This is a genomic window from Bradyrhizobium sp. STM 3566, assembly GCF_045571445.1.
GTDB lineage: Bacteria > Pseudomonadota > Alphaproteobacteria > Rhizobiales > Xanthobacteraceae > Bradyrhizobium > Bradyrhizobium vignae.
Map to the genome: position 1 here is coordinate 57485 of NZ_CP120692.1, position 225196 is coordinate 282680.

Consider the following 225196-nt stretch of genomic DNA (forward strand, 5'->3'; position numbering starts at 1 on the left):
GAAGATCGCGGCGGGATAGATGGGAGATTCGTCCGTGCCCACCGTCTCTCGACGACAGTGAGGAAGAGGTGGGCACGCTTCGCTTTGCCCACGCTACGAAGGCATCCTATTCCGACACCTTCAGATCATCCGGCCTCGGCATCAGGATGACGTTGTAGCCGGAATCCACATAATGGATCTCGCCGGTCACGCCGCCGGAGAGATCCGACAACAGATACAGCGCCGAGCCGCCGAGGTCGTCCAGCGTGACGCCGCGGCGGAGCGGCGCGTGCTTCTGCATGAAGGCGAACATCGCCCGTGCCTCGCCGATGCCGGAGCCGGCGAGTGTGCGGATGGGGCCTGCGGAGATCGCGTTGACGCGGATGCCGCGCGGGCCGAAATCAGCGGCAAGATAGCGCACGGAGGCTTCCAGTGCCGCCTTGGCTACGCCCATCACGTTGTAGTTCGGCATCGCGCGCTCCGAGGCGCCGAACGTCAGCGTGATCATGCTGCCGCCTTCGGTCATCAGCTCGGCGGCGCGCTTTGCGACTTCCGTGAACGAAAAGCAGGAGATCACCATGGTGCGCGAAAAATTCTCGCGGCTGGTGTCGGCGTAGCGGCCCTTGAGCTCGTTCTTGTCGGCAAAGCCGATCGCATGGATGATGAAGTCGAGCTTGCCCCATTTTTCGCGTAACGCAGCGAAGGTGGCATCGACGCTGGAAATGTCCTCGACGTCGCAAGGCAGCACCAGATCCACGCCAAGCGATTCAGCCAGCGGCTTGACGCGCTTGCCGAGGGCCTCGCCCTGGAAGGTAAAAGCGAGCTCGGCGCCGTGGGCATGCAGCGTCTTCGCCATACCCCAGGCGATCGAATGATCATTGGCGATGCCCATGACCAGACCGCGCTTGCCTTTCATAAATCCTTCCATTGCGAAACTACTCTCCGCTCTGCGTCATGGCCGGGCTTGTCCCGGGCATCCACGCCCTTTGCAGCCAGAACCTAAGACGTGGATGGCCGGGACAAGCCCGGCCATGACGAGAAATCACGAACGCGTCGACAACGTCGTCACGCATCCAGCCGGCTGAACACCAGCGTGGCGTTGGTGCCGCCGAAGCCGAACGAGTTCGACAGCACGGTGCCGATCTTGGCGTTGTCGATGCGCTTGCGCACGATCGGCATGTCGGCGAACACGGGATCGAGCTCCTGGATGTGCGCGCTCTCGCAGATGAAACCGTTGTTCATCATCAGCAGCGAATAGATCGCTTCCTGCACACCGGTGGCGCCCAGCGAGTGGCCGGTCAGCGCCTTGGTCGCGGAGATCGGCGGGCACTTCTCGCCAACGCCAAAGACCTTGCGGATGGCCTCGATCTCCGGCGGATCGCCGGCCGGTGTCGAGGTCGCGTGCGGATTGATGTAATCGACCTTGGTCTTCACCGTCGACATCGCCATGCGCATGCAGCGCTCGGCGCCTTCACCCGATGGCGCGACCATGTCGTAGCCGTCGGAGGTCGCACCGTAGCCGACGACCTCGCCATAGATGCGTGCGCCACGCGCCTTGGCATGCTCGAGCTCTTCCAGCACCAGCACGCCGGCGCCGCCGGCAATGACGAAACCATCGCGATTGAGGTCGTAGGGACGTGAGGCCGTGGCCGGCGTATCGTTGTACTTCGAGGACATCGCGCCCATGGCGTCGAACAGCACCGACAGCGACCAGTCCAGCTCCTCGCAGCCGCCGGCGAAGATGACGTCCTGCTTGCCGATCTGGATCGTCTCATAGGCATTGCCGACGCAATGGTTCGACGTCGCGCAGGCCGAGGAGATCGAATAGTTCACGCCCTTGATCTTGAACCAGGTCGCAAGCGTCGCGGAAGCCGTGGAGGACATCGCCTTCGGCACCGCAAACGGGCCGACCCGCTTCGGTCCCTTGGAGCGGGTGATGTCGGCGGCTTCGACGATGGTGCGCGCCGAGGGACCGCCGGAACCCATGATGATGCCGGTGCGGATGTTGGAGACTTCATCGGGCGACAGGCCGGAATCCTGGATCGCCTGCTCCATCGCGATGTGATTCCACGCCGCGCCCTGGCCGAGGAAACGCATCGCGCGGCGATCGACCACCGTCGAGGGATCGAGCGTGGGCTCACCTTGCACCTGCGAACGGAAGCCGAGCTCGGCATATTTCTCAGCCCGCGAAATGCCCGATTTCGCCTCGTGAAGGCTCGCAAGCACTTCCTGGGTGTTGTTTCCGATGGACGAAACGATGCCCATTCCGGTGACCACAACCCGCCTCATGTCAGCCTCGCCTCGTCGTTGTCTTCTTGGATAATGCGCTCAGCCCAGGCTCGTGCCCTGCTTGAACAGGCCGACCTTCAGATCCTTGGCGCGATAAATAATCTGGTCATCGACCGAAAGCCACCCGTCGGCAATCCCGAGCACGAGCTTTGAGCGCATCACGCGTTTGATATCGACGTTGTACACAACCTTGCGGGCGTCAGTCAGCACCTGGCCGCCGAACTTCAGTTCGCTCAGACCGAGCGCCCGGCCCCGGCCTTCGCCGCCGATCCAGCCGAGGTAAAAGCCGACCATTTGCCACAGCGCATCCAGGCCGAGGCAACCCGGCATCACTGGATCGTTCTTGAAGTGGCAGCCGAAGAACCAGAGGTCGGGCTTCACGTCGAGCTCGGCGCGCACGAGACCCTTGCCGAACTCACCGCCATTGTCGTTGATGTCCGTGATGCGGTCGAACATCAGCATCGGCGGCAGCGGCAGCTGGGCATTGCCCGGGCCGAACATCTCGCCGCGGGCACAGGCCAGCAGATCTTCGTATTCGTAACCGTTGCGCCTGTTCAGCATTCACGAGCCTCTGTTCAAATCCCGGTTAAGCGGCGTTTTTCTGGCGAAATGGGCCCCGTCTCGATCGGAGAGCAACGCCAATTGCCACCGCCGGCCGCGACTCGCGCAAGCCCCGAATGGACTGCGCCCAAGCTTTCATGCCCGGCTGCGCCAAAATCGGCTAAGCGGAACCGCGCGCTCTCTAACACAGGCTATTTCGGGTGGCAAAGCGCATCGATGAAGGTAAAATGACGCGCTCCCCAGGCCGGTTCCAACCCTGATTAGAACCTCTCTAGTTGCGAGAAACTTGCATCTGCATCTTTCTGTTCTTATATTACTGGGAGATATTGTTCACGCGTGCCCGAAATCTGGAAATGAGCGAGAATACCGCGCCCCATCACGACGATGACGTCCATGCCGCGGCCCTCCTGTCCGGCCGCCAGCCGGCCTTGACCGGCTGTCCCTGGCACGACGTAAACGAAATGCTCCAGTCCGCGGGGCTGCGTCCGACGCGCCAGCGCATGGCGCTCGGCTGGCTCCTGTTCGGCAAGGGTGCGCGTCACCTCACGGCCGAAATGCTTTACGAGGAAGCGACGCTGGCCAAGGTCCCGGTATCGCTGGCGACCGTCTACAACACGCTGAATCAGCTCACCGATGCCGGCCTGCTCCGCCAGGTCAGCGTCGACGGCACCAAGACCTATTTCGATACCAACGTCACCACCCATCATCACTACTATCTCGAGAACAGCCACGAGCTGGTCGACATCGAGGATCCGCATCTGGCGCTGTCGAAGATGCCGGAGGTGCCCGAGGGCTATGAGATCTCCCGCATCGACATGGTCGTGCGCCTGCGCAAGAAGCGCTGAGATCGTCTTAAACTGCTGAGATCGTCTTAAACTGCTGAGATCGTCATGGCCGGGCTTGTCCCGGCCATTTCCTTTTTCCCGTCATCCCGGATTCGATGCTACGCATCGCTCCGGGATGACGCCTGTCGGCGTCAATTCACCTGCTCGTCCGCGTAGACGCCCCAGAGGCGCTCCTGCTGGATCCAGCCGTCAAAGCCGTTGCCGATGACGCGGCACCAGCTTGCGGCGCACTTCTTCACCTGCGTGACGACGCCAGCCTGGAGCCTTGCCGCAACCGCGCTGTCGGGATCGGGCCGGTCATAGATCGGGGCGAGGTCGTCCTTGTGCTTCATGGTGACGACAGCGGTGCGGCGGCCCGACAGCAGCGAGTGATACACCCAGCCCTCGGCGCCTTCGGAATCACGCACCCGGCGCCAGTTCTCGAATTCGGCGGTGATTTCGACCGGCAGGCCGGCGCGGGTGTAGACCCAGGCGACGTCATTGTCCTTGGTCGGGCCGGCGCGGACGTTCACGTGATCCGATTTGAGGCTGACATAGCGCGGTACCGGCAACCCGCTGGCGGTCTGCGGAGTATTATCCTTCGCCGAATGCGAGGGGCCGACCGAGGCGCTCAACCAGGTGCAAACGAGCGCCATCACCGAACAAAAACGCCCCAACGCCATCAACCCGTCTCCTGTCGAAGACCCGGCCAAGCCGGATCCTCACCCCAAATTCCAAAACCCTGCCGCGTCTGCCCCTGCTTCCCGCCCCACGCGGGTTCCAACCCTCGGCCCGTGGTTCTTGTCTTGGCCCGGCCTTCTGCTAGAGAGGACGAGCACTTGAACAACCAGTTTGCCCCGATTTTCCGGCCGGAAATGTCGGGAGAGCTTGGAGGAAACACCGGGGACGGACACGGCAAGGGCAGTGTCGAACAACCGGGTTAATGAGGCCTCAACGACCGGCCTTTGGCGACAGAGGCGGCTTGCTGTGCCTCATGAGAGCAGGACATGTCGGTGAAGAAAAAGCCCCTCGTCGTGGTGACGCGCAAGCTGCCGGATTCGATCGAAACGCGAATGCGCGAGCTGTTCGATGCGCGGATCAATCTCGATGACACGCCGATGTCGGCCGATCAGATCGCGGAAGCCGCGCGCACCGCCGACGTGCTGGTTCCGACCGTGACCGATCACATCAGCGCCGATGTCGTGAACCAGCCCGACTGCAAGCTCCGCCTGATCGCCAATTTCGGCAACGGCGTCGACAATATCGACGTCGCAGCCGCCCATGCCCGCGGCATCACCGTCACCAATACGCCGAAGGTCCTGACCGAAGATACCGCCGACATGACCATGGCGCTGATCCTCGCGGTGCCCAGGCGAATGATCGAAGGCGCCTCGATCCTGACCGAAGGAAAGCTCTGGGCGGGCTGGTCGCCGACCTGGATGCTCGGCCATCGCATCGGGGGCAAGCGTCTCGGCATCATCGGCATGGGCCGCATCGGCCAGGCGGTGGCGCGCCGCGCCCGCGCCTTCGGCCTGCAGATCCACTATCACAACCGCCGTCCCGTCGCGCCCGTCATCGCCGAAGAGCTGGGCGCGACCTATTGGGAAAGCCTCGACCAGATGCTGGCGCGGATGGACATCATCTCGGTGAACTGTCCGCACACGCCGGCGACCTATCACCTGCTTTCGGCGCGACGGCTGAAGCTGATCCGCAAGGACGCCTATATCGTCAACACCGCGCGCGGCGAGGTCACCGACGAGGACACGCTGATCAAGCTGATCGAGGGCGGCGAGATCGGCGGCGCCGGCCTCGACGTCTACGAGCACGAGCCCGCGGTGAACCCGAAACTGGTGCGGCTCGCCAAGGCGGGCAAGGTGACACTGCTGCCGCATATGGGCTCGGCCACGATCGAGGGCCGCGTCGAGATGGGCGAGAAGGTGATCATCAACATCCGCACCTTCCTCGACGCCCACAAGCCACCGGATCGCGTGCTGCCGAGCATGCTGTGAGTGTCTGCGCTCCGGCGGACGGATGGTGTATCCTATCTGCCCCCGGGCAAATTGAACCTAGCTCGCGATTTCAAGACTAGCCGCCACGTCCTCACCTGTACGTGCAAGTCGACGTATTCGCGTCTCCTCCATGCGTGTTTTCCAATTACTTGCGTCGAGTTCTACTGTTTGCATAGTGCTCTCGGTGCCGCCCGAATTTTGGGCCGCTGTCCTACTCGCGATGGATGCTCAGATCCTCGATCACGGGCCCATCGCCGTTGAGCGGATTGGCGGGATCGCGGGCGTAGCGCAACGTCTCGAAGCGCATCGCGCGCGCGTCGATCATCAGGAGGCGGCCGACGAGGCCGTCGCCGAAGCCGACGATCTCGCGGATCGCCTCCAGCGCCATCATCGAGCCGAGCACGCCCGCCAATGCGCCCATGACACCGGCCTCGGCACAGGCCGGAACGGTCCCAGGCGGCGGCGCTTCCGGAAACAGGCAGCGGTAGGTCGGATTGAACTCGCCCTGCTCGTTCCTCTCATGCGCGCGGATGGTGGTGAGCGAGCCGTCGAAGGTGCCGAGCGCCGCCGTGATCAGCGGCCGCTTCGCGAAGAAGCAGGCATCGGAAACGAGGTAACGCGTCGAGAAATTGTCGGAGCCGTCGAGCACGAGGTCGTAATCGCCGATCAGGCTGAGCGCATTGTCGGCGTTGAGCCAGGTGGCGTGACCGACAAAGCGGACATGCGGATTGAGCGCCGCGATCCGCTCGGCGGCGCTCTCGACCTTGTGCCGGCCGATATCGGGCGTGGCGTGGATCACCTGGCGCTGCAGATTGGACAGCGAGACCACATCGTCATCGACCACGCCGAGTGTGCCGACGCCGGCAGCGGCCAGATACATCAGAGCGGGCGCACCGAGCCCGCCGGCACCGATCACCAGCACGGAGGCTCGTTTCAGCGCAGCCTGGCCGGGACCGCCGACATCGCGCAGCACGATATGGCGGGCATAGCGTTCGAGTTCGTCGGGGCTCAGCATCGTTCTTCGTTCCTCTCAACCCTCATGGTGATGAGGATCAACACCTGAACCAGCCCAACATTGTTCGCGACCAACGAGATGTGCTTCAATGGCATTGCGTTCAATGGGCTGGCTGGATTTGTCATGAGATCGACGCTTGCGGCAACACTGATGTTTGCGGCGGCCACGGCTGCGAACGCCCAGATGACGCCGCCGCAGGTCCCCAGCACCAAGCCGAAAACGGTCCAGACCGTTCCGATTCGCCCGCCAACCGTTCAGACGGCATCGGAAACAGCCGACGCCATGGCACAGGCCGAGCGCCTGTCGCTGCAATCCGATCTCGCCTGGGTCGGCCAATATAACGGGGCCATCACCGGCGACGTCAGCGAGCGCATGGTCAACGCCATCAAGGAATACCAGAAGGCCAAGGGCGGCAAGCCGACCGGCGTGCTCAATCCGCAGGAGCGTGCGGCGCTCGCCGAGACCGCAAGGCGGAAACAAGACAGTGTCGGCTGGAAGATCGTCATGGAGCCGACCAGCGGTGCGCGGCTCGGCATCCCCGGTAAGCTTGTGCCGCAGCAGGCGAGCGACGCCAACGGCTCGAAATGGACCTCGCCGACCGGAACCGTGCAGGTGCTGCTCAGCCGCCGCAAGGAGGTGAACCCGACCACCGCGAAGATCGCGGAGGCCGAGAAGAAGGAGCCCGCCGGCCGCAAGGTCGATTACACCGTGGTGAAGCCTGACTTCTTCGTGCTGTCCGGGCTTCAGGGCCTCAAGAAATTCTACGTGCGCGGCACCTTCAGAGGCGATGAGGTCCGCATCATGACCATCCTCTACGACCAGGCGATGGAGAACACGGTCGAACCGGTTGTGATCGCGATGTCGAGCGCGTTCAACGCGTTTCCGTCCAGCCCGATGGCCGGACCGCCGCCGCGCAAGACTGTCGAATACGGCACCGGCATCGTCGTCAGCGACGACGGCGCGATCGTCACGGACCGCCTCGTCACCGATGGCTGCCTAGCAATCACGATCGGCGGTCATGGCAGCGCCGACCGCCTCGCTGAGGACAAGGAGCACGATCTCGCGCTGCTGCACATCTACGGCGCGCGCGGCCTGAGGCCGCTCAGCGTCGCGAGCGGCGCGGCGAAGACGAATGTCGACGTGATCGGCATCGCAGACCCACAGGGTCAGGGCGGTGCGGCCCGCGTGTCGAGCGTGAAGGCGGCGCTGGCGCCTGTGACAGCGAGCGACTCCGCGCTGTCGCCTCCACCGTCGGTGGGTTTTTCCGGCAGCCCGGCCATCGACGCCGACGGCAAGTTCGCCGGCATTGCGCTGCTGAAGCCGGCAATGGTTGCAGGACCTGCAACGTCGGTGCCGGCCTCGCAGGCGGTAATGGTCTCCGCGGAGACGGTGCGCGATTTCCTGAAGGCGAATGGCATCACTGCGAATGGCTCATCGATGGATGCGAAAGCCGCTGTCGTGCGCGTGATCTGCGTGCGGAAGTAGGCTCGCCAACAACTACGCGCTATCGTGTCCCGGACGCGGTGCGGCGTGAAACGCCGCGCCGCTGAGCCGGTACCCATGTCACCAACAGTCGCACTTGGGGCTTTCCGGGCCCCGGCTCTGCAGCGCATCGCTATGCGCTGCGCTTCGTCCGGGGCACGGTTGCGCATCCATCCCACGTGCGACTACGCCGCGGCCAGCGCATCGATAGCGCCGCCAACACCCTCGCCGAGGGCACTGGATCGAGACCCGGCTCGAGCTCGAAGCTCCGAACGATGCCCTGATCGACCAGGTGATGTCGCCTGCGCATGACATGCTGAACGTCGCCGCGGAGCTTGCGGCGGACGAGACCACGACACTGGCAGCCCGGCCGGATTGCTTTGCTTCGCGGTTCCAGACGTTCCATCCACTGGTCATTGACGGGCGTGGTGCTGTCGTCGCCCTCACCAAGCCTCACGGCCTCTCGGCAACAAGCCTGATGGTCACTTCTGACATTTCGGACACCAGAAGGTCGACCGACCATTCTGCGTGAACCGTTTGATCGTGCCGCCACAGCGCGGCGTGGTGCATGTCTCGCCTTCGCGGTCGTAGACCTTGAACGAGTGCTGGAAATAACCGAGTTCGCCCGAGGTCTGGCGGTGATCGCGCAAGCTGGAGCCGCCAGCCCTGATCGCATCGTTCAGCACGGTATGGATCGCGCCGACCAATCGCTTGGCATGATCGGTCGGCTCGCCCTTCTTGGTCGATAGCGTCGCGGCGATCCGGCGCGGCGACAGATGCGAGCGGTGCAGCGCCTCGCAGACATAGATGTTGCCGAGTCCCGCCACCACGCGCTGGTCGAGCAGCGCGGCCTTCAGGCTCGTGGTCTTGCCTTCGCAGGAGCGCGCCAGCATCGCGGCATCGAATTCGTTGCCGAGCGGCTCGGGTCCGAGCCCGCGCAGCAGCGGTTCTTCCTCGAGCGCGTTGCGCGCAATCACTTTCATGTAACCGAAACGGCGCGGATCGTTGAACACGATGTCGGCGCCCGAGGACATCCGAAACAGCACATGATCGTGCGCGGAATCCTTGGCCTTCGGATGGTGAAACGCGCCAGGCTGCACGTCGTTGTCCGGCTTGATGACACGGAACGAGCCCGACATGCCGAGATGCATCAGCAGCACGTCGCCCGAGGCGAGATCGGCCATGAGATATTTTGCACGGCGGCCGAGGCCCGTGACAACCTGCCCCTTGAGCCGGGCCACGAAGTCCGGCTGGAACGGAAAGCGCAAATCCGGCCGGCGGGCCTCCGCATTGAGGATTTTTGCACCCTCCATGACGGGCTGAAGGCCGCGGCGGACGGTCTCGACTTCGGGCAATTCGGGCATCGTCGGGCATTCACCTTATGAGGGCGGTGTGATAGCGCCATTGCGGCGGCCGCGCTATGGTCCGCCATGCGGAGTAGAGTAATGGATCGGCCGGGCGAAACCACGCATTTTGGCTTCAGGGACGTTCCCCTCGGGGACAAGCAGACGCTGGTGAACGACGTGTTTCACAGCGTGGCGTCGCGTTATGATTTGATGAATGACCTGATGTCCGGAGGTCTGCACCGGGTCTGGAAGGACATCATGATCACCGCGCTCGACCCGCCGAGGGGCGACCGGCCGTTCGCGCTGCTCGATGTCGCCGGTGGCACCGGCGACATCTCCTTCCGCGCCGCCAGGGCGGCCGGTCCCGGCTTCCATGCCACGGTCTGCGACATCAACACCGATATGCTGGCCGTGGGCCGCGAACGCGCCGCCAAGCAGCATCTCGAGACCCAGGTCGATTTCGTCGAAGGCAATGCCGAATCGCTTGGCTTCGCCGACCGCAGCTTCGATGCCTATACGATCGCTTTCGGCATTCGCAACGTGCCGCGGATCGACCTCGCACTGCGCGAGGCCTATCGCGTGCTCAGGCCCGGCAGCCGCTTCCTGTGCCTGGAATTCTCCACCGTCGAGATGCCAGGGCTCGACAAGCTCTATGACTTGTTCTCGTTCAAGGTGATCCCGCCGCTCGGCCGCATGGTCACGGGCGACGCCGAATCCTACCAATACCTCGTCGAATCGATCCGCAAGTTTCCCAAGCCTGCCGTCTTCGCCGACATGATCCGCGAGGCCGGCTTTTCCCGCGTCAGCTGGCAGACACTCTCTGGCGGCATCGTCGCACTGCATTCGGGCTGGCGTTTGTGATCTCTGCCATCACCCACATTGCGCGCCTGATCCGCGCCGCGTTCGTCTTTGCGCGCGAGGGCGTGTTCGGCTCGGTCGATCCGAGCCTGGTGCCGCCACCGGGCCAGCTTGCGCTGAAGCTCGCGCGCCTCGTCGAACGGCGCAGCGCCAAGCACGGTCCGCGGATCTCTCGCGCGCTGACGCGAATGGGCCCGGCCTATCTCAAGCTCGGGCAATTCCTGGCGACGCGCCCCGACGTGGTCGGCGTCGTCATGGCGCGCGATCTCGAAAGTCTCCAGGATCGCCTGCCGCCGTTCTCGCAAGCCGAAGCCGAAGCGGCGATCACGACGTCACTGGAACGACCGCTGAGCGACGTATTCGCGAGCTTCGGCCCGCCGGTCGCGGCCGCCTCGATCGCGCAGGTGCATCGCGGCGAGGTGTTGCGCGACGGCATCCGCAAGCCGGTCGCGATCAAGGTGCTCCGGCCCAATGTCGCCGCACGCTTCCGCCGCGATCTCTCCGACTTCTTCTTCGTCGCGCACAAGGCCGAAGCCTATTCGGCCGAGGCGCGGCGCCTGCGCCTGATCGAAGTCATCAACACAATGTCGCGCTCGGTCGCGATGGAGATGGACCTGCGACTGGAAGCAGCGGCGCTATCCGAGATGGCCGAGAACACGCAGGGCGATCCTGATTTCCGCGTGCCGGCCGTCGACTGGGATCGCACCACGCACAACGTGCTGACCATGGAGTGGATCGACGGCATCGCGCTGAACGACCACAAGGGCCTCGCAGAGGCCCAGGTCGATTTGCCAGATCTCGGCCGCAAGGTGATCCAGAGTTTTCTGCGCCATGCACTGCGCGACGGCTTCTTCCACGCCGACATGCATCCGGGCAATCTGTTCCTGGATGATACCGGCCGTCTCGTCGCGGTCGATTTCGGCATCATGGGCCGGCTCGGCATGAAGGAGCGGCGCTTCCTGGCCGAGATCCTGCTCGGCTTCATCACCCGCGACTACCGCCGCGTCGCCGAGGTGCATTTCGAGGCGGGCTATGTGCCCGCGCACCATTCGGTCGAGAATTTCGCCCAAGCCATCCGTGCCATCGGCGAGCCCATTCACAACCGTACCGCCGAGGAGATCTCGATGGCGCGGCTGCTGACCCTGCTGCTCGAGGTCACCGGCCTGTTCGACATGAGGACGCGGCCCGAGCTGATCCTGCTGCAGAAGACCATGGTTGTGGTCGAGGGCGTGGCGCGCGGCTTCGATCCCAAGCTCGACATCTGGAAGATCGCCGACCCCGTGGTGCGCGAATGGATCGAGCGCAATCTCGGACCCCTAGGCCGGGTACAGGGCGCACTTGCCGGAACCGGCGACATCGCGCGCGTGCTGATGCGCCTGCCGGAGATCGCGGAGCGATCGGTGAAAGTCCTCGAGCAGCTCGAGACCATGACGCGGGAGGGCATAGGCCTGTCGCCGGAGAGCATCGCGGCCATGGGGCGCAGCGAGGGCCGCAAGAACCGCTGGCGCACCGTGGCGCTCTGGATCATCGCCGCGACCTTTATCGGGATCCTGGTTGCCGTCCGGAATCTTTGATTGCACTGCAATCACGCGGATGATAGCATCGCTATCATTTCGTGCTGGAGAGCGTCATGGCAAGCCTGACCATCCGCAAGCTCGACGACGCCGTCAAAACCTATTTGCGGCTGCGCTCGGCCAGGAACCGCAGGTCGGTCGAGGAAGAGGTCCGGGTCATCCTGAGGGAGCTGATCGAGGGCCGCGAGGAGCCGCTGACGCCGTTTTCGGCGCCGCCCGCTCCATCTACCGCCCCGACGCCCCAGCGCACCGGTGCCCTCCCTGAGGCCAGCGTCACCCTGATCATCGGCGGCGGGATCGCGGCCTATAAGTCGCTCGACCTGATCAGAAGACTCAAGGAGCGCCGCATCGAGGTCCGCTGCGTGCTGACCAAGGCGGCGCAGCAATTCGTGACGCCGCTGGCGGTGAGCGCACTCTCCCATGAGCGCGTCTATACCGACCTGTTCGACCCGCAGAGCGAGTTCGACGCCGGCCACATTCGCCTGGCGCGCGACTGCGACCTGATCGTGGTGGCGCCGGCGACGGCTGACCTGTTGGCGAAGATTTCGAACGGCCATGCCGACGATCTCGCCAGCGCCATCCTGCTCGCCACCAATCGAAAAATCCTGCTGGCGCCGGCGATGAATCCGCTGATGTGGAGCAACGCGGCGACGCGGCGCAACGTCGCGCAGCTCCAGCGCGACGGCGTGGCGCTGATCGGCCCGAACTCGGGTGAGATGGCCGAAGCCGGCGAAGCCGGTGTCGGTCGTATGTCGGAAGCCATCGAGATCGCCAACGCCGCCGAACGGCTGCTGCGACCGCCCATGCCGAAGCCGCTCGCCGGCAAGCGCGTGCTGATCACCGCAGGCCCCACGCACGAGCCGATCGATCCGGTGCGCTACATCGCCAATCGTTCCTCCGGCAAGCAGGGCTTTGCCATTGCAGCCGCCGCACAGGCCGCGGGCGCTGACGTGATGCTGGTGAGCGGCCCGGTCGATCTCGACGATCCCGCTGGTGTCACCGTCAAGCATGTGGAATCCGCGCGACAAATGCTGGAGCAGGTGCAGGCCGCGCTGCCCGCCGACGTCGCGATCTTCGCCGCTGCGGTCGCCGACTGGCGCGTCGCCAATGAGGGCGAGCAGAAGCTGAAGAAGACCGCGGCCGGCATGCCACAGCTTCAACTGGTCGAGAACCCCGACATTCTCGCCACGATCTCGAAGCTGACCGACAAGCGCCCGCCGCTGGTGATCGGCTTTGCCGCCGAGACCGAGCATCTCATCGAGAACGCCAAGGCAAAATTCGCGCGCAAGGGCTGCGACTGGATCGTCGCCAACGACGTTTCGCCCGCCACCGGTGTGATGGGCGGCGACCGCAACACGGTCCACCTCCTCAGCCGCAAGAACGGCGCGAAGGACGGCGAGATTGCAGTTGATTCCTGGCCGGTGATGACCAAGGAACAGGTCGCCATCGAACTGGTCGCGCACATCGCCAGAATCGCGACCGATAAATCCCGGGAGCCGGCATCTTGAGCACGAAGGTCACCGTCGAACTGCAACGCCTCGCCCATGCTGACGGCCTGGCGCTGCCGGCCTATCAGACCAGCGAGGCCGCCGGCCTCGACCTGATGGCAGCCGTTCCGGACAGCGAGCCGCTGACGCTCGCACCTAGCCAATATGCGCTGGTGCCGACGGGCCTGGCGATCGCCCTGCCGCCCGGCTACGAGGCGCAGGTGCGGCCGCGCTCCGGGCTGGCGGCCAAGCACGGCGTCACCGTGTTGAACTCGCCGGGAACCATCGACGCCGACTACCGCGGCGAGATCAAGGTGATCCTGATCAATCACGGCGCGGCGTCCTTCGTGATCAAGCGCGGCGAACGTATCGCCCAGATGGTGATCGCGCCCGTGGTGCAGGCCGTCCTGGTTCCGGTGGCCACCTTGTCGGCGACCGATCGCGGCGCCGGCGGCTTTGGTTCCACCGGCCGTTAGCGTCTTACTTCTCTCGTTTGCAAGCGGGAGAGGGAACGCCCCCGCTCGCGTGGCGATCTCGCCCAAATCTTCATTGCCGCTAACATACGACAGCTCCTGCCGAATCACCCGAAGAATTACGTGACTCCAGAACCGCGTGCCCCCGGCATTTTTGTGGGGCCGCTTTGCGTTCACGATCTGGACTCTTACCGGTGGAGTCGCGGTGAGGGTATTGTCTCTTGATTCGCGCGCGACGGGGGTCGCCGCGCGTAGATTCGTGCGGTCTTGGGGCAACTATGTCAGGCGTGATCGTGTCGATGCGTCGGACGCTGCTGTCGTGCACATCGCTGGCGCGCAACGGCTTGGTGGGAGGCGCTTTCGCGGCGCTACTGTCGGCTGCGCCGGCCAAGGCCGCCGATGTCGTCGACACCCTCTCCATCATGCTGGATTTCAACCGGCAGGAACTCGCGGTGCTCGCCACCGCGCTGGCTTTGCTCGGTTTCTCCGTGGTGGCCGCGATCCTGCTGATGCGCACGCGGGTGCGCACGGCGAACAACGAGGCGCGGCTGCGCACCCGGATCGGGGAACTGCAACTCCAGGCCGACCGCTTCGGCGCGCTGCTGTTCGCCGAGCCGCAGATCCTGATCTCCTGGCCGGCCGGGGACAATCGCGCCCAGATTTCCGGCGACATCTCGATGGTGCTGCCGCGCGACGCCTCGCCGCAGCGCGTGCTGGCGTTCGGAACCTGGCTGCCGCCGGAACCCGCGCTGCAGATGGACCATGCGGTCGATGCGCTGCGCGACCGCGGCGACGGGTTCCAGCTGACGCTGACAACGGCGCACGGCCACACGCTGGAGGCTATCGGTCGTGCCATCGGCGGCCAGGCCATTGTCCGGATTCGTGAACTTTCCGGACTGCGGCGTGAACTGGCCGAAACCAATCTGCGTTACAACGCGCTCTGCTACGAGACCGAGATGCTGCGCGGCTTTGCCGCCGCCGCACCCTGGCCGATCTGGGCCAAGGGCGCGAACGGCGCGCTGACCTACGCCAATCCGGCCTATGTCCGGGCCACCGAGGCGACCAGCGTCACCGATGCCCAGGAGCGGAAGCTCGAGCTGCTCGACAGCGCCGACCGCAGTGCGATGGAGCGGGGGCTGAAGGACACGGCCAATTTCACGTCGCGGCTGCCGATCGTGATCGGCGGCGAGCGGCGCATCTACGACGTGCGGGCCGTCAATGTCGGCAGCGGCAGCGTCGGCGTCGCCATCGATGCCAGCGAGGCGGATGCGCTGAGCGCGGCGCTGGTGCGCATGGCGGAGGCGCATCGCCGCACGCTGGACCAGCTCTCCTCCGGCGTCGCCGTGTTCGACGGCCACCGGCGCCTTGCCTTCTACAACGATTCCTACCGGCGGCTGTGGGACCTCGACCGCAACTTCCTCGACGCCAATCCCGACGATTCCAGCATACTCGACCAGCTCCGCGCCGCGCGCAAATTGCCGGAGCAGCCGGACTTCCGCGCCTGGAAAGCCAAGCTGCACGAAGCCTATCGCGCGGTCGAAACCGCCAAGGACACCTGGTTCCTGCCTGACGGCCGCGCGCTCTCGGTCGTCACCACGCCGAACCCGGAAGGTGGCGTCACCTATCTGTTCGACGACGTCACCGAGAGCCTCGACCTCGCCCGCCGCTTCGACGGCCTGATCCGGGTCCAGCGCGAGACGCTGGACAGCCTCGCCGAGGGCGTCGCGGTGTTCGGCAGCAACGGCAAGGCGCAGCTATTCAATCCGGCCTTCGTCCGGATGTGGAAGCTGTCGAGCGACGCCATGCGCGACGAACCGCATATCCAGACGGTGGAAGGCTGGTGCCATCAGCTGTTCGACGACCCCGTGGTCTGGCGCCAGATCCGCGAGGCCATCACCTCGATCGAGAACCGCGCCGACGTGCCGCTGAAGCTGGAGCGCAAGGACGGCAGCGTGCTCGACGGCATGATCCGGCCGCTGCCCGACGGCGCCACCATGCTGACGTTCCAGGACATTACCGATACCGAGAATGTCGAGCGCGCGCTGCGCGAGCGTAACGAGGCGCTGGAAGCCGCCGACCAGATGAAGGTGGATTTCGTCCACCACGTCTCCTACGAGCTGCGCTCGCCGCTCACCACCATCATCGGCTTCGCGCATTTCCTCAGCGATCCCTCGACCGGGCCGCTGACGCCGAAACAGGCCGAGTATCTCGACTACGTCACAAAGTCGACCAACGCACTGCTCGCGCTCACCAATAACATCCTGGATCTCGCCACCATCGACGCCGGTGCGATGAAGCTGGAACTCGGGCAAGTCGATGTCAGCAAGGCCATCGAGCTCGCCGCCGAGGGCATCCAGGACCGGCTCGCCACCGACCGCATCCGCCTCAAGGTCGAGATCGCGCCCGATGTCGGCAGCTTCATCGGCGACGAGAAGCGCGTGGTGCAGGTGCTCTATAACCTCCTCGCCAACGCCGTCGGGTTTTCTCCACAGGATTCCACCGTCGGAATCAGCGCCCGGCGCACCGAACGCAGCGTGGTCTTCACCGTGACAGATTCCGGACCTGGAATACCTGCCGACATGAAGGACAAGGTGTTCAACTGGTTCGAAAGCCGCTCGCAGGGCTCGCGTCACCGCGGCGCCGGGCTCGGCCTGTCGCTGGTGCGCTCCTTCGTCGAGCTGCATGGCGGCAAGGTGCGGGTGGATTCGATCGTCGGCCGGGGCACGGTCGTGATCTGCGACTTCCCGACCGACCAGGCGGCGCACCGCGACGCCGCAGAATGACAGCGCCCAGCACATTCTCCGTCGCGCTTCACAACGAGACGGCCACTGCCCAGCTGATGGCCGATCTCGCGCTGCTGGTCGGATCCGGCGATGTCATAACCCTCACCGGCGATCTCGGCGCCGGCAAGACGGCTGCCGCACGCGCGCTGATCCGCTACCTCGCCGGCGACGAGGTGCTGGAAGTGCCGAGCCCGACCTTCACCCTGGTGCAGGGCTACGAGCTGCCGCCCTTCCCGGTGCTGCATGCCGACCTCTACCGCGTCGAGGACGAGAGCGAGCTCGAGGAGATCGGGCTGTCGCCGCTGCCGGACGCCACGCTGGTTCTGATCGAATGGCCGGAGCGTGCGCCGTCGGCCATGCCCGCGGATCGGATCGACATCGCACTGACGCACCGGCCGGCACTGGGCTCGAATGCGCGCGCCGCCGACATCACCGGTCATGGCAAGTGCGCCGCGCAGGTCGCGCGGCTGAAGGCGCTGCGCGAATTCCTCGACGCATCCGGCTATATCGACGCGACGCGACGGCGTATGAATGGCGACGCCTCGACGCGTTCCTATGCCCGGCTGCTGCGCGACGACGAGATCGTCATCCTCATGAATTTTCCGCAGCGGCCCGACGGCGCGGCCCTCTACAATGGAAAATCTTACAGTGCCGCCGTGCACCTCGCCGAAAATGTAAGGCCGTTCGTCGCGATCGACGAAGGCCTGCGCGCGCAGGGAATCTCCGCGCCCGCGATCCATCATTCCGATCTGGACCACGGCTTCCTGATCACCGAAGACTTCGGCGGCGAAGGCGTGATCGAAGGCGATCCGCCGCGCCCGATCGCCGAGCGCTACGAGGCCGCCACCGATGTGCTGGCGATGCTGCACGGCAGAGCCTTGCCGGAGACGCTGCCGCTGGACGGGCAGACCTACGAGATCCCCCTTTTCGACATCGAGGCGCTGCTGACCGAGATCGGATTGATGCCGGAATGGTATCTGCCTGACCGCAACGCGCCGCTGAGCGAAGCAGCGCGCACCGAGTTTTTCGCGATGTGGCGCGAGCTGCTGAAGAAGCCGCTGGCGGCGCCGCGGACGTGGATCATCCGCGACTATCACTCGCCGAACCTGATCTGGCTCGGCAATCGCAGCGGTATCGAACGTGTCGGCGTGATCGATTTCCAGGACACCGTGCTCGGTCCGCAATCCTACGACGTGGTGTCGCTGCTGCAGGATGCCCGCATCGACGTGCCGGAGACGCTCGAGCTGACGCTGCTGTCGCGCTACATCAAATCGCGGCGCGCGCAGGACACCAGCTTCGACGCCGCCGGCTTCGCCGAGCTCTATGCAATCATGTCGGCGCAGCGGAATACGCGCCTGCTCGGCACCTTCGCCCGGCTCAACCGCCGCGACGGCAAGCCGCATTATCTGCGCCATCAGCCGCGGATCTGGACCTATCTCCAGCGCTCGCTGGCACATCCCGCGCTCGGCGCTTTGCGCGACTGGTATCTCGCCAACGTGCCGCCGCCCCAACGCCCGCCACAAGCCTGATCCGGGCTCGATTTACCGCCTGTTAGCCAAGACTCCGCTATTCTGGCGGAGAGACAGCCGGATAAATACGGGGCTGGAGCGAGGCAGATGGCGGCGAAAGCGGATCAGCGCGTCAACAACCGGGTTGTTTTCGAACGCGGGATTCCGGCCCAGATGATGGGAATCGACGGCACCTGGCGGCGCGAGTGCACCATGGAGGACGTCTCCGAGACCGGCGCCAAGCTGACCATCGACGGTTCGGTCGAGGGCCTGCACCTGAAGGAATTCTTTCTCCTGCTGTCGTCCACCGGCTTGGCGTACCGGCGCTGCGAACTCGCCTGGGTCAATGGCGACCAGATCGGCGTCAATTTCCTCAAGCTCGGCGACAAAAAGAAAAAGGTCCGTTCCGCGACCGTTGGGGCGTAACGGCAACACCCGTCGTACAACCGTCACGGCGAGTGGTTAAGGCGGTTCAGATGCGGTGCGGCTGATCGAACCTCGTGCTAGGATTTGCTGCGAACGCGAGAGGTCTGAGAAAGCGAAGGATGTCCGTCAAACCGACCAAAGCCATGGTGCTCGCTGCGGGCTTCGGCCTGCGCATGCGTCCGCTGACGGACAAGATGCCGAAGCCGATGGTGCCGGTGGCGGGCCAGCCGCTGCTCGACCACGTGCTCGACAAGCTCGGTCAGGCGGGCGTGACCGAAGCAGTGGTCAACGTGCACTATCTGCCGGACCAGATCATCAACCACACCGCATCACGTCAATCTCCGCGCGTGATCATCTCCGACGAGCGCGACCAGGTGCTCGGCACCGGCGGCGGCGTGGTCAAGGCGCTGCCGCTGCTCGGCGACGCGCCGTTCTTCCACGTCAATTCCGACACGCTGTGGATCGATGGCGTGCGCTCCAATCTGACGCGGCTGGCTGAAAATTTCGACCCGGCGCGCATGGATATCCTGCTGCTGATGGCGCCGACCGCGACCAGCATTGGCTATAGCGGCCGCGGCGATTACGGCATGCTGCCCGACGGCGCCCTGCGCAAGCGCAAGGAAAAAGAGGTCGTTCCGTTCGTCTATGCCGGCGCGGCGATCATGTCGCCGTCGATCTTCGCCGATGCCCCCAAGGGCGAGTTCTCGCTGACCAAAATGTTCGACCGCGCCAACGAGCAGGAGCGGCTGTTCGGCCTTCGCCTCGACGGCGTCTGGATGCATGTCGGCACACCCGATGCCGTGCATGCGGCGGAAGAGGCGTTCCTGGAGAGCGTGGCGTAGGTCCGCTCTCGTGTCCCGGACGCGGTAGCGGCACAAGGTGCCGCTCCGCAGAGCCGGGACCCAGTCCATCCTCACTTGCGGAACGAAGTAATCTGGGCCCCGGCTCAACAGCGCATCACTACGTGCTGCGCTGCGTCCGGGCCACGAGAGCGGATGTGTAGCAAACAGCGGGGAAAGACCTCACATGCACCCATGACCGTTCGAGTCCGCCTGCCTATATTGCCCCGATTCCCGAATCAGGCAGCCCATGCGCGTTTTCAGCGTTCCCATCTCAGTTCCGTTCCTGCGCACGGTCGTCACGGCCCTGCTCGACGGCCGGCTGGTCGAGGGATTCGAGGCGCGCAAGGAACCGGCGCGGCTGGCCGACGCCACGCTCTATCTGCCGACGAGGCGCGCCATGCGCGTCGTGCGCGAGATCTTCCTCGACGAGATGAAGGCAGATGCCGTGGTGCTGCCGCGCATCGTCGCGCTCGGCGACATCGATGAGGACGAGCTCGCTTTCGCCGACGAGGACGAGCAGTTCTCGACCGCCGCCCCGCTCGACATTCCACCGCGGCTCGGCGAGCTGGAGCGGTGGCTGACGCTGGCGCAGCTCGTCGCGGCCTGGGCCAAGGGCCCGGTGCTGGCGCCGCTGGTGGTCGGCGGCCCCGCCTCGACGCTGGCACTTGCCGGCGACCTCGCGCGTCTGATCGATGACATGGTGACGCGCGGCGTCGACTGGAGCGCGCTCGACGCTCTGGTGCCTGACAACCTCGATCGCTATTGGCAGCACTCGCTCGAATTCCTGCGCATCGCGCGCATCGCCTGGCCCAATCATCTCGCCGAGATCAACCGCATCGAGCCCGCGGCGCGGCGCGATCTCCTGATCGCTGCGGAAGCGAGGCGCTTGACCGCGCATCCGAACGGGCCGGTGATCGCGGCCGGCTCGACCGGCTCGATGCCGGCCACCGCAAAGTTCCTGCATGCGGTCGCCGCGCTGCCGCATGGTGCGGTGGTGCTGCCGGGCCTCGACACCGATCTCGATGACGACGCCTGGCGCAGCATCGGCGGCGTGCGCGATTCGCTCGGCAAGTTCGCCGAGCATCCGGCCTCGAACCATCCGCAATATGCCATGCACGCCCTGCTGCAGCGCTTGGGCATCAAGCGCAGCGACGTCGAGATTCTTCAGCCGCCGGCGGAAGGCGGCCGCGACCTGCTCGCGTCGGAGTCGATGCGGCCGTCGGCCAAGACGGAAGTCTGGCACGACCGGCTGAAGCAGCCCGAAGTCGCCGCAAAGATCGCGGGCGGCATGAGAAATCTCGCAGTCGTCGAGGCTCCCAATCCCGAGATGGAAGCCCTCGCGATCGCGATTGCGATGCGTGAGGCGCGGCATCTCGACAAATCCGCGGCGCTGGTGACGCCGGATCGCGCTTTGGCGCGGCGGGTGATGGCGGCGCTGACGCGATGGGATCTCGCCTTCGACGATTCCGGCGGCGACGTCTTGATGGAAACCTCGGCCGGCGTTTTTGCGCGCCTTGCCGCAGAGGCCGCGACCGAGGGCCTGGAGCCGCCGACATTGCTCGCGATGCTGAAGCATCCGCTGTGCCGGCTCGGCCGTGCGCCCGGCGCGTGGAGAGCGGCGATCGAAGGCCTGGAGCTGGCGGTGCTGCGCGGCACGTGCCCACCGCCGGGCACAGCCGGCCTCTTGCGCGAGTTCAACCGCTTTCGCGACGAGCTGGCAAAGCTGTGGCGCAGCGAGCTCTCCGCGCTCCACAAGGCCGAGCCCCGAGCACGTCTCAAGGCCGAGGATCTCGATCGCATCCAGGCGCTGATCAGTGCTTTGCAGAAGGCACTGGCGCCGATCGAGAGCCTTCCGACGTCGAAGCCATATGATTTCGCCGAGCTCGCGCACCGGCATCGCGAGATCATGATCGAGCTGTCGCGCGACGAGCTGGGCATTCCGCTCGCCTTCGAGGAGCGCGAAGGCCTCGCGCTCGCCAGCGTCCTCGACGATCTCCTGCGCGGCGGCACGACCAGCGGATTGATGGTGCCGCTGCCTGACTATCCAGACGTGTTCCAGACCGCCTTCGGTGACCGCGCGGTACGTCGTCGCGACAGGCCGGGCGCACGCTTGCAGATCTACGGCCCGCTGGAATCGCGCCTGATGCAGGCCGACCGCATCATCATCGGCGGCCTGATCGAAGGCGTCTGGCCGCCGGCGCCGCGCATCGATCCCTGGCTCAGCCGGCCGATGCGGCACGAGCTCGGGCTCGATCTGCCGGAGCGCCGCATCGGCCTTTCCGCACATGACTTCGCGCAGCTGCTCGGCGGCGACGAGGTGATCCTCACCCATTCGGCGAAGGCCGGCGGCGCGCCGGCGGTGGCCTCGCGCTTCCTGCATCGATTGGAAGCGGTTGCCGGCGACGAGCTCTGGAAGGCGGCCGTTCGCGCCGGCGAGAAATACGTGCAGTTCGCAGGCGCGCTGGACCAGCCCGACGAAGTCAGGCCGATCAAGCAGCCCGAGCCGCGCCCGCCGCGCGCGACGCGGCCGCTGAAAATGTCCGTGACCGCGATCGAGGACTGGCTGCGCGATCCCTACACGATCTACGCCAAATACATTTTGCGGCTCGATGCGCTCGACCCCGTCGACATGCCGCTGTCGGCCGCCGACCGCGGCTCGGCGATCCACGAGGCAATCGGCGAATTCACGGAAACCTATGCAACGCGCCTGCCCGACGATCCCGCGCGCGTGCTGCGCACGATTGGCGAGAAGCATTTTGCGCCGCTGATGGAGCGGCCCGAGGCCCGCGCGTTGTGGTGGCCGCGCTTTCAGCGCATCGCGCGCTGGTTCGGCGAATGGGAGACGGCACGGCGCGATGCAATCGAGGCGATCGTCGCGGAGACCCATGGCGAGATCTCGATCATGCTTGATCATCAGCGCAGCTTCCGTCTCTCCGCGCGCGCCGACCGCATCGAGCGGCGCCAGGGCGGCAGCTACGCCATCCTCGACTACAAGACCGGCCAGCCGCCGACCGGCAAGCAGGTCCGCATGGGCCTGTCGCCGCAGCTCACGCTGGAAGCCGCGATCCTGCGCGAGGGCGGTTTTCCCGATATCGATGCCGGCTCCTCCGTGAGCCAGCTCGTCTATGTCCGGCTCAGCGGCAACAATCCGCCGGGCGAGGAGCGTATCCTAGAGCTCAAGTATAAGCAGGGCGACGAGCCGCAGCCGCCGGATACCGCAGCCGCGGAGGCGCGCGCCAAGCTGGAAGCGCTGATCCGGTCCTTCGAGGACGAGAACCAGCCCTACACCTCGCTGAACCTGCCGATGTGGGCGAACCGCTACGGCACTTATGACGACCTCGCCCGGATCAAGGAATGGTCCGCGGCCGGCGGCCTGGGAATCGAGGAATGGTGAAGCTGCCACGTCCCATCCCCGACGAGGTGCGCGCGCGGCAGGCGCGTGCGTCCGATCCGACTGCGTCGGCCTTCGTGTCGGCCAATGCCGGCTCGGGCAAGACCCACGTGCTGGTGCAGCGCGTGATCCGCCTGCTGCTGTCGGGCGTGCCGCCCGAGAAGATTCTCTGCATCACCTTCACCAAAGCCGCCGCCGCCAACATGGCTGAGCGCGTGTTCACCACGCTCGGGCACTGGGTGACGCTGGATGATGATGCGCTCAAGAAGGCGATTGTCGCTGTCGGCATCCCGCACCCGAGCGCGAAGCTGTGCCGCGAAGCGCGAAAACTGTTCGCCTGTGCGCTGGAGACGCCGGGCGGGCTGAAAGTGCAGACCATCCACGCGCTGTGCACGCGCCTGCTCCAGCAGTTCCCGTTCGAGGCCAACGTGCCGGCGCGCTTTGCCGTGCTCGATGAGCGCGACCAGACCGACATGATGGAGCGCGCCAATCTGAAGGTGCTGCTGGACGCCGCGCGAGATCCTGACAGCGTCACCGGCCGCGCGCTGCTGACGGCGATGGCGAGCGCCGCCGATGTCACCTTCAAGGAGGTCGTGCGCGAGGCGTGTCTCAGCCGTGATCATTTCATGGCCTGGACCGACGAGGCCGGCAACGCGGAAGCCGCTGCGGCGCAGATGGCTGCGGTGCTGGGCGTTGACGTCAGCGAGCGCATCGAGGACGTCGAGACCGACATTCTGGATGGCCCGTTCCTGCCGCGCTCGCGCTGGGACGAGATCGCATTCGCGCTGGAGGATGGCAGCAAATCCGACAATGACCAGGCTGGCCGGCTCCGCGAGGCGAAGGTGTTTTCCGGCAGCGCTCAGGTCGACGCCTATCTCTGCGTCTTCCTCACCGACGACAAGCTGCCGCGCAAGGCGGTGCTTACCAAGAAGTTTTGCGACCAGAATCCGTCCGTCGCCCGCCTGTTCGAGGCCGAGGCGCAGCGGCTCGGTGGGTTGATCGAAAAGCGTCGCGCCGTGACGATTCGCGACCGCACCGCGGCCCTGCTGCAGATCGCGACCGCCGCTGCCGCGAACTACCGGCGCGAGAAGCAGGAGCGCGGGCTGCTCGATTATGATGATCTGATCGACAAGACGCTGGCGATGCTGGATCGCGTCGCCTCAGGCTGGGTGCATTACAAGCTCGACCGCGGCGTCGATCACGTGCTGATTGACGAGGCGCAAGATACCAGCCCTCGGCAATGGGACATCGTCGCGCACATCATCTCCGAATTCACCGCCGGCGAAGGCGCGCGCGAAGGGCTGAACCGCACCATCTTCGCCGTCGGCGACGAGAAGCAATCGATCTTCTCGTTCCAGGGCGCGGCTCCGCACGAGTTCGACGCGCGCCGGCGCGAGTTGCACCGCAAGTTCACCGCGGCCGGGCTGAAGTTCGATCCGGTCGCCTTCACCTATTCGTTCCGTTCGGGCGCGACGATCCTGCATTCGGTCGATCACGTCTTCCGTGACCCCGCGATCTACAAGAGCATTCATTCGGTCGAGATCGGCCATCCCCTGCACAACGCGCTCGCCGATGCCGGTCCGAGCGTGATCGAGTTGTGGGATCTCGCTGAAGCCGACGACAGGCAAGACATCGAGGGCTGGCGCGCGCCGTTCGACGGCGTCGCCGTCACCAGCCCCGAGGTCAAGCTTGCGCGCCGCATCCAGGCCGAGATCAAGCGGCTGGTCGAGAGCGGCACGCTGACGGGGCACGAGGGTGAACGTCGCCCCCTGCGTTATGGAGACATGCTGATCCTGGTGCGCCGGCGCGGTAACGCGTTCGACGCCGTGATCCAGGCGCTGAAGCACGCCGGCATTCCGGTCGCCGGCGCCGACCGGCTCAAGCTCACCGAGCACATCGCCATTATCGATCTGATGAACCTTGCGGATGCGCTGCTGCTGCCGCAGGACGATCTCGCGCTGGCGGTGGCGCTGAAGAGTCCGCTATTCGGGCTCGATGACGACGATTTGTTCCAGCTTGCCTGGGACCGCAAGGGATCCTTGCGCCGCGCGCTCGGCGAGCATGCAGGCACAAGCGGTAAGTTCGCCGCCGCGCTGCGGCGCCTTGAAGCCTGCGAGATTCGTGCGCGCGAGGAGACGCCGTTCGCCTTCTACGCCTGGCTGTTAGGGGGCGACGGGGGCCGTGCCCGCATCCTGCGCCGGCTCGGCCATGAAGCCAATGACGCGCTCGACGAATTCCTGGAGCTGGCGCTGAACTACGAGCGCAAGGCGCCGGCCTCGCTGCAGGGCTTCATGGCCTGGCTGCGCTCGGCCGACACCGAGGTGAAGCGCGACATGGAGATCTCGCGCGACGAGGTGCGCGTGATGACCGTGCACGGGGCCAAGGGCCTGGAGGCGTCCGTCGTGTTCATGGTCGACACCACGTCGTCGCCGGCGGACTCGCAGCGGCTGCGGCTGATCCAGGTGCCGCGTGGCAACGGCGGTGAGATCGTGGTCTGGGCCGGCCGCAAGGCAGACGATCCCAAGCCTGTCGCCGAGGCGCGCAAAACCATGATCGAGGAGACCGAGGACGAGTACCGCCGCCTGCTCTATGTCGCGATGACACGCGCGGCGGACCGGCTGATCGTCGGCGGCTGCATGCCCGGCAACATGAAGACGGTGCGCAAGCTGAGCTGGTACGACCTCATCGGCACCGGGCTCGCCGGCTCGGGCCTCGACAAGCAGGTGATCGAGACGCCGCTCGGCAAGGTCACCCGCTTCGCTCGGCCGGAGGATGTCGCGGCCCTGGGCACGCCCGCGACGTCGGTGCAGCAGACCATCGCGTTGCCGGACTGGCTGCGAACACCGGCTCCGCGCGAGACCATCGACGACGATCCCGTGCGACCCTCGGGCCAGTCAGCCGAAGAGGGCCGCAGCGTACGGTCAGGCGAATCAATCCAGTCGCGCGCGCTGGCGCTGCAGCGCGGCACGCTGGTGCACCGTCTGCTGCAATCCCTGCCCGACATCGCCATTGAGCGCCGGCGCGAGGCCGCGCTCGGTTTCATGGCGCGCAACGCCTCGGACTGGCCGGAGGCCGACCGCACCGCACTGGCCGACAAGGTGCTCACCTTGATCACTGACCCGCGTTTCGGCCCGGTGTTTGCCGCCGGCAGCCGGGCGGAGGTCGCCATCGCCGGCCGGCTGGAGCGGCCGGGCCGCACCCCGGCCCTGGTGTCGGGGCAGATCGATCGGCTGGTCGTGGGCCCCGATGAGGTCCTGATCGTCGATTTCAAGACCAACCAGGCGGCTCCCAAGAGCGCGGCTGAGGCGCCCGCCGCCTATGTCCGCCAGCTTGCGCTGTACCGGGCGGTGCTGACGCGGCTTTACCCCCAAAAGCCCATCCGCGCCGTGCTGCTCTGGACCGAGGCCCTTGAATATATGGAGATTTCGGCCCCCGCGCTGGACGCGGCGCTGTCATCCCTTCATCTCGATGTGAGCGTCCTTGACCCGGCAAGGAGCCGTTCATAGGTTGACCGCATGATCCCGGCCGCGATTCCGGGTCGCGCCGATTCTCTTTCAACCGAGTGAGGTATTCCCAATGGCCGTTAGCAAGGTTTCCGACGCCGATTTCGAAACCGAAGTGCTCAAGGCGAACGGCCCCGTGGTCGTCGATTTCTGGGCCGAATGGTGCGGCCCCTGCCGCATGATCGCGCCCGCTCTCGACGAGATCGCCGGTGCGATGGGCGACAAGGTCAAGATCGTGAAGCTCAACGTCGACGAGAGCCCGAAGACCGCGTCGAAGTACGGTGTGATGTCGATCCCGACCCTGATGATCTTCAAGGGTGGCGAAATGGCCTCGCGTCAGGTCGGCGCCGCGCCGAAGGCGAAGCTGCAGCAGTGGATCACCTCCGCGGTCTGATCCGCGCTGCATCCATTTATTTTCGACAACGGCCGGCGAAATGCCGGCCGTTTGCGTTGATGGGACATGTTCCGCGTGTGACGAGTCCCGCCCTTGCCAGCCTCTCCCCGAAAGCGCGATCGAAGATCGTCCCCTCTCGTTGCGATGGAGGCGCGCTCGGTCGACGAGATCCCGCGCGGCAAGCAATGGCAATACGAACCCAAGTGGGACGGCTTCCGCTGCCTGCTGTCGCGCGACGGCAGCAGCGTCGATCTGCGCTCGAAGTCTGGTGAGGATCTTGCGCGCTATTTTCCTGAGATCGTTGCCGCTGCGCTGAAGTTGAAGGCAGATCGCTTCACGCTCGACGGCGAGATCGTCGTGCCGCACCGAAAGAGCTTTTCCTTCGACGCGCTCCTGCAGCGCATTCATCCGGCTGCGAGCCGCGTGAAGAAGCTCTCGGAAGAAACACCGGCGCTCTATCTTGTGTTCGATTTGCTCGCGACGTCCCGGCAGAAAGATCTGGCCAAGAGGACGCTGCACGAGCGCCGGCCGGCGCTGGAGACGTTTGCGAAAGCCAACCTCGAGGGCAGCATCTTCCGGCTCTCACCGGCAACGGCCAGCTACGCCACGGCCAAAAAATGGTTGGCGCAATCCGGCGGCGGCTCGGACGGCGTCATCGCCAAGCGCATCGACCTGCCCTACCAGGCCGGCACGCGCGATGGCATGCAGAAGATCAAGAAATTCCGCAGCGCCGATTGCGTGGTCGGCGGCTTCCGCTATGCCAACAACAAGATGGCCGGCCGGAAAGTCGTCGGCTCGCTGCTGCTCGGTCTCTACGACGACAAGGGTCTGCTGCACCATGTCGGCTTCACCTCCGCGATCAAGGCTGAGGAGAAGCCAGCCTTGACCGGTCGGCTCGAAGCATTGATTGGCGAGCCGGGCTTCACCGGCAATGCGCCGGGCGGACCGAGCCGCTGGTCGACCGAGCGCTCGGCCAAATGGTGCCCGCTGAAGCCGAAGCTGGTGATCGAGGTCTGCTACGACCATTTCAGCGGCGAGCGTTTTCGCCACGGCACCTCGATCCTGCGCTGGCGCCCGGACAAGGCGCCGAGGCAATGCACATTTGAACAGCTGAAGCAGAAGGCGGCCGAGCCGATGAAGCTGCTCGGGTGAGGTTCGCTCTCGCGTCCCGGACTAGGTGCAGCGTGCAAGCGATGCACCGCAGAGCCGGGACACGAGGCATGACTACGCAATCCATCCCGTCGCGAGCGCGTTCGCCAGTTCAGGCTGCCCATTGCGACGGGCCAGCGCCGCCATGGCCTCGTGATCATACGCGATGTGGCGGAACGTGACCTGCCAAACACCGCTCACCAACTCGAGGATCGCATAACGCGCGTGCGGCGTGCCGGCTTCGACGACATGCGGGAATGGATGCTTGTCGCGAAAACCAGGACTGCCGACGCTGCCGGGATTGACGATCAGCCGGCCATCGCGCAAGCGCACGGCACGGGCGAGATGAGTGTGGGCGCAGAGAATCAGCGATTGCGTGATGCCTTCCGCGAATTGCTCGATCCGGTCAAGCTGCGACAGCGCCACCGCGCCGTCCGCATGCACGGTGTCGAGCCAGTACACCTCGTCGCTGCCGGGCGTCGCGTGGCAGAGGAAGACCCTGTCTCGGAACACGCGCGTCATCGGTTGCACGCGCAGCCAGTCGAGTTGTGCGGCATTGAGCTGTGCATGAGCCGGGCGATCCCACGAGCCCATCTTCTCGGGTGGGCGGTCGAGCAGATAGCGGTCGTGATTGCCGCGCACGTGCACGGCGTCGAGCGTCATCAGGATCTCGATGGTTCGGCGCGCATCGAGCGGACCGCTCAGCATGTCGCCGAGATTGACGATGTCTGTGATCCCCAGCGCGTGGATGTCGGCGAGCACGGCTTCGAGCGCGAGGTAGTTTCCGTGGATATCGGCAATCGCGGCGAAACGCATCGTTGTGCTCCCCACTCTCCTGCTCCGGACCGAGCGCAGCGCGCAGTGGTGCTGCTGAGCCGGGCCCATGCTGCGGCGTTCTGAATCCCGGATCAGCGCTCCGCCCTGGACAACGCTACGCGTTGCCAAGAGCTGCGCTTGTCCGGGACACGGAAACTCATGCAGGAGGCGTGCCGTTGATCGCCAGCACGTGGCCGGCGAGATACAGCGAGCCCGTGATCAGGATGCGCGGCGGCACCTCGTAGGCGAGTTTCGCCAAGGCGCGCAGGGCGGCCTCGATGCAGGGCGCGGGCTCGACGCGCATGCCGAGGCTGCGCGCGGCATCCGCAAGGCAGTCGACCGGCATCGCGTTCTCGATATCGGGAATCGGCACTGCGATGATGTGCCGGGTGAGACCGGCGAAGTTGGCGAGAAAGCCTTGCGCGTCCTTGTTGGCCATCATGCCCGCGATCACGACCAGCGGCCGCGACACGCGCTCCTCGAGATCGCCGAGCGCGGCGGCCGCAACGCGCCCGCCTTCGGCATTGTGGCCGCCGTCGAGCCAGATCTCCGAGCCCTGCGGACCCCAGGACTGCAGCTCACCCGAGGTGAGGCGCTGCATCCGCGCCGGCCATTCGGCGCCGACGATGCCGGCCTCGAACGCGGCGTGAGGGATCTTGAAGGTCGGAATCGCGCGCAGAGTCGCGATCGCGAGCCCGGCGTTGGCGAATTGGTGGCGGCCGAACAGGCGCGGCGCCGGCAGATCCATCAAGCCGCGATCGTCGGAAAAGACCAGTCGCCCGCGCTCGACATTGACGTGCCAGCTCTCGTTTGCGGCAAACAGCGGCGCACGCATTCGCTTCGCCTGCGCTTCGATCACGGCCATCGCCTCCGGCATCTGCTCGGCGCAAGTCACGGGCACGCCGCGCTTGATGATCGCGGCCTTCTCGCCGGCAATCGACGCCAACGTATCGCCGAGAAAATCCACGTGATCCATGCTGACCGGCGTGATCACGCAGGCCGCCGGCGCATCGATCACGTTGGTCGAATCGAGCCGGCCGCCGAGGCCGACTTCGAGCAGCACCACGTCGGCCGGATTCTGCGCGAACAGCACGAAAGCGGCGGCGGTCTTCAGCTCGAAGACGGTCGCGGCCTCGCCGGCATTGACGCGCTCGACCTCTTCCAGTGCAGCGCGCAGTTCGTCGTCACCGACGAGCACGCCGCCGCCCACGCGGCCGAGCCGGAAGCATTCGTTGATGCGGACGAGATAGGGAGAGGTGTAGGCGTGAACCCGCAAGCCCGCAGCTTCCAGCGTCGCGCGCAGATAAGCGAGCGTCGAGCCCTTGCCGTTGGTGCCGGCGATATGGATCACCGGAGGCAGCTTGCGTTCGGGATGACCGAGCCGTTCGAGCAGGCGGTGCATCCGCTCCAGCCCGAGATCGATGCGCTTCTGATGCAGGGCCGACAGCCGCCCGATCAATTCACCGAGCGGTGTCTTTGCAGTGTCAGGGGAGGCGTTCACGCGTGCGGCGCGGCCGGCGCCGTCTCGGCGGCCGATACGATCTGCGCCGGACTCGTCACCGGCTGCGCCGGCTTCGAAGCGCCTTCCTGCGCCGGCGCCTTGGTCAGCAGGCGGCAGAGCCGGGCGAGGGTCGGGCGCAGCTCGTGACGGTGCACGACCATGTCGACCATGCCGTGCTCCTTGAGGTACTCGGCGCGCTGGAAACCCTCGGGCAGCTTCTCGCGGATGGTCTGCTCGATCACGCGCGCGCCGGCAAAGCCGATCAGCGCGCCGGGCTCGGCGATCTGCACATCGCCCAGCATCGCGTAGGACGCGGTGACGCCGCCGGTCGTGGGATTGGTCAGCACGACGATGTAGGGCAGTTTCGCCTCGCGCAGCATCTGCACCGCCACGGTGGTGCGCGGCATCTGCATCAGCGAGAGGATACCCTCCTGCATGCGCGCGCCGCCCGATGCGGCGAACACGATGAACGGCGACTTCTTCTCGACAGCGAGCTCCATGCCGCGCACGATGGCTTCGCCCGCGGCCATGCCGAGCGAGCCGCCCATGAAGTCGAAATCCTGCACGGCAACGACGACGGCAGCGCCTTCGAGCTTGCCGTAGCCGACCTTGACCGCGTCATTCAGATTGGTCCGCGCCCGCGCGTCCTTGATACGATCGGCATATTTCTTCTCGTCGCGGAACTTGAGCGGGTCGGGCGTGACCTCGGGCAACGCGACATCGAACCAGGTCTCGTTGTCGAAGATCGACTTCAACCGGGCCACCGCGCCCATGCGCATGTGGTAGTTCGAGCCGGGAATGACGAACTGATTGGCCTCGACGTCCTTGTAGAACACGAGCTGTCCGGAATCCGGGCACTTGATCCAAAGATTCTCCGGCGTCTCCCGCCGCAGCATGTTGCGGATCTTCGGCCGGACCACGTTGGTAAGCCAGTTCATGGTTTGCTCCGATGTGCGATCCCGCCTCGCGGATCGCCTGAAGGGTTATATGGCGCCCGGGCCTCTCCCCGGCAAGCCGCCGTGCCGCCCGCTCCAAAGCGGAATTATGGCCTATTCCGCCGCCTGCTGTGCGCCCTTGACGCCCTGGGCCAGGGCCGCCGTCAATTCGGCGACGGCATTAACGGTTTTGGCGGTCGCCCGCCCCTCGGCATCGAGGCTGTTCTTGAGCGCGTCGACCAGCGCGGTCCCGACCACCGAGCCATCGGCCTTCTCGGCAATGGCGCGCGCGGCCTCCGGGGTGCGGATGCCGAAACCGACGCAGATCGGCAAGCCGGTATGCCGCTTGATGCGCGCGACAGCTTCGCCGACGGCATTGGCGTCCGCCGCCGCCGCACCGGTGATGCCAGCGATCGAGACGTAATAGACAAAGCCTGACGTGTTCGCGAGCACCGCGGGCAGGCGCTTATCGTCGGTGGTCGGGGTCGCCAGGCGAATGAAGTTCAGCCCCGCCTTCAGCGCGGGAATGCAGAGCTCGTCATCTTCCTCCGGCGGCAGATCCACGATGATCAAGCCATCGACGCCTGACGTCTTGGCATCAGCCAGAAACTTGTCGACGCCGTAGATGTAGATGGGATTGTAGTAGCCCATCAGCACCAGCGGCGTGACATTGTCGCCCTTGCGGAAGTCGCGCACCAGCTCCAGCGTCTTCTTCAGGGTCATGCCGACCTTGAGCGCGCGCAGGCCTGCAGCCTGGATCGAGGGACCATCCGCCATCGGATCGGTGAAGGGAATGCCGAGCTCGATGACGTCGGCGCCGGACTTCGGCAGCGCCTTGACGATCTCGAGCGAGGTCGCAGGATCGGGATCGCCTGCCATCACATAGGTGACGAAGGCCGCGCGGCCTTGGCGTTTCAGCTCGGCAAAACGGGTGTCGATACGCGTGGTCACTTCTTGCCCCTCAGGATGTCGCCGACCTGCGGAACGTCCTTGTCGCCGCGGCCGGAGAGATTGACGACCATCAGGTGATCTTTAGGCCGCTTCGGCGCGAGCTCCATCACCTTGGCGATGGCATGCGCCGGCTCGAGCGCGGGGATGATGCCTTCGAGCTTTGACAGCAGCTGGAATGCGGCGAGTGCCTCATCATCGGTCGCGGAGAGATAGTTCACGCGGCCGACCTCGTGCAGCCAGGAATGCTCGGGGCCGATGCCGGGATAGTCGAGGCCGGCCGAGATCGAGTGCGCGTCCTGGATCTGGCCGTCGGCATCCATCAAGAGATAAGTGCGGTTGCCGTGGAGCACGCCGGGACGGCCACCCGCGATCGAGGCCGCGTGCAGCTGCGTCAATCCGTGGCCAGCGGCTTCGACGCCGAAGATCTCGACGCTGGGATCATCGAGGAACGGATGGAACAGGCCCATCGCGTTGGAGCCGCCGCCGATGCAGGCGACCAGCGAATCCGGCAGGCGGCCTTCGATCTCCTGCATCTGCGCCTTGGTCTCGTTGCCGATGACCGACTGGAAGTCGCGCACCAGGGTCGGGTAGGGATGCGGACCCGCCACCGTGCCGATGCAGTAGAACGTGTTGTGCACGTTGGTGACCCAGTCGCGCAGCGCCTCGTTCATGGCATCCTTCAGCGTGCGCGTACCCGACTGCACCGGAAACACCTTTGCGCCCAGCATTTCCATCCGGATGACATTGGGCTGCTGCCGCTCGACGTCGACGGCGCCCATATAGACCACGCATTCCAGGCCAAAGCGCGCGCACAGCGTTGCGGTGGCGACGCCGTGCTGGCCCGCACCGGTCTCGGCGATGATGCGCTTCTTGCCCATGCGCCGTGCCAGCATGATCTGGCCGAGCACGTTGTTCACCTTGTGCGAGCCGGTGTGGTTGAGCTCCTCGCGCTTGAGGTAGATTTTTGCGCCGCCGAGATGCTCGGTGAGGCGCTCGGCGAAATAGAGTGGTGAGGGCCGGCCGACATAGTTCTTGAGGTAGCCGTTCATCTCGGCCTGGAAGGCCGGGTCGGCCTTGGCGGCGGTGTAGGCCTTCTCCAGATCGAGGATCAGCGGCATCAGCGTTTCGGCGACGAAGCGGCCACCGAAAATGCCGAAATGGCCGCGCTCGTCGGGGCCGCTGCGATAGGAATTCGGTTTGGCGATGTTCATCGGACGCTCAACTCTTGACTTGCATCTTGGGTGGCGCGCGCGGCGCGGATGAAGGCCTGGATCATCTCGGGATCCTTGATGCCGGGGGCGCTCTCGACGCCCGAGGACACATCGACGCCGCCGGCGCCGGTGACACGGAGGGCTTCGGCCAGGTTATCGGCGTGCAGCCCGCCCGAGACCATGTAGGGCAGCTTCAGATCGAGATTTTCGAGCAGGTGCCAGTCGAACGGCTCTCCTAAGCCGCCGGGCCGCGTCGCGTCCTTCGGCGCACGCGCATCGAACAGGATGCGGTCGGCGACCGCGGCGTAGCCGGGCAGCACGGCGAGATCGGCTGCTGCTGCGACCGGCACCGCCTTCATCACGGGGCGGCCAAAGCGTTGCTTGATATCGCGCAGCCGAGCGACGCTTTCCTGGCCGTGGAGCTGGAAAATGTCCGGCGACAGCGCGTCCATGATGTTGTCGAGCGTGGCGTCGTCGGCATCGACCGTGAGCGCCACTTTGAGCGCGCGCTGCTTCACCAGGCGACCGAGGTCACGGCCAAGTTCCAGCGAGAGGTGCCGCGGCGACGGCGGAAAGAACACGAACCCTACCATGTCGGCGCCGGCATCGAGCGCCGTTTGAAGCGTCTCGCGCGTGGACAGGCCGCAGATCTTGACGAGCAGGGACATGATCTCAAAGCAAATGGAGGCCGCAAGGCGGCCGGAACGCAGGGTTTTTCGGTCGGGCCGCTTCTACAACGTCGCGCGCTGCTTGTCTCGCCCGATGGGCCCGTAAAGGCCTGTCCCGGAGGGAACGGGGAGGCGCTGCGCCTCGGGCCGTGCCGCCGCCGCATGGGCCTCGGCGAGTTCGCCCCGCGCAGCCCGGGCATCGGCCTCATGCCGGCGCGCGGCGCGCCGCCAGTGTCGCTGGCCGAACCAGACCGCACAGCCGCCCGCCACGACGCCCAGCCCCGCAACCAGGATCAGGAGCAGGAACAGCGGCATCGTAGCCGAGAACGAGGGGTCGTCGGAGACGAAGGGATCGAAGGAGACCGTGACGAATTGCCGGTTCGCCACCGCAAAGGTCACCATGATGAGGCCCAGCGGAATCACGATCAGCGCGGTCAGGAACTTTCGCATCTCGCTTCGCTCGCCTTGAATCCAGCTTCCGGCCGCATGCCGAGCGACCGCGGAAAACCCTGGCGCCGGCCTCAGTCCGCCGCGCCGGGATCCGGATGGTCGCGGTTCAGCCGCTCGCGCATTTCCTTGCCGGTCTTGAAGAACGGAACGCTCTTCTGATCGACGGGTACATGGGCGCCGGTGCGTGGATTGCGCCCTGCGCGCGCAGGGCGATGCTTGACCGAGAATGCACCGAAGCCGCGCAGCTCGACGCGATCGCCGCGTGCAAGCGCCGCTACGATCTCCTCGAGAATCGCATTCACAATGTTCTCGACATCCCGCTGGTACAGATGCGGGTTGTGCTCGGCGATACGCTGAACAAGTTCGGATTTGATCATCGAGAGATAGGACCCGGAAGCGTGCGGATGACCATTTCCGTGAAAATACCGTGATCTGTCAAGACGCTAAATCAAGGTTGAGCGTCGTGAAAATGCGTGACAAATGCCGAAAAAGCGGGCTGCGCCGGCACGCGTCAAACGGGAAAAACTTACGGAACTCGCCTGTCTCCGCTCAGTTTGACGCCGCCGGCTGCCACAACGCCAGCATTCCATCCATTCCGAGCCGATCGACCGCCTGCGCGACGCCGGTTTGCCCGATCTGGTGCGCAATCGAGCCCAAACCCAGCGCTTCCAGCGTCACGGCGGCCGCGGTCTTGAGGAACGACAGATCGCCAAAGCGCGGCTCGAGCTTGTAGTCGCGCACGGGAAGCCCCTTCTTGACGCTCTTGTGCTCGACCAGCCAGGTCACGGCCGTCTTCTCGTCGCCGATCTGGTCGATCAGCTTGAGATCGATCGCCTGGCGGCCGGTGAAGACGCGGCCATCGGCGACTTTTTCGAGCTGCGTGTCATCCATGCCACGCCTCTCCTTCACGAGGCCCTTGAACCAGGCATAGGAGTCCTTCACCAGCGCATCGAGCGCCGCGCGCGCTTCGGGACTTGTCGGCTCGAATCCGTTGGGTGCCGCCTTCAGCGGCGAGGACTTCACCTCCTCGACCTTGACGCCGATCGTCTTCAAGAGCTCGGAGACGTTGGGGTACTGGAACAGCACGCCGATCGAGCCCACCAGCGAGCTCTGCTGGGCGACGATGTGATCGCTCGCGATCGCCGTGATGTAGCCCCCGGAGGCGGCGAGGCCCTCGACCACGACGACGAGCGGCTTCTTCGCCTTCAGCCGCACGAGCGAGTCATAGAGCTGCTCGGAGCCGGCGGTGGTGCCGCCCGGTGAGTTGATATGAACGATCACGGCAGCGGCCTGCGAATCCTCCAGCCGCTCCAGCGCCTGCGTGCGATCGGAATCGCTGCGGATCAATCCCTCGATATGAACGCGCGCGATCGAGCCGGCGGATGCAAAGGTGCCGCGTGCTCCGGGTGTCGCAATCAGCGCGAAGCTCGCAATCGCCGCGATCGCGATCAGCGCGGCCATCACGCGCCAGAACGTCAGCTTGCGGCGGATCCTGCGGCGATCGACGATGATGTCCGAATCAAGCGACATCGGAATGTCTCCAAATGAAAGGCTGGGCGCGTTGTGCCGTCACAGCGTGACCAACGGCTTATCTGGATACATCAATTGGGGCGCAATTTGAAGAAATGAAGGCTTGGGAGCCCTGGTAGATGGGGTAACGGGCAATACGGCCGCCAAGCCAAACAAAAAAGCCCCGGCTCGCGCCGGGGCTTCGATGCAGCGAAACGAACGTTTCGCTTACTTGTTCTCGCGGTTCTTGAGCGCGGTGCCCAGGATGTCGCCGAGCGTCGCACCCGAATCGGAAGAGCCGTACTGCGCGATGGCTTCCTTCTCTTCGGCGACTTCGAGCGCCTTGATCGACACCTGGACCTTGCGGGCCTTCTTGTCGAACTGGATCACGCGGGCATCGACCTTTTCGCCGACAGCGAAGCGTTCGGCGCGCTGGTCGTTGCGGTCACGCGCGAGCTCGGAGCGCTTGATGAAGGTGGTGAAGTCGGTACCGGCGATCTTCACCTCGATGCCGCTCTCCTTCACTTCGAGCACTTCGCAGGTCACGACCGCGCCCTTCTTGACATCGCCCGGCTCGGCAAAGGGGTCGCCTTCGAGCTGCTTGATGCCGAGCGAGATGCGCTCCTTCTCGACGTCCACATCGAGCACCACGGCCTTCACCATGTCGCCCTTCTTGTAGTTGTCGATCACCTGCTCGCCCGGAAGCTTCCAGTCGAGGTCGGAGAGGTGGACCATGCCATCGACGTCGCCCTCGAGGCCCAGGAACAGACCGAACTCGGTCTTGTTCTTGACCTCGCCCTCGACCACCGAACCGGTCGGGTGCTTCTCGACGAAGACCTCCCAGGGGTTGCGCATGGTCTGCTTGAGGCCGAGCGAGATGCGGCGCTTGACGGAATCGACTTCCAGCACCTGCACGTCGACTTCCTGCGAGGTCGAGACGATCTTGCCGGGATGCATGTTCTTCTTGGTCCACGACATCTCGGAGACGTGGATCAGGCCTTCGATGCCCGGCTCGAGCTCGACGAACGCACCGTAGTCGGTAATGTTGGTGACGCGGCCGGTGAAGCGGGCACCCAGCGGGTACTTGGCTTCGATGCCCTGCCACGGGTCGTCCAGCAGCTGCTTCATGCCCAGCGAGATGCGGTGCGTCTCGTGGTTGATCTTGATGATCTTGACCTTCACGGTCTGGCCGATCGAGAGCACCTCGGTCGGATGGTTGACGCGGCGCCATGCGATGTCGGTGACGTGCAGCAGGCCGTCGATGCCGCCGAGGTCAACGAACGCACCGTAATCGGTGATGTTCTTGACCACGCCGTCGATGACCTGACCCTCTTCGAGGTTCTGCACCAGCTCCTGGCGCTGCTCGGCGCGGGTCTCTTCCAGCACCGTGCGGCGGGACACGACGATGTTGCCGCGGCGGCGGTCCATCTTGAGGATCTGGAACGGCTGCGAGTTGTTCATCAGCGGCGCAACGTCGCGGATCGGACGGATGTCGACCTGCGAGCGCGGCAGGAACGCCACGGCACCGTCGAGGTCGACGGTGAAGCCGCCCTTGACCTGGTTGAAGATGACGCCGTTGACCTTCTCGTTGTTCTGGAACGCCTTCTCGAGCTTGCCCCAGCTCTCTTCGCGACGCGCCTTGTCGCGCGACAGCACGGCTTCGCCGAGGGCGTTTTCGATGCGATCGAGGAACACTTCCACCTCGTCGCCGACCTTGAGGTCGCTCTCACGGCCGGGGCCCGAAAATTCGCGCAAGGCAACGCGGCCCTCGGTCTTCAGGCCGACGTCGATGACGGCCATGTCCTTTTCAATTGCAACCACCTTGCCCTTGACGACGGAGCTTTCCTGCAGGTTGCCGCCTGCGAAGGACTCGTCGAGCATCGCGGCGAAATCGTCGCGCGAGGGGCTATAGGTATCAGCAGAAGTCGAAGCCATTTGTTCTCCAGTTGCGGATGTCTTGCCGGCCGTTGGGTTCATGGGCGCATCGCACACGCAGTGTCGGAAGGTCCGCAAAACCTTCGAGCGACCGCTCGCTGCTCCGGCTTTGCAGCGGAACAGCGGAGGCGGGCCGGCTGAGGCCCGCGCGTTCGATACGTGGAAATCTTTGTCCGGAGCCTGGATCGCGCCGGCCCCGAAACGAGGGGACCGAAGATATCGACATCAAAGAGACGGGAGCGGGCGCTTCCTCCAATGACGGCTGCGGCTTAACCCCGCGACCGGCCCGCTCGGACGGCCTCGATAATGTCGATGGCGGCCCGGACGCCGCCTTCTATATCCAGTTGGGAGTTATCTAGCAAGTAAGCATCCGGGGCCGGTCTTAAAGGCGCAACCGGCCGGTTCTTGTCGCGTTCGTCGCGCTGGATGATGTCCGCGAGCACGGCCGCCTCATCGGCCTCTTCCCCCCTCGCCCTGGCCTCCATGGTCCGGCGATGGGCGCGGACCTTGGGATCGGCGACGACGAATATCTTCACGTCGGCATGGGGGCAGATCACGGTTCCAATGTCCCGGCCATCGAGCACGGCGCCGGGCGGATCGGCAGCGAATTGCCGCTGGAAATTGACCAGGACCTCGCGGACCCGCGAGATCGCCGAGACGATCGAGGCGCCCTCGCCGACCTTCTGGGTCTTCAGCACCGGATTGCCGAACTTTTCGGGATCGAGCTCCAGCGCCGCCGCCACCGCCGCCGCTTCATCGCGGAGATCGTGACCGGACTGCATCAGCTCGTAAGCCACGGCGCGATAGATGACCCCGGTATCGAGATGACGATAGCCGTAATGGTGGGCGAGGCGCTTGCCGAGCGTCCCCTTGCCCGAGGCTGCGGGCCCGTCGATGGCGATGATCATGAAAACTCGGCCCCTAGCGAACGCATCATCGGAATGAAGTCCGGGAAACTGGTGGCGATGAAGGCGGTGTCGTCGACGGTCACCGGCTGATCGGAGGCACAGCCCATCACCAGCGCGGACATCGCGATGCGATGGTCCATGTGGGTGGCGACAGTGCCGCCGCCGGGGACATGGCCGCGGCCCTCGACGATAAGATCGTCGCCGGAGACCCCGACCTTGACGCCGTTGACGCGGAGCATGGCGGCGGTGGCCTCCAGGCGGTCGGATTCCTTGACGCGCAGCTCCTGCAGGCCGCGCATGATCGTCGTGCCTTCGGCGAAGGACGCCGCCACTGCCAGCACCAGATATTCGTCGATCATCGACGGCGCGCGCTCCGGCGGCACCTCGACGCCGCGCAGCTTTGACGCGCGCACGCGCAGGCGCGCCATCGGCTCGCCGGCATCGCCGCGCACTTCACTCTCCTCGATGAAGGCGCCCATTTCGCGTAGCGTCGTGAACAGGCCTGTGCGCAGCGGATTGGTCATGACGTCGGACAGCACGATGTCGGAGCCCTCGACGATCAGCGCCGCGACGATTGGGAAGGCGGCCGATGAGGGGTCGGCGGGCACGACGACATTGGCGCCATGCAGCTCGGGCTGACCCACCAGCGTGATGCGGCGGCCGTGCTGACCTTCCTGCACCGAGGTGATGTCCGCGCCAAAATGCTTCAGCATCAGCTCGGTGTGGTCGCGGCTGGCCTCGGTCTCGATCACGGTCGTGGTGCCCGGCGCAGCCAGGCCTGCCAGCAGCACGGCCGACTTGATCTGGGCGGAGGCGACCGGGGTCTTGTACGTGATCGGAAGCGGATCGCGCGCGCCCTGGAGGGTCAGCGGCAGACGCCCGCCCTCTCCGCCGGAGACGACCTTCGCACCCATCTTTTCGAGCGGATCGAGGATCCGGCGCATGGGGCGGCTGCGCAGCGAGGCGTCGCCGTCGAACACCGCCGAGATCGGGCAGCCGGCAACGGCGCCCATGACGAGGCGGCAGCCGGTGCCGGAGTTGCCGAAATCCAGCGGCGCCTTGGGCTGGGCAAATCCCCCGACTCCGACCCCGTTTACCTTCCAGGCGAAATCTCCGGTCCGTTCGACGCTGGCACCGAGTGCCTGCATGGATTTGGCGGTGTTGAGGACGTCCTCGCCCTCCAAGAGGCCCGAAATCCTGGTCTCGCCGACCGCGAGCGCACCCAGGATGAGGGCACGATGGGAGATCGACTTGTCGCCGGGCACCCGTACTTTCCCGGTCAGGGCACCGCTGGCGCGAGACTGGAGCGGCCTCGGTTGGTCGGAATGGGTCAAGATTGTGTCCTTGAATAGGCCCTATGGGGCTGGGCGCACCTACCACATGGTCCGAGCCCCGTCACGAGCATGTCTTTCTCTCGTAATGCGCTATTGACAGCCGGCCGCCAACTAGCCAAGTGAAGCACCGCTTTTCAGACATTCCCAGGATTCCTGCCGTGGCCAAGTCCGAACTCGGAACCAAACGTATTTGCCCGACCACGGGCAAGAAGTTCTATGACCTCAACAAGAATCCGGTGATCTCGCCCTACACCGGCGAGGTGGTGCCGATTGCGCCGATTGCGCCCGCGCGCGCACGGGGCGGCGATACCCGCAACATGGCCCAGGACACCGCGCCGGAGCCGGCCGAGGCCGAGGAGTTGGTCTCGCTCGAGGAGGCCGATGCCGAGGAGAGCACCGGCAAGGTCAAGGCTGTCGTGCCCGAATCCGAGGACGATATCGAGGTCGATGAGACCCTCGACGACGACGATGACGATGATTCGACCTTCATTGCCGACGAGGAAGAGGGCGATGAGGACGTGACAGACATCATTGGTGATGTCGGAGGTGATGAAGAGACTTGAGATCAGCCCTGATCTGTGAAAAAGGGTGCACCGCGCGAGTCGCCAAGGGCTCGCCGGTCCGGGGGATCAACCAGGTTCACCCCGGTTAAGGACTAAGGGGCCATAGCTCAGCTGGGAGAGCGCTTGCATGGCATGCAAGAGGTCGGCGGTTCGATCCCGCCTGGCTCCACCAGCCTTCGCTGGCTTCGCCGGCTTCGGCTCGGCAAGCCCTATCGTAGCGAGGGCTGCCGCGGCGTAGCCCGAAGAGCGAAGCCGGGCTTTATTCGCAAGCCTTCAGTTCGCGAGCTTCGGCTCCGCAAGCGCTTCATGGCGAAGCCAGGCTTTTGCAGGACAAAAGCGGGTGTAAGCTCTCCTCGACAACTGAGGAGTGTGCCGTGAAGTACGTCTACATCCTTGAGAGCCTTAATTCCCTTCATTTCCACGTCGGGATCACCGATGATCTGCGCGCCCGACTGACAAAGCACAATGCTGGCGAGGTGCCTCACACCTCGAAGTATGGGCCTTGGCGTCTCAAGACTTACATCGCGTTTAGCAACGAGAAGCAGGCCATCGCATTCGAGAAGCACCTGAAGTCGGCACCCGGCCGCGCCTTCGCCAAGAAGCGCCTCTAACCCCTAATCCCCGATCACCGCATTCAGCCGATCGCGCAGCGCGACGATCTCGTCTTTCATGGCGACCAGCTCCGGCACCGAGCAGTCCGTCGCCGCCAGAATCGACTGCGGCACGCTGCGCGCCTTCTCCCTCAGCGCATGGCCCTGCGGCGTCAGCGCGATCAGCACCTGACGCTCGTCCTCGCTCGAGCGGGTGCGCTTGACGAGATGGGCGGCCTCGAGCCGCTTGAGCAGCGGCGTCAGCGTGCCCGAATCCAGGAACAGCTTCTCGCCGATCTCCTTGACCGGCACGTCGTCGCGCTCCCACAGCACCAGCATCACCAGATATTGCGGGTAGGTCAGGCCGAGCCGGTCGAGCAGCGGCTTGTAGACGCGGTTGAAGGCGTGCGCGGCGGAATAGACCGCGAAGCAGATCTGGTTGTCGAGCCGCAGCGGCGCGTCCGCTGCCGATGGTTTCCGGGCCATGGGAATCTCATGAGGATAGCCCCATTGTGGGACCGCGCGGCACGACATTCAATTGCGAACAATTAAATGTGAGGCCTGACAATTTCAATTGCACACAATCTAATTGCCTGCAATAAAAGATCGCACCCCAACCCGGAAAGACCCGAGGAGACGAAAATGTCCGTGAACGTCCTCTACAAGACCAGCGCCAAGGCGACCGGCGGCCGCGACGGCCATGCCGCCACCCTCGACGGCGCGCTCGACGTCAAGCTCACCACGCCGAAGGAGCTCGGCGGCGGGGGCGGCGCCGGCAACAATCCCGAGCAGCTGTTCGCTGCCGGCTATGCCGCCTGTTTCATCGGCGCGATGAAATTCGTGGCCTCGCAGGGCGGCCCCAAGGTTCCCGCCGACGCCTCCGTCACCTCGACCGTCGGCATCGGCCCGCGCTCCGAAGGCGGCTTCGGCCTCGACATCGATCTCGCCGTCTCGCTGCCGGGCCTTGCCCGCGCGGAGGCCGAGGCGCTGGTCGCGAAAGCGCACCAGGTGTGCCCGTACTCCAATGCCACGCGCGGCAATGTCGACGTTCGCCTGACGGTCGTCTGATCGAAAGGGCGGATGGGCTGGCCCGGGATCCCCTCGGGCCGGCCGCTTCCGTTGATTTCCCACATCGCGGGATTGCGCGGCGGCGGTGCATGCGGCCCTACGTGCGGCGCCATTGCGGGCGCAAAAAAACCTCGCTAGGCCTGTGATCAAACGTCGATACAGGAGAAGCGAAGGCATGACTGAAGCGGCAACGGGTGCCATGAGCGGACTGCGCGTCATCGATCTCACGCGCGTGCTCGGAGGTCCCTACTGCACCCAGATCCTCGCCGACCACGGCGCCGACGTCATCAAGGTCGAGCCGCCCGCGGGCGACGAGGTGCGCGAATGGGGCCCTCCCTTCCATGAGGAAGACGCGGCCTATTTCGTCGGCATCAACCGCAACAAGCGCTCGATCGGCCTCGACCTCGCCTCCGAGGGCGGCCGCGTCGTGCTGCTGAAGATGCTGGAGACGGCCGACGTCCTGATCGAGAATTTCAAGCCGGGCACACTGGAGAAATGGGGCATCGGCAACGAGGTGTTGCGCGAAAGATTTCCGCGCCTCGTGCATTGCCGGATCTGCGGCTTCGGTGCCGACGGCCCGCGTGGCGGCAATCCGGGCTATGACGCCATCGTCCAGGCCATGACCGGCATGATCGCGGCGACCGGATCGCCCGAGAGCGGGCCGATGCGGATCGGCGTGCCCTTGGTCGACATCACCACGGGACTTTATGCGGCGATCGGCATCCTGATGGCGCTGTCGGAGCGGCAGCGTTCGGGCAAGGGCCAGTTCCTGGAGACGACGCTGTACGAGACCGGGCTTGCCATCATGCATCCGCACACCGCGAATTATTTCATGCATGGCAAGCCGCCTGGTCTCACCGGCAACGAGCATCCCAACCTCGTGCCTTACGCGATCTTCCCTACCAAGACCGACGACATCTTCATCGGCGTCGGCAATGACGGCACCTTCCGCAAGCTGGCGAAAGAGATCGGCAAACCCGAGCTCGGCACCGACCCGCGCTTTGCCCGCAACAAGGACCGCATCGCCAATCGCGAGGCGCTGCGCGCCGAGCTTGCCGCAGTGTTCAGTCAGCACGAGGCCGAGCCGCTGTGCAATCGCCTGCTCGCGGCCGGCCTGCCCGCAGGTCCGGTGCAGAAGATCGATCAGGCGTTGACGAATCCGCACACGATCTACCGCGGCGATATCATCGAGAAGGACTGGTACAAGGGCGTGGCCTCGCCGATCCGGCTCGACCGCAGCAAGCCGAGCCTGCGGCGCGTGCCGCCGAAATTCAGCCAGCACGCCGCGGAGGTGCTGGGTGAGTTCGGCTACTCCAAGGCCGAGATCGACGCGATGGTCGAGAAGGGCACCGTTTGCGGTCCCGAGCGCAAGCGCTAGCGACCACCTCCTCCGTCAACGAATGATGCCGCAGTGCGGCGCGGGCACGATAATGCACCGCGAACGGACGAGGCTGCCCGATCCGTCTTCGCCTATTTGACGACTTCCCATTTGGCAGCGCTTGCTGCTTTCGTTTCTCCCGCTTACACAGTCATGTGAACGTCATATGGCGCTGCTAGCGCAAGCGCTTCTTTAGTGACGGGCAAGGGAGGTTTTCTTGATGGCTCTTCGACATATTGGCGCGGCTGCTGCTGTTGCACTCACGGTTGGTCTCGGCTCCTCGCCGGCACTCGCCGTGACCGAAATCCAGTGGTGGCACGCGATGACCGGCGCCAACAACGACGTCATCGTCAAGCTCGCCAACGATTTCAACGCCGCGCAGAGCGACTACAAGGTGATCCCGACCTACAAGGGCAACTACGCCGACACGATGAACGCCGGCATCGCCGCGTTCCGCGCCGGCAACGCGCCGCACATCATGCAGGTGTTCGAGGTCGGCACCGCCACCATGATGGCCGCGACCGGCGCCGTGAAGCCGGTGTACAAGCTGATGGCCGAGACCGGCGAGAAGTTCGATCCGAAGGCCTATCTGCCCGCGATCACCGGCTATTACTCGACCTCGAAGGGCGAGATGCTGTCCTTCCCCTTCAACTCGTCGTCGACGGTGATGTGGGTCAACCTCGATGAGCTGAAAAAGGCCAATGTCGCGATTCCGAAGACCTGGCCCGAAGTGTTCGACGCCGCCAAGAAGCTGAAGGCGGCCGGCCACGCCACCTGCGGCTTTTCCAACTCCTGGGTCACCTGGGTCAATCTCGAGCAACTCTCCGCCTGGCACAACGTGCCGTTGTCGACGAAGGCCAACGGGCTCGACGGCTTCGACACCGTGCTGGAGTTCAACGGACCTCTCCAGGTCAAGCATCTCGAAAACCTGGTCGAGCTCCAGAAGGACAAGACCTACGACTATGCCGGCCGCACCAACACCGGCGAGGGCCGCTTCACGTCGGGCGAATGCCCGCTCTACCTGACCTCGTCGGCGTTCTTCGGCAACGTCAAGGCGCAGGCCAAGTTCGCCTTCACCGCGGTGCCGATGCCCTATTATCCCGACGTCAAGGGCGCGCCGCAGAACTCGATCATCGGCGGTGCCTCGCTCTGGGTGATGGGCGGCAAGTCGGCTGACGAATACAAGGGCGTCGCAAAATTCCTGACCTTCCTCTCGGATACCGATCGCCAGGTCTACATCCACAAGGCTTCGGGCTATCTGCCGATCACCAAGGCGGCGTATGAGAAGGCGAAGGCGGAAGGCTTCTACAAGGACCAGCCGTATCTGGAGACGCCGCTGCTCGAGCTGACCAACAAGGAGCCGACCGAGAATTCGCGCGGCCTGCGCCTCGGCAACATGGTGCAGCTCCGTGACGTCTGGGCGGAAGAGATCGAGCAGGCGCTGGCGGGCAAGAAGACCGCCAAGCAGGCGCTGGATGCGGCCGTCGAGCGCGGCAACACCATGCTGCGCCAGTTCGAAAAGACCGCCGTGAAGTAAGGCGACGAGCGGCAGGCCGGTCAACCCGGCCTGCCGCCCCCCGCGGGCATCATGCAAAAGCAAGCCATTTTCCAATCCAAGCTATTGCCTTATGCGCTGGTTGCGCCGCAGCTCGCGATCGTCCTGATTTTCTTCTACTGGCCGGCCTTGCAGGCGCTGATCCAGTCCTTCCTGCTCCAGGACGCCTTCGGCCTGTCGAGCAGCTTCGTCTGGTTCGACAACTATCTCGAGCTGTTCAGGGAGCGCGCCTATTTCGAGGCGATCGTCCGCACCTTCTTCTTCTCGTTCGCCATCGCGGTGTCGTCGCTGTCGTTTGCGCTGCTGCTCGCCGTGATGGCGGACAAGCCGCTGCGCGGCTCGCTGCTCTACCGGACGCTGCTGATCTGGCCCTATGCGGTGGCGCCGCCGGTCGTCGGCGTGCTCTGGATCTTCATGCTGCATCCCTCGCTCGGCGTGCTCTCGCGGTATTTGCGCGCCCTCGGCATCGACTGGAATCCGCTGCTCGACGGCGACCAGGCCGCAGCGCTGATCATCCTCGCCGCCGCCTGGAAGCAGATCTCCTACAACTTCCTGTTCTTCCTCGCCGGCCTGCAGAGCATCCCGAGAAGCGTGCTCGAGGCTGCCGCGATCGACGGCGCGCGCCCGATGCGCAGGTTCTGGACCGTGACCTTCCCGCTGCTGTCGCCGACCATCTTCTTCCTCTTGGTCGTCAACATCGTCTACGCCTTCTTCGACACGTTCGGCATCATCGACACCATGACCCGCGGCGGTCCCGGCAAGTCGACGGAAACGCTGGTCTACAAGGTCTATTCCGACGGCCTGCTCGGCGGCAATCTCGGCAGCTCGGCGGCGCAGTCGGTGATCCTGATGATCATGGTGATCGTGCTGACGGGCATCCAGTTCCGCTTCGTCGAACGCAAGGTGACCTACTGATGGTCGAGGAAGAAGGCTTTCGGCGCTACGTCGCGCATGTCATCCTCTGGATCGGGATCGCGATCGTCGCCTTCCCCGTCTACATCGCGATCGTCGCCTCGACCCAGGACAACGCGCTGATCGCGAACGGGCAGATGTCGCTGCTGCCCGGCGGCCACTTCTTCGAGACTTACTATCAGACCATCTTCGTCGGCACGAGCGGCTCGACCCGCGAGCCCGTCGGCAACATGATGCTGAACTCGCTGATAACGGCGCTGCTGATCGCGGTCGGCAAGATCGCGATCTCGATCATCTCGGCCTATGCGATCGTGTATTTCCGCTTCCCGTTCCGGATGCCGATCTTCTGGCTCATCTTCATCACGTTGATGCTGCCGGTCGAGGTGCGCATCTATCCGACCTACAAGATCGTCGCCGATCTGCATATGCTCGACAGCTATGCCGGCCTGTCGCTGCCGCTGATCGCATCGGCCACCGCGACGCTGCTGTTCCGCCAGTTCTTCATGACGGTGCCGGACGAATTGCTGGAGGCCTCGCGCATCGACGGCGCAGGTCCCTTGCGCTTCTTCTGGGATACGCTGCTGCCGCTGTCGCGCACCAACATGGCCGCGCTGTTCGTGATCCTGTTCATCCTCGGCTGGAATCAATATCTCTGGCCGCTCTTGATCACCACGCGCGACGACATGCAGACGATCCAGATCGGCATCCGCAAGATGATCACCACCACCGACGCGCTGACCGAATGGCCGATCGTGATGGCAACCGCCGTGCTCGCCATGCTGCCGCCGGTGTTCGTCGTCGTCGTGATGCAGAAGCTATTCGTGCGCGGCCTCGTCGAGACGGAGAAGTAGAGATTTATGGCTAACGTCACCCTGCGCAACGTCCGCAAGACCTACACCGGCGGCTTCGAGGCCATCAAAGGCGTCAACGTCGATGTCGGCGACGGACAGTTCTGCGTGCTGGTCGGACCAAGCGGCTGCGGCAAGTCCACGCTGCTGCGCATGGTCGCAGGGCTCGAGACCGTCACCGGCGGCGAGATCGACATCGGCGGGCGCGTCGTCAACCAGATCGAGCCCGCCGACCGCGACATCGCGATGGTGTTCCAGAACTACGCGCTCTATCCGCATATGAGCGTGTACAACAACATGGCCTATGGCTTGCGCAACCGCGGCATGGCGGAAGCCGAGATCAAGACGCGCGTCGAGGAAGCCGCGCGCGTGCTCGAATTGTCCGCCATGCTGGAGCGCAAGCCGCGCCAGCTCTCCGGCGGCCAGCGCCAGCGCGTCGCCATGGGCCGCGCCATCGTGCGCCAGCCGAAAGTGTTTCTGTTCGACGAGCCGCTCTCCAACCTCGATGCCAAGCTGCGCATCGCGATGCGGGTCGAGATCCGCAAATTGCAGCGCCGGCTCAACACGACGTCGATCTACGTCACCCACGACCAGCTCGAGGCGATGACGCTCGCCGACATTCTCGTCGTGATGAACGGCGGCCAGGTCGAGCAGGTCGGCAACCCGCTGGCGATCTACGAGAAGCCGGCGACCACCTTCGTCGCCTCCTTCATCGGCGCGCCGCCGATGAATCTGATGTCGACCCGGCCCGAGGAGATCCGGTCGCAGCTCGCCGGCAGTGCTGCGGCCGACGCCGGCATCCTCGGCATCCGCCCGGAGGATTTCGTCATCACCGACGAGACGCCCGCCGGCGGCGTCGCCCTGCCGCTCACCGTGGAGGCGATCGAGCGCGTCGGCGCCGAAACCTTCGTCTACGGCTCGCGCCAGCAGGAAGACCAGCGCGTCGCCGCCACGCCAGGCGAACTGCCGCCCGGCGAAGTCATCGTCCGCATTCCCGGAACCGAAGCCCCCGCCATCGGCGCGAAAATCCGCGTCGCGGCGGTGCAGAGCAAGCTGCATTTGTTCAGCGGCGACGGGCGGAAGCGGATCGAGGCCTGACGGGTTCCGAAAGGAGTCCGATCAAAACCGTGAAAACAACCCCATGCACAGTAGAAGGGGCTTTGTTTTCGTTGGGGAAATTCGGCGGCAGATTCGTCATGCCCGGGCTTGTCACGGGCATCCACATTCTTGGTGCCGCGAGGAAGGTCGTGGATGGCCGCGACGAGCCCGGCCATGACGCCTAATGCGATGCTCTGGGCCTGACGATGGTGGCGTCGGCCCATCCACAGGCCCCGGCTACGTCCTTGAACCCACACATGGATATGCCCATATTGCTGACCAAGGGGTGCCTTGACGGGCCCTGAAACACCAAAGTCGCTTCTGCGAGGACTTTGTAAACTATGTCTCGTGTTCCAACGCTCTCCAGTCCCTTCCTGCTGGGCTTCGACGAGATCGAGCGCGTGCTCGACCGCGTCGTCAAAGGCGCCGACGGCTACCCTCCCTACAATATCGAGAGGTGTGACCGCACGGACGGCCAGCCCGAGCGTTTGCGCATCACGCTGGCGGTTGCCGGATTCACGCGCGACCAACTCGATGTAACCATTGAGGAAAACCAGCTCGTGATCCGCGGGCGGCAGCAGGACGAAAAGACCCGGCAATACATCCATCGCGGCATCGCCGCGCGCCACTTCCAGCGCACCTTCGTGCTGGCTGAGGGGATGCTGGTGCTGGGTGCGGATCTGAAGAACGGGCTGTTGTCGATCGATCTGGCCCGGCCTGAACCGGAGCGGATCGTTAAGACAATCGCTATCAATGAGCACGAATAATGGAACGAGTAGCGGACTCGACCGCTTAGTGTTCCAGAGGAGTCGAGACCATGAGTGAAGGTCACGTTGCGTTCGAATACGAAGCCAAGAACGTCTCTCCGGAGACGCTGGCGACCCTGGGCGAAGGCCATATCGCCTATGTGAAGCAGATCCGCTCCGAGGACGTGCCGGACCTGTTCCCCGAGGCGCCCAAGATTGCGCCGGGTCTCAAGCTGTTCGCGCTCCACGCCGCCGACGGCACGCCGATCATGTTGACCGACAGCCGCGAAGCCGCAATCGCCAACGCCTGGAGCAACGAGCTGCAAGCGGTGAGCGTGCACTGAGCACGCGCGTCGCAGGAATAGAGTTTTGACGGGCATGCCTTCGCACGAAGGCGTGCCCGTTTCACTTTGACGACGAATTCGGATACTCTAAAATCTGGTTGATCCGACCAGAAAGCGCAACATGGCGGCAAAGCCCCCCTCTTCAAAGCCCCCCTCTTCGAAGAAGGGTCTTCAATCGAGACGATGGAGCCTTCAGGATGCGAAAACGCATCTGAGCCACATCGTCAGAGAGGCCCAACGCTCTGGACCACAGCGCGTGACGCCGCACGGGAAGGACGCCGCGGTGATTGTCGCGGCAGAGGAATTTGACCGCCTTCAGCGGCCCGTAAGCGGCCGCGATATCGCTGTCGCCCTTGCCAAGTCTCCATTGGGCGACCTGGAGTTCGAACGCCTGACGATCAAGTCCAAGGTTCGGGACGTCGAGCTTTGAGGGGATGGCTGCTCGATACCAAACGTGGTTTCGGAACTACGCAGGCCGAAACCCAACCCTGATGAGCGAATTTTGCCGCCACACGTTCGGACAACCGGATTTGTTCATCGCGTCCATCGCCGCTTCACAGGACCTGATCGTGGTTACACGCGATGTCGACGAATTCGTCGAGGCGCGCGTCCGGCTCAGGTCGCGAAAGTTTCAAACTTCAACGCCCCGCCGGGATCAGCGCCCGCATGATGTCCGGCTTCCAGCTTTGACGCGCGCTGTCGAAGGCGGCGAAATCATGGTCGAACTGCCAATAGGCCCATGCCCAGCCAAGCCGCTCCGCACCTCGCGCTATGAACGATAGGTATCTCGTCCGAGCTTCGGCTGGAGCGGCCTCGTACACGCCGAACTCGCCGAGATAGATTGGGCGCTTTTCCCGCTCGGACCAGATACGCACCTTCTCGAAATCGGCGAGAGCCTTCCGTTCGTCCTCCGGGGTGCCCCAATCAAGTGGCCCTACTCGCGAAAACGTTTCGGACCACGGTGCGCCCTGATGCGTGAAACGGATCGGCGCGTAATAATGAAACGTGACGATGAGGTTTCGGTCATCTGACGGCAGGACCAGGTCCTCGACAGGGATGTCATCGATGTTGAGAACCGCAGCGATCACTGCCCGCCGGGGATTGGTGGCGCGGATGATGCCGAGACACTCATTCAGAAGGGCGTTCCAGGCGGCAGACGTCATCTGCCCGCCCGGCTCGTTGAGAACCTCGAAGACAAGCCTCGGATATTTTCCGGCATAGCGCGCGGCGATTTGCGTCCAGAACGCTTTCAGCTTCTCGGCGCATCCGGACACGTCGCGCTGGCAAACACCGGTATCGTGTTCGTCGAGGACGGGGATGAGATTCCGGGCGAGCACTTCCTCGATAACGGCATCGAGCCGGCGCAAGACGATGTCATCCAGCAAATTCCCGGGGCCCATGAACTTGAAGGCAAAGAAATTGATCCGAACGTGCGAGAACCCGGCGTTTCTGATCGCAGTGAGGTTGTCCAGGCGGAATGGCGCGTTCCGGCCGCCTTCCCAGATACCGTCGTAGCCGAGGATGTTGATGCCGCGCCCCAATCTCGGGGGCGCAGGCGCGGTGCCCTGCCCGGCTGCCTCGGCGTGACGGCAGATCGCAAGCACGGATATCGCCAAGGCGAGACCCAAAGTGACCGGCCAGCGGGCGCAGATGGCCTTCATCCTGCTTGCCCCCATCATTGCTGCAGGGGTTGCTGCGGCACCGGCCTGCACACTGCGAAGAAGAATGCGACGAGAAGCACCGACGTGAACATCGTCGAGCGAAGCAACATCGTCTCGGTGAAATTCGATTGAAAGCTCAGGACGACGAATCCGATGATGAGCGCGCAGTGGCAACGATCGATCGAGCGAGTGGCGATCAAATACAGGACCTTTTCCGAGAACAGATAGACGCTCGCAACGAACAGAACGTATCCCAGAAATCCGGTTTCAATCGCCACCGCGACGTAACCGCTGTGATAATTGTCGAGCACCCAGCCATGGTTCTGATTGAAATAGTCGTAAATCGAAGGCCGCGTCCAGAATCCGTTGATGCCGAAGCCCAGCAGCGGCGCGTCGTTGAAATGGCTGATGGCGTACTGCCAAATGAAGGTCCGCTCGGTGAAATCGATGGTCGATTCGCCGATACGGATGGAATCGTACCCCGTCACATAGAAATACAGCATCAGCAGGGCGGCCAGGATGCACATGATGAACGGCAGCACCGCGTAGACTCTCATGCAGCGGATCGACCACATCGAAGTCACGAGCAGTCCGCCCGCGGCAAGCGCAACGGCACCGGCACCACGAGATCCCGAGGCGATGACGCAGGTCGATGCCAGGAGAAAGGTCGAGAGGAAAGCGATCCACCCCTGGCCCGTCATCTTCTGATAACAGGCGAAAAACATCAGATAGGCGCTGATGAAGCCGAGCGTCTGCTTCGATTCATATATTCCCTGCCACTGGCCATTGTGCATCCAGCTCTGGTCAACGCCGATCTCGGGCACGAAGACCGCACACAGGGCCGAGGCGGCGACCAGGATGAAGAGCCCCAGCGCCGTCGATCCGACGATCTCGTCGATGTCGATACGCGTGATGAGGCAGTAAGCACCGAAGGTCGTCACCACAAGTGCCGCGCTCTTCATGATCGCTGCGGTGGCGAGGCTGGTCCAGAGAACGGAAACGGCAGCGAGAGTATAGAATGCGACCAGCGCGATGAGATCGGGATTGGGCTGCACGCGCACGCGTGGACGCACGAAGACGCTGGCGTAGATCAGGATGACCCACATCAAGAGCGCGAGGGCCTGTTGCACATAGCTCCACTCTGCGGGGAGCAATGCGGGGTGGAAAACGCCCATCGACGCGATCACGTTGACGGTGATCGAGATGCGGATCACGTTTCTGGCAAGCGTTTCCACGCCGGCGCCGGGCGCTTTCCAGATCGCGCTGTCGTATGCCTCGGAATCCGCTACGGTGTGCAGGCTGGCCATGAGCCGACCTTCCGAAAGCACGGTTAATATTTCCCTTAAGGTTGCATCGCGACCCCTTCGCGCGGTCGGCGGCCTCAGGGCAAACCTTCGGCGAAGGTCATATCGCCGATGTGAAGCAGATCCCAGCCACGATGGATTCGAGACCGACAGGAGGCTTGCAGCCTTGTGAAGGCGCGCTTCGAGTCGTTCGTCCGCGGGTGTGCCGAGACCGGTGGAGGCGTCAATAAGGGCCTGCGACAGCGCTCCGATCACATCCGTCGAGACCCTGCTCGCTTCGGCCGTGAACGAGCCGGCGTCAGCCATGTCGAGCTGGAGCCGGAAGGCTTTCACGATTCGCCTTGAAGGCATTTCCCGCAAAGTGGCGGCACAATCGAGATGCTCGTCGCCAGCGAGAAAGCTCATCTGCAGGACGTAGCGCGCGTCAGCGGCGGCGGAGCGCCAGTCCTCGGCAACCAACGACCTTGCGACCAACGCCGGCGGCGATCTTGTCGCGGAGCTGGGCGACCAGGGACGAGGCCTGCTGGCTGAAGGGATGCCCCTGAGGTCCGAAAGCCGGGCCAATGACCAGGAATCCGCCGACCGCCGCCGAAGACGATGCGGCGATCCAGACATAGCCCTCGCCATATTGTGTGGCGATGTACTTTGGCGATTTGGCGCTGTCGCCAAGCTTGGTCCGCAGCCTGTTCACCAGAAAGTCGATGTTGCGGTCGGATATGTCGGATTCCGAAGCAACCTCATCGAGCAGACGGCCGCGGCGCGTGAGGCGGATGCGGATTCCGGGTGAGGGCGAGCAACAGCGCGCGCTCGTTTCTGGTGAACTTGATCGTCTGCCCATTGCGGCGCGAACAGGCACGTCTCGTCGAGGATCAGATCTCCGAAGCGGAGATCTGGCACTTTGTTCACTCCTGCCCCCTTAAGGCCAGTCAAGCGCCGATCAGAGACAGGTATCCTCGTGAACGGCCCTGCCGCAAGCCTTGCATGGAGTCGCCGAAAATGCCGCGGCAGTTGGACGCGATAACGACGGCTTGGCGCGGAGCTTTACGCCGCAGTCGCGGGCGGCAGAGCGAGCACCGAATAGATCGCCTGGGCGTCGCGCGAGGCGCGGAGCTTCTTGGCGATGTCCTGATCGCGCAGGAGACGAGCGATGCGAGCGAGCGCCTTGAGGTGATCGGCGCCGGCGCCTTCGGGGGCGAGCAGCAGGAAGACCAGGTCGACCGGCTGGCCGTCCATCGCCTCGAAATCGATCGGGCGATCGAGCCGCGCGAACAGGCCAAAGATCTTTTCCAGCTTGGGCAGCTTGCCGTGGGGAATGGCGACGCCATAGCCGACCGCGGTGGTGCCGAGCTTCTCCCGCTGCAGCAGCACCTCGAATACCGAGCGCTCGTTCTGCCCGGTCAGCTCGGCGGCCTTGGCTGCGAGCTCCTGCAGGGCCTGCTTCTTGCTGTTGACCTTCAATGCCGGGAGAATCGCCTCGGGTGCGACCAGATCGGTAATCGGCATGGAGGGTTTCCGAGGTGAATTAAACCGTCAGGTTCCGAATTGGCCAGCTTGATAGACCAAACTGAGCCGGCGTCAATAACATGAAGCAGGAGGCGGACTTAGCCCCGGTTCAGATGTGGGGGGCTTCTACTCCAACGCAATCCCGGTGCCAACTCCCGCATGCGGCTTTGCCCCCGTCATTGTTAAGGGGCCGGAATGCTACGGGCCCCGTCCCAGGCCTAACCATCCGACCGGCCGTCGACCTTCGCGCCCGGCGGGTCAATCCAGCCCACATTGCCGTCCGCCCGGCGGTAAATGATGTTCACCCGGCCGGACGAACCATGCTGGAACACCAGGCAGGGTGCCCCGCTGAGGTCGAGTTCCATGACAGCTTCGCTGACCGAGAGCCGCTTCAGCGCCGTGGTTTGCTCCGCAATGATGACGGGGCTGTAGCCGGTGACTTCCTCTTCACCCTCCCCAGGCGCTTCCAGCACATAGCTGGTGGCATCGAGCGCAGCCATCGCCTCGGAGGCGGCATGGGCCTTGCGGGCGGAGCGGTCCTTGAGCCGGTTCTTGTAGCGACGCAGCCGCTTCTCGATCATCAGCAGCGCCTGGTCAGCGCTGGCATAAGCATCCGGCGCGTTCGAATCGGCCTCCAGCGTAATTCCCGAATCGAGATGCAGGGCGCAATCGGTGCGGAAACCGAAGCCGTCCTTGCTCAGCGTGATGTGGCCGGAATAGTTGCCGTCGAAATATTTGCGCAGCACCTCGTCGGTTCGGTCGGCGACGCGACCGCGCAGGGCCTCGCCGACGCTGATGCTCTTTCCCGAGATTCTGAGAGTCATGTGATGCCTCGCTTGGTTGGTGCCCAGCTTGGATCGGTCTCGATGGGGAATCGAGAGTAGCGCGATTTCGCTCCGGCGCAATCAGGCCAGTTCGGGGTTGCGGGAGCGATCGGACAAGGCGGTGGAGAGGACGTTACCAAGAGCGCTCTGCTTGTCGCGGCGGCGTTGCACCGAGGAGGGTATGCGCATGGCTTCGCGGTACTTCGCGACCGTGCGGCGGGCAATATCAATGCCCGAGGCGCGCAAGCGTTCCACGATGGTGTCATCCGACAGGATCGCGGAGGGCTCCTCCGAATCGATCAGCTGCTTGATGTGGTGACGCACGGCTTCCGCCGAATGCGCCTCACCGCCGTCGGCCGAGGCGATCGAGGCCGTGAAGAAATATTTCAGCTCGAACGTGCCGCGGTTGGTCGCCATATATTTGTTGGCGGTGACGCGCGACACCGTGGATTCATGCATCTGGATGGCATCAGCGACGGCCTTCAGATTGAGCGGCCGCAGGTGCGCGACGCCATGGGTGAAGAAGCCGTCCTGCTGGCGCACGATCTCGGTTGCAACCTTCAGGATGGTGCGGGCGCGCTGGTCGAGCGCGCGCACGAGCCAGGTCGCGTTCTGCAGCGCGTCGGTGAAATACGACTTGTCGCCGTCCTTGCCGATCTTCTTCGACAGCTCGGAATAGTAGGTCTGGTTGACCAGCACGCGCGGCAAGGTGTCGCTATTGAGCTCGACATGCCAGCCGCCGTCGGGGCCCGGACGGACATAGACATCGGGCACCATGGTCTGCAGGCGCGCCGAGCCGAACTTCATGCCCGGCTTGGGATTGAGGCGGCGGATCTCGCCGATCATGTCGGCGATGTCCTCGTCGTCGACGCCGCAGATCTTGCGCAAGGCAACGATGTCACGCTTGGCCAAGAGATCGAGATGCTCGACCAGGGCCTGCATCGCGGGGTCGTAGCGGTCGAGCTCGCGCAGCTGGATCGCCAGGCATTCGCTCAACGACCGCGCGCAGACGCCGGGCGGGTCGAATTTTTGCAGCACGGCAAGGACGTCCTCGACCTCCTGCTGCGTTGCGCCGAGACGCTCGGCGGCCTGGCCGAGATCGGGCGGCAGATAGCCGGCCTCGTCGACGAGATCGATCAGGTACTGGCCGATCAGGCGCTGGGCGGGGGCGGTGAAGGCGACCGAGAGCTGCTCGGCGAGATGATCCGACAACGTTGTCTCGGCCGCGACAAAAGCTTCGAGATTGTAGTCTTCGTCACCCGAGGCGCCGCCGCCCCATTCGGTATAGGTGGTCGGCACGGCATCCTGGGCGTTGCGCGCCGCAGCCTCGGCCGGCTCCTCGGAGAAGACGTTGTCGAGGCCGGTGTCCAGGGTCTGCTCGATCTCGGCGCGGGTGCCGAGATCCTTGCTCATCCATTCTTCCTGGCCCGGCTCGAAGGCCTCGCCGCTGCCGCCGAAGCCGTCGTCGCCAACACCGTCACCTTGACCACCGGAATCGTTGCCATCGCCGTACTGGCCGGCCTCGGCCGAGGCCTCGCCCGCGGGGGCCTCGTCATTGGCCCGCTCCAGGAGGGGGTTACGCTCAAGCTCCTCTTCCACGAAGGTGGTGAGATCGAGATTGGACAATTGCAGCAGCTTGATCGCCTGCATCAGCTGCGGCGTCATGACCAGCGACTGCGATTGCCGGAACTCTAATCTCTGCGTGAGCGCCATGAAGCAAGAACCGTTCCCAAAAATTGGTCCGATTTTTGCTTATCCTAGTCCGAGCCCGATGTACACGTCTTGACGGATTGGAAAAAAGGGCTAGAGGCGGAACTCCTCGCCAAGGTAAAGGCGGCGCACGTCCGGATCAGCAACGATCTCATCCGGCGTCCCCTCGGTCAAGATTTCCCCGGCATAGACGATATAGGCGCGATCGGTGAGACCGAGCGTCTCGCGGACATTGTGGTCGGTGATGAGCACGCCGATGCCGCGATTGGTGAGATGGCGGACGAGGTCCTGGATGTCGCCGACGGCGATCGGGTCGATGCCGGCGAAGGGCTCGTCGAGCAGCATGTAGTTCGGCCGCGTCGCCAGCGCGCGTGCGATCTCGACGCGGCGGCGTTCGCCGCCGGACAGCGCGATCGACGGCGATTTGCGCAGGCGCGTGATGTTGAACTCGTCGAGCAACGAATCGAGCTGCTGCTCGCGTTTCTTGCGCGAGGGCTCGACCACTTCGAGCACGGCGCGGATGTTCTGCTCGACGGTGAGGCCGCGGAAGATCGAGGCTTCCTGCGGCAGGTAGCCGATGCCGAGCCGCGCGCGCTGATACATCGGCAGCTTCGTCACATCATGGCCGTCGAGCTCGATCGCGCCGCGGTCGGCCTTGATCAGGCCGGTGATCATGTAGAACACGGTGGTCTTGCCGGCGCCGTTCGGGCCGAGCAGGCCGACCGCTTCGCCTCGGCGCACATAGATGCTGACGCCGCGCACCACCTGGCGGCTGCCGAAGGCTTTTTCCACATTATGCACAGCCAGGAAGCCGGGCCGCTTCAGCAGCTGCGGCCCGCCTGCGCCATTGGATTTGCTGGCGGCCCTGACCGGGTGGACCGGCTGCGGCCGCGGCGGCTCGACTTGATAGTCGGCCTGGTAGTCCGCCTGGAACTGGTCGGGCGCACGCATCGGCTGCTCCCGGGTGATCGGCGGCGCGTCCCTGACAGGACTGGCCATGAGGCCGCCGACGCTGTCACCGAGTGCGGTAATGTCCTGACGCGCAAATCCAGGCCGGCCACGTTTGGCGGGGCGCCGACGGAACATGCTGAAGAGATCGACCATCCCCGCCTTCTAGCCTTGCGCGTTTCGTGCGCGAAATTCGCGTGATCTGCCACGCCAGCCAGACCGATTCGCTGACGCAGCATGAGTGAAGGGATGTCTCATGCCCAGTGAAACACGCCCGAAAAGCGGCGAACCCCGCTTCGAAAGCCCTGCGCGCTAGATACAGTCTCGCCGCGCAGGCTTCAACCTCGGATCGGGAGCACCCGAGCCAAGTGATTGAATTTACTTTTGTTTGCTTGCGCCGGGCAGCTGCAAGGGCGGCGCCGCGCCGGATTTGCCGCCCTGGCCGCAATCATTGCTGCCACCCTGCGGCATCAGGACCTGGACTCCCCGTCCGCTGTCAGATTCCACGCGCGACACGCCGGTGGTCATATCGACGGTCAGGCGGTCGCCGCGCATGACGTTCTTGCACTGGGTCAGGACCACCTGGCCCGAGCCGCCGAGCATGGTGATGAGATTGGTCCGGGTGTCGAAGATGGCAGTCTCGCCTGTCACCACCTGGTCCTTCTGGGTGACCACGACATTGCCGCGTGCCTCCAACCGCTTGATCGAGGAGCTGCCGCTCGGTCCTGGCGTCGCCGACTGCATCGGCGCCGATTTCGCGCCCTTCGCCGGTGCGGGCTGCGGCGTGGCCGGCTTGTCGCCGCCCGAATCGTAAAACACCACGAGCGTCTTCGAGGTCATGGTGGTGTCGCCCTGCACGACCTTCACATTGCCGGCGAAGGTCGCCTCCTTCTTCTTGTCGCGCATTTCCAGCGACGCGGCCTCGATCTGGATCGGCTGATCGCGGTTCTGCGAAAAGCCCTGCATCGCGTTGGGCACGCCTTGCATCGCGCCCTGCGCGATGGCCGCACCCGTGACGAGCAGCGCGAGGCCGACGGCGAGCGCGGCCTTGCCGACGACAGCGTTGCGCGAAAAACGGTTCATCATGAAAATCACTTTGAATTGGCAGGCTTGTTCTGAGGCGTGCGTGTCTTCGCCGGCGCGGGCTCGGATGGAACGGGCTGGGCGGCAGCGGGCTCGTCCAGCTTGTCCAGATGCATCACCACATTGCCCTCGAAGCGGATGACGTCACCGCCTTCGGTAATTCGCAGGCGATCCGCGCTCAGCGTGCCATTGGTCAGCTTGACGTCGACGCGCTCGTCCGAGGTGACCGTGCCCTTGCCCATGTCGACGAAGGCCGAGTTCAGCCGCGCCTCATAGCCGGTCGAGGTGCGCAGGAAGATGTCCTCGTGCAGATCGAGCTGCTGCTGCTTATTGTCGAAGCGGCCGGTGCGGGCGTCGAGGAACAAGGTCGATTGATCCTCCATCAGCACCTTCGCCCGCAAATCCGAGAGATCGACATGATCGGGGTCGGTGATGTCCTGTGTCGCGGTCTTGGCCCAGAGCTCGTAAGGCCGCTGGTCCGGCGTGTAACCGGCGAGGTGCGGCGTCTCCATCGTGATCCTGGTGCCGGACACCACCATATTTCCGGAATCGAGCGGCAGCTTCGGCATCAGCATGCGGAACGGATTGAAGATCGAGACGCCGACGATGGCAGCCATGGACAGCAGCACCGCACCCGGTACCGCGATGCGCAGAATCCGCACCAGGCGGCTGTGGCGCGCCGCGCTGGCGAACTTCGCCGCAAGCGCGGCGTCGTAGGTGGGATTCTGGGCCGAATTCACCTGGGCTCCTACTTACCTCGGCTCCTGACTATCGCTCGGCCCCATTCTATCCGGCGCCGCCCAAATATGCAGCCGGCGACAGGCCGTTACGAAAGTGTCCGAAACGGGGCGGCAACCCCTGGCCAATCGCAGCGAGAGCCCCTTAGGAATGCGCGAAAATGTCCTCTTCCGCCCAGCCCTGGAGGTCGAGAAGAGCGCGAGTCGGCAGGAAATCGAAACAAGCCTGCGCCAGCGCGGCGCGGCCTTCCCGGACCAGCATGGCGTCGAGCCGCTCGCGCAAGGCATGCAGATGCAGCACGTCGGAGGCGGCGTAGGCGAGCTGCGGCTCGCTGAGGCTGTCGGAACCCCAGTCGCTGGACTGCTGCTGCTTGGAGAGGTCGATGTTGAGCACCTCGCGCACGAGGTCCTTGAGGCCGTGGCGGTCGGTATAGGTGCGGGTCAGGCGGGAGGCAATCTTGGTGCAATAGATCGGTCCGGTCATGACGCCGAAGGTCTGGTACAGGACCGCGATATCGAACCGCGCGAAGTGGAAGATTTTCGTGACCGCCGGATTGGCCAAAAGCGCCTTCAGGTTCGGCGCGTCGGTGTGCCCCTTGGGGATCTGCACCACGTCGGCGCTGCCGTCACCGGGCGAGAGCTGCACCACGCAGAGCCGGTCACGGTGCGGGTTCAGCCCCATGGTCTCGGTATCGATCGCCACCGCTCCGGTGTAGCGGGACAGGTCGGGCAGGTCGCCGCGGTGCAGGCGTACGGTCATGGCGGGTCAAAACCTCGGGTCGAATCGGTGCATTTTGCAGGCTAGAGCACGATCCGGAGAGTGCGAAGCGGTTTTCCGACGAGACCATGCGAACCGGCCGCGGCCGCGTTTATCTGCTGGCGGCGGACCGCGCAAGCGTCAGTCGCAGTCAGTCATTGAGACGCACCAGGACGTCGTTGATCCCGAAGGGGCCGGTCGTGAACGCATCGCAAGCGCCACGCCGGACGAAGACGCAGGTGTTGATGTCATGGCTCGCGAGGGCACAGGTTCGCTTGGAAAAGTCCGGGGGCAGTTCTCCGGCCAGCGACGCCGGGGCGATGATGCGGTTGAATTCGCGTTGGTGCTTTTGCACCAGCGCCGAAAGCTGTCCATTGACCAGAGGATCGTCCTGATAGAAGGAATAGACCGGACGACCGATCGCGAGTTGCCCGCGGCCCGGCAGGAACGGGTCGTGCATGCCGTACAGGGCGAGACCGCAGAATTCCGGATCGACGTCAAGGTCCGTCGCCAATTTCGCCTCGGCCGTGCCGAGCATCCAGTTGTGGCGCATGGTGTAGGTCGCGCCTGACAATCCCAGCGACAGCAGCACCCAACCCGCGCAGACGACGGGAAGGCCCCAGTGCCGCCACCCAGGGCGTTGGCGCATCAACTGGACCCAATCCGCCGAGCCAAGCGCCGCAGCGATGATCAGCAAGGGGATCGACAGGAAGATGAAGCGATATTCCTTGTGCGCGATCATGCTGTGAAATGCGACGTTCACGATCGCCGCGACGATCAGCAGCGGGGCATGTTGCCAGCCACGCCGGAGCGCCATCAGCATCAGCAGCGTCGCTCCCGACCACAGGATAGACATCAGCTGGATGTAAGCCATCGGCGGCGCGACGCCGAATTCCGACGCCCTGTCATGCAGGAGATTTTGCTGAATGTTGAGGACGAGCCACGCGAACGGAATCGAGCCGTTGGCGAGGTCGACGCCAGCCGCGACCGCCAGAGCGGCGCATCCGCCGGCAATCAGGGCAATTGCGTTGCGCAGATCCCGCCAGCAGGCGCCCAGCACGAACACGGCGCAGGCCGGCGCATATTGGAAGCGCCAGACGAAAGCGAGCCCGAGCAATGCGCCGCCGGCAAAGAGGCGGTTGCGCGAGGGTTCTCCGGTCAGCAGCAAGGCTGCCGGCAGGATGAGGGCCGTCGTCAGCGGTTCGCTCAGCGTGTGAGGCGCGAAATAGACGAGCTCGAACCAGACCGCGGCGGCAAGCGCCGCGACGATGGCATGCGCGCGCGAGATCCGCGCGCCGAAATGCCAGGCGGTTGCGACGATCGACAGCGACGCAAGGCTGACGAGCAGGCGAGGCGCGACGAAGGCACCCCAGCCGCCGGGTGCAAGCCAGTCGCCCAGCGCGACCGGGCCTGCGAACAAGGTCGGCAAGAACCAGCTTCGAATGCCGTCACGCCATTCCCAGGTGACGACGCCCTGATGACCGAGCAGGCGCCAGGCCGGCTCCAGATATTGATAGATCTCGTCGTTGTGATTGATGTTCGGCCAGAAGGCGAGCGGCAGCCGGATGGCCGCGGCGACCAGCAGCAACGCACACAGGACGCCGTATCGCGCTGCCAAGCTTTTGGATTCGCCGGCGGGAGCGCTGGCGGGAACGAACAGAACTGCGGCACTATCCGTCATTATTTCTTGGCCTCGCCGGCAAAATCGGGCCTGACGTAAACGGTTTCATAGGCCCCACTGTATTGCTCGCGCCAGCCACGCCGCTCGACCAGAAACCGCCGTAGCTGCTCATGCGTCCTGACCCACAGCACCGCGTCAATCCGGTATTTGTCGAGCACCATGTCCCAAGCCGCTTCGTCGATTTCCCAGCTCACCAGCTTGAAATAGTCGTGCAGCAGATCGTCCGGATAGGCGGTGGCGGCACGGCCGTCGACGAAGGGCGAGACGGTGCCGTGCGTCTTGAAGATCAGGTAGCCGCCGACATTCCAGTTGTTCAGGACGCGCGCGCCGGCAAGATTCTTTTGCAAATAGCTGGCGTCTTCGTTCGACAACATGTCCGGCATCGCGAACGCCGGAGCGGCGCGCAGGAAGACCATCGGCAAGGTGCACAGACCGACGATGCCGGCCGCGAGCAGCGGTCCCTTGACGTCGATATTGGTGAACCGCTCAGGCAGCAGCCGGCTGACGTGCAGCGCCATCGGTACCGCCGAGAAGATGAAGAAGAATGCGATGTACCTGAACTGATACAGGCCCAGTATCAGGAACAGCCACGACATCAATCGTGGTTCGAGCGGGATCGGCCTTGAATTCCGGAAGCGCAACTCGAGCACGACGAAGGCCAGCATGTAAAGAATGCCGGGAATGCTGCCCGGCATTTCCATGTTGTGATAGTAGGACAGCCACTCGCCAATATTGTCCTGCACGAAGTGCCCCATCGTCGCGGCGGTGCCGGCGTAGATGTTCCAGCCGAGCGGATTGACGAATGTCGCAGCAAGACACGCGATGCCGGCGCATGCGAAAATCTTGAGATCAGCCCAGGCACCGCGGAGCAAGGCTACGGCGAAGAACACGCCGATGACGAAGAAGCCGAGCAGGAAGCCGCCGTGCAAATTGGCCCAGAGCACCATCAGCAGCGGAAGCAGGAACCATCGCGAGCGTCGCAGGCATTCCCGGTAGAACACGACGCAGAGCAACATCGTGCAGGTGTTGGGCGACACCGCGAGATACACGTTCGGCGAGGCCTCGTAGAGGGGATAGAGCAGGCACGCCAAGAACACGGCGATGCACACCGCGACCGGCGATGCGCCGGTGCCGACACAGACGGATGTGAGATAGCCGACGATCGCCGCGCCACACGCCACTGCTAACACGACGAGCCCGCCAAGGCCTGCATATTGAAACGTGACGCTGGCGAGCGCGTCCCAGAGCCAGGACAGGTTGAACCATGTCTTGTCGCCGTGGGTGAAAGACCAGGGATCTTGCAAGGGGATGTTGCTGCTCGTCCGGATCAGATCTCCGGCCGCCAGATGCCAGCCGAGATCGTAGTGACCGAGCAGGGCCGGCGCGTTCAGGACGTAGAACAGGGACATGAACGAGATCAGGAACAGATAGATTCCCGACCTCAGCGCGAACGGGCTGATCGCATTCGCAACTTTGTCGAATGTCGGCTCGCGCCAGACTTGGTGCTGATCCACCGATCCCCTCACGACGAAGCGAGCCCCAAGGGCTCTTGCGTGCCCGCCTGGTCGCCGGATGCGAGCTTCGCCGCTGACTTAGAGGCAAGTTATCTAAAGTGGAGTAAATCCGGACGGTGCAATCGAGGGGATTTGGCCGGCGAAAAGCTGAGGGCACCGGAGCTTGTGTAACGTCCAAGCGGTTGTTTTTACGTGATATTTCCTACCTAGCGGCAGCTGGCGATGGAGCGGCCGACATGGCGCTGTCAGCGCTGATTTGGGAGGACGACCGAGAACGTGGTGAATGAACTCGTCGCCTTCGCGCCGCTCCCCCTTCCAAGTGTGCGAGGTGCTACGCGAAGGGTGCGGCTGATCCGGGAGCGCGAGGTGCGATAGGCCATCCTGGACGTCGCAATCGCACGCGGGCCCGAGGCCGCTGATGCAAGCCCTGGTTTTTCAGACACGCCCCCTGCAAATCGCCTTCAGCCGACCTTATCTCCCATTTTCTCGCGCCCCGCCCTGCTCATCCCGAATCGGATGCCATGACCGAACAGACGCTCGCTGCGCCAATCGACGACCAACGGGAACGCCAGCGCGGCTTCTCGCGCTACCAGGCGCTCCTCATCGCGCTGCTCGCGTTCACGCAGTTCACGATCATCCTCGACTTCATCATCATGTCGCCGCTCGGCGCCATCCTGATGCCATCGCTCAACATCACGGCGGGACAGTTCGGCGTCGCGGTGTCGGCCTACGCATTCAGTGCGGGAGTATCGGGCATCCTCGCCGCCGGCTTCGCCGATCGCTTCGATCGCAAGCGCCTCTTGCTGTTCTTCTATGTCGGCTTCACGCTCGGCACCCTGCTCTGCGCCGCCGCGCAGAATTATCACATCCTGCTGCTCGGCCGGATCGTGACCGGATTGTTCGGCGGCGTGATCGGCTCGGTCGTGCTCGCCATCGTCACCGACCTGTTCCCGTTGCAGATGCGCGGCCGCGTGATGGGCTTCATTCAGACCGCATTCGCCGCGAGCCAGGTGCTCGGCATTCCCGCCGGGCTGTTTCTCGCCAATCACTGGAACTGGCATGTCTGCTTCGTCGCGATCGTCGTCCTGTCGATCGCGGCAATCGCGATCATCGCCTTCGCGATGGAGCCGGTCGACGCACATCTGACGCTGAAGCAGGACAGAAGCCCATTCCACCATCTGGTCGCGACGATTGGTCACCCGCGCTATACGCTCGCCTTCGCCGTCACGACGCTGCTGGCGACGGGCGGCTACATGCTGATGCCGTTCTCCAGCGCCTACACCGTGCACAATCTCGGCATCGACATCACGCATCTGCCGACGATCTATCTCGTCTCCGGCCTGTTCAGCATCGTCACCGGGCCGCTGGTCGGCAGGGCGAGCGACGCGTTCGGCAAGTATCCGACCTTCGTGTTCGGCTGCGCGATGACCGTCCTCATGGTGCTGATCTACACCCATCTCGGCCATGTCTCGCTGGTGACCGCGATCACCGTCAACGTGCTGCTGTTCGTCGGCATCTTCTCGCGCATGATCCCATCGCAGGCGCTGATGTCGGCGATCCCGGAGCCGAGCCAGCGCGGCTCGTTCAGCGCGGTCAGCGCCTCGCTCCAGCAGCTCTCCGGCGGGCTCGGCTCCGTGCTCGCCGGCGCGATCATCGCGCAGGCGCCTGATGGCGCGCTGATCCATTTCGACCGGATCGGCTACGTCGTCGTGACCACGACGATCGTGACGCTGGTGATGATGTATTTCGTGCAGAAGGCGGTGGCGGAGCCGGCGGGGAAGCGGGTGGTGTGAGGGTGCTTCACCTTATCGCGACCGATGGTCAAGCTCAGCTTCGACCCACCACGGTCGCAGCCGTTTGACTCAGACCGCCTTGAAAAGGAATGCCGATCAACAATAGTCATTGGTCAGCTAGACCGCATGGAAGAGTCGCATGGCGGTGAGTGCTGATCTGGGCGAAGCGCTCGAGAGCTTCGAATGACCCGGATCAGACATCAGCTAGGCTAATGAGATTCGATCACGGTCGTGCCTGTCAGGCCAACTGAACGGGCCCGTGGTCATCGCAATGATCACCATGCGGATGGTGCAGCCGACCGTCCACGAGATAGTCGACATGATCGCCATGCGGCACCTGTTCATGTCCGCAGTTTGGACCGTGTACGTGTGAACAGTGGACTTGAGGCGTGCACTTCACGGGATTTGCTGCGCTGACCGGAATGACATGTTCGTCCACGTGATCCCCGTGCATGTGATGGAGATGGCCGTCGTGAAGATAATCCACGTGGCCGTCATGACGGATCCCGGTGTGCCCGCAGTTGGGGCCATGCTTGTGGGGATGATTGGCGTGATGCTTCTCGGTGCAGGTTTCCATCATTGTGTCCTTTCTTCGCTCAGGAACCAGCTAGGGCCTCACTGCTTCTCTGTAGGCTCCTCGATCGGCGCACTGCAAAAATCTCAGACTAAAATCTCAGAAATGTGCTTCGCCGCCCGCCGGAGTATGGTTCCTTCGTGTTTGGAGACGAAGCGTCATTCCAGCCCTGATACGTTCCGTAGCTTCGGCCCTGCACGAAGTGGAAATACTTTTTGCAGGCGCCTGTTCCTTTCCCGGAATAATCGCCCTTCACATTTGAAGGACGAATTTGGCTGCGCACGACACTTGTGGCGGTTTCTCAAAGCCTCAGTGGCTGGCTTGTCCCAATGTCGCAGTGTGGCCCGTCGCGTCGATCTTGGCGCGTCCGCTATTGCGCCGCTCCTGTTGGCTGAGCGGGAATGATCGACCACCACCTTGCGAACCTGTGCGAGGTAGAAGCCCTCTGCCGTTCGTGGACTATCTACGATCGGCAACCATCAACGTGATGAAACGATCAGGCACCGTGCCGCGCGGTGAGCAATAGGTTGCCCGTCGGGGAAGAGGAAGCCGCCCGAGTTCTGCTCGGCCACACTCCCTTAGAACATCGCCACAACCCACCGCGTTCCCTCAGGCGTCATCGAGATAGGCGAGCGCCTTGGCTTGCCGTGCTTTGGCCTCCCGAGGGTCATGTGTGCGCAGCGACACTTTGATCGTGCCGGTGCCACCGACCTTCACCGTCGCCGTCTCATCCCCACGGGAACGCCCAGCACCAAGCCCACTGCCTGATCGGTCAGGTCAGCGGGGACGCGCTTTCGGAGGTAATGAACGGAGGAGCCGTCGCGGCGGATAGGAGAGGCCATTCGCAGAAGCATGTGTACCGTCTCTGTGTACCAGTTGAGACGGTCGATCACCCTTGAGTATCAGGGACTCCAGCGAAATCGAGGACATCGCGGAGCGGTGGTGCCCAGGAAAGGACTCGAACCTTCACGGCCGTTAAGCCACTGGCACCTGAAGCCAGCGCGTCTACCAATTCCACCACCTGGGCATGCCGTTTGGGGCACGGAGGGGGTTACTACGGTTCGGTGACGCCGTTGTCAATTCATGCTTGAAGCCCGGTTCGGGATGCCGATTGCGCATCGCAAACCAGGCCGATAAAAGCCTGACAAGACGCACTCTTTCCGCAGGAATGGACCCCCCATGGCATCGAATCTGGACACGCTCGTCACGGTTTTCGGCGGATCGGGGTTTTTGGGCCGCAGTGTCGTCCGCGCCCTGTGCAAGAGGGATTACCGGGTCCGGGTCGCGGTGCGGCGGCCGGAACTCGCCGGATACCTCCAGCCGCTCGGCCGGGTCGGGCAGGTCCACGCCGTGCAGGCGAATCTGCGCTATCCGGCCTCGGTCGAGGCGGCGCTGCGTGATTCGCACATCGTGATCAATCTCGTCGGCGTCCTCACCGAGGCTGGCGCGCAGACTTTTGATGCCGTCCAGGCCAAGGGCGCCGAGACCGTCGCCAAAGCGGCAGCCGCCGCCGGAGCCCAGCTGGTGCATGTCTCCGCGATCGGGGCCGACGCCGGTTCGCCCTCGCGCTATGCCAGAGCCAAGGCGGCGGGCGAAGCCGCGGTCCTGGCTGCGGTTCCCTCAGCCACGATCTTCCGCCCCTCCGTGATGTTCGGCCCCGAGGACCAGTTCACCAACCGCTTTGCCGCGCTGGCCCGGATGTCGCCGGTGCTGCCGCTGATCGGCGGGAGTACCCGGATGCAGCCGGTCTATGTCGGCGACGTCGCCACCGCGATCGCGGATGCTGCCGACGGCAAGGCCAGGACGGGCGCGACCTACGAGCTCGGCGGGCCGGAGGTGCTGACGATGCGCGAGATCATCCAGACCATCCTCGACATCACTGACCGGAAGCGGATGCTGATCTCGCTGCCGTTCGGCCTCGCCCGCTTCCAGGCTCACTTCCTGCAATTCGCGCCGGGCGGGTTCAAGCTGACGCCGGACCAGGTCACGCTGCTCGAGCGCGACAATGTGGTGTCGGAGGCGGCGAAGGCGGCCGGCCTGACGCTGGAAGGCCTCGGCATCACGCCCGATTCGCTGGAAGCGATTGCCCCGCAATATCTGTGGCGCTTCCGCGCCGCAGGCCAATTCCAGCGCATGAGCGTGTGAGGTTCTTACCTCTCCCGCTTGCGAGGTCGCCGCATCCGGGCGATGCGAAGCATCGTCCCGCGCGGCGGGTGAGGGCTTTCTCGTCATCGGGACCTCGCTGTGGAGACACGCTCTCTCCAACCCTCTCCCGCAAGCGGGCGAGGGAGCGCACCGAACGTGCGGCAACGGCGTCAAAGCTTCAGCTTCTTGAACACCGCCTCGGGCCAGGCTTCACCGTAACGACGTGAGGCTGTCGACATAGCGGCCGAAAACGCCCTAAAGCATGATCCGGAAAAGTGCGAAGCGGTTTTCCGGAAAGATCATGCGCAAACAACAAGCTAAAGCGCGATGACGATTCATCCAAATCTCATCGCGCTTTAGCAGTGATGGTTCTTGCCGTGCATGTCGGCCGCGATGACGCGCCGATCAAAACGAAGCGCGTGCCAAAACTCATATGGCGTTGAAGCCCGGGCGGTAGAGCTTAACGACCGAGCGCCAGCGCGATCAGGCCGAGCGTGCCGACGATGACTCGCCACCAGGCGAACAGCACGAAGCCGTGGCGGGTGACGTATGTCAAAAATGTCTTCACCACGATGACGGCGGTGATGAACGAGACCACGAAGCCGATCGCGACGATGTTCATATGGTCCATCGTCATCTCGGCGCGGTTCTTGTAGAAATCGTAGGCGAACGCGCCGATCATGGTGGGAATGGCGAGGAAGAACGAGAATTCCGCCGCCGCGCGCTTGTCGGCGCCGAGCAGCATCGCGGCGACGATGCTGGCGCCGGAACGCGACACGCCTGGGATCATCGCCACGCACTGCGCGATGCCGATATAGAGATACATCAGCAGCGGAAATTTGGTGGCGTCGTGCTCGCGCGGCTTGAGGTCGAGCTTGTCGACCCAGAGCAGGATGGCGCCGCCCACGATCAACGTGAAGCAGACGACCCAGGGGTTGAACAGTACGCTCTTGATGTATTTGCCGGCAACGAGGCCGACGACGACGGCCGGCAGGAACGCCACCAGCACGCCGATCACGAAACGGCGCGCATAGGCATCGCCCGTGAACATGCCGATCGCGACGTCCCAGAGCTTTCTGAAATACAGCCCGACGATCGCGAGGATCGCACCCAGCTGGATCAGAACCGTAAACGAATCCCAGAACGCGCCTTCACCGAGATGGAAGAAGCGCTCGGCGAGCAAGAGGTGGCCGGTCGAGGATACGGGAAGGAACTCGGTCACACCCTCGATGATGCCGAGGATCACTGCCCGTATTGCGTCTGACATATTTACGGTCCATTTCGGCTGGAAAAGCGGGGCTCTTCTCGCCTATTCCCCCCAATGCTGCAATCGCAAAATGCGAAATCACGCGCTTGCTTCGCGGTTTTGAGGGACTAGTGTGGCGCCGCACAAACATTGATGGATTCTTAAGCACCATCAAATAGTCAAAGGTTTCATGTTTACGCTGTTTCATCATCCGTTCTGTCCGCATTCGCGCTTCATCCGCCTGATCGCGGGCGAATACGGGCTTGACCTGAAGCTGGTCGAGGAACGCAGCTGGGAGCGGCGCGAGGCGTTTTTGCTGCTCAATGCGGCGGGCACGACGCCCGTCCTGGTGGACGAGGAGCAGCCGCCGATCCCGGGCGCGGCCATCATCGCCGAATATGTCGACGAGGCCTATGGCGCCGGGATGGGACCCAAGCGCCTGATGCCGGAGACGACCTTCGAGCGCGTCGAGGTGCGCCGGCTGATGGCCTGGTTCAACGAAAAATTCTTCGAGGAAGTCTCGCATCCCCTCGTCACCGAGCGCATCTACAAGCGTTTCATGAGCGAGGAGAACGGCGGCGGCCCGCCTTCGGCCGACGTGATGCGCGCAGCGAAAGCCAATGTGCGCTATCATCTGGCCTATATCGGCTGGCTGGCGCAGACGCGCAATTTCCTCGCTGGCGACCGGCTCACTTACGCGGATCTCGCCGCCGCGGCGCACCTTTCGGCGATCGACTATCTGGGCGACGTGCCATGGAGCGAGGACGACGCAGCAAAGGCGTGGTACGCGCGGGTGAAATCCCGCCCGTCGTTCCGTCCGCTGCTGAGCGAATGGCTGGCTGGCGTGCCGGCGTCGCGGACCTACGTGGACCTGGATTTCTGAACTCCGATCCGACTGAACTGAAGGCGGCGCTCGAACACGAGGCGCGCGCGCTCGGCTTCGACTGCGTCGGCATCACCGCGCCGGGCACGATCGAGAGCGCCGGGAAACACTTCCTCGAATTCATCGCCTCAGGCGGCCATGGCGACATGGACTGGCTCGCGGTGCAGCCCGAGCGCCGGGTCGATCCGCGCGGACTGTGGCAGGACGTGCGCAGCGTGATCATGCTCGGCGTCAATTACGGCCCCGACCAAGATCCGCTGGCGATCCTGAAGCAGCGCACGCGCGCGGCGATCTCGGTCTATGCGCAGGGCGACGACTATCACGACCTCATCAAGAAGCGGCTGAAGGCGCTGGCGCGCTGGCTGGTCGCGACCGCCCCGTCAGAGGTGAAAGTGTTCGTCGACACCGCCGCGGTGATGGAGAAGCCGCTGGCGCAGGCCGCGCATCTCGGCTGGCAGGGCAAGCACACCAATCTGGTCTCGCGCGAGTTCGGCTCATGGCTGTTTCTCGGCGCGATCTACACCACGCTCGATCTGCCGCGCGATGCTGCCGAGATCGACCATTGCGGCTCGTGCCGGGCGTGTCTCGACATCTGCCCGACGGCGGCGTTCCCCACGCCCTACAAGCTCGATGCGCGGCGCTGTATCTCCTATCTCACCATCGAGAACAAGGGTCCGATCCCGCAGGAATTCCGCAAGGCGATCGGTAATCGCATCTATGGCTGCGATGATTGCCTCGCGGCCTGTCCGTGGAACAAGTTTGCGCGGGAGGGGCGCGAGGCAAAGCTCGCCGCGCGCGACGAATTGCGCGCGCCTTCTCTCGCCGAACTCGCGCGGCTCGACGATGCCGCATTCCGTGCGCTGTTCACGAAATCACCGGTCAAGCGCATCGGCCGCGACCGGTTCTTGCGCAACGTGCTGATTGCGATCGGCAACTCGGGCGAAGCTGCCCTGGCGGAAGAGGCGCGGCGATTGCTGGATGATGCCAACCCGCTGGTACGCGGAGCTGCGGTCTGGGCGCTGGCGCAGTTGGTGTCGCGGGAGGAGTTTGATGCGATGAGGGCCAATGCGATTGCCGACGAGCAAGACGAGAGCGTGCGCGAGGAGTGGCAGCTCGCCTCCTAATTTTCGCTGTCATGCCCCGGCTTGATCGGGGCATACGCCGCGGCTTCTCGGCTCAATCACTGCCGTCTCGGCATACTGGATCGCCCGATCAAGTGTTCAGCCCGGGGACATGACCGACGGGTGTTCGGGGACATAGCCGACACATTCTCCGCTCGCCAAGTCGATGATAGCGACTTGGTGGGCGGCAAAGAAGATCCCGTATTGCGCATCGTTTGCCGAGGGGCGGATGGCGAGGCGCTCGCCACGGAAGGCCTGTGGCACTTTCCAAAGACGTCCCTTGAAGCTGACATAGGCTTTGGTCGTGGAGACGCGGCGCACGATCTCATGGCTGTCGTATTCGACCTGTGGCAATCGATCGGGCATTGGTCGCTGGCTGGGCCGATATCGACTGGCCGGGACCTGTTGTCCGAGCGCCTCGTGTGGCCGTTCGAAGTTGTAGACTTCCCGCCAGGCGTCGAAGGCACGCTGCGTCTCTGCGAGATCGCGGAACTGTCGCAGTGCGAACACCTCAGCCGCGAGGGTGCGGTGGAATCGTTCATTCTTGCCGCGGCTTTGCGGGTGATATGGGCGGCTGTGGATGACGGCGACGCCAAGCTTGAGCAGCCACACCGAGAACCGTGTCCATCGCTCGCCGGAAGGATCACCCCAGGGCGAACCATTGTCGACGAAGAAAGCCTCCGGGAGCCCGTAGTGGCGAAAGGTCTTCTCCAAGCGGCTGCGCACGGTATCTGTGCGTTGATCGGCACAGGCCTGCAGGCACAGATCATAGCGGGAGTGGTCATCCACCACCGTCAGAGGATGGCACTGGGTATCATTGCCGAGCCGAACCCAGCCTTTGAAGTCCATCTGCCACAACAGATTGGGGGCCGGCATCTCGAAACGCTGGCTTGCCGTCGGGCCGCCGATCGGAGGCTTGATGCGGCCAGACCGACGCAAGATCTGATGAACTGTTGAGACTGCTGGCGAACGCAAGCCATTGCGCTCCAGGCAGTGAGCTATCTTGCGAGCTCCCCATGCCGGATGGGCATCGCGTACCGCGAGAATACGTGCCTCAAGCTCGCAATCGGTCTGTCCCGGGCTCGCATGCGGTCGGCGCGAGCGGTCGTCGACATTCTGATCCGCTTGCCATCGTGCAAGCCATTTGTAGCCCGTGTCGGGATGGATATTGAACCGCCGGCAGAGCTCCCGCCGGTTCGCTCCCTCCTGCATCGCAAGCCGCACGAACTCCCGCCGCTGATCCATCACCGACACCTCTCGCCAGGGCATGGACTTGGCCTCCTTTACTGCCAAATCCCTGCACTATGATGTGTCGGCTATGTCCCCGAACACCCGTCGGTCATGTCCCCGGGCTGAACATCAAGTCGGGCGATGACACCTGTTATTTTGGCAAGAGCTTTTGCCCCCTCACTCTTACGACGCCCACCCTTGATTTCCTCACCCATTCCCGCAATCTCGCGCGCATGACAAACATGCCTTTCTTCACGCGCGACGGCGATACATTCCATCCGACGGAAGTCGCCAATGGTCCATGGGATCCGACATCGCTGCACGGCCGCGTCATCGTCGGCCTGCTCGGCTTCGCGATCGAGGAACGCCATTCCGGGCCCGAATTCGTGCCGGCGCGGCTCACGGTCGACATGTTTCGGCTGCCGACGATCGACAAACCGATTCAGGTGACGACACGCCTCGTGCGTGACGGTCTGCGCATCCGCGTGGTCGAGGCGGAATTCGTCTCCGGCGGCGTCAGCATGGCGCGCGCCTCTTGCCAGCTGCTGCGCAAGACGCAGAATCCGGAGGGCAATGTCTGGTCGCCGCCGAACTGGGAGGTGCCGAAGCCATCAGACATCCCGAAACCGACCGATCCCAGGCTCGGCATGAACGGCAAATGGACCACGCGCCCCATCGTCGGCCACATGGGCTCGCTCGGGCCGCGCCGGCTGTGGATGAGCGAGGTGCGCGAGCTCGTCGCCGGCGCCCCGATGACGCCGTTCGTCCATGTCGCCGGTGGTGCCGATTTCGCCAGCCCGTTTGCCAACGCCGGCGACAAGGGACTCGGCTACATCAACAGCGACGTCACGATCTATCTGCACCGCCTGCCGGTGACGAAGTGGATCGGCTTCGAGGTGGTGAACCACCACGCCACCGACGGCGTCGCGATCGGCGAATGCTGGCTCTATGACGAACAGGGCCCGATCGGCACCGCGACGGTCGCAGCGCTGGCCCAGCGCAAGCCGATGGCAAAAGCGCCGCCGCCGTAGCCACACTGCCATTCCGGGGCATCGCGCAGCGATGACCCCGGAATCCCGCTCAACAATCTCTGGATTCTCTGATGCGCAATTGCGCACCGTAGTTCGCGCTCCGCGCGCCCCGGAATGACGGCTAGAGCGCGATGAGATTTGGATGAATCGTCATCGCGCTTTAGCTTGTTGTTTACGCATGATCTTTCCGGAAAACCGCTTCGCACTTTTCCGGATCATGCTTTAGACGAGATGCCGCCGCATCTCGGGGCGCGCCTTCAGCTTGGCGCCCTGCTTGGCCGCGATCTTCGCGATTCTTTCGGGTGCGAACTTCAAATCGACGAACGCCGGCGCGGTATTGGCGACCTCGTGATAGCTCGCGATCTTGCCGTCACGCAGCGTGATGACGGCAACACCCTCGAACATCGCCCGCGCACCGTTCGCTTCCGGCAGGGTTGATTTGTAGCTGAAGGTGTAGCGCGCATAGAGCGTGGTGCCGTCGGTGACGGGCTCGTGCATGTCCCAGCGGAAATCGGTCGCCGTACGATAGAACCAGTCATCGATCATCGCGGCGATCTTCGCGCGGCCGGCGAAGGCGCCGTAGAACACGTCGTGATAGACCCCGTCTTCGGTGAACAGCTCGGCGAAGGCACGGCCGTTGCGCTGCTCGACGGCATCGCAGAAAGCGCGCAGCATGGCAGTGGTGGTCATTGGCGCATCTCCCAATTTCTCCGTCATGCCCCGGCTTGCCGCCTTCGCTAAAGCTTCGGCGGCCGAGCACCCTTGTGGCCCCGGCGTAGCCTTGGCGGAGCCGGGACCAGGGCATCCAGTACGCCGCGGCTTCTCGGTTCAAGCACAGCCTTGGCTGGAATACTGGATCGCCCAATCAAGTCGGGCCATGACACCGAATGTTGGGCACCAGTTTCACCCGATCTCGGCCACCGCGGCAAGAATGCGCGCGATGTCTTGCGGACGCGACAGGCGGTGATCGCCGTCCTGGATCATGGTCAGGACGACATCGTCGGCCGGCAGGCGATGGGTCAGCGCAAACGCGTGCTGCCAGGGCACGTCGGGATCCTGCGCGCCTTGCAGGATGCGGACGGGGCAGCCGAGATCGATGGCGCTGCCGAGCACGAGGTGATTGCGGCCCTCCTCGATCAGGTTCCGCGTGATCGGATAGGGTGAGCCGTCGCCGTATTCCGAGGGCCGAAGCCAGACGCCTTTGGTCTCGATCTCTTTCTTCACCGCGGCCGAGAAATTCTTCCACATGAGCTCCTCGGTGAAGTCGGGCGCCGGCGCGATCAGGACGAGACCGGCCAGCGACGCTTTGCCAGGACGCTTCTTGATCTCGCGCGCGAGCAGCAGCGCCATCCAGCCGCCCATGGACGAGCCGATCAGGACCTGCGGGCCGTCGCAAAACCGCTCGAACACCGCGACGCTTTCCTCCAGCCAGCGTCCGATGGTTCCGTCGGCGAAATCGCCGCCGGACTCGCCGTGGCCGGAATAGTCGAACCGGACCATTGCGCGGCCGTGATCCCGGGCCCAGGCGTCCAGCGCCAAGGCCTTGCTGCCCTGCATGTCCGATTTGAATCCGCCGAGCCAGACCAATCCGGGTCCCTGTCCACGCCGACTGCGCACCGCGATCCTGCGTGCGGACAGGCCCTCGCCCACATCGATGAAGTCGAGCATGGCATCAGGAATTATGTCGGTCATGGAACGTTTACTCTGGCTGTGCGGTTTGAGCTGTTTGGACGCGTCCCGCAGCTCAATTCGGTGGCGGCATTGCCCTTTGGGACGCTTGCGGAACAGATGCAAGGTGTCTATGTCGTCAGCGCGCCCAGGCGTGACCAAAATGCCTCGCATTTGAGGGTTTTTCGCGTTTCGCCGAGCGACTTGCTTGCCGGCAAACGCATCTTGCTTCAAAATAGCCGCTTCCTTCACAACTTTGGAGAACCACCCATTCGCCGTCCTAATAAAGCTCCGCCCGCTGCCAGCAAAGACGGGCCACGCATCAATGATGATATCCGCAATGCGCAGATCCAGCTGATCGACCAAACCGGTGACAACAAAGGAGTGGTCGAGACCGTCGTCGCCATCCGGATGGCTCAGGAAGTCGGCATGGATCTGGTCGAGATTTCGCCGAATACCAGCCCTCCCGTCTGCAAGATCATGGACTACGGGAAGTACAAGTATTCCGCGCAGAAGAAAGCCGCGGAAGCTCGTAAGCGGCAGAAGACGGTCGAGATCAAGGAGATCAAGCTCCGCCCGATGATCGACGACCACGATTACGACGTGAAGATGCGCGCCATGCAGCGGTTCTTCGAAGAGGGCGACAAGGTCAAGATCACGCTGCGCTATCGTGGCCGCGAAATGGCGCACCAGGAGATCGGCACCAAGCTTTTGGACAAGATCAAGACCGACGTCGCCGAGCTCGCCAAGGTCGAACAGGACGCGCGGTTCGAAGGTCGCCAGGTCGTCATGGTGCTGGCGCCGCGCTGACGCGAAGCGCTTTGGGGACTGAGAATTCAGCGGCCCGTCCGGATCTCCGGCGGGCCGTTTGTGTGTCAGATCCTCCTCGCCTGCCAGGTGCCGCTGCACCGGTCGCCGGAGATGACGCCCTTCCATGAACCGGCGCCGTTCAGGCCCGCGAGCCGGCCGCCGCCGCTGGCATGGGAGGCGCCGACCGAAACCTGGACGGCGACGGCCCCGGAGTGGTTGACCCGGCCCGAGACCCGGCCGCCGCCGGCGGACGAGACGCGGCTGCCTGTCACGACGAAGGGAACGCTGTAGCCCGAGCTGCAATTGCCGCGGGTGGTGGCGAAGGTGACGTTCCAGATGCCGTCATAGCCGCCGGCGCGGGCGTCGGCGGTCTGTGGCAGCGCAGCCGTGGCGAGCACGGCGAACGGCGCCAGATGGCGGGGCCGGGCGAAATTCGCCAGCGAAGAGAGAAATTGCGGGAAAGGGGCCATTTTGGTCCTGCTTCAGGCACAAGGCTTGGAGATGAGGGGTGGCAACCTCCAATAGTCGGCGGGCAGGTTTCGGCGGTTCATCGTTGCCAATTGGCTTGTCCTCTGTCATAAGCCCAGCCTTCATCGCCCGGCTGATTAAGGGCTGCCGTGGCGGTGTTTCGTGCGGGTTTCGCGCTTGTTCGTAAAACCTGAGCACAATCAACGCTCTAACGAGCATTTTTGACGGCCAGCCGCCTTCGCGGGCGAATCTCTATGGCCATTAGGAGAGCCAAATGCCCAAGCTGAAGACCAAATCGGGCGCTAAAAAGCGCTTCAAGGTGACTGCCACCGGCAAAGTGATGCACGCCCAACGCGGCAAGCGTCACGGCATGATCAAGCGGACGAAGAAGCAGATCCGTCAGCTCCGCGGCACCCGCGTGCTGTTCAAGACCGACGGCGACAACGTCAAGAAATACTTCTTGCCGAACGCCTGATCGCGTCCACGATCACTGCCAGCCTCGCCGCGCATCCCGCGGCAATCCGATAACCAAAGTCATCTCTGAAGGATTTCGTCATGTCTCGCGTCAAACGCGGTGTGACCGCCCACGCCAAGCACAAGAAGGTCTACAAGGCCGCCAAGGGTTTCTACGGCCGCCGCAAGAACACCATCCGCGCCGCCAAGCCGGCCGTGGAGAAGGCCCAGCAATACGCCTTCCGCGACCGCAAGCGTCGCAAGCGCACTTTCCGCGCGCTCTGGATCCAGCGCCTCAACGCTGCCGTCCGTCCGTTCGGCCTGACCTACAGCCGATTTATCGACGGCCTCGCCAAGTCGGGCATCACCGTGGACCGCAAGGTGCTGTCGGATCTCGCGATCCGCGAGCCCGCCGCGTTCCAGGCGATCGCCGAGAAGGCCAAGGCCGCGCTGGCGGCGTAAGCCGTCTTGCACTGTGCTCGCAGCGTTCAGCTTGTGATGGCCCGGTCAGGGGCGCGCCTCGCGCTTTACTGCCCCGGCCGTCACCTGTCGCGCCAATACACTTCTCCGACGTGGATGTCCGGCACAATGCCGGGCGTGACGGGCTAGGATCATCGGCTCAGCATCCTGGCCAAAAGGGATTGCCATGACCGATCTTGCCCAGCTCCAAGCCCAGATCATCGCCGACATCGCCGCCGCCTCCGACGAGGCTGCGTTGGAAGCCGTGCGTGTTGCAGCCCTCGGCAAGAAGGGCTCGATCTCGGCGCTCCTCGCCACCCTCGGCAAGATGTCGCCGGACGAACGCAAGACGCAAGGCGCCGCGATCAATCAGGCCAAGGACGAAGTCGGCCAGGCGCTCGCCGCGCGACGCGACGTGCTGAAGTCGGCAGCGCTCGAAGCCCGGCTCGCCTCCGAGACCGTCGATGTCACCCTGCCGCTGCGCGATGCCGCAGCGGAAACCGGCCGCATCCATCCGCTGAGTCAGGTCTGGGACGAGCTGACCACCATCTTCGCCGACATGGGCTTCTCGGTGGCCGAAGGCCCCGACATCGAGACCGATGACTACAACTTCACAAAACTGAATTTCCCGGAAGGCCATCCGGCGCGCGAGATGCACGACACGTTCTTCTTCCATCCGAAGGAGGACGGCTCGCGCATGCTGCTGCGAACCCACACCTCGCCGGTGCAGGTGCGCACCATGCTGAGCCAAAAGCCGCCGATCCGGGTGATCTGCCCGGGCCGCACCTATCGCATCGATTCGGACGCGACCCACACGCCGCAATTCCATCAGGTCGAAGGCCTCGTCATCGACAAGACCTCGCATCTCGGCCACCTCAAATGGATCCTGCACGAGTTCTGCAAGGCGTTCTTCGAGGTCGATCACATCAACATGCGCTTCCGCCCCTCGTTCTTCCCGTTCACCGAGCCGTCGCTGGAGGTCGACATCCAGTGCCGCCGCGACAAGGGCGAGATCCGCTTCGGCGAGGGGGAGGACTGGCTCGAGATCCTCGGCTGCGGCATGGTGCATCCGAACGTGTTGCGCGCCTGCGGCATCGATCCCGACGAGTACCAGGGTTTTGCCTGGGGCATGGGCATCGACCGCATCGCCATGCTGAAATACGGCATCGCCGACCTGCGCCAGCTGTTCGACAGCGACGTCCGCTGGCTGTCCCATTACGGCTTCAAGCCGCTCGAAGTGCCAACGCTTGCCGGAGGGCTGAGCTCGTGAAATTCACCCTCTCCTGGCTGAAGGACCATCTCGACACCGACGAGCCGCTCGAAAAGCTCGCCGACAAGCTCACCATGATCGGGCTAGAGGTCGAGAACATCGAGGACGAGGCGAAGGCGCTCAAGCCCTTCACCATTGCGAGGGTGATCTCGGCCGAGCAGCATCCGAATGCCGATCGGCTGCGGGTCTGCATGGTCGACACCGGTGACGGTGGCGCGCCGGTGCAAGTCGTGTGCGGCGCGCCGAATGCGCGGGCCGGGCTCATCAGCGTGTTCTCGCCGCCCGGCACCTACATTCCCGGCAAGGACATCACGCTGGGCGTCGGCACCATTCGCGGCGTCGAGAGCCGCGGCATGCTGTGCTCGGCGGCTGAGCTCCAGATCTCGAATGACCATGAAGGCATCATGGAATTGCCGGCGGATGCACCGATCGGCGCGGCTTATGCCGAATGGGCCGGCCTCGGCGATCCCGTGGTCGAGATCAACCTGACGCCGAACCGGCAGGACTGCACCGGCGTGCACGGCATCGCGCGCGATCTTGCCGCCGCCGACATGGGCAAGTTCAAGGACCCGACGATCAAGCCGATCAAGGGCGAATTCCCGTGCCCGGTGAAGGTCACTGTCGAGGACGCAACGCTGTGTCCGGGCTTCGCACTGCGCCTCCTGCGCGGCGTCAAGAACGGGCCTTCGCCGGAATGGCTGCAGAAGCGGCTGACCGCGATCGGGCTGCGCCCGATCAACGCGCTGGTCGACATCACCAACTTCATGACCTTCGACCGCGCGCGGCCGCTGCACGTGTTCGACGCCAAGAAGGTGAAGGGCAATCTCGTCGTGCGCCGCGCACGCGAGGGCGAGAGCCTGCTCGCGCTCGACGGCCGCACCTACAATCTCGATCCCGCCATCTGCGTGATCGCGGACGAGCGCGGCGTCGAATCGCTCGCCGGCATCATGGGCGGCGAAGCCTCGGGCTGCGACGAGACCACGACCGACGTGCTGATCGAATCGGCGCTGTGGAACGAGATCAATATTGCCCAGACCGGCCGCAAGCTCGGCATCAATTCGGATGCACGCTACCGCTTCGAGCGCGGCGTCGATCCGGCCTTCATGGTGCCGGGGCTGGAGCTCGCGACCAGGCTGGTGATGGAGATGTGCGGCGGCACGCCGTCCGAGACTGTCGTGGTCGGCAAATCCTTCGCCGACGACCGCGTGATCGACTTCCCGGTCACGGAAGTGAAGCGCCTGTCCGGCATCGAAGTGCCTCAGGTCGAGATGAAGCGTATCCTGACCCATCTCGGCTTCATGATGGCGGGCCCCGGCCCGGTGGTGAAGGTGGCAGTCCCCTCTTGGCGCTCCGACGTGCACGGCAAGGCCGACATCGTCGAGGAGATCGTGCGCATCTTCGGCGTCGACAAGGTGCCGATGACGCCGTTCGAGCGCGGCGAGGACGCGCGCAAATCCGTGCTGACGCCGCTCCAGCTGCGCACCCGCCGCGCGCGGCGCGCGCTGGCGAGCCGCGGCATGGTCGAGGCCGTGACCTGGTCGTTCATCGCCAAGCCTGCGGCAAAATTGTTCGGCGGCGGTCAGCGCGAGCTCGAAGTGGCCAATCCGATCGCCTCTGATCTCTCCGACATGCGTCCGACCTTGCTCGCGGGCCTGATCGCGGCCGCGCAGACCAATGCCGATCGCGGCTTCGGCGATGTCGCACTGTTCGAGGTCGGTCAGGTGTTCAAGGGTGATCGCCCGCAGGACCAGTTCATGGCGGCGAGCGGCGTGCGCCGCGGCCTTGCTTCGTCCGAAGGTCTCGGACGGCACTGGACCGGCTCCGCCCAGGCTGACGTGTTCGACGCCAAGGCCGATGCGCTGGCGGTGCTGGCTGCGGCCGGCGCGCCGATGCAGGCGCTGCAGATCGTCGCCGGCGGTCCCGGCTGGCTGCATCCGGGCCGCTCCGGCACGATCCAGATCGGGCCGCAGAACGTGCTCGGCAGTTTCGGCGAGGTGCATCCCCGTGCGCTCGAGGCGCTCGGCGCCGACGGTCCGTTGATGGTGTTCGAGGTGATCCTCGACCGCATCCCGGAGGCGAAGAAGAAGCCGACCCGCGCCAAGCCGCTGATCGAGCTTTCGGCGTTCCAGCCTGTTACGCGCGACTTCGCCTTCATCGTTGAGCGCACGGTGAAGGCCGGCGACATCGTGCGTACGGCGCAGGGCGTCGACAAGAAGCTGATCACTGGCGTCAACGTCTTCGACGTCTACGAGGGCAAGGGCATCGAAGACGGCAAGAAGTCTATCGCCATCGCGGTGACGATCCAGCCGCGTGAGAAGACCCTGACCGACCAGGAGATCGAGGCCGTCGGTGCCAAGATCGTGGCCGAGGTCACGAAGAAGACCGGTGGCACCTTGCGGGGATGAGTCTCGCCGGCTTTCTCCCGCAGGACGTCAGCCTCACCATTGCGATGGCGCTCTGCGCCGTCGCTTTCGTTTCGGGCACCGCCCGCGGCTTTTCCGGCTTCGGCTCGGCGCTGATTTTCATGCCGCTGGCGAGCAGCATCGCGGCGCCGCGGCTCGTTGCCGCCTTGCTGCTCGTCATCGATTTCGTCGCGGCAGCGCCGCTGCTGCCTGACGCATGGCGCAAGGCGGACCGCAAGGCCACCGCCGTGATCGTGCTGGGTGCCCTGATCGGCGTGCCCGCCGGCACATACTTTCTCAGCGTGCTCGAGCCCGTCACCACGCGCTGGATCATCTCCTGCTTCGTCGCAGCGCTGTTGCTTCTGCTGCTGTCGGGCTGGCGCTATCGCGGCAAGGACCACACCTGGCTCTCGGTCGGCATCGGCAGCCTCTCCGGCTTCTGCAGCGGCCTCGCGCAGACCGGCGGCCCGCCGATCGTCGGCTACTGGCTCGGCCGTCCGATCGCCCCGATCGTCGCGCGCGCCAACATCGTACTGTTCTTCGGCGCGTCCGATTTCTTCTCGATGGTCAGCTATGCGACAACGGGTTTGATCAGTCGCGAATCGCTGGTGCTCTCGCTGATCGTCGGCCCCGTCTACGCGCTCGGGGTCGCGTTCGGTGCTTCGCTGTTCGGGCGCGCGAACGAAAAGGTGTTTCGCGGCATTTGTTACGGGCTGATCGCGCTGGCGGTGATTGCGGGGCTGCCAGCGCTGGACGGGGTGTTGCGCTGAAATCTCAACCGCGCGCTTGTCCGGGACGACGGCGCAGTTTGTTGCAACTTGGTTGCCCCTACTGCCGCGGCACGCGCCGCTTCTTCGTCGACTGCGTCGGCACGTCGGCCGGCTCGTCCCTGAGCGCGCCGATCTTGCGCAAGGCTGCATCCGCAGCACGCTCGCCACTTTCCCAGGCACCGTCGACAGTGCCCCACAGCGTCTCGTGCGTGGCTTCGCCGGCGAGGAACATGTTGCCGATCGGCTCGGCCAAGGTTTTCCGCGAGAGCTGACCGCCCGGCGAAGCCGCCGACATCGCGCCCAGCACGAAGGGCGAGGCATTCCAGCGCGTGGCGCTGGTCTTCTGCACGGCGGCGGCGGCCTCGCTGCCGAACAGCTTTGTGATCCACTCCTTGGCGAAAGCGACCATGGCCTTCTCGCCCTGCTCGGTGAGATCGCGGCCGAACGAGCCGCCGACATCGATCGAGCACAGCGAGGAGCCGCCGATATTCGCGTACATCAGTGCCGTGCGCATCGAATCGCTCTGCTCGATCAGGATGTCGTCGCGCGACAGGCCGAGCGGATTGCCCGGCAATTGCAGCACGATCCGATCGTAGCTTCCTAGGCTGAGCTTGGATGCCGCGTCCAACGTCCGCTTGGGGATATCGGGTGCGAACTTGATCGCTCCCGATGTCAGCACATTGGTCGAGACCGTGACGATGGCGGCGCGCGCGGCGATCTTGCCGGCTTGCGTCTCCACGCTGACGTCGCGGTTGCTCCAGGCGATGCGGCTCGCCGGCGTCGACAGCGCCACCGGCGCCTGCTCGGCAAGCTTGGTGATCAGCGTGCCGAGGCCCTGGCGGCAGGCGATCGCCGCGTTGCGGTCCTGCGCGCGCCCCTTGTCGATCGCGGACAGTTCCTTCAGGTCCTTGCCGGCGAAGCCCGCGCCCAGCATGAACTCGGCCGCGCCGGCCCAATCGCCGAGATCCTTGGGCAGCACGGACGCGCAGGATGTATCCAGCTTGCCGCGCGCGGCCTCGTCGATGGCGCGGTTGGCGCGCACCAGCGCCGCCAGGAACTGCTCCGTCTCGCCCGCGCGCGCATTGCGGCGGCCGATGCGCATCTTCTGGCCCGATGGCGCCGGCAGCACGTCGAGCCCGACGCTGCGCGCCAGCCGGATCATGGGGTTCGTGTCGGGATTGTGCATCCAGCGCGCGCCGCGGTCGAACGGCGTGTCGAACGTCGTACTATCCGTGATGCAGCGGCCGCCGACTTGCGATGCCGCTTCCACCACGACGACCTTGCGGCCCATCGCGATGATGCGCCGCGCCGCGGCAATTCCCGCAGCTCCCGCACCGATCACGACGATGTCGACCTCACGTGGCAGGGGTGCGGCGGTTGCGCGCAGCACCGGCATCGCCGCAAAAGCCGCCGACGCCGAAAGGAAACCGCGGCGCGTGATTGTCATGTCATGGTTTCCGGGGACTTGCGGCGAACGGGAACAGCCCGCGAACCTTGCCGTATCTGATGTTGCGCAGCAACCATCATGGTGAATCAATCCGCTTGATCTCGCAGAGTGATGAACCGAATTGCAACACGTTTCGACCATGATAGAGAAGGGAAAAAGACGGCCGGAGAAGGTCGTGGGGGGAGTTCGACATGGGGACGGTCCTGGATTCAGTCGGCAAGCTGATTGCCGCGTACCTCTCAAAGGAGGTGCCGGGCTATGAGCCGTTCACGCCGAGCGACCCGGAGCATCTGCGCGGCGTCATCGAGCCCGGCGACGTGCTGCTCGTCGAAGGCAACAACCGGATCTCCGGCATCATCAAATATCTGACGCAGTCGACCTGGTCGCATGCCGCGCTCTATGTCGGCCCGATCGAGGGGGCGGAGGAGCCCAACGGCGAGCCGCATGTGCTGATCGAAGCCAATATCGGCGAAGGCGTCACCTCCGCACCGCTGTCGAAATATTTCCCCTATCACACCCGCATCTGCCGCCCGGTCGGGCTGTCCCATGAGGACCGCACCACGGTCTGCCGCTATGCGATCAACCGCATCGGCTTCGGCTACGATACCAAGAACATCATTGATCTCATGCGTTACCTGTTCCCGCTGCCGATACCGCAGCGTTGGCGTCGGCGCATGATCGCGATCGGCTCGGGCGATCCGACCAAGATCATCTGCTCGGCGCTGATCGCGCAGGCCTTCGACGCCGTGCGCTATCCGATCCTGCCGAAGATCACCAAAGCAGGCAGCCGCGCCGCCCGTCGCGAGATCCTGCACATCCGCGATTCCTCGCTCTACATGCCCCGCGACTTCGACATCTCGCCCTATTTCGAAGTCGTCAAACCCACCATCGTGCACGGGTTCGACTACACCGCCCTGCACTGGGCCGACAAGCAGAAGCCGCTCGAGGAGGTGGCGGGCACTTTCAGTGTGTTTCCAGAAACGCTCCGTGCGCCGCCGCTCGTTCCTGAGGCGATTGACGAAGAGGCGTCGGCTGAGATTTCGGCTGAAGAAGTGAACGCATAGCCCGCGGAGATCACCGCCGCGTTCTCCGAGCGTTTCGTGCTGCTGTGCGAGCTCGCGATCTACCGCGCGCGCGAGCGGGGGATCGCGGCGTAGCCCCACCGTCGTCCCGGCGCAGGCCGGGACCCATACCGCGTGATCCATCGAGTACGGGCGATAGCGGTATCGAACAGCCAGTCTTCGCCAAAACCCTCCCTGGGGTTATGGGTCCCGGCCTGCGCCGGGACGACAGCTGGGGTGTAGCGCGATGATCTCGCCTCTTCACCGTCATTGCGAGCGCAGCGAAGCAAACCCAGACTGTTACCGTGGCGGCAGTCTGGATTTGCTTCGTCGCAAGAGCTCCTCGCAATGACGGTGGAGAGAGCGCGCGCTATCGCTCCGCCCGTCCGATCACCGCCATCAGCTCCGCGATCTTCTCGCGCTGATCGGCCTTGTCGCCGCTCGCGATGGCGTGCTCGACGCAATGGGCGACATGGTCCTTCAGGATCTCTTCCTCGACCCGGCGCAGCGCGGCACGCACCGCCGAGATCTGCGTGACGATGTCGATGCAGTAGCGGTCTTCCTCTACCATTTTCGAGAGGCCACGAACCTGGCCCTCGATCCGGCCGAGACGTTTTCCGACAGATGTCTTGATGTCCTTGCGCATGGGCTCTATATACCCCTACAGGGTATAGGTTGCAAGCCCACGGACGAGCCCGCGTAAAAGGCCGGAGCATGGCAATGAACAACAACGCACACGAGCATCGTCACGACGCGGAAACGCATTCCGGATGCGGCTGTTCCACGAAGGCTACACCGCCGGCGGCCAAGCCGGAGGCCTCCTCGTGCTGTGGCGGCCACGGCGATCATGCCGGCCATCCCCATCCTCACGGTGAAGCAGCAACGAAGGTGAAAGACCCCGTCTGCGGCATGACGGTCGATCCCGCGACCTCGAAGCATCGCTTCGAGCATCACGGAGAGATCTTTCATTTCTGCTCGGCCGGCTGCCGCACCAAATTCGCCGCCGATCCCGCAAAATATCTCGCGAAGGAGAAGGCACCCGAGCCTGAGATGCCCGCAGGCACGATCTATACCTGCCCGATGCATCCCGAGATCCGTCAGGTCGGCCCGGGCACCTGCCCGATCTGCGGCATGGCGCTGGAGCCGGAGATCGCAAGCCTGGAGACTGGTCCCAATCCGGAGCTCGCCGACATGACGCGGCGGTTCTGGATCGGCGGCGTGCTGGCGCTGCCGGCGGTGGTGCTGGAGATGGGCGGCCATCTCGCAGGTCCGCACAACTGGATCGATCCGACGCTGTCGAACTGGATCCAGCTCGTCTTCGCCACACCCGTAGTGCTGTGGGCGGGCTGGCCGTTCTTCGTTCGCGGCTGGCAATCACTGCTGACGCGCAACCTCAACATGTTCACGCTGATCGCGATGGGCACCGGCGTTGCCTATGTCTACAGCGTCCTCGGCACCGTCACGCCGCAGATCTTCCCCACCACCTTCCGCGGCCATGAAGGCGCGGTTGCGGTCTATTTCGAGGCGGCGGCCGTCATTACCGTGCTGGTGCTGCTCGGTCAGGTGCTCGAGCTGCGCGCCCGGGATGCGACGTCGGGCGCGATCAAGGCGCTGCTCCAGCTTGCGCCCAAGACCGCGCGTCGCGTTGACGCTGACGGCAGCGAGCATGAGGTCGAGATCGACACGCTCCATGCCGGCGACCGCTTGCGCGTCCGTCCCGGCGAGAAGGTGCCGGTGGATGGCACCATCCTGGAGGGGCGCTCCTCGCTCGACGAATCCCTCGTGACAGGCGAATCCATGCCGGTCACCAAGGACACCGGCGCCAGGGTCATTGCCGGCACGCTGAACCAATCGGGCAGCTTCATCATGCGTGCCGACAAGGTCGGGCGCGAGACGCTGCTGTCGCAGATCGTGCAGATGGTCGCAGACGCGCAGCGCTCGCGCGCACCGATCCAGCGCCTGGCCGACCAGGTCGCCGGCTGGTTCGTGCCGACGGTGATCGTCGTCGCTATCGCCGCCTTTGCCGCCTGGTCGTGGTTCGGACCGGAGCCGCGGCTCGCCTTCGGCCTGGTCGCGGCGGTCAGCGTTCTGATCATCGCCTGCCCCTGTGCGCTGGGCCTGGCGACCCCGATGTCGATCATGGTCGGCGTCGGCCGCGGTGCGCAAGGCGGCGTGCTGATCAAGAACGCGGAGGCGCTGGAGCGGATGGAGAAGATCGACACGGTGGTGGTCGACAAGACCGGCACGCTGACCGAGGGCAAGCCCAAGGTGGTCGCGATCGTGCCGGCGTCCGGCTTTGCGGAAGACGACATCCTCCGGCTTGCGGCCACCGTCGAACGCGCCAGCGAGCATCCCCTAGCTGATGCGATCGTGCGCGCGGCCAAGGAGAGGCAGCTCGCCCTTGGCCAAGTCGAGCAATTCGATTCGCCGACGGGCAAGGGTGCGACCGGCAAGGTCGACGGCAAGACCGTCGTGCTCGGCAATGCCAAATATCTGACCTCCATCGGCATCGAGACCAAGACGCTCGACACCGAAGCCGAACGGCTGCGCGGCGACGGCGCGACCGTGATCAACATGGCCGTCGATGGCCGGCTGGCCGGCCTGTTCGCGATCGCCGATCCGGTCAAGGCCTCGACGCCGGAGGCGCTGAAAGCGCTGGCCGATGAAGGCATCAAGGTGATCATGCTGACCGGCGACAATCGCACGACGGCGGAGGCCGTGGCGCGCCGGCTCGGCATCGCCGAGGTCGAGGCCGAGGTGCTGCCGGACCAGAAGAGCGCGGTGGTGACAAAGCTGCAAAAGGGCGGCCGCAGCGTCGCGATGGCCGGCGACGGCATCAACGACGCGCCGGCACTGGCAGCGGCCGAAGTCGGCATCGCCATGGGCACCGGCACGGATGTGGCGATGGAGAGTGCCGGCGTGACGCTGCTGAAGGGCGACCTGATCGGCATCGTGCGCGCGCGAAAACTGTCGCAGGCGACGATGAACAACATCCGCCAGAACCTGTTCTTCGCCTTCATCTACAACGCCGCCGGCATTCCGATCGCGGCCGGCATCCTCTATCCGGCGTTCGGTCTGTTGCTCTCCCCGATCATCGCGGCAGCGGCGATGGCGCTGTCCTCGGTGAGCGTGGTCGGCAATGCGCTGCGGCTTCGTGCAACGCGGCTGTGAGGGTCGCAAAATCCGTGTAAAACGGGTCCATTCGGCGAGATGCGCGGAGGGGACCTGATGCAGCGGATTACGATCACGATCGAGGACGACCTCCTGGCGGAGATCGATGCCGCGGCGGAAGCGCGCGGCTATCAGAACCGCTCCGAGATCATCCGCGACCTCGCGCGCGCCGGGCTTCAGCAATCCACCGAGGACACCGCCCAGACCGGCCAATGCGTCGCGGGCCTCGTCTATGTCTACGACCACGCCGCGCGCGATCTATCAAAGCGGCTGGTGCAGGAATTCCACGGCCACCATGATCTCGCACTGGCAACGCTGCACGTCCACCTCGACGACAACAATTGCATGGAGATGACGGCGCTGCGCGGCGCGGCCTCCGAGGTGAGGCATTTCGCCGACCACATCATCGCCGAACGCGGCGTGCGCTACGGCCGCGTGGTGATGATCCCGACCGGGGAAGGGAAGCAGGCGAGGGCGCGCAAGCACGGACATCGGCATGGGTAGACAGTAGCTCTCGTGCCCCGGACGCGGCGCAGCGCTCCTTCAGCGGAGCGCCGCATCCGGGACACGAGACCGTCAAGCCGCTGGCCACAGCAGGCCAGCCTCCCTTGCCGAAATCGCCCTGCATGTCTACCTCTCGCGGGTCGTCTCGTGAAAGGGTGCCCCATGCTTGATGCCGCCATCAAGGCGCTGTCGCAAATGATCTCGCCGCCGATGCGCTCGATCCTGTGGCGATCGATCGGGCTGGCGCTGGTGCTGATCACCGTGCTGGCGATCGGCTTGCAGCGGCTGCTCAGCTGGTTTGCAACCTCCGGCGAGGTGTGGCTGGAAGGCCTGCTTGGACCGGGCTGGCATTCATCGCTCGAAATCCTGTCCTGGATCGTCTCGATCGCGGCGGGCCTCGGTGTCGTGTTCGGCGGCATTTTCCTGATGCCTGCGATCACCTCACTGGTGGCGAGCCTGTTCGTCGACGACGTCGCCAACATCGTCGAGCGCGAGCATTATCCGGCCGAACGACCCGGCACGGCGCTGCCGTTCACCCAGGCGATGTTCGAGGGCATCAAGACCGCGCTACTGACCATCGTGGTTTATCTCGCCGCGCTGCCGCTGGTGCTGTTCGCCGGCGCCGGTTTCCTGATCTTCTTCCTCGCCGCCGCCTGGCTGCTCGGCCGCGAATATTTCGAGCTCGCCGCGATGCGCTTCCGCCCACCGGAGGGAGCCAAGGCGATGCGGCGCGACAATGCCGCGACCATCTTCACCGCCGGCCTGTTCATCGCCGCCTTCGTCTCGATCCCGATCGTCAACCTGGCGACGCCGATCTTCGGCATGGCCTTCATGGTCCACATGCACAAGCGCCTGTCAGGCCCGCGGCCCGAGCTGATCGAGCCGGCGCGGCAGGCGCGGTAACCCGGCTCAGGCCACAGGCATCCCGCATTTGCGCAGCACCGTCTTGGCGAAGCCGAACGGCGCCGGCGTGAATGGGCCCGTCGGCGCGCGGGTGACCAGCGCGACGACACCGAGTGCGGCCATCGCGAGCCAGAAGCACAGCCAGAAGCCGTCGATGTAGGCGAGCACATTGGCCTCGCGCTGGACGATGCCCGCCAGCGTGCCGACCGCGCGCGCCTGCGCCGATCCCCTGCCATGGGCGGCGAAATGATCGGCGAGCTGCTTTAGTCTCTCCACCACATCGACATCGCCGACCGCGAGGTTCTGGCCGAGATAGAAGGAATGGACCTGCTCGCGGACGCGCAGCCAGGTGCCCATCAACGCCACACCGATCTCGGCGCCGCCGAGCCGCATGATCTGGATATAGGCGGCAAACGAGGTGGCGCGGCTCGGATCGGAGTTGGAGAGCAGCGTGATGATCAGCGGCAGCAGGGTCAGCGACTGCCCGATCGCCTGCAGTAGCACGATGCCGATGAAATCCTCGCGCGCCCAGACATGGGTGAGCCGCGTGCCCCAGAGATTCGCCGCGGCGAAGCAGGCAAAGCCCAGAACGAGCACCGTACGTGTATCGAAATGCCTGAGCAGCCAGATCGAGACCGGCACCAGCACGAACATCGGCAACGCGCCATAGGTGAGCAGCAAGAGGCCGCTCTGCTCGGGCCTGAGCTGCGCGATGGTTGCGAGGAAGTTCGGCACCAGCGAGGCGTTGGACAGGCTGGTCAGTGTGTAGAGCAGGATCAGGACCAGCCCCAAGCCGATGTTGCGCGAGAACAGCACATTCACATGTGCCCAGGGCTGCCGCACCAGGGACTCGTTGACGAGGAAGGCCAGAAACAGCACCGCGCCACTGGCGAGCAGCGCCATCACCGTGCCGGAGCCGAGCCAGTCCAGCCGGTTGCCCTGGTCGAGCCCGGCATAGATCATCGAGACTGAGGCGCCGAGCAGCAGCATGCCGCCCCAATCGGCGTCGCGCAGCAGCGCACGGTTCACCGGCTCGTTCGGCGTGCCCAGATAGACCATCAGGCCCATCAAGGGCGCGATCACCACGCCTTGCCAGTACAGCCATTGCCAGCCGAGATGGTCGACATAGAAGCCGACCAGCGAGGTCGACGTGTCCAAGGCGAAGCCGACGCGGATCGCATAGATCGAGATCGCCGGCAGCCACCAGCGGATCGGCAAATTGCGGAACACGATCATCAGCGTCGCCGGCACGAAGGTGCCGAGCAACAGGCCATGCACGACGCTGAGCGCAAGCAATGTCGGATAGTGGTGCACGAATGGAATGATGAAAGAGACGGCCGCATAGACGATGCTGGGGATGCCGAGCACGCGGCGCAGGCCGAACACGGTAGCAAGCCAGGCCACCGCAGGCGCGATGAAGATCTGCGAGCCGATGCCGGCCGTGGAGAGCCAGGCGCCCTCGTCGAAGCCGAGTGAGAACGCGCCGCGAAGGTCGGGCAGGCCGACCGTGGTCAGCCGGCTATCGAAATTGGCGAGGAACGAGCCGAGCAGCACCGCCGCGACGGCGAACAGCGGCTGCGGCGCGATGCCGCCGCGCGAGACCGGCTCGCGGCTGGCAGCGTCATTTTCCGCCATTCGCAGCCTTGGTATCGATGCTGGTGACCACCGACATGCCCGGCACCAGCCGAGCGAGCAGCGGTTGATTGTGATCGAACTGAATGCGCACGGGAATGCGCTGCACCACCTTTGTGAAGTTGCCTGTTGCGTTGTCGGGCGGCAGCAGCGCCACTTGTGCGCCGGTCGCCGGCGCAATGCGCTCGACCTTGCCGTGCAGCCTCTCACGCGGGAAACTGTCGACGGTGATCTCGACCGGCTGGCCCGGTGCGACGTGCGTGAGCTGGGTCTCCTTGTAGTTCGCAATCACATAGACGTTGGGCAGCGGCACCACATTGATGAGATTGGTGCCGATATTGACGTAATCGCCGGGCTGCACCTGCCGCTCGCCGACAACGCCGTCAAACGGCGCGGTGACCTTCGTGTAACCAAGTTTGAGCTTCGCACCCGCCAGCGTCGCCTTGGCTGCCTCGACATCGGCGGCGCGCTGCTTCCTGGTGCCTTGCAGGACCTCGAGCTGGTGCTGCTGGGCTGCGATCACGGCGCGGCTCGCCCGCACGTCGGCCTGCGCCTTGGCATAAGCGGCCACCGCCTGCTCGAGCCGCTGGCGCGTGCCGGCATCGGTCTGCGACAGCGACTGCTGACGCTCCTGCTCCTGCCGCGCCTCCACCTCCATGGCCTCCGCGGACAGCCGCGCGGCCTGCGCCTGCGCGATCGTGGCATATTGCAGCTCGATCTGATTGGCGAGATTGTCGAGGGTGGCCTGCGCAGCAGCGACATTGGCTTCGGCCTGTGCGACCTGCGCCTCGTAGTCGGCCGGATCGATCTGGATCAGGAGGTCGCCGGCCTTCACGCGCTGGAAATCGGTGACGCCTACGGTGAGCACTTCGCCCGAGACGCGGCTCGAAAGCCGCGTCAGCTCCGCCCGCACATAGGCGTCATTGGTGGTCTGGATCACCGCATTGCCGACCCATTCGTCGAAGCGCAGCGTCGCCAGCGCGACGAAGCCGAGCGCAACGATGACCGCAAACAGCGGGATCGCGAGCCGGCTCCAGAGCGGTGAGGCCGGCCGTTGTGTTGACTTGGGCGGCGGGACAGGTGCGGCGGCAGGCGGTGACGGAACTCGTTCTTGTTGACTCACGGATGCCCCCAAAAGCGCTTGTCCGAACGCAAATCTCACTGCTGTCATTCCGGGACGGTTCGAGCAACGGACCCGGCATCTCGAGATTCCGGGTTCGATGCCGCGCATCGCCCCGGAAAGACGTTGATTACTTGCTCACACCGTTTTCTCCGGCCACCGGCAGAGATCGTTGATCAGGCAGACCTCGCAGCGCGGCTTGCGGGCGAGGCAAGTATAGCGGCCGTGCAGGATCAACCAATGATGGGCATGCTGCATGAACTCGGCCGGGATCACCTTTTCGAGACCGAGCTCGACCTCCAGCGGCGTCTTGCCCGGCGCAAGTCCGGTACGGTTGCCGACGCGGAAAACATGGGTATCGACCGCCATGGTGTGCTCGCCGAAGGCCATGTTGAGCACGACATTGGCCGTCTTGCGCCCGGCACCGGGCAACGACTCGATCTCGGCGCGCGTGCGCGGCACTTGGCCGCCGAATTCGCTGAGCAGCTTGGCCGACAGTGCGATCACATTCTTGGCTTTGGTGCGGTAGAGTCCGATCGTCTTGATGTACTCGCGCAGACGCTCCTCGCCGAGATCGAGCATCTTCTGCGGGGTGTCGGCGACCTCGAACAATGCGCGCGTCGCCTTGTTGACGCCGGCATCGGTCGCCTGCGCCGACAGCACCACGGCAACTAGCAGCGTGAACGGATTGACGTGCTCGAGCTCGCCTTTCGGCTCCGGATTGGCCTTGCGGAAACGGCTGAAGACCTCGCGGACCTCGGCCGGCGTCCAGGGCCTGGTGGCCTTGAGTGGTTTTTTCGCGGAGGATTTCGGTTTGGCCGCGACCGGCTTTGCCTTTTTCTTCGGCACCGCCGCTTTGCGGGAGACCGGCTTGCGGGTGATTTTCGCCATGATCGGGATATACTGAGGGACGATGAGCACAGGCAACGAAATTGAGCGCAAGGACTTTGAAGATCAGCGCGAGGTGCAGATCTTCTCCGCGCTGCTGACGCCGCACCGCTCGCTGAACCGCACCGGCTTCCTCGCCGTGATGCTGTTCCTGAGCGTGGTCAGCTTCGTCACGGGCCTCGCTTTCCTGATGATGGGCGCCTGGCCGGTGTTCGGCTTTTTTGGTCTCGACGTGCTCGTGGTCTGGTGGGCCTTCAAAGTCAATTTCCGCAGCGCTCGGGCGCGCGAGGAGATCACCGTTACGACCTCCGAGCTGCGCGTGAGGCGCATCAGCCATCGCGGCCAGGTCGCCGAATGGACCTTCAATCCGCTCTGGGTCCGCCTCGACATGGAAGTCGACGAGGACTTCGGCATCGAGCATCTCTATCTGATCTCGCGCGGTCATCAGATCCAGATCGCGAGGTTCTTAGGGCCTGAGGAAAAGGCAAGTTTTTACAATGGCTTGGTCGAGGCATTGAACGCCACCAAGCGTGGACCGACCTACAATCCGATCAGCTGATTCCAGTCGGAAATCGGGTGGTTTCAGACCCGCCTCTCTCCTACATTTCCGGACATGATGACCCTCGCGATACATGACCAGCGCCTGGCCAAGCCGGGCACCCAGAACGCCGCGTGGCGCGACTATGATTCGGTGCGGCGGGCGATTGCGTTCATCTCGGCGAACTGGCGCGCGCAGCCGACCATCGAGGCGATGGCGGATGCCGCCGGCGTCACGCCGGATGAGCTGCACCATCTGTTCCGCCGCTGGGCGTCGATCACACCGAAGGCTTTCATGCAGGCGCTCACCCTCGACCACGCCAGGAATCTGCTCAGGGATTCCGCCAGCATTCTTGATGCGGCGCTCGACTCCGGCCTATCCGGGCCGGGCCGGCTGCACGATCTCTTCGTCACCCACGAAGCGATGTCGCCGGGCGAGTGGAAGAACGGCGGTGCCGGTCTCACCCTGCGCTATGGCTTCCACCCCTCCCCATTCGGCACCGCGATCGTGATCGCCACCGATCGCGGCTTGTCCGGACTTGCCTTCGCCGATCACGGCGAAGAGAAGATCGCACTCGCCGACATGACGCGGCGCTGGCCGAACGCTACTTACGTGGAAGATCACAAAGGCACCGCGCCGCTCGCAGCGCGCATCTTCGACCCAAAGCTGTGGCGGCCGGATCAGCCGCTGCGCGTGGTCCTGATCGGCACCGATTTCGAGGTGCGGGTATGGGAGACGCTGCTGAAAATTCCGATGGGACGCGCGGTGTCCTATTCCGACATCGCCTGCAACATCAATAATCCGAAGGCCTCTCGCGCCGTCGGTGCCGCGGTTGGCAAGAACCCGGTCTCCTTCGTCGTGCCCTGCCACCGCGCGCTCGGCAAGAGCGGCACGCTCACCGGCTATCATTGGGGCACCACCCGCAAGCAGGCGATGCTGGGCTGGGAAGCCGGGCAGCTGGGGATGCAGTGATTGATCTCCCTCTCCCCGCACGCGGGGAGAGGCGAAGAAACTCAGCCCGCCAGGTCCAGCTTCGAGGCGACCGTCGAATCCGCATTGAGGCGGTAGATGATCGGCGCACCGGTGGCGAGCTCGCGCTTCAGGATGCCTTCAGGCGAGAGCTTCTCCAGCACCATGATCAGCGCACGCAGCGAGTTGCCGTGAGCGGCAACCAGCGTGCGCTTGCTGTTGAGCACGCCGGGCAGGATCTCCTGCACGTAATAGGGCAATGCGCGCGCGAGCGTGTCCTTCAGGCTTTCGCCGCCGGGCGGCGGCACATCGTAGGAGCGGCGCCAGACGTGTACCTGCTCCTCGCCCCATTTCTTGCGCGCATCGTCCTTGTTGAGACCGGAGAGATCGCCATAATCGCGCTCGTTGAGTGCGAGGTTCTTCGAGGTCGGCAGACCGGTCTGGCCGAGCTCAGCGAGGATGAGATCGAGCGTGTGCTGCGCGCGCGTCAGGACCGAGGTGAAGGCGACGTCGAATACGAGACCCTGTGCCTTCAGCTTGCGGCCGGCTTCCTTGGCTTCCCTCACGCCGAGCTCGGTGAGGTCAGGATCCTTCCAGCCCGTGAACAGGTTCTTCAGATTCCATTCGCTCTGGCCATGGCGCACGAGCACGAGAAGACGTTCGCTCATTTTACCTTCCGTATGAAACTAAGCTTGATGGTTGCTGCATCGGCGGTGCCCAACCTTTCCGTTGGGGAGAGGTGAAGGGAGCCTGCAGTTGAAACGGGCAATCATTCCGTTGACTCAGATATCGGACAGGCCGAGCACGTCGGCCATGGTGTAGTGCCCCGGCGCCTTGCCATGGGCCCACAGTGCCGCCTTGAGCGCGCCGTGGGCGAACAGCATGCGGTCCTCGGCCTGATGCGACAGCGTCAGGCGCTCGAACGGACCGAGGAAGCTGACGCTGTGGTCGCCGGCGACGGTGCCGCCGCGTAACGAAGCGAAACCGATACTGCCTGGCCGGCGTGCGCCGGTGATGCCGTCACGTCCACGCTCGGAATGGTCATCGAGGGTGACACCGCGGCCGCTGGCTGCGGCCTGGCCCAGCATCAGCGCCGTGCCCGAGGGCGCATCGACCTTCATGCGGTGATGGGTTTCGACGATCTCGATGTCGAAGGTCTGGTCGAGCGCCTTGGCGACGCGCCTGACCACGGCGGCGAGCAGGTTGACGCCGAGGCTCATATTGCCTGACTGCACCACCACCGCGCGGTTGGTGACGCTCTTGATCACGGCGTTGTCGGAGCCGGAAAGTCCGGTGGTGCCGATGACATGCACGAGGCCGCGCTGGGCGGCGATCGCGACGTTGGCGATGGTCGCCGCCGGCACGGTGAAATCGAGGATGCCGTCGGCATCCTTCGACATCGCCCAGAGATCGGCGGAGAGCGTGATGCCGTTGGCCGGCAGGCCTGCGAGCACGCCGGCATCCTTGCCGAGCAGATCGGAGCCCGGCGCCTCCAGTGCGCCCGCCAGCACCGCGCCTTTGCTCTCGGCAATCGCCCGTACCAGCGCGCGGCCCATCCGGCCGCCGGCCCCAGCAACAATCAAGCGCATGTCGGACATGGTGTGATCCTCTTCGGAGCCGTTGTAGCGGGGGGACGCAGTTCCGGCAACCGAGGGGATCGGGGGCAGTGACGCCACGTTCACCGTCATTCCGGGGCGGCTCGCAGAGCCGAACCCGGAATCCCGAGATTCTCAGGTGCGCAATTGCGCACCATAGTTCGCCTCGGAATGACGGGCGTCAGCCGTCCTGCGGCTGCGGGCCGTCATAGCCCTCGATGATGATGAGATCGGCGATCGAGTGCGGCTGGCGCACCTTGATGTTGGCCTGATATTCCGGTGAGTTGTAGCAGGCGAGCGCGGTTTCGTAGTCCGGGAATTCGATCACGACGTTGCGGTTGCGGCTGGCGCCTTCAACGGTGGTGAACTTGCCGGCGCGGACGACGAAACGGCCGCCCCATTTCTTGAAGATCGGACCGTTGGCGACGGCGTAGGGCTTGTAGCCCTCGTCATTGCTCACGTCGACACGCCCGATCCAGTAGCCTTTTGCCATTGTTGTTCTCCCTGTTGTGTGTGGTCAGCCGAGAGCTTGCGCGATCTCAGCGTGGATGGCGTCGGCGACAGCCTTCGGATCGGCGGCTTCCACCACCGGGCGCCCGACAACGAGATAATCCGCGCCCGCGGTGATCGCGCGGTCCGGCGTCATGATGCGCTTCTGGTCACCGCTGGCGGCGCCCGCCGGACGAATGCCGGGGGTGACGAGGCTCATCTGATGGCCGACGATCTTGCGCAACGCACCGACTTCCTCTGGCGAGGACACCAGGCCGTCGACGCCGATCACCTGCGCCTGCTGCGCGCGGGCCTCAACTAGCTCCGACACGCTGAGCCGATAGCCCGCCGCATGCAAATCGTCGTCATTGTAGGAAGTCAGCACCGTGACGGCGAGGATCTTCAGGCCGGCACTGCCGCGGCCCTCGACGGCGCCCTTCATGGTCTGCGGATAGGCGTGGACGGTAACGAAGGTCGCACCCAGCTTGGCGACGCTCTCCACCCCACGCCTCACCGTATTGCCGATGTCGTGCATCTTCAGATCGGCAAAGACCTTTTTGCCCCTGTCGGCGAGCGTTCCGATCAACGGCAGGCCGCCGGCATAAGCGAGCTGATAGCCGATCTTGTAGAACGAGACGCTGTCGCCGAGCTTCGCGATCATCGCCTCCGCAGCATCAACGCTCGGCAGATCGAGCGCAACGATCAGGCGGTCTTTCGGGGCGATCTCGGCTGCCGTCATGTCACCTCACATCATGCGTTGGGAAACGTCGATCAGCTGCGTTACCAGCTCTTTCAACGCGGCGATATCGCCCTCGTTCTTCAGCCTGTCCATATCGTCATAGGCCTGGTCGGCAAAGGCGAGCGTGAGCTGGCTGGCAATCACGTTGGCGTGGCAGGAGGAGAGGATCAGCCGCAAGGCCTGGAGCGCGCGGGCGGCACCGAGCCGGCTCTGCGAGGCGCCGGCGAGCGCGAAGACGCGGTTGCGGAACACCTCGCCGCGCGCCTCGTGCAGCTCGTGCACGCGGCTGACCCAGTCGATCGCGTTCTTGAGAAGCGGCGGCACCGAGGCATTGTATTCGGGCGAGACGATGAGGACACCGTGATGGGCGCCGATCATGCGCTTGAGATTGATGGCGTGCTTGGGCACGCCGGACTTGGCCTGGAGATCGCCGTCGTAGATCGGCAGCGGAAAATCCGCGAGCGAGATGCGGGTGACGTCCACGCCGGCCTGGGCGAATTCGTAGGCCGCCAGCGCCCCAAGCTTCACATTGTGCGAGCCGGTGCGCAGCGAGCCGGGAATGATCAGGATTTTGGGTGCGGACATCCAATCCCATGCGTTCGGCGAAACGAGCCCGCCGCGCAAAAGAAGAGCGGGCGGAATTAGTCCTTGCGATACACCCAGACGCGGGCCGGCGGAAGGTTCATCCAGATCCGTTCCGAGGCCTCTGTCGACACGCCCGGCAGCGATTTCGGGATCGGCGGCACCACCGCATAGGTGAACTGGATGAAGGGCGCGCCGGGCGCAAGCGCGGTGAAGGCATCGCGAATGAGCCGCAGCCGCGTCAGCATCGGTTTCGTCACGAGCGGCAGGCCCGAGACGACCGCGCTAGCCGGCGCGCTCAGGACGTTCCAGAGCGTGTCACGCAGGCGATAGGCATCGCCCTGCACCACCTTGGCCTGCGGGTAGCGGTCGCGCAGCAGCGCGCAGAAGCCGGGATTGTATTCGACGAGGACGAGACGCTTCTGGTCGACACCGCGCTCGATCAGCGCGGAGGTGATCGCGCCGGTGCCGGGCCCGAGCTCCACCACCGGCGCATCGGACTCCGGATCGACATAATGAGCCATGGTCCGGGCCAAGAGCTTGCCCGACGGCATCACCGCGCCCATGTGCAGCGGCTTTTCGATCCACGACCTGAGAAAGCGCACCTCGTCGTCAAGACGAGGCTTCTTCAAGGCACGCGCAGACGATGGCAATGGCATGTCGGGACCGGACGGGACCGCAGGACCGCGGCGTGTCAGAAAATGGTCATAAAGACGTATAGGCCGAAGACGGCACGGTCAAGACGAGTCAATTCGCCCGATTACCGAAGAAGTCCTTGACCTTGGCGAAGAAACCCTCGGATTCCGGCTGGGTGTTGCCGGAGGAGAGCTTGTCGAACTCGGCCAGCAATTCCTGTTGCTTCTTGGTGAGGTTCTGCGGGGTCTCGACCACGACCTGGACATACATGTCGCCCATCTGACGCGACCGCAACACCGGCATGCCCTTTGATGCGATGCGGAATCGGCGGCCGGACTGGGTTCCGGCAGGCACTTTCACCTTGGCCTTGCCCTTGTCGATGGTCGGCACCTCGAATTCGCCGCCGAGCGCGGCCGTCACCATCGAGATCGGCACGCGGCAGTGCAGATCGGCGCCATCGCGCTGGAAGAACTGGTGCTGGGCCAGCGACAGGAAGATGTAGAGGTCGCCGGGCGGACCACCGCGGACCCCGGCCTCGCCCTCGCCGGCGAGCCTGATCCGGGTGCCATCCTCGACGCCTTGCGGAATGTTGACCGACAGCGTGCGCTCGCGCGTGACGCGGCCCTGGCCCGCGCAGGAGGGGCAGGCGTCCTCGATCATCTGGCCGCGTCCCTGGCAGCCGGGACAGGTGCGCTCGAGCGTGAAGAAGCCCTGCGACTGCCGCACACGGCCCGCGCCGCCGCAGGTCGAGCAGGTCTTCGGCTTGGTACCTGCCTTGGCGCCGATGCCCGAGCAAGCCTCGCAGGTGACCGAGACCGGGATCTCGATCTGCGCAGTCTTGCCGCCAAAGGCTTCCTCGAGCGTGATCTCCATATTGTAGCGCAAATCGGCGCCGCGCTCGCGGCCACCGCGGCCGCGCTGCCCGGCCATGCCGAACAGGTCTTCGAAAATGTCGGAGAAAGAGGAGGCGAAGCCCGCGCCGAAACCGGGGCCGCCGCCAAAGCCGCCGCCCTGCTCGAACGCGGCGTGACCATAGCGGTCATAGGCGGCGCGCTTGTCCTTGTCCTTCAGGACCTCATAGGCCTCGTTGATCTCCTTGAATTTGACTTCGCTGGTCTGGTCCCCCGGATTGCGGTCCGGATGGAATTTCATCGCCAGCTTGCGGAACGACGATTTCAGCTTGGATTCGTCAGCGTCGCGATCGACTTCGAGGGTCTCGTAATAGCAGCGCTTGGTGGACGTGGACATGTTCAGCTCGGTCTATCCAATCGCGATTTCAAGTTGGGGCGAAACAGCGTTGCCACGCAGCAATATAAGCGCCCTTCCGCCTCGCGGCAGAGGGCAGCCTGGCAGCGCTGAGAATAACGGCTGGGAATTGATCGATGGTAACGGGCGCCTTGCCCGTGGAGCCCGACACGACGGCCTCCCCCGCGAGGGAGGAGGCCGGTAGCGCGTGTGGGGTCCAAGCCGTCCGCATCGCCACCCTCTCGGGCTTATGCAGACTTCTTGTTGTTCTTCTCGTCGTCGACCTCGGTGAATTCCGCGTCGACGACGTCGTCCTTGGCCGCGTCCTTCTTGGCGTCGGCCTCGGCCTGCTGCTTGTACATGGCTTCGCCGAGCTTCATCGAAGCCTGGGCCAGGGTGTTGGTCTTGGCCTTGATCGCCTCGGCATCGTCGCCCTTCAGCGCCTCCTTGAGGTCGCTGACGGCATCCTCGATGGCGCGGCGCTCGGTCTCGGAGACCTTCGAACCGTGCTCGGCGAGGGCCTTCTCGGTGGAATGCACCAGCGCGTCCGCATGGTTCTTGGCATCGACCGCCTCGCGGCGCTTCTTGTCGGCCGCCGCATTGGCCTCGGCGTCCTTGACCATCTTCTCGATGTCGGCTTCCGACAGGCCGCCCGAGGCCTGGATGCGGATCTGCTGCTCCTTGCCGGTGGCCTTGTCCTTGGCCGAGACGTTGACGATGCCGTTGGCGTCGATGTCGAAGGTCACCTCGATCTGCGGCATGCCGCGCGGAGCCGGCGGAATGCCCATCAGGTCGAATTGGCCGAGCATCTTGTTGTCGGCCGCCATTTCACGCTCGCCCTGGAAGACGCGGATGGTGACGGCATTCTGATTGTCTTCAGCCGTCGAGAACACCTGGCTCTTCTTGGTCGGGATCGTCGTGTTGCGATCGATGATGCGGGTGAACACGCCACCCAGCGTCTCGATGCCCAGCGACAGCGGGGTCACGTCGAGCAGCAGGACGTCCTTGACGTCGCCCTGGAGCACGCCGGCCTGGATCGCGGCACCGATCGCCACGACTTCGTCCGGGTTGACGCCCTTGTGCGGCTCCTTGCCGAACAGCTGCTTCACGACCTCCTGGACCTTCGGCATGCGGGTCATGCCGCCGACCAGCACCACCTCGCCGATTTCACCGGCGGTGACGCCGGCGTCCTTCAGCGCCTTGCGGCAGGGCTCGATGGTTTTCTGCACGAGGTCGTCGACCAGCGCCTCGAACTTGGCGCGGGTGAGCTTCATCGTCAGATGCTTCGGACCGGTCTGATCCGCGGTGATGAAGGGCAGGTTGATCTCGGTCTGCGTCGTCGAGGACAGCTCGATCTTGGCCTTTTCAGCGGCTTCCTTCAGGCGCTGCAAGGCGAGCTTGTCGTTGCGCAGGTTGATGCCCTGCTCCTTCTGGAACTCATCGGCGAGATAGCCGACCAGGCGCATGTCGAAGTCTTCGCCGCCGAGGAAGGTGTCGCCATTGGTCGACTTCACCTCGAACACGCCGTCACCGATCTCGAGAATGGAGATATCGAAGGTGCCGCCGCCGAGGTCGTACACCGCGATGGTGCCGGCCTTGGTCTTGTCGAGGCCATAGGCGAGCGCGGCCGCGGTCGGCTCGTTGATGATGCGCAGCACTTCGAGGCCCGCGATCTTGCCGGCGTCCTTGGTCGCCTGGCGCTGGGCGTCGTTGAAGTAGGCGGGAACGGTGATGACGGCCTGGTCGACCTTCTGGCCGAGATGGGCTTCCGCGGTCTCCTTCATCTTCTGCAAGATGAACGCCGAGACCTGCGAGGGCGAGTAGGTCTGGCCGTCGGCCTCGACCCAGGCGTCGCCGTTGGAAGCCTTCACGATCTTGTACGGAACGAGCTTCTTGTCCTTCTCGACCATCGGGTCGTCGTAGCGGCGGCCGATGAGGCGCTTCACTGCGAAGAAGGTACGCTCGGGATTGGTGACGGCCTGGCGCTTGGCCGGCTGGCCGACGAGGCGCTCACCGTCATCCGTGACGGCGACGATCGAAGGCGTCGTGCGCATGCCTTCGGAATTCTCGATGACTTTGGCGTTCTTGCCATCCATCACGGCGACGCACGAGTTCGTGGTGCCGAGGTCGATCCCAATGACCTTTCCCATGGTCCTGATATCCTTCTTTTTGCGGCAGGTTGGCTGGGCCCAGAAGGCACCCGAACCGAAACCCCCTAAGATCAAACATCCGCGATATTGCGATGATTGAGGCTCATATAGGAGGGGGGGAGGGGCCCGCAAGGACCGAAGCTACGTTTCTGCCGCGAAAACATTGGGTTTTGGAAGATCATATCTGGGCTCCACCGCCCTTGCGGGTGAGGAATTATTAACAGGTTCGCGCTTCGGCAAGCCCCCGCTTCCGCGAGCGGCCCCTCCCTGTTGCGGCAGGGCCAAACCCGCTAAAAGGCTGACCGGCCGGACAGCCGGCGCAGCTGCTTCGCGCGACAAAGCGCCCGGCGGCCGACCATCGAACGGCCTCAATGTGAACCAATCAGAGTGCCCATGACGCTGATCCGCCCCCTCGCCGCACTCGCCCTCCTCGCCGTCTCCGCGTTTCCGGCCTACGCCGCCGACGCCGTTTTCCCACCTGGCTTGCGCCTCGGCATGGTGCCCCTGGTCGGCCTCAGCACGGCGAAAACCTTTCCGGGCTTCGAGAGCGAGGACGGCAGCGTCAAGGTGCTGATCACCGAGCTGCCGCCGGCGGCCTATGGCGAGGTCGTGAGCGCGTTCAATTCCAATCCTGCCGGGGCCAATGGCGTCAAGCAGGACAAGATCGAGACCCCCGCGGGCCTTGCCTATTTCACGACCGAAAGCGGCAAGGCCGACGATACCCCGGTGAAGCGCTATTCGATGATCGTGCCCGGTGCCGGCTTCTCCGGCTATGTCGCGGTGCAGATCCCGGAGAATGCGACCAAGATCTACACCGATGAAGCGGTGCGGCAGATGTTTGCGAGCGCCACCACCCGCAGGCAGGTCTCGGCCGAAGAGCAGATCGCGCTGATGCCGTTCAAGATCACCGATCTTGCCGACTTCAAGGACGTCCGGACCCTGGCGCCGGGCTCGAGCATCATCCTGGCCGATGGCGATGAGAGCACGGGCTACGAGTCGCGGCCGTTCATGATCCTCGGCCTGATCGGCGCCACCCCGCAAGCCGCCGACGACCGCGCCCGTTTCGCCCAGGAGGCGGCACTCCAGATTCCCGGCGTGCGCGAGTCGCGGATCACCATGTCCGAGCCGATCCGCATCAACGGCCAGCAGGGTTTCGAGACCCGGATCGACGGCGTCAGCGGCAAGGATAAGGTCCCCGTGACCGTGGTGCAGTGGATCCGCTTCTCGAGTGGCGGCGCATCATTGCGCATCATCGCCAGCGCCCCGCGCGACAGATGGCAAGCCGCCTTCACCCGTTTCCGCGCGGTGCGCGACGGGATTCAGCCGAAGGGGTAGACGCGTCCCACGCGCGAGATGCGCTCCCTCCCCACCCGCCCCCACCCGCGGGCGGGCGGTCGGGGAGAGGGTGTCTCCGCAATCGAGACCGCGCTCTGCAAGCGCAGCAAGCTCTCCCGCAAGGGCCCGCAAGGAGAGGTGCGCCGAGCACGCCGCGAGCCCAACCCCTCACCAAGACCGGCTGCATTTTCGGGCTTCTGTTCGTATACGAACGGAACTACGCTCCCCTCCGTTGGATCATCCTAAGGGGAGGCGAACGATGCTGGATCGGCGACACGTCTTGGCAATGCTTGGAACGACGGCACTGGCGACGCTCGCGCCAAGTGCGCTGTTCGCGGCCGCGTCGATCAAGCCGGACGACGCATCAGCCCTGCTCGTGATCGACGTGCAGAACTGCTTCCTGCCGGGCGGCAGCCTCGCGGTGAAGGAAGGCGAGCAGGTGGTGCCCGTCATCAACAGAATCGCGAAGGCGTTTTCCAACGTGGTGATGACACAGGACTGGCACACGCCCGGCCACATTTCGTTTGCGTCGGTTCATTCAGGCAAGAAGCCGTTCGAGACCATCGACCTGCCCTACGGCAAGCAGGTGCTGTGGCCCGACCATTGCGTGCAGGGCACCGATGGCGCTTCGCTGTCGAAGGACCTGTCGATCCCGCACGCCGAGCTCATCATCCGCAAGGGTTTTCACAAGGACGTCGACAGCTACTCGGCCTTCCTCGAAGCCGACGGCAAGACCTCGACGGGGCTTGCCGGCTACCTGAAGGGACGCAAGATCAAGCGCGTCTTCGTTGCAGGGCTCGCGACGGACTTCTGCGTCGCCTGGACCGCGCTCGACGCGCGCAAGGCGGGTTTCGAGGTTTATGTGGTGGAAGACGCCTGCCGCGGCATCGACACCCAGGGCTCGCTGGCAAAGGCCTGGGCCGACATGGCCAAGGCCGGCGTGAAGCGGATTCAGTCTGCGGATATCGCGGTGAGCGCGTAAGATTTACGATCAGTCGTTCCGGTTCGATGCAAAGCATCGAACTCCGGTGCGCAATTGCGCACCGGATTCCGGGTTCGACTCTGCGAGCCGCCCCGGAATGACTCGTCGCTTACCGCTCAGTTCGGCGCGCCGCTCGACTCGTTGTTGTTGTTGGCCGCGGTCGCCGCCTTCGCGCCGCCCTTGGCGACACCGACCAGCGCCGGGCGCAGCACGCGCTCGCCGATTGTGTAGCCGGCCTGCACGACCTGCACCACGGTGCCCGCCGGCACCGAGGCATCGGGCACTTCGAACATCGCCTGCTGGAAGTTCGGGTCGAACTTCTGGCCCTGCGGATCGAATCTCTTCACGCCGTGCTTTTCCAGCGCGTTGAGCAGCGAGCGCTCGGTGAGCTCGACGCCCTCGATCAGCGAGATCAGGCCGGGATCGGCCGCGGCACGGGCTTCGGCCGGAACGGCGTCGAGCGCGCGCTGGAGATTGTCGGCGATGTCGAGCACGTCGCGCGCAAAGCCGGTGATGCCGTAGAGGCGGGCGTCAGCGACCTCCTTGGTGGTCCGCTTGCGCAAATTCTCCATCTCGGCCAGCGTCCGCAGCATGCGGTCCCGCGCCTCGGCGGCCTCCTTCTGCAACGTCTCGACCGAGCCGGGCTCGGGATCGTCGGGCATGATGTAGGGTTTTGACACCACGGGCTCGCCGGTCGCTGCAGTCGTGTCTTCGGGTTGCCGGTCTTGCTCGGTCATCGGCTCTATTCTCGAACTCGTTTCCAGGGATTGTTGGCCCGGATATCGTGCCTGAGGCCACGAAAATCAAGCGCCCGTGATCGGCGGAAACGCCGGTCAGCCCCCCAGCAGGCGGCTGACGATACGGGCGGCGTAGTCCACGGTCGGGATCACGCGGGCATAATTCAGCCGCGTCGGGCCGATCACGCCGAGAACGCCGACGATGTGGCCGGCGGCATCCCGATAGGGCGCGATGATGGTGGAGGACCCCGACAGGGAAAACAGCTTGTTCTCACTGCCGATGAAGATGCGTACGCCCTCGGCGGTTTCGGCCCGGCCGAGCAGGTCGATGACGCCCCGCTTGGTCTCGAGGTCGTCGAACAACAGGCGCACCCGCTCCAGATCCTCCAGCGCATGCAGATCTTCGAGCAGATTGGCATGGCCACGAACGATGAGCTGGCGGTCCTCGTTCTCGCCGCCGGACCAGCTGGCAATGCCGGCCGAGATCACCTTTTGCGTCAGCTGATCGAGCTCGGCGCGGGCCTCGGCGAGCGCGGTTTCGAGCTCGAGCCGCGCCTCGGCCAGCGTGCGGCCGCGGATTCGCGCATTGAGGAAATTGCCAGCCTCGATCAGAGCCGAGGAGGGAACTCCGGGCGGCAGCGTCAGCACGCGGTTTTCGACCTGGCCGTCCTCGCCGACCAGAATCACCAGCGCCCTCTCCGGTTCCAGGCGGACGAATTCGATGTGCTTGAGCCGCGCATTGGATTTTGGTGTCAACACGACAGCGGCGGCCCGGGTCAGGCCGGAGAGCCGCATCAGGGCCTGGTCCAGCGCCGCCTCGACCGACTGCGCCTCGCCGACGGAGGAGAGCTGGCTCTGGATCGACTGCCGCTCGGCCTCATTGAGGTCGCCGACCTGCATCAGGGCATCGACGAAGAAGCGTAAGCCTAGTTCCGTCGGCAGCCGGCCCGCCGAAGTGTGCGGGGCATAGATCAGGCCGAGCTGTTCCAGATCGGCCATGACGTTGCGGACCGAGGCCGGTGACAGCGGCATCGCGATCAGGCGCGAAATATTGCGCGAGCCCACCGGCTCACCGGTCGCGAGATAGCTTTCGACAATTTGACGAAAGATGTCGCGGGAACGCTCGTTGAGCTGGGCGAGGCCTGCGCGCGGCGCGATCAGATGGATCGGATCGTGATGGGCCACAGACGGTAACTCCTCTCAGATGCTCATAATTTGTCCATCCAGGGCGGTTCTGACAAGCGGGGCGTTTGCGGCCTCGAAGGCGAGGGGTGAAAAAACCTTGCCGCCCACCCCTGCCCCACCTACAAGCACCGCGAACAGCCTTTTCCCGTGAGTTTTGGAGGATTTCCCATGCGGCCAAGCCGCCGTGCGCCCGACGAATTGCGCCCCGTGACGCTGGAGCGTGGCGTGGTCAAATATGCGGAAGGCTCGTGCCTGGTGAAATTCGGCGACACCCATGTGCTGGTCACCGCCACGCTCGAGGACCGCCTGCCGCCCTGGCTGAAGGGCCAGGGCCGCGGCTGGGTCACCGCCGAATACGGCATGCTGCCGCGCGCGACCTCGGAACGGACCCGCCGCGAGGCCTCAGTCGGCAAGCAGAGCGGCCGCACCGTCGAGATCCAGCGCCTGATCGGCCGCTCGCTTCGCACCATCATCAATCTCGAAGCGCTCGGCGAACGCCAGATCACGGTCGATTGCGACGTGCTCCAGGCCGACGGCGGCACGCGCACGGCCTCGATCACCGGCGCCTGGGTCGCGCTCGCCGATTGCGTCAACTGGATGAAGGCGCGCAACATGGTGAAGGCCAACGTGCTGCGCGACAACGTCGCCGCGATCTCCTGCGGCATCTACAACGGCACGCCGGTGCTCGATCTCGACTATGCCGAGGATTCCGAGGCCGAGACCGACGCCAATTTCGTCATGACCGGGGATGGCCGCATCATCGAGGTGCAGGGCACCGCGGAACGCGAGCCGTTCACCGAAACCGAGTTCCTGGCGTTGATGGCGCTGGCGCGCAAGGGCGTCGCGCGTCTGGTGGACTTGCAGAAACTGGCCGTGGCGTAGTCAATAGGCCATGCACCGCCGAATCACGGACAAGCTCGTCATCGCCACCCACAATCCCGGCAAGCTCGCCGAGATGAAGGAGCTGCTTGCGCCGTATGGGATCGAGGCGGTGTCGGCCGGTGAGCTCGGTCTGGACGAGCCCGAGGAAACCGGAAACGACTTCCGTAGCAATGCCGCGATCAAGGCGAGCGCCGCGGCGAAGGCGACCAAGCTTCCTGCTTTCGCCGACGATTCCGGTATCGTCGTCGACGCGCTCGACGGCGCGCCCGGCATTTTCTCGGCGCGCTGGGCCGGCCCAAACAAGGATTTCGCGGCGGCGATGGCGCAGATCGAGCGGCTGTTGCAGGAGCGCGGCGCCACCACGCCCGACCGCCGAAGAGCGCATTTCGTCTCCGCGCTCTGCGTTGCCTGGCCCGACGATCATCTCGAACAGGTCGAGGCGCGCGTCGACGGTACGCTGGTCTGGCCGCCGCGCGGGAATGCCGGCTTCGGCTACGATCCCATGTTTCTGCCCGATGGCCACAGCCGTACCTTCGGCGAGATGGAAAGCGTCGAGAAGCACGGCCTGCCACCGCTCGGCCTCGGCCTGTCGCATCGCGCCCGCGCCTTCGTGAAACTGGCGGAGATCTGCCTTGAGCCGCGCTAAGGAAGCCTTTGGCGTCTACGTGCACTGGCCGTTCTGCCTGTCGAAATGTCCCTATTGCGACTTCAACAGCCATGTCCGCCACGCCGCGATCGACGAAGCGCGCTTCGCCTCCGCCTTCGGACGTGAGATCGAAACGACCGCACGGCGTGCGCCGGGCCGCGAGGTGACCTCGATCTTCCTCGGCGGCGGCACGCCGTCGCTGATGCAGCCTGCAACCGTCGGCGCGGTGCTCGATGCGATCGGCAAGCATTGGGCTGTCGCCGGCGACGTCGAGGTCACGCTGGAGGCGAATCCGACCAGCGTCGAAGCCACGCGCTTTGCCGGCTATCGCGCTGCCGGCGTCAACCGCGTCTCGCTCGGCGTGCAGGCGCTCGATGACGCCTCGCTGAAGGCGCTCGGCCGCATGCACAGCGCGCGCGAGGCGCTCGATGCCGTCGCCATCGCGCGCCGCTCGTTCGATCGCTATTCGTTCGACCTGATCTACGCTCGCCCCGACCAGACGCCGGCGATGTGGGCCGACGAGCTGCGGCACGCCATTGATGAAGCGGCCGAGCATCTGTCGCTCTATCAATTGACGATCGAGGAAGGCACGCCGTTCTTCGGCCTGCACCAGGCCGGCAAATTGAAGACGCCGGACGAAGCCGCCGCACGCGCGCTCTATGATGTCACGCAGGAGACCTGCGACAAGCTCGGCCTGCCCGCCTACGAGATTTCAAATCACGCGCGGCGCGGCGCCGAGTGCCGGCACAATCTGGTGTACTGGCGTGGCGAGGAATATGCCGGCATCGGCCCCGGCGCGCATGGCCGCCTCGACATCGACGGCATCAGGCACGCCACCGCCACCGAGAAGCGTCCCGAGGCCTGGCTGATGCGGGTCGAAACCAACGGCGATGGCATCGTCACCGACGAGCTGCTCAACAGCGAGGAGCGCGCCGACGAATTCCTGCTGATGGGATTGCGTCTCGCCGAAGGCATCGACCCCGAGCATTACAGGGCACTCTCTGGCCGCCCGCTCGATCCCCGCCGCATCGCGCTCCTGCGCGAGGAGGGCGCCATCACGGTCGATGCAACGGGACGGCTGCGCGTGACCAGCAGCGGATTTCCGGTGCTGGATGCCGTGGTAGCGGATCTGGCGGCCTGAGCTCTCTCCCCGTCGTCGTCCCGCACGAAGGGGAGAACCGGCTACGCCCCAAAACTCTTCGGCGAGCCCGCGACCGCAACGCCGCCGCCTTGCGTCACCTTCATCACTGCGAGCCCACGCTCATTCGTGCCGTCGGCGCGGAAGCGGAACAGGCCGTCGATGCCGGCGAAGCCAGAAGGATTCGTGAGCACATCGGAGGAGAAGCGTTGGCCGCCCTGCGTGCGCGCGAGCGCGGCGACGAGGGCGACCGCGTCATAGGCGAGCGTGGCGGTTCGCACCGGCTCGCCGCCATATTTGGTGCGGTAGCGGCCGGAGAAGGCGCGGAAGCCGGCCGGGTCGGGCGCGGCATAGAGGCCGCCTTGCAACGCCGCGCTGGCATAGACGCGCGGATTGTCCCACAAGCCGGTGCCGAGCAGCTGGATGTTGCGCAGGTTCGCGCCCGCCGCGGTCATGGCATCTGCCACCGACACGACGGCATCGCCGTCATCGGCGATGAACAGCGCATCCGCGCTGCCGAGTTGCGGCGCCACGGTGCGCGCCGGCGTGGCGCGATCGGCGCCGTACTTCTCGAAGGCGACGATGCGTCCGCCGCGCCGCGGAACGGCCGCCTTCACGGCGGCCTCGACGACATTGCCATAGGCATTGTCGGGTACCAGCACGGCCACGGAGCGCTTTCCGATGCTGGCGGAATATTCGACGATGCGGTTGACGTCGGACTCCGGCAGGAACGAGAGCAGATAGACGCCGCGTCCGGCGATGCTGGAATCGGTCGAGAAGGCGAGGACGGAAATGCCGCGCGTGCGCGCGACCTGTGCCACCGCCGGCACCGACTGCGCGAACAGCGGCCCGAGAATGATCTCGGCGCCTTCGTCGACCGCCTGCTGCGCGCCGGCCTGTGCGCCTTGCGGGCTGCCATTGTCGTCCTTGATCAGCAGCTGGATATTCGGGTTCTGGAACTCGGCCAGCGCCATCTCGGCGGCATTGCGCATGGATTGCGCGGCGAGGCCCGCATTGCCGGCGGCCGAGAGCGGCAAGATCAGACCGACCTTCACGCCGCCGGTGCCGGCGGTCGTCGCCTGCTGCTGGGGACCCGCCGGCTGGGCCGGCGGTGTGGAGCTTGAGAACGGGTTGGAGAACTGGCTGAGACCTTGCTGCACGCCGGCGCAGGCCGACAGCACGGGCGCACCGAGCAACAGGCCAAGCGCACTCCGGCGGGTCGCTCCCGACAATCGGGACCCCGGAATGGGAGACTTTGGATGACGCGGGCCCACCATGGCAGCTTCTCTTCTGACCGGCCGTCGCCGGCCGGTCATGACATTGCTTCCGCGGCACAAGCCCGCGAATTCAGGCATATTGTCGGCAAATGGTTAACCAAAACAAAAGGATAACAAGCGCTTAACACGGCCGCCTCCCCGTCCCGGCAGCTGTTCACCATCACTCATTCAGCATCAAGGCGGCGTTTCCGTCGTGAATATGGCGCAAGCGCCCTGATTACCTCTCAACGTGATCCACATTCCCGTCCGCTCCCCGCCCCTCACCTCCGCACGATCTTTTTCCGCCAGCCGGTTCCCAGCCCTGCGGATCGTGCCTAAGTTGACCTCATTATGCGCGCAAAGCCGGCCCCGATAAATACGCCTGAAGCTCAAGACGCCGCCATGCGCGGCTTCTCCATCGATGCCCATCGGTTTGCCGCGCCGAAGGTCGCGCCGGGCCTCCATCTGGTGGCGACACCGATCGGCAATCTCGGCGACATCACCCTGCGGGCGCTTCAGACGCTCGCCGGCGTCGATGTCATCGCCTGCGAGGACACCCGCATCACGCGCCGCCTGACCGAACGCTATGCGATTGCGGCGCAGCTCAAGCCCTATCACGAGCACAATGCGGAAGCGGCGCGCCCGAAGATTCTTGAAGTGCTGGCGCAAGGCGGCTCGGTCGCTCTGGTGTCGGATGCCGGCACGCCATTGATCTCCGACCCCGGGTTCAAGCTGGTGCGCGAGGTCTGCGCTGCGGGCCATCCGGTGTATGCGCTGCCCGGCCCATCCTCGGTGCTGGCAGCTCTGTCGGTCGCTGCATTGCCGACCGACCGCTTCTTCTTCGAGGGCTTCTTGCCGGCGAAATCGGCAGCGCGCCGCGCACGCCTGGCCGAGCTTGCGCGCATCGACGCGACGCTGGTGATGTTCGAATCGGGCAATCGCATGCAGGCCACATTGACCGATCTCGCCGAAATCATGGGTGAACGAGAGGCAGCGGTCTGCCGCGAGCTGACCAAGTTGCACGAGGAGGTCAGGCGTGCCCCCCTCGCCGAGTTCGCGCGGCAAGCCGACGCGCCGGAGACGCGCGGCGAATTCGTTCTCGTGATCGGTCCGCCTGCAGCCGACGCCGACGTGCTGGCATCGGATGCGCTCGACGGTCTCTTGCGCGAGCAGCTTGCCGCCAACAGCGTCAAGGATGCCGTGGCGCATGCGGTGGCACTGTCGGGCCGGCCGCGCCGCGAGGTCTATGCCCGCGCGCTCGAGCTCGCAAAGGACCTGCGAGGCGGCGATGGCGAAGACTGACCCTCCGGCGGAACCGAAGGTCGCCTCGCCCGAGCGCGTCGCCGCGTTCCGCACCGGCATCTCCGCGGAGAGCCGCGCCGCCGCATACCTCATGGCCAAGGGCTATCGCATCCTCGCCAAACGTTACCGCACCCCGTATGGCGAGATCGACATCGTGGCGCGCCGCCGCAATTTGATCGCTTTCGTCGAGGTCAAGGCGCGGGCGAGCCTGGATGACGCTGCTTTCGCCGTGACGCCGCGCCAGCAGCAGCGCATCATCGACGCCGCCCAAGGCTGGCTTGTGGCGCATCCCGAGCATGCCGAATTCGAATTGCGATTCGACGCCATGCTGATTGCGCCGCGCTCGCTTCCGCGCCATGTGTTGGCGGCATTCGACGCCTCGACCTGAAAGGCAGATCATGAAACTGAACGTCGCCGTCCAGATGGATCCCATCGCCCGCATCAACATCAAGGGCGATTCCACCTTTGCGCTGCTGCTGGAGGCGCAGCGGCGCGGCCATGGCCTGTCTTATTACACGCCCGACAAGCTCTCCATGGTCGGCGAAGAGCTGGTCGCTCCGGTTCAGCTCCTGACCGTGCGCGACGAGCCCGGCAACCACTTTACCTTGGGCGAGCCCAAGCGCGAAGCGCTGAACGGTTTTGACGTGGTGCTGCTGCGCCAGGACCCGCCGTTCGACCTCGCCTACATCACCTCGACGCATTTCCTGGAGCGCATCCATCCGAAGACGCTGGTCGTCAACGATCCTGCCTCCGTGCGCAACGCGCCGGAAAAGCTGTTCGTGATGGATTTTCCGCAGCTGATGCCGCCGACGCTGATCTCGCGCGACCTGGATGAGATCAACGCGTTTCGCGACAGGCACGGCGCCGTCGTGATGAAGCCGCTGCACGGTCACGGCGGCGCGGCCGTATTCCGCGTGATGCCGCAGGACATGAATTTCGGCTCGCTGTTCGACATGTTCTCGGTCACATTCAAGGAGCCTTGGGTGATCCAGCAGTTCATCCCCGAGGTGAAGCACGGCGACAAGCGCATCATCCTCGTCAACGGCGAGTTCGCCGGCGCGGTGAATCGCGTGCCGGCCACCGACGACCTGCGCTCCAACATGGTGCGCGGCGGCGCGGCGCAGGAGACCGAGCTCACCCCGCGCGAGCGCGAGATCTGCGCCACGCTCGGCCCGGCGCTGCGCGAGCGCGGCCTTTTGTTCGTCGGCATCGACGTCATCAACGGCAACCTCACCGAGATCAACGTCACCTCGCCGACCGGCATCCGCGCCATCTCGCGGCTCGGCGGCCCTGATGTCGCGGCGAAGATCTGGGACGTGATCGAGCAGAAGCGGAAGAAGTAGCTTCCGCGCACGCTGCTACGAGAGCGTATGATCTCTCTCCAACGCCGTCCCGGACAAGCGCAGCGAAGCGGAGCGCCGATCCGGTTCCATTCCCACAGGACGTGGTGTGGCGAAAACTCGCCGTTGGTACTTCTATCTTTTACAGCCGAGATATCACGCGGTATGGGTCCCGGCGTTCGCCGGGACGACACCGATGTTGTGGTGCCTTGCTGCCGTCTCGCCGGTACAATCACGCGGCTTCAGGCAGGCCCTTTTCACTAACCACCCGTTCACCATGACGCCCCGCGTCTCATCCAAATGCGCGCGTCGGGATGCGTGAATCTACGGAGCCGCGTGGCCTCAGATAACGCGACGTTCACCATCTGCCGAAAACCAGCATCGCTGGCCGGCGATCGCGTTCGGCCTCGCAACACCCCTTATACTTTTACTCCCTACTCATCGACGCGGGGGAACACGCCAGGTGCGGTTCGAGTGCCCCGCGTAAGAGTAGAAACGTATGAATACCGCACGCATCGTCGTTCTCGTCATCGCTCTCGGCGCCGGCGGCGTCGCTGCGTATCTGGCGAGCGGCTATCAGAATGCACCCGCGCCCGCCCTCCCGGCCGCCGAGAAGCTGCCGACGGTCGAGGTCCTTGTCGCGAAGAACGACATCCAGCTCGGCCAAGCCGTCAAGCCCGACGACCTGCAATGGCAGGCCTGGCCGGCGGCGACTGCGAGCAGCGCCTTCATTCGCCGCGACAGCCGGCCCGAGGCGCAGACCCAGATCGCCGGCTCGATCGCGCGCGTGCCCTTGATGCAGGGCGAGCCGATCCGCGAGCAGAAGCTGGTCAAGGCCGAAGGCTCCGGCTTCATGGCCGCTATCCTGCCCTCCGGGATGCGCGCCGTCTCCAGCGAGATTTCAGCCGAAACCGGGGCCGGCGGCTTCATCCTTCCGAATGATCGCGTCGACATCGTCCTGACCCGCCGCCTGAAGAATCCCGACGGTAACACCAACGGTCCGACCGGCGGCAACGATCTCGTCCTGTCCGAGGTCATTCTGACCAACATCCGCGTGCTCGCGATCGACCAGGCGCCGAAGGAGAAGGACGGCCAGAACGCCGTGATCGGCAAGACCGTCACGCTCGAGCTCCGGCCCGACCAGGTCGCCACGCTCTCGGCCGCACGCCAGGGCGGCACTCTGACACTCGCATTGCGCAGCATCGTCGATGCCAACGCGGTCGACGGCACACCCGAGGACCAGGCGATCAAGCGCCCGGGCGGCGTGAACGTGATCCGTTATGGCGTGCCGGCACGGCAACTGACGTCACAGAGGTGATGGGGACAGCATGAACTACGGGGGTGATCGGACCGGCCTGCGCATTCGGGGGAAGCGCGCGCGCGCGCTCCTGGCGGGGACGATATTGATACTGGGGCTCGCGGCCCCCGGCGTGCTCAGTGCTGCGGATGCGCCGGTCGGCGACCAGGAGCCGATGCAGGCGTCGGATCTCGGCGTGTCGTCGGTGGCGACGATCGCACCGGCGCGGACGCGCTTTCTGTCGCTCGGCATCGGCAAGTCCGTCGTCATCGACCTGCCGCGCGAGGTCAAGGACGTGCTGGTGGCCGACCCCAAGATCGCCAATGCGGTGATCCGCTCGGCCCAGCGCGCCTATATCATCGGTGGCCAGGTCGGCCAGACCAACGTCGTGTTCTTCGCCGCCGACGGCCAGCAGGTCGCCTCCTACGACATCGCGGTGAAGCGCGACCTCAACGGCATGCGCGCCGCTCTGCGCCAGTCGCTGCCGGGCGTCCAGATCGAAGGCGTCGGCGACAGCGTGATGCTGACCGGCTCGGTGTCGAGCCCGGTCGAGGCTCAGCAGGCCGGCGACGTCGCCGCAAAGCTCGTCGGCGGCTCGGACAAGGTCGTCAACAACATCGTGGTGCGCGGCCGCGATCAGGTCATGCTCAAGGTCGTGGTCGGCGAGGTCCGCCGCGATATCGTCAAGCAGCTCGGCGTCGATCTCAGCGCCAGCCTGAACGCCGGCACCGCCGTGGTGAATTTCAACAATTCCAACCCGTTCTCGGTCTCCGGCGGGCCGATCGTCGGCAGCAATGGGCTCGGCGTCTCCGGGCTCGCCAAGGGCGTTGCCACCGTCAACGCCACCATGCGGGCGATGGAGAGCGCCGGTGTCATGCGCACGCTGGCCGAACCGAGCCTGACCGCGATCTCGGGCGAATCCGCCACTTTCGTCGCCGGCGGCGAATTCCCGATCCCCGGGGGCTATGCCTGCGATCCGGTCACTCACGTCTGCACCACCCAGGTCACCTACAAGAAGTTCGGCATCTCCCTGAACTTCACGCCGGTCGTGCTCAGCGAAGGCCGTATCAGCCTGCGCGTGATGACGGAGGTCTCGGAGCTGTCGAACACCAACTCGATCACGTTGACGCAGGCCGTGTCCTCGTTCGCGAACAACTCGATCACCATTCCATCGATCCAGACCCGCCGCGCCGAGACCACGCTGGAAATTCCCTCGGGCGGTTCGATGGCGATGGCCGGCTTGATCCAGCAACAGACCAAGCAGGCGATCAACGGGCTGCCTGGTGTCGACCAGGTGCCGATCATCGGCGCGCTGTTCCGCAGCCAGGACTTCGTCAACAACGAGACCGAGCTGATGGTGATCGTGACGCCCTATGTGGTGCGCGCGGTCGCTCAGAAGGAATTGTCGCGGCCCGACGACGGCTTCGCGCCGGCCTCGGACGCGCAGAGGGCGCTGCTCGGCCGGGTCAATCGCCTCTACGGCATCGCGACCCGTGTCGATCCGGTCGCCGGCACGCCCGGTGATTTCGGCTTCATCATCGACTGAGACGAACGGTTTGGGGACCGGGGCGCGAAACGGGGGCAAAGGGGACCAGGCGATGACGACAACATCAGCCGATCGACGTCGCAATTTGCGGATCACGCTGGCACTGACGGGGCTCTCTGTCATGCTCGGCGCCTGCAACACCACGGAGATCGTCACCCAGACGGTGCCGACCGATTATCGCCAGCGCCACCCGATCGCGGTGCAGGAAGGCAAGAAGTCGATCGTGATCTTCGTCGGCAAGGCGCGCGGCGGCCTCTCGGCTGCACAGCATGCGGACGTCGCGGGCATCGCGCGGGACTGGGTGCGCGAGGGCACCGGCTCCGTCGTCGTCGACGTGCCCGCCGACACCGCCAATTCGCGCGCGGCTGCTGCGACCTATCAGGAGATCCGCTCCGTGCTCACGTCCGGCGGCGTGCCGTCGCGCGCCATCGTCCAGCATCCCTACCGTCCTGAGGATCCCGGGCTGCTGCCGACCATTCGCCTGAGTTATTCGAAGATCGCGGCCGTCGCCGGGCCGTGCGGGCTGTGGCCGGAAGACGTCGGCCCCTCCATCCTCGACCCCGGCTACAACGAGAACCGGCCTTATTTCAATCTGGGCTGCGCCAGCCAGCGCAATCTCGCCGCGATGATCGACAACCCGGCCGACCTCGAGCAGCCGCGCGCCGAGACACCCGCCTATACCGCACGGCGCGACATCGCCTTCGACCGTTACCGCAAGGGCACGCCGATCGCGACGCCCTCTCCCGAATCCGACAAGGCCAAACTCAGCGATACCGGCAAATGACACGGCTTGACGAAGAAGACGCGGACGATCCGCTGCACCCCGACGAACATATCGCGCCTGTTCCTCGCATTTCGGTGCAAGCCTTTTGCGAGACCGAGCAGACGCTCAAGGCAGTGACCGCGGCGGGCCAGGATCGCCGGCTCGCCAAGGCTCACCTCACCGCCAAGGACGGTGGCCTCGCTGCAGCAATCGAAGCCTATGAATCGATGCCGACACCGAACGTGATCGTCATCGAGTCCGACGGCACGCGCGACATCCTGGAGGGACTCGACGACCTCGCCGGCGTCTGCGATCCCGGCACCCGCGTGGTCGTGATCGGCAGCCCCAATGACACCGCGCCCTATCGCGAGCTGGTGCGCCGCGGCGTCAACGACTACGTGGTCGGACCGGTCGAAACCCTCGACGTGGTCCGCTCGATCTGCAGCCTGTTCTCGGCGTCCGAGGCCATCATCACCGGCCGCGTCATCGCGGTGGTCGGCGCCAAGGGCGGCGTCGGCGCGTCCACCGTCGCGCATAATCTGGCCTGGACCATCGCGCGAGACCTTTCGCTCGATTCCGTCGTGATCGATCTCGACCTCGCCTTCGGCACGGCGGGTCTCGACTACAACCAGGACCCGGTGCAGGGCATCGCCAACGCGGTGCTGTCGCAGGACCGGCCGGACACGGCGCTGATGGAGCGCCTGCTCGCCAAATGCACCGATCGCCTCAGCCTGCTTGCGGCGCCCGCCACGCTCGACCGCGTCTACGATTTCGGTGCCGAAGCTTTTGACGCGGTGTTCGACACGCTGCGCATGACCACGCCGTGCATCGTGCTCGACGTTCCCCATCAATGGTCCGGCTGGACGCGACGCGCGCTGGTGAACGCCGACGATATCGTCATCGTGGCCGAGCCCGATCTCGCCAACTTGCGCAACACCAAGAACATGCTGACCGTTCTGAAGACAGCGCGGCCGAACGACCGGCCGCCGCTGTACTGCCTCAACCAGGTCGGCATGCACCGGCGCGCGGAGATCGAGGTCAAGGCGTTCGCCAAGACCATGGAGAGCCAGCCGATCGCGGTGATCCCGTTCGATTCGAAACTGTTCTCGACCGCGGCCAATAACGGCCAGATGATCGCGGAGGTCTCCAAGACCCACAGCACCACCCTCCTGTTCCAGAACATGGCGAACCGCCTCGCCGGCCGCGGCGACGTGAAGAAGCCGAAGCGCTCGCTGCTCGAGCCGCTGTTGAAGAAGCTGAAGGGCAGGTCAGGGCGCGGCTCGGCCCCGCATCGCAAGGCGTCATAGGGTACATCAGAGGGGCGGATTACTTGTCCGCCCGCTGCTGCTTCTTTGCCAGCAGCTGCTTCAGCGCCGCGACCTTGGCCGCTGCCTGGTCCGGCGGCAAATCTGCCTTCACGAGGATTTCGGCCTCGGCCTCGCGCCCCTGCAATCCCAGCACGAGGGCCAGATTGGCGCGGACCCGCGCATCGTTCTGATTGCGCTGATAAGCGCGGCCGAGCACCTGTTCGGCCTTCGACAGATTGTTTTGCAGCATATAGGACAGTCCGAGATTGGACAGCACGGTCGGCTCGTTCGGCACGATCTTCAACGCCGCGGCGTAATATTGCTGGGCTTCCTCGTTGCGGCCGAGCTGATCGAGCACCGCGCCCTGCGCCGACAGAATGCGCCAATCGGGATCCTCCGGCGAATGCGCCCGGCCGAGGACGTCGAAGGCCTGCTGGAAATTGCCGTTGTCGGCGAGTGCGCGGCCATAGCCGGCGAGCAGCGCCTTGTTGCCGGGACGGGCGAGCACGGCCTGCTCGAGCACCGCGACCGCCTGCGCGCGCTGGCCGCTGTCGCGCAGCGCCTTGCCGTATTCGATCGCGATTGCGGGATCGCTGGGCTTGGCACGATAACGCTCGCGAAGTGCGTCCATCTCCGGCCTGGCGTCGGCCTTGCTGTCGGCCTCAGCGACGGACGCCTGCTTGCCGCCGAGCGCACCGGTGACGTCCTCGATGCCGGTGGTCTGACAGCCGCCGAGGGCAAGGATCAGTACGGCGGAACACAGATATCTCGCCGGGGGAAAAGCGAGGAACGAACGCTTGGACATACTCTGATCACTCGGCAACTGATCAGAGATGCTTACCCATTAACGCTAAAGTCCCGTTAAGGAGGCGCGCCTGTTGAGGTTCAGTCGACGAATTCGGCACCGAATTCGCAGCCGATGCGCCAGCGCAGGCGGCATTGGCGGGAATAATCAGGCGCGAAGATGATGGTGAATTGCGGCGGCACTTCCAGGAATTCCGCCACCACTTTCACGCCGCCATCCGAAATATCCGTGATCGTGCAATCCCGCGGCAGCGAGCCCGCCCCAAAATGGATCTTGGCGAGCCGGCTGCACACCCGACGTTCGCTTCTCCGGCGATTTACCAGCATCTTGCTTCTTCACTTGTTAGATCACGGCCCATCCCGCGAGCCCAGGAGTAGCGGACATTCGTTGGAATGTGCTGAGGACGGAAGCCGGCATTCGAGACGTAGTCTCAGCGTCGCGTTTACGACTGATTAGGACTTGCGCGGGCTCTAAGCATTGTTCCTGTATTGTTCTTGCGAGAACGGCCGCCCTCTGCTACCCCTAATTGCAGGACAGAGCAGGCTGGTTCGGGCATGGTTCAACGGGTTTCTACCGTCGCCTTTGAGGGGATCGAGGCCCGCGCGGTCGACGTGCAGGTGCAGGTCGCGCCGGGCCTGCCGGCCTTCGCCATCGTCGGCCTTCCGGACAAGGCGGTGTCGGAGGCGCGCGAGCGGGTGCGTTCGGCGCTGCTCGCCTCGGGGCTGGCGCTGCCGGCGCGGCGGATCACCGTCAATCTGGCACCGGCCGACGTCCCGAAGGAAGGCAGCCACTACGACCTGCCGATCGCGCTCGGGCTGATGGCCGCGATCGGGGCGATCCCGCCGGATGCGCTGGCCGGCTTCACCGTGCTCGGCGAGCTCGGCCTCGATGGCTCGATCGCGCCGGTGGCCGGGGTTCTGCCGGCCGCGATCGGCGCCAATATGCGCGAGGAAGGGCTGATCTGCCCTGCGTCTTGCGGCTCCGAAGCGGCGTGGGCGAGCCCGGACATCCAGATCATTGCGGCTGGCTCGCTCATCCAGATCGCCAACCATTTCAAGGGCACGCAGGTGCTGTCGCGGCCCTCGCCTAGAGTGCATGAGGCCGCCGCCTCCACGCTCGACCTGCGCGACATCAAGGGCCAGGAGAGCGCCAAGCGCGCGCTGGAGATCGCGGCCGCCGGCGGGCATCATCTGCTCATGATCGGCGCGCCCGGCGCCGGCAAATCGATGCTGGCCGCGCGCCTGCCCTCGATCCTGCCGCCGCTGTCGCCGGGCGAGCTGCTCGAAGTCTCGATGATTGCGTCCGTCGCCGGCGAGATCGAGGGCGGCGCGCTGACGGCGCGGCGCCCGTTCCGCTCGCCGCATCATTCGGCCAGCATGGCCGCGCTCACCGGCGGCGGCGCGCGCGCCAAGCCCGGCGAGATCTCGCTGGCGCATCAGGGCGTGCTGTTCCTCGACGAGCTGCCGGAGTTCGATCCGCGCGTGCTGGATTCACTGCGCCAGCCGCTGGAGAACGGCGAGGTCGCGGTGTCGCGTGCCAATCACCGCGTCACCTACCCTGCCCGCTTCATGCTGGTCGCGGCGATGAATCCCTGCCGCTGCGGCAATGCGTTCGAGCCCGGCTATGCCTGCAAGCGGGGGCGCATCGACCGCTGCACCGGCGATTACCAGGCACGCATCTCCGGTCCCCTGATGGACCGCATCGATCTCCGCATCGAGGTGCCGGCGGTGACCGCCGCCGACCTGATCCTGCCACCGCCGCGGAGGGCTCTGCCGAGGTCGCCGCGCGCGTCGCGGCGGCGCGCGACATCCAGCTCGCGCGCTATGCGGATGCAGGCTTGCCCCATGTCCGCACCAATGCCGAGGCGCCAGCCTCGGTACTGGAGGAGATCGCGAAGCCGGACGCGCAGGGCCAGAAGCTGTTGAGGGATGCCGCCGAGACCATGCGCCTGTCGGCGCGCGGCTATCACCGCGTGCTGCGGGTGGCGCGCACGCTGGCCGACCTCGACCATGCCGACAAGATCGGCCGGCTGCACCTCGCCGAAGCGCTCTCCTACCGCGCACTCGCGGAGGATGTGCGGCAGATCGCGTAAGCGCCGCGCGCGTCAACCCGGCGGTAACGAGTTTCCTTTACGCTCTGCAAACCATAAGGCCCAACGAGTTCTCCCCAGGGCCCGGCGAGTAGAGCGTCATGTTGCGTTTCAAGGTCCTGGCCTCGGTTGTTCCTGTATTGGCGGCTGCGGTGTTCGCCCGCGCCGAGATCGGATCGGTTTCGCATCCCTGCATCGCGCTGGGCGAAACATCGGTCGAGCTCACCTCCCTGTTCTGGACCGCCGGCGTGCATGTCGCCTTCACCGATGATCCTGCGCGGGCCACGGTGCGGGTCCAGATCACCGACGATGCGGGCGCTGCGGATTTCGCCGTGGTCGACGACGGCCTCGGCGACGAGCCGGACTCCTGCCAGGCCAATCCGTCGACGCGCCTTGTCTCGATTGCCGCGCAGCCGGTCGATGGCGGCCAGGTGATCTATCTCTCCAGCGAAGGACCTGCGGATTACCGCATCTATGTGCGCTCTAAGACGTTCTCGCAGCGCGAGGCGGCGGCGCTGATCGTCGGCGCCCGCGGCGGCCAACGCCATTTCCAGGCCGCCTCGCTCTGAACCGTTAAGGCCCCGTCAACCCTGTTTGGAGGCAGCGCCGAAGCATCAAGCTGTTCGCAAGGTCGGCAGGCCATCGTCGCTCGCGGCAGCGGGGTTTCAGGCAAGGGTCGGAGGCGATGGGTCGGACGTTCCGGATCAAGGTGCGCATGCGCCGCTTCAGGCGGCAGCATCCCAGGGTCGCCTTCGCAATCCGCTCCTTCATGATTTTCTCGGCGACCTTCGGCGGCGCCTATGGTTTCGTGACCGGCAGCCGGGCCGAGAATTCCGGCTACGATCCGCACGCCTTTGCGATCGGTGCGAGCTTCCTGTTCGCGCTCGCCTGCCTCGGCCTTGCGACGCTGAGCATGCGCCTGCGTTTCGTCAACAAGCGGCTGCGGACGCTCGCAGCCCACAACGAAGCGCTGATCGACCGCAATTGGGAGCTGAAGGAATCGGAAGAACGCGCCCGCAGCCTGTTCGAGCAGCAGGGCGACCTCATCGTGCTGCGCGACACGAGCGGCCGCATCACCTTTGCCAACGAGGCCTATTGCGCACTCGCAGGACAGACGCGCAGCGCGCTGGTCGGCACGCGCTTCGACTTCGACGTGCTGGAGCAGGGCGAAAGCGCCCGCGAGAGCAACGGCACGCGCATCCACGACCAGAAGATTGCAACCCCGATTGGCGCGCGCTGGATCGCCTGGCGCGAGGGCTATGTCCGCGTCGACGCCGGACAACCCGCCGAATTGCAGAGCGTGGGCCGCGACGTCACCGATCGCACTGAGACCGAACGCGCCCTCTCCGACGCGCGTGACCAGGCCGATGCCGCCAACCGCGCCAAATCGCGCTTCCTCGCGATGGCCTCGCACGAGATCCGCACGCCGCTGAACGGCATCATCGGCATGGGCGGCCTCCTGCTCGACACCACGCTGACGCCGGAGCAGGCGACCTATGCCAGGGCGGTGAAGACCTCGGGCGAAGCCTTGATGGCGCTGATCGAGGAGCTGCTCGACTATTCCAAGATCGAGGCCGGCAAGCTCGATCTCGATCAGCGTCCCTTCGCGCTCTCGACCCTGGTCGAGGAGATCACCGAGCTGCTCGCGCCGCGCGCGCAGGCGAAGGCGCTCGAGATCGCCGCCTATGTCGACGAGCGCTTGCCGCTCGAGGTGGTCGGCGACGCCGCACGGCTGCGCCAGGTGCTGCTGAACCTCGCCGGCAACGCCATCAAGTTCACAAGCAAGGGCGGCGTCGCGCTGATCGTCGAGCCCGGCATCTGGCCGAACGAGATCAGCTTCCTGGTCCGCGATACCGGCATCGGCATTGCCGCCGAAGCACAGCAGCGCATCTTCCGCGAGTTCGAGCAGGCCGACGAGCGCGTCGCCCGCACCTATGGCGGCACCGGGCTCGGCCTTGCCATCAGCGAGCGAATCGTCAAGCGCATGGACGGCCGGATCACGCTCACGAGCGAGCCGGGCAAGGGCTCGACCTTCGAGGTCGCGGTGCCGCTTCCGCCGTCGCAAGCCGGCGCCGGACAGACGCAATTTCCGAGCCCCGATCTCACCGGCAAGTCGATGCTCCTCGTCGCCGACGGCATCGAAGCCTCGTTGATCGCGCGGCGCCTCGAGCGCTGGGGCGGCCAGACCTGCATGGTTGCCGACGCGGCCGTCGCCGAAGCATTGCTGCCGGAACGCTCGTGGCACGCGGTGCTGATCGATCGCGCGATCGGTCCCGCCGTCGCCGACCATCTCGGTGACGCAGCCCGCGCGCATGCATTGCAGCGCCTCGTGCTGCTGACGTCGAGCTCGCGCCACGAGAAGCTGTCGCCGGCCTTCACCGGCTTTCTGGTGAAGCCGCTGCGCGCGGCCTCGCTCGCCGCACGCCTCGCCCTGACGCCGGAGGTCGCTTCCCCCGATCTCGCGCCGGAGCCGCCGGCTGCATCCGCCGGCACAGCACCATCGAAAGGCCTCTCGATCCTCGTCGCCGAAGACAATGAGATCAACGCGCTGTTGATGCGCTCGCTGCTGACGAAACTCGGCCACCGCGTCGTCATCGCCGTCCACGGCGAGGCCGCGCTGGAATCCTGGCTCGCTGCCTCATCCGCCGGCACGCCCTACGATCTCGTGCTGATGGACATCCAGATGCCGCAGCTCGACGGCATCGAAGCGACCAAGCGCATCCGCGCACATGAGGCGGCCAGCGGCAGCCACCACACGCCGATCCTGGCGCTCACCGCCAACGCGCTGGTGGAAGATCGCCATGCCTGCTTCGAGGCGGGCATGAACGGGTTTCTGATCAAGCCGCTCGACCGCGAGAAACTGGAAGAGGCGCTGGCCGGGTTGGCCGCATCCCGACATCTGGCCGTCCCTAACCTCACGAGAACCTGAGTTCAGCCGGCAATAGGCAATTGGCAATTGAAGTCGATCGCGCTGCGCATCACCATCCTCGGGGCATCTGCAATAGAGGATTTGCGCATGAACGCGCTTGAGCCGCGCGTCCCTGGCTCGCACCAGCGATGGCGCGGGGCAGGTCGGGGGCAGAGCGGACCTTCGGGCCGACTGGCGGGACGATCCACTCTTCGGCACGAGCAAGAAAACGCGGCGCCGCGCGCTTGCCCGGCGGCGCTTGGGTGCTCTTGAAAACGGTGTCCGCCTGAGCCGCGCGCTTGCAATGCGGGCACAAGAAGAGATGCGCGATGATCGGGGTCGGCTCGTCTGCGAGCAGTTCCGAGCGGAACCACTTCATCTCGATATGGCAGTCCGGACAGATCGGTGCTTCCAGCTGCTCCGCAGCGCTTCTGAGACGATCAACCATGGTGTGCCCTCGCGTTTTCGAAGGCCATGACCCAATACCCCTCGTTGGTCTGCAACAAAAGACCCTCAGCTTCTAAATTCGCCTAAGGCGACGCTCACCGGCGCGATTACAGCCGCCGCAGCGCCACGCTCTCCACCGTGTGGTCGGCGCCCTTCTTGAGGATCAGCGTCGCGCGGGGGCGGGTTGGCAGGATGTTGTCCTCGAGATTGGCGAGGTTGGTGCGTTCCCAGATCGCAATCGCAGTGGCGGTGGCTTCCTCATCCGACAGCAGCGCGTAGCGGTTGAAGTAGGATTTTGGATCGGTGAATGCGGTGTCGCGCAAGGCCAGGAAGCGCTTGATGTACCATTGCCGCAGCGCCGCTTCCTCGGCGTCGATGTAGACCGACAAATCGAAGAAGTCGGAAACGACGGGCACCGCCTTGCCGTCGCGCGGCAGCTTGCCGGTTTGCAGCACGTTGACGCCCTCGACGATCAGGATGTCGGGCTGGTCGATCTCGGCCCACTGGTTCGGCACGATATCGTAGGTCAGATGCGAATAGACCGGCGCGCGCACATGGCGACGGCCGGCCTTGATGTCGGAGAGGAAGCTGAGCAGCAGCGGCAGATCGTAGCTCTCCGGAAAACCTTTCTTCTGCATCATGCCGTGCCGCTCGAGCACCGCGTTGGGATAGAGAAATCCGTCAGTGGTGATCAGCTCGACTTTCGGCCGCGGCGACCAGCGCGCCAGCAGCGCCTGGAGCACGCGTGCCGTGGTGGATTTCCCGACCGCCACCGAGCCGGCGACGCCGATGATATAGGGCACCTTGCGATCCCTGATGTTGAGGAACTGGCGCTCCGCGTAATACAGCCGCTGCGTCGCATCGACGTAGATCGACAAGAGGCGCGACAGCGGAAGATAAATGTCCTCGACCTCCTGCAGGTCGAGGCGATCGTGCAGCGAGCGCAGCCGGTCGAACTCGCCCGGCTCCAGCGTCATCGGCGTATCGTCCCGCAGGCGCGCCCACTGCTCGCGCGTATAGACGCGGTACGGATTATACTGCTGCTCGGGTGCGCGGATATCCATGACGTCGTCTTCCCGTTGCGATCTATTCGCCCTTGTCTAGCCGCCCTTGCGCGACGCCTTCTCTTCCAACCCTGACATGTTCGTCCGCTTGTCCAGCGCGGCTTCGACCTCCTCCAGCTTTACGCCGCGGGCCTTGAGCAAGACAAGGAAATGATAGAGCAGGTCGGCACTCTCGGCGATCAGATGCGCGCGATCGTTTTCGACTGCAGCGATTACGGTTTCGACTGCTTCCTCACCGAACTTCTTGGCGCAATGCTCGGCGCCCTTGTCGAGGAGCTTGCGGGTATAGGAGGCCTCGCCCCCGGAAGCCGCGCGGGCGTCGATGGTCTCGGCCAGATCATGGATCGTGAAACGCGGCATCGGACTTACTCGGAAACACGCTTGGCAATACATTTGGCCACGGCGGCCATTCCCGTCCGCCAATGTAGCATTGTTATGAACCGGAGTCGTCAGGCATCCAGGCGCATCGGCAGCCCACGCCGCGCCATGTGCTCCTTGGCTTCGCGAATGGTGAATTCCCCGAAGTGGAAGATCGAGGCGGCCAGCACAGCCGTGGCGTGCCCGTCGCGGATGCCGTCGACGAGATGGTCGAGATTGCCGACGCCACCCGAGGCGATCACGGGAACGGGAACGCTGTCGGCGATAGCGCGGGTCAGCGGAATGTCGAAACCTTGCCTGGTGCCGTCGCGGTCCATCGAGGTGAGCAGGATTTCACCGGCGCCGAGCGCGACCACTTCCTGGGCATATTCGATGGCATCGATACCGGTGGAGTTGCGGCCGCCATGGGTGAAGATCTCCCAGCGGTCGCCACCAGGGCGCTTGACGCGCTTGGCATCGATCGCAACCACCACACACTGTTCGCCGAATTTTTCGGCGGCTTCCTTGACGAACTCCCGCCGCGCCACCGCGGCGCTGTTGATCGAGACCTTGTCGGCGCCGGCGCGCAGCAGCGTCTTGATGTCGTTCACCTCGCGCACCCCGCCACCGACGGTGACAGGCATGAAGCAGGCCTCCGCCGTGCGCCGGACCACGTCCAGCATGATGCCGCGGTTCTCATGGGTCGCGGTGATGTCGAGGAAGGTCAGCTCGTCGGCGCCGGCGGCATCATAGGCGATCGCGGCCTCGACGGGATCGCCGGCATCGCGCAGATCGACGAAGTTGACACCCTTGACGACGCGGCCATCCTTGACGTCGAGGCAGGGGATCACGCGCACCTTGAACATGGGTCAGCTCCTACGCGCGCGCATTGCGGATCAAGGTGAGGGCGGCGGCGGGATCGAGCCGGCCGTCATAGAGCGCACGGCCCGCGATCGCCCCGGCGAGCTTTCTCGCACGCGGCGTCAGCATCGCCTTGACGTCCTCGATCGAGGCGAGACCGCCGGAGGCGATCACAGGGATCGAGATGGCATCGGCCAGCGCGATGGTCGCGTCGAGGTTCAGGCCCTTGAGCAGGCCGTCGCGCGCGATGTCGGTGAAGATGATCGCAGCAACGCCGGCATCCTCGAAGCGCTTGGCGATCTCCAGCACGGTCACCTGCGAGGTCTCGGCCCAGCCTTCGACCGCGACCTTGCCGTCGCGGGCATCGAGGCCCACGGCCACGCGGCCGGGGAATTTCTTCGCCGCTGACTTCACCAGCTCGGGATCGCGCACCGCGGCGGTGCCGATGATGACGCGGCTGATGCCCTTGTCGAGCCAAGCCTCGACGGTGGCGAGATCGCGGATGCCGCCGCCGAGCTGCACCGGGATCTTGATCGTCCTCAGCATCGCCACGACGGCCTCAGCATTCACCGGCTTGCCGGCGAACGCCCCATCGAGGTCGACGACGTGGAGATATTCAAAACCCTGCTCGGCAAAGCTCTGCGCCTGGGCTGCGGGATTGAGATTGAAAACGGTCGCGCGCGCCATGTCGCCTTGCTCGAGGCGCACGCATTGGCCGTTCTTGAGGTCGATCGCGGGAAAGAGGATCACGGCTTCCATCGCAAGAAGTTCGAGATCAGAGCCAGGCCGAAACGCTGGCTCTTCTCGGGGTGGAATTGGGTACCGATGGCGGTGTCCTTCGCGACGATCGCGGTGACAGGCCCGCCGTAATCGGCGCGCGCGAGCACGTCCGCCTCATTGGCGGCGTTGAGGTGGTAGGAGTGCACGAAATAAGCGTGCTGGCCCTTGGGGCCGAGCGGCAGCTTGTTCAGCACCGGATGCTCCCTGAGCACCTCGAGCGTATTCCAGCCCATGTGCGGGATCTTCAGGCTTTCATCGCGCGGCGTGATCTTCTCGACGTCGCCGCCGATCCAGTTCAGGCCCTCGGTGATGACGTGCTCCTTGCCGCGGCTCGCCATCAGCTGCATGCCGACGCAGATGCCGAAGAACGGCCGCGCCTTGACGCGCACCGCTTCGGTGATCGCCTCGACCATGCCGTTGACGGCATCAAGGCCGCGCCGGCAATCAGCGAAGGCGCCGACGCCTGGGAGCACCAGGCGGTCAGCCTCGTAGGCCTGGTCCGGATCGCTGGTGACGAAGACCTTTTGCGGGCTCTCCAGACTGCGCGCAGCGCGCTCGAACGCTTTGGCGGCGGAATGCAGATTGCCGGAACCGTAATCGATGATGGCGACGCTCATCTTGACCCTCCCGGTTCTGGAAACAATCCAATGATGCCGCCGGCCGGAAGCGGCGGCGGGTTCGAGAATTGCTGACCCGGCACGCCGCGGGTCGGCGGCGGGCCGCCGCGATCGACGGCCCATTGATCGTTGACGATGCCGTGCTGCTTCTGGCTCCAGCGCTCGAAGAAGCGACGCTCGGCGGTGTCACGGTCCTCGGCGACGACGATGTCGAGCTGCCGCCACTTGCCGCGCGACAGCGTCCAGCGCCGCAGGCTGGAAGCCTCAAGCCCCGTCAACAGCGCGACGACGATGTCGGCGAAGAAGATCGAGCTCCGGCCGAGACCCAGGCTGGAGAGGCCTGCATGGAATGCCGCCATGAAAATCAGCCAGCCGATGAGCACCAGCCACAGCCGATTCCACAGCAGCCAGAACGGGCCGAAGATCATCGCCCAGAAATGGAAGCCGTCGCGCACGAAGACGAATTTGTCCCCCGCGCGCAGATCGGCCCCGCCTGGGCTGGGAGCATGAACTGTGTAGACAGGCATGGTGATGCCCCCGTTCTCGAAAATTCAGTGATACCGCCGGCTCGCGTTCGCCGCGAGACGGAGATGTCAGCCGCCCAGCGAGCCCTTGGTGGAGGGGATTTCACCCGCCGCCTTCGGATCGATCGCAACGGCGGTGCGCAGCGCCCGCGCCAGACCCTTGAAGCAGGACTCGGCGATATGGTGGCTGTTATCGCCATATAGGGTCTCGACGTGGAGAGTCACGCCGGCGTTGATGGCGAAGGCCTGGAACCATTCGCGCACCAGCTCGGTGTCGAACTCACCGATCCTGTCGCGGGGGAAGTCGGCCTTGAACACCAGGAACGGGCGGCCCGAGATGTCGATGACCACGCGCGACAGCGTCTCGTCCATGGGCATGTGCACGCCGGCATAGCGGGTGATACCCGCCATGTTGCCGAGCGCCTGCTTGACCGCCTGGCCGAGTGCGATGCCGGTGTCTTCGGTGGTATGGTGATAGTCAATGTGCAGATCGCCCACGGCCTTGACCGTGAGGTCGATGCGGGAATGGCGGGCGAGAAGATCGAGCATATGGTCGAAAAAGCCGATGCCGGTCGCGATATTGGCCACGCCGGTGCCATCGAGGTTCACGGAGACCTCGATGTCGGTTTCCTTGGTCTTGCGCTTGATCGTCGCGGTGCGCATTGAAATGCGGTTTCCATTCTAGCTTTGAGCCGAAAACGCCAGTCTATTAACAGCCAAATGACACCTTCGCTACTGCGGGAACGGCCGGCCGGGCCTCTACTTCTGCCTATGGTGAGCGAAATTGAGCCCGAAACGGCCCGTTGTACCCTCAGCTCTGACCGCCTAAATCAGGCCGGACAACGAGGTATTTCATGCAGGATTCCCAGAACAGCTCACCTCACTGGCACGGCACCACGATTTTGACAGTCCGCAAGGGCGGCAAGGTGGTGGTCGGCGGTGACGGCCAGGTCTCGATCGGCCAGACCGTGATCAAGGCCAACGCCAAGAAGGTCCGCAAGCTCGGCAAGGGCGACGTGATCGGCGGCTTCGCCGGTGCCACCGCCGACGCCTTCACGCTGTTCGAGCGGCTGGAATCCAAGCTCGAGCAATATCCGGGGCAGCTGACCCGGGCGGCCGTGGAGCTCGCCAAGGACTGGCGCACCGACCGCTATCTGCGGCGGCTGGAGGCAATGATGATCGTGGCCGACAAGGACGTCTCGCTGGTGCTGACAGGCACCGGCGACGTGCTCGAGCCCGAAGCCGGCGTGATGGCGATCGGCTCCGGCGGCAACTACGCCCTGGCCGCGGCGCGGGCCCTGCTCGACACCGACAAGGACGCCGAGACCATCGTCCGCCGCTCCCTCGACATTGCCGCCGACATCTGCGTCTACACAAACCGGAATGTGACCATCGAGAGCCTGGCGAGCGGGTAGGGGCTTTGACCGAACAGCGGAGCTCCAGAGTCGGTGTAACCTCTCCCGCTTGCAGGCGGCAGAGGGAGCGCAGCACCGCCGTGGTTGCTAGATGACCCCAAGCTATGCCTTCCATCCGATGACCGCGGCCGACCTGCCGCTGATCCGGCGGTGGCTGGATGAGGCTCATGTGCGGGAATGGTGGGGCGATCCGGATGAACAGTTTGCGCTGGTCAGCGGCGATCTCGATGAGCCCGCGATGGATCAGTTCATCGTGTTGGCCGGCGACAGGCCATTCGGCTATCTTCAGTGCTACCGCCTGACCGCCTGGAATACAGGCTTCGGGCCGCAACCGGAGGGCACGCGTGGGATCGACCTGTTCATCGGCGACGGCAACATGATCGCACGCGGCCACGGCTCGGCGTTCATCCGCCAGTTCGTCGACGAACAGCTGCGGCATGGTCTGGCCCGCATGGTCACCGATCCGGACCCGCTGAACCTGCGCGCGATACGCGCTTACGAGAGGGCTGGATTCATCCGCGACCGCATGGTCGCGACGCCGGACGGTCCGGCACTGCTGATGGTTTGCGAACCGTGACGCTGGCGCAGGCGAGCGAGAGCAAGGTCGCGGTCCCACCGCTCGCCTGGGCCGGCCTCGCGCTGTTGCTGCTGGCGCTGCAGGCCTCGATCCTGCTTGCGATGGGGCGGGTCCCGATCTGCACCTGCGGCACCATCAAGCTCTGGCACGGCGTGGTGAACAGCTCGGAGAATTCGCAGCAGATCGCCGACTGGTACAGCTTTTCGCACGTGCTGCACGGCTTCCTGTTCTACGGCTTGACCTGGCTGCTGTTCGCACGGCTGCCGCTCCTGCCTTTGTCCTGGCCGGCGCGGCTGATCATCGCCATGGTGATCGAAGGCGCCTGGGAGATCGTCGAGAACTCGCCCTTCATCATCGAGCGCTACCGCGCGGGCACGATCTCGCTGGATTACTATGGCGACAGCATCGTCAATTCGGTCTCGGACAATCTGGCCATGGTCCTGGGGTTCCTTGCCGCTCGCATGCTGCCCATCAGCGCGACCGTGCTGCTCGGACTTGCCTTCGAAATCATGCTGGCGCTCCACATTCGTGACAATCTGACGCTCAATATCCTGATGCTGATCCATCCGCTCGAGGCCGTGAAACAATGGCAATCCGGCCCGCCGATCATCTGACCTAAATTGCGGCTTGTCCTTGGCCGCCTCCCGCCCTAGCTAATCAGACATGACAGACTTCTCCCCCCGCGAAATCGTTTCCGAACTCGACCGTTTCATCGTCGGCCAGGACGACGCCAAGCGCGCCGTCTCGATCGCGCTGCGCAACCGCTGGCGCCGGCAACAGCTCGAAGGCTCCTTGCGCGAAGAGGTGCTGCCGAAGAACATCTTGATGATCGGCCCCACCGGCGTCGGCAAGACGGAAATCGCGCGGCGGCTCGCCAAGCTCGCCAATGCGCCGTTCCTGAAGGTGGAAGCCACGAAATTCACCGAGGTCGGCTATGTCGGCCGCGATGTCGAGCAGATCGTGCGCGATCTCGTCGAGGTTGCGATCGCGCAGGTGCGCGAGAGGAAGCGCAAGGACGTGCAAGCGCGCGCCCAACTTGCCGCCGAGGAGCGCGTGCTCGACGCGCTGGTCGGCGCCAATTCCAGCTCGGCGACTCGGGAATCCTTCCGCAAGAAGCTGCGCGCCGGCGAGCTCAACGACAAGGAAATCGAGATCGAGACGCAATCGTCCGGCGGAGGCATGCCGATGTTCGAGATCCCGGGCATGCCGGGCGCGCAGATGGGCGCGATCTCGATCGGCGACATCTTCGGCAAGCTGGGCGGCCGCAGCAAGACGCGGCGGCTGACCGTGGAAGGTTCGCACGAGATCCTCGTCAACGAGGAATCCGACAAGCTCCTGGATACCGAGCAGCTGACGCTGGAAGCGATCAGCGCGGTCGAGAACAACGGCATCGTGTTCCTCGACGAGATCGACAAGATCTGCGCCCGCGACGGCCGCGTCGGCGGCGACGTCTCGCGCGAGGGCGTGCAGCGCGATCTCCTGCCGCTGATCGAAGGCACCACGGTCTCGACCAAGCACGGCGCAGTCAAGACCGACCACATCCTGTTCATCGCCTCGGGCGCCTTCCACGTCGCCAAGCCGTCCGACCTGCTGCCGGAATTGCAGGGCCGCCTGCCGATCCGAGTCGAATTGCAGGCCCTGACCCGCGACGACATGCGCCGCATCCTGACCGAGCCCGAAGCCTCGCTGATCAAGCAATATGTCGCGCTGATGCAGACCGAGGGCGTGACGCTCGACATCAGCGACAGCGCCATCGATGCTCTGGCCGACATTGCGGTGGCCGTCAATTCCACCGTCGAGAACATCGGCGCGCGGCGGCTGCAGACCGTGATGGAGCGGGTGCTGGACGAGATCTCCTTCACCGCCCCCGACCGTAACGGCGAGACCATCCGGCTCGACGCGGATTACGTGCAGAAGCACATCGGCGACCTCGCCAAGAACGCGGATCTGAGCCGGTTCATTTTGTAATTCGGGCCGGTCACGCTATTGATGCGGCGTGACCGTACGCATCCTGCAAAATCCCTGGCGACTCCTGCTCGCGATCAACGCCGCGATCATCGTCGGCGTCTTCATCCACAAGATCCAGCTGCCGCCTTACGTCCCCTATATCCACCTCCTGGTCGACTACCATTTCGGCTTCATCAAGCGCGCGCTGATCGGGGCGATCGTCGCGCTGTTCACGAACAAGGTGCCGGTATGGCTGGTGTTCGCGCTCGGCGGCGTGACGTGGCTGGCGACGCTGGGGCTGTACGCAAAGCTATTCGAGAAGACGTTCGGCTTCAGCGCGAAGACGCTGCCCCTGTTCGTCTTCACCGCAGGCTCGCCGTTCTTCCTGAAGAACTTCATGCACACGCTCGGCCATTTCGACATTTATGGCTGCGCGCTGGCGATCGTGCTGCTGCTGATGCCCGCAGGCTCGTTGCTGTTCGTTGCCGCGGCCGCGCTGTTCTCGATCATTCTCGTGCTGATCCATCACATTCATCTGTTGATGTATGTGCCGACGATCATCACCATCGTCGTGATCAGGCACTACCTGACCCATGGCTACAATCGCACCAACATTGCTTTCGGTAGCGTCGCCCTCGCCGCCGTCTCCGCATTGTTCTTTGCGGCGCAATTCCAGGGAACGATGCCGATCCCCGAAGCGGATTTCGTCGCGTATCTGAAGAGCCGGATGGCCGATCCATCGCGCGCCGACCTGCTGCAATTCGCCTACATCTGGTACCAGCCGCTGGCGAAGGAGGTTGCCGACACCTGGGGCCGCCTGCCGCACAATATCCTCGGCGTGCCCGTGTTCGCACTCTTGATCTGGCTGCACACGCCGCTTTGGCGCTATGTTGCGAACCTGATCGGCGCGCTCGCGAGCGAAACGCAGCGCCGCCTCATCATCGCAGCGTTGATCGGGATCAGCCTCGCTTATCTCGTGATGTTCGTGATGGTGTTCGACTATTCGCGCTGGATCTCGAACTGGGCGGTGTGCATGTTCCTGATCCTGCATGCAGTGAAGATGCTGCCGGCCAAGCGCGAGACTGCGCTGATTCCGGCGGAGCATCAGAGGACAAACATCTTGGGGCTGATCATCACCTTGATCCCGCGCGTCGGAATCGTCCGGCCGTTCTGAGACGATCAGCTCTGAGACGATCGGCCAGCTCCGGAGACGGTGCGCTCCCTCTCCCGCTTGCGAGCGGGAGAGGTGTGGACTCGCTATCTAACCTCTCGCCCGCCTGATCCGCACATACAGCGCGCCCTCGCCGCCGTGGCCGATATGCGCAGTCTCGAAGCCGACGACGAAGGCGCGGAATTCGGGCAGGCTCAACCATTCCGGAACCTGGCGGCGGAGCACGCCGGTCTCGCCGCCGCTGCGGCCCTTGCCGGTGATCACGAGCACGAAGGTCAGGCCGTCCTGGTGGGCGCGGTGCAGGAAACCGGACAGCGCGCGATGGGCGCGCGTCTGGGTCATGCCGTGCAGATCGAGTCGCGCCTCGATCTCACTGCGGCCGCGCGAGAGCTTCGTCCGCTCGCGCTTGCCGAGCGGCGCCAAGGGCGGCACGGACGGTTTTGCGACACGCGGCGACGGCGCGGCGGCGACGGGTCGCTGCGATGACGCGGGTCGCATGGCAGGCACAGCGGGTGTCGGCTCAGCGCGCGGCGCGGCCTGTGCCTTCGCCATGCGATGCTTCCTCAGCGGCTTGACATGCTTTGCAACCGTATCCCACAGCTCGCGCTCCTCCTCGCTCAGCGCGCGACGGCGCGGCGAGGGGCGGGACTCCAGCACGGGCGGACGGGACGATCGTTTCATTGCTGCCGATGAGGACGATTCTTCACCGGTCGACGCGGTTCGGAGGCAGGCTCGATCGCGGGACGCGGCACCGGTAGCGGAACGGGGCCGGCGATGGCAACCGTTTCGTTCTTGCCTTGCGCCGCGGCGGCGGCAGGCGTGCCCGTCGTCGCCGGGTCGGTTTGCGGAAACAGTTTTGCGATCTTCTCCGAGGGCCTGGGGTCAGGTATCGGCAGCTTCGCGGCGCGCGGGCCGGGATCGAGGCTCTTCGGTATCAGCATCACGAAATGCATGGGGTGGCGCAGCCGTCCGGAGATACGGCCTGCCTCCTGGCCAGCACCGAAAAACAGATCGGCGCGCGCAGGTCCAATAATGGCCGAACCGGTGTCCTGCGCGATCATCAGCCGATGGAACGGCGTCTTGGCGCGTTCGGATTCGATCGGCAGCTCGCCCTCGATGAAGAACGGCGTGCCGTAGACATGCAGCGATTTGTCGACCGCGATCGAGCGTCCCGCGGTCAGCGGAATGCCCTGCGCGCCTACCGCCTCATCCTTGTCGGAGAGGTTGACCTCGCGGAAGAAGATGTAGGCGCGATTCTGGCGGCGCAGCTCCTTGGCGCCGTCGGGGTTCTGCGCCATCCACTCCCTGATCTTCTGCATCGACATCTCCTCTTTCGGGATGATGCCGCGCTCGATCAGGATGCGACCGACGGCCGTGTAGGGATAGCCGTTATAGGCGTCGTAATTGAGCCGAACCGTGCTGCCGTCCTCGAACTTGATCCGCGCCGAGCCCTGAATCTGGGCGAACAACAGATCAGTCGGGTCCTTCAGCCAGGCGATCTCCAGCCCGCGACCGGCGATCTTGCCGTCCTCGATCTCGCCGCGGTCGTAATAGGGCACCAGCTTGCGGCGGCCGATCTTGCGATAGACCGGGCCTTTGTTGGGCAGGCTGATCGAATCCTGCTTGTAGCCGCGGACGAACAGATTCGAGGGACGACGATAGACCGGCACGTTGTAGACGTCGGTCTGCGTGCGCGATCCCTCCAGCACCGGCTCGTAATAGCCGGTGACGAAACCATCGGGCTCGCCGAGGCGCGAGATCCGCAGCGGTGCGAAATTCTCCTCGAAGAAGGTCTTCGCTTTGGCGTCGTCGGTGAGATCGAGCGTTTTGGCAACCCGGCAAGGCTCGCTCAGCGAGGCGCCCAAAGCCTTGGGTTCGGCTGCGCCGTTCTGCGCATTGATCGATCGGCAGCTGGCACGGAAGGCCTTGTAGGCGGCGAGATGATCGTCCGCGCCCCAACCCTTCACGTCCGCCCAGGCCAGCGGCAGATATTGCGCGCCGGGAATTTCGAACGGCAGGGAGAGCTGCGGATAGGGCAAGGGCCGCGGCGGAGCGGCAGGCACGTGCGACAGATGCTGGTGCTGACTGCGATGGTGGCGCCGCGCCGCCTCTGCGCCGAGCGAAAACGACGACAGCGCGACGGCACCTGCGCAAAGCGCCGTCGCGCCGGTCTTCAGGAAAAGCTTAATTCGCGCTTCCGGTGCCAACCAGCTTCCAGTTCGGATCGCGGGAGGAGGTGTCGCGGGCGAAAGTCCAGATGTCGGTGATGTCGGCGACCGTATCGGCACTGCCATCGACGATGTTGCCGGCCTTGTCTCGGGTGGCCGAGATCATCTGCGAAACGAAGCGCACGGTGAGCTGGGCAGTGCGGTCGCGCAGCTCTGCGCCGACGAGCTCGGCCTTGTCGATCGAGACGAAGCGCGTCTCGGTCTTTTGCTCGTTCTTCTCGCGTTCCCTGATCGCGGCGTCGAAGCTCTCATAGACCTCCGACGACAACAGGTCGCGCAGCGCGCGGCGGTCGCCATTGGCGAAGGCCAGCACGATCATCTCGTAGGCGCCGCGCGCGCCCGAGAGGAAATGGCGCGGGTCGAAGCTGGAATCCTTCTCGACGATGGCATCGAGCCCCTGCGCCAGCGCAGTGCCCGGCTCGGCCAGCCCTTTCCAGCGATCGGAGGGCGCGGTCGGCTCGGCCGTCGGCGCCAGCGGGGCCTGGTCGATCACCTTGCCCGGCATGGTCACGACGTTGTTGTCCTGAGCACCCCCCAGCGCATTGCGGGCGGCGGTGCGATCGAACGGCGGCCGCTCGTTGCCGGTGCGCTGCCCCAGCACGCTACGCAGTCTCAGGAAGATGAAGACTGCCAGCGCCAGGAATATGATGGTGTAGATGTCCACGTCGTATTCGCTTTCTGGTCTTTTCAGGGGTCGTTGCCGGGAAAATCAATCCGGCCAGTAGACCGTTCCTCGCGGAAACGGCAAGTCTACATCACCATTTTGGATCCACATCAGGTCCTCGGGATGTAGGCACGAAATCTTGCCCGGCCAATGGCGCCTTTTGGCACAGCGCCGAGTGTAGCGCGTTTTATGCTTAAGGGGAAACCCGATCCTGCCCGGAAATCGCGCATCTTCAATCGTTTAAGGCGCAATTTCGCGGAAAAGGCAGGATGAATGTCAAAGCTCCGGGCGCGGCCCGAATCCTTGATCCGGGACCGTTCGTCCTTGTGGAACGAGGCGGCCCTATGTTAGCCAACCGCCGCGAAATTCAGCCCAAATCGGGTAAGGAGAGACTTTCATGACCAACGGTAACGGCACCCCTCCCGAGGCGGCCCAGGCTCCCCAGCTGAACGTGCTGGCGCAATATACCAAGGACCTCTCGTTCGAAAATCCGAACGCGCCGAGCTCGCTGCAGCAGCAGAGCCAACCGCCGCAGATCAACATCCAGATCAATGTCAGCGCCAACAACCTCAGCGAACAGGAGTTCGAGGTGACGTTGTCGGTCGAGGGCAAGGCCGAGGCCGCGAGCAAGCTGATGTTCTCGTTCGAGCTCGCCTATGCCGGCGTGTTCCGCATCGCCAACGTGCCCAAGGAGAACCTTCATCCGCTGGTCATGATCGAGTGCCCGCGTTTGCTGTTCCCGTTCGCCCGCGAGATCATCGCAACGGCCGTGCGCGACGGCGGGTTCCCGCCGCTGATGCTGGATCCGGTCGACTTCGTCGGTCTCTATCGCCAGAACATGGAGCGGCAAATGGCCGCTCAGGGTCAAGCTGGTCAGGCCTGAGCGGCCGCCACGGCGGCTGGAGCGGGCAGGTACTCGTTCCAGATCGCCTTGTCGCCCATCGTTGCGATGAAGGCCCGATGGGCCTCGCGCTCGGCCTCCGAAATCCGCGGCGCAAGCGGCTCCAAGCGCTGCCGCCGCGGCGCATCGCCGGCCGCACTGACGCGAATCTCCTGGGCGTCCGAAGCCAGCAGCAGCTGCGACTGCCGCGCCCCGACCAGATCGACATAGACCTCAGCCAGCAGCTCGGCGTCCAGCAGCGCACCGTGCTTGGTGCGGTGCGAATTGTCGATGGCGTAACGCGAGCAGAGATCGTCCAGCCGGTTGGACACGCCGGGATGCTTGCGACGCGCCAGCAGCAGCGTATCCACCAGCCGCTCGCGCGGGATCGCGGCGCGCTTGATGCGGTCGAGCTCGGCATTGATGAAGCCGATGTCGAACGAAGCGTTGTGGATCACCAGCGGCGCATCGCCAATGAACGCCAGAAACTCGTCGGCGATCTCGTGGAACAATGGCTTGGTCGCCAGGAATTCGGACGATAGTCCGTGCACGGCGAACGCTTCCGCCGGCATGTCCCGTTCGGGGTTGATGTAGACGTGAAAGCTCTGTCCCGTCGGCATGCGATTGAAGATCTCGACGCAGCCGATTTCGACCAGTCGGTCGCCGCGGAGCGGATCGAGGCCGGTGGTTTCGGTGTCGAGGACGATTTCGCGCATGCCGTCAAGAAGCCGTGTGAGACGGCGAATCAGGCTCGCCGCTGCGGCATCTTAACGACCTCGGCCAGGATGTGCTTGATTTGGTCGCGCACCGGGTCGAGTCCGTGTGAGGTATCCACCACGAAATCGGCCCGCTTGCGCTTCTCGGCATCCGGCGTCTGCTTGGCGATGATGGCGTCGAGCTTGGCCTCGTCCATCGTGCCGCGCTCCAGCACCCGCTGGCGCTGGAGTTCGGGCGAGGTCGAGACCACGACGACGGCGTCGACCCGCTTCTCGCCGCCGGTCTCGAACAGCAGCGGAATGTCCAGCACTACCACCGGCGCCTTGGCAGCCTCGGCGTCAGCGAAGAATTTCTGCCGGGAGGCGCCAAGCATCGGATGAACGATCTGCTCGAGCTGCTTGATCGCGGCAGGATCGTGCACGACGCGCGCCGATAGTTTTTGCCGGTCGACCTTGCCGTTCACGGTGGTGCCGGGGAAGGCCGCCTCGATCGCCGGGGCTGCTTCACCCTCATAGAGCTGATGCACGGCAGCGTCGGCATCGTAGACGGGAACACCGGCCTCCGCGAACAGCTTCGCAGTGGTGGATTTGCCCATCCCGATCGAGCCGGTCAGTCCGAGGATCCGCATCAACGCCCAGCCATCTCTGTCATTCACACCGCAACTAGCCTTTCGCGCCGCAGGAACGCAAGCAGCGGCAGCAGCGGCAGGCCGAGAATGGTGAAATGATCGCCCTCGATCCGTTCGAACAGGTGAATGCCAAGCCCTTCGAGCTGATAGGCGCCGACGCTGGTCGTGACGGCATCGCCGGCAGCGTCGAGATAGGCCGAAAGCTCGGCGTCGGTCATCTCTCGCATGGTCATGCGAGCGACCGAAACGTCCTCGAACACAATCTTGCCGTCACGCGCCACGGCCACCGCCGAATTCAGCTCGTGGCCGTTGCCGGCGAGATCGCGCAACTGCGCCATCGCCTGGGGACGGCCCGCGGGCTTGTTGAAGAGCCGCATCCCGAGAGCCAACGTCTGATCGGCCCCAATCACGTAGCTCCCCGGATGACCCGCCGAAACGGCCTTGGCCTTTTCTCGCGCCAGCAACAAGGCGATCTCGCGCGGATTTGAAAGTCTCGAGCCGGCCTGAATGCCGCGCTCGTCGATATGGGCCGTCACGGCCTCGAATTCGAGCCCGGCATTGGCCAGCAGCATTTTGCGCGCGCTGCTCTGCGAGGCCAGGATCAACGGGGATGTGCCGCGCCACAGTGTCATGGCAAAAGCTATTCCGACGGCCGGTTGCGTTGGCGATCACTATAGAGCTTCATGATCGCCGCCGCGGTTTCCTCGATCGAACGGCGCGTGACGTCCAGCAGCGGCCAGTCATGCTTGGCGCTGAGCTTGCGCGCAAACGCGACCTCCTCGGTGACCGACTGCTTGTCGGTGTAGGTGTCGCTGCCGGACTCCGCGCCCATGGAGAGCAGGCGATTCTGGCGGATCTGGATCAGGCGTTCCGGCGTCGCGTGCAGGCTGACGACCAGCGGCCGCGTCAGCGTCTCCAATTGCGAGGGCACCGGAATGCCCGGAACCAGCGGCACGTTGGCGGTACGGATACCGCGATTGGCGAGATAGATCGATGTCGGCGTCTTCGAGGTGCGGGACACGCCGACCAGGACCACGTCGGCCTCGTCGAGACCCTCGACATGCTGACCATCGTCATGGATCATCGTGTAGTTCAAGGCGTCAATGCGCTTGAAATATTCCGCGTTGAGGACGTGCTGAGCGCCGACGCGGCCTGTGGTCGCAGCGCCAAGATAGGCTTCGAACAGCTGCATCACCGGACCGATGATCGACAGGCTCGGAACGTTGATCTCCTTGCACTTGCCTTCGAGTCTCGCGACCAGATCCTTCTCGAGCAGCGTGAACAGCACGATTCCCGGCGCTTCCTCGATCTCGTCGAGCACGCGGTCGAGCTGCTTCTGGCTGCGCACCAGCGGATAGACGTGCTCGACCGGCGTCACGTTGGCGTATTGGGCCGCGACCGCGCGCGCCACGGTGATGAGCGTCTCACCCGTGGAGTCCGAGACCAGGTGCAGATGGAAATAATTGTTCGAGGTCGGCACAAAAACCCTTTGAATTTCGGTGGGGCGGTTTGTGGATTTCTGTGGAGCTTAACCCCTCGGAAAGGGATGTGCGACACCAGGGGCGGGACAAGTGCCGATTTTCTTCACACCGCGGCCCGTCAGAACAAGTCCGGCACCCTGCGGAGACGGAAACGGGATTGCGCGAACAACCCCCTTGATAAGCTGCCGATAGAAATGCGCAAGCCTTTGAAGACGACTGACTTATCGGACGTCGGCAGAGGCCATCCGGGATATGTGGATGGCTGTGAACAAGCGCGCGTGAACTCGCGGACGGAATTGCGTGAGTCCAATCCACGGTCACAAAGACTCAAACCTTAAGAATCTAAGATTCTAGATTTGAGGAAGGCACTGCAGACGGATATGTGTGCGGGGTAAGACCTTAATGAGTTCTTACTATCCCCAGCGTTCTCAGATGGTCAGGAATTCGGACCGCGAAAATGTTCGAAGACGTCTATCTCTGGATCAAGGCGCTGCACGTGATCGCCGTCATCTCCTGGATGGCCGGCATGCTCTATCTGCCGCGGCTGTTCGTTTATCATTGCGAAGCCGAAATCGGTTCGAAGCAGTCGGAGACGTTCAAGATCATGGAGCGTCGGCTGCTCAAGGCGATCATCAACCCGGCCATGATCGTCACTTGGCTCGCCGGGCTCTATCTGGCCTGGTCCGGCCATTGGTTCACGTTCGGCTGGCTGCACGTAAAACTGGCACTGGTGCTGGTGCTGTCCGCGGTCCACGGCTTTTTGTCCCGCTGGTGCAAGGATTTCGCCGCCGACCGGCGCCCCCGCAGCCAGAAATTCTATCGGATTATCAATGAGGTGCCGACCGTCCTGATGATTTTCATCGTCATCATGGTGATCGTGAAGCCGTTCTAGGCAAGCGGCCCGACGATTAGCTCAGCGCTTCGGCTTGCGGAGCGGAGGGCGATTTTCTATATTATCGACATCCCACCCAACGCAGGCGGATGTGGTTGTGTCCGAGCTTTCCAGAGGCCGGACACCGCATCAGGTTTGAAGCCTCACCGGCACTCACCTTGCCAGACCTGCGGACCTTACCTGCACCTGCTCGCGTCCGCATTTCAGAGCCTCCTCGCACCCCCTCTTTTTCAGGTTACCCCACAGGACCACCCCAATGCGGGAAATCAAACTCCAGGACCTCAAGACGAAAACCCCGGCCGAGCTCGTCTCGTTCGCGGAAGAGAACGGGGTCGAGAATGCCAGCACCATGCGCAAGCAGGAGCTGCTGTTCGCCATCCTCAAGCAGCTCTCGCTCGCCGAGACCGATATCGTCGGCGAAGGCGTCGTCGAGGTGCTCTCCGACGGCTTCGGCTTCCTCCGCTCGCCCGATGCGAATTATCTGCCGGGCCCGGACGACATCTACGTTTCGCCCTCGCAGATCCGCCGTTTCGGCCTGCGCACCGGTGACACCATCGAAGGCCACATTCGCAGCCCGAAAGAGGGCGAGCGCTACTTTGCGCTGTTGAAGGTCAACACGCTCAATTTCGAGGACCCGGAAAAGGCCAAGCACAAGGTCAATTTCGACAATCTCACGCCGTTGTTTCCGAACCAGCGCTTCCGCATGGAAATCGACGATCCGACGCGAAAAGACCTGTCTGCGCGCGTGATCGACATCGTTGCGCCGATCGGCAAGGGCCAGCGCGCCTTGATCGTCGCGCCGCCGCGCACCGGTAAAACCGTGCTGATGCAGAACATCGCGCACTCGATCACGCACAATCATCCGGAATGCTATCTGATCGTGCTTCTGATCGACGAGCGTCCGGAAGAAGTCACGGACATGCAGCGCTCGGTGAAGGGCGAGGTGGTGTCCTCGACCTTCGACGAGCCGGCGGTGCGCCACGTCCAGGTCGCCGAGATGGTGATCGAGAAAGCCAAACGCCTGGTCGAGCATGGCCGCGACGTGGTGATCCTGCTCGATTCGATCACCCGCCTCGGCCGCGCCTACAACACCGTCGTGCCGTCATCCGGCAAGGTGCTGACCGGCGGTGTCGACGCCAACGCGTTGCAGCGCCCGAAGCGCTTCTTCGGTGCCGCCCGCAATATCGAGGAGGGCGGCTCGCTGACCATCATCGCGACCGCGCTGGTTGATACCGGCAGCCGCATGGACGAAGTCATCTTCGAAGAGTTCAAGGGCACCGGTAACTCGGAGCTGATCCTCGACCGCAAGGTCTCGGACAAGCGTACCTTCCCGGCGATCGATATCTCGCGCTCCGGCACCCGCAAGGAGGAGCTCATCACCGATCCGCAGGTGCTCAAGAAGATGTACGTGCTCCGGCGCATCCTCAATCCGATGGGTACGATGGACGCCATCGACTTCCTGCTCGACAAGCTGCGCTCGACCAAGAGCAATTCGGAGTTCTTCGACTCCATGAACACATGAGTGCAGTGCAGCAAGGAACAAAGGGCGCCTTCGGGCGCTCTTTTTGTTGCGGCTTTGCTGCAGCGAAGTGCAGCATGAATGGTGGCTAGCGACCCGAGTTCGGGACGTCTTTTAATCTGTTGATATATAAAAGTAATACTTGAATTTGGCCAGCCTATCCGCCGCGCGCGCGAGCATTTTTGCAGCAAAATTGCTGGGGGTTTATTGCACTGCAACATTAATCATTGTGAGATCCGGTGCAGCAAAATCCCGCAGCCCGGCAGCTAACAACGGATGTTTGCCTTTTCGCCGCGAGCCGGACAAATAGGCCATGCATCCGCGAGACCAGACCATTTTTGCGCTGTCATCCGGCCGGGCGCCCAGCGCGATCGCCGTGGTGCGCGTGTCGGGCTCGCAGGCCAGTCTGGTACTGACGACGCTCGCGGGCAAGCTGCCGGCGCCGCGGCAGGCGAGCCGCCGGCTGCTCCGCAACAGTGCGGGCGAGCCGATCGACGAGGCGGTCGTGCTCTGGTTTCCGGGACCAGCCAGCGCGACCGGGGAGGACATCGCCGAATTTCACGTCCATGGCGGCCGAGCCGTGCTGGCGGCGCTCTTTTCGGAGATTTCTAATATTCCGAATACACGGGCGGCTGAACCTGGAGAGTTCACCCGGCGCGCTTTTGAGAATGGCAAGCTCGACCTGACCGAGGCCGAGGGCCTCGACGATCTCATCCACGCCGACACCGACCGGCAGCGACGTCAGGCGCTGCGCCAATTGCAGGGCCTGCTCGGCGATCGCGCGCGCGACTGGCGCGAGCGCATCATCGAGGCCTCGGCGCTGATCGAGGCCGGTATCGATTTTTCCGATGAAGGCGATGTGCCGGCAGCGCTGAGGGCGCCGGCGGTGAAAGCGATCAAAGCGCTGCACGACGAAATCGCAAAGGTCCTTGCCGCACAAGGACATTCTGAACGCCTGCGCGACGGCCTGGTGGTTGCGATCGCCGGCGAGCCCAACGTCGGCAAGTCGACGCTGATGAATCAGCTCGCGCGCCGCGAGGTCGCGATCGTTTCGCCGCATGCCGGGACTACGCGCGACGTCATCGAGGTGCAGCTCGATCTCGACGGTTATCCCGTCACTGTCATTGACACCGCCGGCATTCGCGAGACCGATGATCCCGTCGAGCAGGAGGGCGTGCGTCGGGCGCGGGCGCGAGCCGAGGACGCCGATTTGGTGCTGTGGCTGGTGGAGGGCGGGCAGGCTGCCGATCCCGACGCAAGACCCTCGCTGTGGACGTCCGGAGATGGAAGTGATGAGTCCGGCGGCTCGGTCTGGATCGTGCGCAACAAGATCGACCTTGGCGGAGCCGGGGCAACAGAGCCGGCAGGCGAGTTCGGGATCTCGGCGAGCCGGGGTGACGGCATTCCCGAACTGGTCGAGGCACTCGTGAAATTCGCCGCCAATTTCTTCGGGACCACCGAGGGCGCATTGGTGACCCGAGCCCGCCAGCGTGATTTGTTGCGCCAGGCGTCAGACAGCTTGCGCCGGAGTCTGGAGCTTGTGGAAGACGGCGAAGAGCTCGCGGCCGAAGAGCTGCGTGCCGCCGCCTATGCCCTAGGCCGACTGCTCGGCCGGGTGGATGTCGAGGATGTCCTCGGGGCCATTTTCCAGAAGTTCTGCATCGGAAAGTAGGCGCTAGTTCTTCATTGGAAGCTCTTGTTCCACTCCGTTGTTTCACGTGGAACAGGGACGGTTCCTGCAGTCCCTGTTTGCGGGTTCCGGTTGTTTCAGGTGAAACTGCGGCCCTGCTAAGTCACTCTAGGCACTATTGCCCGATCTGGCAGAGATGCACGTTTGAGCCAGCGGCCGCGCCTCAATCTCGTCATTGCTGTGCATGTTCAATAATTCGCTGATTGGATCGCTCCAGCGGAGGAACGATCCGATGCGAGACAACAGCTATGACCGAACGGTTGAACGCAACTATCTGCAGAAGTGGCGTTTTCTGATTTCGGAGTATGAGGCGGTGAAGGCTGGCCGATCGCCGCTGTTCAAGCGGGTCGGCGACTTCTACCGGCACCACGGGACCTGCTCGCAGACGTTCCGCAAGTATTACAATCGCTATCTGCAGAGCGGCGAGGACGCGGATCTGCTGCCGCGGCGGCGCGGCCCGAAGTGGCGGGAACGGCGCGAGCCGGAAGGGATCGAGGCGGAGATCGTCGCCCATCGCAAGCGGGGGATGAACCGTTATGAGATTCATGCCGTCTTGCGCGAAACGCGCGACACGGTACCTTCGCCGATCACGATCTACCGGGTGCTGAAGCGCCACCGCCTGAACCGCCGCACGCCGGCGATGCGCGAGGAGAAACGCCGTATTATCAAGGACAAGCTCGGGGAGCTGGGCCACGTCGATCTGCATCAATTGCCGCGCGATATGTTCCTCGCGCCACCCCCGGTCACGGCCTACATCATCAGCCTGATCGACAGCTGCTCGCGTCTGGCCTGGGCCGAGGTCCTGACATCCAAGAAGGCGCTGCCGGTCATGTTCAAGACCCTGAAGATGATCAACACCCTCAACGTCACCTATGGGCTCGTCTTCCAGGAAATCCTGTCCGACAACGGCGCCGAGTTCGCCGCCCGCACCAAGCCGGCCGAGCATCCATTCGAGGCCATGCTGCTCGAGCTCGGCATCAAGCACCGCTACACCAGGCCCTATCGGCCGCAGACCAACGGCAAGGTCGAACGCTTCTGGCGTACCCTCGATGACGACGTCATCGAGGGTACGACCTTCGACAACCTGGACCACTTCGCCAATGAACTGTTCGAGTACCTCGTCTACTACAACAACCACAGACCCCATCAGGCCTTGGCAGGACAAACTCCCAAGGCTTTCGCCGCTTCCAAGACCACCGCAATCCAATCAGCGAATTATTGAACATCGACAATTGCGAGGAGCCCTTGCGACGAAGCAAATCCAGACAGCCTCCGCAGAGGATTGCTTCACCCGCTCGCAATGCCAGAGTGGGGCGACCGCCTCGCATCTAATCGGTACCTCCAGTAAACGAGGCAGTGGCTTAGTAGTACGCGTTTGATCCCCATCCTGGCAGAGAGCTTTTGATTTCGTTTCACGTGAAACACGAGGCGGAACAGGGCGCCTCCTACTGTGCATGGGGTTGTTTTCGCAAAATCGCTTTCAGCCGCAAGCCCTCGTTGTTTCACGTGAAACACGCGCCCGCCGAGTTTCCGCTTCCGGCTTTTTCCGCTCTGGGATAGAAGTCCGCCCATGCGAACAGAGCGAGAGAGTTTCGACGTCATCGTGATTGGCGGCGGCCACGCCGGCTGCGAGGCCGCGGCTGCGGCTGCGCGGATGGGGGCGGCGACGGCGCTGGTGACGCACCGTTTCTCGACTGTTGGCGCGATGTCCTGCAATCCGGCCATCGGCGGCCTTGGCAAAGGCCATCTGGTTCGCGAAGTCGACGCTCTCGATGGTCTGATGGGCCGGGTGGCGGATGCCGGTGGCATCCAATTTCGCGTCCTCAATCGCCGCAAGGGCCCCGCAGTCCGGGGACCGCGGGCCCAGGCGGACCGCAAGCTCTACGCGGCTGCCATGCAGGCCGCGATCCGGGACACTGAGGGCCTCTCCGTCGTCGAAGGCGAGGCCGATGAGCTGATCGTGGTCGAGGGGCGGGTGACCGGGCTCCGCCTGGCGGACCGTCGGGAGCTGCGGGCAGGGGCCGTGGTCGTCACCACCGGGACCTTCCTGCGTGGCCTGATCCACCTCGGCGAGAAAAACTGGCCCGCCGGACGCGTCGGCGAGGCCCCCGCGATGGGTCTTTCCAACTCCTTCGAGCGTGCCGGCTTTACTCTTGGACGGCTTAAGACCGGTACTCCGCCGCGCCTGGACGGCACCACGATCGACTGGTCCGCGGTCGAGATGCAGCCTGGCGACGAGCCCCCGGAGCCGTTCTCGGTCTTGACCGAGCGGATCACGACCCCGCAGATCCAGTGCGGGATCACCCGGACCACGGCCGCGACCCATGAGGTGATCCGGGCCAATGTCCACCGCTCCCCGATGTACTCCGGCCAGATCAAGAGCTCCGGTCCCCGCTATTGCCCCTCGATCGAGGACAAGATCGTCCGCTTCGGCGACCGTGACGGCCACCAGATCTTCCTGGAGCCGGAGGGGCTCGACGATACGACCGTCTATCCCAACGGCATCTCCACCTCGCTCCCTGAGGAGGTCCAGCTCGCGATCCTCGCGAGCATTCCCGGCCTTGAGCGGGTGAAGATGGTCCGCCCCGGCTACGCCATCGAATATGATCACATCGACCCCCGTGAGCTCGATCCGACCCTGCAGACCAAGCGTCTGCGGGGGCTGTTCCTGGCCGGGCAGATCAACGGCACTACCGGATATGAGGAAGCCGCCGGGCAGGGCATCGTCGCCGGCCTGAATGCGGCGCTCTCTGCCAGCGGCGCCGCGCCGACCGTATTCGACCGGGCGGATGGCTATCTCGGCGTGATGATCGACGACCTCGTCACCCGCGGGATCAGCGAGCCCTATCGGATGTTCACCTCCAGGGCCGAGTACCGGCTGACGCTACGGGCAGACAATGCCGATCAGCGGCTGACTGAGAAGGGGATCGCTCTCGGTTGCGTTGGCAGTGCCCGAACCCAGCACCATCGCGCCAAGATGGAAGCCCTGAATGCGGCGAGAGCGCTCTCGAAGTCACTGACGATCACCCCGAATGAGGCGATCAAGCACGGGCTGTCCCTGAATCGGGACGGCCAGCGCCGCTCCGCCTTCGAGGTGATGGCCTATCCTGATATCGGCTGGAGCCAGGTCCGTGCGATCTGGCCGGAGCTATCAGCCATCGATCCCATCATCGCCACCCACCTCGAGATCGACGCCAAGTACGACGTCTACCTGGAGCGCCAGAGCGCCGACGTCGAAGCCTTCCGGCGGGACGAGGGGATGGTGCTGTCGGAAGTCGACTACCAGCTGGTCCCCGGTCTCTCCAATGAAGTCCGTGCCAAGCTGGAGAAGGCGCGGCCATTCACCGTCGGCCAAGCCGGCCGGATCGATGGCATGACGCCGGCCGCGCTCGGCATCCTCGCGGCCTATCTCCGCCGCGAGGCGAGGAAGACTTCCAAGGCAATCGCATAGGCGTTTCACGTGAAACAGCGCGGACCGGGCGGAGACAGACCGCTGTTGCGACGATCCGGATCGGGCGAGGGCGGCGGGCGCCGAGGCGAGCCGGCACCGGCCAGCCCGAAGGTGGACAAGGCAAGCGCCAACGATCAATCGCTCGACGCCACTATCGCCGCCGACAAGGCTGCGGCGCTCAAGCTCGCTCCCGTTTCACATGAAACGGAAGCCCGCCTTGATCGGTACATCGCGCTGCTCCGCGAGTGGCAGGCCAAGACCAATCTGATCGCGCCGTCGACCCTGCCAAACCTCTGGACTCGGCACATCGCCGATTCGCTCCAGCTCGTCGATCTCGCGCCGGCCGCAAAGCGCTGGGCCGACCTCGGCAGCGGCGGCGGTTTCCCCGGCGTCGTGCTCGCCTGCGCCATGGCCGAGACGCCCGGCGCCAGCGTCCATCTCGTCGAGCGAATCGCCAAGAAGGCAGCGTTCCTCCGTGAAGCAATTCGCATTACCGCGTCTCCGGGAGTCGTACATCTCGCTGAGATCGGGGATAATGTGGATAGAATCACTGGCCCTGTCGATTGCGTCACCGCGCGTGCGCTGGCTCCGTTACATCAACTCATCGGCTTTGCGGAGCCGCTGATGCGTCCAGGCGCAAAGGCGCTATTTCTCAAGGGTCAAGATGTAGAGGCTGAATTGACCGAAGCCGCTAAATATTGGAATATTCAGCCTCAACTCCATCCGAGCCGAACCGGAGACGGATGGATCGTGGAACTGACGTCCGTCGAACGGCGCAGCTGAGGCGTTCAGGGGTTGAGTGGGGAATTGCGATGAGCGTGATTGACGAGCCGCAGCCAGAACCGGCCGCCCAGGAGACCAATGAGGTCCCGCACGGTCACCCGCGCATTCTCGCGCTGGCGAATCAGAAGGGTGGCGTAGGAAAAACAACCACAGCGATCAATCTCGGCACGGCGCTCGCTGCGATCGGCGAGCGCGTCCTGATCGTCGATCTCGATCCGCAGGGCAACGCTTCGACCGGCCTCGGCATCGATCGCCGCAACCGCTCCTGCTCGACCTATGACGTGCTGGTCGGGGAAGCGGCCTTGCGTGAAGCGGTGGTCTCGACCGCGGTGCCGCGGCTGCACATCGCGCCGTCGACCATGGACCTCTCCGGTCTCGAACTCGAGCTCGGCACCACGCCGGGCCGCGCCTTCAAGCTGCGCGATGCCATCGCCGCGCTCAACAACAACGTCTCGCCGGACGCCGACTACACCTATGTGCTGATCGACTGCCCACCCTCGCTCAACCTGCTCACGGTGAACGCGATGGCGGCGTCGGACGCGATCCTGGTGCCGCTGCAATGCGAGTTCTTCGCACTCGAAGGTCTGTCGCAACTCTTGCAGACGGTGGAGCAGGTGCGCTCGACGCTCAATCCGAATCTGTCGATCCACGGCATCGTGCTGACCATGTTCGACTCGCGCAACAATCTCTCGAACCAGGTCGTCGCCGACGTCCGCCAGTTCATGGGCGAGAAGGTCTACAAGACCATGATCCCGCGCAACGTGCGCATCTCCGAGGCGCCGTCCTACGGCAAGCCGGTGCTGGTCTACGATCTCAAATGCGTCGGCAGCGAAGCTTACCTGCGTCTCGCCACCGAAGTAATCCAGCGCGAGCGCGAGCTGCGCACGACGCATTAGTGGTGCCGTAGGGTGAGCAAAGGCGTCTTCGCCGTGCCCACCATCTTCCGCACATAAACAACTGGTGGGCACGCTTCGCTTTGCCCACCCTGCGATTTGAAATTCAGTTCTGGAGTGCTGCACCGTGAATCCAAGGGAGCTGGCGATGGCCGACGAAGCGCGTTCGCGACTGGGCCGGGGTCTTGCAAGTCTGATCGGTGATGTCGGCGGCGAGGCTCAGCATGTCGATCGTCCGCGCGCGCAGCGCAAGGTGCCGATCGAATTCATCAAGGCCAATCCGCGCAATCCGCGCCGCACCTTTTCCGACGCGGAGCTGAAGGAGCTCTCTGACTCCATCAAGCAGCATGGCGTGATCCAGCCGATCGTGGTGCGTCCGGTGAAGGGCGCGCATGACCGCTACGAGATCATCGCCGGCGAACGGCGCTGGCGCGCCTCGCAGATGGCCGGCCTGCACGAAGTGCCGATCGTGCCGGTCGACATCAGCGACAGCGATGCCCTGGAGTTCGCCATCGTCGAGAACGTGCAGCGCGAAGACCTCAACCCGATGGAAGAGGCGCAGGGCTATCACGCGCTCGCCAACGAGTTCAAACGCAGCCAGGACGACATCGCAAGAGTCGTCGGCAAGAGCCGCAGCCACGTCGCCAACATGATGCGGCTGACGAAGCTGCCGGCCGAGGTGCAGGCCTTCATCGCGACCGGTGAATTGACGGCGGGCCACGCCCGCGCGCTGATCGGCGTTCCCGATCCGCTCGCCGCCGCCAAGCGCATCGTCGAGGAAGGCCTCAACGTCCGTCAGGCCGAGGCGCTCGCGCACGAGGAAGGCGTGCCGGAGCGCAAGCCGCAGAAGGCACGCGCCACCGGGGGCAAGCAAAAAGACCCCGATACGATCGATCTCGAAAAGCGCGTCAGCGATGCGCTGGGTCTCAAGGTCACGGTCAATCACCGCGATCCCGGCGGCTCAGTGCAGATCAACTACCGCAACCTCGATCAGCTCGATGAGGTGATGAAGCGGCTGGCGAAGGGCGCGCTGTAGCGCCTTTTTCGACCCCAGTTTCTCCTCGCGCCATTGCGAGGAGCGCCAGCGACGAAGCAATCCAGAATCGTTCCGCGGACGGACTCTGGATTGCTTCGCTTCGCTCGCAATGACGTGGCTAGCGAGCGGAGGCCTAACCCCGCCGCCTCGCATTCGCGGCGATCGCCATCAGCGTGCGCTGGGCGATCGCGGCGGCGAGCGTCGATTGCTTGCGGGTGTCGAGCGCGGCAGTCGCGAGCTGCTCGATGATGGCGGCGAGCCGCGCCGGGCTGAAATTGCGCAGCGCGGTTTCGACCGCGGGCTTTCGCGAAAAATGCAGGCGTGGAAAGCCGCCGTCGAGCACGGCGGAGGCCGGCGTACCGTCAGCGATCGCGAGCGCGGATTTGTGCAGCCACGCAGCCTGCCGCTGGGCGGCGGAGATGATCACGCCGGGATAGGTGCCGGCGATCATGGCCTTGGCGAATTCGGTCTCGACGATGTCGGGTCGCCCGGCAAAGGCGCCGTCGACGATCGGGTCGAGCTTCAGCTCCGACGCATCGGCGACAACGGCCATCACGTCATCCAGCGTGACCTCGCCTTTGCCGTGGGCGTAGAGCGTCAGTTTGCGCAGCTCGTTGCGCGAAGCCTGGCGGTCGCCGCCGAGGAACGACATCAGCGCCGCGCGGGCGTCCTGCGCAATGCGCAAATTCGCGATGCGGAGCTCGTCCTCCATCAGCTTGGCAAGGTCGCGCTCGGTGTCGGGATAACAGCCGATCGCGACCGCCGTCTTGGCGCGCTCGCAAGCCTTGCGCAGCGGCGATTCCGGGCGCAGCTCGCCGGCCTCGATCACGATGCGGCAATCCTTCACGTTCATCTCGGCCAGCGTGTCGATTCCGCCAGCAAAGCTGCGCGAGCCGGCGCGAACGCGGATGGCGCGGCGGCCGCCGAACAGCGGCACGGTCATGGCTTCGTCGACGATACGCGAAGGCTCGGCGGCAAGCTCGTCGCCGTCGAGCTTGACCAGCGAGAACGGATCATTGGGATCGTCGACGGCCGATGCGATCAGGGCATCGGCGCGCTCGCGCACGAGGCCGGCATCGGGACCATAGAGCAGGATGATCGGACGGCCCGCATCGGGGCGGGCGAGGAAAGCGTCGATCTCTTTTCCACGCAGCGCGACCATGGCCCTAACTGTCATCCCGGCGCGCGAAGCGCGAACTGCGGCGCGTTCGCGCGCCTGAGAATCTCGATCAACAATCTCTGGATTCCGGGTTCGCCCTCTGGACACCCCGGAACGACGGAAATGAACTAGGTGCCCGCGGTGAAGAACGAGGCGAGCCGGGTGGTGATGTTCTCGGCGATCTCGTTGGCGGCGCGATCCTCGGCATCGCGCACGGCGCGGGTGCGCGAGAAGCGTTGATAGGATCCCGGCATGTCATAGGATACGCGCGAGAAGGTCGAGCCGGTCATGACCGACTTGCCGGTCGCAACCTCGATCAGATTGTACTGGGCGTCGATGCCGAGATTTTCGCTGGTCGGCAGTCCCGTCGCGGCGCTGACGATCAGCGAGGAGCGGCTGGTGGTGAACCGGATGTCCAGCCGGTGGGTCGGCGGCATGCCCGTCGCCGTGCCGTAAAGCTTGAAGGCCAGCGCATTGCGGATTTCGACGCCAACGCGGGCCTCGCGGGATGCATTGGGCTTGTTGATCGGCGGGAGCTCGACCCCCATCAGCTTCTCGCGCAGGCCGGGGGTGCCGTCGGTGCGTTCGGCATACATCGGCTGGAAGCAGCCGGCCATCAGCGCCGCCAGCGCGGCCACTGCCAGCAAGCGGGCTGCGATGCGGATCCTAGCCGACAACATTGACGATCCTCTTGGGAACGATGATCACCTTGCGGACGGGCTTGCCGTCCAGGGCCAGCTTTACCGCATCGAGGGCCAAAACGGCAGCCTCGATTTCCGGATTCTGGGCCGCTGTTGCAACTGTGACCTCACCCCGCTTCTTGCCGTTAACCTGGACCACCAGGGTCACGCTGTCTTCAACCAGCAAATCGCGTTCGATTTGGGGCCAATCGGCCTCCGAAACCAGTCCCTCGTGTCCAAGAATCTGCCAGCACTCTTCGGCCAGATGCGGCATCATCGGCGAGAACAGCTGGACCAGAATCTGGCTTGCTTCCCGGATCGCCCAGGCGAGATCGGCCGGGGGCTGGCCGGGGCGCTGGAGCACCTCCGAGAACGCATTGGTGAATTCGCGGATATGGGCGAGGCAGACATTGAAGTGCAGCCGCTCGATACCGGTGGTGACCTTGTCCAGCGCGCCGTGGGCGGCCTTGCGCAGGGCAGTGGCGTCCGGGCCAAAGCTGGCCGGCCGGGCTGCCGGCGCACTCTTGCCGACTTCGATGGAATCGTTGACCAGCCGCCACAGCCGCTGCACGAAACGCGAGGCGCCCTGGACGCGCTCGTCGCTCCAGATCACGTCACGGTCGGGCGGGGAGTCCGACAGCATGAACCAGCGCGCGACGTCGGCGCCGTAGGTCTCGATGATGTCATCAGGGTCGACCGTGTTCTTCTTCGACTTCGACATCTTCTCGATCGGGCCGATCTGGATGTCTTCGCCTGTGGTGAGCAACGTTGCGCGGCGTCCGTTGCCGCCGACCTCGACCTTCACCTCGGCCGGCTGCACGTAGGTGCCGTCGGCCTTCTGGTAGGTCTCGTGCACCACCATGCCTTGCGTGAACATGCCGGCGAACGGCTCGTCCAGCGCAATATGTCCGGTCGCCTTCATCGCGCGGGTGAAGAAGCGGCTGTAGAGCAGATGCAGGATCGCGTGCTCGACGCCGCCGATATACTGATCGACCGGCAGCATCCGGTTGGCGACCGCAGGCGTCGTCGGCGCGGCCTCATTCCAGGGATCGGTGAAGCGCGCGAAGTACCACGACGAATCCACGAACGTGTCCATGGTGTCGGTCTCACGCTGCGCTTTGCCGCCGCATTTGGGGCAGGCAACGTGCTTCCAGGTTGGATGATGATCGAGCGCGTTGCCCGGCCTGTCGAAGGTCGCATCCTCCGGCAGCTTCACCGGCAAATCGGCATCCGGCACCGGCACCACATCGCACTTCGGACAGTGAATGACGGGAATCGGGCAGCCCCAATAGCGCTGGCGCGAAATGCCCCAGTCGCGCAGGCGGAAATTCACCTGACGTTCGCCGACCGGCGCATTGCCGCGCAGCTCGCTCTCGAGGCGCTTCGCCACCTCTTCCTTGGCCTGATCGATGGTCATGCCGTCGAGGAAGCGCGAATTGATCATGCGGCCGTCACCGTCATAGGCGGTGTCGGTGATGACGAAGGTCTTGGGATCCTGGCCTTCGGGGCACACGACCGGCGTGTTGCCGAGATTGTACTTGTTGACGAAGTCGAGGTCGCGCTGATCGTGCGCCGGGCAGCCGAAGATCGCGCCGGTGCCGTATTCCATCAGCACGAAATTCGCGACATAGACCGGCAGCTTCCAGTTCGGGTCGAACGGGTGCACCGCACGGATGCCGGTGTCGAAACCCTGCTTCTCCGCGGTGTCGATGATCTCCTGGGCAGTGCCGATCTTCTTGATCTCGGCGATGAACTCCGCAAGTTTCGGGTTCTTCGCGCTAGCGGCCTGTGCCAGCGGATGATCCGCCGAGATCGCCATGAACTTCGCACCGAACAGCGTGTCCGGGCGCGTCGTGAAGATCTTCAGCTCGCTCTCGCCGGCCGGCGTCGTCGCCACATCCAGCGCGAAGCGGATCAAGAGGCCTTCCGATCTGCCGATCCAGTTGCGCTGCATCAGCCGCACCTTGTCGGGCCAGCGTTCCAGCCCGTCCAGCGCGGACAGCAGCTCCTGCGAGTACTTCGTGATCTTGAAGACCCACTGGTTCATCTCGCGCTGTTCGACCACAGCACCCGAACGCCAGCCGCGGCCGTCGATCACCTGCTCGTTGGCGAGCACGGTCATGTCGACGGGGTCCCAGTTCACCTTCCGCTTCTCGCGCTCGGCGAGACCGGCGCGCAGGAAGTCCAGAAACATCTTCTGCTGGTGCTTGTAATAGGAGGGATCGCAGGTCGCGATCTCCCTGGACCAGTCCAGCGACAGCCCGATCGAGCGGAGCTGCTTCTTCATCGCGGCGATATTGTCGTAGGTCCAGGCCTTCGGCGCGACCTTGCGCTCGATGGCGGCATTCTCGGCCGGCAGGCCGAACGCGTCCCACCCCATCGGATGCAGCACGTTGAACCCCTTGGCGCGCATGAAGCGGGCCAGTACGTCGCCGAGCGTGTAGTTCCGGACATGGCCGATATGGATGCGCCCGGACGGGTAGGGGAACATCTCGAGCACATAATATTTCGGCCGCGGGTCGTCGTTCTTCGAGACGAAGATCGCCTGCTGGTCCCAGGTAGCTTGCCAGCGCGGTTCGGCGTCGCGGGCGTTATAGCGTTCGGAGGTCATGGAATCGTTGGGTTTTCTTGGGTTCGGCCGTCTAAAGACGGCGGACTAGGCCATAGAAGGCCTCAGGGGGTCAATGGGTTGCCGCGTTTTGAAACTTTGACCACGCCTCCGCATAACTACGAGGGCTGGCGTTGGGGTGTGATTAAGGGGTCAATGCCAATTTGCGGCCCGACAAGGCCGCATGAACGCGATGGATTCCAGCTTCGACGATCCCGATTACGACTATGCCGCGTCCGTCGCCGGGCGGGCGATGCGGAGCATGGCCGAACAGCGGATTGCACCGACCCCCGCCAATTTTGCCGTCTGGTTCCAGTATTTCGCCGGCAGCCAAGACGATCTTCGCAACGCCGTCGATTTTCTGATCGACCACAATCGTTCCTTTGACGCCCGAACCAATCAGGGTCTGTTCGAGACCTATGTCGCGCCCCAGGTGGGTACCGTCGCGGTCGAGACCTCCGAGCGGCTGCAGGCACTCATGGGGGCCGCGAAGGAGTTTCTGGCGACTGCGATCGCCGACAATCATTCGCAGATGCAAGTCATCAGCCAGGTGGCCGACCAGGGCAGGGCCGGCGTCGATCCAAAACTGCTGGTCGCCCAGCTCATGAACGAGCTGGCGCGGGCCGCCACAAGGGCGACACGGCTGGAGGCAGGCTTCGCGGAAAAGACCCGCGAGCTCGACGTGATCCGCGATTCGCTGTCGAGGTCCGAGCAGCGCGCCCGGACCGACATGTTGACGGGCCTGGCGAACCGGCGGGCGCTCGATGAGTTCCTGCGCAAGGCGCAGGCGACTGCGGAATGGGGCGAGCCGCTCAGCGTGCTCTTGCTCGACATCGACCACTTCAAGTCCTTCAACGACAATTTCGGCCACGGCGTCGGCGACCAGGTGCTGCGCCTGATGGCCAAGGTGCTGCGCGAAAAGGTTCGCGCGCAGGATCTGCCGGCCCGCTATGGCGGCGAGGAGCTGATCGCGGTGCTGCCGGACGCCGATCTCGCCACTTGCACCGGGATCGCCGAACGCATCAGGCGCGCGATCGCCGAATGTACGATCACGCGCCGCTCGTCCGGCGAGACCCTGCCCAACATCAGCGTGTCGATCGGCGTGGCGCAGTACCGAGCGGGCGAGGCGATTACCGATCTGATCGAGCGTTGCGACCGCGCGCTCTATCTCGCCAAGGGCGGCGGCCGCAATCGCGTGGTGACCGAGATCGAGCTCGAGCGGGCCGGGGCTGCGGGTTAGGCGTTAGCCGCCAGCATCATCTCAGTCGGGCCGATCTCGATCGCCTGCACGCCGTGCTCGACGACGTTGTTGCGGCCGCGATGCTTGGCGGCGTAGAGCGCGGCGTCGGCGGCTTCGATCAGGTCGCCGGGACGCAGGGTCTCATTCGGCTTTGTCGCGGCAACCCCGATCGAGACCGTGACGATCATGTGGTTCGAGGTGATGTGCGGCAGGCAGAGTTTCAGCACGGCCGCGCGCACCTGCTCGCCGATCTCAACGGCGCGCGTCACGTCGGTGTTCGGCAGCAGCAGGCAGAATTCCTCGCCGCCATAGCGCGCCGCAAACCCCATCGTGTCGGCGGCAATGCCGGACAGCTGTTCGCCGAGCCGCGTCAGGCAGGAATCGCCTTCGAGATGGCCGTAGGTATCGTTGAACAGCTTGAAATGATCGACGTCGATCATCAGGAGCGCGAGATCGCTGCCGTACTGCTGCGCGCGCATCCACTCGAAATCGAGTCGGCCCTGGAAGCCGCGGCGATTGGCAAGCCCCGACAGCATGTCGATCGAGGCCATCACCGTCAGGCGGTCGTTGCTCGCGATCAGCTCGCGCTCGCGCTGACTGAGCTGGGCGGCCATCGCGTTGAACGCGCGGGCGAGAGGCACGAACTCGGCCGGCAGCCGACTGCGTGCCGCACGGGCCGACAGGTCGCCCTCGCCGAGACGCTTCGCCATGTCGGCGAGCATCTCGATCGGCTTGATCACCAGTTTCTCGGCGGCGATCAGCGCGCCGAGCAGGACGAACATGAGGACGAAAGCGAGCTGCAGATACGCGGTGCGGATGTCGCGGCTGACCGCTGCGGACACTTTGTCTTCGTCGATGCTGGCGATCAGGCGGGCATTGGTTCCGGCGATGCGGATAAAGCTGACCGCACGGCGGGAGCCGTCGGCGGCGAGGAAAGACAGTGAACCCTCGTCTTGGTCGGACCGCAGCGCCTTGTCGGCGATCGCGGACATCAGCGGCATGTTGTCGAGCGGACGGCCGACTGCGCTGTGCTGATCGGCCGGAGCCGCCAGCACGGTGCCCGCGCTGTCGACCAGCACCGCGGTGATGCCGGCACGACCGCCCAGATTGCTCATGACCTTCGACATCCAGTCGAGATTGACGGTGGCGAGCACGACGGCATCAGGTACCCCGCTGAAGGCGGAGACCGGATAAACCGCCATGACCGTCGGTGACGGCACCGGCCGCGACATGATGAAGTCGCTCAGTATGAAGCCGCCGGTTTCCTGTGCCTGCTGAAAGTACGGCCGGTCACTGAGATCGAGGCCGACATACATGTTGTTGGTGGCGCATTGGATGCGCCCGTCCTGGCCGGCGATCAGAAGCGTGCGGATCCAGGGAAGGTTCGACGGCAGACTTGCGCGCAGCACGTCGCAGCTCTTGCTGATGCCGCCGGCGGAGGCACGGATGAAGGCTTCCGATTTCAGGATGGTCTCGACCGACGAGATCACCTCACGCTGCGCATCGGCGCTGTGCCTTGCCACCGTGGTGAATTCGGCCGCAGCTTGCGCGATCTGCCGCGCGCGCGTGTTTTCGAGCGAACGGATGCGCTCGAGCATCAAGGGCGCCACAAGAATCACCGCGAGCAACGCGAGCCGCGCCCGGATTCCGAGAACCTGCTTGAGTTTCGCTCGTTTGCGGTTGAGACTGACGCTTGCCATCTTCGCTACCACCCCATGGGCTAAGGTAAAGCGAAGGGTTCAAAAACTGTTTCTTGAACTCGGTAAAATTGGACTTAACTCCGGGCTACGAACAGCCAAGAGACGTCATGACAGAAGCTAATGCCGCGCCGGTAACCGGCCATTCACCAAACGCGCTTGCCGCGGTTGAAGCCGAAATTGCACGCGCCTGCACGGACGCACAGCGTGATCGTGCTGCCGTGACGCTGATTGCGGTGTCCAAGACTTTCGCGGCGGATGCAATTACCCCGGTTATCGCCGCCGGGCAGCGCGTATTCGGCGAGAATCGGGTGCAGGAGGCCAAAGGCAAGTGGCCGGCGTTAACGTCTGTTTACCCCGATATCGCGCTGCATCTGATCGGGCCGCTGCAATCCAACAAGGCGAAAGACGCGGTCGCGCTGTTCGATGCCATCCATTCGGTCGATCGCCCGAGCATTTGCCAAGCATTAGCCAAGGAAATCGAATCCCAGAACAAGCACCCGCAGCTCTTCGTCCAAATCAATACCGGCGAGGAGCCGCAGAAGGCCGGCGTCGCGCCCGGCGAGGCCGACGCGTTCCTTGCAAGCTGCCGCGACACTTATGGGCTGACGATCTCCGGACTGATGTGCATACCGCCGGTCGACGAGCCGCCAGCGGCGCATTTTGCGCTGACCGCAAAGATCGCCGCGCGCAACGGGTTGAAGAATCTCTCGATGGGCATGAGCGCGGATTTTGCGACCGCCATCATGTTGGGCGCTACCCATGTGCGCGTCGGCAGCGCGATCTTCGGGCATCGTTAGCTGCCGTCGGCGAGGGCCGATGTTGCCCTAACTCTGTCGATTTGCAGGCCAGCTCTTCGTCCCGACCGTGGAGCACGTAGGATGGCGCGCGCAGATCGAGTCAAGGTCGGCCCGTAGGGCCGTCGCGAAGCGACTTGGCCTTGACTCGAGCGAGCACGCCATCAGGCTTTGGCAGTCGGGGCAGCGGGCGGATAACTCCTTTTCGTCAGGCGATCCAAGGGTCGAGCCGGTTTTTGCAATCTGGTTTGCTTGCCAGATCAAACTCACATTCGGTCGCCGCGCGGCGGCGGCTGCACCAACATTCCGCTTGCGGCGGGCAGGCTCGAGAGGACGAGACCATTCTTCGTTACGGCGTTTGAAGCCATGCAATCCATCGGTTCGTCCACCCGGATCGGCCGAGGCTGATCAATCTCGGCGGATTGGCTTTGAGGCTGAGGAGCGTGGTGTCAGGCGGCGGCCTTTATCTCGGCTCCCTCGATCACCACGCCCGCGGTCACGTACTTCCAGAGGGCCACGAGCAGCTTGCGCGCGAGCGCCACGATCGCGCGCTTGCGGCCGCGTTGGCTGTGCACCTTGAACCACTGGGTCAAAGCCGATTGAGGCTGGTGGCGTACCCAGAGCCAGGCGAGCTGGATCATCGTGGTTCTCAGGCGCGGATTGCCAGCCTTCGACACGCCTTGCTCGCGCTCGATGCCGCCACTGCGCCATGGCGTGGCTGCAAGGCCGGCATAGGATGCAATCTGGCGGCGGTTGGCGAACTGCCGGTAAAAGGCCTCCGACCAGAGAACGGCCGTGAAGTTCGGGCCCAGGCTCTTCAGTTCGAGCAGCATTGCCACCGGGTTCGATACGGTCTTCTCCCCGCCGCCTTGCTCGCGGCCAGCAACGCATCCTGCTCGCGCTCCACCGCCGTGATCTGGTCGAGCAGCAGTTCGAGCCGGTCGAGTTCGCGGCTGATCTGCGCCTTCAGATGCGCCAGCAAGGCGCGCCCGTCGCCCGTCCGCAAGGCCTCCAGCCGCTTCCGCCGGTCTCGCCGCAGCGGCGCGTAGTCGAAGATCCCTTGCGCGAACAGAAGACCCTTGATCCGGTTCACATGCTCGATCCGCTCCGCGATCAAGGTCTCTCGCTCGCGGCACAGCCTACGGCGGTCCTCCTCTGCCGGAGAGGGCGCAACGACCATGGCGCAGACCCGTACCTCGCCGCGCTTGTAGGCCAGCAGCGTCCGCAACAGCGTCTCGCCATCCAGCCGGTCCGTCTTGGCCCGCCGGCGCCGGCGCGGCGTCGCAATCGAGGCCGGATCGACTACGTGGCTCTCGATGCCTTCCTGCTGCAGGGCGCGGTGAAGCCAGAACCCGTCCAGCCCCGCCTCCTGGATCGCGATGATCGGATAGCTCTCACCCGTTCGCGCCTGCGCCTTGCGCTTCAGCTCCGCAAACAGCTTCAACAGTTCCGAAAGGTCGCCGGCCTTCATGCTGCGTTTGGACATCTTCTCGCCCTTGCAGGGCGACAGCGAAGTGACCAGCCATGTCGAACGGCTCAGTTCCAATGACACAAAAATTGCGCCAAACTGCGTGCGGATAGCGGCCAGTCCGTCGGAAGGATGATCGAGCAACATCGTCGTCTCCAGGTTGAATGGATTCAGCAACCCTCAGTCTGGCCTCAGACCTGGTCCATGGAATCTTCGTCGCAAGGGCGCCTCGCAATGACGTGTGGAGAGAGATGGGCTCGCAATGATGGCGGAGTGTGCCGCGCCTACACAAATGTCACCGCCCTGCCCCTCGCCGAGCCGGATGCTCTGGTTGTAGTGACGATCCCGTGGATCCTCGTCGAGCATGCCCCTCACCCAATGATGATTTTTGTTCGCGGGCCCAAGCGCCGCAGCAATTGCAGCATCGCAGATTTGGTCATGGAGACGCAGCCCGCGGTCGGGCCGAAATTGTCGCGGGCGAGGTGCAAGAACACCGCACTGCCGCGGCCGGCGATGCGTGGTCGCGTGTTGTGGTCGATCTCGATGATGAAGTCGTAGAGATGGTCTGCCCGCTTGAGCCGGTCACCGCCCTGCCCCTCGCCGAGCCGGATGCTCCGGTTGTAGTGACGATCCCGTGGATCCTCGCACCAGGCGTCCACGCCGGTGATCATCCGCGTCGGCAAGAACGTCTGGGGCCGGCTGTGCCGGTCACCCCGCCACCACAACCGCATCGGACGGAAGCTGCCCCTGGGGGTGCCGCCGTCGCCCTCGCGCTTGTTGGCCAGAATGCCGCCCCGCCCCAGCGCCACCGGGATGGTCAGTGCTCCGGCCGTCAGCCAACCCCTGCGCGGATTGCCGGCGGCAGGCCTAACACGGATCGCGGAGAGCGGCCTGGCGCTTCGATTCCTGGCGTAACCAACTGATGCTGCTTTATTTTTCATGTGAACGTGGAATGTCGGATTCATTACAGGACATTCATCAAAACGCCCTGATATTCTGAGTTAGAGTGGTTCTGGCTTGTGAATCGGTAACAGCCCACTACTTCAACACGAACAATAATAATAACGGCGACCCTAAACTTTCCCTCGCGGCTGGGTGCGGCATGGATGCGCGCCGAGCCGGACCTAAAAGGATGACCCCCCATGGCCAATGCCCGCAAGATCCTGATCGTGGATGACGATACCGATCTGCGCGATACGTTGGTGGAGCAATTATCGCTACACGAAGAATTCGAGGCTTCCGCCGTCGATACCGGCGCCAAGGGTGCGAGCGCCGCCAAAGCCAATTCCCCCGATCTTGTCCTGATGGATGTCGGCCTGCCCGACACCGACGGCCGCGAGGTTGTCCGCTCCTTGCGGAAGGGCGGCTTCAAGGCGCCGATCATCATGCTGACCGGGCATGACACCGATTCCGACACGATCTTGGGCCTGGAATCCGGCGCCAACGACTATGTGGCAAAGCCGTTCCGCTTCGCCGTTCTGCTGGCCCGCATCCGCGCCCAGCTTCGCCAGCACGAGGCCAGCGAGGACGCAGTGTTCTCGGTCGGCCCCTACTCCTTCCGCCCGGGCTCGAAGATGCTGACCGCGGCCAATGCGCGCAAGGTCCGCCTCACCGAGAAGGAAACCGCCATTCTCCGTTTCCTTTACCGCGCCGGCCAGATGCCGGTGTCGCGCGAGACCCTGCTCCAGGAGGTCTGGGGCTATAATTCCGGCGTCACCACCCATACGCTGGAAACCCACATCTATCGCCTTCGCCAGAAGATCGAGAAGGATGCGGCCAACCCGGAAATCCTGGTCACGGAAGCCGGTGGCTACAAGCTGGTGCCGTGATACGCTTCGGGGGCGCGCGAATCGTTTTAGATGGCGTGCCCTTGAGCCTCGGACCTGAATGTCAATCGACGACGACGTAGCGCTTCTCGAGCGTGTCCCGACACTGCGGCTGTTGGGAGACGCCTCGTTGCGCATGCTGGCGATCGGTTCCGAGCAGCGCGATTTCGTCCGCGGCGACGTCCTGTTCAATCTCGGCGACGCCGCCGATGCCGGCTTCGTGGTCCAGCGCGGCGCCTTCCGGGTTGAGGACGGCGCCGGCGCCGAGATGATCGCAGGTCCCGGCGCGCTGATCGGCGAGCTCGCGCTGGTGGTGCCGATGAAGCGGCCGTCGAGCGCGATCGCGCTGGAGCATTCCTCCGTCATCCGCGTCGCACGCAGCCTGTTCCAGCGTGTGCTCGAAAGCGATCCCGCCGCGGCCGTACGCCTGCGCGACGAATTCGCGGTGCGCTCCAGCCAGATCGCCAGCGATATCTTGATGGCGGGCGCGAAGCTGACGTCGTAGCTCTCTCCGCTCGTTATTCCGGGCGCACCACAGCTCGCGCTCCGCGCGCCCCGCAATGACAGGGCCTCACACCTCCAGCGTCACCGTGACAGGCACGTGATCCGACGGCCGCTCCCAGCTGCGCGCGTCGCGCAGAATCCTGAAATCCTGCACCGCGTCTTTCAGCGCGCGCGAGACCCAGATGTGATCGAGCCTGCGGCCGCGGTCACCGACGGTCCAGTCGGCGGAGCGGTAGCTCCACCACGTATAGACCTTCTCCGACATCGGAATGCGCTCGCGCGCGACGTCGACCCATTCGCCGGCGGCGAGCGCCGCCTTCAGCTTCTCGGTTTCGACGGGCGTGTGCGAGACGACTTTCAGAAGCTGCTTATGCGACCAGACGTCGTTCTCGTGCGGGGCAACGTTGAGATCGCCGACCAGGATATGGCGATCCTCACCGCGCGGATGCAGCGGCTCGCACGCCGTCATCTCGTCGAGGAAGCGAAGCTTGTGGTCGAATTTCTCGTTCAGCGCGGGATCGGGAATGTCGCCGCCCGCGGGCACGTAGAAATTATGCAGCACCAGCGGCTTTGCGATGCCCGCGTTCTCGCCGAACGACACCGAGATGTGCCGCGAATCCACCTTATCGCAGAAGGTGCGGATGTCCTTCGATTCGAACGGAATCTTCGAGACGATGGCGACGCCGTGATAGCCCTTCTGACCGTTCAGCGCGACGTGCTCGTAGCCGAGCCGCTTGAAGCGCTTCATCGGAAAGGCGTCGTCGATGCACTTGGTCTCCTGCAGGCACAGCACCTCCGGCCGCGCGCTCTTGAGAAATTTCGCGACCAGATCGATGCGCAGCCGCACCGAATTGATGTTCCAGGTTGTCAGGGAAAGACGCATGGGGACGATCTAACAAACTCCATCCGTCATGGCCGGGCTTGACCCGGCCATCCACGCCTTTTTGTAGGACCCAAAACGTGGATGCCCGGGACAAGCCCGGGCATGACGACCGTCGGAGCAACCCATCAGCTCTCAACCCGGCGACGGGCCGTAATTGGTGAAATCGATCTTGAACATGCTGGGATCGAGCTTCTTGCTCGAATCCAGATTGTAGACCGCGATCGTGGTGTCATAGCCCTGCGGATCGGTGACCGTCCACTGCTTGAGCTGGCCGTCCTTGGCACCGAACATCAGGAGCAGCCGGCTGGTGCCGACCAGCGCCTGCTTCTCCTCGATGGTGACGCTGACATAGACGTCGTCGGCCGAGACGTTGACGACGTTGGTGTCCTTCATCAGGTCGATGCGGTCGGACAAGAGAAAGCGCAGCGGCGTCTGCGACAGCGGATAGACGTCCTGGGTCGCGAGCTTGCGATCGCGCACCACAAGGGACGAACCGTCGGCGATGATGTCGATCGGGCTCGGCGCGTCATATTCGAAGCGTACCTTGCCCGGCTTCTGGATGTAGAAATCGCCCTGCGTCTTGCTGCCGTCGGGGCCGACCTGGACGAAATTCCCGACCAATGTCTGAAGCGACGACAGATAGGCGCTGACCTTGGCGGCCTGTGCCTTCTGGTTGGCATCGAAGGTCTGGAAGATGCTGCTCGGCACGTTGCGCCGCGGATCCGGAATCACCGGATTCGGCGGGGTCTGCGTCGCGCCGGTGACGGCTGGGCCACCGCCGGCCGGAGCGCCATCGCGGCCCTTCGGCGCAGGCTTCGGCATCGGCACGGTCTGCGCGAGCGACGCACCGGTCACCATCGCGGCGGTGACGAGAAGCACGCCGGCCACGCGCGCGCTTCGCGCGGCGATGAGGGCAGCGAATCGAATGTCCGGATGTCTGATCAACGCGTCGTCCTGTATGGCTGGGCGCCTTTTAGCGTGATTTCGGGCAAAAGCAGATATCGATTTTGCGTGAAATTAGGTTTCAGAGGCTCCTCGCCTCACATATGGCTGTCTTCTTCCTCGACCAAAATCTCGCGCTTGCCGGCGTGGTTGGCGGGACCGACGATGCCTTCCAGTTCCATGCGCTCCATCAGAGACGCGGCGCGATTATAGCCGATTTGCAGGCGGCGCTGGATGTAGCTGGTCGAAGCCTTGCGATCGCGTTTGACGATCGCAACCGCCTGCTGGAATAGATCGCCGCCGCCATCCCCGCCCATGCCGGTGGCGTCGAACACGGCGCCGTCCTCGTCCTCGGTCGGCTCTTCTGCGGTGACGGCTTCGAGATATTCCGGCTGCCCCTGCGTCTTGAGGTGACGCACCACTTTCTCGACTTCCTCGTCGGAAGCGAACGGACCGTGCACGCGGCTGATGCGGCCGCCGCCGGCCATGTAGAGCATGTCGCCCTGGCCGAGCAGCTGCTCGGCGCCCATCTCGCCGAGGATGGTGCGGCTGTCGATCTTGGAGGTGACCTGGAAGGCAATGCGGGTCGGGAAGTTCGCCTTGATGGTGCCGGTGATGACGTCGACCGACGGGCGCTGCGTCGCCAGGATCACGTGCAGGCCGGCGGCGCGCGCCATCTGCGCGAGACGCTGCACCGCGCCTTCGATGTCCTTGCCGGCGACCATCATCAAGTCGGCCATTTCGTCGACGATGATGACGATGTAGGGCAGCGGATCGAGCGAGAGCTTCTCTTCCTCGTAGATCGCCTTGCCGGTCTCCTTGTCGAAGCCGGTGTGCACCGTGCGCGTCGGCTCCTCGCCCTTGGCCTTCAATTCGAGCAGGCGCGTGTTGTAGCCGTCGATGTTACGCACACCGAGCTTGGCCATGTTCTTGTAGCGCTCCTCCATCTCGCGCACGGCCCATTTCAGCGCGACCACCGCCTTTTTGGGGTCGGTCACGACGGGCGTGAGCAGATGGGGAATGCCGTCATAGACGGAGAGTTCGAGCATCTTCGGATCGACCATGATCAGCCGGCACTGATCAGGGCGCAGCCGGTAGACCAGGCTGAGGATCATGGTGTTGATCGCGACCGACTTGCCCGAGCCGGTGGTGCCGGCGATCAGCATGTGCGGCGTGCGGGCGAGGTCGATGATGACGGGCTCGCCGCCGATGGTCTTGCCGAGGCAGAGCGGCAGCTTCGCGACCGTGTCGGTCGCTTCCTTCGCCACCAGCAATTCGCGCAGGTAAACCTTCTCGCGATGCGCGTTCGGCAGCTCGATGCCGATCGCGTTGCGGCCGGGCACGACGGCGACGCGGGCCGAGAGCGCGCTCATCGAGCGGGCGATGTCGTCGGCAAGACCGATCACGCGCGAGGACTTGATGCCGGGCGCCGGCTCCAGCTCGTACAGCGTGACCACGGGGCCCGGATTGGCCTTCACGATCTCGCCGCGCACGCCGAAATCCTGCAGCACGCCTTCGAGCGAACGGGAATTGGTCTCCAGTTCGGCCTTGCTCAGCGGCTGGCGATCGCCAGCCTTCGGCGCGGCCAGCATGGAGACGGACGGAAGATCGAACTTGTCGGAGGATTTCTTGGAAGCGGCCTTCGTCGCAGCCTTCTTCTTCGGGGCGCGCGCGGCGGGCTCCTCCTCTTCCTCCTCCTCGACCTCTTCTTCCTCGTGCTCGTCTTCGTAGTCCTCGTCCTCGGCCTGCGGCGAGATCGAGGGTGCGGCGCGGCCGCCGCCGAGATTCGGCTCCTGGCGGCTGAACTGAGCGGCCTTGGTCTTCGGTCCGCTCGAGACCAGCGCGCGGTAGGCAGCGCCCAGTAGCCAGATCAGCCGGGCCTTCGTGCTCATCAGCGCATGGAACAGCCAGCCCAGCGACACGGAGCCGCGATCGCTCTCCTCGTCCTCGTCGAGCGGCTTGTCGTCGTTCTCGATCTCCGCAAGCTCGTCGTCGTGCTCGCGTGCGCCGAGGCCGCAGGCGATCAGGAAGCTCGCGGCCATCGCGGCGAACAGGATCGTGCCCAGCACCATGCGATAGATCGTGCCGGCCGGTCCGAAAATCACGGCGGGCGCGCGCACCAGGGCATCGCCGACCACGCCGCCGAGTCCGGTCGGCAGCGGCCATGCGCCGCCATGCGGCCAGCAGCTGACGAAGCCCGCCGCGATCACCGTGCAGAGAATCCAGGAGCCGAGCCGCAGCGCCTCGCGGTCGAACGGGCGATGCGTCATCATGCGCCAGCCCCAGACCGCAACCGTCAGCACCAGCATGATCGCGCCGAGCCCGAGGATCTGCATCGCAAGGTCGGCGCCGATGGCACCGGCATAGCCGAGAATGTTGCGGATCGGCCGCGAGGTGGCGTGGCTGAGGCTGGGATCCTGCACCGACCACGTCATCAGCGCCGCCGAGGCGACACCTGCCAGCGCGATCATGCCAAGCCCGGTAAGCTCGCGCATGCGCCGCGCCAGCCCCTCGCGGATCGAGGGCGGCAGATGAGCGACCAGTGGAATGACACGTTCGATTGCCGACATGCTCACGGGCCCCGCCTAACCCAGAGTCTCGACCAGACGGTGCAGCGCCTGCGCCGTCGTCTCGCCATCCTGCACCAGCGCGAGGCGGATGTAGCCCGCGCCGGGATTGAATCCGTCGGGCTGCTGTCGCGCCAAGAAGCTGCCGGGCACCACGCGCACGCCTGCTTCCTTGAAGAGCTTGAGTGTCACCGACACGTCGTCGCCGACTTCTGAGGTGTTGAGCCAGACGCAGAAGCCGGCATCGGGGCGGCGATAGCCGTAACGATTGCCGATGATCTGGTCGGCGAGATCGAACTTGATCCGGTAGAGCCTGCGGTTCTCCTCGACATGCGCCTCGTCGCCATAGGCGACGGTCGCGACATGCTGGAGCGGCACCGGCACCTGGGGTGCAGCGATGTTGCGCAGCTCGAGGAACATGCCGATGAATTTCTTGTCGCCGGCGGCGAAGCCGACGCGCAGGCCCGGCAGGTTGGAGCGCTTCGACAGCGACTGGAACGCAACGACGCGGGTGAAATCGGGACCGGCACATTCCAGCGCGCTGCCGGGGGCCTCTCGGGTGTAGATCTCGGAATAGCACTCGTCGCTCAGGATCACGAAGCCGTAGCGATCGGCGAACTGCTTCAGTCGCTCGAAATAGTCGGGCCTCGCGACCGAGCCCTGCGGATTGGCGGGCGAGGCCAGATAGAACGCCACCGTGCGCGCCAGCGTCGCCTCATCGATGGCGTCGAGATCGGGCAGGAAGCCGTTCTCGACCGTTGTCGGCAGATGGACCGGCTCGCAAGTGGCTGCGAGCGCGCCGGCGCCATAGACCGGATAGAACGGGTTCGGCATCAGGATCGCAGGCTTGCCGGGGCGCGGGCCGACATAGCGCGCGGCCGCCATCGCGGCGAGGAACAGCCCCTCGCGGCTGCCATTGAGGACGAGAATCTCGCTCTCGGGGTCGAGCGGCCGCGGCAGCTTGAATCGCGACGACAGCCAGGCGCCGGCGGCGTGGCGGAACGGGTCGGTGCCCTTGTTCGCGGGGTAACGGCCGAATTCGGCGATGTGCTTGGCCAGCACTGGGCCGACGAAGTCGGGCACGGGATGCTGGGGCTCGCCGACCGCAAGCGAAATCAAGGGCTTGCCCGGCTGATGCGGGGCCAAAAGCTCATTCAACCGGACGAAAGGCGAGCGCTCGGAATCGGAGCTTCCACTGGCCTGCGGCGCACGGGATGAAGCGGTCATAGCCATTGTTGACGCCAGCACTCTTGGAACGGCCGGTCGCTACCATAGGCGCCGGCGGGAAGCGGTTCAGTTCACCATAGATAGGGCGAGGTTAAGACGCGATTAACCATCGGCCGCCGCCGTCGTCCAGAGCGGGAATAATGGGACCGGATTACAACGGGATGCATGGCGGCTCCCACCTCTCCCGCTTGCTTGCAGGAGGGGGCGCACCGCCTTCGCGGCTCGGTCTTAGTGCCCCGGCAGCTTCTCGAAGGTCTTCATGCCTGCGGGGATGGTGTGGAACTCCTGCATGTCGCAGGTGTAGATCGCCATCTGCGGCTTGAATTTTTCCGGCTCGTCCAGTGTGCCGACCTTCACGACTGCGGCCGGCAGGCCTGGAACCTTGGTCACGAGGTGCGTGCCGCATTCGGCGCAGAACTCGCGCGTGACGGCGCGTTCGAGATCCTTGCGCCTGAACTGCTTCGGTTGGCCGGTGATGTAGGTGAAGCCTGCCGCCGGCATCGCGATGAAGGTGTTGGGTGCGCCGCCCGAGATGTACTGGCACTCGCGGCAATGGCACTGCGCCTGCATCATCGGGTCGCCCTCGGCGACATAGCGCACTTCGCCGCAATAGCATCCGCCTTCCAAACGCATGACGACCTCCCGATTGTTGTTCTTGAGGTCGATATTTCTGCGCCGGCTTCGCGGAATGGCAATCTTTTTCTTCAGCGCGCCGATCAAAAGAAAGGGGCTCCAACTTGCGCTGGAGCCCCTCAACGGTCGGGGCATTGCCGGGTATGTGCCCAAACCGTAGTTGTGGACGCGATCTCCAGAGGAGACCGCGTCCGGGAGGAGAGTTACATGTTGTAGGCGCGCTCGGTGTGCTCGGTGATGTCGAGGCCTTCACGCTCGCTCTCGACATTGGCGCGGAGGCCAACGATCACATCGACGACCTTGTAGAGGATCGCCGAGCCGACGCCCGACCACACGAGCGTGGTGCAGACGCCCCAGAGCTGGGAGATCATCTGCGCCGCGAAGTCGTAATCGGCAACCTTGGGCGGGATGGCGGTGTAATCGATGATGCCCGCACCGCCGAGCGCCGGGTTGACCAGAATGCCGGTGCCGAGGGCGCCGACGATGCCGCCGATGCAGTGTACGCCGAACACGTCGAGGGAGTCGTCGTAGCCGAGCGCGTTCTTCACGACGGTGCAGAAGAACAGGCAGACCACGCCGACGACGAGGCCGAGGACGATCGCACCCATCACGCCGGCGAAGCCGGCAGCGGGCGTGACGGCCACGAGACCCGCGACAGCGCCGGAGATGACGCCGAGCACCGACGGATGACCCTTCACGATCCACTCCGCGAACATCCACGACAGCGCGGCGGCTGCGGTGGCGACGAAGGAGTTGGTCATGGCGAGCGCAGCGCCGCCGTTGGCCTCGAGGTTAGAGCCGGCGTTGAAGCCGAACCAGCCGACCCAGAGCAGCGAGGCGCCGATCATCGACATGGTCAGCGAATGCGGAGCCATCAGCTCCTTGCCGTAGCCGACGCGCTTGCCGATCAGGAGAGCGCCGACGAGGCCTGCGATGCCGGCGTTGATGTGCACCACCGTGCCGCCCGCGAAGTCGATCGCGCCCTTCTTGAAGATCCAGCCGGCGTCGGCGTTGATCTCATCGAGCTTGGCCTGCGCCGCGGTCTTCGCCGCCGCATCACCCGCCGCAGCCAGCGCCTTGGCCGCATCCTGGATCGCGTCCGGGCCGGGCCAGTACCAGACCATGTGCGCGATCGGGAAGTAGATCAGCGTGACCCAGAGCGGAATGAAGAGAGCGATGGCCGAGAACTTCATGCGCTCGGCGAAGGCGCCGACGATGAGGGCGGGCGTGATCGCCGCGAAGGTCATCTGGAAGCACATATAGATGAGCTCCGAGATGTTGGCGTCGACCGAGAAGGTCGCGGCCTTCGAGTCGGTGGTGACGCCCATCATGAAGGCCTTGGAGAAGCCGCCGATGAAGTCGGAGCCGCCGGTGAAGGCGAGGCTGTAGCCGTACACGGCCCAGATCACGGTGACGACGCAGACGGTGTAGAACACCTGCATCAGTACCGAGAGCATGTTCTTGGAACGGACGAGGCCGCCGTAGAACAGCGCGAGACCGGGGATCGTCATCAACAGCACCAGCACTGTCGATGTCAGCATCCAGGCGTTGTCTCCCTTGTTGACCGTTGGCTCGGCGTAGGCTGCGGTCGCAGCGAACAGGCCGACTGCGAGAGCCGCCAATCCCGCGCCATAGGGACGCTTGAACGTCATATTGTTTACTCCTGATTGGATAAGGTTGAGCGCGAAGTCAGAGGGCCGCGGCATCGGCCTCGCCGGTGCGGATGCGAACCGCATGGTCGAGATTGATGACGAAGATCTTGCCGTCGCCGATCTGTCCGGTTTTCGCCGCGGACGTGATGGCGTCGATGGTCTTGTCGACCTGGTCGGAGGCGACAGCGACCTCGATCTTGATCTTGGGCAGGAAGCTCACGGCATATTCGGCGCCGCGATAGATTTCCGTATGGCCCTTCTGGCGGCCATATCCCTTGACTTCCGTCACCGTGAGACCGTGAACGCCGATGGCGGTCAGGGCGTCACGGACTTCTTCAAGCTTGAATGGCTTGATAATCGCCATAACAATTTTCATGGGTCCTATCCCCGCTTGGGCCCGGTCCGGACGTGGCCGGGCGTTTCTCGACTGGTTCGCCACGAGGGAGAATTTTCACTACGCGGGCACAGCCGGACCCCTTAGAATCAAATGCCGTGCCAGATCAGCCTCATTGCCTAACGGATTATGAAAACGGGCGTTTTCGCGGTTGACTGGTATTGCGCTGCGGTGCGCTATTACGTCGCGCTCAAAACGTGGTCACGTCTGCTCAAATCTCGGGCACGACAGGCCGTCGACACAATGTTGCTCACGTGCCGGGCAGCGGGAAGGTAATTACGTAGCGCACGTGCCTATCGCAGGGCTTCGCCCTGCTGCAAACCATCCACCTCTCAGGTTCCTGCTCACGCGATACGCGCTGCAAGCCGGACTTCCTGATCCAAGCCTGGGGGGCCGAAGGCCGCCATTGGGTCGATCAGGCGGCGTCGCGCGCCGCAAAAACCCGATCGATCAATCCCCATTCGACGCCTTGCTGCGCAGTCATGAAGTGGTCGCGGTCCAGCGTCCGTTCCACCTCCTCCTCGGACCGCCCGCAATGCCGCGCATAGAGCCGGATGATGCGTCGCTTGGTTTCCTGCATCTCGTTGGCATGGATCAGAATGTCGGATGCCTGGCCCTGAAAGCCGCCGAGTGGCTGATGGACGTGAAGGCTGGCGTTCGGCAGGGCCGCGCGGTGCCCGGGCTCGCCGGCCATCAGCAGGAACGAGCCCATCGAACGCGCGGTGCCCATGCACAGCGTATGAACCGGCGCCTTGATGAATTGCATGGTGTCGTACATCGCGAGGCCGCTGGTGACCACGCCGCCATAGGAATTGATGTAGAGATTGATCGGCCTGTTCGGGTTCTCCGCTTCCAGAAACAAGAGCTGCGCGCAGACGAGGCCCGACATCGCATCATTGACCTCGCCGTTGAGGAAGATGATCCGCTCGCGCAAAAGCCGCGAGTAGATGTCGAAGGATCGTTCGCCGCGGGCGGATTGTTCGACGACCATAGGGACGAGCTGAAGCATGTCGCGCATCGGCGACCTCCATGTCTGCAGGGGATGAAGTCCGTTTGGTGTTAAGCCGCCGCGCGCATCACGCCGCAATTGCTGTTGGCGGCTTGCGGCAGCTTTGCGCCGATGTCGCAGGCCTGCTGGATGATGCGAAAGCGGGTGCCGCCGTCCTCGTTCGGTTCGATCCGGAAGATGACGTGGCTTTCGCGAAACGGCGGTTCGGAATCGCGAAGCCGGTAGCGCACCTCCTCGCCCGCGATCGACGATTCCGGCTCGGCGCCCGCAAGATCGCAATCCGGCAACCAGCGCTCGCGCAATTCGGGAATGGTCACGGCGCGCCAGACCTTTGTTGGCGGAGCATCGAAATCGAATTCGAGCACGAGCGCTTCGTTCGGACGATCAGGTTTCGCGGCGTCGCTCATTGAGCCAGTCCTTATTGGTCCATGTCCTTCAGGAGATCGGCAAGTGCTTCCATACGCTTCGGCCAATAGGCGCGATAGCGCGCGAGCCATGCCCCGATGGCGACAATTCCGTCCGGGTCGACTTCGTAATTGACAAAGCGGCCCTGCCGCTGCTCGCGCACGAGACCTGCCGCGCGCAGCACCGACAGATGCTGCGACATCGCTGGCTGGCTGATCTCCAATCCATCGCGCAACGCGCTGGCATTCAGGCTTCCGCCAGCGAGTTTCTCAAAGACCTTGCGGCGTGTCGGGTCTGCCAGCGCCTTGAAGATGTCGGCTTCGGTCATGACGATACATAAGCACATGCTTATGTGTCGTGCAAGCCCGGAATGAAGGTCGGGCAGCCGATGGCTTACTGGAGCGCTTCGCCGTGCTGCGAGATATCGAGTCCCTCCAGCTCATGCTCACGGGATACGCGCAAGGGCACGAACAGGCCGACCAGCTTGAGCAGGACGAAACTGACGCCCGCCGACCAGACGAAGGTAACGGCGACCCCGTAGAACTGGATCAGGATCTGCTGGGGATGGCCCTCCAGCAGGCCGGCGGTGCCGCCGATGGCGCTGGTCGCGAATACGCCGCCGAGCAGGGTACCGGTCAGGCCGCCGATGCCGTGGACACCGAAGACGTCGAGCGAATCGTCATAGTTGAAGCGGTGCTTCAGCCAGGTACAGGCCCAGTAGCAGACCGCACCGGCGATGACGCCGATGACGATGCCGTGCCAGGGCGCGACGAAGCCGGAGGCTGGCGTGATGGTGCCGAGCCCGGCCACCGCGCCGGAGATCATGCCGAGCACCGAGGGCTTGCGCCGCGTCGACCATTCGATCGCGCCCCAGGTCAGCGCGCCCGCGCAGGCGGCAAGATGAGTGGCGGTGATCGCCATCACCGCGCGCGAGTTCGCGCCGAGCGCCGAGCCGCCGTTGAAGCCGAACCAGCCGACCCACAACAGGCCGGTGCCCATCACGGCGAGCGACAAATCGAACGGCGAGAGATTCTCGGTGCCGTAGCCGTGACGGCGCCCCATCACCTTGGCCGCGACGAGGCCGCCGGTGCCGGCCGACAGGTGCACGACGAGGCCGCCGGCGAAATCCAAAACGCCCGTGCTGGCGAGGAAGCCGCCGCCCCACACCCAATGCGCCAGCGGAATGTAAACAAAGATGAACCAGGCGACCGAGAACAACAGATACGCCGAGAATCGCATGCGGTCGGCAACCGAGCCCGCGACCAGCGCCACCGTGATGATCGCAAACGTCATCTGGTACAGCATGAAAAGCGATTCCGGGATGGTCTTCGCAGCAGGGTTGACGCTGTCCATGGTCATGCCGGCGAGAAACCAACGGTCGAGCGTGCCGATCCACGGTCCGTCGCCGACGAAGCAGAGCGAATAGCCGAACGCGACCCAGAGAATGGAGATCAGCGTCACCGCGGCGAGGCTCTGCGCCATTGTGGCGAGCACGTTCTTCTTCCGCACCATGCCGGAATAGAACAACGCGAGCCCCGGGATCGTCATCATCAGCACCAGCGCGGTGGCGACGATCATCCAGGCGGTATCGGCGGTGTTGATCTCGGAGGCCGCGCGCGCCGGCGAAACCATCATCAACACGCATCCGATCGGCGCAGCCATGATGGCTACGCGGCGCAACAGTCCCGCCATGTCATTTCCCCCGGCATCGAAATTGATTGGCACGCAACGGCATCGACGCGTGCGATCGAAGAGGTGTGTTTAGAGCGCGTCGCTGTCGGTCTCGCCGGTGCGGATGCGTAGCGCGTGGTCGATCGGTGTCACGAAGATCTTGCCGTCGCCGATCTGCCCGGTGCGCGCGGTGGCGCTGATCACGCTCACGGCCTTGTCGGCGACATCGGAGGCGACGGCGATCTCGATCCGCAGCTTCGGCAGGAAGTTCACGACATATTCCGCGCCGCGATAGATCTCGGTGTGACCCTTCTGGCGGCCATAGCCCTTCACCTCGGTCACGGTCATGCCGTGGACGCCGATCGCCGTCAGGGCCTGGCGGACCTCATCGAGCTTGAAGGGTTTGATGATCGCGACGACGAGTTTCATGGTCAGGCCTATTCCCCGGGATGCGCCGCGCCGTATGTCCCCGGCGCCGCGTCAATCTGGCATCTTTCCGGGCAAATGGCACAAAAAAGTTGCAGGTTGAAGCGGAAAAACGTCTCGCCATGCGAACGGCCGCCTCTGTACAGGGCATCCGTTGATCCTTCACAATGCATTTTTGGCATGGATGCGGTGAACCGAAGCGTCCCGGCCGGTACATAATTATGTTCGAGGGGGACGTTTCATGGCGAGCTGGTTCTACGCATCCGAGGGCAAGCAGCAGGGGCCCTTTGCGGAAGGGCAGTTCCGCGATCTCATCGCCCAGGGCATCGTCCGTCCAGACACGCTGGTCTGGACCGAGGGCATGGCCGGCTGGCAGAAGGCCGCCGAGATTCCGGGCCTGCTCGGCGGCGGTGCACCTCCGATGATTCCGGCCGGCGGCTCGCCGATGATGGGCGGCGGTGGCTACGGTGGCGCTGCGGGCGGATCGCTAACGGCTGATTTCAGCGCGTTCGGTCTTCTTGGCCGCAGCATCGTGTTCGTGATCGGCATCCTGCTGGTGATCCCCGCGCCCTGGGCCACCGTCTGGTTCTACCAATACATCACCTCGCACATCCAGGTGCCGGGCCGGCCGAATTTTGGTTTCGCCGGCCAACCGATGGACATTTGGTGGGCGCTGATGCTGAACGCGCTCCTGACTTACGCCGGCGCCACCGGCATCTCGTTCGCGCCGCTCCTTGCAGCGATCGCCAATGCGTTCCTCGCCTGGGTGATCCTGCGCTGGATCGTAGCCAATCTCACCTCGAACGGCGAGCGCCTGCCGCTTTCGTTCCAGGGCAGCGCGATCGGCTATGTCGGCTGGTATCTGCTGATGATGATCTCGACCATCACCATCATCGGCTGGGCCTGGGTGATCGCGTTCTGGATGCGCTGGAATTGCCGGAACATCGAGGGCACGCGGCGCGAGGTCGTCTTCAATGGCAGTGGCTGGCAGATCCTGTGGCGATCGGTGGTGTTCACGCTGGCTTGCAGCTTGATCATCCCGATTCCGTGGATGCTGCGCTGGTACGGCTGCTGGTTCGTGTCGCAATTCGCGCTGGTCGACCGCGGGGCGGCCGCTCGCGCCTATTGAGCGCTATCTCCGCTCGCGCACCGAGCCTTCCTGCGCAACGGACGCCACCAGCGTGCCGTCGGGCTTGAAGATCGAGCCGCGGGTCAGGCCGCGGCCTGATTGCGCGCTCGGCGAATCCTGCGCGTAGAGCAGCCATTCGTCGGCGCGGAACGGGCGGTGAAACCACATCGCGTGATCGAGGCTCGCCGGCATCATTCGCTTGTCGAACAGCGTGCGGCCGTAGCGCGCCATGATCGCATCCAGCAGCGAGAAGTCGGAGGCGTAGGCGAGCGCGCACATATGCAGCGCCGGATCGTCTGGCAGCTTCGCGGCGGTCTTGATCCAGACGTGAATGCGGCCGTCCTCGATCTTCTGGCCGAAATAGCGGCCGAGCTCGACCGGACGCAGCTCGATCGGCCGATCCGATTCATAGTAGCGGCGGATGAACTCCGGCATCTCCTTGAACATCGGCTGCTTCGCCACCTCCTCCGCCGTGAGCTTCTCCGGCGGCGGCACATCAGGCATCTTGTCCTGATGATCGAATGAAGTCTCCTCGTCGGCGTGGAACGACACCATGATCGAGAAGATCGCGTTGCCATGCTGGATCGCGGTGACGCGGCGGGTCGAGTAGCTCTTGCCGTCGCGCAGGCGTTCGACCTGGTAGATGATCGGGATCTGCGGATCGCCCGGGAGGATGAAATAGCAATGCAGCGAATGTGGCAGCCGGCCCTCGACGGTGCGGCAGGCGGCAACCATCGCCTGCCCGATCACCTGGCCGCCGAACACCCGCTGCCAGCTCGTCTTCGGGCTGTTGCCACGGAACAAATTCACCTCGAGTTGTTCGAGGTCGAGGATCGAGATCAGGTCGATCAGGCTTTTGGACATCGGCGCGCTTTCGCTTTCGTCGTCGTTCCGGGACGCGCGTGAGCGCGAACCCGGAATCCAGAAGTTGTTGAGCGAGATTCCGGGTTCGCCTCTTCGAGGCGCCCCGGAATGACGGAACGAAGCCGTTCCGCCCTTGTTTCACCGCACTGTTTCGCCCAGCTCAAGTCTGCTAGCAAGACCGAGAATTGACCGGGAAGCTTGGTATGTCGGTACAGGGTAGCATTGTCATAGGTGGCGGCGCGTTTGCGGGGCTCGCGCTGGCCCTGGCGCTACGCCAGGGGCTCGGCCCCGAGATCCCCGTCATCGTCGCCGATCCCGCGTTCAGCACGCGGCCGAGCCGGGATCCGCGCGCCACCGCGATCGTCGCCGCCTGCCGCCGCCTGTTCGAGGCGATTGGTGCCTGGGACGACGTCAGGGGCGAGGCGCAGCCGATCCTCGACATGGTCGTCACGGATTCCAAGCTCGAGGACGCCACCCGTCCGGTGTTCCTCAACTTCGCCGGCGATGTCGCGCCGGGCGAGCCGTTTGCGCATATGGTCGAGAACCGCCGGCTGATCGATGCGCTGGTGGTGCGCGCCGAGGCCGAGGGCATCGATCTTCGCGCCACCACGGTCGTGTCTTACGACGGGCGCTCCGATGGCATCGACGTGACGCTTGGCGACGGCAGCGTGATCGCAGCCAGTCTCTTGGTCGCCGCCGATGGCGCGCGGTCAAGACTGCGCGAGCGCGCCGGTATCGTCACCCATGGCTGGGAGTACGATCAGTCCGGTATCGTCGTCACCGTCGGCCATGAACGCGATCACGAAGGCCGCGCCGAAGAACACTTCCTGCCGGCAGGTCCCTTCGCGATCCTGCCGCTCTCGGGCAAGCGCTCCTCGCTGGTATGGACCGAGCGCCGAGCCGAGGCCGCGCGCATCATCGGGCTCAGTGACGAGGAATTTCACAGCGAGCTCGAGCAGCGTTTCGGCCTGCATCTCGGCGAGGTGAAGGTGCTCGACAAGCCGCGCGCGTTTCCGCTGTCCTATTTCGTCGCGCGTTCATTCGTCGCCGAGCGCCTCGCGCTGGTCGGCGATGCCGCCCACGTCATCCACCCCATTGCCGGCCAGGGCCTCAACATGGGGCTGAAGGACGTCGCGGCGCTGGCCGAGGTCGTGGTCGATGCCGCGCGGCTCGGCATGGATCTCGGCGCGGCGGACGTGCTCGAACGCTACCAGCGCTGGCGCCGCTTCGACACCATGGCGATGGGCGTCGCCACCAACTCTCTGAACTTCCTGTTCTCCAATCAGTCGACGCTGTTGCGCACGGTGCGCGACATCGGCCTCGGCCTCGTCGACCGCGCCCCGCCGCTGAAGAACCTCTTCATCCGCCAGGCCGCCGGCCTCACCGGCGAAGTGCCGCGGCTGCTGAAGGGCGAGGCGTTGTAAGGCGCAAGTTTAGAGAGCGCTCGCGCCTCACTCTCTTCGCGTCGTCCCGGACAAGCGCGCCCCAATCGCGCAATCCGGGACCCATACTCCGCAGCAAGAGTGTTGCGAAGACTCGAGGTGACCAACTCGCGCAACAGCGCAATTCGGTGGTAACGGGTCCCGGCCTTCGCAGGGACGACACCGAGGATGTGGCGCCGGCATTGCTCCAAACGAGCGACCGGCTACGCAAGCTTCAATCGATCTTGCGCGCCTCTTCCGGCAGCATGATCGGGATGCCGTCGCGGATTGGATAGGCGAGCTTGGCGCTGCGCGAGATCAGCTCCTGCTTGGCCGAATCGAACTCCAGCGGGCCCTTGGTCAGCGGGCAGACCAGAATCTCCAGCAATTTGGGGTCGACGCTGGCTTCGGGACGTTCGGTGGGCACGTTCATGGGGGTCTCCGGCAGTCGGCTGCCTTTAGCACAGAAATTCGCGTCCGGCATCACGGGTCTAAGCGACGAGCATCCCTAGGAGCTCGTCGAGCACGGCCTGAAGCCGCGCCGCCGGCAGCGGCGGGCCTGACAGGGCGGAACCGAGGAATGTCCAATAGAGGATCTGCGCGCGGGCCTGCGCCGTCGCCGGAGCCAGCCCACGCTTTTCCAGCAGCGCCTCGATATAGTCGAGCCTGCGGCGATCGATTGCGCGCACCGCCGCTTGCGTCGTCGCATCGAACGCGGCCCAGTTGCGCACCGCGCGCTCGAGGTCGAGCCGCGCGCCAAAGGATCTCCACAGCAGCATCTTGAGCGGCTCGTCGCTGGCGGCTTCGACATCTGCGATGATCTGCTCGGCCGCGATCTCGCGCCAGCGCTTCAGCACGGCAGCGTGAAACCCGGCCAGATCGGCGAAATGCCAATAGAAGCTGCCGCGCGAAACACCCATTGACTTGGCGAGCGGATCGGCCTTCAGCGCCGTGAAGCCGTTCTTGCCGAGCGCCTTCAAACCCTCCTTGATCCAGTCGTCGGCGGAAAGCTGCTCGGTCATGCCTGGCTCCGGATGGAGGCCATACACTAGTGTATTGACAGCCGCGGGCAAGTGGGTGCATATCCATACAGTGCTGTACGGATGGAGCATGCCCGATGCGAGACCTTCTCCTGCAATGTTCCGGCGCCGTCGCGATCCTCATCGCGCTGATCCACGGCGTGCTCGGCGAGAGCAAGGTATTCGCCCGCGCCAGCATCGAGCCGCCGCGCCTGCGCACGCTGATCCGACTGGTATGGCAGGCCGGCACCGTGGCGTGGATCGGCGGCGGCGTGCTGCTGCTGGTTGCGCCGCGGCTGGAATCGAGCCTCGCCCGGCACTGGATCGTCGCCACGCTCGCCATCGTGTTCGGCTTTGCAGCCCTCGCCAATGCTTTCGCCACGCGTGGCCGCCATTTCGGTTGGGTCGGCATGGGGGCAGTCGTCGCGCTCGCGGTCGCAGGCTACTAGCGCCGCGCATCCGGTCCGTGAGGCGTAAGGCTGGAGCGGTGGGGCCAAATCCGCATTGTGCGCAGAGAGCTCTCATGTTTTCGCGCATGTTAGAGGTTATCTAAAGCGAACCAGGGCCGTACGCGATTGACTTCACCGCCTTCTTTGCTTCCTTCGGTGCGCTCCGCGGCTTCGCGGCGCGTCCACGAGAGGAGGAGAGTTCGTGAAGGTCATTCGTGTTGTTGCCATTGCACTGACGATCGGAATCGGCGCGGGATCGACGGCCTTGGCCGACGGTTTCAAGGATTGCACCAAGCTAGACAAGGCGTCGTGGAAGCCGGCCAGCGAAGCCGAAGCCAAGGCCAAGGCGCTGGGCTATGAGGTGCGGCGCTCCAAGATCGAAGGCTCGTGCTACGAGGTCTACGGCGTCAAGGAAGGCAAGCTCTACGAGCTGTTCTACAGCCCCGAAGATCTCAGCCTGAAGCACACGATCGCCAAGTAAGGATCATCCCGGCTTGATCGAAAAAGCGGTGCCAGAAGCGCGCGGGCCGGCCGACCGGGCCCCCGCGGATCGAACCGCTTCGCGGACGGTCGCAGTCTGGGATCTGCCGCTGCGACTCTGGCACTGGGCTTTCGCGGCCAGCATCCTGGCCGCGTGGTTCACGCCCACCGTCTATGACCGGCTGCATCGCATCGTCGGCTATACGGTCCTTGGGCTTCTCGTCTTCCGTATCGTCTGGGGTTTCTGGGGCGGTCGCTACTCTCGTTTCCGCATGGTCGGCGTCCGGCTCCTTGTCGCGCCACGCTATCTCTGGAATCTGCGCCGCGGCATCACCGGCCGCTATATCGGACTCAATCCCGCCGGCACGATGATGCTGGTGGCGCTGCTGCTGGCGGTCGCCGTCTCGGCGATCACGGGCGCGATGTCGGTGACCGTGACCTTCTTCGGCCTCTGGTGGGTCGAGGACACCCACCATTATTCATCGGATGCGGTCATCGTGCTGGTGGTGCTGCACGTGCTCGGCGTGCTGCTGATGGGACTTCTTCAGCGCGAGAACCTGATCCGGGCGATGATCACCGGCCGCAAGCGGATCCGGCATCATCTCTAAGCGGAACCGGTCGAGTTCCCGAGCAGCCACAGGCCTACGTAGTTTCACGGGGCGGAGCCGTCTTAACCCGCACAACCACCCCCAACTTGCGTCATTTGCGGGGAAACATTTACCTCGCGATAGGCATGCAACCGGGCATTGCAGAAAATTAACGCGGACAAAGCCTGATCGGCTCAATCCTCGATAGTATTGACGAGGGAGCGATTTGCATGTTCCGCGTTTTTTCATGTCTTACGGCCGAGCACGATTTGCGGCTCGTCGTACTCGCAGGCCTGGTCTGCTTCGTCGCGAGCATCGTCGCAGCCAACATCTTTCATCGTGCGATCGCGACGCGCGCGCGAACGCGGTGGATCTGGATCGCGATTGCCGGCGCCGCCATCGGCTACGGAATCTGGGCCACGCATTTCGTCGCGATGCTCGCTTATGAGCCGGGTGTCACGACCGGCTACGGCCTCGTGCTGACGGCGTTCTCGCTCGCCGCGGCCATGGTTCTGACCTCGGTCGGCTTCGGTGTGGCGGTCGGCACGTTCGGTCGCTGGGGCGCGATGGCGGGCGGCGTCATCATCGGCGGCGGCATTGCCAGCATGCACTATCTGGGGATGTGGGCCCTTGAAGTGCCCGGCCGGGTCGCCTGGTCGGTGGACCTGGTAATCGTCTCGATCATTCTCGGCATGTGCCTCGGCTACGCAGCGCTGGCAGTTGCCCTCACCTACCAGGACTATCGGGGCACGCTGGGAGCGGCCGTCCTGCTCACACTCGCCATCGTGTCGCATCACTTCACAGCCATGGGCGCCGTGCAGATCACGCCGGACCCCACCCTCGCGACGGACAAGCTCTCGCTTTCTCCGGGTTTCCTCGCACTTGCCATCGCCGGTGTCGCACTTTCCGTGCTGGGGATGAGTCTGATCGGCGTGCTGGCCGATCGCCGCCTGGCAAGCCGAACCGCCAGGTTCGAGGAGATCATCAGCCAGCTTTCGCTCGCCCGGCAGCAGCTCGAAGATTCGCAGCTGGAACTACAGGAACAGACGCTCAGGCTGGATACGGCGATCAATCATATGGTCGAGGGTCTTTGCATGTTCGACGCCGAAAAGCGGCTTGTGGTCTGCAACGAGCGTTATGCCCGACTCTATCAGCTGCCGCCGGAGCTGCTGAGGACCGGGACATCGCATACCGACATCATCAGGCATCGTATCGCGAAGGGCATTCTCAAGGGCGATTCCAGCGAATGCGCTGCCGAGCAATTCATCTCGAAACTGGCGGCCCTGCCGTTCGATGCAGTTTCGAGCAGGATCGACGAGTTTGCGGATGGCCGGCTGATCCGCGTGACGCGACAGCCAATGGCCGGCGGCGGATGGGTGGCCACGCATCTCGACGTAACCGAGCAACGCCGGTCCGAGGCCAAGATCACCCATATGGCGCAACACGACGCGCTGACCGATCTGCCAAATCGCGTGCTGCTCAGGGAGCGGATGGAGCATGCGATTGCGGTGACGCGCAACGGCGGCCTCGATCTGGCCGTGCTCATGCTCGATCTCGATCGCTTCAAGGAAGTCAACGACACGCTTGGACATCCGGCGGGCGATGCGCTGCTGCGCGCCGTCTCCACGCGTCTGCGCGAATGCGTCACGGAAACCGCGTTGATCGCGCGACTCGGCGGCGACGAGTTCGCGGTCATCGACTACGTGACCAACCCGGCCGTGGAGGCCGCCGCCCTTGCCGAGAACATCAGAAAGGCGCTTTGCGAACCCTTCGATCTCGGCGATCACCGGGTTACGGTGGGCACCAGCATCGGCATTGCCATCGCGCCGCGGGACGGCAACGATTCCGACGTGATCCTGAAGAGCGCGGATCTCGCGCTCTACTCGGCCAAGAGCGGTGGACGTGGTGCATACCGCTTCTTCGAGCCGGAGTTCGACGAGCTAATGCATGCGCGACGCAACCTCGAGCGCGACATGCGGGATGCGCTTGTTGGCCGTCAATTCGAGCTTCACTACCAGCCGTTCGTCAGCGCCGCGACCGGCGAGACCTGTGGCTTCGAGGCCTTGCTGCGCTGGCATCACCCGCAGCGAGGCCTGGTCCTGCCCGGCGAATTCATCCCGCTTGCGGAAGAGACCGGCTTGATCGTGCCACTGGGCGAGTGGGTCTTGAGGACCGCCTGCGCGGAAGCTGCCACATGGCCGACATCTGTCAGGATCGCGGTCAACCTGTCTCCCGCCCAATTCAGGAGCAAGGAGCTCGTTCCGGTCATCGTCGGCGCGCTGGCGAGTTCAGGACTCGCGCCGCACAGGCTCGAGCTCGAGGTCACCGAGACGGTGATCATGCATGACAGCGAAGCCGTCTTTGCGGTGCTCGCTCAGTTGCGCGAACTCGGCGTGCAAATCGCCCTGGACGATTTCGGCACCGGTTATTCATCGCTGAGCTTTCTGCAGAGATTCCCGTTCGACAAAGTCAAGATCGACCGCAGTTTCGTCGACGAACTCTCCGGCGTGCGGGCCGAGGCGCGCCATCTCGCGCGCGCAGTGGTTCGTTTCGCAGTCAGCCTCGGCAAGACGACGACCGCCGAAGGCGTCGAAACGAAGGAACAGCTCGACATCCTCCGTGAGGAAGGGTGCATCGAAACGCAGGGCTATTATTTCAGCCGGCCGATGCCTGCATCCGACATCGCCAGAATGCTGCGGCGGGACGAAGCAGCCGTCCGCGCTGCGTGAGCTTTCAGACCCTCACTGCAGCGGCGGATCGCCGCTGGTGCGTTTCTTGGCGAGATCCATCTCCGTGACGGCGATCAGGATCTCGGCGCGGGTCTTCAGGTCGGGCGCCTCGAGCATCGCCTGCTTCTCCGCGGGGCCATAGGGCGACATCATCGCCAGCGCGTTGACGAGCGCCTCGTTGGGTGCGCTCTCGACGCCCTCCCAGTCGACCTTGAGATTGTTGGCCTTCAGGAAATCCGCCAGCACGGCCAGCAGCGCCTCGCGATCGACCTCCTCCTCGCCCCTTCGCGCGGTGAAGTCGTCGACGAAAGCGAAGAAATCCACCTTGCACTGCCGATAGGGGGTGAGCACCTCGAGCTCCTCGACCACCTTGAAGCGCGAAACGCCGGTGAGCTCGAGGATGTAGCGGCCGTCGCCGGATTCGGCGAGCTGGGTGATGCGGCCGACGCAGCCGACGCGGAACAGTGCCGGCTTGTCGGAATCCTTCGGCGAATGCGCCACGTCCGGCTGGATCATGCCGATCAGGCGATGGCCGTCGCGGAAGGAATCGTCGACCATCGCGAGGTAGCGCGGCTCGAAGATGTTGAGCGGGATCTGGCCGCGGGGCAGCAGCAGCGCGCCCGGCAACGGAAACACCGGAATGATCTCCGGGAGGTCGGCGGGCCCGCGATATTCGATGTTGATCGGCATCTGCCCGGTCCCCCTGGCGTTGCCAGTACGTCCCTACGAAAACAGGATCGTCGACAAACGCTTGCGTCCCTCGACGGTTGCATCATCCGTGCCGCCCCAGGCCTCGAAGAACTGCACCAGCTGCTTGCGGGCGCCGTCGTCGTTCCACTTGCGGTCGCGCTTGACGATCTCGAGGAGCTGCTCGGTCGCCGCCGCGCGATTGCCTTGCGCGTTGAGCGCAGTGGCGAGGTCGAATCGGGCCTGATGATCGAGCGGGTTTGCGGCGACTTTCTGTTCCAGCTCGGCGACAGGGCCAAGCGATTTCGCTTGCTCGGCGAGATCGATCGCGGTCTGCACGGCCTTCACGGCCGGATCGTTGCGCTTGGAGTCCGGCACCATGGCCAGCGTCTGCTTGGCCTGCTCCAATGCGCCGGAGACGGCGTAACACTTCGCAAGGCCCGCAAGCGCCGCGATATTGGTCGAATCATGCTGGAGCGCCTCGGCATAGATCTGCGCCGCCGCCGCCGTGTCGCCCTCGGCGAGCACAGCTTCGGCCTCCTGCACGATCTCGGCGACGTTGACCTCGCCCGGCGCGGTGACGCCCTTGGTCAGCCGCTCGATGAAGGCATTGACCTGGCTCTCCGGCACCGCGCCCATGAAACCGTCGGCCGGCTGGCCGTTGACGAAGGCGATCACGGCCGGGATCGACTGGATGCCCATTTGGCCCGGGATCGCCGGATGGTGGTCGATGTTCATCTTGACCAGCTTGACCTTGCCCTTGGCCGCCTTCACCGCCTTCTCCAGCACGGGGGTGAGCTGCTTGCAGGGGCCGCACCACTCCGCCCAGAAATCGATCAGCACCGGCTGGCGCTTCGATTCCTCGATGACATCCTTCACGAAGGTCTGGGTGGTGGTGTCCTTGATCAGGTCGGCCGCAGCCGGGCCCGCCGCTCCGTTACCCTGGTCGATGATCGTCACGGGATCCCCTCGTCATGCTGGAATGGCGGCTCTTTAGCATGCCGCCGCATCATATGCTTGTGGTCGGCTCCTAAATTGGGCCGGATGGGCCGAATTTCAATCCAGGCGCCCCGATTCGCCGGTTCCGGAGCTTTTTCGGTCCATTTGGCCACGTTCGGGGTCCATATGGGGTCCTCAATTGCAAATCTATGCCGCGGGTAGCTGTTGCATTCCCCTCCCGCTTTTGGCATACGACAGCCGTTGCCGGCGCGTCACGCGACCGACACAGGATGCGGGTGTAGCTCAGTGGTAGAGCACGACCTTGCCAAGGTCGGGGTCGAGGGTTCGAGCCCCTTCGCCCGCTCCAAATTTTCCCAGAGCATCCAGCCAAACCGGATCGGGCCGTGGTTTTCCACGCAGCTGACGGATGCATTGGATCTCAAATGACAATTCTGGTCACCGGCAGCGCGGGCCACCTCGGCGAGGCCATTCTGCGGACGCTCCATGGGCGCGGGTCGCCTGCCCGCGGGCTCGATCTGAAGCCCTCCCCTTTCACCGACGCCGTCGGCTCGATCGTCGATCCGGCGCTTGTGCGAGCGCAGATGGACGGCATCACTGCAGTGATCCACACCGCGACGCTGCACAAGCCGCATGTGGCGACCCACGGCAAGCGAGACTTCGTCGACACCAATATCACGGGCACGCTCAACCTGCTCGAGGCGGCCGCGGCGGCCGGTGTGAAGAGCTTCGTCTTCACCAGCACCACCAGCGCGTTCGGCTCGCAGCTGCGCCCCGAGGCCGGGCAGACCGCCGTGTGGGTCACCGAGGACCTGCCGCCGGTGCCGAAGAACATCTACGGCACGACCAAGCTGATGGCCGAGAACCTCTGCGAACTGTTCTTTCGCGAGCGCGCCCTGCCGGTCCTCATCCTGCGGACGTCGCGCTTCTTTCCCGAGGACGACGATGATCCGGCGATGCGGTCGGCTTACGCGCTCGACAACGCGCAGGCCAACGAGCTGCTCTATCGCCGGCTGGATATCGCGGACGCGGTCAGCGCCCATCTGCTGGCCGTCGAGCGCGCGCCCAGAATCGGGTTCGCCCGCTACATCGTCTCGGCCACGAGCCCGTTCGAGCAACGTCATCTCGAAGCGCTTGCGCGCGATGCCGCCGGTGTCGTGCGCGAGCTCTATCCGGAATGTGCGGAGCTCTATGCGGTGCGCGGCTGGCGGCTCTTCCCCGCGATCGACCGCGTCTATGTCAACGAACGGGCGCGGCGGGAGCTCGGCTGGCGGCCCGAATACGACTTCGCGCATGTGCTGCGCAGCCTGCGAGATGACCGCGATTTTCGCAGCACCCTCGCGCGCGAGATCGGGTCGAAAGGCTATCATGACACGGTGTTCGAGGATGGGCCCTACCCCGTCGCTTCGTAAGCGCCGCGATTGCTGTTTTGCTCGACGTTTCAAATGCCTGTTCGACGTCACCGGGAGCGCGCCGGTCTGAGCCGTTCTACTGTGCATGGGGTTGTTTTCGCGTTTTTGTATGATCCCTCGTGCCGCCTGCAAGCGATCCGCGTGCCCAATTGATTTCGCGCTGCAGCGAGAGCATTGCCGCGGCGGCGTCCGCCCGCTCATTGACATTGCGTCTCAATTTTTTCGGAGCACAACCGCAGCACACGCGATGCGCTTCTCAGGGCTCGCAGATGTGCTAACCTTTTTACGTCTGTCGTCCCGACGGACTCAAAACTTCGCCTCTCGACTAGCAAAACAAAATAACGCGCAGCCCTCACGGCTGCCTTAGGGGAGTGACGCGATGACATCGATGTTCCATCGATCTATGTTGGCGCTTGCGGCCGTGGCCCTTCTTGCCGGGACCAGCGTTGTCAATGCGCAGCAACAGGACAAGAACCGGGCGCTGAAGAAATACGAATCCGGTACCAAGGAGTTCTGGACCCATCCGCCGGACGACTGGTTCCTCGGCGACGAGACCGAGGCGCAAAAGGGTCTCGCGCCGCCCTCGGGCCCGCCGACCGGCGCCTCCGACACGGAGCTCGCCAACATCGTCAAGAAAATCAAGCTGCCGCCGGGCTTCAAGATCGAGGTCTACGCCTCGGGCGTGCTTGCCGCGCGGCAGATGGCCTGGGGTGACAAGGGCACGCTGTTCGTCGGCTCGTTCGGTCTCGGCAACGTCTATGCCATCAAGGACAATAACGGAAAGAAGGAGGTCAAGACCATCCTCAAGGGTCTGAACATGCCCACCGGTCTCGCCTTCAAGGACGGCGCGCTCTACGTCATCGCCGTCGACAAGCTGATCCGCTACGACAACGCCGAAGCCAATCTCGACAATCTCGGCGAGGGCAAGGTCGTCTATGACGACATGCCATCCTATGCCGCGCACGGCTGGAAGTACATCGCGGTCGACAAGGAAGGCTGGTTCTACATTCCGTTCGGCCCGCCCTTCAACATCGGCATTCCGCCGACCAGCGTGTCGCAGATCCGGCGCGTCGATCCCAAGACCGGCAACGCCGAGATCTGGGCGCTCGGCGTCCGCAACTCGGTTGGCGGCGACGTCGATCCGCGCACCGGCAAATACTGGTTCACCGAGAATGCCCGCGACTGGATCAGCGATGATCTGCCCTCAGACAAGCTGAACATGATCAACAGGATCGGCGAGCATTTCGGCTATCCCTATTGCCACCAGGGCAATCTGCCTGACGACAAGTTCGCGATGGGCCACAAATGCTCCGAGTTCACACCGCCCGTGCTGAATCTCGGCGCCCATGTCGCGCCGCTCGGCATGAAGTTCTACACCGGCGACCAGTTCCCCGCCGACTACAAGAACAACATCCTGATCGCCGAGCACGGCTCCTGGAATCGTCACAAGTACCAGGGCGCGCGCATCGTACGCGTGATCGTCGGGCCTGACGGCAAGAACCCGAAGCAGGAGGTGTTCGCCTCCGGCTGGCTCGAGGGCGACCAGGGCTATCTCGGCCGACCCGACGACATCATCCTCGCCAAGGACGGATCGATCCTCGTTGCCGACGACTGGGCCGGCGCGATCTACCGCATCAGCTACAGCAAGAAGTAGCGCGACACGAGAACGAGGCTGCGACCGGGGTGACGGCTGCAGCCTCTTTTGTCTGACGCAGCAGGCTCGCAGCGGAACAGGTTCGTCATGTCCGGACTTGACCCGGGTATCCACCAAACGAGAAGCGTTTCACCAATGGGGTGGATTGCCGGGCCTACGCCCACCGAACAGGCCTCGGTCTCGCAGGCGGGTCAAAGCCCGGCAATGACAGTCGGAGAAATCATCCATGCGAGCTGTTTGGTTTGGAGCTCTGGCAGCCAGCTTTCTGATTGCGCCGGCCACTCGCGCCGCCGACGTCTCCGCCGGCCAGGCCAAGGCGCAGGTCTGCGCCGGCTGTCACGGTGAGAACGGCATCTCGCAGACCGAGAACATTCCCTCGCTCGCCGGCCAGCCTGATCAATTCCTGCAATGGCAGCTCGTGTTCTTCCGCGCTGGCTCGCGCAAGAACGACCAGATGCAGCCGATCGTCGAGGAGATCAACAACGAGGACATCCGCAATCTCGGCGCCTATTTCTCCCAGCTGACGCCGCCGAAGGGCCCGGATGACAAAGATCCGGACCTGTCGAAGAAAGGCGCGCAGGTTGCCGCGGGCCGCCGCTGCGCCTCATGCCACACGGATAGCTATGCCGGCACCAAGGCGGTTGCGCGGCTCGCCGGCCAGCGCGAAGAATATCTCGTCAAGGCGCTGCACGATTACAAGGCCGGCCAGCGCGTCGGCGGCGGCGTCGCCGCGATGGCCGATGTCGCCTATCACATGAGCGACGAGGAAATCACCGCGGTCTCGCATTATCTGGCGCATTTGAAATAGCTGTTCGTCGTCCCGGACAGGCGCGCCTCAAGCGCGCGCAGATCCGGGACGACACCGAGTGTGTGGCCGGCCGCTATCCCACCCGCTGTTTTTCGTACGCCTTCAGATGCGTGTAGGCGATACGCAGCTTCGGCACCGGCACCTTGGCGGCATCGGCGCGCGCGATGAGATCGCCGATGACGTGATCGGCTTCGACCGGCAGGCCCGCCTTGATGTCGCGGAACATCGACGCGGTCATCGGCGAGCCCTCGGTGGTGATATTGCCCTTCACCCGCTCGAAGAACGGCCCGCCCGGCGGATAGCCCGACGCGGTCGCGATCGCGCTGGTCTCATCCAGCATGCCGAGCAGGAAATCCCGACCGCCCGGAGCCGCAAGGATGTTGCCGACCGAGGCGCGCATGAGGCTGGTGGATGCCGCGAGCGAGGAGAGGAACACCCACTTCTCCCACATGTCCTGCATGATGTTCTCGCTGGCGGTGGCGCCAGCGATGCCGCTCCTGAAGGCCTCGTCGATTGCCTTCACCCGTTCCGACATCTTGCCGCCGCGCTCGCCGTAATTGATCGACTGCATCGGCTGGAGCTGCACCACCTCGCGCTTATCGTTCAGCGTCGCGGCGATGGCGCAGAGGCCGCCCAGCACGCGCTCCTTGCCGAACTTGGCATCCAGCGTGTCGAGGTGCTTCATGCCGTTGAGCATCGGGATGATGGTGGTGTTCGGCCCGACCGCCGGTGCGAACGACTTGATGGCGTCGTCGAGGTCGAACGCCTTACAGCTCAAGAGCACGACGTCGAGCTTGTCCTTGAGCGCGTCCGCCTGCACGGTCGGCGGATTGTTCAAGGTCACGTCGCCATTCGGGCTCTTGATGACGAGGCCGGCGCTCGCAAGCTCGGTGGCGCGCCGCGGCCGGACCAGGAATGTGACGTCGCGGCCGGCCTGCAACAACCTGCCACCAAAATAGCCGCCGATGGCGCCGGCGCCGACCACGAGGATACGCATGGGATCTTCCTTGTTCTTGCTGTTGGCGGTCTATCTATAGACGCCCTTGCGAGCGAAGCGAAGCAACCCAGAATGTTGCCGCGATCACATTCTGTCGCTGGAGTATGATGCTATTTGCCGAGGACCATCTCCTCGACGTCGCGGAGCTGCTCCTTGCCAAAGAACATCTCGTTGCCGACGAAGAAAGTCGGCGAGCCGAATGCGCCGCGGGCGACTGCCTCCTCCGTGTTCTTGATCAGTCTGCCCTTCACCTCGGGTTCCTGGGTCCGGGCGAACAGCTTCTGCGCATCGAGGCCGGAGGATTCCAGCGCCTTCGCCGCGATCTCAGGATCGTCCATCTTCTTCGGCTCGCGCCACATGTGGTGGAAGGCGGCCTCGACGTATTTTTCGAAGACTCCCTCGAGCTGCGCCGCGATTGCCGCGCGCATCAAATTCAGCGTGTTGACGGGAAAATGCGGATTCCAGACATGGGGCTGGACATGGAAGCGCCTGATGAAGCGCTCGGTCTCAACCTGCTGGAACTCCCGCTTGTTCTTGATGCCGGCCAGCGTCTCGGCCGGCGATTTGTTGTTGGTCGCCTTGAAGATGCCGCCGAGCAGGATCGGCACATATTCGAACTTGACGCCGATCCGCTGCTCGATCGCCGGTATCGCCAGATGGCTGAGATAGGCGTTGGGGCTGCCGAAGTCGAACAGGAATTGCGGGGCGGTGCGGGTCAATATCATTCTCCCTGACGTCGCTTTTTGCTCATTGTGGCGCAGGCCGCGCCACAGGTCCACCGTTTAATGATGGTCATAATACTTTGGGGATCAGATCAGACGCTGGACTGCCTGCTTGCGCCACACCAGGAGGTAATAGCCCATCTGCAGGGCGAGCATGGCGCAGAACACAATCGGATAGGCGGCCCATACGCCCCCAAGGCCGATCGTGCCGCTCAGGATTACCGCAGCCGGCAGCTCGATCGCGACGATCGCGAAGATCGACAGCAGCATCGGCGTGAAGGCGACGCCGGCCGCGCGCATCGCGCCGGAAAACACCGTGGCGAGGCCGAAAGGCACCGAGCTCCACAAGGCGATGTACAGCAGCTCCCTCGCCAGATCGAGCACGGCGCCTTCGGTGATGAAGATGCCAAGCACCGTGCGCGGCACCAGGTAAATCAGCGCCACCAGCCCGCCGGTCAGAGCGAGGTTGAACGCAAGGCCGGTGCGCACGATGCGGTCGAGCCGCGCCCGGTCGCCGGCACCGATCGCCTGCGCACCGAGGATCGAGACCGCGATCGAAATCGACATCGCCGTGAACTGCGTGTAGCCCATCACCTGATTGACGGCGCCATAGGCGGCCGTGGCGTTTGAGCCGAAGCCGTTGACGAGGCCGAGCAGCACCAGCTCCGCGATCGCCATCACCATCATGCCGATCGCGCTCGGCAGCCCGATGCCGAGAATCTTACTGAGCACGGCGCCGTTGAACCGCACCTGACGCAGCAGTGCCGCGTCCGGCGCGAGCGCGTGCTTCCTCCTCAGCAGATAGACGGCCAGCGAGGTCAGCGTGAGCATGTTCGAGATCGCAGCCGCCCACGCCGGACTGGTGATACCCGCCGCCGGCAATCCGGACGCGCCGCGGATCAGCAGTGGCGTCAGAATCAGGCCGATCGCAGTCGACGACGCCAGCGCCAGCAGCGGCGTCAATGTGTCACCGACTCCGCGGATCATCGCCGTCATCAGCAGGAAGATGAAGCCGAGCGGCATGGTCAGCAGCATGATTCGCGCATAGGCGCTGGCCTCATCGAGAATGTCAGCGGGCGTGGCGAGCGCGATCATCAATTGCCGGCTGAAGAGCCCGCCAACCAGTGCAATCGAAATCGACAGCAGCAAGCCGACTGCGAGCGTCGTCCCCACGACGAGCTTGATCCCGTTGTGCTCGCCCGCGCCAAACGCTTGGCCGATCAGCACGGTCGCGCCGGTGCTCAGGCCCATGACCAAGGCGAACAGGAAGAACATCACGGGGAAGAACGCCGAAACGGCGGCGAGCGCGTCGACGCCGATCATCTGGCCGAGATAGACGTTGCTGACAGTGCCGAACAGCGATTGCAGCGCGTTGCTGAGCATTAAGGGAGCAAGGAAGCGGAGGAATGTGGTCCAGAGAGGTGTTGCGGCGGACATGGATTGGCCTTTCATCAGGGCGTGCGAAGCCGTTGCCGCGCAATGCGCGGCTCGGCTGTCGATGGGGTTGTGAAGAGCGGCGCGCGGTTTAAGCGCGGTCGCTGTAGGCGAGCTTGACGATGTGGTCGCGGATGTCGGTCGGCCAGTCCGCGATCAGCCCGGTGAAGCGCCGCCGGTCATCCGCGAACAGCGCGCGCGAGGCTTCCTCGAACTGCGGCAGATTGCCGGCGATGGTCGACATGAAATGATAGGCGGCATCGCGCGCCTGGCGCTCGCGGTCCTTGTCGCCGCTCGCGCGCCTGGCCTCGTCGACCAGCTTGCGCAGCGCGACCGAGGCACCGCCCGCCTGCGCGTTGAGCCACTCCCAGTGTCGCGGTAGCAACGTCACCTCGCGCGCGACCACGCCGAGTTTCGGCCGGCCGCGGCCGCGCGGCTCTGCGGGTGCTTCAGCCTCCTCACTCGGCGGCGGGGCCAGCTTCGCCAGCCGCGCCAGCACCTCGCGGTCATCGCCGCGCAGGTCGAAATCGATCGACCTCCCGGTGCCGTCATCAAAGATGATGATCGGCTGGTCCAGCGATTGCGTGGCTCGCTTGACCGCGAGCGCGACATCGCCGGCCGTGCCGGAGGCCAGCCGACGCTGGCCGACGAAGGCTGTGTAGGTCCCTTGCATTGGAATCATTGCCATTTTGTTCGTGCCGCGAGCTTAATACCCGGGTAAATTCCCGCCGTCAATATACCCGGGTGAAAATATCTGTACCTGCGGCTCGACAATGCGTTTCCGGGCTGGCACGAACGGCGCGGCCGACCGACCACGCCCAATGCTTGGGGACTCCGCGATGCTGACCGTTCACCACCTCAACAATTCCCGCTCGCAGCGCGTGCTGTGGCTACTCGAGGAGTTGGGTGTTCCTTACAAGATCGTGCGCTATCAGCGCCAGCCGGACATGCGCGCGCCGAAGGAGCTGCGCGCCATCCATCCGCTCGGCAAGTCGCCCGTCATCACCGACAACGGCAACACCATCGCCGAGTCAGGCGCGATCATCGAATACCTCATCGCCACCTATGGCAATGGCCGGCTGATTCCGCCGCCGAACACGCCGGAGCGGCTGCGCTACACCTATTGGCTGCACTATGCGGAAGGATCGGCGATGCAGCCGCTGCTCCTGAAGCTGCTGTTCACGCTGATGCCGAAGCGCGCGCCGGCGCTGCTTCGGCCGCTGGTGCGCAAGGTCTGCAACCAGGCGCTGACCGCGCTGGTCAATCCGCAGCTCAAGCAGCACATGGACTATTGGGAAGGTGAGCTTGGCAAGAGCGAATGGTTCGCCGGCGGCGAGTTCACCGCGGCCGACATCCAGATGAGCTTTCCGCTGGAAGCGGCCCAAGCGCGAGGCGGGCTCGAGCAGGGCCATCCCAAGGCCATGGCGTTCCTGGAGCGCATCCACGCGCGGCCGGCTTATGCGCGTGCTCTCGAGAAGGGCGGGCCGTACCAGGTGGGAAGGTAAGCCACTATCTCGTCATTCCGGGGCGGTGCGCAGCACCGAACCCGGAATCTCGAGATCCCGGGTTTGATGCTTCGCATCGCCCGGGGATGACGCCGAGCCGTCAATCCGCGTGCAGCACGCGCCCACGCGTCTCCGGCAGCGCGAACGCGGCGATGAAGAACACCGCATAGGCGACCACCGCAAAAATCGCGATCGCGTTCGCCAGCGACGTCGTCGCCGACAGCGCGCCGACGAGGAATGGAAACAGCGCGCCGATGCCGCGGCCGAAATTGTAGCAAAAGCCCTGGCCGGAGCCGCGCAGTCGCGTCGGATAGAGTTCTGTGAGGAACGCGCCGATTCCGGAGAAATAGCCCGAGGCGAAAAAGCCGAGCGGGAAACCCAGTATCCAGAGGATCTCGTTGGTTAGCGGCAGCTGCGTGTAGAGCAGCACTACTGCCATGGCGCCGAGCGAGAAGATCAGGAACAGATTGCGCCGCCCGATCCGATCGGCAAGCCAGGCACCGGTGAGATAGCCGATGAAGGAGCCGATGATCAGCGTCGACAGATAGCCGGTCGAGCCGACGACGGACAGGTGCCGCTCCTTGGTCAGGAATTGCGGCACCCAGAAGGTGATGGCGTAGTAGCCACCTTGGCAGCCCGTGGCCATCAGAGACGCAAGCACCGTGGTCTTCACGATCGGGAAGGTGAAGATCTCCCAGAGTTTCGGATGACCGCCCGTTTCCGCCTGCTTTGCTCGGGCCTCGGCTGCGATCTCCGGCTCGGCGACGGAGCGGCGGATGTAGAACACCAGCAGTGCCGGTAGCGCACCGATCACGAACATCCAACGCCAGGCCGTCTCCGCCGGCAGAAGCGAGAACAGGATCGCCTGCGACAGCACGGCGAGAGCCCAGCCGACCGCCCAGCCCGACTGCACCGAGCCGACCGCGCGCCCGCGAAATTGCGGCCGGATCGCCTCGCCCATCAGCACGGCGCCGGCGGCCCATTCGCCGCCGAAGCCGAGACCGAGAACGGCGCGCGCGATCAAGAGCTGATCGAAATTCTGCACGACGGCGCAGACCAGGGAGAAGAACGAGAACCAGACGATGGTGATCTGGAGCGTCCTGACACGCCCGATATGGTCGGAGAGATAACCGCCGAGCCAGCCGCCGATGGCGGAGGCGAGCAGCGTCACCGTGCCGGCAAGACCGGCCGAGGCTGCATCGACCTTCCACAGCGCGATGATGGTGCCGATCACCAGCGGGTAGATCATGAAGTCCATGCCGTCGAGCGCCCAGCCCGCCGCGCAGGCCCAGAACGTCCGCCGTTCGGACGTATTCATGTCGCGATAGAAGGCGAGCAGGCTGGTGTCCTCGATCTCGGCGCGTTCGATGCGCTGGTTCGGATCGGCGATGGTCATGTTGCGTTTCCCCGGCAATTGTTTTGGCGGACGGTAGTAGCATGCGCGACGGCCGAGCAAGCCGGCGCGCGCGGTCGTGCCATGCAGAGAGAGCGGGTTTACTGCCCCGCCGCCTCCGCGCCGCGCGTGCGCGGATCGGCCGCGCCGAGCGGTCCGTTCGGCGTCACGAGAATCGAATTGGCCGATGTCTGTCCCATCGGCTCGACGATGAGATGGCCCATCGCCTTAAGCCCGAGCAGCACGTCGTCGGGAAAGCCGCGCTCGACGCGCACTTCATCCGGCAACCATTGGTGATGCAGCCGCGGCGCTGCGACCGCGGCCGCAACATCCATCCTGTAGTCGAGGACGTTCACGATCACCTGAAGCACGGTCGAGATGATGCGGCTGCCGCCAGGCGAGCCCGTCACCAGCACCGGCTTGCCGTCCTTCAGCACGATGGTCGGGGACATCGACGAGAGCGGCCGTTTGCCGGGTCCAGGCAGATTTGCCTCGAAGCCGACGAGGCCATAGGCATTGGAAGCGCCGACCGCCGCCGTGAAATCGTCGAGCTCGTTGTTGAGCAGCACACCGGTGCCTTCGGCGACGAGGCCGACGCCATAGCTGAAGTTCAGCGTGTACGTGTTGCTGACGGCGTTGCCGCGACGGTCGACGACGGAAAAATGCGTGGTGTTGCTGCCCTCGCGCGGCGCGGCAGACGCGGACACGAGGTCATTCGAGGGCGTGGCGCGTTCGGCGGAAATGCCCGCGCGCAGCTTGGCGGCGTAGTCCTTTGCGATGAGCGTCTCGATCGGCGCGTCGACGAAGGCGGGGTCGCCGAGATAGCGCGCACGGTCGGCATAGGCGCGCTTCATGGCCTCGATCAAGAGATGCAGCGATGCCGGCGATCCCTGCCTCAGATCAGCGAGCTGAAACCCCTCGAGGATGTTGAGTGTCTCGACCAGCACCACGCCGCCGGACGAGGGCAGCGGCATCGAGACAATATCATAGCCGCGATAGGTGCCGCGCACCGGCGCGCGGATGACCGGCTGATAGGCTCTGAGGTCGGCCGGCGTCATGATGCCGCCGGCGTCGGTCACGGCCTTGGCGAGCTTCTCCGCGACCGGCCCCTGATAGAAGCCGCGCGGCCCCACTGCGGCTACGGCCGACAACGTTTCGGCGAGATCGCCCTGCACCAGCCGGTCACCTTCGCCCAGCGGCGTGCCATCGGGCCGCGAGAAGATCTTGGCCGAGGAAGGCCAGCGTGCCAGCCGCCGGTGCCAGCTCGGCAGCGTATCGGCAATGTCGTCGCTGACGGTGAAGCCATCGCGCGCGAGCGCGATGGCCGGCGCGAGTAGTTGCGCCAGCGTGAACTGTCCCGAGCCGTATTTGTCCAATGCCAGCGCGAGGCCGGCGACTGTGCCGGGCACACCGATGCCGAGCGCGGAATCGCGCGACTTCGTCGCGTCAGGCTTGCCATCGGCGCCGAGAAATATCTGCGGGGTCGTCGCAGCCGGCGCCGTCTCGCGATAGTCGATCGTGACGTCTTCATTGCGATCGGCGGAATGAATCACCATGAAGCCGCCGCCGCCGATATTGCCGGCGCGCGGGTAGGTCACCGCCATCGCAAAGCCGGTCGCGACCGCAGCATCGATCGCATTGCCGCCGCGCCGCAGGATGTCGGCGCCGACCTGTGCGGAAATCTTCTCCTGCGCCACCACCATGCCGTGCTCGGCGGCGACGGCGCGCACACTGTCGCGTGCAGGCGGGACATAGCCCGTCCGCGCATCCTGAGCGGCCGCCGGAGCGAAGCCAAACGCCAGCGTGGCTATGAAGGCAAAAAATGTCCGCCGTGTCGAATATGACGACATCATCAAACTTCCGCCGCGTGCTCGGGCCAGTTCACACGTCTCGCTGCAATGCTATACGGTTTGCGCCGGTAGAGGCAAAACTGTTCGTGATGAGGACTGCGTGATGACGACGATCGCCCCCGACGTGCGCATGACCAGCACCCCGCGCACCTATCCGCCCCGTGCCGCCATCGTCAGCTGGATCTTCTTCGACTGGGCTGCGCAGCCCTATTTCACGCTGATCACGACCTTTGTGTTCGCGCCCTATTTCGCGAGCAGCGTTGCGCCAAATCCCGCCGCCGGCCAGTCGCTGTGGGGCTTCGCGATGGCCGCGGCGGGCCTTGCGATCGCGCTGCTGTCACCCGTGCTGGGGGCCATCGCCGACGCGGCGGGCCGCAGGAAGCCATGGATCGCAGGCTTCGGCGCGGTGCTGGTGCTGGCGTCCTGCACGCTCTGGATCGGCAAGCCCGGCGATTACGCCATCATTCCGACCTTGCTCACCGCGGTCGCGCTCGCCAGCGTCGGTGCGGAATTCGCCACCGTCTTCAACAATGCGATGATGCCGACCCTGGTGCCGCCGGAACGGATCGGCCGGCTCTCCGGCACAGGCTGGGCTACGGGCTACATCGGCGGCATCGTCAGCCTGGTCATCGTGCTCGGCCTGCTCGCCGCCAATCCCGAGACTGGTCGCACGCTGCTCGGCGTCACACCGTTGTTCGGGCTCGATCCCGTCACGCATCAGGGCGACCGTGCCGCCGGGCCGCTGACGGGGCTGTGGTTCATCATCTTCGTGACGCCGATGTTCCTGTTCACGCCGGATTATCCGGCGAGGCGCCCGTTGCACGAGGCGCTGCGCGAGGGCCTGTGGGAGCTCAAGCAGTCGATCAAAGGGTTGCCCAAGCAGAAGTCGCTCGCGGCGTTCCTGCTCGCCAACATGATCTACACCGATGGTCTCGTGTCGCTGTTCGCGTTTGGGGGCATCTATGCCGCAGGCACGTTCGGCTGGCACACGATCCAGATCGGTACGTTCGGCATCATGCTCGCGATTGCCGGCGCGTTCGGCGCATGGCTCGGCGGCAAGCTCGACGATCGTCTCGGACCGAAGCGCGTGATCGCCGGCAGCATGCTGATCCTGCTGCTGTCGCTGGCGGCGATCCTGCTGGTCGACAAGGATGCGATCTTCTTCATCAAGGTCGCGCCGCCGCAAGCAGGCGCTCCCCTGTTCTCGAGCGCGGCGGAGCGCGCCTATCTCGTGCTGGGCTGTTTGATCGGTGCGGCCGGCGGCCCGCTGCAGGCCGCCTCCCGCACGCTGCTGATCCACCTCGCACCGCACGATCGCATCGCTCAGTATTTCGGCCTGTTCGCGCTGACCGGGAAGGTGACGTCCTTCGTCGGACCGCTCTTGATCGGCATGATCACCGCGGTGACCGCGAGCCAGAAGGCCGGCATGGCCGTGCTGGTGGTGTTCTTCGTTGCGGGACTTGGCCTGTTGATGCGCGTGCGGGAGTAGCCCGCAGCATGCGATCTCACCTCAGTCATTGCGAGGAGCGAAGCGTCGAGGCAATCCAGACTGCCCCCGCGCGAATGAATCTGGATTGCTTCGCTACGCTCGCAATGACGAAGTCAGGACCGATGCGCGCCTAGGGCGAGCTTGTCCGGGACGACAGTGAGGCTCAGTGCCTGAAGTGCCGCGTGCCCGTGAACACCATGGCGATGCCGTGCTCGTCGGCGGCCTTGATCACCTCGTCGTCGCGCATGGAGCCGCCGGGCTGCACCACGGCGGTTGCGCCGGCCTCGATGCAGGCGAGCATGCCGTCGGCGAACGGGAAGAAGGCATCCGACGCCACCACCGAACCCTTGGTGAGCGGCTCAGCCAGCTTCAGCTCGGCTGCGGCATCCTGCGCCTTGCGTGCCGCGATCCGTGCTGAATCCACCCGGCTCATCTGGCCTGCGCCGATCCCGACGGTGGCGAGATCCTTGGCGTAGATGATGGTGTTGGACTTGACGTGTTTTGCCACCCGGAACGCGAATTTCAGGTCACGCATCTCCGCGTCGGTCGGTGCGCGCTTGGTCACGACCTTGAACGTCATGTCGTCGACCACCGCGTTGTCGCGGCTCTGCACCAGCAGGCCGCCCGCGACCGTCTTGGCGGTGAGGCCCGGCGCACGCGGATCGGGCAGGCTGCCGGCGAGCAACAGGCGGAGGTTCTTCTTGCCGCCGATGATGGCGATCGCCTCCTCGCTGGCATCGGGCGCGATGATGACCTCGGTAAAGATCTTCGTGATCTCGCGCGCGGTGTCAGCGTCGAGCGCGCGGTTCATCGCGATGATGCCGCCGAAGGCTGACGTCGAGTCGCACGCAAGCGCCTTGCGATAGGCGGTGACGAGGTCAGGGCCTTCCGCGACGCCGCAAGGATTGGCGTGCTTGACGATGACGCAAGCCGCCGTGCGCTTGGCGTCGAACTCGCCGATGCATTCATAGGCGGCATCGGTGTCGTTGATGTTGTTGTAGGAGAGCTCCTTGCCCTGGAGCTGCCGTGCGGTGGAGACGCCCGGGCGCTTGTCGGGCGTCGCATAGAACGCCGCGGTCTGGTGCGGGTTCTCGCCATAGCGCAGCGACTGGATCAGCCGGCCGCCGAAGGCGCGGAAATCCGGCGCGTCGATTTCGAGCTGCCGAGTGAACCAGTTCGAGATCGCGGCGTCATAGGCCGCGGTGCGCGCGTAGGCTTTCGCGGCAAGCCGGCGGCGCAGCGCAAGCGTGGTCGCGCCGTCATTGTGGGCAAGCTCGTCGAGCACCGCCTTGTAGTCCTGCGCCTCGACGACGACGGCGACATCGTCATGGTTCTTGGCAGCAGCGCGGATCATCGCGGGTCCACCGATGTCGATGTTTTCGATGCAATCCTCGAAGCCGGCGCCTTTGTCGACGGTTGCTTCGAACGGGTAGAGATTGACGACCAGGAGATCGATCGGCGCGATCCCGTGCTTCTTCATCGCGTCCGCATGTTCCTTGTTATCGCGGATCGCGAGCAGGCCGCCATGCACCTTCGGATGCAGCGTCTTGACGCGGCCGTCCATCATCTCGGGGAAGCCGGTCAGGTCGGAGACGTCCTTCACCTTGAGGCCCGTCGCGGCGATCGCTTTTGCGGTGCCGCCGGTCGAAACCAGCTCCACGCCGCGTGCGGCGAGCGCGCGGGCAAACTCGATCAACCCGGTCTTATCGGAAACGGAAAGCAGCGCGCGGGTGACGCGGCGGGTCGTGTTGGTCATGGACAAGATCCTCTGTTGTAAGGAGTACCTATGCCCAGGCGCGCGGCAGCCATATCCCGCGCTTCCCGATGGTGCTCCATCCAAGGTCGCCAGTCGCGCGAGCGCGTGTTCGTTAGCAGCTTTCGACCGTTTTCACAACGCCGGGATGGGCCGAATCGCGCGCGGTTACAACGGAAGTTCCGGCTCGCGCCTGGCGTTGCGGCGGGCGTTGGTGACTGCGGGCGAGGCGGTGGAGCGAACGAAGCTCCAGCGCACCGACGGCGCCTGGCGGGCGTTCTGCCGGATCACGATCTGCGCGGTGCGGCGCGGGCCGTCATTGCCGGCCAGGAACACGCTGTCCTCGAGGTCGACCTTGTCGTCCAATGCTTCAAAGGTCCAGACGTCGCGATTCGGCAGCACCAGCATGACGCCGCGGGCGTCCGACAACCGGCTCGCCTTCACCGCCGGATGCAGATGGAAGCGCAGCGCGAAATCCGCATCGGCACCCTTGAAGCGTCCGCCCTGCGGCGGCGACAGCGTGTCCTCGCCGTCGATACGCGCGCCGTCATTGGTGATCATCAGCACGCGGCGGTGGATCGCCCCGAACTTGCCGAGATAGCCGTCATGCGACGTCGTCAGCAGCATGCCGTTCGGCACCACCTCGCGATAGCTCTCGACCTCGACCGGACCGCTGGTGACGGGTGCGCCGTGCAGGAGCCGTTTCATCGCCGACATCTCGACGAACTGGCATGACGAGGTGTCGTGATAGGTCAGCGTCGAATGCGCCGCCGTGCTGCGTGCGAACGGCCGCCAATTGTCGCGACCCGTGGTCGGCATGCCGCAATTGGTGACGATGCGGCTGATGCCGGAAGACAGTTCGAACGCCAGGCAGCCGGCATGGGCATCATGGCTGACGCCGGCCGGCGGCGGCGGGCCGGTATCGATGATCAGCGTGGTCTGGCCGGCATCGAGGCGCTGGAAGCCGGTATGCGGCATGTTCGCCATCGGCATGCCGTGGGTGTCGTCATAGGCGAGCAGCGTGGCGAGCAGGTCCGAAGAGGTCGCGCTCATGCCGTTGAACAGGGCGAAATTGCCGTCGCCGTGCCGGAAGAAGCGCAGCATCGGCATCATGCGGTCGATCGCATTGAGCAGCGCCGGCGGCGGCGCGATGTTGCGCGCGGCAAAGGTCTGCCGCAGCGGCAAGAGATCGATCAAAAGTTCGATCAGCGCGCCCGGGTTGCGGGAGATGTGTCCACCGTCGGGTAGGATCTGCCGCTGCAATTCATCGGACAGCTTCTTCGAGGCGCTGCGGATGTGACGTGTCTGGTTGGCGAGGCACAGGGCCGCATAGCACAGCGCGATCAGCACCTGGAGCTTTGGCACCCCGTCCGGAATGTCGACCATGGTGTAGCGCAGGAAGCGGATCTCTCGCGCCAGGGCGCGCAGATAGCGCCTATAGAACTTGTTGTCGGTCTCGCCCAGCACCAGCGGCGCCTGCGACAGCAGCGAGATCACGCGCCGGGCCAGCACGTCGGCGCGGCGCGCGACGGGGCGGCGCTTGTTGGCGGGGTTGGCGATCCAGTCCTCGATGAGTGCCCGCGCATTCGCCCGCGTCAGCGCGGTGTCGGCGGCGCGCAAATGACGCAGCCAGCCGAAGCCGAGCAGCGCAACCTCCCAATCCTCCGACGGCGGCTCGAGATCGAAGATCGAGCGGCCGTGGCAATTGACGATCTTGCCGGCGAAGACGAAGCGTCCGGCATAGATCTCGGCGGCGCGGGTCGCGTCCGCGGTGCGCAGGTCGTGCGGTGCGATGATCAGCCGGTCGGTGCGGCCGGGCCAGACCCGCGACAACGCAACGGAACCGCCGCTCGCGCGCGCGAGCATGTTCCGCGCGAAGCGGTTCATGACCAGCGTCGAGATACGTCTGCGTTGAGCGACCGACACGCCTTGCCTTGAAGGGGGAGAGGATCAGTGACGAATCCTTATTAATCCCAAAATCGGACGTCTGACACCACCTTGAACGGCGCGAATCAGCGTCGTGGTCGCAAAATCCAGTGCAAAATCAGGATTTAACGAGCCGGGCCGCGAAAAATCCGTCGAGGCCGCCGAGCTTGGGATCGGCGTTCGGCAGATGGCAGGGCAGGGTGCGAAGATCGCCGTCTCGGTTGAGGATTTCGTCCAGGCCCGCGACCTCCGACGCCTTGATCGGAACGCGGCGAAGCGCAGGCTCGGCGGCGAGCAGCGCCGCCACGGCCTGCTCACCCTCCTCGGGCTCCAGCGAACAGGTGCAATAGACCAGCGTCCCGCCCGGCTTGAGCAGCGACACCGATTTTCGTAGCAGCCGCTGCTGCAGCGAGGCCAGGGCGGCGATGTCGGATTCCTGCCGCAGCCATGCCACGTCGGGATGACGGCGGATCGTGCCGGTCGAGGTACAGGGCGCATCAATCAGGACGCCGTCGAAGGCCTCGGCCGGGCCGGCCCATTCCACGGCGTCAGCGACGACAGTCTCGGCCTGGAGCGACAGTCGCGCCAGGTTTTCGCGCAAACGCGCCACCCGCGCGGGCGAGCGGTCGACGGCCGTGACATGCGCGCCCGATAGCGCCAGCTGTGCGGTCTTGCCGCCGGGGGCGGCGCAGAGATCGGCAATGGACTTGCCTTTGACGTCGCCGAACAGCCGGGCGGGCAGCGCGGCGGCAGCATCCTGCACCCACCATTGTCCCTCGGCGAAGCCGGGCAGCATGGTCACCGAACCGTGCAGCAGCATCCGCACCGTTCCCGTCGGCAGTGTCTCGCCATGCAGACGGCTCGCCCATTGTGCGGGATCCGACTTCACCGTCAGATCGAGCGACGGCTCGTGCCCAAGCGCCAGTGCCATCTCTCGCGCGGTCGCTTCGCCATAATGCGCGCTCCAGCGCGCGAGGAGCCACGGCGGCAGATCCAGCGATTGCGTCGCGACTTCCTCGACCAGCGCCTTGCCCTCGCGCGCACAGCGGCGCAGCACGGCGTTGACGAGGCCGGCATAGCGCGCGGCGCGGCGGTCGGATTGCACGAGGCGAACGGAAAGATCGACCGCGGCATGATCCGGCACGTCCATCCAGAGAATCTGGGCGGCGCCGATCAACAGCGCACTCTGGGCGCGCGGCGCGTCGGAAGGAATGCCCTTGTCGAGCAGGCGGGACAGCACATGGCCGAGCGTGCCGAGCCGGCGCAGCACCGTGGCGACGAGGCGCCGCATCAGCGCGCGGTCGCGGTCGGCCAGCGTCTTCAGTCCGGGATGTGCGCTGCCGCCGTCGAGCTGGTCGTCAAGCGTGCGGTGCTTGTGCAGCACGCCGTCGACGATGTCGGCGGCAATCCGGCGTGCCGCAAGACCTGGCACTTCGGATGGAGGGACGAAACGTTGAGATGGCATGCGGAAGCAAGGTTCTGAGCGAGCGGCAGTTCCGCCGCAAAGGGCGCATGCCTTGAGAAGGCGATCTCTGACACGCGAATATGCCAAATGTAAGAATGTCCTCTCGCGACAGCAGTCTGCAATGACCAATTCAGCAATGCGTAATTGGACCTCGCACTTCCCCTGATCCTGCGCTAGAAACCCGAAGAGATGAGTGACGAGCCCTCCGTTCCCGATCGCAAGCCGCTGCCGCCGGCGGCACAGCGCGCGCTGGCCGAAGCCGAGGCGCGCCGGCAGGCTGCCATCGCCGCGCATGCTGGAGCCGCGCCCAGGGAGCTGCAGGGACCAAAGGGGCCGGAGCCGACCCGCTACGGCGATTGGGAGCGAAATGGCATCGCTTCGGACTTTTGACGCGCCGCGTGACGCGCGCTCGTCTTAAGTGAACTTGCCGGTTCACTCGACTCAGCCGTAGCGTGCAGGAATGTCGCGCTTCGACCCCGGCCATCCATACCGGCCTTCATACAGCGGCTCGCCATTCGGCCGCCGCTTGTCCGGCCTGTTGCCGTGGATGTTCGTGGTTGGCGTTGTGACGGCCGTCGTGCTCGGCCTTCGCCAGGGAACGATCTGGCCCATTCCGCGTGTCGATGACGAACACTCGCGCGATGCCGGGATCATCCTGCAGCAGTCCGACAGGTCCGATGTGAGGCAACCGGTCGAGGTGGTCCGCACCATCGACGGCGATACGTTCCTCGCGCGCCTGCATCGGCGCGACGGGCGCGATCTCGTCGCGCGCGTCCGTCTCCGCGGCATCGATGCGCCCGAGATGAAAGCATCTTGTCGAGATGAATTGGACAAGGCCGAGGCCGCCAGCGATGCGCTACGCAATCTGCTCGGTCAGGGCGGCGTGATGATTTACAACCTCGGTCAGGATAAATACGGCCGCCTTCTCGCCGACGTCGCCACCAAGCGCACCGCCAACGTCTCGGCCGCGTTGCTCGCCGGCGGCTTTGTTCGCAGCTACAATGGCGGCCATCGCGACGGCTGGTGCGCGCGCGGCTGGCGCTTCTGGCAATAAAAAAGCCGCGTCGAAAGACGCGGCTTTCTCATCTCGACCGATTCAGGCGATCAGCGCGTCACGACCACCGTCGTGCCGACGGAGACGCGACCATAGAGATCGGTGATATCGTCGTTCAGCATGCGGATGCAGCCATAGGAGACGAAGCCGCCGACCGAGCCCGGCACGTTGGTGCCGTGGATGGCGTATTCGCCGCCGGCGAGCGTCATCGCCGCAACGCCCATCGGATTGCGCGGCGAGCCGCCCGGAATGACGTCGGGGATGTTCGGCTTGTCGCGCTTTACCTCGGCGGGCGGCGCCCAGGCCGGATTGAGATACTTGCCGTCGATCTTCGTCGTGCCGGCCCATTGCTTGCCGGCCTTGCCGACGCCGACCGGATAGCGCACGGCATGGCCGTTATCGAGGATGAGATAGAGCCGCCGCTCGCTGGTCTTGACCACGATGGTGCCCGGCGAATAGTCGGCCAGATGCGCCCCCACCAGTTCCGGCCGTGCCTCTGCCTCCGTCGACATCGAGACCCCAACCCCGATGGTGGCGGCCAGCGCCACTGCAATCCTCATCGACATCGATGCTTCCCTTTGCCCAAAACAAATCGTCCAAAATGACGCAAAACCCGGCAATTGCCGCCGCGCCGAGCCCTCGTCACGCTCATTGTTAACCGCGCCCGTTAACCGGATGGTTTCCACGCACGGCCGCCGAGGGCCAGCTGGCAGGGGGAACAAAGGAAATGTTCGAAACAAAGTAAATGACCTGAAAACAACACTGGGCGGGAAAGACGCGGGGGAGGCACCGCCCGCTCTGACAATTACGCGAGGAGGTGCCGGGAAGAGCCGGTCTGGTCCGAGGAGCCCGCGGCTATTTGCAGATTCCGGAGCCGATCCAGATTTGGAGACTGCTCGCGGCGACACTGGAATCGACCTTCACGCTCACCCCACCGGGCGCAACGCGTGTGGCTCCAGCAGGAGCGGCGATCCCTGTAATGTCCTTGGCCAGCAGCTCAGCGAACGGGCGGTCGGACGGAGATCCATACCGCACCTCGCACGTCCGCGCCGCTGCCTCGCTCCTGGTGCCGCCCCCGGCCGTGGGCTCCTGCCATTTCCAGCCCAGCGCCCCCACCTCGCGCGCGAACGGCCTGATGTCGCGGTCGCGGTTGAAGTCGCCGGCAAAGACGAGAGAGGCTGTGTAGTCGCCCCGATAAGGCAGCCAGATGCCGAGCTTGTTGGCCTCCATGGTCTGTGGCCGCGGCTTGATGCCGGTACCGAGCAACTCGTTGGTGATCTGAGCGGCTTTGGTGGCGGCCGCAAGACTCTTCGCATCCCCCGCGCGGTAATCAACCCCCGAGCGTGGCGATACGCTGTCCGGCTTGTTGTCGTTGTCGACGTTATCATCCGAGCGGAACTGCTCAAAGCCGGCGTCGTGCAGCTTCGCAAGAAGCGCATCGACCTGCTGCTGAGGACGTTTGGTGTGCAGGTAGATCGTCACTCCCTTGAAAGCAGTCTCCGCCGTTGTGGCCGTAGGGCTCGGCGTCGCAGTTACGTCAGGTATGGAGGGGCGGCCTGCCGGCGGCCGATTCAGCATGACGACGGCGACCGCGACGCCTGCTGCCATTGCGATTGCCAATGCGATCAACCAACCCTGCAATGATCGTGGCTTTCCTCCGGCCGGTTCTGGTTTTGAGGGCCCAGGCTCATCTCCAGCAGGTCGCTCTTTGACAGGTCCGGGGCTGGTCGAACCAGGAAGTTCGTTGGCGGGCGATGACGTCGACTTGGTTGGAGCTGGTTGAACTCCCACTCTCAATTGAACTGCTTGACGAAGCTTCATGAACTCCGGGGCGTTGCGATCGCCTTGCCATTTCGAAAAATCGCCTGTCTGAATACCACGGAAGCCCAGCGGAGGCTTGGCACCGTCCAGCGAGATCGGAACGAGCTTGCCCGCCTCATTGGCGAGCCCGGCTTCATCAAGAACGTATTTGGATTTCGTCGAGGCTTTCGACCACGCGACGATCGTGCACGACGCTCTATTCAGCTCTTCCTCGATCTCCTCGCTGAAGGATCGTGCGATCTGAAGATCGTCATCCCACCACACCGTCCACTCGGTTTCGAGTGCATGAATGATGGGCTCGATCTGCGCGCGATCAACCTTGGCATAGCTGAAAAAAATATCGGCCAAGCACCAGCCCTCGCATAATCGCCCTGGAATAACAACTTCAGGTTAGTCCTGGAATCCTTCGCGAGCAACATTGCAGGATTGGCGACGATGTGGGCCAAAAATGACGGGGCCACGCAAGCGTGGCCCCGGCATGAAGTTCAGAGTTGCGGGGTCCCGGTTCGATGCTCACGCATCACCCGGAACGATCCCGATGACTTACGCCGATTTCCGGTTCTGCCGGTTCTTGACGAGATCGTCGACCACGGCGGGATCGGCCAGGGTCGAAGTGTCCCCTAAGCTACCGGGCTCGTCCTCGGCGATCTTGCGCAGGATGCGCCGCATGATCTTGCCCGAGCGGGTTTTGGGCAGACCCGGCGCGAACTGGATCTGGTCGGGCGAAGCGATCGGGCCGATCTCCTTGCGCACCCAGGTGACGAGTTCTTTCCGCAGATCGTCGGTCGGCTGCACGCCGGCCATCAGAGTGACATAGGCGTAGATGCCCTGACCCTTGATGTCGTGCGGAAAGCCGACCACGGCGGCCTCCGACACCTTCTCATGCGCGACCAGCGCGCTCTCGACTTCCGCGGTGCCCATGCGATGGCCGGAGACGTTGATCACGTCGTCGACGCGGCCGGTGATCCAGTAATAGCCGTCGGCGTCGCGTCGGCAGCCGTCGCCCGTAAAATACTTGCCCTTGTAGGTCGAGAAATAGGTCTGCTCGAAACGGGCGTGGTCGCCGTAGACCGTGCGCATCTGGCCCGGCCATGAGCGCGTGAGACAGAGATTGCCGGTGGTCTCGCCTTCCAGCACCTTGCCGTCGGCGTCGACGATCTCCGGCACCACGCCGAAGAACGGCTGCGTCGCCGAGCCCGGCTTCAGCTTGGTCGCGCCCGGCAGTGGCGTGATCAGGATGCCGCCGGTTTCGGTCTGCCACCAGGTGTCGACGATCGGGCAGCGGTCGTCGCCGACGACGCGGTGATACCACTCCCAGGCTTCCGGATTGATGGGCTCGCCGACCGAGCCGAGCAGGCGAAGCGAGGCGCGCGAGGTCCTTTTCACCGGCTCGTCGCCGCCCTGCATGAGTGCACGGATCGCAGTCGGCGCGGTGTAGAAGATGTTGACCTTGTGCTTGTCGATGACGTTCCAGAACCGCGAATTGTCAGGATAGTTCGGTACGCCCTCGAACATCAGCGTGGTCGCCCCGTTCGCCAGCGGTCCGTACAGGATGTAGCTGTGGCCGGTGACCCAGCCGACGTCCGCGGTGCACCAGTAGATGTCGCCGTCGTGATAGTCGAAGACGTATTGATGCGTCATCGCGGCATAGACGAGATAGCCGCCCGTCGTGTGCAGCACGCCCTTGGGCTGGCCGGTCGAGCCCGAGGTGTAGAGGATGAACAGCGGATCCTCGGCGTGCATGTGCTCGAGCGGGCATTCCGTCGTCACCATCGCCGCCGCCTCGTGGTACCAGAGGTCGCGGGTCGGGTTCATGTCGACCTTGCCGCCGGTGCGTTTGACAACGACGACCCAGTCGACGCCGTCCGTCTTGGCGAGCGCAGCGTCGACATTGGCTTTCAGCGGCACCTTCTTGCCGCCGCGCAGGCCTTCGTCCGCGGTGATGATGACCTTGGATTGGCAGTCATTGATGCGCTGGGCGAGACTGTCCGGCGAGAAGCCCGCGAACACCACGGAGTGGATCGCGCCGATGCGTGCACAGGCCAGCATCGCATAGGCGGCTTCGGGAATCATCGGCAGGTAGATGGTGACGCGGTCGCCCTTCTTGACGTTGCGGGTGCGCAAGATGTTGGCCATCCGGCAGACCTCGTCGTGCAGCTCCTTGTAGGTGATGTGCTTTGACTGCGAGGGATCGTCGCCTTCCCAGATGATCGCGGTCTGGTTGGCGCGCGCAGGCAGATGCCGATCGATGCAGTTGTGGGCGACGTTGAGGACACCGTCCTCGAACCATTTGATCGAGATGTTGCCGGGGGCGAACGAGACGTTCTCGATTTTCGTCGGCGCCTTCATCCAGTCGATGCGCTTGGCCTGCTCCGCCCAGAAACCGTTCGGGTCCGAGATCGAGCGGGCGTACATCTCCTTGTACTTGGCCTGGTCGATCCAGGCGCGTTTCGCCCACTCCGCGGGGACGTCGTAGATCTTCTCGGACATGCTTCCCTCCACATACGGCGGGCCGAACGCAGCGATCGGCGAGCCGACTTGATCATTGACTGATTATGCGTCGGGCTAGCCGGACCCGACAAGGAGCACAAGCTGGACCTTCGGTGGGCTGCCGGCCATGCGGAGGATCAAGGCCATCTGCCGCGACCGTCGCGGATCTGAAACAGGCCCGCGGGCGCCTTTTGGGGTGTTTACCCCGTTTGTGCGGAACAGCCCGGCGCGGAGCCTCATGCATCATTGGAGGTATTTAGCAACCTCCTCTCACTGATTCGGGACTCGCAATACGGTTCGGAACACCCTAAATGGCCAACCCGGGTCCAAGGAGACCCCCGGAACAAAAATCAGAACAGCGGCATTGATCGATAACAGACAGGGCTAAAGGCATAAGACTATGATGGATCAGCAGAATCTCGGGACGATGCGGCCCGCTTCAGCCGATCCTGCGGCCATTGCCCTCGCCAAAGCCCTTGGACAATGGCCGAAACCGGCGCCCTTCAGGCGCCCGAGCCCGAAGAAGGTCTTCGATACGGCGCCCGCAGCGACGGTCGAGGCGCTTGCCAAGGAACTCGGCCTGCGGCTCGGCGACCAGAACGAGCTGACCATCCGCCGTATCAAGCGCGGCAAGGGCTACTTATTCGTCCGTCCCAATGGCGCGCACATCCGTGATGCCCGCACCATCCGCCGGCTGCACGCGATGGCGGTGCCGCCGGCCTATCGCGAGGTACGCTACTCCGCCGATCCGAACTCGCACCTTCAGGCCGTGGGCCGCGATGCCGCGGGCCGGCTGCAATATCGCTATCACGCCGACTGGGAGAAGGTGCGCGAGCAGCGCAAGGCGCATCGGCTGGAGAAGCTCGTCGGCGCGCTGCCAAAAATCCGGCGCAAGGTTTCGGCGTTCCTGTCGGGGGACGAGCCGACGCGCGAGTTCGCGCTCTCGGCCGTGATCGAGCTGATCGCGCGCACCGCGATCCGTCCGGGTAACGAATCCTATGCCCGCCTCAACGGCACCCGCGGCGCCACCACGCTGCTGAAGTCCAACGTTATCTTGGAAGGCGACAGCTTCGTGCTGACCTTCAAGGCCAAGGGCGGCAAGGCGGTGCGCAAGGAGTGCGACGCGGCCAAGCTGGTGCGCGCCATCGGCATTTTGCAGGGCGTCCCGGGCAAGCGCATGTTCCAGTATCGCGATGCCTACGGCATCGTGCGCGCGGTCAACACCACGCAGGTGAATGCGTTCTTGCGCGAGATCGCGGGCATCAAGATCTCGCTGAAGGATTTTCGCACGCTGATGGCGTCCGCCGTCGTGGTGGAATCGCTGTCGCGGATCACGCCGGCGACCAGCCAGCGCGGCCGCAAGAAGCAGGTGCTGGATGCGATCCGCGCCGCGGCGGACAAGCTCTCCAACACGCCGGCAATCTGCCGCAAGAGCTACGTCCATGACACCATCGTCACTGCGTTCGAGGAGGGCATCCTCGAGCGCTTCGCCGCGACCATGAAGGGCCAGCGTTCGCAGGCAAGACGCGAGCAGCTGCTGGCGCAGGTGGTGGCGACCGCGGCCGTGTAAGCCGCCCGACGTCCCTACGTCTTGTCTGAAACACCATTGTCCGGGCCCGGGGTCGCTGCCGGCGGCTGCGCGCGCGAGACGTCCCAGATAATGCGCCCATCCCTTCGCATGCGCGGCGGCCTGCGCCTCGCTCGGCAGGCCGCTATGGGTCATGCGCAGCAGCGTGCCGCCGTCGCGCTCGATCAGGTCGATCTCGATCAGGCTCGATCCGGGCGGCACTTCCTGACCGCCCTCCCAGCCGAATGTGTAGGCCAGGCGATGCACCGGCACGACCTCGCGAAAGGCGCCGCGGGCAACGCCATCGCGCGGACCGATACCCTTGAGCAGGTAGAGCCCGCCCGGATGTGGTTCCGTGGTCGCGTCGGAGCCCATCCAGCTGAGGATCTTCTCGGGGTCGGTGAGATAGGCGAAGACCGTGGCACGTGGGGCCGCGATCTGGGTCTCGCGCCGCACCATGAACGGCTCGGTCATTGGCGATCATCCCTCGTCTTGCCTTAGGCTGACCTTGGGACATGGCGGCGCTGCGGGGCTCCGTCAAGGATTGCCCGTGACAAAGACGGCCCGGCTTCGCCATCATCGGACCATGGATCTATCTCCGACCCTCGCCTGGCTCGTCGATGCCGCCTCGGATTGTCCCGGAGCCGACCGCCTGCTCGCGGAGCTCGGCGCTCATCTGGTGGCCGACGGCGTGCCGCTTGCGGCAGGCAGCCTGACGCTGGAGGTGCCGCACCCGCTGATCGCGAAGCGCACGTGGTTGTGGCGGGCTGATCGCGGTCAGGTGATCGAAGCGCTTGGCTTCGTGCCTGGCGGGCTGGCGCCGGACCCGCCGAACGATGCCGGCCGCCGCTGGCTGCGCGACATCGCGCACGGCGAGGTGCACGAAGACATCGTCGGCCGGCTCGATGGGCCGCAACTGGGCTGGATCGGTCCGCGTCCGTTCACTGCAGACGAGATCGAGCAATTGCGCCAGGCCGCGCGCTTTGCCGCGACGCCCCTTGCCGTGCTCGCGGCGCGTGCCACTTTGCGCGCGACACTGGATGCCTATCTCGGCAAGCGCAGCGCAGAGCGGGTGCTGGCGGCACCCTTGCGGCGCGACCTCGGCGAGACCATTCAGGCTGCGCTGCTCTATGCGGACCTGCGCAATTTCACGAGCTTGTCGGAAACCGCGCCGCCGGCCCAGGTCATCGCGGCGCTCGACGCCTGGTTCGACCGCATCGCCGGCGCGGTTCATGCCTTCGGCGGCGAGGTGCTGAAATTCATCGGCGACGGCGTGCTCGCGATCTTCCCGGTGCTCGAGGCATCGCCGCGCCGCGCCTGCGATGCCGCTCTCCGTGCGGCGAGTGCCGCCGAAGCCGGGATGGCCTATCTCAACGCCGAGCGCCGCGCGCAAGGGCTGCCGTCGCTCGCGTTCGGTGCGGCGCTCCATCTCGGCGAGATGCTCTGGGGCAATATCGGCGCCGCCAACCGGCTCGATTTCACCGCGATCGGTCCCGCCGTCAATCTCGCCAGTCGTCTCGAGGGATTGTGCAAGCCGCTCGGGCGGACCGTGCTCGTGTCGGGGGCGCTTGCGGCCGAGACGGACATGCCGTTGATCGCACTCGGATCGCATTCGCTGCGCGGGATTGCAGCGCCTTGTGAGGTGTTTGCGTTACCGGATCCGCAAGCCCGGGTATCGTAGCCCGAATGGAGCGAAGCGCAATCCGGGCTACGGCAGCTTCGGCTAGATTCCGCCCATCTTGCAGACGAGTTTCCATTCCTCTGCCGTCACCGGTTGCACCGAGAGGCGCGAATATTTCACCAGCGCCATATCGGCGAGCTTCTTCTCGGCCTTGATCGCAGCCATCGTTACTGGCGTCTTCAAGGGCTTGTCGGCCTTGATGTCGACGCAGACGAATTTGCCGGTCTTGTCGGTCGGGTCGGGATAGGCCTCCTTGATGATCTCCGCGATCCCGACGATCTCCTTGCCCTCGTTGGAATGATAAAAGAACGCCTTGTCGCCCTTCTTCATGTTCACGAGGTTCTGGCGCGCAGTGAAATTGCGCACGCCGGTCCAGGCCTCGCCCTTGGCGCCCTTCGCAACCTGCTGCTCCCAGGACCACACCGACGGTTCGGATTTCACCAGCCAGTAGTTCATAATGCGCCCTGTCCATTCGTCATGGCCGGGCTTGCCCCGGTCATCCACGTCTTTGCTATCCGTCAATATCAAGACGTGGATGCCCGCGACAAGCGCTGCCATGTTGAGAAAGACGTCATTCCTCTGCCTTGAAGGGACGCGTCATCAGCCCCGAGATCGCAGCATCGATCGTGCTTCGGCCGCTCAGGATCGATGCGACCGCTTCTGATACCGGCAACTCGATGTTTTGCGAAGCGGCGAGTTCGATCAGCACAGGGGCCGTGAACTCGCCCTCGGCGAGCTTGCCGGCTGGCGGCTGCTCGCCGCGCCCGAGTGCGAGTCCGAGCGCGAAGTTGCGCGATTGCGGGCTCGAGCAGGAGAGAATCAGATCACCGAGGCCGGACAGACCGGTGAGCGTCTCGCTGCGCGCGCCGAGCGCGCGGCCAAGACGCGTCAGCTCGGCAAAGCCGCGGGTCGTCAGCGCCGCCTGGGCCGAGGCGCCGAGCTTGCGCCCGACGGAAATGCCGACTGCGATCGCCAGCACGTTCTTGGCGGCGCCGCCGATCTCGACACCCCGGATGTCCGTGGAGTGATAGGGGCGGAATGTCGGCGAGCCCAGCGCCTGCACCAGGCTGCTGGCCAACGCCTCATCGCTTGCCGCCAGGGTCACAGCTGTCGGCAGGCCGCGGGCGACGTCGTCGGCAAAGCTTGGGCCTGACAGGATCGCCGGCTGCGCGTGCGGCGCGGCCTCGGCGATCACGTCTGTCATGAACTTATGGGTGCCGTGCTCGATGCCCTTGGCGCAGGCGACGACCGGAATGGGTTTTGCGAGATGCGAGGCCAACATGTTGACCGCGCCGCGCAAGTGCTGCGCAGGCGTTGCGATCAGCAGCATGTCGGCGCGCGCGGCGATCGCCGGATCGCTCGTGACGACAATGTCCGGAGCAAGCCGCACGCCGGGCAGCCGCGGATTATCGCGCGTCGATGCAATCCGCGTAGCATGCTCCGCGTTGCGCGCCCAGAGCGTCACGCTCCGCCCTGCCCGCGCCGCCACCATCGCCAGTGCGGTACCCCAGGCGCCCGCGCCGATCACCGCGATGGATTGGAACGCGGTCATCGTCAGAATCCCGCCCGTGTGTTGCCGTAACCCGTAGGCGCCGCCGCATTGGCGTCGAGCAACCACCGTGCGCGCGGCTGCGCGTCCATCGTGTCGGTCAGGCCGAGCGCGAGGCGTTCGGCTCCGGCCCAGGCAATCATGGCGCCGTTGTCAGTGCAGAGCGCGGGCGGCGGCATGATCAGTTGCGTCTGCGCCTGCCTCGCGACGTCATCGAGAGCGCCGCGGATCGCCTGATTGGCGGCGACGCCGCCGGCGGCCACGAGCGCGCGCGGCGCGCCGAACTGCTCACGAAAAAGCTTCAGGCCAACGCTGAGGCGGTCGGCCGTCGAATCCAGCACCGCGGCCTGGAAGCTCGCGCAGAGATCGCTGATGTCCTGCGGCGTGAGCTCAGCCAGCCGGCTCGCTTCGGTGCGCACTGCCGTCTTCAATCCCGACAGCGAGAAATTCGCATCGGGACGCCCTTGCATCGGCCGCGGAAACGCAAAGCGCGTGGCGTCACCGCCTGCCGCCGCGCGCTCGACCTGCGGTCCGCCGGGATATGGCAGTCCCAGCATCTTCGCGACTTTGTCGAAGGCTTCGCCGATGGCATCGTCAACGGTGGTGCCGAGCCGCACATACTGGCCGACGCCGGTGATTGCGACGATCTGGGTATGGCCGCCGGAGGCGAGGAAGAGGCAATAGGGAAATTCGATGCCGTCGGTGAGGCGCGGCGTCAATGCATGCGCTTCGAGATGATTCACCGCAACCAGCGGCGTGTCGTGCACCATCGCGATCGCCTTCGCTGTGGTGAGCCCTACGATGACGCCGCCGATCAGCCCGGGTCCTGCGGCCGCGGCGACGCCGTCGAGCTGGGCATAGTCGATGCCGGCCTCCCGCATGGCGCGATCGATGATGCCGTCGAGCAGGTCGACATGCGCGCGCGCGGCGATCTCCGGCACCACGCCGCCGAAGCGGGCGTGCTCTTCGACCTGCGACCGCACGATATTGGACAGAATCTTGCCGCTGCCGTCAGGTGTCCGCTCGATCACGGCCGCAGCGGTCTCGTCGCAGGTGGTTTCGATGCCCAATACCAGCATTGGCGAATTGTTATCCAATTTGCGCCCTTGCGCTCATCTGTAAAGCAGAGTTCTGGTACGTCCGGTAGCATCCCGGGGCCAGATTGCGCAATCGTCACGCGCCGCCGTCCAGGTCAATGCGTCACCGCCACGTGGTTCGGGAACACCAGCGATGTCCATTCTTGTCACACGGCCGCATCCCGACAATGAGACGACGGCGGTAAATCTGCGCGCGCGTGGGCATCTGGTGCTGCTCGCGCCGGCGCTCAAGTTCGAGCCGGTCGCCTTCCGTGGCGAGAGTGAAGCGCCCTACGGTGCCGTTCTCGTCACCTCGGCCAACGCGATCCGCGCCGCCGCGGCGCAGTTGCGGGACCTCGGTCTTCTAGAGTTCCCTTTGTTTGCGGTCGGCGAGCATACGGCCGCTGCGGCGCGCGAGGCCGGTTTTGTCGAGGTAATCGTCTCCGGTGGCGGTGCTGCTTCCTTGCGCGAGAAGGTGATGCAGAGCGCGCGCGACAAGGTGCTGAAGAAAAAGAGCGCGCTGCTGTATCTCGCGGGCGCGGATCTGTCGCGCGATCTCGGCGGCGAACTCGTTGCCGAGGGTTTCCGCGTGGTCACGCAGACCACCTATCGCATGGCCCCGGTCAAGCATCTGCCGCGCGAAGTCTGCGAGGGCTTTGCCGCCCACGGGATCGAGGCGGTGCTGCACTACTCCCGGCGCAGCGCCCGCGCCTTCCTGGACGCAGCGCGGGACGAAGGCGTCGAAATCTCGGCGTTGGCGATTCCGCATTGCTGCCTGTCCGACACGGTTGCGGGCGTGCTGCGCGATGCTGGCGCGTCACAGGTTCTGGTGGCCGCCACGCCGGACGAAACTGCCTTATTCGACACCTTGGAGCGTGCGTTGCGGACCCGTTTGGCGTAAAGGTCGGGCCGAATCCGACGCAATCTAGTCCACCCTGGTATGGAAGTGTGAGGAACCGTCACGATGGCCGATGACAAGCCTGAAGACGCTGGATTGGCACCCGACGCGGGCCGTGCCAAGCGCACCCCGCCCACCATCGATCTCGAGGCGACAGAAGTCTCCACCCAGCCGCAGCAGGTCGCGGGCGAGCCCGAGGGTCCCGGGCATGCCGCGCAGGCGCAGGCCAGGTTCGAAGAAGGCGGATCGGAAGAGATCAAGACCGAGCCTCAGTCCGGCTCTGCAGAGGAGCAGGCGTCCGCGCCTGTGTCAGCGCCGGTTTCGCCCTGGGTCATTGCGCCGTTCTCCGGTGCCGTCGCAGCGGCGGTCGTGATCGCGGTCGGCTGGATGCTGGGCTGGCCTGCGGTGCAGGCGCCGCCGGCCGCGCCGCAGGTCACCAGTGCGACGATCGATGCGCTAAGCGGACGCGTTGCTGCGGTCGAGGCCAAGGCTGGCAAGCCCTCAGCCGATCCGGCCATGGCGGCGCGGATCGACGCGCTGGAGAAATCCGCAAGCAGCCTGCGCAGCGACATTGCCAATCTGCGTGCGCAGTTCGACAAGACTGCGAATGCCCTGAATGACGCGAAAGTAGCGTCGCCTGCGGCTGCGCCTGATCTTGCAGCTGTCCTCGACCGCATCGCTCAGCTCGAGCGCGCCAGCAAGACGGAGCGCGCCGAGCTTGCGCAGCAGGGCGAGAAGATCGCGGACGCCAGGACGGTGGACGACAAGCCGCTCCGCCATGTGGTGGCAGCGGCGCTGCTCGACGTCGCCGTTCGCCATGGCGATCCCTATCAATCGCAACTGGCCGTGGCGCGTTCGCTGGCGGCCAAGCCCGACATGCTGAAGCCGCTCGACGCGTTTGCATCGTCCGGCATTCCAACGGCGGCCGCGCTGAGCCGCGATCTCCTCAACATCGTGCCGAAGCTTTCGCCGCCGCCGGAAGCTCCGTCGAGCGACGCCGGCATTGTCGAGCGTCTCCAGGCCGGCGCATCAAAGCTCGTTCGCATCGAGCGCACCGACGGGGTCGGCAACGATCGCGGTGCCATCGCTGCGCGCGTGACCGCGGCTGCGCTCCGCAACGATTTCGTCGAAGCGCGGCGCGAGCTGAAGATGCTGCCCGAGGCTGATCGCGCCCCGGCGCAGGCCTGGCTCGACAAGATCGATGCCCGCGACACCGCGCTCGCCGCGTCCCGCAAATTCGCCGACGATGCCATGGCGGATCTCGTGAAATCCGATCCGGTCAAGTCTGATCCAGTCAAGCCTCTTCAGTAAAGGTTCGCGCAACAATCGGCGCGTATAGGGATCGCCATGCTTCGCATCGTCCTGTTTCTCGTCCTGATCGCACTGGCGGCGGCCGGTGCGGCCTGGGTTGCCGACCAGCCCGGCGACCTCGTCCTGACCGCGGGTGGTTTCCGCATCTCGACGACGCTTCCCAGGTTCGTGTTCCTGCTTGGGCTCTTTGCCGTCGCCGTGGTGCTGCTCTGGAGCATCCTGACGATGATCTGGCGCACGCCGGCGCGTCTGCGCCGCCGTCGCCACGAAAAGCGCCAGGCGCGGGGACGCCACGCCATCACCCACGGCCTGCTCGCGATCGGCCATGGCGATCCCGCGCTCGCCCGCCGTCATGCCGAGGCGGCGCGGCGGCATGCGCCGAACGATCCGCTCGCGCTGCTGCTGCACGCGCAGTCGGCTCAGCTCGAAGGCAATCGCGATGAGGCGCAGCGCGTTTTCCGCGCGATGGCCGAGCGCGAGGACACGCGGCTGCTCGGCCTGCGCGGCCTGTTCATCGAGGCGCAGCGCGCCGACGATGCGGTCGGCGCGGTGATGATCGCGGAAGAAGCGATCAAGCTGTCGCCGTCCGCGACCTGGGCCTCGCACGCTGTGCTCGGCTTCCGCTGCGCGCGCGGCGACTGGAGCGGCGCGCTTGCGATCCTCGATTCGAATCTGTCCGCGGGCCAGATCGACAAGCCGACGTATCGGCGGCAGCGCGGCGTGCTGCTTACCGCGCGCGCGCTGGAATTGGAGACGATGGATCGTGACGTGGCGCGCGAGAGCGTGATGGAGGCGGTCAAGCTCGCGCCGACGCTGGTCCCAGCCGCGGTGCTCGCGGCAAGATTCGAGAGCGAGGCGCATCAGGTGCGCCGTGCCATGAAGCTGGTGGAAGCGGCCTGGCTCGCCAATCCGCATCCCGATCTCGCCGATGCCTACGCGCATGTGAAGCTCGGCGATTCCGCGCGGCAGCGCCTGCAGCGGGTCGAGACGCTCGCTGCCAAGACGCCAGCCGACAAGCCCGGCCATATCGAGGGCCAGCTCGCGATCGCGCGCGCCGCGATCGATGCCTCCGAGTTCGGCCGCGCCCGCGAGGTGCTCGCGCCTTACGTCAGCGATCCGACCCAGCGCGTCGCCCTGCTGATGGCGGAGATCGAGCGCGCCGAGCATGGCGATGGCGGCCGTGTCCGCGCCTGGACCCTGCGCGCAGTACGCGCTCGCCTCGACCCCGCCTGGACCGCGGACGGCTATGTCAGCGACCGCTGGCGGCCGGTCTCGCCGGTCACCGGCCGCCTCGATGCGTTCCAGTGGCAGACACCGGTCGCGAGCCTGCCCTCGGACAAGGGCGCCACGATCGAATCCTCGCCCTTCGAGGAAGCCATGCTGGCGGCCCCGCCGCCGAAGCGGGTCACCGCCGCTCCTGGCGCAGCTCCGGTGGAACCGCCGGTGATGGCCCCGGTGCCGGTACCGGCCGCCCAGGACAATTCGCCGCCTCCGGCCAAGGAAGTTCCACAGGAAGCTGCCAACGAAGCAGTCAAGGACGACGAGCCGACCGTCACACCCTCCGAGCCGGCGAATCCGGCTCCGGCGCCCGCCGAATCATCGCCGCCGGCGGCAACGCCGGTGTTCCGAACCCGAGCCGACCTCGGCAAGCAGGCATCGGCGCCGATCCAGGCCGTGATCCCGATCGTCCGCGCACCGGATGATCCCGGAATCGACGACGACGGCCCGAGCGATGAATTTACGGAACAAATCGGCACGCCCAAGGCCGACGCAAAGGCCCAGGCGGGCGGCTGGCGCGGATTCTGGTCCCGCTGGGGCGCGTGAGGCGTATTTCGAGCCCGGCTTGTCCTTGCCAATTCCGGCCATGCCCGATATCAGGAGCGCGTATCGGGGCCGGCATCGCACAGGTCCCGGCCGGTTCGCCGCAATAGCTCAGTCGGTAGAGCACGTCATTCGTAATGACGGGGTCGGGGGTTCGAATCCCTCTTGCGGCACCAGCGCCTGCCTGTCCGGCCCGGAGACATGGGTAACGAAACGTACCTAAGAGATGGGTGACAACCTCGTGCCGATCGGGTTGTCGCGGGGTTTCAAAGTCATCTGCTCCAAGTTCGCTTCAAATTGCTCACCCCGCCGGCAATTTCGGCTCCTGCGCTCATTACGCTGATCGCTCCCGCTGCGGGAAGAACCGTCTCAGCGCCGGTCACAACCAAGCCCGCCGACCAGGACCACGGCATCTACCGGTAAGCCGCTCGCCAAAGCAAATGGCCGGGCGAAGGCCGGCCATGCGCATCTTGGTCGCGCCTATTGCGAGACCGTCTGCACCACGCTTCCGATCGGGCGCGTGGTCGTGCCTGCGGTCGGCACCTTCAACTCCTTCATCAGCGCCTCGTCATATTCCGGCAGCGTCTGAAGCGTCGTCTTCGCTTTCATCTGCACGACCTTGTAGCCGCCGGCCTTGAGCCGCGCGAGCAGCGCCGGCATGGCTTCGCCGGTGTGCTTCTGGAAGTCATGCATCAGGATGATGCCCTTGCCGAGCTTGTCGAGCCTGGTCATCACGGTCTCGACGATCTTCTCGGGCGTGGCACCCTTCCTGAAATCGAAGGAGTCGATGTCCGTCGAGAACATCGCGACGTTGCGGGTGCCGAAATAGGTCACCATCGCCGGATTGTGCTGGAGCTGCGGGAAGCGGAAGAACGGCGCCGGGTTGGTGCCGAGCGCGAAGCGCACCGCGCTAAAACCCTTCTCGACCTCGTCCTTGACTTGTTGCTCGGTCATCTTCTTGCTGTTCAGGTTGACATGCGACCAGGTGTGCGTGCCGACCGTGTGGCCCTGGGCCAGTACCTGGCGCAGGATTTCCGGATGGTAGGTCGCGTGCTTGCCGACCGAGAAGAACAGGCCCTTGGTGCATTCGTCCGCGAGCGCCTTCAGCACGGCGGGCGTGTTGACCGGCCACGGGCCGTCGTCGAAGGTCAGCACGACCTCCTTCTCGGTGAGGAAGTCGAACTGCTTGAAATGCTCGAAGCCGAAGCCCGGACCGCCTGTCGTGTCGATCTCGACCACGCGGGACACGCCCAACGCGTTCGGATTGGCGCAGGCCTGTTTCGGCTGCATCGGCATGACCGGCGCGGGTGCCGGAGCCGCTGCGGCCGGCTTGGCCGCGATCGCCGCGGTGGTCTCGACGTCGTCCTTGGCGGCGAGCTTCGCCTGTGCCGGCAACGGGTCGGCGGTACGGGCGGCAATCGTCTTGGGAGCGCCCTGGTCGGCGCGCGCGGAATAATAAAACCAACCGCCGGCGGCGATCACGACCGCCGCAACTACACTGGCCAGCATCAGGCCCAACGCATTACGCATCGCTACTCTTTCCAATTACGCAACCAAACCGGCGGAATTTCCCGCGCGACAAGCCATTAATGCGAAGTAAGAGTTAACGTGACACCAACGCGACGGCGGTCGTGGAGGAATTTCAGCGGGGTGCGCCAAAGTGACCGGGATCACAGAGGATCGGCCTCCCGTGAGCGTCATCACAGTGGAAACGGATTTCCCGGATCATCGTAGCTCCCATCGATAACGGGGCCGCTTGTGGCGGTGCCAATGGGAGCTTCAAATGACCAAGTCGTTTACCAGCAAGATCCGTGACGCCAGCCTGGCCTTGGGCTTTGCCGCCATCGTCTCGATCATCTCGACGAACTCGAGCTTCGCGTTCTCGGCCGAGGCGCAGCAGATGTGCACTGGCGATGCCTTCCGCCTCTGCTCGGCGGAGATCCCCAACATCCCGAAGATCACGGCCTGCATGGTCAAGCACCGCTCTGACTTAAGCGCCGGCTGCCGCGCGGTGATGGACAAGGATCTCGCCAAGGGCGCCTCGCGCAAGATCGCTGACGCCCAGGACAAGCAGTAAGCAACGCGGCGATCATTGCGCTGGTCAGCTCCCCTTGCGATGTGTCCCGGCATGAAGCCGGGGCCATGCGGCGGCGCCTTGCAGCCAGTCAACAAAGCCGTTGCAGCCCCGGTATCGTCGCACTAGCTTCGCCCGCACATTCTTTTGCGCTACGAGGCATTACGCGATGGCCAGATTTCTTTTCATCATCCCTTTTCTGCTGTGCGCATCGGCTGCATCCGCACAACAGCAGCCCGGCCACGATGCCTGCGCGCGCGACGTCTCGCGCTTCTGCCGCGCCGTGATGAACAATGGTGATGGCGCCGTGCTCGCCTGCCTGAAGCAGAACCGCACGCGCCTGAGCAAGGCCTGTGACAAGGTGCTGACGGAACACGGGCAGTAACGATTTCTGTAGCACGGATGAGCGCAGCGAAATCCGGGAACGCTTGGCCCCGCATGTCGCTTCGCTCATGCGGGCTACGGGCCGAAAGAAGCTACGTGCCGCTCCCTGCCGCGGTCGCGACTACCGGTAGCACCTCGCTATTCGCCCGGTCCGGCGTCTCGTCCTTCCAGCGCACCGAACCGAATGGGCGCTCCAGCATGCGGCGGATCCGAACCGGCTCGGGACCGATGTGGAAATCGATCGCCTGCTGATGCAGCGCGCGTTCGGACTGGGTCGAGCGGTTGCGCTGGCGCAGGTAATCGAACCAGGTCGGGCAATGATAGCGCTCGGTCCACAGTTCGGGATCGGCGATGTCGCGGGCGATCGACCAGCCATAGGCGCCGTTGCGCTGGCGGGAGAGCTGCACGTCCTGCATCACGTTGTGGAACGCGCGCGCGTTCTCTTGCGCGACGCGGTATTCGATCTCGACCACCAGCGGCCCGCTACGCCCGGTCAGCGACAGCTTCACCTCGGGATCGGCCAGCACCTCTGCATCCTCGTTGCGCGCGCCGACGCGCGGCATCGCCAGCCGAATGCCGAGCAGCGGCGAGATCAGCATCAGGCCTGCCGCCGTCAGCAATGCGATCTCGACGCCGGCATAGTCGGTGAGATGGCCCCAGCCCCAGGCGCCGATGGCGATGCCACCGGAAATCGACGCCTGGAACGCCGCCAGCGAGCGGCCCGCGACCCAGCGCGGCGCCGAGAGCTGCACGCCGATGTTGAACAGCGCGATCGCAGCCATCCAGACCGCGCCGGCCAAGACCAGCGCGGTCGCCGTCAGCACCGGCTCCGTGCTCAGGGCCAGGGCGGCCATCGCGAAAGCCATCGAGATGGTGCAGGCGCGGATCGCGGCCTCGCCGCTCATGCGCTTGCGCAATTCGTGGATGTTGAGCGCGCCGATCACCGCGCCCATGCCGAAGGCACCCAGCATGATGCCGTAGGTCTGCGCGCCGCCACGCAGCAGGTCACGCGCGACCAGCGGCATCAGCGCCATCACCGCGCCGCCGATCAGGCCCATCACCAGCGTGCGCAACAGCACGATCTTGATCGGCGGCGAATTGGTGATGTAGCGCACGCCCGAGACCATGGCGCGGTTGAGCTTTTCCCGCGGCAGGCGCGAAGGCTCGGTGCTGCGGCGCCAGAGCAGCAGCACCACCAGAAGCGGCAGATAGAGGATCGCATTGCAGGCGAACGCGGCGACCGCGCCGAGCGCAGCGACGATGACGCCGCCGACCGCCGGACCGAAGCTGCGCGCGATGTTGTAGCTGATACCGTTCAGCGCGACTGCCGAAGGCAGTGCATCGGGCGGCACCTGCTCGCTGACCGAGGATTGCCAGGCCGGGCCGAACAGCGCGTTGCCGCTGCCGACGACGAAGCAGAAGGCGAGCAGCGTTTCCGGGGTGATGAGCTTGAGGCCGGCCAAGATCGTCAGGGCCGTTGCGCCGATCAGCGCGATCGACAGTGAAATCACGCTGACGATGCGGCGGTCATACATGTCGGCGATGGCGCCAGCCGGCATCGAGATCAGCATGATCGGCAGCATCAGGGCGGTTTGCACCAGGGCCACCTTGTCTGCCGAGGCCGCCATCTGCGTCATCGCCCAGGCCGCGCCCACGCCCTGGATCAGGAGGCCAAGATTGGAGAGCAGGCTGGCGAGCCAGATCCGCCGAAACACGGTGTACCGCAGGGGTGCGGCAATGCCGTCGGCGCCACTTTTCTGGCGGTTCGTCTGCTCGGTCATATCCCCTTCCAAACGGTCTTGCAGAAATGGTCCCAGGCGATTCCGGCAAATTCAGTGATGCCCGCGAAAGTCCTTCGCTGTCCAGTGTTTAGGCCGCTATAAGCGGTGCAAAGAGGCGGTTTGCCGGGGAGGAACAGATGAAGCTGTCACGACGGACGATTTTGCAGGGCGTTGGCAGCTTGCCTTTCGCAGTTGCGAGCTTGCGGACGGCTGCGATCGCGCAGACCGCACCAGGGGCCACGCCGAACACGGACGTGCCGCCGATCCTGTTCGTTCACGGCAATGGGGACTATGACGCGCTCTGGATGACGACGCTCTGGCGGATGGAATCCAATGGCGTCGCGCGCGAGCGCATGATGGCGATCAATTTCACCGATCCCCTGGCGCGCAGCGACGACAAGCTCGAGCAGGCGGGGCGTTCCTCGACCGAGGACCAGCGCCGCGAGCTGGCCGCTGCCATCGCCGAGCTGAAGCGCCGGACCGGTGCGGCGCGCGTGGCGCTGGTCGGCAGCTCGCGCGGCGGCTATGCCATTCGCAACGTCATCAAGAATGGCGGTGCCGGCGATGTCAGCCACGCCGTGCTGTGCGGCACGCCCAATCACGGCGTGTTCGCGACCGACGACCAGCCGAACAACGAGTTCAACGGCCGCGGCACGTTCCTGCGCAGCCTGAACGAAGGCGAGAGCGAGGTGACGCCGGGGGTTGCCTTCCTCACGTTGCGCAGCGACGGTCTGGACAAATATGCGCAACCCGACGGCCGCTTCATCGGCAAGCCTGGCACACCGACCAATGTCAACGCCGAGGGGCCCGAGCTGAGGGGCGCCACCAACCTCGTGCTCGGCGCGCTCGACCATCGCGAGGTCGCGTTCCACCCGCGCGCGTTCCGGGAGATCTACAAGTTCATCGCCGGGCGTGAGCCCGCGCGCATCGCGATTGTGCCGGAGACGAATGTGAGGCTGAGCGGCCTGGTCACGGGCACGCCCGGCGGCGTATCGACCAATCGCCCGGTGGCGGGTGCAACCGTCGATATCTTCCGTGTCGATCCCGAAACCGGCGAGCGCATGGGCAGTGCCGTGCACAGCACGAAGACCGGCGCTGACGGCCGCTGGGGGCCGGCGCAGGTCGAGCCGTCCTGGTCGCTCGAATTCGTGCTGGCGGCGCCGGATGCGCCGATCACGCAAATCTACCGCTCGCCCTTCCCGCGCTCGTCCGACGTCGTGCACCTCCGGCCCGCGCGCCCGATCGGACCGGCCGACAAGGATGCCGGCGCGGTCGTGATCATGTCGCGTCCGCGCGGCTATTTCGGACTGCCGCGGGACGTGGTGCTGTTCGACGGCAGGGAGCCGGCCGACGTCAAGCCGGGCGTGCCCACGGATGCGACAGCAACACTGCGGCTTCCGGCCAGCGAGGTCGGACGTAACATCGTGGCTCAATTCGGCGAAGAGCGGATCGTGGCCCGCACCTGGCCTGCCGCCGAGAACCGGATTGCGATTGCCGAGCTGACTTACTAGCTATTAGCCTGCGTCACATCCGCGGGAGAGAGCCATGAATATCGCCAGCGTGCGTCGGCCCATCATCCCTCCCGCTCCCCCGCGTGCGCCCGACGACATGTCGTTCTTCGGCCGTCTCGCGGTGATCCGGCAGAACATGATCGCGACCTGGGGGCAGCGCGCCTATGAGGAAGACGTCATCCCGGGCCGCTTCTTCTTCCGCAACAGTTTTATCCTGAACCAGCCGGATGCGATCCGGCACGTCCTGCTCAGCAATTACGAGAATTACACGCGCACGCCGGCAGGCATCCGCATGCTGCGCCCCGTGCTCGGCGACGGCCTCCTGATCGCGGAAGGTCATTCCTGGACCTTTCAGCGCCGCACCCTCGCGCCAGCCTTCACCCCGCGCGCCACCGCAAATCTCGTCCCGCACATGACGGCGGTGCTCGACGAGACCATCGCAAAGCTCGATGAGCGCGCGGGCGAAGACGTCGACCTGCGCGAGGTCATGCAGCGCATGACCCTCGAGATCGCCGGGCGCACGATGTTCTCGTTCGGCATGGACCGGCACGGCGCGACCCTGCGCAACTTCATCATGGAATATGCCGCGCGGTTGGGACGTCCCTATTTCCTCGACATGGTACTACCGGTTTCCTGGCCGAGCCCGATGGATCTTGCGCGCGCCCGTTTCCGCAAGCGCTGGACCGAGTTCGTTGCCATGCTGATCGCCGAACGTCGCGCGGCCGGCAAGAAGGATGGCGCGCCGCCGCGCGACCTGTTCGATCTCATGGACGAGGCGCGCGATCCCGAAACGGGCAAGGGCTTCTCGGACGAGCAGCTCGTCGACGAGGTCGCGACCATGATCCTGGCGGGTCACGAGACCACGGCGACGGCGCTGTTCTGGGCGCTCTATCTGCTCGCGCTCGATCCGGAGACGCAGGAAGAGCTCGCGTCCGAGACAAGCGGCGAGCATCTCGACAGTATCGCCGACATCGATCGCCAGAAATTCACCCGCGCCGTGATCGACGAGACCATGCGGCTCTATCCGCCCGCCTTCCTGGTCGCGCGAGCCGCGCGCGAGAGGGACAATGCCGCGGGCGTCGAGATCGGCAAGGGCGACATCATCATGATCGCGCCCTGGTTGCTGCATCGGCACGAGAAGCTGTGGGATCAGCCGAACGCGTTCATTCCAAAGCGCTTCATGTCGAAAGAGGCGCCGGACCGCTTCGCCTATCTGCCGTTCGGCGCAGGTCCGCGCGTCTGCATCGGCGCGCCGTTCGCGCAAGCCGAATCCGTGCTGGCCCTGGCCCGGTTGATCGGCGCCTTCCGCGTCGAGCTCGCCGATCAGGCTGTTCCCGTGATTCCGCAAGGCGTCGTCACCACCCAGCCGGACCATTCGCCCATGTTCCGCATCACGCGTCGGTGACAGGCGCTCGTCCGGCCGACGGCGTGATTCATCCTAGATAGAGCCCCTGCCATGAGCGACATCCAGGCCCAGTTTTCCGTTCTGAAGCAGACCGCCGATCCGAAGGTTGTCGATGCGATCGCGCAGCTGATCGCCCAGGGTCAAGATCGCGACCTTAACCGCATCAATGTGCTGGATTTTGCCGATCGCACCGGGCTCGACCAGGAGAAGGTCATTTCCGGATTCCTGCATGCCTCGCGGCTTGGCCTGTTCGACATGAGCTGGAACGTGCTGTGTCCTGGCTGCGGAGGGGTCCTGGGCGCACACGCAACGCTGAAATCGTTGAAGCACGAAGACTACAACTGCGCGCTCTGTGCAGCCGGATACGAGGCATCTGTCGATGAGATGGTCGAGGTGGCCTTCACCGTCAGTCCGCGGGTTCGCCGCATCGGTGCTCATGATCCCGACACGCTGCCGATCTGGGAATATGTCCGGCAGATGTTCTGGAGTTCAGGCGTCGACATCAACGATGAAACCTTTGCGCGCCTGATCAACGAGGTGACGCTCGAGGCACTCGAATTGCCTGCCGGCGAGAAGGCAATCCTCTCGCTGACCCTGCCCAGCCAATTCATCATCGTGTTCGAGCCGGTCACTCATTCGGCGCATTTCCTCGACGTCCGGGGTGAGCCGACGAGCGAACGCCAGCAGCTTTCGATCATGTTCAACAGGCTGGAGGCGCCTACGGGGACCACGGTGATGCGCCCCGGGCCGTTGCGCCTTACGCTCGAGAATCAATCGGGCGGTCGCGTGTTGCCCTCGGTCTGGATTGCTGCCGACGCGCTGCATGAGATGATCGGCAAGCGCAAACCAATTCTGACCGCCAAGCGGATGCTGTCCAATCAGACGTTCCGCGATGTTTTCAAGGCCGACAATCTCAACGTCGACCAGCGATTGAAGATCACATCGTTGACCTTCCTGTTCACCGACCTGAAGGGATCGACGGCCCTGTACGAGCGCGTCGGCGACCTCAGTGCTTTCGATCTTGTGCGCGCGCATTTTCGTGCGCTCCTGGAGATCATCGCTGCCGAGAAGGGTGCAGTTGTGAAGACGATCGGTGATGCCGTCATGGCGACCTTCGTCAGACCTGAGCACGCCATCACCGCCGGACTGCGCATGCGCGCAGCCATGGACGAATTGAACAGGCAGCGC

Annotated in this window: 207 protein-coding genes, 4 tRNA genes, 4 pseudogenes and 1 riboswitch (2 of these 216 cut by a window edge); of the genes and pseudogenes, 103 read left to right on the plus strand and 112 right to left on the minus strand. The window is 64.7% G+C overall.

The window, feature by feature from the left end:
* A protein-coding gene (locus P6U27_RS00255; RefSeq protein WP_407193552.1) for a glutathione S-transferase family protein crosses the window boundary here: on the plus strand, positions 1 to 19 show its end. 578 nt of this gene lie to the left of the window's left edge; only the last 19 of its 597 coding nucleotides appear in the window; its start codon lies off the left edge, out of view; the stop codon is at positions 17 to 19.
* A gap of 87 nt (positions 20 to 106) precedes the next feature.
* Here P6U27_RS00255 and fabI read toward each other — a convergent pair whose 3' ends face one another.
* The 3 genes from fabI to fabA form a co-directional block, all read right to left on the minus strand.
* A complete protein-coding gene (fabI, locus tag P6U27_RS00260) occupies positions 107 to 907 on the minus strand; it encodes an enoyl-ACP reductase FabI (RefSeq protein WP_129142355.1) in 801 nt (266 codons plus the stop codon).
* A 137-nt stretch (positions 908 to 1044) separates the two neighbouring features.
* Entirely contained in the window at positions 1045 to 2268 is a 1224-nt protein-coding gene (gene fabB / locus P6U27_RS00265; protein ID WP_027572364.1) for a beta-ketoacyl-ACP synthase I, read from the minus strand.
* A gap of 39 nt (positions 2269 to 2307) precedes the next feature.
* Positions 2308 to 2829, minus strand: coding sequence for a 3-hydroxyacyl-[acyl-carrier-protein] dehydratase FabA (gene fabA / locus P6U27_RS00270; RefSeq protein WP_027572363.1), 522 nt, complete (start codon positions 2827 to 2829; stop codon positions 2308 to 2310).
* Between the two features lie 353 nt (positions 2830 to 3182).
* On the opposite strand from fabA, the gene irrA reads away from it, so the two are divergent.
* Positions 3183 to 3674, plus strand: a complete 492-nt coding sequence (irrA, locus tag P6U27_RS00275; RefSeq protein ID WP_027546833.1) for an iron response transcriptional regulator IrrA — start codon at positions 3183 to 3185, stop codon at positions 3672 to 3674.
* 131 nt (positions 3675 to 3805) lie between these two features.
* On the opposite strand, the gene P6U27_RS00280 is transcribed toward irrA, so the two are convergent.
* Complete coding sequence (locus P6U27_RS00280) at positions 3806 to 4336, minus strand: SH3 domain-containing protein (protein ID WP_122400148.1); 531 nt, start codon at positions 4334 to 4336, stop codon at positions 3806 to 3808.
* A gap of 324 nt (positions 4337 to 4660) precedes the next feature.
* On the opposite strand from P6U27_RS00280, the gene P6U27_RS00285 reads away from it, so the two are divergent.
* Positions 4661 to 5662 (plus strand): D-glycerate dehydrogenase, encoded by a 1002-nt coding sequence (locus tag P6U27_RS00285; RefSeq protein ID WP_122400149.1) that lies wholly within the window; start codon positions 4661 to 4663, stop codon positions 5660 to 5662.
* 211 nt (positions 5663 to 5873) lie between these two features.
* Here the strand turns inward: P6U27_RS00285 and P6U27_RS00290 are convergent, their stop codons facing one another.
* Complete coding sequence (locus P6U27_RS00290; RefSeq protein ID WP_129142356.1) at positions 5874 to 6677, minus strand: molybdopterin-synthase adenylyltransferase MoeB; 804 nt, start codon at positions 6675 to 6677, stop codon at positions 5874 to 5876.
* A 123-nt stretch (positions 6678 to 6800) separates the two neighbouring features.
* Here P6U27_RS00290 and P6U27_RS00295 point away from each other — a divergent pair, with 123 nt between their 5' ends.
* On the plus strand, positions 6801 to 8162 hold the full coding sequence (locus P6U27_RS00295) for a serine protease (RefSeq protein WP_164936721.1): 1362 nt from the start codon (positions 6801 to 6803) through the stop codon (positions 8160 to 8162).
* Between the two features lie 479 nt (positions 8163 to 8641).
* Here the strand turns inward: P6U27_RS00295 and mutM are convergent, their stop codons facing one another.
* A complete protein-coding gene (gene mutM / locus P6U27_RS00300) occupies positions 8642 to 9523 on the minus strand; it encodes a bifunctional DNA-formamidopyrimidine glycosylase/DNA-(apurinic or apyrimidinic site) lyase (RefSeq protein WP_122400151.1) in 882 nt (293 codons plus the stop codon).
* 81 nt (positions 9524 to 9604) lie between these two features.
* Here mutM and ubiE point away from each other — a divergent pair, with 81 nt between their 5' ends.
* The 12 genes from ubiE (at position 9605) to P6U27_RS00360 (ending at position 27896) form a co-directional block, all read left to right on the plus strand.
* Positions 9605 to 10366, plus strand: coding sequence for a bifunctional demethylmenaquinone methyltransferase/2-methoxy-6-polyprenyl-1,4-benzoquinol methylase UbiE (ubiE, locus tag P6U27_RS00305; protein ID WP_129142357.1), 762 nt, complete (start codon positions 9605 to 9607; stop codon positions 10364 to 10366).
* Positions 10363 to 11937 (plus strand): 2-polyprenylphenol 6-hydroxylase, encoded by a 1575-nt coding sequence (gene ubiB / locus P6U27_RS00310; protein ID WP_122400153.1) that lies wholly within the window; start codon positions 10363 to 10365, stop codon positions 11935 to 11937. Before ubiE ends, ubiB begins: the two co-directional genes overlap by 4 nt.
* A 56-nt stretch (positions 11938 to 11993) precedes the next feature.
* Positions 11994 to 13445: a bifunctional phosphopantothenoylcysteine decarboxylase/phosphopantothenate--cysteine ligase CoaBC gene (gene coaBC / locus P6U27_RS00315; RefSeq protein WP_129142358.1), complete on the plus strand. Its 1452-nt coding sequence runs from the start codon at positions 11994 to 11996 to the stop codon at positions 13443 to 13445.
* Positions 13442 to 13900 (plus strand): dUTP diphosphatase, encoded by a 459-nt coding sequence (gene dut / locus P6U27_RS00320; RefSeq protein WP_129142359.1) that lies wholly within the window; start codon positions 13442 to 13444, stop codon positions 13898 to 13900. The genes coaBC and dut overlap by 4 nt, the downstream gene beginning before the upstream one ends.
* Before the next feature lie 275 nt (positions 13901 to 14175).
* On the plus strand, positions 14176 to 16680 hold the full coding sequence (locus P6U27_RS00325) for a PAS domain-containing sensor histidine kinase (RefSeq protein ID WP_129142360.1): 2505 nt from the start codon (positions 14176 to 14178) through the stop codon (positions 16678 to 16680).
* Positions 16677 to 18209, plus strand: coding sequence for a tRNA (adenosine(37)-N6)-threonylcarbamoyltransferase complex ATPase subunit type 1 TsaE (gene tsaE, locus P6U27_RS00330; protein ID WP_129142361.1), 1533 nt, complete (start codon positions 16677 to 16679; stop codon positions 18207 to 18209). The genes P6U27_RS00325 and tsaE overlap by 4 nt, the downstream gene beginning before the upstream one ends.
* Positions 18210 to 18296: 87 nt before the next feature.
* Positions 18297 to 18614 carry a PilZ domain-containing protein gene (locus P6U27_RS00335; RefSeq protein WP_122400158.1) on the plus strand — a complete coding sequence of 106 codons (318 nt, stop codon included), beginning with the start codon at positions 18297 to 18299 and terminating at the stop codon, positions 18612 to 18614.
* 119 nt (positions 18615 to 18733) lie between these two features.
* Entirely contained in the window at positions 18734 to 19456 is a 723-nt protein-coding gene (locus P6U27_RS00340) for a nucleotidyltransferase family protein (protein ID WP_129142362.1), read from the plus strand.
* A gap of 247 nt (positions 19457 to 19703) precedes the next feature.
* Positions 19704 to 22850 (plus strand): double-strand break repair protein AddB, encoded by a 3147-nt coding sequence (gene addB / locus P6U27_RS00345; RefSeq protein ID WP_407193553.1) that lies wholly within the window; start codon positions 19704 to 19706, stop codon positions 22848 to 22850.
* Positions 22844 to 26353 carry a double-strand break repair helicase AddA gene (addA, locus tag P6U27_RS00350; protein ID WP_164936722.1) on the plus strand — a complete coding sequence of 1170 codons (3510 nt, stop codon included), beginning with the start codon at positions 22844 to 22846 and terminating at the stop codon, positions 26351 to 26353. The genes addB and addA overlap by 7 nt, the downstream gene beginning before the upstream one ends.
* A 70-nt stretch (positions 26354 to 26423) precedes the next feature.
* Positions 26424 to 26744, plus strand: a complete 321-nt coding sequence (gene trxA / locus P6U27_RS00355; protein ID WP_074121876.1) for a thioredoxin — start codon at positions 26424 to 26426, stop codon at positions 26742 to 26744.
* A 144-nt stretch (positions 26745 to 26888) separates the two neighbouring features.
* On the plus strand, positions 26889 to 27896 hold the full coding sequence (locus P6U27_RS00360; RefSeq protein ID WP_129142390.1) for an ATP-dependent DNA ligase: 1008 nt from the start codon (positions 26889 to 26891) through the stop codon (positions 27894 to 27896).
* 72 nt (positions 27897 to 27968) lie between these two features.
* Here P6U27_RS00360 and P6U27_RS00365 read toward each other — a convergent pair whose 3' ends face one another.
* The 12 genes from P6U27_RS00365 to aroA all read right to left on the minus strand — a co-directional run bounded on the left by P6U27_RS00365 (position 27969) and on the right by aroA (position 40111).
* Positions 27969 to 28709, minus strand: a complete 741-nt coding sequence (locus P6U27_RS00365) for a metallophosphoesterase (RefSeq protein ID WP_129142391.1) — start codon at positions 28707 to 28709, stop codon at positions 27969 to 27971.
* A gap of 157 nt (positions 28710 to 28866) precedes the next feature.
* The gene (locus P6U27_RS00370; RefSeq protein ID WP_407193554.1) at positions 28867 to 30210 is read right to left on the minus strand and encodes a bifunctional folylpolyglutamate synthase/dihydrofolate synthase; all 1344 of its coding nucleotides are present in this window, start codon (positions 30208 to 30210) and stop codon (positions 28867 to 28869) included.
* On the minus strand, positions 30207 to 31148 hold the full coding sequence (gene accD, locus P6U27_RS00375) for an acetyl-CoA carboxylase, carboxyltransferase subunit beta (protein WP_122400164.1): 942 nt from the start codon (positions 31146 to 31148) through the stop codon (positions 30207 to 30209). The genes P6U27_RS00370 and accD overlap by 4 nt, the downstream gene beginning before the upstream one ends.
* A 111-nt stretch (positions 31149 to 31259) precedes the next feature.
* Complete coding sequence (trpA, locus tag P6U27_RS00380) at positions 31260 to 32096, minus strand: tryptophan synthase subunit alpha (protein WP_129142366.1); 837 nt, start codon at positions 32094 to 32096, stop codon at positions 31260 to 31262.
* Positions 32093 to 33307 carry a tryptophan synthase subunit beta gene (gene trpB / locus P6U27_RS00385; protein WP_129142367.1) on the minus strand — a complete coding sequence of 405 codons (1215 nt, stop codon included), beginning with the start codon at positions 33305 to 33307 and terminating at the stop codon, positions 32093 to 32095. Before trpB ends, trpA begins: the two co-directional genes overlap by 4 nt.
* Positions 33304 to 33975 (minus strand): phosphoribosylanthranilate isomerase, encoded by a 672-nt coding sequence (locus tag P6U27_RS00390; protein ID WP_129142368.1) that lies wholly within the window; start codon positions 33973 to 33975, stop codon positions 33304 to 33306. The genes trpB and P6U27_RS00390 overlap by 4 nt, the downstream gene beginning before the upstream one ends.
* Positions 33976 to 34038: 63 nt before the next feature.
* A complete protein-coding gene (locus P6U27_RS00395) occupies positions 34039 to 34425 on the minus strand; it encodes a lipopolysaccharide assembly protein LapA domain-containing protein (RefSeq protein WP_129142369.1) in 387 nt (128 codons plus the stop codon).
* 71 nt (positions 34426 to 34496) lie between these two features.
* Positions 34497 to 34802 (minus strand): integration host factor subunit beta, encoded by a 306-nt coding sequence (locus tag P6U27_RS00400; RefSeq protein ID WP_008539997.1) that lies wholly within the window; start codon positions 34800 to 34802, stop codon positions 34497 to 34499.
* A 172-nt stretch (positions 34803 to 34974) separates the two neighbouring features.
* Positions 34975 to 35955, minus strand: a complete 981-nt coding sequence (sppA, locus tag P6U27_RS00405; protein ID WP_122400169.1) for a signal peptide peptidase SppA — start codon at positions 35953 to 35955, stop codon at positions 34975 to 34977.
* Between the two features lie 207 nt (positions 35956 to 36162).
* Positions 36163 to 37869 (minus strand): 30S ribosomal protein S1, encoded by a 1707-nt coding sequence (rpsA, locus tag P6U27_RS00410; RefSeq protein WP_162500044.1) that lies wholly within the window; start codon positions 37867 to 37869, stop codon positions 36163 to 36165.
* Positions 37870 to 38138: 269 nt separating this feature from the next.
* A complete protein-coding gene (cmk, locus tag P6U27_RS00415) occupies positions 38139 to 38777 on the minus strand; it encodes a (d)CMP kinase (RefSeq protein ID WP_129142370.1) in 639 nt (212 codons plus the stop codon).
* Entirely contained in the window at positions 38774 to 40111 is a 1338-nt protein-coding gene (gene aroA, locus P6U27_RS00420) for a 3-phosphoshikimate 1-carboxyvinyltransferase (protein WP_209296356.1), read from the minus strand. Before aroA ends, cmk begins: the two co-directional genes overlap by 4 nt.
* A gap of 158 nt (positions 40112 to 40269) precedes the next feature.
* Here aroA and P6U27_RS00425 point away from each other — a divergent pair, with 158 nt between their 5' ends.
* The 3 genes from P6U27_RS00425 (at position 40270) to P6U27_RS00435 (ending at position 41285) form a co-directional block, all read left to right on the plus strand.
* Positions 40270 to 40674, plus strand: coding sequence for a TIGR02300 family protein (locus P6U27_RS00425; RefSeq protein ID WP_122400173.1), 405 nt, complete (start codon positions 40270 to 40272; stop codon positions 40672 to 40674).
* 96 nt (positions 40675 to 40770) lie between these two features.
* Positions 40771 to 40846 (plus strand) — tRNA-Ala (locus tag P6U27_RS00430).
* 202 nt (positions 40847 to 41048) lie between these two features.
* The gene (locus tag P6U27_RS00435; protein ID WP_122406301.1) at positions 41049 to 41285 is read left to right on the plus strand and encodes a GIY-YIG nuclease family protein; all 237 of its coding nucleotides are present in this window, start codon (positions 41049 to 41051) and stop codon (positions 41283 to 41285) included.
* Positions 41286 to 41288: 3 nt separating this feature from the next.
* On the opposite strand, the gene P6U27_RS00440 is transcribed toward P6U27_RS00435, so the two are convergent.
* Positions 41289 to 41750 carry a MarR family winged helix-turn-helix transcriptional regulator gene (locus P6U27_RS00440; protein WP_122400174.1) on the minus strand — a complete coding sequence of 154 codons (462 nt, stop codon included), beginning with the start codon at positions 41748 to 41750 and terminating at the stop codon, positions 41289 to 41291.
* A gap of 156 nt (positions 41751 to 41906) precedes the next feature.
* Here P6U27_RS00440 and P6U27_RS00445 point away from each other — a divergent pair, with 156 nt between their 5' ends.
* From P6U27_RS00445 to P6U27_RS00485, 9 genes are all read left to right on the plus strand, one after another.
* The gene (locus P6U27_RS00445) at positions 41907 to 42332 is read left to right on the plus strand and encodes an organic hydroperoxide resistance protein (RefSeq protein ID WP_018645071.1); all 426 of its coding nucleotides are present in this window, start codon (positions 41907 to 41909) and stop codon (positions 42330 to 42332) included.
* 175 nt (positions 42333 to 42507) lie between these two features.
* Positions 42508 to 43710: a CaiB/BaiF CoA-transferase family protein gene (locus P6U27_RS00450; RefSeq protein WP_209296355.1), complete on the plus strand. Its 1203-nt coding sequence runs from the start codon at positions 42508 to 42510 to the stop codon at positions 43708 to 43710.
* A gap of 220 nt (positions 43711 to 43930) precedes the next feature.
* Positions 43931 to 45247: a sn-glycerol-3-phosphate ABC transporter substrate-binding protein UgpB gene (gene ugpB, locus P6U27_RS00455; RefSeq protein ID WP_122400176.1), complete on the plus strand. Its 1317-nt coding sequence runs from the start codon at positions 43931 to 43933 to the stop codon at positions 45245 to 45247.
* Between the two features lie 51 nt (positions 45248 to 45298).
* Entirely contained in the window at positions 45299 to 46180 is an 882-nt protein-coding gene (gene ugpA, locus P6U27_RS00460) for a sn-glycerol-3-phosphate ABC transporter permease UgpA (RefSeq protein ID WP_122400177.1), read from the plus strand.
* Positions 46180 to 47028, plus strand: coding sequence for a sn-glycerol-3-phosphate ABC transporter permease UgpE (gene ugpE / locus P6U27_RS00465; RefSeq protein ID WP_122400178.1), 849 nt, complete (start codon positions 46180 to 46182; stop codon positions 47026 to 47028). The genes ugpA and ugpE overlap by 1 nt, the downstream gene beginning before the upstream one ends.
* A gap of 6 nt (positions 47029 to 47034) precedes the next feature.
* Positions 47035 to 48123, plus strand: a complete 1089-nt coding sequence (locus P6U27_RS00470; RefSeq protein ID WP_122400179.1) for a sn-glycerol-3-phosphate import ATP-binding protein UgpC — start codon at positions 47035 to 47037, stop codon at positions 48121 to 48123.
* 341 nt (positions 48124 to 48464) lie between these two features.
* Positions 48465 to 48890: an Hsp20 family protein gene (locus P6U27_RS00475; protein WP_122400180.1), complete on the plus strand. Its 426-nt coding sequence runs from the start codon at positions 48465 to 48467 to the stop codon at positions 48888 to 48890.
* Positions 48891 to 48940: 50 nt separating this feature from the next.
* On the plus strand, positions 48941 to 49213 hold the full coding sequence (locus tag P6U27_RS00480) for a DUF1150 domain-containing protein (protein WP_035704148.1): 273 nt from the start codon (positions 48941 to 48943) through the stop codon (positions 49211 to 49213).
* A 121-nt stretch (positions 49214 to 49334) separates the two neighbouring features.
* Entirely contained in the window at positions 49335 to 49643 is a 309-nt protein-coding gene (locus P6U27_RS00485; protein ID WP_129142373.1) for a type II toxin-antitoxin system Phd/YefM family antitoxin, read from the plus strand.
* Between the two features lie 208 nt (positions 49644 to 49851).
* Here P6U27_RS00485 and P6U27_RS00490 read toward each other — a convergent pair whose 3' ends face one another.
* The 12 genes from P6U27_RS00490 to P6U27_RS00545 all read right to left on the minus strand — a co-directional run bounded on the left by P6U27_RS00490 (position 49852) and on the right by P6U27_RS00545 (position 62935).
* Positions 49852 to 50874: a glycoside hydrolase family 5 protein gene (locus P6U27_RS00490; protein WP_209296354.1), complete on the minus strand. Its 1023-nt coding sequence runs from the start codon at positions 50872 to 50874 to the stop codon at positions 49852 to 49854.
* Between the two features lie 14 nt (positions 50875 to 50888).
* The gene (locus P6U27_RS00495; protein ID WP_129142392.1) at positions 50889 to 52181 is read right to left on the minus strand and encodes an O-antigen ligase family protein; all 1293 of its coding nucleotides are present in this window, start codon (positions 52179 to 52181) and stop codon (positions 50889 to 50891) included.
* 421 nt (positions 52182 to 52602) lie between these two features.
* Positions 52603 to 53016, minus strand: coding sequence for a helix-turn-helix domain-containing protein (locus P6U27_RS00500; protein WP_129142375.1), 414 nt, complete (start codon positions 53014 to 53016; stop codon positions 52603 to 52605).
* A 203-nt stretch (positions 53017 to 53219) separates the two neighbouring features.
* Entirely contained in the window at positions 53220 to 53681 is a 462-nt protein-coding gene (gene ptsN / locus P6U27_RS00505) for a PTS IIA-like nitrogen regulatory protein PtsN (protein WP_008141251.1), read from the minus strand.
* 218 nt (positions 53682 to 53899) lie between these two features.
* Positions 53900 to 54505: a ribosome hibernation-promoting factor, HPF/YfiA family gene (gene hpf / locus P6U27_RS00510; RefSeq protein ID WP_122400186.1), complete on the minus strand. Its 606-nt coding sequence runs from the start codon at positions 54503 to 54505 to the stop codon at positions 53900 to 53902.
* Positions 54506 to 54586: 81 nt separating this feature from the next.
* Entirely contained in the window at positions 54587 to 56218 is a 1632-nt protein-coding gene (gene rpoN, locus P6U27_RS00515; RefSeq protein ID WP_407120479.1) for an RNA polymerase factor sigma-54, read from the minus strand.
* A 90-nt stretch (positions 56219 to 56308) separates the two neighbouring features.
* Positions 56309 to 57319, minus strand: coding sequence for an LPS export ABC transporter ATP-binding protein (gene lptB / locus P6U27_RS00520; RefSeq protein WP_129142377.1), 1011 nt, complete (start codon positions 57317 to 57319; stop codon positions 56309 to 56311).
* Positions 57320 to 57541: 222 nt separating this feature from the next.
* On the minus strand, positions 57542 to 58249 hold the full coding sequence (locus P6U27_RS00525) for an LptA/OstA family protein (protein WP_162500045.1): 708 nt from the start codon (positions 58247 to 58249) through the stop codon (positions 57542 to 57544).
* 5 nt (positions 58250 to 58254) lie between these two features.
* Positions 58255 to 58986, minus strand: a complete 732-nt coding sequence (gene lptC, locus P6U27_RS00530; protein ID WP_122400190.1) for an LPS export ABC transporter periplasmic protein LptC — start codon at positions 58984 to 58986, stop codon at positions 58255 to 58257.
* 142 nt (positions 58987 to 59128) lie between these two features.
* Positions 59129 to 59743, minus strand: a complete 615-nt coding sequence (locus tag P6U27_RS00535) for a ribonuclease D (protein WP_122400191.1) — start codon at positions 59741 to 59743, stop codon at positions 59129 to 59131.
* Between the two features lie 148 nt (positions 59744 to 59891).
* A complete protein-coding gene (locus tag P6U27_RS00540; RefSeq protein WP_245163292.1) occupies positions 59892 to 61358 on the minus strand; it encodes a 4-amino-4-deoxy-L-arabinose transferase in 1467 nt (488 codons plus the stop codon).
* Positions 61359 to 61420: 62 nt separating this feature from the next.
* Positions 61421 to 62935, minus strand: coding sequence for a hypothetical protein (locus P6U27_RS00545; protein WP_407193555.1), 1515 nt, complete (start codon positions 62933 to 62935; stop codon positions 61421 to 61423).
* Between the two features lie 521 nt (positions 62936 to 63456).
* Here P6U27_RS00545 and P6U27_RS00550 point away from each other — a divergent pair.
* Complete coding sequence (locus P6U27_RS00550) at positions 63457 to 64728, plus strand: MFS transporter (protein WP_407193556.1); 1272 nt, start codon at positions 63457 to 63459, stop codon at positions 64726 to 64728.
* A 1183-nt stretch (positions 64729 to 65911) separates the two neighbouring features.
* Here P6U27_RS00550 and P6U27_RS00555 read toward each other — a convergent pair.
* Together P6U27_RS00555 and P6U27_RS00560 are read right to left on the minus strand one after the other, a co-directional pair.
* Positions 65912 to 66019, minus strand: coding sequence for a DUF6538 domain-containing protein (locus tag P6U27_RS00555; protein ID WP_347338793.1), 108 nt, complete (start codon positions 66017 to 66019; stop codon positions 65912 to 65914).
* 223 nt (positions 66020 to 66242) lie between these two features.
* Positions 66243 to 66329: transfer RNA gene (locus P6U27_RS00560), tRNA-Leu, on the minus strand.
* Positions 66330 to 66481: 152 nt separating this feature from the next.
* On the opposite strand from P6U27_RS00560, the gene P6U27_RS00565 reads away from it, so the two are divergent.
* Positions 66482 to 67447 (plus strand): complex I NDUFA9 subunit family protein, encoded by a 966-nt coding sequence (locus tag P6U27_RS00565; protein WP_129142381.1) that lies wholly within the window; start codon positions 66482 to 66484, stop codon positions 67445 to 67447.
* A gap of 460 nt (positions 67448 to 67907) precedes the next feature.
* Here the strand turns inward: P6U27_RS00565 and P6U27_RS00570 are convergent, their stop codons facing one another.
* Positions 67908 to 68714 (minus strand): undecaprenyl-diphosphate phosphatase, encoded by an 807-nt coding sequence (locus P6U27_RS00570; protein ID WP_129142382.1) that lies wholly within the window; start codon positions 68712 to 68714, stop codon positions 67908 to 67910.
* Positions 68715 to 68883: 169 nt separating this feature from the next.
* On the opposite strand from P6U27_RS00570, the gene P6U27_RS00575 reads away from it, so the two are divergent.
* The gene (locus P6U27_RS00575; protein ID WP_122400198.1) at positions 68884 to 69576 is read left to right on the plus strand and encodes a glutathione S-transferase family protein; all 693 of its coding nucleotides are present in this window, start codon (positions 68884 to 68886) and stop codon (positions 69574 to 69576) included.
* A complete protein-coding gene (queG, locus tag P6U27_RS00580; protein ID WP_129142383.1) occupies positions 69525 to 70700 on the plus strand; it encodes a tRNA epoxyqueuosine(34) reductase QueG in 1176 nt (391 codons plus the stop codon). Before P6U27_RS00575 ends, queG begins: the two co-directional genes overlap by 52 nt.
* Before the next feature lie 96 nt (positions 70701 to 70796).
* On the opposite strand, the gene P6U27_RS00585 is transcribed toward queG, so the two are convergent.
* A complete protein-coding gene (locus P6U27_RS00585) occupies positions 70797 to 71966 on the minus strand; it encodes an IS481 family transposase (protein WP_122402679.1) in 1170 nt (389 codons plus the stop codon).
* Positions 71967 to 72160: 194 nt separating this feature from the next.
* Between P6U27_RS00585 and P6U27_RS00590 the strand changes: the two genes are divergently transcribed.
* Positions 72161 to 72958 carry an acyl-CoA thioesterase domain-containing protein gene (locus P6U27_RS00590; RefSeq protein ID WP_407193557.1) on the plus strand — a complete coding sequence of 266 codons (798 nt, stop codon included), beginning with the start codon at positions 72161 to 72163 and terminating at the stop codon, positions 72956 to 72958.
* Between the two features lie 222 nt (positions 72959 to 73180).
* Here P6U27_RS00590 and P6U27_RS00595 read toward each other — a convergent pair whose 3' ends face one another.
* Together P6U27_RS00595 and P6U27_RS00600 are read right to left on the minus strand one after the other, a co-directional pair.
* Complete coding sequence (locus P6U27_RS00595; protein WP_164937199.1) at positions 73181 to 73648, minus strand: nuclear transport factor 2 family protein; 468 nt, start codon at positions 73646 to 73648, stop codon at positions 73181 to 73183.
* 213 nt (positions 73649 to 73861) lie between these two features.
* Positions 73862 to 74650: a carboxylesterase gene (locus P6U27_RS00600; protein WP_129145714.1), complete on the minus strand. Its 789-nt coding sequence runs from the start codon at positions 74648 to 74650 to the stop codon at positions 73862 to 73864.
* A 246-nt stretch (positions 74651 to 74896) separates the two neighbouring features.
* Here P6U27_RS00600 and infC point away from each other — a divergent pair, with 246 nt between their 5' ends.
* Entirely contained in the window at positions 74897 to 75436 is a 540-nt protein-coding gene (gene infC, locus P6U27_RS00605; protein ID WP_122406304.1) for a translation initiation factor IF-3, read from the plus strand.
* A 65-nt stretch (positions 75437 to 75501) separates the two neighbouring features.
* Here infC and P6U27_RS00610 read toward each other — a convergent pair whose 3' ends face one another.
* Positions 75502 to 75906: a hypothetical protein gene (locus P6U27_RS00610; protein ID WP_129145715.1), complete on the minus strand. Its 405-nt coding sequence runs from the start codon at positions 75904 to 75906 to the stop codon at positions 75502 to 75504.
* 272 nt (positions 75907 to 76178) lie between these two features.
* On the opposite strand from P6U27_RS00610, the gene rpmI reads away from it, so the two are divergent.
* The 5 genes from rpmI to P6U27_RS00635 all read left to right on the plus strand — a co-directional run bounded on the left by rpmI (position 76179) and on the right by P6U27_RS00635 (position 81258).
* Entirely contained in the window at positions 76179 to 76379 is a 201-nt protein-coding gene (gene rpmI / locus P6U27_RS00615) for a 50S ribosomal protein L35 (protein WP_008539890.1), read from the plus strand.
* A gap of 80 nt (positions 76380 to 76459) precedes the next feature.
* Entirely contained in the window at positions 76460 to 76819 is a 360-nt protein-coding gene (rplT, locus tag P6U27_RS00620) for a 50S ribosomal protein L20 (protein ID WP_027550107.1), read from the plus strand.
* 184 nt (positions 76820 to 77003) lie between these two features.
* The gene (pheS, locus tag P6U27_RS00625) at positions 77004 to 78086 is read left to right on the plus strand and encodes a phenylalanine--tRNA ligase subunit alpha (RefSeq protein ID WP_129145716.1); all 1083 of its coding nucleotides are present in this window, start codon (positions 77004 to 77006) and stop codon (positions 78084 to 78086) included.
* On the plus strand, positions 78083 to 80491 hold the full coding sequence (gene pheT / locus P6U27_RS00630) for a phenylalanine--tRNA ligase subunit beta (protein ID WP_407193558.1): 2409 nt from the start codon (positions 78083 to 78085) through the stop codon (positions 80489 to 80491). Before pheS ends, pheT begins: the two co-directional genes overlap by 4 nt.
* Entirely contained in the window at positions 80488 to 81258 is a 771-nt protein-coding gene (locus P6U27_RS00635) for a sulfite exporter TauE/SafE family protein (protein WP_129145718.1), read from the plus strand. Before pheT ends, P6U27_RS00635 begins: the two co-directional genes overlap by 4 nt.
* A gap of 58 nt (positions 81259 to 81316) precedes the next feature.
* Here the strand turns inward: P6U27_RS00635 and P6U27_RS00640 are convergent, their stop codons facing one another.
* Positions 81317 to 82705, minus strand: a complete 1389-nt coding sequence (locus P6U27_RS00640) for an NAD(P)/FAD-dependent oxidoreductase (protein WP_129145719.1) — start codon at positions 82703 to 82705, stop codon at positions 81317 to 81319.
* A 191-nt stretch (positions 82706 to 82896) separates the two neighbouring features.
* Here P6U27_RS00640 and P6U27_RS00645 point away from each other — a divergent pair.
* A pseudogene (locus P6U27_RS00645) lies at positions 82897 to 83862 on the plus strand (YiiX/YebB-like N1pC/P60 family cysteine hydrolase).
* Between the two features lie 274 nt (positions 83863 to 84136).
* Here P6U27_RS00645 and P6U27_RS00650 read toward each other — a convergent pair.
* The gene (locus P6U27_RS00650) at positions 84137 to 84412 is read right to left on the minus strand and encodes a metal-sensitive transcriptional regulator (protein ID WP_122400208.1); all 276 of its coding nucleotides are present in this window, start codon (positions 84410 to 84412) and stop codon (positions 84137 to 84139) included.
* A 74-nt stretch (positions 84413 to 84486) separates the two neighbouring features.
* Between P6U27_RS00650 and P6U27_RS00655 the strand changes: the two genes are divergently transcribed.
* The 3 genes from P6U27_RS00655 to P6U27_RS00665 all read left to right on the plus strand — a co-directional run bounded on the left by P6U27_RS00655 (position 84487) and on the right by P6U27_RS00665 (position 88344).
* The gene (locus tag P6U27_RS00655) at positions 84487 to 86937 is read left to right on the plus strand and encodes a heavy metal translocating P-type ATPase (protein WP_164937200.1); all 2451 of its coding nucleotides are present in this window, start codon (positions 84487 to 84489) and stop codon (positions 86935 to 86937) included.
* 57 nt (positions 86938 to 86994) lie between these two features.
* On the plus strand, positions 86995 to 87441 hold the full coding sequence (gene nikR, locus P6U27_RS00660; RefSeq protein ID WP_122406305.1) for a nickel-responsive transcriptional regulator NikR: 447 nt from the start codon (positions 86995 to 86997) through the stop codon (positions 87439 to 87441).
* A 162-nt stretch (positions 87442 to 87603) separates the two neighbouring features.
* A complete protein-coding gene (locus P6U27_RS00665; RefSeq protein ID WP_129145722.1) occupies positions 87604 to 88344 on the plus strand; it encodes a sulfate transporter family protein in 741 nt (246 codons plus the stop codon).
* A 6-nt stretch (positions 88345 to 88350) separates the two neighbouring features.
* Here P6U27_RS00665 and P6U27_RS00670 read toward each other — a convergent pair whose 3' ends face one another.
* The 3 genes from P6U27_RS00670 to nth form a co-directional block, all read right to left on the minus strand.
* On the minus strand, positions 88351 to 89979 hold the full coding sequence (locus tag P6U27_RS00670; protein WP_129145723.1) for an MFS transporter: 1629 nt from the start codon (positions 89977 to 89979) through the stop codon (positions 88351 to 88353).
* A complete protein-coding gene (locus tag P6U27_RS00675; RefSeq protein ID WP_129145724.1) occupies positions 89966 to 91099 on the minus strand; it encodes an HlyD family secretion protein in 1134 nt (377 codons plus the stop codon). The genes P6U27_RS00670 and P6U27_RS00675 overlap by 14 nt, the downstream gene beginning before the upstream one ends.
* Positions 91100 to 91234: 135 nt before the next feature.
* Positions 91235 to 91987, minus strand: a complete 753-nt coding sequence (gene nth, locus P6U27_RS00680; RefSeq protein ID WP_162500048.1) for an endonuclease III — start codon at positions 91985 to 91987, stop codon at positions 91235 to 91237.
* 22 nt (positions 91988 to 92009) lie between these two features.
* On the opposite strand from nth, the gene P6U27_RS00685 reads away from it, so the two are divergent.
* Both P6U27_RS00685 and P6U27_RS00690 read left to right on the plus strand, forming a co-directional pair.
* Positions 92010 to 92543, plus strand: a complete 534-nt coding sequence (locus P6U27_RS00685; RefSeq protein WP_407120471.1) for a DUF2244 domain-containing protein — start codon at positions 92010 to 92012, stop codon at positions 92541 to 92543.
* Positions 92544 to 92597: 54 nt separating this feature from the next.
* The gene (locus P6U27_RS00690) at positions 92598 to 93494 is read left to right on the plus strand and encodes a bifunctional helix-turn-helix domain-containing protein/methylated-DNA--[protein]-cysteine S-methyltransferase (protein WP_122400214.1); all 897 of its coding nucleotides are present in this window, start codon (positions 92598 to 92600) and stop codon (positions 93492 to 93494) included.
* Between the two features lie 41 nt (positions 93495 to 93535).
* On the opposite strand, the gene P6U27_RS00695 is transcribed toward P6U27_RS00690, so the two are convergent.
* From P6U27_RS00695 to dnaK, 8 genes are all read right to left on the minus strand, one after another.
* The gene (locus tag P6U27_RS00695) at positions 93536 to 94159 is read right to left on the minus strand and encodes a 2,3-bisphosphoglycerate-dependent phosphoglycerate mutase (RefSeq protein ID WP_129145725.1); all 624 of its coding nucleotides are present in this window, start codon (positions 94157 to 94159) and stop codon (positions 93536 to 93538) included.
* Positions 94160 to 94273: 114 nt separating this feature from the next.
* A complete protein-coding gene (gene dapB / locus P6U27_RS00700) occupies positions 94274 to 95089 on the minus strand; it encodes a 4-hydroxy-tetrahydrodipicolinate reductase (RefSeq protein WP_164937201.1) in 816 nt (271 codons plus the stop codon).
* Positions 95090 to 95267: 178 nt separating this feature from the next.
* On the minus strand, positions 95268 to 95579 hold the full coding sequence (locus P6U27_RS00705; RefSeq protein WP_122400217.1) for a DUF1330 domain-containing protein: 312 nt from the start codon (positions 95577 to 95579) through the stop codon (positions 95268 to 95270).
* 24 nt (positions 95580 to 95603) lie between these two features.
* Positions 95604 to 96314 carry an orotidine-5'-phosphate decarboxylase gene (pyrF, locus tag P6U27_RS00710; protein WP_129145728.1) on the minus strand — a complete coding sequence of 237 codons (711 nt, stop codon included), beginning with the start codon at positions 96312 to 96314 and terminating at the stop codon, positions 95604 to 95606.
* A 6-nt stretch (positions 96315 to 96320) separates the two neighbouring features.
* Positions 96321 to 96899: an NADPH-dependent FMN reductase gene (locus tag P6U27_RS00715; protein ID WP_129145729.1), complete on the minus strand. Its 579-nt coding sequence runs from the start codon at positions 96897 to 96899 to the stop codon at positions 96321 to 96323.
* A gap of 56 nt (positions 96900 to 96955) precedes the next feature.
* Complete coding sequence (locus tag P6U27_RS00720; RefSeq protein ID WP_122400220.1) at positions 96956 to 97555, minus strand: class I SAM-dependent methyltransferase; 600 nt, start codon at positions 97553 to 97555, stop codon at positions 96956 to 96958.
* An 88-nt stretch (positions 97556 to 97643) separates the two neighbouring features.
* A complete protein-coding gene (gene dnaJ, locus P6U27_RS00725) occupies positions 97644 to 98780 on the minus strand; it encodes a molecular chaperone DnaJ (RefSeq protein ID WP_122400221.1) in 1137 nt (378 codons plus the stop codon).
* Positions 98781 to 99025: 245 nt separating this feature from the next.
* Positions 99026 to 100927 (minus strand): molecular chaperone DnaK, encoded by a 1902-nt coding sequence (gene dnaK / locus P6U27_RS00730; RefSeq protein ID WP_122400223.1) that lies wholly within the window; start codon positions 100925 to 100927, stop codon positions 99026 to 99028.
* Between the two features lie 393 nt (positions 100928 to 101320).
* Between dnaK and P6U27_RS00735 the strand changes: the two genes are divergently transcribed.
* A complete protein-coding gene (locus P6U27_RS00735; protein WP_164937202.1) occupies positions 101321 to 102262 on the plus strand; it encodes a hypothetical protein in 942 nt (313 codons plus the stop codon).
* Positions 102263 to 102521: 259 nt separating this feature from the next.
* Positions 102522 to 103244: a bifunctional nicotinamidase/pyrazinamidase gene (gene pncA / locus P6U27_RS00740; RefSeq protein ID WP_122400225.1), complete on the plus strand. Its 723-nt coding sequence runs from the start codon at positions 102522 to 102524 to the stop codon at positions 103242 to 103244.
* Between the two features lie 116 nt (positions 103245 to 103360).
* Here the strand turns inward: pncA and grpE are convergent, their stop codons facing one another.
* Entirely contained in the window at positions 103361 to 103981 is a 621-nt protein-coding gene (gene grpE / locus P6U27_RS00745; protein ID WP_122400226.1) for a nucleotide exchange factor GrpE, read from the minus strand.
* Between the two features lie 96 nt (positions 103982 to 104077).
* Entirely contained in the window at positions 104078 to 105166 is a 1089-nt protein-coding gene (hrcA, locus tag P6U27_RS00750; RefSeq protein WP_122400227.1) for a heat-inducible transcriptional repressor HrcA, read from the minus strand.
* 168 nt (positions 105167 to 105334) lie between these two features.
* On the opposite strand from hrcA, the gene rph reads away from it, so the two are divergent.
* Genes rph through hemW form a run of 3 tightly spaced genes read left to right on the plus strand, consistent with a single transcriptional unit; the run spans position 105335 to position 107835 of the window.
* Positions 105335 to 106048: a ribonuclease PH gene (gene rph / locus P6U27_RS00755; protein ID WP_122400228.1), complete on the plus strand. Its 714-nt coding sequence runs from the start codon at positions 105335 to 105337 to the stop codon at positions 106046 to 106048.
* A gap of 10 nt (positions 106049 to 106058) precedes the next feature.
* Complete coding sequence (rdgB, locus tag P6U27_RS00760; RefSeq protein WP_129145731.1) at positions 106059 to 106694, plus strand: RdgB/HAM1 family non-canonical purine NTP pyrophosphatase; 636 nt, start codon at positions 106059 to 106061, stop codon at positions 106692 to 106694.
* On the plus strand, positions 106681 to 107835 hold the full coding sequence (gene hemW, locus P6U27_RS00765) for a radical SAM family heme chaperone HemW (protein ID WP_129145732.1): 1155 nt from the start codon (positions 106681 to 106683) through the stop codon (positions 107833 to 107835). The genes rdgB and hemW overlap by 14 nt, the downstream gene beginning before the upstream one ends.
* Before the next feature lie 41 nt (positions 107836 to 107876).
* On the opposite strand, the gene P6U27_RS00770 is transcribed toward hemW, so the two are convergent.
* Positions 107877 to 109109 carry a penicillin-binding protein activator gene (locus P6U27_RS00770; RefSeq protein WP_209294885.1) on the minus strand — a complete coding sequence of 411 codons (1233 nt, stop codon included), beginning with the start codon at positions 109107 to 109109 and terminating at the stop codon, positions 107877 to 107879.
* A 330-nt stretch (positions 109110 to 109439) separates the two neighbouring features.
* Here P6U27_RS00770 and rsmI point away from each other — a divergent pair, with 330 nt between their 5' ends.
* From rsmI to P6U27_RS00805, 7 genes are all read left to right on the plus strand, one after another.
* Positions 109440 to 110390 carry a 16S rRNA (cytidine(1402)-2'-O)-methyltransferase gene (gene rsmI, locus P6U27_RS00775; protein WP_122400232.1) on the plus strand — a complete coding sequence of 317 codons (951 nt, stop codon included), beginning with the start codon at positions 109440 to 109442 and terminating at the stop codon, positions 110388 to 110390.
* Entirely contained in the window at positions 110377 to 110778 is a 402-nt protein-coding gene (locus P6U27_RS00780; RefSeq protein ID WP_129145734.1) for a YraN family protein, read from the plus strand. The genes rsmI and P6U27_RS00780 overlap by 14 nt, the downstream gene beginning before the upstream one ends.
* Positions 110779 to 110788: 10 nt before the next feature.
* On the plus strand, positions 110789 to 111733 hold the full coding sequence (gene gshB, locus P6U27_RS00785; RefSeq protein ID WP_122400234.1) for a glutathione synthase: 945 nt from the start codon (positions 110789 to 110791) through the stop codon (positions 111731 to 111733).
* Between the two features lie 496 nt (positions 111734 to 112229).
* A complete protein-coding gene (gene cpaB, locus P6U27_RS00790; protein ID WP_407193559.1) occupies positions 112230 to 113048 on the plus strand; it encodes a Flp pilus assembly protein CpaB in 819 nt (272 codons plus the stop codon).
* A gap of 10 nt (positions 113049 to 113058) precedes the next feature.
* The gene (locus P6U27_RS00795) at positions 113059 to 114573 is read left to right on the plus strand and encodes a type II and III secretion system protein family protein (RefSeq protein ID WP_129145737.1); all 1515 of its coding nucleotides are present in this window, start codon (positions 113059 to 113061) and stop codon (positions 114571 to 114573) included.
* Positions 114574 to 114625: 52 nt separating this feature from the next.
* Positions 114626 to 115357: a CpaD family pilus assembly protein gene (locus P6U27_RS00800; RefSeq protein ID WP_129145738.1), complete on the plus strand. Its 732-nt coding sequence runs from the start codon at positions 114626 to 114628 to the stop codon at positions 115355 to 115357.
* Entirely contained in the window at positions 115354 to 116643 is a 1290-nt protein-coding gene (locus P6U27_RS00805; RefSeq protein WP_407193560.1) for a CpaE family protein, read from the plus strand. The genes P6U27_RS00800 and P6U27_RS00805 overlap by 4 nt, the downstream gene beginning before the upstream one ends.
* A gap of 19 nt (positions 116644 to 116662) precedes the next feature.
* Here P6U27_RS00805 and P6U27_RS00810 read toward each other — a convergent pair whose 3' ends face one another.
* Positions 116663 to 117448 carry a tetratricopeptide repeat protein gene (locus P6U27_RS00810; RefSeq protein WP_129145739.1) on the minus strand — a complete coding sequence of 262 codons (786 nt, stop codon included), beginning with the start codon at positions 117446 to 117448 and terminating at the stop codon, positions 116663 to 116665.
* Positions 117449 to 117528: 80 nt separating this feature from the next.
* Positions 117529 to 117774: a PilZ domain-containing protein gene (locus P6U27_RS00815; RefSeq protein WP_028145870.1), complete on the minus strand. Its 246-nt coding sequence runs from the start codon at positions 117772 to 117774 to the stop codon at positions 117529 to 117531.
* Positions 117775 to 118002: 228 nt separating this feature from the next.
* Between P6U27_RS00815 and P6U27_RS00820 the strand changes: the two are divergent.
* The 3 genes and pseudogenes from P6U27_RS00820 to P6U27_RS00830 all read left to right on the plus strand — a co-directional run bounded on the left by P6U27_RS00820 (position 118003) and on the right by P6U27_RS00830 (position 122466).
* Positions 118003 to 119540 (plus strand): annotated as a pseudogene (locus tag P6U27_RS00820) (YifB family Mg chelatase-like AAA ATPase).
* Between the two features lie 98 nt (positions 119541 to 119638).
* The gene (locus P6U27_RS00825; RefSeq protein ID WP_129144360.1) at positions 119639 to 120106 is read left to right on the plus strand and encodes a hypothetical protein; all 468 of its coding nucleotides are present in this window, start codon (positions 119639 to 119641) and stop codon (positions 120104 to 120106) included.
* Between the two features lie 116 nt (positions 120107 to 120222).
* Positions 120223 to 122466 carry an ATP-binding protein gene (locus P6U27_RS00830; protein ID WP_407193561.1) on the plus strand — a complete coding sequence of 748 codons (2244 nt, stop codon included), beginning with the start codon at positions 120223 to 120225 and terminating at the stop codon, positions 122464 to 122466.
* 49 nt (positions 122467 to 122515) lie between these two features.
* On the opposite strand, the gene P6U27_RS00835 is transcribed toward P6U27_RS00830, so the two are convergent.
* The 8 genes from P6U27_RS00835 to hisB all read right to left on the minus strand — a co-directional run bounded on the left by P6U27_RS00835 (position 122516) and on the right by hisB (position 127758).
* The gene (locus tag P6U27_RS00835) at positions 122516 to 122893 is read right to left on the minus strand and encodes a hypothetical protein (protein ID WP_245162748.1); all 378 of its coding nucleotides are present in this window, start codon (positions 122891 to 122893) and stop codon (positions 122516 to 122518) included.
* A gap of 106 nt (positions 122894 to 122999) precedes the next feature.
* Positions 123000 to 123956 carry a type I pantothenate kinase gene (gene coaA, locus P6U27_RS00840; RefSeq protein WP_407193562.1) on the minus strand — a complete coding sequence of 319 codons (957 nt, stop codon included), beginning with the start codon at positions 123954 to 123956 and terminating at the stop codon, positions 123000 to 123002.
* A 36-nt stretch (positions 123957 to 123992) separates the two neighbouring features.
* Positions 123993 to 124316 carry a phosphoribosyl-ATP diphosphatase gene (locus tag P6U27_RS00845; protein WP_027577145.1) on the minus strand — a complete coding sequence of 108 codons (324 nt, stop codon included), beginning with the start codon at positions 124314 to 124316 and terminating at the stop codon, positions 123993 to 123995.
* Between the two features lie 89 nt (positions 124317 to 124405).
* Complete coding sequence (hisF, locus tag P6U27_RS00850) at positions 124406 to 125179, minus strand: imidazole glycerol phosphate synthase subunit HisF (RefSeq protein WP_100233257.1); 774 nt, start codon at positions 125177 to 125179, stop codon at positions 124406 to 124408.
* A 10-nt stretch (positions 125180 to 125189) separates the two neighbouring features.
* A complete protein-coding gene (gene hisA / locus P6U27_RS00855; protein WP_122406307.1) occupies positions 125190 to 125924 on the minus strand; it encodes a 1-(5-phosphoribosyl)-5-[(5-phosphoribosylamino)methylideneamino]imidazole-4-carboxamide isomerase in 735 nt (244 codons plus the stop codon).
* Positions 125921 to 126571 carry an imidazole glycerol phosphate synthase subunit HisH gene (hisH, locus tag P6U27_RS00860; RefSeq protein WP_122400246.1) on the minus strand — a complete coding sequence of 217 codons (651 nt, stop codon included), beginning with the start codon at positions 126569 to 126571 and terminating at the stop codon, positions 125921 to 125923. Before hisH ends, hisA begins: the two co-directional genes overlap by 4 nt.
* Positions 126568 to 127098: a DUF2628 domain-containing protein gene (locus P6U27_RS00865; protein WP_129144358.1), complete on the minus strand. Its 531-nt coding sequence runs from the start codon at positions 127096 to 127098 to the stop codon at positions 126568 to 126570. Before P6U27_RS00865 ends, hisH begins: the two co-directional genes overlap by 4 nt.
* 66 nt (positions 127099 to 127164) lie before the next feature.
* The gene (hisB, locus tag P6U27_RS00870; protein WP_129144357.1) at positions 127165 to 127758 is read right to left on the minus strand and encodes an imidazoleglycerol-phosphate dehydratase HisB; all 594 of its coding nucleotides are present in this window, start codon (positions 127756 to 127758) and stop codon (positions 127165 to 127167) included.
* Between the two features lie 191 nt (positions 127759 to 127949).
* Between hisB and hslV the strand changes: the two genes are divergently transcribed.
* The 5 genes from hslV (at position 127950) to P6U27_RS00895 (ending at position 132208) form a co-directional block, all read left to right on the plus strand.
* Positions 127950 to 128510, plus strand: a complete 561-nt coding sequence (hslV, locus tag P6U27_RS00875) for an ATP-dependent protease subunit HslV (RefSeq protein ID WP_122400248.1) — start codon at positions 127950 to 127952, stop codon at positions 128508 to 128510.
* A 91-nt stretch (positions 128511 to 128601) separates the two neighbouring features.
* Positions 128602 to 129087, plus strand: a complete 486-nt coding sequence (locus P6U27_RS00880) for a GNAT family N-acetyltransferase (protein ID WP_129144356.1) — start codon at positions 128602 to 128604, stop codon at positions 129085 to 129087.
* Positions 129084 to 129701, plus strand: a complete 618-nt coding sequence (locus tag P6U27_RS00885) for a DUF2585 domain-containing protein (RefSeq protein WP_129144355.1) — start codon at positions 129084 to 129086, stop codon at positions 129699 to 129701. The genes P6U27_RS00880 and P6U27_RS00885 overlap by 4 nt, the downstream gene beginning before the upstream one ends.
* A 49-nt stretch (positions 129702 to 129750) precedes the next feature.
* Positions 129751 to 131055 (plus strand): ATP-dependent protease ATPase subunit HslU, encoded by a 1305-nt coding sequence (gene hslU, locus P6U27_RS00890; RefSeq protein ID WP_122400251.1) that lies wholly within the window; start codon positions 129751 to 129753, stop codon positions 131053 to 131055.
* Positions 131056 to 131083: 28 nt separating this feature from the next.
* A complete protein-coding gene (locus tag P6U27_RS00895; RefSeq protein WP_122400252.1) occupies positions 131084 to 132208 on the plus strand; it encodes a hypothetical protein in 1125 nt (374 codons plus the stop codon).
* An 87-nt stretch (positions 132209 to 132295) separates the two neighbouring features.
* Here P6U27_RS00895 and P6U27_RS00900 read toward each other — a convergent pair whose 3' ends face one another.
* From P6U27_RS00900 to P6U27_RS00910, 3 genes are read right to left on the minus strand one after another with little or no spacing between them, the layout of a single operon-like run.
* Positions 132296 to 132886, minus strand: a complete 591-nt coding sequence (locus tag P6U27_RS00900) for a Smr/MutS family protein (RefSeq protein ID WP_129144354.1) — start codon at positions 132884 to 132886, stop codon at positions 132296 to 132298.
* Positions 132883 to 134412, minus strand: a complete 1530-nt coding sequence (locus P6U27_RS00905) for a murein transglycosylase A (protein ID WP_407193563.1) — start codon at positions 134410 to 134412, stop codon at positions 132883 to 132885. Before P6U27_RS00905 ends, P6U27_RS00900 begins: the two co-directional genes overlap by 4 nt.
* The gene (locus P6U27_RS00910; RefSeq protein ID WP_122400254.1) at positions 134390 to 135097 is read right to left on the minus strand and encodes a Tim44/TimA family putative adaptor protein; all 708 of its coding nucleotides are present in this window, start codon (positions 135095 to 135097) and stop codon (positions 134390 to 134392) included. The genes P6U27_RS00905 and P6U27_RS00910 overlap by 23 nt, the downstream gene beginning before the upstream one ends.
* Before the next feature lie 397 nt (positions 135098 to 135494).
* Here P6U27_RS00910 and secB point away from each other — a divergent pair, with 397 nt between their 5' ends.
* Positions 135495 to 135980 (plus strand): protein-export chaperone SecB, encoded by a 486-nt coding sequence (gene secB / locus P6U27_RS00915; protein ID WP_122400255.1) that lies wholly within the window; start codon positions 135495 to 135497, stop codon positions 135978 to 135980.
* Here secB and dnaQ read toward each other — a convergent pair.
* The 4 genes from dnaQ to P6U27_RS00935 are packed head-to-tail and all read right to left on the minus strand — an operon-like array spanning position 135971 to position 138802.
* Positions 135971 to 136693 (minus strand): DNA polymerase III subunit epsilon, encoded by a 723-nt coding sequence (dnaQ, locus tag P6U27_RS00920; RefSeq protein ID WP_122400256.1) that lies wholly within the window; start codon positions 136691 to 136693, stop codon positions 135971 to 135973. The two genes, secB and dnaQ, sit on opposite strands and share 10 nt — an antisense overlap.
* A 29-nt stretch (positions 136694 to 136722) precedes the next feature.
* The gene (gene coaE, locus P6U27_RS00925) at positions 136723 to 137322 is read right to left on the minus strand and encodes a dephospho-CoA kinase (protein WP_122400257.1); all 600 of its coding nucleotides are present in this window, start codon (positions 137320 to 137322) and stop codon (positions 136723 to 136725) included.
* Positions 137323 to 137345: 23 nt separating this feature from the next.
* On the minus strand, positions 137346 to 137954 hold the full coding sequence (locus tag P6U27_RS00930) for a Maf family nucleotide pyrophosphatase (protein ID WP_129144353.1): 609 nt from the start codon (positions 137952 to 137954) through the stop codon (positions 137346 to 137348).
* Between the two features lie 8 nt (positions 137955 to 137962).
* A complete protein-coding gene (locus P6U27_RS00935) occupies positions 137963 to 138802 on the minus strand; it encodes a pyruvate, water dikinase regulatory protein (RefSeq protein ID WP_122400259.1) in 840 nt (279 codons plus the stop codon).
* A gap of 458 nt (positions 138803 to 139260) precedes the next feature.
* On the opposite strand from P6U27_RS00935, the gene hemJ reads away from it, so the two are divergent.
* The 8 genes from hemJ (at position 139261) to P6U27_RS00975 (ending at position 149067) form a co-directional block, all read left to right on the plus strand.
* Complete coding sequence (gene hemJ / locus P6U27_RS00940; RefSeq protein ID WP_407193564.1) at positions 139261 to 139695, plus strand: protoporphyrinogen oxidase HemJ; 435 nt, start codon at positions 139261 to 139263, stop codon at positions 139693 to 139695.
* A 256-nt stretch (positions 139696 to 139951) separates the two neighbouring features.
* Entirely contained in the window at positions 139952 to 141217 is a 1266-nt protein-coding gene (gene rho, locus P6U27_RS00945; RefSeq protein WP_122400261.1) for a transcription termination factor Rho, read from the plus strand.
* Positions 141218 to 141527: 310 nt separating this feature from the next.
* Positions 141528 to 142886, plus strand: coding sequence for a tRNA uridine-5-carboxymethylaminomethyl(34) synthesis GTPase MnmE (mnmE, locus tag P6U27_RS00950; protein WP_129144351.1), 1359 nt, complete (start codon positions 141528 to 141530; stop codon positions 142884 to 142886).
* A gap of 250 nt (positions 142887 to 143136) precedes the next feature.
* A complete protein-coding gene (locus P6U27_RS00955; protein ID WP_160118749.1) occupies positions 143137 to 144126 on the plus strand; it encodes an integrase core domain-containing protein in 990 nt (329 codons plus the stop codon).
* 348 nt (positions 144127 to 144474) lie between these two features.
* Complete coding sequence (gene mnmG / locus P6U27_RS00960; protein ID WP_129144350.1) at positions 144475 to 146355, plus strand: tRNA uridine-5-carboxymethylaminomethyl(34) synthesis enzyme MnmG; 1881 nt, start codon at positions 144475 to 144477, stop codon at positions 146353 to 146355.
* A 111-nt stretch (positions 146356 to 146466) separates the two neighbouring features.
* Positions 146467 to 147138 (plus strand): 16S rRNA (guanine(527)-N(7))-methyltransferase RsmG, encoded by a 672-nt coding sequence (rsmG, locus tag P6U27_RS00965; RefSeq protein ID WP_208738515.1) that lies wholly within the window; start codon positions 146467 to 146469, stop codon positions 147136 to 147138.
* 29 nt (positions 147139 to 147167) lie between these two features.
* On the plus strand, positions 147168 to 148034 hold the full coding sequence (locus P6U27_RS00970; protein WP_129144348.1) for a ParA family protein: 867 nt from the start codon (positions 147168 to 147170) through the stop codon (positions 148032 to 148034).
* A 145-nt stretch (positions 148035 to 148179) separates the two neighbouring features.
* A complete protein-coding gene (locus P6U27_RS00975; RefSeq protein WP_162500052.1) occupies positions 148180 to 149067 on the plus strand; it encodes a ParB/RepB/Spo0J family partition protein in 888 nt (295 codons plus the stop codon).
* Between the two features lie 133 nt (positions 149068 to 149200).
* Here the strand turns inward: P6U27_RS00975 and holA are convergent, their stop codons facing one another.
* The 3 genes from holA to leuS form a co-directional block, all read right to left on the minus strand.
* Positions 149201 to 150229, minus strand: coding sequence for a DNA polymerase III subunit delta (holA, locus tag P6U27_RS00980; RefSeq protein ID WP_129144368.1), 1029 nt, complete (start codon positions 150227 to 150229; stop codon positions 149201 to 149203).
* Between the two features lie 125 nt (positions 150230 to 150354).
* On the minus strand, positions 150355 to 150906 hold the full coding sequence (lptE, locus tag P6U27_RS00985) for an LPS assembly lipoprotein LptE (RefSeq protein ID WP_407193565.1): 552 nt from the start codon (positions 150904 to 150906) through the stop codon (positions 150355 to 150357).
* Positions 150893 to 153517 (minus strand): leucine--tRNA ligase, encoded by a 2625-nt coding sequence (gene leuS, locus P6U27_RS00990; protein ID WP_407193566.1) that lies wholly within the window; start codon positions 153515 to 153517, stop codon positions 150893 to 150895. Before leuS ends, lptE begins: the two co-directional genes overlap by 14 nt.
* A 190-nt stretch (positions 153518 to 153707) precedes the next feature.
* Between leuS and P6U27_RS00995 the strand changes: the two genes are divergently transcribed.
* On the plus strand, positions 153708 to 154754 hold the full coding sequence (locus P6U27_RS00995; RefSeq protein ID WP_407194537.1) for a GGDEF domain-containing protein: 1047 nt from the start codon (positions 153708 to 153710) through the stop codon (positions 154752 to 154754).
* Here the strand turns inward: P6U27_RS00995 and P6U27_RS01000 are convergent.
* Positions 154751 to 156454, minus strand: coding sequence for a diguanylate cyclase domain-containing protein (locus P6U27_RS01000; RefSeq protein ID WP_129144346.1), 1704 nt, complete (start codon positions 156452 to 156454; stop codon positions 154751 to 154753). The two genes, P6U27_RS00995 and P6U27_RS01000, sit on opposite strands and share 4 nt — an antisense overlap.
* A 107-nt stretch (positions 156455 to 156561) precedes the next feature.
* On the opposite strand from P6U27_RS01000, the gene P6U27_RS01005 reads away from it, so the two are divergent.
* Positions 156562 to 157251 (plus strand): YggS family pyridoxal phosphate-dependent enzyme, encoded by a 690-nt coding sequence (locus P6U27_RS01005; RefSeq protein WP_407123128.1) that lies wholly within the window; start codon positions 156562 to 156564, stop codon positions 157249 to 157251.
* A 446-nt stretch (positions 157252 to 157697) separates the two neighbouring features.
* Here P6U27_RS01005 and P6U27_RS01010 read toward each other — a convergent pair.
* Positions 157698 to 158863, minus strand: a pseudogene (locus P6U27_RS01010) (IS110 family transposase).
* 224 nt (positions 158864 to 159087) lie between these two features.
* Positions 159088 to 159657 (minus strand): L,D-transpeptidase, encoded by a 570-nt coding sequence (locus P6U27_RS01015; protein ID WP_407194538.1) that lies wholly within the window; start codon positions 159655 to 159657, stop codon positions 159088 to 159090.
* Between the two features lie 201 nt (positions 159658 to 159858).
* Here P6U27_RS01015 and P6U27_RS01020 point away from each other — a divergent pair, with 201 nt between their 5' ends.
* Positions 159859 to 160545: a response regulator transcription factor gene (locus P6U27_RS01020; RefSeq protein WP_008142830.1), complete on the plus strand. Its 687-nt coding sequence runs from the start codon at positions 159859 to 159861 to the stop codon at positions 160543 to 160545.
* Between the two features lie 58 nt (positions 160546 to 160603).
* Entirely contained in the window at positions 160604 to 161047 is a 444-nt protein-coding gene (locus tag P6U27_RS01025; protein WP_122400272.1) for a cyclic nucleotide-binding domain-containing protein, read from the plus strand.
* A 66-nt stretch (positions 161048 to 161113) separates the two neighbouring features.
* On the opposite strand, the gene xth is transcribed toward P6U27_RS01025, so the two are convergent.
* The 12 genes from xth to P6U27_RS01085 all read right to left on the minus strand — a co-directional run bounded on the left by xth (position 161114) and on the right by P6U27_RS01085 (position 172858).
* Positions 161114 to 161929: an exodeoxyribonuclease III gene (gene xth, locus P6U27_RS01030; RefSeq protein WP_407193567.1), complete on the minus strand. Its 816-nt coding sequence runs from the start codon at positions 161927 to 161929 to the stop codon at positions 161114 to 161116.
* A gap of 132 nt (positions 161930 to 162061) precedes the next feature.
* Positions 162062 to 162817, minus strand: a complete 756-nt coding sequence (locus tag P6U27_RS01035) for an outer membrane lipoprotein carrier protein LolA (protein ID WP_407194539.1) — start codon at positions 162815 to 162817, stop codon at positions 162062 to 162064.
* Positions 162818 to 162969: 152 nt separating this feature from the next.
* Positions 162970 to 165447 (minus strand): DNA translocase FtsK, encoded by a 2478-nt coding sequence (locus P6U27_RS01040; protein ID WP_407193568.1) that lies wholly within the window; start codon positions 165445 to 165447, stop codon positions 162970 to 162972.
* A 9-nt stretch (positions 165448 to 165456) separates the two neighbouring features.
* Positions 165457 to 166671 (minus strand): aminotransferase class I/II-fold pyridoxal phosphate-dependent enzyme, encoded by a 1215-nt coding sequence (locus tag P6U27_RS01045; protein WP_407193569.1) that lies wholly within the window; start codon positions 166669 to 166671, stop codon positions 165457 to 165459.
* A 222-nt stretch (positions 166672 to 166893) separates the two neighbouring features.
* Positions 166894 to 167298 (minus strand): GFA family protein, encoded by a 405-nt coding sequence (locus P6U27_RS01050; RefSeq protein ID WP_122406312.1) that lies wholly within the window; start codon positions 167296 to 167298, stop codon positions 166894 to 166896.
* Positions 167299 to 167501: 203 nt separating this feature from the next.
* Positions 167502 to 168950 carry an ammonium transporter gene (locus P6U27_RS01055; protein ID WP_122400277.1) on the minus strand — a complete coding sequence of 483 codons (1449 nt, stop codon included), beginning with the start codon at positions 168948 to 168950 and terminating at the stop codon, positions 167502 to 167504.
* A 37-nt stretch (positions 168951 to 168987) separates the two neighbouring features.
* Positions 168988 to 169326 (minus strand): P-II family nitrogen regulator, encoded by a 339-nt coding sequence (locus tag P6U27_RS01060; protein WP_008142813.1) that lies wholly within the window; start codon positions 169324 to 169326, stop codon positions 168988 to 168990.
* Positions 169327 to 169759: 433 nt separating this feature from the next.
* Positions 169760 to 170362: an ATP-dependent Clp protease proteolytic subunit gene (locus P6U27_RS01065; protein WP_122400278.1), complete on the minus strand. Its 603-nt coding sequence runs from the start codon at positions 170360 to 170362 to the stop codon at positions 169760 to 169762.
* A gap of 41 nt (positions 170363 to 170403) precedes the next feature.
* On the minus strand, positions 170404 to 170760 hold the full coding sequence (locus tag P6U27_RS01070) for an SRPBCC domain-containing protein (RefSeq protein WP_407193570.1): 357 nt from the start codon (positions 170758 to 170760) through the stop codon (positions 170404 to 170406).
* A gap of 11 nt (positions 170761 to 170771) precedes the next feature.
* Positions 170772 to 171086: a helix-turn-helix transcriptional regulator gene (locus P6U27_RS01075; RefSeq protein WP_129144341.1), complete on the minus strand. Its 315-nt coding sequence runs from the start codon at positions 171084 to 171086 to the stop codon at positions 170772 to 170774.
* A 65-nt stretch (positions 171087 to 171151) separates the two neighbouring features.
* Complete coding sequence (locus P6U27_RS01080) at positions 171152 to 172450, minus strand: ammonium transporter (RefSeq protein WP_129144340.1); 1299 nt, start codon at positions 172448 to 172450, stop codon at positions 171152 to 171154.
* A gap of 69 nt (positions 172451 to 172519) precedes the next feature.
* Positions 172520 to 172858 (minus strand): P-II family nitrogen regulator, encoded by a 339-nt coding sequence (locus tag P6U27_RS01085; RefSeq protein WP_122400282.1) that lies wholly within the window; start codon positions 172856 to 172858, stop codon positions 172520 to 172522.
* 238 nt (positions 172859 to 173096) lie between these two features.
* Here P6U27_RS01085 and P6U27_RS01090 point away from each other — a divergent pair, with 238 nt between their 5' ends.
* Positions 173097 to 173984, plus strand: coding sequence for a DUF4339 domain-containing protein (locus P6U27_RS01090; protein WP_129144339.1), 888 nt, complete (start codon positions 173097 to 173099; stop codon positions 173982 to 173984).
* 3 nt (positions 173985 to 173987) lie between these two features.
* On the opposite strand, the gene tesB is transcribed toward P6U27_RS01090, so the two are convergent.
* Positions 173988 to 174848: an acyl-CoA thioesterase II gene (gene tesB / locus P6U27_RS01095; RefSeq protein WP_122400284.1), complete on the minus strand. Its 861-nt coding sequence runs from the start codon at positions 174846 to 174848 to the stop codon at positions 173988 to 173990.
* A 203-nt stretch (positions 174849 to 175051) separates the two neighbouring features.
* Here tesB and P6U27_RS01100 point away from each other — a divergent pair, with 203 nt between their 5' ends.
* Positions 175052 to 176272 (plus strand): ubiquinone biosynthesis hydroxylase, encoded by a 1221-nt coding sequence (locus P6U27_RS01100; protein WP_122400285.1) that lies wholly within the window; start codon positions 175052 to 175054, stop codon positions 176270 to 176272.
* A 232-nt stretch (positions 176273 to 176504) separates the two neighbouring features.
* Here P6U27_RS01100 and P6U27_RS01105 read toward each other — a convergent pair whose 3' ends face one another.
* Positions 176505 to 176702, minus strand: coding sequence for a Trm112 family protein (locus P6U27_RS01105; protein ID WP_122400286.1), 198 nt, complete (start codon positions 176700 to 176702; stop codon positions 176505 to 176507).
* A gap of 58 nt (positions 176703 to 176760) precedes the next feature.
* Positions 176761 to 177291: a TetR/AcrR family transcriptional regulator gene (locus P6U27_RS01110; RefSeq protein ID WP_407120459.1), complete on the minus strand. Its 531-nt coding sequence runs from the start codon at positions 177289 to 177291 to the stop codon at positions 176761 to 176763.
* Between the two features lie 95 nt (positions 177292 to 177386).
* Between P6U27_RS01110 and P6U27_RS01115 the strand changes: the two genes are divergently transcribed.
* The 4 genes from P6U27_RS01115 to P6U27_RS01130 all read left to right on the plus strand — a co-directional run bounded on the left by P6U27_RS01115 (position 177387) and on the right by P6U27_RS01130 (position 181533).
* Positions 177387 to 177737 carry a hypothetical protein gene (locus P6U27_RS01115; protein WP_122400287.1) on the plus strand — a complete coding sequence of 117 codons (351 nt, stop codon included), beginning with the start codon at positions 177387 to 177389 and terminating at the stop codon, positions 177735 to 177737.
* A 202-nt stretch (positions 177738 to 177939) separates the two neighbouring features.
* A complete protein-coding gene (locus tag P6U27_RS01120) occupies positions 177940 to 178218 on the plus strand; it encodes a PepSY domain-containing protein (protein ID WP_122400288.1) in 279 nt (92 codons plus the stop codon).
* Positions 178219 to 178231: 13 nt separating this feature from the next.
* Positions 178232 to 178825: a cytochrome b/b6 domain-containing protein gene (locus P6U27_RS01125; protein ID WP_407193571.1), complete on the plus strand. Its 594-nt coding sequence runs from the start codon at positions 178232 to 178234 to the stop codon at positions 178823 to 178825.
* A 209-nt stretch (positions 178826 to 179034) separates the two neighbouring features.
* Positions 179035 to 181533, plus strand: coding sequence for an EAL domain-containing protein (locus P6U27_RS01130; RefSeq protein WP_407193572.1), 2499 nt, complete (start codon positions 179035 to 179037; stop codon positions 181531 to 181533).
* 12 nt (positions 181534 to 181545) lie between these two features.
* On the opposite strand, the gene P6U27_RS01135 is transcribed toward P6U27_RS01130, so the two are convergent.
* Positions 181546 to 182223, minus strand: coding sequence for an LON peptidase substrate-binding domain-containing protein (locus P6U27_RS01135; protein ID WP_122400290.1), 678 nt, complete (start codon positions 182221 to 182223; stop codon positions 181546 to 181548).
* A 33-nt stretch (positions 182224 to 182256) separates the two neighbouring features.
* A complete protein-coding gene (trxA, locus tag P6U27_RS01140) occupies positions 182257 to 183180 on the minus strand; it encodes a thioredoxin (RefSeq protein WP_407193573.1) in 924 nt (307 codons plus the stop codon).
* A 271-nt stretch (positions 183181 to 183451) separates the two neighbouring features.
* Here trxA (P6U27_RS01140) and P6U27_RS01145 point away from each other — a divergent pair.
* From P6U27_RS01145 to P6U27_RS01160, 4 genes are all read left to right on the plus strand, one after another.
* Positions 183452 to 183526, plus strand: a tRNA-Gly gene (locus P6U27_RS01145).
* A 76-nt stretch (positions 183527 to 183602) separates the two neighbouring features.
* On the plus strand, positions 183603 to 184589 hold the full coding sequence (locus P6U27_RS01150) for an NAD-dependent epimerase/dehydratase family protein (protein ID WP_407193574.1): 987 nt from the start codon (positions 183603 to 183605) through the stop codon (positions 184587 to 184589).
* Between the two features lie 379 nt (positions 184590 to 184968).
* Complete coding sequence (locus tag P6U27_RS01155; RefSeq protein WP_407193575.1) at positions 184969 to 186243, plus strand: PQQ-dependent sugar dehydrogenase; 1275 nt, start codon at positions 184969 to 184971, stop codon at positions 186241 to 186243.
* 226 nt (positions 186244 to 186469) lie between these two features.
* Positions 186470 to 187051, plus strand: coding sequence for a cytochrome c (locus tag P6U27_RS01160; RefSeq protein WP_122400294.1), 582 nt, complete (start codon positions 186470 to 186472; stop codon positions 187049 to 187051).
* 73 nt (positions 187052 to 187124) lie between these two features.
* Here P6U27_RS01160 and panE read toward each other — a convergent pair whose 3' ends face one another.
* The 4 genes from panE to P6U27_RS01180 form a co-directional block, all read right to left on the minus strand.
* Positions 187125 to 188048: a 2-dehydropantoate 2-reductase gene (gene panE, locus P6U27_RS01165; RefSeq protein ID WP_407193576.1), complete on the minus strand. Its 924-nt coding sequence runs from the start codon at positions 188046 to 188048 to the stop codon at positions 187125 to 187127.
* A gap of 110 nt (positions 188049 to 188158) precedes the next feature.
* Positions 188159 to 188767, minus strand: coding sequence for a 2-hydroxychromene-2-carboxylate isomerase (locus P6U27_RS01170; protein ID WP_174221541.1), 609 nt, complete (start codon positions 188765 to 188767; stop codon positions 188159 to 188161).
* A 90-nt stretch (positions 188768 to 188857) separates the two neighbouring features.
* Positions 188858 to 190222: an MATE family efflux transporter gene (locus P6U27_RS01175; protein WP_122400297.1), complete on the minus strand. Its 1365-nt coding sequence runs from the start codon at positions 190220 to 190222 to the stop codon at positions 188858 to 188860.
* Between the two features lie 73 nt (positions 190223 to 190295).
* Positions 190296 to 190892, minus strand: a complete 597-nt coding sequence (locus tag P6U27_RS01180; protein WP_122400298.1) for a DUF2239 family protein — start codon at positions 190890 to 190892, stop codon at positions 190296 to 190298.
* A 151-nt stretch (positions 190893 to 191043) separates the two neighbouring features.
* On the opposite strand from P6U27_RS01180, the gene P6U27_RS01185 reads away from it, so the two are divergent.
* Positions 191044 to 191709, plus strand: a complete 666-nt coding sequence (locus P6U27_RS01185) for a glutathione S-transferase family protein (protein ID WP_407193577.1) — start codon at positions 191044 to 191046, stop codon at positions 191707 to 191709.
* 100 nt (positions 191710 to 191809) lie between these two features.
* On the opposite strand, the gene P6U27_RS01190 is transcribed toward P6U27_RS01185, so the two are convergent.
* Entirely contained in the window at positions 191810 to 193105 is a 1296-nt protein-coding gene (locus P6U27_RS01190) for an MFS transporter (RefSeq protein WP_407193578.1), read from the minus strand.
* A gap of 98 nt (positions 193106 to 193203) precedes the next feature.
* A complete protein-coding gene (ggt, locus tag P6U27_RS01195; protein WP_407193579.1) occupies positions 193204 to 194955 on the minus strand; it encodes a gamma-glutamyltransferase in 1752 nt (583 codons plus the stop codon).
* A 100-nt stretch (positions 194956 to 195055) separates the two neighbouring features.
* Between ggt and P6U27_RS01200 the strand changes: the two genes are divergently transcribed.
* Positions 195056 to 196441, plus strand: a complete 1386-nt coding sequence (locus P6U27_RS01200; protein ID WP_122400301.1) for an MFS transporter — start codon at positions 195056 to 195058, stop codon at positions 196439 to 196441.
* A gap of 163 nt (positions 196442 to 196604) precedes the next feature.
* Here the strand turns inward: P6U27_RS01200 and purH are convergent, their stop codons facing one another.
* The 3 genes from purH to P6U27_RS01215 form a co-directional block, all read right to left on the minus strand.
* A complete protein-coding gene (gene purH, locus P6U27_RS01205; protein WP_209294900.1) occupies positions 196605 to 198197 on the minus strand; it encodes a bifunctional phosphoribosylaminoimidazolecarboxamide formyltransferase/IMP cyclohydrolase in 1593 nt (530 codons plus the stop codon).
* 25 nt (positions 198198 to 198222) lie between these two features.
* Positions 198223 to 198304: riboswitch (ZMP/ZTP riboswitch) on the minus strand.
* Between the two features lie 58 nt (positions 198305 to 198362).
* Positions 198363 to 200081: a heparinase II/III family protein gene (locus P6U27_RS01210; RefSeq protein WP_164937011.1), complete on the minus strand. Its 1719-nt coding sequence runs from the start codon at positions 200079 to 200081 to the stop codon at positions 198363 to 198365.
* A 157-nt stretch (positions 200082 to 200238) separates the two neighbouring features.
* A complete protein-coding gene (locus P6U27_RS01215; protein WP_129144331.1) occupies positions 200239 to 201585 on the minus strand; it encodes an RsmB/NOP family class I SAM-dependent RNA methyltransferase in 1347 nt (448 codons plus the stop codon).
* Positions 201586 to 201774: 189 nt separating this feature from the next.
* Between P6U27_RS01215 and P6U27_RS01220 the strand changes: the two genes are divergently transcribed.
* Both P6U27_RS01220 and P6U27_RS01225 read left to right on the plus strand, forming a co-directional pair.
* A complete protein-coding gene (locus P6U27_RS01220; RefSeq protein WP_129144330.1) occupies positions 201775 to 201975 on the plus strand; it encodes a DUF1674 domain-containing protein in 201 nt (66 codons plus the stop codon).
* A 70-nt stretch (positions 201976 to 202045) separates the two neighbouring features.
* Positions 202046 to 202639: a thermonuclease family protein gene (locus P6U27_RS01225; protein ID WP_129144329.1), complete on the plus strand. Its 594-nt coding sequence runs from the start codon at positions 202046 to 202048 to the stop codon at positions 202637 to 202639.
* A gap of 50 nt (positions 202640 to 202689) precedes the next feature.
* Here the strand turns inward: P6U27_RS01225 and P6U27_RS01230 are convergent, their stop codons facing one another.
* The 3 genes from P6U27_RS01230 to acs all read right to left on the minus strand — a co-directional run bounded on the left by P6U27_RS01230 (position 202690) and on the right by acs (position 206950).
* Positions 202690 to 203205, minus strand: a complete 516-nt coding sequence (locus P6U27_RS01230) for a L,D-transpeptidase (protein ID WP_129144328.1) — start codon at positions 203203 to 203205, stop codon at positions 202690 to 202692.
* Between the two features lie 289 nt (positions 203206 to 203494).
* Complete coding sequence (locus P6U27_RS01235) at positions 203495 to 204808, minus strand: toll/interleukin-1 receptor domain-containing protein (RefSeq protein WP_164937010.1); 1314 nt, start codon at positions 204806 to 204808, stop codon at positions 203495 to 203497.
* A gap of 195 nt (positions 204809 to 205003) precedes the next feature.
* Positions 205004 to 206950 (minus strand): acetate--CoA ligase, encoded by a 1947-nt coding sequence (gene acs, locus P6U27_RS01240; RefSeq protein WP_162500059.1) that lies wholly within the window; start codon positions 206948 to 206950, stop codon positions 205004 to 205006.
* Positions 206951 to 207350: 400 nt separating this feature from the next.
* Between acs and P6U27_RS01245 the strand changes: the two genes are divergently transcribed.
* On the plus strand, positions 207351 to 208520 hold the full coding sequence (locus P6U27_RS01245; protein WP_122400309.1) for a DNA topoisomerase IB: 1170 nt from the start codon (positions 207351 to 207353) through the stop codon (positions 208518 to 208520).
* A gap of 14 nt (positions 208521 to 208534) precedes the next feature.
* On the opposite strand, the pseudogene P6U27_RS01250 reads toward P6U27_RS01245, so the two are convergent.
* Positions 208535 to 208991 (minus strand): annotated as a pseudogene (locus tag P6U27_RS01250) (SRPBCC domain-containing protein).
* Positions 208992 to 209103: 112 nt separating this feature from the next.
* Here P6U27_RS01250 and P6U27_RS01255 point away from each other — a divergent pair.
* Positions 209104 to 210198, plus strand: a complete 1095-nt coding sequence (locus tag P6U27_RS01255) for an adenylate/guanylate cyclase domain-containing protein (RefSeq protein WP_407123127.1) — start codon at positions 209104 to 209106, stop codon at positions 210196 to 210198.
* Positions 210199 to 210240: 42 nt separating this feature from the next.
* Here P6U27_RS01255 and P6U27_RS01260 read toward each other — a convergent pair whose 3' ends face one another.
* The 3 genes from P6U27_RS01260 to tsaD all read right to left on the minus strand — a co-directional run bounded on the left by P6U27_RS01260 (position 210241) and on the right by tsaD (position 212826).
* The gene (locus tag P6U27_RS01260) at positions 210241 to 210654 is read right to left on the minus strand and encodes an EVE domain-containing protein (RefSeq protein WP_122400312.1); all 414 of its coding nucleotides are present in this window, start codon (positions 210652 to 210654) and stop codon (positions 210241 to 210243) included.
* A 115-nt stretch (positions 210655 to 210769) separates the two neighbouring features.
* Positions 210770 to 211750, minus strand: a complete 981-nt coding sequence (locus P6U27_RS01265; RefSeq protein WP_407193580.1) for an NAD(P)H-dependent glycerol-3-phosphate dehydrogenase — start codon at positions 211748 to 211750, stop codon at positions 210770 to 210772.
* Positions 211751 to 211752: 2 nt separating this feature from the next.
* On the minus strand, positions 211753 to 212826 hold the full coding sequence (gene tsaD / locus P6U27_RS01270) for a tRNA (adenosine(37)-N6)-threonylcarbamoyltransferase complex transferase subunit TsaD (RefSeq protein WP_407120444.1): 1074 nt from the start codon (positions 212824 to 212826) through the stop codon (positions 211753 to 211755).
* A gap of 151 nt (positions 212827 to 212977) precedes the next feature.
* Here tsaD and P6U27_RS01275 point away from each other — a divergent pair, with 151 nt between their 5' ends.
* The 4 genes from P6U27_RS01275 (at position 212978) to P6U27_RS01290 (ending at position 217029) form a co-directional block, all read left to right on the plus strand.
* Positions 212978 to 213724 carry a uroporphyrinogen-III synthase gene (locus tag P6U27_RS01275; protein WP_407120443.1) on the plus strand — a complete coding sequence of 249 codons (747 nt, stop codon included), beginning with the start codon at positions 212978 to 212980 and terminating at the stop codon, positions 213722 to 213724.
* A gap of 63 nt (positions 213725 to 213787) precedes the next feature.
* Positions 213788 to 215032: a COG4223 family protein gene (locus P6U27_RS01280; RefSeq protein ID WP_407120442.1), complete on the plus strand. Its 1245-nt coding sequence runs from the start codon at positions 213788 to 213790 to the stop codon at positions 215030 to 215032.
* A gap of 36 nt (positions 215033 to 215068) precedes the next feature.
* A complete protein-coding gene (locus P6U27_RS01285; RefSeq protein WP_407120441.1) occupies positions 215069 to 216856 on the plus strand; it encodes a heme biosynthesis protein HemY in 1788 nt (595 codons plus the stop codon).
* Between the two features lie 97 nt (positions 216857 to 216953).
* Positions 216954 to 217029: transfer RNA gene (locus P6U27_RS01290), tRNA-Thr, on the plus strand.
* 304 nt (positions 217030 to 217333) lie between these two features.
* Here the strand turns inward: P6U27_RS01290 and P6U27_RS01295 are convergent.
* Positions 217334 to 218383 carry a polysaccharide deacetylase family protein gene (locus tag P6U27_RS01295; protein WP_407120440.1) on the minus strand — a complete coding sequence of 350 codons (1050 nt, stop codon included), beginning with the start codon at positions 218381 to 218383 and terminating at the stop codon, positions 217334 to 217336.
* A 253-nt stretch (positions 218384 to 218636) separates the two neighbouring features.
* Between P6U27_RS01295 and P6U27_RS01300 the strand changes: the two genes are divergently transcribed.
* Both P6U27_RS01300 and P6U27_RS01305 read left to right on the plus strand, forming a co-directional pair.
* Positions 218637 to 218930 (plus strand): hypothetical protein, encoded by a 294-nt coding sequence (locus P6U27_RS01300; RefSeq protein WP_407120439.1) that lies wholly within the window; start codon positions 218637 to 218639, stop codon positions 218928 to 218930.
* A gap of 166 nt (positions 218931 to 219096) precedes the next feature.
* The gene (locus P6U27_RS01305) at positions 219097 to 219312 is read left to right on the plus strand and encodes a cysteine rich repeat-containing protein (protein ID WP_122400320.1); all 216 of its coding nucleotides are present in this window, start codon (positions 219097 to 219099) and stop codon (positions 219310 to 219312) included.
* 91 nt (positions 219313 to 219403) lie between these two features.
* Here the strand turns inward: P6U27_RS01305 and P6U27_RS01310 are convergent, their stop codons facing one another.
* Positions 219404 to 221092, minus strand: a complete 1689-nt coding sequence (locus P6U27_RS01310) for an MFS transporter (RefSeq protein ID WP_407120438.1) — start codon at positions 221090 to 221092, stop codon at positions 219404 to 219406.
* Between the two features lie 137 nt (positions 221093 to 221229).
* Between P6U27_RS01310 and P6U27_RS01315 the strand changes: the two genes are divergently transcribed.
* The 3 genes in view from P6U27_RS01315 to P6U27_RS01325 are tightly spaced (at most 51 nt apart) and all read left to right on the plus strand, a layout consistent with a single transcriptional unit that may run on beyond the window.
* The gene (locus P6U27_RS01315) at positions 221230 to 222603 is read left to right on the plus strand and encodes a hydrolase (RefSeq protein ID WP_407193581.1); all 1374 of its coding nucleotides are present in this window, start codon (positions 221230 to 221232) and stop codon (positions 222601 to 222603) included.
* Positions 222604 to 222637: 34 nt separating this feature from the next.
* Positions 222638 to 224008 (plus strand): cytochrome P450, encoded by a 1371-nt coding sequence (locus P6U27_RS01320; RefSeq protein WP_407120436.1) that lies wholly within the window; start codon positions 222638 to 222640, stop codon positions 224006 to 224008.
* Between the two features lie 51 nt (positions 224009 to 224059).
* Positions 224060 to 225196: the 5' portion of an adenylate/guanylate cyclase domain-containing protein gene (locus P6U27_RS01325; protein ID WP_129144316.1), read on the plus strand. The gene runs 273 nt beyond the window's last position; 1137 of the gene's 1410 nt are visible here — the first part of the coding sequence; its start codon is at positions 224060 to 224062; its stop codon lies beyond the right edge, outside the window.

What these genes read in the sequence shown, in the direction of transcription:
- fabI (WP_129142355.1), bottom strand. Translation starts at nt 907, where the DNA reads ATGGAAGGATTTATGAAAGGCAAGCGCGGTCTGGTCATGGGCATCGCC.
- fabB (WP_027572364.1), bottom strand. Translation starts at nt 2,268, where the DNA reads ATGAGGCGGGTTGTGGTCACCGGAATGGGCATCGTTTCGTCCATCGGA.
- fabA (WP_027572363.1), bottom strand. Translation starts at nt 2,829, where the DNA reads ATGCTGAACAGGCGCAACGGTTACGAATACGAAGATCTGCTGGCCTGT.
- irrA (WP_027546833.1), top strand. Translation starts at nt 3,183, where the DNA reads ATGAGCGAGAATACCGCGCCCCATCACGACGATGACGTCCATGCCGCG.
- P6U27_RS00280 (WP_122400148.1), bottom strand. Translation starts at nt 4,336, where the DNA reads ATGGCGTTGGGGCGTTTTTGTTCGGTGATGGCGCTCGTTTGCACCTGG.
- P6U27_RS00285 (WP_122400149.1), top strand. Translation starts at nt 4,661, where the DNA reads ATGTCGGTGAAGAAAAAGCCCCTCGTCGTGGTGACGCGCAAGCTGCCG.
- P6U27_RS00290 (WP_129142356.1), bottom strand. Translation starts at nt 6,677, where the DNA reads ATGCTGAGCCCCGACGAACTCGAACGCTATGCCCGCCATATCGTGCTG.
- P6U27_RS00295 (WP_164936721.1), top strand. Translation starts at nt 6,801, where the DNA reads ATGAGATCGACGCTTGCGGCAACACTGATGTTTGCGGCGGCCACGGCT.
- mutM (WP_122400151.1), bottom strand. Translation starts at nt 9,523, where the DNA reads ATGCCCGAATTGCCCGAAGTCGAGACCGTCCGCCGCGGCCTTCAGCCC.
- ubiE (WP_129142357.1), top strand. Translation starts at nt 9,605, where the DNA reads ATGGATCGGCCGGGCGAAACCACGCATTTTGGCTTCAGGGACGTTCCC.
- coaBC (WP_129142358.1), top strand. Translation starts at nt 11,994, where the DNA reads ATGGCAAGCCTGACCATCCGCAAGCTCGACGACGCCGTCAAAACCTAT.
- P6U27_RS00325 (WP_129142360.1), top strand. Translation starts at nt 14,176, where the DNA reads ATGTCAGGCGTGATCGTGTCGATGCGTCGGACGCTGCTGTCGTGCACA.
- tsaE (WP_129142361.1), top strand. Translation starts at nt 16,677, where the DNA reads ATGACAGCGCCCAGCACATTCTCCGTCGCGCTTCACAACGAGACGGCC.
- P6U27_RS00335 (WP_122400158.1), top strand. Translation starts at nt 18,297, where the DNA reads ATGGCGGCGAAAGCGGATCAGCGCGTCAACAACCGGGTTGTTTTCGAA.
- P6U27_RS00340 (WP_129142362.1), top strand. Translation starts at nt 18,734, where the DNA reads ATGTCCGTCAAACCGACCAAAGCCATGGTGCTCGCTGCGGGCTTCGGC.
- addB (WP_407193553.1), top strand. Translation starts at nt 19,704, where the DNA reads ATGCGCGTTTTCAGCGTTCCCATCTCAGTTCCGTTCCTGCGCACGGTC.
- addA (WP_164936722.1), top strand. Translation starts at nt 22,844, where the DNA reads ATGGTGAAGCTGCCACGTCCCATCCCCGACGAGGTGCGCGCGCGGCAG.
- trxA (WP_074121876.1), top strand. Translation starts at nt 26,424, where the DNA reads ATGGCCGTTAGCAAGGTTTCCGACGCCGATTTCGAAACCGAAGTGCTC.
- P6U27_RS00360 (WP_129142390.1), top strand. Translation starts at nt 26,889, where the DNA reads ATGGAGGCGCGCTCGGTCGACGAGATCCCGCGCGGCAAGCAATGGCAA.
- P6U27_RS00365 (WP_129142391.1), bottom strand. Translation starts at nt 28,709, where the DNA reads ATGCGTTTCGCCGCGATTGCCGATATCCACGGAAACTACCTCGCGCTC.
- accD (WP_122400164.1), bottom strand. Translation starts at nt 31,148, where the DNA reads ATGAACTGGCTTACCAACGTGGTCCGGCCGAAGATCCGCAACATGCTG.
- trpB (WP_129142367.1), bottom strand. Translation starts at nt 33,307, where the DNA reads ATGAACATCGCCAAACCGAATTCCTATCGCAGCGGCCCCGACGAGCGC.
- P6U27_RS00390 (WP_129142368.1), bottom strand. Translation starts at nt 33,975, where the DNA reads ATGTCCCTGCTCGTCAAGATCTGCGGCCTGTCCACGCGCGAGACGCTT.
- P6U27_RS00395 (WP_129142369.1), bottom strand. Translation starts at nt 34,425, where the DNA reads ATGCGAAAGTTCCTGACCGCGCTGATCGTGATTCCGCTGGGCCTCATC.
- P6U27_RS00400 (WP_008539997.1), bottom strand. Translation starts at nt 34,802, where the DNA reads ATGATCAAATCCGAACTTGTTCAGCGTATCGCCGAGCACAACCCGCAT.
- sppA (WP_122400169.1), bottom strand. Translation starts at nt 35,955, where the DNA reads ATGTCGCTTGATTCGGACATCATCGTCGATCGCCGCAGGATCCGCCGC.
- rpsA (WP_162500044.1), bottom strand. Translation starts at nt 37,869, where the DNA reads ATGGCTTCGACTTCTGCTGATACCTATAGCCCCTCGCGCGACGATTTC.
- cmk (WP_129142370.1), bottom strand. Translation starts at nt 38,777, where the DNA reads ATGATCATCGCCATCGACGGGCCCGCAGCCTCGGGCAAGGGGACGCTC.
- P6U27_RS00440 (WP_122400174.1), bottom strand. Translation starts at nt 41,750, where the DNA reads ATGGCCCGGAAACCATCGGCAGCGGACGCGCCGCTGCGGCTCGACAAC.
- P6U27_RS00445 (WP_018645071.1), top strand. Translation starts at nt 41,907, where the DNA reads ATGTCCGTGAACGTCCTCTACAAGACCAGCGCCAAGGCGACCGGCGGC.
- P6U27_RS00450 (WP_209296355.1), top strand. Translation starts at nt 42,508, where the DNA reads ATGACTGAAGCGGCAACGGGTGCCATGAGCGGACTGCGCGTCATCGAT.
- ugpB (WP_122400176.1), top strand. Translation starts at nt 43,931, where the DNA reads ATGGCTCTTCGACATATTGGCGCGGCTGCTGCTGTTGCACTCACGGTT.
- ugpA (WP_122400177.1), top strand. Translation starts at nt 45,299, where the DNA reads ATGCAAAAGCAAGCCATTTTCCAATCCAAGCTATTGCCTTATGCGCTG.
- ugpE (WP_122400178.1), top strand. Translation starts at nt 46,180, where the DNA reads ATGGTCGAGGAAGAAGGCTTTCGGCGCTACGTCGCGCATGTCATCCTC.
- P6U27_RS00470 (WP_122400179.1), top strand. Translation starts at nt 47,035, where the DNA reads ATGGCTAACGTCACCCTGCGCAACGTCCGCAAGACCTACACCGGCGGC.
- P6U27_RS00475 (WP_122400180.1), top strand. Translation starts at nt 48,465, where the DNA reads ATGTCTCGTGTTCCAACGCTCTCCAGTCCCTTCCTGCTGGGCTTCGAC.
- P6U27_RS00480 (WP_035704148.1), top strand. Translation starts at nt 48,941, where the DNA reads ATGAGTGAAGGTCACGTTGCGTTCGAATACGAAGCCAAGAACGTCTCT.
- P6U27_RS00485 (WP_129142373.1), top strand. Translation starts at nt 49,335, where the DNA reads ATGGCGGCAAAGCCCCCCTCTTCAAAGCCCCCCTCTTCGAAGAAGGGT.
- P6U27_RS00490 (WP_209296354.1), bottom strand. Translation starts at nt 50,874, where the DNA reads ATGAAGGCCATCTGCGCCCGCTGGCCGGTCACTTTGGGTCTCGCCTTG.
- P6U27_RS00495 (WP_129142392.1), bottom strand. Translation starts at nt 52,181, where the DNA reads ATGGCCAGCCTGCACACCGTAGCGGATTCCGAGGCATACGACAGCGCG.
- P6U27_RS00500 (WP_129142375.1), bottom strand. Translation starts at nt 53,016, where the DNA reads ATGGGCAGACGATCAAGTTCACCAGAAACGAGCGCGCGCTGTTGCTCG.
- ptsN (WP_008141251.1), bottom strand. Translation starts at nt 53,681, where the DNA reads ATGCCGATTACCGATCTGGTCGCACCCGAGGCGATTCTCCCGGCATTG.
- hpf (WP_122400186.1), bottom strand. Translation starts at nt 54,505, where the DNA reads ATGACTCTCAGAATCTCGGGAAAGAGCATCAGCGTCGGCGAGGCCCTG.
- rpoN (WP_407120479.1), bottom strand. Translation starts at nt 56,218, where the DNA reads ATGGCGCTCACGCAGAGATTAGAGTTCCGGCAATCGCAGTCGCTGGTC.
- lptB (WP_129142377.1), bottom strand. Translation starts at nt 57,319, where the DNA reads ATGGTCGATCTCTTCAGCATGTTCCGTCGGCGCCCCGCCAAACGTGGC.
- P6U27_RS00525 (WP_162500045.1), bottom strand. Translation starts at nt 58,249, where the DNA reads ATGATGAACCGTTTTTCGCGCAACGCTGTCGTCGGCAAGGCCGCGCTC.
- P6U27_RS00535 (WP_122400191.1), bottom strand. Translation starts at nt 59,743, where the DNA reads ATGACCGTACGCCTGCACCGCGGCGACCTGCCCGACCTGTCCCGCTAC.
- P6U27_RS00550 (WP_407193556.1), top strand. Translation starts at nt 63,457, where the DNA reads ATGACCGAACAGACGCTCGCTGCGCCAATCGACGACCAACGGGAACGC.
- P6U27_RS00565 (WP_129142381.1), top strand. Translation starts at nt 66,482, where the DNA reads ATGGCATCGAATCTGGACACGCTCGTCACGGTTTTCGGCGGATCGGGG.
- P6U27_RS00570 (WP_129142382.1), bottom strand. Translation starts at nt 68,714, where the DNA reads ATGTCAGACGCAATACGGGCAGTGATCCTCGGCATCATCGAGGGTGTG.
- P6U27_RS00575 (WP_122400198.1), top strand. Translation starts at nt 68,884, where the DNA reads ATGTTTACGCTGTTTCATCATCCGTTCTGTCCGCATTCGCGCTTCATC.
- queG (WP_129142383.1), top strand. Translation starts at nt 69,525, where the DNA reads ATGGCTGGCTGGCGTGCCGGCGTCGCGGACCTACGTGGACCTGGATTT.
- P6U27_RS00585 (WP_122402679.1), bottom strand. Translation starts at nt 71,966, where the DNA reads ATGCCCTGGCGAGAGGTGTCGGTGATGGATCAGCGGCGGGAGTTCGTG.
- P6U27_RS00590 (WP_407193557.1), top strand. Translation starts at nt 72,161, where the DNA reads ATGACAAACATGCCTTTCTTCACGCGCGACGGCGATACATTCCATCCG.
- P6U27_RS00595 (WP_164937199.1), bottom strand. Translation starts at nt 73,648, where the DNA reads ATGACCACCACTGCCATGCTGCGCGCTTTCTGCGATGCCGTCGAGCAG.
- P6U27_RS00600 (WP_129145714.1), bottom strand. Translation starts at nt 74,650, where the DNA reads ATGACCGACATAATTCCTGATGCCATGCTCGACTTCATCGATGTGGGC.
- P6U27_RS00610 (WP_129145715.1), bottom strand. Translation starts at nt 75,906, where the DNA reads ATGGCCCCTTTCCCGCAATTTCTCTCTTCGCTGGCGAATTTCGCCCGG.
- rpmI (WP_008539890.1), top strand. Translation starts at nt 76,179, where the DNA reads ATGCCCAAGCTGAAGACCAAATCGGGCGCTAAAAAGCGCTTCAAGGTG.
- rplT (WP_027550107.1), top strand. Translation starts at nt 76,460, where the DNA reads ATGTCTCGCGTCAAACGCGGTGTGACCGCCCACGCCAAGCACAAGAAG.
- pheS (WP_129145716.1), top strand. Translation starts at nt 77,004, where the DNA reads ATGACCGATCTTGCCCAGCTCCAAGCCCAGATCATCGCCGACATCGCC.
- P6U27_RS00635 (WP_129145718.1), top strand. Translation starts at nt 80,488, where the DNA reads ATGAGTCTCGCCGGCTTTCTCCCGCAGGACGTCAGCCTCACCATTGCG.
- P6U27_RS00640 (WP_129145719.1), bottom strand. Translation starts at nt 82,705, where the DNA reads ATGACAATCACGCGCCGCGGTTTCCTTTCGGCGTCGGCGGCTTTTGCG.
- P6U27_RS00650 (WP_122400208.1), bottom strand. Translation starts at nt 84,412, where the DNA reads ATGCGCAAGGACATCAAGACATCTGTCGGAAAACGTCTCGGCCGGATC.
- P6U27_RS00655 (WP_164937200.1), top strand. Translation starts at nt 84,487, where the DNA reads ATGAACAACAACGCACACGAGCATCGTCACGACGCGGAAACGCATTCC.
- nikR (WP_122406305.1), top strand. Translation starts at nt 86,995, where the DNA reads ATGCAGCGGATTACGATCACGATCGAGGACGACCTCCTGGCGGAGATC.
- P6U27_RS00665 (WP_129145722.1), top strand. Translation starts at nt 87,604, where the DNA reads ATGCTTGATGCCGCCATCAAGGCGCTGTCGCAAATGATCTCGCCGCCG.
- P6U27_RS00670 (WP_129145723.1), bottom strand. Translation starts at nt 89,979, where the DNA reads ATGGCGGAAAATGACGCTGCCAGCCGCGAGCCGGTCTCGCGCGGCGGC.
- nth (WP_162500048.1), bottom strand. Translation starts at nt 91,987, where the DNA reads ATGGCGAAAATCACCCGCAAGCCGGTCTCCCGCAAAGCGGCGGTGCCG.
- P6U27_RS00685 (WP_407120471.1), top strand. Translation starts at nt 92,010, where the DNA reads ATGAGCACAGGCAACGAAATTGAGCGCAAGGACTTTGAAGATCAGCGC.
- P6U27_RS00690 (WP_122400214.1), top strand. Translation starts at nt 92,598, where the DNA reads ATGATGACCCTCGCGATACATGACCAGCGCCTGGCCAAGCCGGGCACC.
- P6U27_RS00695 (WP_129145725.1), bottom strand. Translation starts at nt 94,159, where the DNA reads ATGAGCGAACGTCTTCTCGTGCTCGTGCGCCATGGCCAGAGCGAATGG.
- dapB (WP_164937201.1), bottom strand. Translation starts at nt 95,089, where the DNA reads ATGTCCGACATGCGCTTGATTGTTGCTGGGGCCGGCGGCCGGATGGGC.
- P6U27_RS00705 (WP_122400217.1), bottom strand. Translation starts at nt 95,579, where the DNA reads ATGGCAAAAGGCTACTGGATCGGGCGTGTCGACGTGAGCAATGACGAG.
- pyrF (WP_129145728.1), bottom strand. Translation starts at nt 96,314, where the DNA reads ATGACGGCAGCCGAGATCGCCCCGAAAGACCGCCTGATCGTTGCGCTC.
- P6U27_RS00715 (WP_129145729.1), bottom strand. Translation starts at nt 96,899, where the DNA reads ATGTCCGCACCCAAAATCCTGATCATTCCCGGCTCGCTGCGCACCGGC.
- P6U27_RS00720 (WP_122400220.1), bottom strand. Translation starts at nt 97,555, where the DNA reads ATGCCATTGCCATCGTCTGCGCGTGCCTTGAAGAAGCCTCGTCTTGAC.
- dnaJ (WP_122400221.1), bottom strand. Translation starts at nt 98,780, where the DNA reads ATGTCCACGTCCACCAAGCGCTGCTATTACGAGACCCTCGAAGTCGAT.
- dnaK (WP_122400223.1), bottom strand. Translation starts at nt 100,927, where the DNA reads ATGGGAAAGGTCATTGGGATCGACCTCGGCACCACGAACTCGTGCGTC.
- P6U27_RS00735 (WP_164937202.1), top strand. Translation starts at nt 101,321, where the DNA reads ATGACGCTGATCCGCCCCCTCGCCGCACTCGCCCTCCTCGCCGTCTCC.
- pncA (WP_122400225.1), top strand. Translation starts at nt 102,522, where the DNA reads ATGCTGGATCGGCGACACGTCTTGGCAATGCTTGGAACGACGGCACTG.
- grpE (WP_122400226.1), bottom strand. Translation starts at nt 103,981, where the DNA reads ATGACCGAGCAAGACCGGCAACCCGAAGACACGACTGCAGCGACCGGC.
- rph (WP_122400228.1), top strand. Translation starts at nt 105,335, where the DNA reads ATGCGGCCAAGCCGCCGTGCGCCCGACGAATTGCGCCCCGTGACGCTG.
- rdgB (WP_129145731.1), top strand. Translation starts at nt 106,059, where the DNA reads ATGCACCGCCGAATCACGGACAAGCTCGTCATCGCCACCCACAATCCC.
- P6U27_RS00770 (WP_209294885.1), bottom strand. Translation starts at nt 109,109, where the DNA reads ATGGTGGGCCCGCGTCATCCAAAGTCTCCCATTCCGGGGTCCCGATTG.
- rsmI (WP_122400232.1), top strand. Translation starts at nt 109,440, where the DNA reads ATGCGCGCAAAGCCGGCCCCGATAAATACGCCTGAAGCTCAAGACGCC.
- P6U27_RS00780 (WP_129145734.1), top strand. Translation starts at nt 110,377, where the DNA reads ATGGCGAAGACTGACCCTCCGGCGGAACCGAAGGTCGCCTCGCCCGAG.
- gshB (WP_122400234.1), top strand. Translation starts at nt 110,789, where the DNA reads ATGAAACTGAACGTCGCCGTCCAGATGGATCCCATCGCCCGCATCAAC.
- cpaB (WP_407193559.1), top strand. Translation starts at nt 112,230, where the DNA reads ATGAATACCGCACGCATCGTCGTTCTCGTCATCGCTCTCGGCGCCGGC.
- P6U27_RS00795 (WP_129145737.1), top strand. Translation starts at nt 113,059, where the DNA reads ATGAACTACGGGGGTGATCGGACCGGCCTGCGCATTCGGGGGAAGCGC.
- P6U27_RS00800 (WP_129145738.1), top strand. Translation starts at nt 114,626, where the DNA reads ATGACGACAACATCAGCCGATCGACGTCGCAATTTGCGGATCACGCTG.
- P6U27_RS00805 (WP_407193560.1), top strand. Translation starts at nt 115,354, where the DNA reads ATGACACGGCTTGACGAAGAAGACGCGGACGATCCGCTGCACCCCGAC.
- P6U27_RS00810 (WP_129145739.1), bottom strand. Translation starts at nt 117,448, where the DNA reads ATGTCCAAGCGTTCGTTCCTCGCTTTTCCCCCGGCGAGATATCTGTGT.
- P6U27_RS00815 (WP_028145870.1), bottom strand. Translation starts at nt 117,774, where the DNA reads ATGCTGGTAAATCGCCGGAGAAGCGAACGTCGGGTGTGCAGCCGGCTC.
- P6U27_RS00825 (WP_129144360.1), top strand. Translation starts at nt 119,639, where the DNA reads ATGTTGCGTTTCAAGGTCCTGGCCTCGGTTGTTCCTGTATTGGCGGCT.
- P6U27_RS00830 (WP_407193561.1), top strand. Translation starts at nt 120,223, where the DNA reads ATGGGTCGGACGTTCCGGATCAAGGTGCGCATGCGCCGCTTCAGGCGG.
- P6U27_RS00835 (WP_245162748.1), bottom strand. Translation starts at nt 122,893, where the DNA reads ATGGTTGATCGTCTCAGAAGCGCTGCGGAGCAGCTGGAAGCACCGATC.
- coaA (WP_407193562.1), bottom strand. Translation starts at nt 123,956, where the DNA reads ATGGATATCCGCGCACCCGAGCAGCAGTATAATCCGTACCGCGTCTAT.
- P6U27_RS00845 (WP_027577145.1), bottom strand. Translation starts at nt 124,316, where the DNA reads ATGCCGCGTTTCACGATCCATGATCTGGCCGAGACCATCGACGCCCGC.
- hisF (WP_100233257.1), bottom strand. Translation starts at nt 125,179, where the DNA reads ATGTTCAAGGTGCGCGTGATCCCCTGCCTCGACGTCAAGGATGGCCGC.
- hisH (WP_122400246.1), bottom strand. Translation starts at nt 126,571, where the DNA reads ATGAGCGTCGCCATCATCGATTACGGTTCCGGCAATCTGCATTCCGCC.
- P6U27_RS00865 (WP_129144358.1), bottom strand. Translation starts at nt 127,098, where the DNA reads ATGCCTGTCTACACAGTTCATGCTCCCAGCCCAGGCGGGGCCGATCTG.
- hisB (WP_129144357.1), bottom strand. Translation starts at nt 127,758, where the DNA reads ATGCGCACCGCGACGATCAAGCGCAAGACCAAGGAAACCGACATCGAG.
- hslV (WP_122400248.1), top strand. Translation starts at nt 127,950, where the DNA reads ATGCAGGATTCCCAGAACAGCTCACCTCACTGGCACGGCACCACGATT.
- P6U27_RS00880 (WP_129144356.1), top strand. Translation starts at nt 128,602, where the DNA reads ATGACCCCAAGCTATGCCTTCCATCCGATGACCGCGGCCGACCTGCCG.
- hslU (WP_122400251.1), top strand. Translation starts at nt 129,751, where the DNA reads ATGACAGACTTCTCCCCCCGCGAAATCGTTTCCGAACTCGACCGTTTC.
- P6U27_RS00900 (WP_129144354.1), bottom strand. Translation starts at nt 132,886, where the DNA reads ATGAAACGATCGTCCCGTCCGCCCGTGCTGGAGTCCCGCCCCTCGCCG.
- secB (WP_122400255.1), top strand. Translation starts at nt 135,495, where the DNA reads ATGACCAACGGTAACGGCACCCCTCCCGAGGCGGCCCAGGCTCCCCAG.
- dnaQ (WP_122400256.1), bottom strand. Translation starts at nt 136,693, where the DNA reads ATGCGCGAAATCGTCCTCGACACCGAAACCACCGGCCTCGATCCGCTC.
- coaE (WP_122400257.1), bottom strand. Translation starts at nt 137,322, where the DNA reads ATGCGGATCCTCGGACTGACCGGCTCGATCGGGATGGGCAAATCCACC.
- P6U27_RS00930 (WP_129144353.1), bottom strand. Translation starts at nt 137,954, where the DNA reads ATGACACTGTGGCGCGGCACATCCCCGTTGATCCTGGCCTCGCAGAGC.
- hemJ (WP_407193564.1), top strand. Translation starts at nt 139,261, where the DNA reads ATGTTCGAAGACGTCTATCTCTGGATCAAGGCGCTGCACGTGATCGCC.
- rho (WP_122400261.1), top strand. Translation starts at nt 139,952, where the DNA reads ATGCGGGAAATCAAACTCCAGGACCTCAAGACGAAAACCCCGGCCGAG.
- mnmE (WP_129144351.1), top strand. Translation starts at nt 141,528, where the DNA reads ATGCATCCGCGAGACCAGACCATTTTTGCGCTGTCATCCGGCCGGGCG.
- P6U27_RS00955 (WP_160118749.1), top strand. Translation starts at nt 143,137, where the DNA reads ATGCGAGACAACAGCTATGACCGAACGGTTGAACGCAACTATCTGCAG.
- mnmG (WP_129144350.1), top strand. Translation starts at nt 144,475, where the DNA reads ATGCGAACAGAGCGAGAGAGTTTCGACGTCATCGTGATTGGCGGCGGC.
- P6U27_RS00970 (WP_129144348.1), top strand. Translation starts at nt 147,168, where the DNA reads ATGAGCGTGATTGACGAGCCGCAGCCAGAACCGGCCGCCCAGGAGACC.
- P6U27_RS00975 (WP_162500052.1), top strand. Translation starts at nt 148,180, where the DNA reads ATGGCCGACGAAGCGCGTTCGCGACTGGGCCGGGGTCTTGCAAGTCTG.
- holA (WP_129144368.1), bottom strand. Translation starts at nt 150,229, where the DNA reads ATGGTCGCGCTGCGTGGAAAAGAGATCGACGCTTTCCTCGCCCGCCCC.
- lptE (WP_407193565.1), bottom strand. Translation starts at nt 150,906, where the DNA reads ATGTTGTCGGCTAGGATCCGCATCGCAGCCCGCTTGCTGGCAGTGGCC.
- leuS (WP_407193566.1), bottom strand. Translation starts at nt 153,517, where the DNA reads ATGACCTCCGAACGCTATAACGCCCGCGACGCCGAACCGCGCTGGCAA.
- P6U27_RS00995 (WP_407194537.1), top strand. Translation starts at nt 153,708, where the DNA reads ATGGATTCCAGCTTCGACGATCCCGATTACGACTATGCCGCGTCCGTC.
- P6U27_RS01000 (WP_129144346.1), bottom strand. Translation starts at nt 156,454, where the DNA reads ATGGCAAGCGTCAGTCTCAACCGCAAACGAGCGAAACTCAAGCAGGTT.
- P6U27_RS01005 (WP_407123128.1), top strand. Translation starts at nt 156,562, where the DNA reads ATGACAGAAGCTAATGCCGCGCCGGTAACCGGCCATTCACCAAACGCG.
- P6U27_RS01015 (WP_407194538.1), bottom strand. Translation starts at nt 159,657, where the DNA reads ATGAAAAATAAAGCAGCATCAGTTGGTTACGCCAGGAATCGAAGCGCC.
- P6U27_RS01020 (WP_008142830.1), top strand. Translation starts at nt 159,859, where the DNA reads ATGGCCAATGCCCGCAAGATCCTGATCGTGGATGACGATACCGATCTG.
- P6U27_RS01025 (WP_122400272.1), top strand. Translation starts at nt 160,604, where the DNA reads ATGTCAATCGACGACGACGTAGCGCTTCTCGAGCGTGTCCCGACACTG.
- xth (WP_407193567.1), bottom strand. Translation starts at nt 161,929, where the DNA reads ATGCGTCTTTCCCTGACAACCTGGAACATCAATTCGGTGCGGCTGCGC.
- P6U27_RS01045 (WP_407193569.1), bottom strand. Translation starts at nt 166,671, where the DNA reads ATGGCTATGACCGCTTCATCCCGTGCGCCGCAGGCCAGTGGAAGCTCC.
- P6U27_RS01050 (WP_122406312.1), bottom strand. Translation starts at nt 167,298, where the DNA reads ATGCGTTTGGAAGGCGGATGCTATTGCGGCGAAGTGCGCTATGTCGCC.
- P6U27_RS01055 (WP_122400277.1), bottom strand. Translation starts at nt 168,950, where the DNA reads ATGACGTTCAAGCGTCCCTATGGCGCGGGATTGGCGGCTCTCGCAGTC.
- P6U27_RS01060 (WP_008142813.1), bottom strand. Translation starts at nt 169,326, where the DNA reads ATGAAAATTGTTATGGCGATTATCAAGCCATTCAAGCTTGAAGAAGTC.
- P6U27_RS01065 (WP_122400278.1), bottom strand. Translation starts at nt 170,362, where the DNA reads ATGCGCGACATGCTTCAGCTCGTCCCTATGGTCGTCGAACAATCCGCC.
- P6U27_RS01070 (WP_407193570.1), bottom strand. Translation starts at nt 170,760, where the DNA reads ATGAGCGACGCCGCGAAACCTGATCGTCCGAACGAAGCGCTCGTGCTC.
- P6U27_RS01075 (WP_129144341.1), bottom strand. Translation starts at nt 171,086, where the DNA reads ATGACCGAAGCCGACATCTTCAAGGCGCTGGCAGACCCGACACGCCGC.
- P6U27_RS01080 (WP_129144340.1), bottom strand. Translation starts at nt 172,450, where the DNA reads ATGGCGGGACTGTTGCGCCGCGTAGCCATCATGGCTGCGCCGATCGGA.
- P6U27_RS01085 (WP_122400282.1), bottom strand. Translation starts at nt 172,858, where the DNA reads ATGAAACTCGTCGTCGCGATCATCAAACCCTTCAAGCTCGATGAGGTC.
- P6U27_RS01090 (WP_129144339.1), top strand. Translation starts at nt 173,097, where the DNA reads ATGGCGAGCTGGTTCTACGCATCCGAGGGCAAGCAGCAGGGGCCCTTT.
- tesB (WP_122400284.1), bottom strand. Translation starts at nt 174,848, where the DNA reads ATGTCCAAAAGCCTGATCGACCTGATCTCGATCCTCGACCTCGAACAA.
- P6U27_RS01100 (WP_122400285.1), top strand. Translation starts at nt 175,052, where the DNA reads ATGTCGGTACAGGGTAGCATTGTCATAGGTGGCGGCGCGTTTGCGGGG.
- P6U27_RS01105 (WP_122400286.1), bottom strand. Translation starts at nt 176,702, where the DNA reads ATGAACGTGCCCACCGAACGTCCCGAAGCCAGCGTCGACCCCAAATTG.
- P6U27_RS01110 (WP_407120459.1), bottom strand. Translation starts at nt 177,291, where the DNA reads ATGACCGAGCAGCTTTCCGCCGACGACTGGATCAAGGAGGGTTTGAAG.
- P6U27_RS01115 (WP_122400287.1), top strand. Translation starts at nt 177,387, where the DNA reads ATGCGAGACCTTCTCCTGCAATGTTCCGGCGCCGTCGCGATCCTCATC.
- P6U27_RS01130 (WP_407193572.1), top strand. Translation starts at nt 179,035, where the DNA reads ATGTTCCGCGTTTTTTCATGTCTTACGGCCGAGCACGATTTGCGGCTC.
- P6U27_RS01135 (WP_122400290.1), bottom strand. Translation starts at nt 182,223, where the DNA reads ATGCCGATCAACATCGAATATCGCGGGCCCGCCGACCTCCCGGAGATC.
- P6U27_RS01150 (WP_407193574.1), top strand. Translation starts at nt 183,603, where the DNA reads ATGACAATTCTGGTCACCGGCAGCGCGGGCCACCTCGGCGAGGCCATT.
- P6U27_RS01155 (WP_407193575.1), top strand. Translation starts at nt 184,969, where the DNA reads ATGACATCGATGTTCCATCGATCTATGTTGGCGCTTGCGGCCGTGGCC.
- P6U27_RS01160 (WP_122400294.1), top strand. Translation starts at nt 186,470, where the DNA reads ATGCGAGCTGTTTGGTTTGGAGCTCTGGCAGCCAGCTTTCTGATTGCG.
- panE (WP_407193576.1), bottom strand. Translation starts at nt 188,048, where the DNA reads ATGCGTATCCTCGTGGTCGGCGCCGGCGCCATCGGCGGCTATTTTGGT.
- P6U27_RS01175 (WP_122400297.1), bottom strand. Translation starts at nt 190,222, where the DNA reads ATGAAAGGCCAATCCATGTCCGCCGCAACACCTCTCTGGACCACATTC.
- P6U27_RS01180 (WP_122400298.1), bottom strand. Translation starts at nt 190,892, where the DNA reads ATGGCAATGATTCCAATGCAAGGGACCTACACAGCCTTCGTCGGCCAG.
- P6U27_RS01185 (WP_407193577.1), top strand. Translation starts at nt 191,044, where the DNA reads ATGCTGACCGTTCACCACCTCAACAATTCCCGCTCGCAGCGCGTGCTG.
- P6U27_RS01190 (WP_407193578.1), bottom strand. Translation starts at nt 193,105, where the DNA reads ATGACCATCGCCGATCCGAACCAGCGCATCGAACGCGCCGAGATCGAG.
- ggt (WP_407193579.1), bottom strand. Translation starts at nt 194,955, where the DNA reads ATGATGTCGTCATATTCGACACGGCGGACATTTTTTGCCTTCATAGCC.
- P6U27_RS01200 (WP_122400301.1), top strand. Translation starts at nt 195,056, where the DNA reads ATGACGACGATCGCCCCCGACGTGCGCATGACCAGCACCCCGCGCACC.
- purH (WP_209294900.1), bottom strand. Translation starts at nt 198,197, where the DNA reads ATGACCAACACGACCCGCCGCGTCACCCGCGCGCTGCTTTCCGTTTCC.
- P6U27_RS01210 (WP_164937011.1), bottom strand. Translation starts at nt 200,081, where the DNA reads ATGAACCGCTTCGCGCGGAACATGCTCGCGCGCGCGAGCGGCGGTTCC.
- P6U27_RS01215 (WP_129144331.1), bottom strand. Translation starts at nt 201,585, where the DNA reads ATGCCATCTCAACGTTTCGTCCCTCCATCCGAAGTGCCAGGTCTTGCG.
- P6U27_RS01220 (WP_129144330.1), top strand. Translation starts at nt 201,775, where the DNA reads ATGAGTGACGAGCCCTCCGTTCCCGATCGCAAGCCGCTGCCGCCGGCG.
- P6U27_RS01225 (WP_129144329.1), top strand. Translation starts at nt 202,046, where the DNA reads ATGTCGCGCTTCGACCCCGGCCATCCATACCGGCCTTCATACAGCGGC.
- P6U27_RS01230 (WP_129144328.1), bottom strand. Translation starts at nt 203,205, where the DNA reads ATGTCGATGAGGATTGCAGTGGCGCTGGCCGCCACCATCGGGGTTGGG.
- acs (WP_162500059.1), bottom strand. Translation starts at nt 206,950, where the DNA reads ATGTCCGAGAAGATCTACGACGTCCCCGCGGAGTGGGCGAAACGCGCC.
- P6U27_RS01245 (WP_122400309.1), top strand. Translation starts at nt 207,351, where the DNA reads ATGATGGATCAGCAGAATCTCGGGACGATGCGGCCCGCTTCAGCCGAT.
- P6U27_RS01255 (WP_407123127.1), top strand. Translation starts at nt 209,104, where the DNA reads ATGGATCTATCTCCGACCCTCGCCTGGCTCGTCGATGCCGCCTCGGAT.
- P6U27_RS01260 (WP_122400312.1), bottom strand. Translation starts at nt 210,654, where the DNA reads ATGAACTACTGGCTGGTGAAATCCGAACCGTCGGTGTGGTCCTGGGAG.
- P6U27_RS01265 (WP_407193580.1), bottom strand. Translation starts at nt 211,750, where the DNA reads ATGACCGCGTTCCAATCCATCGCGGTGATCGGCGCGGGCGCCTGGGGT.
- tsaD (WP_407120444.1), bottom strand. Translation starts at nt 212,826, where the DNA reads ATGCTGGTATTGGGCATCGAAACCACCTGCGACGAGACCGCTGCGGCC.
- P6U27_RS01275 (WP_407120443.1), top strand. Translation starts at nt 212,978, where the DNA reads ATGTCCATTCTTGTCACACGGCCGCATCCCGACAATGAGACGACGGCG.
- P6U27_RS01280 (WP_407120442.1), top strand. Translation starts at nt 213,788, where the DNA reads ATGGCCGATGACAAGCCTGAAGACGCTGGATTGGCACCCGACGCGGGC.
- P6U27_RS01285 (WP_407120441.1), top strand. Translation starts at nt 215,069, where the DNA reads ATGCTTCGCATCGTCCTGTTTCTCGTCCTGATCGCACTGGCGGCGGCC.
- P6U27_RS01295 (WP_407120440.1), bottom strand. Translation starts at nt 218,383, where the DNA reads ATGCGTAATGCGTTGGGCCTGATGCTGGCCAGTGTAGTTGCGGCGGTC.
- P6U27_RS01300 (WP_407120439.1), top strand. Translation starts at nt 218,637, where the DNA reads ATGACCAAGTCGTTTACCAGCAAGATCCGTGACGCCAGCCTGGCCTTG.
- P6U27_RS01305 (WP_122400320.1), top strand. Translation starts at nt 219,097, where the DNA reads ATGGCCAGATTTCTTTTCATCATCCCTTTTCTGCTGTGCGCATCGGCT.
- P6U27_RS01310 (WP_407120438.1), bottom strand. Translation starts at nt 221,092, where the DNA reads ATGACCGAGCAGACGAACCGCCAGAAAAGTGGCGCCGACGGCATTGCC.
- P6U27_RS01315 (WP_407193581.1), top strand. Translation starts at nt 221,230, where the DNA reads ATGAAGCTGTCACGACGGACGATTTTGCAGGGCGTTGGCAGCTTGCCT.
- P6U27_RS01320 (WP_407120436.1), top strand. Translation starts at nt 222,638, where the DNA reads ATGAATATCGCCAGCGTGCGTCGGCCCATCATCCCTCCCGCTCCCCCG.